This window comes from Pseudomonas azerbaijanorientalis (assembly GCF_019139795.1).
GTDB classification, from domain to species: Bacteria; Pseudomonadota; Gammaproteobacteria; order Pseudomonadales; family Pseudomonadaceae; genus Aquipseudomonas; species Aquipseudomonas laurylsulfatiphila.
The window spans coordinates 4745422-4973348 of record NZ_CP077078.1 but is presented as its reverse complement, the minus strand read 5'-3'; the positions used below and the strand labels follow the sequence as shown (position 1 = coordinate 4973348).

213 protein-coding genes, 4 tRNA genes and 3 pseudogenes (1 of these 220 running past the window's edge) are annotated in these 227927 nt (G+C 60.5%); 133 read left to right on the top strand and 87 right to left on the bottom strand.

Annotated features, from left to right (window positions below):
* Both KSS91_RS22220 and KSS91_RS22215 read left to right on the top strand, forming a co-directional pair.
* On the top strand, positions 1–242 hold the 3' portion of the coding sequence (locus tag KSS91_RS22220) for a response regulator transcription factor (RefSeq protein ID WP_015096464.1). Its footprint begins 436 nt before the window's first position; 242 of the gene's 678 nt are visible here — the last part of the coding sequence; the start codon falls outside the window, past its left edge; the stop codon is at positions 240–242.
* On the top strand, positions 239–1585 hold the full coding sequence (locus KSS91_RS22215; protein WP_015096463.1) for an ATP-binding protein: 1347 nt from the start codon (positions 239–241) through the stop codon (positions 1583–1585). Before KSS91_RS22220 ends, KSS91_RS22215 begins: the two co-directional genes overlap by 4 nt.
* A gap of 160 nt (positions 1586–1745) precedes the next feature.
* On the opposite strand, the gene KSS91_RS22210 is transcribed toward KSS91_RS22215, so the two are convergent.
* Entirely contained in the window at positions 1746–2744 is a 999-nt protein-coding gene (locus KSS91_RS22210; RefSeq protein ID WP_015096462.1) for an AraC family transcriptional regulator, read from the bottom strand.
* 338 nt (positions 2745–3082) lie between these two features.
* Between KSS91_RS22210 and KSS91_RS22205 the strand changes: the two genes are divergently transcribed.
* Both KSS91_RS22205 and KSS91_RS22200 read left to right on the top strand, forming a co-directional pair.
* The gene (locus KSS91_RS22205) at positions 3083–4417 is read left to right on the top strand and encodes a dicarboxylate/amino acid:cation symporter (protein WP_015096461.1); all 1335 of its coding nucleotides are present in this window, start codon (positions 3083–3085) and stop codon (positions 4415–4417) included.
* A 144-nt stretch (positions 4418–4561) separates the two neighbouring features.
* Positions 4562–5743 carry a CaiB/BaiF CoA transferase family protein gene (locus KSS91_RS22200; RefSeq protein WP_217836138.1) on the top strand — a complete coding sequence of 394 codons (1182 nt, stop codon included), beginning with the start codon at positions 4562–4564 and terminating at the stop codon, positions 5741–5743.
* A 64-nt stretch (positions 5744–5807) separates the two neighbouring features.
* Here KSS91_RS22200 and KSS91_RS22195 read toward each other — a convergent pair whose 3' ends face one another.
* Positions 5808–6302 carry a SprT family zinc-dependent metalloprotease gene (locus KSS91_RS22195; RefSeq protein ID WP_126047086.1) on the bottom strand — a complete coding sequence of 165 codons (495 nt, stop codon included), beginning with the start codon at positions 6300–6302 and terminating at the stop codon, positions 5808–5810.
* A 157-nt stretch (positions 6303–6459) separates the two neighbouring features.
* Complete coding sequence (locus KSS91_RS22190) at positions 6460–7062, bottom strand: Yip1 family protein (protein WP_015096459.1); 603 nt, start codon at positions 7060–7062, stop codon at positions 6460–6462.
* A gap of 283 nt (positions 7063–7345) precedes the next feature.
* Between KSS91_RS22190 and ttcA the strand changes: the two genes are divergently transcribed.
* Both ttcA and KSS91_RS22180 read left to right on the top strand, forming a co-directional pair.
* Positions 7346–8170: a tRNA 2-thiocytidine(32) synthetase TtcA gene (ttcA, locus tag KSS91_RS22185; RefSeq protein ID WP_015096458.1), complete on the top strand. Its 825-nt coding sequence runs from the start codon at positions 7346–7348 to the stop codon at positions 8168–8170.
* 136 nt (positions 8171–8306) lie between these two features.
* Positions 8307–8981 (top strand): DNA-3-methyladenine glycosylase I, encoded by a 675-nt coding sequence (locus KSS91_RS22180; protein ID WP_217836137.1) that lies wholly within the window; start codon positions 8307–8309, stop codon positions 8979–8981.
* 94 nt (positions 8982–9075) lie between these two features.
* On the opposite strand, the gene KSS91_RS22175 is transcribed toward KSS91_RS22180, so the two are convergent.
* Genes KSS91_RS22175 through arsC form a run of 3 tightly spaced genes read right to left on the bottom strand, consistent with a single transcriptional unit; the run spans position 9076 to position 10449 of the window.
* Positions 9076–9501 carry a DUF2069 domain-containing protein gene (locus KSS91_RS22175; RefSeq protein ID WP_217836136.1) on the bottom strand — a complete coding sequence of 142 codons (426 nt, stop codon included), beginning with the start codon at positions 9499–9501 and terminating at the stop codon, positions 9076–9078.
* A gap of 1 nt (position 9502) precedes the next feature.
* Entirely contained in the window at positions 9503–10099 is a 597-nt protein-coding gene (wrbA, locus tag KSS91_RS22170) for an NAD(P)H:quinone oxidoreductase (RefSeq protein WP_015096455.1), read from the bottom strand.
* Positions 10096–10449, bottom strand: a complete 354-nt coding sequence (gene arsC, locus KSS91_RS22165; RefSeq protein WP_095963695.1) for an arsenate reductase (glutaredoxin) — start codon at positions 10447–10449, stop codon at positions 10096–10098. Before arsC ends, wrbA begins: the two co-directional genes overlap by 4 nt.
* A gap of 114 nt (positions 10450–10563) precedes the next feature.
* Between arsC and KSS91_RS22160 the strand changes: the two genes are divergently transcribed.
* Positions 10564–11031, top strand: a complete 468-nt coding sequence (locus tag KSS91_RS22160; protein ID WP_217836135.1) for a TlpA disulfide reductase family protein — start codon at positions 10564–10566, stop codon at positions 11029–11031.
* A gap of 86 nt (positions 11032–11117) precedes the next feature.
* On the opposite strand, the gene KSS91_RS22155 is transcribed toward KSS91_RS22160, so the two are convergent.
* From KSS91_RS22155 to KSS91_RS22140, 4 genes are all read right to left on the bottom strand, one after another.
* Positions 11118–11522: an META domain-containing protein gene (locus KSS91_RS22155; RefSeq protein WP_217836134.1), complete on the bottom strand. Its 405-nt coding sequence runs from the start codon at positions 11520–11522 to the stop codon at positions 11118–11120.
* The gene (locus KSS91_RS22150; protein ID WP_015096451.1) at positions 11522–11956 is read right to left on the bottom strand and encodes a hypothetical protein; all 435 of its coding nucleotides are present in this window, start codon (positions 11954–11956) and stop codon (positions 11522–11524) included. The genes KSS91_RS22155 and KSS91_RS22150 overlap by 1 nt, the downstream gene beginning before the upstream one ends.
* A 77-nt stretch (positions 11957–12033) precedes the next feature.
* A complete protein-coding gene (locus tag KSS91_RS22145; protein ID WP_217836133.1) occupies positions 12034–13026 on the bottom strand; it encodes a 2-hydroxyacid dehydrogenase in 993 nt (330 codons plus the stop codon).
* A 145-nt stretch (positions 13027–13171) separates the two neighbouring features.
* A complete protein-coding gene (locus tag KSS91_RS22140) occupies positions 13172–15925 on the bottom strand; it encodes a response regulator (protein WP_015096449.1) in 2754 nt (917 codons plus the stop codon).
* A 216-nt stretch (positions 15926–16141) separates the two neighbouring features.
* Here KSS91_RS22140 and KSS91_RS22135 point away from each other — a divergent pair, with 216 nt between their 5' ends.
* The 7 genes from KSS91_RS22135 to relA all read left to right on the top strand — a co-directional run bounded on the left by KSS91_RS22135 (position 16142) and on the right by relA (position 24290).
* A complete protein-coding gene (locus KSS91_RS22135; protein ID WP_217836132.1) occupies positions 16142–16861 on the top strand; it encodes a response regulator transcription factor in 720 nt (239 codons plus the stop codon).
* A complete protein-coding gene (locus KSS91_RS22130; RefSeq protein WP_217836131.1) occupies positions 16851–18209 on the top strand; it encodes a sensor histidine kinase in 1359 nt (452 codons plus the stop codon). Before KSS91_RS22135 ends, KSS91_RS22130 begins: the two co-directional genes overlap by 11 nt.
* 75 nt (positions 18210–18284) lie before the next feature.
* On the top strand, positions 18285–18896 hold the full coding sequence (locus tag KSS91_RS22125; RefSeq protein ID WP_217836130.1) for a hypothetical protein: 612 nt from the start codon (positions 18285–18287) through the stop codon (positions 18894–18896).
* 360 nt (positions 18897–19256) lie between these two features.
* A complete protein-coding gene (locus tag KSS91_RS22120; protein ID WP_217836129.1) occupies positions 19257–19475 on the top strand; it encodes a hypothetical protein in 219 nt (72 codons plus the stop codon).
* A 194-nt stretch (positions 19476–19669) separates the two neighbouring features.
* The gene (gene cysM, locus KSS91_RS22115; protein WP_217836128.1) at positions 19670–20572 is read left to right on the top strand and encodes a cysteine synthase CysM; all 903 of its coding nucleotides are present in this window, start codon (positions 19670–19672) and stop codon (positions 20570–20572) included.
* Positions 20572–21924 carry a 23S rRNA (uracil(1939)-C(5))-methyltransferase RlmD gene (gene rlmD / locus KSS91_RS22110; protein ID WP_217836127.1) on the top strand — a complete coding sequence of 451 codons (1353 nt, stop codon included), beginning with the start codon at positions 20572–20574 and terminating at the stop codon, positions 21922–21924. The genes cysM and rlmD overlap by 1 nt, the downstream gene beginning before the upstream one ends.
* A 122-nt stretch (positions 21925–22046) precedes the next feature.
* Complete coding sequence (relA, locus tag KSS91_RS22105; RefSeq protein WP_015096442.1) at positions 22047–24290, top strand: GTP diphosphokinase; 2244 nt, start codon at positions 22047–22049, stop codon at positions 24288–24290.
* Between the two features lie 13 nt (positions 24291–24303).
* On the opposite strand, the pseudogene KSS91_RS28355 reads toward relA, so the two are convergent.
* A pseudogene (locus tag KSS91_RS28355) lies at positions 24304–24384 on the bottom strand (outer membrane lipoprotein carrier protein LolA); the annotation flags it as partial.
* A gap of 44 nt (positions 24385–24428) precedes the next feature.
* Between KSS91_RS28355 and mazG the strand changes: the two are divergent.
* From mazG to KSS91_RS22090, 3 genes are all read left to right on the top strand, one after another.
* Entirely contained in the window at positions 24429–25262 is an 834-nt protein-coding gene (gene mazG / locus KSS91_RS22100; protein WP_217836126.1) for a nucleoside triphosphate pyrophosphohydrolase, read from the top strand.
* 28 nt (positions 25263–25290) lie between these two features.
* Entirely contained in the window at positions 25291–25833 is a 543-nt protein-coding gene (locus KSS91_RS22095; RefSeq protein ID WP_015096441.1) for a DUF2058 domain-containing protein, read from the top strand.
* A 187-nt stretch (positions 25834–26020) separates the two neighbouring features.
* Entirely contained in the window at positions 26021–26968 is a 948-nt protein-coding gene (locus KSS91_RS22090) for a hypothetical protein (RefSeq protein ID WP_217836125.1), read from the top strand.
* Between the two features lie 57 nt (positions 26969–27025).
* Here the strand turns inward: KSS91_RS22090 and KSS91_RS22085 are convergent, their stop codons facing one another.
* The 6 genes from KSS91_RS22085 to KSS91_RS22060 all read right to left on the bottom strand — a co-directional run bounded on the left by KSS91_RS22085 (position 27026) and on the right by KSS91_RS22060 (position 34564).
* The gene (locus KSS91_RS22085; RefSeq protein ID WP_007974549.1) at positions 27026–27214 is read right to left on the bottom strand and encodes a hypothetical protein; all 189 of its coding nucleotides are present in this window, start codon (positions 27212–27214) and stop codon (positions 27026–27028) included.
* Between the two features lie 399 nt (positions 27215–27613).
* Positions 27614–28834: a beta-ketoacyl-ACP synthase I gene (gene fabB, locus KSS91_RS22080; protein WP_015096439.1), complete on the bottom strand. Its 1221-nt coding sequence runs from the start codon at positions 28832–28834 to the stop codon at positions 27614–27616.
* Positions 28835–28845: 11 nt separating this feature from the next.
* A complete protein-coding gene (gene fabA, locus KSS91_RS22075) occupies positions 28846–29361 on the bottom strand; it encodes a 3-hydroxyacyl-[acyl-carrier-protein] dehydratase FabA (protein ID WP_003227150.1) in 516 nt (171 codons plus the stop codon).
* Between the two features lie 247 nt (positions 29362–29608).
* Positions 29609–31510 carry an ATP-binding protein gene (locus tag KSS91_RS22070; protein WP_217836124.1) on the bottom strand — a complete coding sequence of 634 codons (1902 nt, stop codon included), beginning with the start codon at positions 31508–31510 and terminating at the stop codon, positions 29609–29611.
* On the bottom strand, positions 31507–32439 hold the full coding sequence (locus KSS91_RS22065) for an ABC transporter substrate-binding protein (protein WP_217836123.1): 933 nt from the start codon (positions 32437–32439) through the stop codon (positions 31507–31509). Before KSS91_RS22065 ends, KSS91_RS22070 begins: the two co-directional genes overlap by 4 nt.
* A 1-nt stretch (position 32440) precedes the next feature.
* A complete protein-coding gene (locus tag KSS91_RS22060) occupies positions 32441–34564 on the bottom strand; it encodes a TonB-dependent receptor plug domain-containing protein (RefSeq protein ID WP_217836122.1) in 2124 nt (707 codons plus the stop codon).
* A gap of 195 nt (positions 34565–34759) precedes the next feature.
* Here KSS91_RS22060 and KSS91_RS22055 point away from each other — a divergent pair, with 195 nt between their 5' ends.
* The 11 genes from KSS91_RS22055 to pyrF all read left to right on the top strand — a co-directional run bounded on the left by KSS91_RS22055 (position 34760) and on the right by pyrF (position 44383).
* Positions 34760–35785: an NAD(P)H-dependent glycerol-3-phosphate dehydrogenase gene (locus tag KSS91_RS22055; protein WP_033047849.1), complete on the top strand. Its 1026-nt coding sequence runs from the start codon at positions 34760–34762 to the stop codon at positions 35783–35785.
* Between the two features lie 31 nt (positions 35786–35816).
* Positions 35817–36164 carry a DUF4389 domain-containing protein gene (locus KSS91_RS22050; RefSeq protein WP_007974561.1) on the top strand — a complete coding sequence of 116 codons (348 nt, stop codon included), beginning with the start codon at positions 35817–35819 and terminating at the stop codon, positions 36162–36164.
* On the top strand, positions 36161–36616 hold the full coding sequence (gene sixA, locus KSS91_RS22045; protein WP_217836121.1) for a phosphohistidine phosphatase SixA: 456 nt from the start codon (positions 36161–36163) through the stop codon (positions 36614–36616). Before KSS91_RS22050 ends, sixA begins: the two co-directional genes overlap by 4 nt.
* Positions 36617–36814: 198 nt before the next feature.
* Entirely contained in the window at positions 36815–38482 is a 1668-nt protein-coding gene (locus KSS91_RS22040; protein ID WP_217836120.1) for an AMP-binding protein, read from the top strand.
* A gap of 32 nt (positions 38483–38514) precedes the next feature.
* Entirely contained in the window at positions 38515–38958 is a 444-nt protein-coding gene (locus KSS91_RS22035; protein WP_015096431.1) for a hotdog fold thioesterase, read from the top strand.
* 126 nt (positions 38959–39084) lie between these two features.
* Entirely contained in the window at positions 39085–39891 is an 807-nt protein-coding gene (locus KSS91_RS22030) for an alpha/beta fold hydrolase (RefSeq protein ID WP_217836119.1), read from the top strand.
* Positions 39888–40742, top strand: coding sequence for an alpha/beta hydrolase (locus KSS91_RS22025; protein ID WP_217836118.1), 855 nt, complete (start codon positions 39888–39890; stop codon positions 40740–40742). Before KSS91_RS22030 ends, KSS91_RS22025 begins: the two co-directional genes overlap by 4 nt.
* 50 nt (positions 40743–40792) lie before the next feature.
* Positions 40793–41452, top strand: coding sequence for a glutathione S-transferase family protein (locus KSS91_RS22020; protein WP_217836117.1), 660 nt, complete (start codon positions 40793–40795; stop codon positions 41450–41452).
* 8 nt (positions 41453–41460) lie between these two features.
* Positions 41461–42267 carry a DUF4892 domain-containing protein gene (locus KSS91_RS22015; protein WP_217836116.1) on the top strand — a complete coding sequence of 269 codons (807 nt, stop codon included), beginning with the start codon at positions 41461–41463 and terminating at the stop codon, positions 42265–42267.
* Between the two features lie 69 nt (positions 42268–42336).
* On the top strand, positions 42337–43392 hold the full coding sequence (locus tag KSS91_RS22010) for an AI-2E family transporter (protein ID WP_126047040.1): 1056 nt from the start codon (positions 42337–42339) through the stop codon (positions 43390–43392).
* A gap of 292 nt (positions 43393–43684) precedes the next feature.
* A complete protein-coding gene (pyrF, locus tag KSS91_RS22005) occupies positions 43685–44383 on the top strand; it encodes an orotidine-5'-phosphate decarboxylase (RefSeq protein WP_217836115.1) in 699 nt (232 codons plus the stop codon).
* 86 nt (positions 44384–44469) lie between these two features.
* Here the strand turns inward: pyrF and KSS91_RS22000 are convergent, their stop codons facing one another.
* Positions 44470–45474 (bottom strand): NADP-dependent oxidoreductase, encoded by a 1005-nt coding sequence (locus KSS91_RS22000; protein WP_217836114.1) that lies wholly within the window; start codon positions 45472–45474, stop codon positions 44470–44472.
* 236 nt (positions 45475–45710) lie between these two features.
* Here KSS91_RS22000 and KSS91_RS21995 point away from each other — a divergent pair, with 236 nt between their 5' ends.
* The 4 genes and pseudogenes from KSS91_RS21995 (at position 45711) to KSS91_RS28845 (ending at position 50194) form a co-directional block, all read left to right on the top strand.
* A complete protein-coding gene (locus KSS91_RS21995; RefSeq protein WP_015096425.1) occupies positions 45711–46472 on the top strand; it encodes an SDR family oxidoreductase in 762 nt (253 codons plus the stop codon).
* A 263-nt stretch (positions 46473–46735) separates the two neighbouring features.
* Complete coding sequence (locus tag KSS91_RS21990; protein ID WP_217836113.1) at positions 46736–48121, top strand: aminotransferase-like domain-containing protein; 1386 nt, start codon at positions 46736–46738, stop codon at positions 48119–48121.
* Positions 48122–48229: 108 nt separating this feature from the next.
* Positions 48230–49333 (top strand): annotated as a pseudogene (locus KSS91_RS28850) (HAMP domain-containing protein); the annotation flags it as partial.
* Positions 49313–50194, top strand: a complete 882-nt coding sequence (locus KSS91_RS28845) for a methyl-accepting chemotaxis protein (protein WP_437179763.1) — start codon at positions 49313–49315, stop codon at positions 50192–50194. The pseudogene KSS91_RS28850 and the gene KSS91_RS28845, both read left to right, overlap by 21 nt.
* A 155-nt stretch (positions 50195–50349) precedes the next feature.
* On the opposite strand, the gene KSS91_RS21980 is transcribed toward KSS91_RS28845, so the two are convergent.
* Entirely contained in the window at positions 50350–51108 is a 759-nt protein-coding gene (locus KSS91_RS21980) for a hypothetical protein (RefSeq protein ID WP_217836111.1), read from the bottom strand.
* 383 nt (positions 51109–51491) lie between these two features.
* Here KSS91_RS21980 and KSS91_RS21975 point away from each other — a divergent pair.
* The 4 genes from KSS91_RS21975 (at position 51492) to KSS91_RS21960 (ending at position 51904) form a co-directional block, all read left to right on the top strand.
* A tRNA-Glu gene (locus KSS91_RS21975) sits at positions 51492–51567 on the top strand.
* Positions 51568–51569: 2 nt separating this feature from the next.
* Positions 51570–51645: transfer RNA gene (locus KSS91_RS21970), tRNA-Gly, on the top strand.
* A gap of 104 nt (positions 51646–51749) precedes the next feature.
* A tRNA-Glu gene (locus KSS91_RS21965) sits at positions 51750–51825 on the top strand.
* A 3-nt stretch (positions 51826–51828) separates the two neighbouring features.
* Positions 51829–51904: transfer RNA gene (locus KSS91_RS21960), tRNA-Gly, on the top strand.
* Between the two features lie 58 nt (positions 51905–51962).
* On the opposite strand, the gene KSS91_RS21955 is transcribed toward KSS91_RS21960, so the two are convergent.
* The gene (locus tag KSS91_RS21955) at positions 51963–52832 is read right to left on the bottom strand and encodes an AraC family transcriptional regulator (RefSeq protein ID WP_217836110.1); all 870 of its coding nucleotides are present in this window, start codon (positions 52830–52832) and stop codon (positions 51963–51965) included.
* Positions 52833–53239: 407 nt separating this feature from the next.
* Between KSS91_RS21955 and KSS91_RS21950 the strand changes: the two genes are divergently transcribed.
* The 13 genes and pseudogenes from KSS91_RS21950 to KSS91_RS21895 all read left to right on the top strand — a co-directional run.
* On the top strand, positions 53240–53431 hold the full coding sequence (locus KSS91_RS21950) for a Flp family type IVb pilin (RefSeq protein WP_217836109.1): 192 nt from the start codon (positions 53240–53242) through the stop codon (positions 53429–53431).
* A 156-nt stretch (positions 53432–53587) separates the two neighbouring features.
* On the top strand, positions 53588–53779 hold the full coding sequence (locus KSS91_RS28350; RefSeq protein WP_225923709.1) for a Flp family type IVb pilin: 192 nt from the start codon (positions 53588–53590) through the stop codon (positions 53777–53779).
* Positions 53780–53809: 30 nt separating this feature from the next.
* Complete coding sequence (locus KSS91_RS21945) at positions 53810–54340, top strand: A24 family peptidase (protein ID WP_217836108.1); 531 nt, start codon at positions 53810–53812, stop codon at positions 54338–54340.
* Positions 54341–54342: 2 nt separating this feature from the next.
* Positions 54343–55671, top strand: a complete 1329-nt coding sequence (locus tag KSS91_RS21940; RefSeq protein WP_217836107.1) for a DUF8689 domain-containing protein — start codon at positions 54343–54345, stop codon at positions 55669–55671.
* Positions 55672–55686: 15 nt separating this feature from the next.
* A complete protein-coding gene (gene cpaB / locus KSS91_RS21935; protein WP_217836106.1) occupies positions 55687–56502 on the top strand; it encodes a Flp pilus assembly protein CpaB in 816 nt (271 codons plus the stop codon).
* A gap of 75 nt (positions 56503–56577) precedes the next feature.
* A complete protein-coding gene (locus KSS91_RS21930; protein ID WP_217836105.1) occupies positions 56578–57921 on the top strand; it encodes a TadE/TadG family type IV pilus assembly protein in 1344 nt (447 codons plus the stop codon).
* Between the two features lie 8 nt (positions 57922–57929).
* Positions 57930–58409: a TadE/TadG family type IV pilus assembly protein gene (locus KSS91_RS21925; RefSeq protein ID WP_217836104.1), complete on the top strand. Its 480-nt coding sequence runs from the start codon at positions 57930–57932 to the stop codon at positions 58407–58409.
* Positions 58409–58903 (top strand): TadE/TadG family type IV pilus assembly protein, encoded by a 495-nt coding sequence (locus KSS91_RS21920; RefSeq protein WP_217836103.1) that lies wholly within the window; start codon positions 58409–58411, stop codon positions 58901–58903. The genes KSS91_RS21925 and KSS91_RS21920 overlap by 1 nt, the downstream gene beginning before the upstream one ends.
* Positions 58897–60117 (top strand): AAA family ATPase, encoded by a 1221-nt coding sequence (locus KSS91_RS21915; RefSeq protein WP_217836102.1) that lies wholly within the window; start codon positions 58897–58899, stop codon positions 60115–60117. The genes KSS91_RS21920 and KSS91_RS21915 overlap by 7 nt, the downstream gene beginning before the upstream one ends.
* A gap of 3 nt (positions 60118–60120) precedes the next feature.
* A complete protein-coding gene (locus tag KSS91_RS21910; RefSeq protein ID WP_217836101.1) occupies positions 60121–61563 on the top strand; it encodes a TadA family conjugal transfer-associated ATPase in 1443 nt (480 codons plus the stop codon).
* On the top strand, positions 61560–62546 hold the full coding sequence (locus KSS91_RS21905) for a type II secretion system F family protein (protein ID WP_217836100.1): 987 nt from the start codon (positions 61560–61562) through the stop codon (positions 62544–62546). The genes KSS91_RS21910 and KSS91_RS21905 overlap by 4 nt, the downstream gene beginning before the upstream one ends.
* Positions 62547–62575: 29 nt before the next feature.
* Positions 62576–63541, top strand: a complete 966-nt coding sequence (locus KSS91_RS21900; protein ID WP_217836099.1) for a type II secretion system F family protein — start codon at positions 62576–62578, stop codon at positions 63539–63541.
* Between the two features lie 3 nt (positions 63542–63544).
* A pseudogene (locus KSS91_RS21895) lies at positions 63545–63772 on the top strand (type II secretion system F family protein); the annotation flags it as partial.
* A 303-nt stretch (positions 63773–64075) separates the two neighbouring features.
* Here the strand turns inward: KSS91_RS21895 and KSS91_RS21890 are convergent.
* From KSS91_RS21890 to KSS91_RS21875, 4 genes are all read right to left on the bottom strand, one after another.
* Positions 64076–64351: a DUF3613 domain-containing protein gene (locus KSS91_RS21890; protein ID WP_217836098.1), complete on the bottom strand. Its 276-nt coding sequence runs from the start codon at positions 64349–64351 to the stop codon at positions 64076–64078.
* Positions 64352–64369: 18 nt separating this feature from the next.
* On the bottom strand, positions 64370–65083 hold the full coding sequence (locus KSS91_RS21885; RefSeq protein ID WP_217836097.1) for a tetratricopeptide repeat protein: 714 nt from the start codon (positions 65081–65083) through the stop codon (positions 64370–64372).
* Positions 65084–65202: 119 nt separating this feature from the next.
* A complete protein-coding gene (locus KSS91_RS21880; RefSeq protein ID WP_217836096.1) occupies positions 65203–66426 on the bottom strand; it encodes a type II and III secretion system protein family protein in 1224 nt (407 codons plus the stop codon).
* Between the two features lie 660 nt (positions 66427–67086).
* A complete protein-coding gene (locus KSS91_RS21875; protein WP_217836095.1) occupies positions 67087–67713 on the bottom strand; it encodes an alanyl-tRNA editing protein in 627 nt (208 codons plus the stop codon).
* 89 nt (positions 67714–67802) lie between these two features.
* Here KSS91_RS21875 and KSS91_RS21870 point away from each other — a divergent pair, with 89 nt between their 5' ends.
* A complete protein-coding gene (locus KSS91_RS21870) occupies positions 67803–68801 on the top strand; it encodes a LysR family transcriptional regulator (protein WP_095963739.1) in 999 nt (332 codons plus the stop codon).
* 90 nt (positions 68802–68891) lie between these two features.
* Here the strand turns inward: KSS91_RS21870 and KSS91_RS21865 are convergent, their stop codons facing one another.
* Positions 68892–69299 carry a PA2817 family protein gene (locus KSS91_RS21865; RefSeq protein ID WP_217836094.1) on the bottom strand — a complete coding sequence of 136 codons (408 nt, stop codon included), beginning with the start codon at positions 69297–69299 and terminating at the stop codon, positions 68892–68894.
* A gap of 74 nt (positions 69300–69373) precedes the next feature.
* On the bottom strand, positions 69374–71821 hold the full coding sequence (locus KSS91_RS21860; RefSeq protein WP_217836093.1) for an acyl-CoA dehydrogenase: 2448 nt from the start codon (positions 71819–71821) through the stop codon (positions 69374–69376).
* A gap of 224 nt (positions 71822–72045) precedes the next feature.
* Between KSS91_RS21860 and KSS91_RS21855 the strand changes: the two genes are divergently transcribed.
* From KSS91_RS21855 to KSS91_RS21840, 4 genes are all read left to right on the top strand, one after another.
* Entirely contained in the window at positions 72046–72705 is a 660-nt protein-coding gene (locus KSS91_RS21855) for a transglutaminase-like domain-containing protein (RefSeq protein ID WP_217836092.1), read from the top strand.
* A 43-nt stretch (positions 72706–72748) separates the two neighbouring features.
* The gene (locus KSS91_RS21850; RefSeq protein WP_217836091.1) at positions 72749–73372 is read left to right on the top strand and encodes a glutathione S-transferase family protein; all 624 of its coding nucleotides are present in this window, start codon (positions 72749–72751) and stop codon (positions 73370–73372) included.
* A 132-nt stretch (positions 73373–73504) separates the two neighbouring features.
* Positions 73505–74437, top strand: coding sequence for an ABC transporter ATP-binding protein (locus KSS91_RS21845; RefSeq protein ID WP_217836090.1), 933 nt, complete (start codon positions 73505–73507; stop codon positions 74435–74437).
* Positions 74434–75213, top strand: coding sequence for an ABC transporter permease (locus tag KSS91_RS21840; RefSeq protein ID WP_217836089.1), 780 nt, complete (start codon positions 74434–74436; stop codon positions 75211–75213). Before KSS91_RS21845 ends, KSS91_RS21840 begins: the two co-directional genes overlap by 4 nt.
* 146 nt (positions 75214–75359) lie before the next feature.
* On the opposite strand, the gene KSS91_RS21835 is transcribed toward KSS91_RS21840, so the two are convergent.
* Positions 75360–75875, bottom strand: coding sequence for a DUF2062 domain-containing protein (locus tag KSS91_RS21835; RefSeq protein ID WP_015096398.1), 516 nt, complete (start codon positions 75873–75875; stop codon positions 75360–75362).
* Positions 75876–76010: 135 nt separating this feature from the next.
* Here KSS91_RS21835 and KSS91_RS21830 point away from each other — a divergent pair, with 135 nt between their 5' ends.
* From KSS91_RS21830 to KSS91_RS21775, 12 genes are all read left to right on the top strand, one after another.
* Complete coding sequence (locus KSS91_RS21830; protein WP_217836088.1) at positions 76011–78245, top strand: DNA internalization-related competence protein ComEC/Rec2; 2235 nt, start codon at positions 76011–76013, stop codon at positions 78243–78245.
* A 98-nt stretch (positions 78246–78343) separates the two neighbouring features.
* Positions 78344–78979: a MotA/TolQ/ExbB proton channel family protein gene (locus KSS91_RS21825; RefSeq protein WP_033047600.1), complete on the top strand. Its 636-nt coding sequence runs from the start codon at positions 78344–78346 to the stop codon at positions 78977–78979.
* Complete coding sequence (locus KSS91_RS21820; RefSeq protein ID WP_007972252.1) at positions 78976–79404, top strand: ExbD/TolR family protein; 429 nt, start codon at positions 78976–78978, stop codon at positions 79402–79404. Before KSS91_RS21825 ends, KSS91_RS21820 begins: the two co-directional genes overlap by 4 nt.
* On the top strand, positions 79404–80414 hold the full coding sequence (lpxK, locus tag KSS91_RS21815; protein ID WP_217836087.1) for a tetraacyldisaccharide 4'-kinase: 1011 nt from the start codon (positions 79404–79406) through the stop codon (positions 80412–80414). Before KSS91_RS21820 ends, lpxK begins: the two co-directional genes overlap by 1 nt.
* A 24-nt stretch (positions 80415–80438) precedes the next feature.
* A complete protein-coding gene (locus KSS91_RS21810; protein ID WP_003179363.1) occupies positions 80439–80624 on the top strand; it encodes a Trm112 family protein in 186 nt (61 codons plus the stop codon).
* Complete coding sequence (gene kdsB / locus KSS91_RS21805; protein ID WP_217836086.1) at positions 80621–81385, top strand: 3-deoxy-manno-octulosonate cytidylyltransferase; 765 nt, start codon at positions 80621–80623, stop codon at positions 81383–81385. Before KSS91_RS21810 ends, kdsB begins: the two co-directional genes overlap by 4 nt.
* Positions 81385–81849: a low molecular weight protein-tyrosine-phosphatase gene (locus KSS91_RS21800; protein WP_217836085.1), complete on the top strand. Its 465-nt coding sequence runs from the start codon at positions 81385–81387 to the stop codon at positions 81847–81849. The genes kdsB and KSS91_RS21800 overlap by 1 nt, the downstream gene beginning before the upstream one ends.
* Complete coding sequence (gene murB / locus KSS91_RS21795) at positions 81846–82865, top strand: UDP-N-acetylmuramate dehydrogenase (protein ID WP_217836084.1); 1020 nt, start codon at positions 81846–81848, stop codon at positions 82863–82865. The genes KSS91_RS21800 and murB overlap by 4 nt, the downstream gene beginning before the upstream one ends.
* A gap of 241 nt (positions 82866–83106) precedes the next feature.
* Positions 83107–83577 carry a (2Fe-2S)-binding protein gene (locus tag KSS91_RS21790; protein ID WP_015096391.1) on the top strand — a complete coding sequence of 157 codons (471 nt, stop codon included), beginning with the start codon at positions 83107–83109 and terminating at the stop codon, positions 83575–83577.
* Complete coding sequence (locus KSS91_RS21785; protein WP_217836083.1) at positions 83574–85904, top strand: xanthine dehydrogenase family protein molybdopterin-binding subunit; 2331 nt, start codon at positions 83574–83576, stop codon at positions 85902–85904. Before KSS91_RS21790 ends, KSS91_RS21785 begins: the two co-directional genes overlap by 4 nt.
* Complete coding sequence (locus KSS91_RS21780) at positions 85904–86887, top strand: XdhC family protein (RefSeq protein ID WP_217836082.1); 984 nt, start codon at positions 85904–85906, stop codon at positions 86885–86887. The genes KSS91_RS21785 and KSS91_RS21780 overlap by 1 nt, the downstream gene beginning before the upstream one ends.
* On the top strand, positions 86884–87480 hold the full coding sequence (locus KSS91_RS21775; RefSeq protein ID WP_217836081.1) for a nucleotidyltransferase family protein: 597 nt from the start codon (positions 86884–86886) through the stop codon (positions 87478–87480). The genes KSS91_RS21780 and KSS91_RS21775 overlap by 4 nt, the downstream gene beginning before the upstream one ends.
* A 173-nt stretch (positions 87481–87653) precedes the next feature.
* Here KSS91_RS21775 and rne read toward each other — a convergent pair whose 3' ends face one another.
* The gene (gene rne / locus KSS91_RS21770; protein ID WP_217836080.1) at positions 87654–90848 is read right to left on the bottom strand and encodes a ribonuclease E; all 3195 of its coding nucleotides are present in this window, start codon (positions 90846–90848) and stop codon (positions 87654–87656) included.
* A 702-nt stretch (positions 90849–91550) separates the two neighbouring features.
* Between rne and rluC the strand changes: the two genes are divergently transcribed.
* The 3 genes from rluC to KSS91_RS21755 are packed head-to-tail and all read left to right on the top strand — an operon-like array spanning position 91551 to position 94176.
* A complete protein-coding gene (gene rluC / locus KSS91_RS21765) occupies positions 91551–92513 on the top strand; it encodes a 23S rRNA pseudouridine(955/2504/2580) synthase RluC (protein WP_217836079.1) in 963 nt (320 codons plus the stop codon).
* Positions 92500–93162 carry an HAD-IA family hydrolase gene (locus tag KSS91_RS21760; protein ID WP_217836078.1) on the top strand — a complete coding sequence of 221 codons (663 nt, stop codon included), beginning with the start codon at positions 92500–92502 and terminating at the stop codon, positions 93160–93162. Before rluC ends, KSS91_RS21760 begins: the two co-directional genes overlap by 14 nt.
* Positions 93163–93186: 24 nt before the next feature.
* Positions 93187–94176: a S49 family peptidase gene (locus tag KSS91_RS21755; protein WP_217836077.1), complete on the top strand. Its 990-nt coding sequence runs from the start codon at positions 93187–93189 to the stop codon at positions 94174–94176.
* Positions 94177–94250: 74 nt separating this feature from the next.
* Here the strand turns inward: KSS91_RS21755 and KSS91_RS21750 are convergent, their stop codons facing one another.
* Positions 94251–94829: a Maf family protein gene (locus KSS91_RS21750; protein ID WP_217836076.1), complete on the bottom strand. Its 579-nt coding sequence runs from the start codon at positions 94827–94829 to the stop codon at positions 94251–94253.
* Between the two features lie 105 nt (positions 94830–94934).
* Between KSS91_RS21750 and KSS91_RS21745 the strand changes: the two genes are divergently transcribed.
* The 16 genes from KSS91_RS21745 to KSS91_RS21670 all read left to right on the top strand — a co-directional run bounded on the left by KSS91_RS21745 (position 94935) and on the right by KSS91_RS21670 (position 108262).
* Positions 94935–95462, top strand: a complete 528-nt coding sequence (locus KSS91_RS21745; RefSeq protein WP_007942001.1) for a YceD family protein — start codon at positions 94935–94937, stop codon at positions 95460–95462.
* A 13-nt stretch (positions 95463–95475) separates the two neighbouring features.
* Positions 95476–95658: a 50S ribosomal protein L32 gene (gene rpmF / locus KSS91_RS21740; RefSeq protein ID WP_003179396.1), complete on the top strand. Its 183-nt coding sequence runs from the start codon at positions 95476–95478 to the stop codon at positions 95656–95658.
* Positions 95659–95662: 4 nt separating this feature from the next.
* Positions 95663–96673 carry a phosphate acyltransferase PlsX gene (plsX, locus tag KSS91_RS21735; protein ID WP_217836075.1) on the top strand — a complete coding sequence of 337 codons (1011 nt, stop codon included), beginning with the start codon at positions 95663–95665 and terminating at the stop codon, positions 96671–96673.
* A gap of 125 nt (positions 96674–96798) precedes the next feature.
* Entirely contained in the window at positions 96799–97737 is a 939-nt protein-coding gene (fabD, locus tag KSS91_RS21730; protein WP_217836074.1) for an ACP S-malonyltransferase, read from the top strand.
* A gap of 16 nt (positions 97738–97753) precedes the next feature.
* Positions 97754–98494 (top strand): 3-oxoacyl-ACP reductase FabG, encoded by a 741-nt coding sequence (gene fabG / locus KSS91_RS21725; RefSeq protein WP_007977052.1) that lies wholly within the window; start codon positions 97754–97756, stop codon positions 98492–98494.
* 196 nt (positions 98495–98690) lie between these two features.
* Entirely contained in the window at positions 98691–98927 is a 237-nt protein-coding gene (gene acpP, locus KSS91_RS21720; RefSeq protein ID WP_003175607.1) for an acyl carrier protein, read from the top strand.
* Between the two features lie 110 nt (positions 98928–99037).
* Positions 99038–100282, top strand: coding sequence for a beta-ketoacyl-ACP synthase II (gene fabF, locus KSS91_RS21715; RefSeq protein WP_217836073.1), 1245 nt, complete (start codon positions 99038–99040; stop codon positions 100280–100282).
* Complete coding sequence (pabC, locus tag KSS91_RS21710; RefSeq protein ID WP_217836072.1) at positions 100282–101097, top strand: aminodeoxychorismate lyase; 816 nt, start codon at positions 100282–100284, stop codon at positions 101095–101097. The genes fabF and pabC overlap by 1 nt, the downstream gene beginning before the upstream one ends.
* Positions 101098–101100: 3 nt before the next feature.
* The gene (gene mltG, locus KSS91_RS21705; protein ID WP_217836071.1) at positions 101101–102333 is read left to right on the top strand and encodes an endolytic transglycosylase MltG; all 1233 of its coding nucleotides are present in this window, start codon (positions 101101–101103) and stop codon (positions 102331–102333) included.
* 19 nt (positions 102334–102352) lie between these two features.
* Entirely contained in the window at positions 102353–102985 is a 633-nt protein-coding gene (gene tmk / locus KSS91_RS21700) for a dTMP kinase (RefSeq protein WP_015096378.1), read from the top strand.
* Positions 102978–103964: a DNA polymerase III subunit delta' gene (locus KSS91_RS21695; RefSeq protein WP_217836070.1), complete on the top strand. Its 987-nt coding sequence runs from the start codon at positions 102978–102980 to the stop codon at positions 103962–103964. Before tmk ends, KSS91_RS21695 begins: the two co-directional genes overlap by 8 nt.
* A gap of 68 nt (positions 103965–104032) precedes the next feature.
* Positions 104033–104818 carry a TatD family hydrolase gene (locus KSS91_RS21690; RefSeq protein WP_217836069.1) on the top strand — a complete coding sequence of 262 codons (786 nt, stop codon included), beginning with the start codon at positions 104033–104035 and terminating at the stop codon, positions 104816–104818.
* A 343-nt stretch (positions 104819–105161) separates the two neighbouring features.
* Positions 105162–105800: a TetR/AcrR family transcriptional regulator gene (locus KSS91_RS21685; protein ID WP_007977040.1), complete on the top strand. Its 639-nt coding sequence runs from the start codon at positions 105162–105164 to the stop codon at positions 105798–105800.
* Between the two features lie 137 nt (positions 105801–105937).
* Positions 105938–106906, top strand: a complete 969-nt coding sequence (locus KSS91_RS21680) for a GTP 3',8-cyclase MoaA (protein WP_217836068.1) — start codon at positions 105938–105940, stop codon at positions 106904–106906.
* A gap of 170 nt (positions 106907–107076) precedes the next feature.
* Positions 107077–107685 (top strand): DUF4823 domain-containing protein, encoded by a 609-nt coding sequence (locus KSS91_RS21675; protein ID WP_015096374.1) that lies wholly within the window; start codon positions 107077–107079, stop codon positions 107683–107685.
* A 16-nt stretch (positions 107686–107701) separates the two neighbouring features.
* Positions 107702–108262, top strand: a complete 561-nt coding sequence (locus KSS91_RS21670; RefSeq protein ID WP_015096373.1) for a DUF1285 domain-containing protein — start codon at positions 107702–107704, stop codon at positions 108260–108262.
* A 64-nt stretch (positions 108263–108326) separates the two neighbouring features.
* On the opposite strand, the gene KSS91_RS21665 is transcribed toward KSS91_RS21670, so the two are convergent.
* The 4 genes from KSS91_RS21665 to KSS91_RS21650 form a co-directional block, all read right to left on the bottom strand.
* Positions 108327–108704, bottom strand: a complete 378-nt coding sequence (locus tag KSS91_RS21665; RefSeq protein WP_056721330.1) for a YgaP family membrane protein — start codon at positions 108702–108704, stop codon at positions 108327–108329.
* Between the two features lie 80 nt (positions 108705–108784).
* Positions 108785–109255 (bottom strand): RNA methyltransferase, encoded by a 471-nt coding sequence (locus tag KSS91_RS21660; protein WP_007993783.1) that lies wholly within the window; start codon positions 109253–109255, stop codon positions 108785–108787.
* A 192-nt stretch (positions 109256–109447) separates the two neighbouring features.
* Positions 109448–109819, bottom strand: a complete 372-nt coding sequence (locus KSS91_RS21655; protein ID WP_007944009.1) for a YajD family HNH nuclease — start codon at positions 109817–109819, stop codon at positions 109448–109450.
* 50 nt (positions 109820–109869) lie between these two features.
* On the bottom strand, positions 109870–110556 hold the full coding sequence (locus KSS91_RS21650; RefSeq protein WP_007972413.1) for a spermidine synthase: 687 nt from the start codon (positions 110554–110556) through the stop codon (positions 109870–109872).
* Between the two features lie 95 nt (positions 110557–110651).
* Here KSS91_RS21650 and KSS91_RS21645 point away from each other — a divergent pair, with 95 nt between their 5' ends.
* On the top strand, positions 110652–110942 hold the full coding sequence (locus tag KSS91_RS21645) for a hypothetical protein (protein WP_104450506.1): 291 nt from the start codon (positions 110652–110654) through the stop codon (positions 110940–110942).
* Here KSS91_RS21645 and KSS91_RS21640 read toward each other — a convergent pair.
* Both KSS91_RS21640 and KSS91_RS21635 read right to left on the bottom strand, forming a co-directional pair.
* Positions 110939–111412, bottom strand: a complete 474-nt coding sequence (locus KSS91_RS21640) for a cyclic nucleotide-binding domain-containing protein (RefSeq protein WP_007972417.1) — start codon at positions 111410–111412, stop codon at positions 110939–110941. The two genes, KSS91_RS21645 and KSS91_RS21640, sit on opposite strands and share 4 nt — an antisense overlap.
* A 205-nt stretch (positions 111413–111617) precedes the next feature.
* Complete coding sequence (locus KSS91_RS21635; RefSeq protein ID WP_217836067.1) at positions 111618–113672, bottom strand: S9 family peptidase; 2055 nt, start codon at positions 113670–113672, stop codon at positions 111618–111620.
* 215 nt (positions 113673–113887) lie between these two features.
* Here KSS91_RS21635 and KSS91_RS21630 point away from each other — a divergent pair, with 215 nt between their 5' ends.
* From KSS91_RS21630 to KSS91_RS21620, 3 genes are read left to right on the top strand one after another with little or no spacing between them, the layout of a single operon-like run.
* Complete coding sequence (locus KSS91_RS21630) at positions 113888–114385, top strand: MFS transporter (protein ID WP_217836066.1); 498 nt, start codon at positions 113888–113890, stop codon at positions 114383–114385.
* Positions 114386–114417: 32 nt separating this feature from the next.
* Positions 114418–115194, top strand: coding sequence for a class II glutamine amidotransferase (locus tag KSS91_RS21625; RefSeq protein WP_015096368.1), 777 nt, complete (start codon positions 114418–114420; stop codon positions 115192–115194).
* An 11-nt stretch (positions 115195–115205) separates the two neighbouring features.
* Positions 115206–115748 (top strand): DUF2937 family protein, encoded by a 543-nt coding sequence (locus KSS91_RS21620; RefSeq protein WP_015096367.1) that lies wholly within the window; start codon positions 115206–115208, stop codon positions 115746–115748.
* Between the two features lie 56 nt (positions 115749–115804).
* On the opposite strand, the gene KSS91_RS21615 is transcribed toward KSS91_RS21620, so the two are convergent.
* A complete protein-coding gene (locus KSS91_RS21615) occupies positions 115805–116719 on the bottom strand; it encodes a LysR family transcriptional regulator (protein WP_217836065.1) in 915 nt (304 codons plus the stop codon).
* A 146-nt stretch (positions 116720–116865) separates the two neighbouring features.
* Here KSS91_RS21615 and KSS91_RS21610 point away from each other — a divergent pair, with 146 nt between their 5' ends.
* The 4 genes from KSS91_RS21610 (at position 116866) to KSS91_RS21595 (ending at position 120602) form a co-directional block, all read left to right on the top strand.
* A complete protein-coding gene (locus KSS91_RS21610) occupies positions 116866–118152 on the top strand; it encodes an MFS transporter (RefSeq protein ID WP_015096365.1) in 1287 nt (428 codons plus the stop codon).
* Between the two features lie 73 nt (positions 118153–118225).
* Entirely contained in the window at positions 118226–118978 is a 753-nt protein-coding gene (locus KSS91_RS21605; protein ID WP_217836064.1) for a 5-oxoprolinase subunit PxpA, read from the top strand.
* The gene (locus tag KSS91_RS21600; protein WP_217836063.1) at positions 118975–119679 is read left to right on the top strand and encodes a 5-oxoprolinase subunit B family protein; all 705 of its coding nucleotides are present in this window, start codon (positions 118975–118977) and stop codon (positions 119677–119679) included. Before KSS91_RS21605 ends, KSS91_RS21600 begins: the two co-directional genes overlap by 4 nt.
* A complete protein-coding gene (locus tag KSS91_RS21595; RefSeq protein WP_217836062.1) occupies positions 119676–120602 on the top strand; it encodes a 5-oxoprolinase subunit C family protein in 927 nt (308 codons plus the stop codon). Before KSS91_RS21600 ends, KSS91_RS21595 begins: the two co-directional genes overlap by 4 nt.
* Positions 120603–120705: 103 nt before the next feature.
* Here KSS91_RS21595 and KSS91_RS21590 read toward each other — a convergent pair whose 3' ends face one another.
* From KSS91_RS21590 to KSS91_RS21580, 3 genes are all read right to left on the bottom strand, one after another.
* On the bottom strand, positions 120706–121884 hold the full coding sequence (locus tag KSS91_RS21590; RefSeq protein ID WP_008049176.1) for a vWA domain-containing protein: 1179 nt from the start codon (positions 121882–121884) through the stop codon (positions 120706–120708).
* Between the two features lie 12 nt (positions 121885–121896).
* Complete coding sequence (locus KSS91_RS21585) at positions 121897–122742, bottom strand: AAA family ATPase (RefSeq protein WP_007972431.1); 846 nt, start codon at positions 122740–122742, stop codon at positions 121897–121899.
* 145 nt (positions 122743–122887) lie between these two features.
* The gene (locus KSS91_RS21580; RefSeq protein WP_437179708.1) at positions 122888–123991 is read right to left on the bottom strand and encodes a DUF748 domain-containing protein; all 1104 of its coding nucleotides are present in this window, start codon (positions 123989–123991) and stop codon (positions 122888–122890) included.
* 100 nt (positions 123992–124091) lie between these two features.
* Here KSS91_RS21580 and cysK point away from each other — a divergent pair, with 100 nt between their 5' ends.
* The 3 genes from cysK to KSS91_RS21565 all read left to right on the top strand — a co-directional run bounded on the left by cysK (position 124092) and on the right by KSS91_RS21565 (position 127462).
* Positions 124092–125066 carry a cysteine synthase A gene (cysK, locus tag KSS91_RS21575; RefSeq protein ID WP_217836061.1) on the top strand — a complete coding sequence of 325 codons (975 nt, stop codon included), beginning with the start codon at positions 124092–124094 and terminating at the stop codon, positions 125064–125066.
* Between the two features lie 220 nt (positions 125067–125286).
* On the top strand, positions 125287–126225 hold the full coding sequence (locus tag KSS91_RS21570; RefSeq protein WP_217836060.1) for an aspartyl/asparaginyl beta-hydroxylase domain-containing protein: 939 nt from the start codon (positions 125287–125289) through the stop codon (positions 126223–126225).
* A 373-nt stretch (positions 126226–126598) separates the two neighbouring features.
* On the top strand, positions 126599–127462 hold the full coding sequence (locus tag KSS91_RS21565; protein ID WP_217836059.1) for a DMT family transporter: 864 nt from the start codon (positions 126599–126601) through the stop codon (positions 127460–127462).
* Positions 127463–127534: 72 nt separating this feature from the next.
* Here KSS91_RS21565 and KSS91_RS21560 read toward each other — a convergent pair whose 3' ends face one another.
* The 4 genes from KSS91_RS21560 to KSS91_RS21545 form a co-directional block, all read right to left on the bottom strand.
* Positions 127535–128476, bottom strand: a complete 942-nt coding sequence (locus KSS91_RS21560) for a LysR family transcriptional regulator (RefSeq protein ID WP_015096357.1) — start codon at positions 128474–128476, stop codon at positions 127535–127537.
* A 70-nt stretch (positions 128477–128546) separates the two neighbouring features.
* Positions 128547–130076, bottom strand: a complete 1530-nt coding sequence (locus KSS91_RS21555) for a tripartite tricarboxylate transporter permease (protein ID WP_217836058.1) — start codon at positions 130074–130076, stop codon at positions 128547–128549.
* A complete protein-coding gene (locus KSS91_RS21550; RefSeq protein ID WP_217836057.1) occupies positions 130073–130606 on the bottom strand; it encodes a tripartite tricarboxylate transporter TctB family protein in 534 nt (177 codons plus the stop codon). Before KSS91_RS21550 ends, KSS91_RS21555 begins: the two co-directional genes overlap by 4 nt.
* Before the next feature lie 53 nt (positions 130607–130659).
* The gene (locus tag KSS91_RS21545) at positions 130660–131676 is read right to left on the bottom strand and encodes a Bug family tripartite tricarboxylate transporter substrate binding protein (RefSeq protein ID WP_007972451.1); all 1017 of its coding nucleotides are present in this window, start codon (positions 131674–131676) and stop codon (positions 130660–130662) included.
* Between the two features lie 492 nt (positions 131677–132168).
* Here KSS91_RS21545 and KSS91_RS21540 point away from each other — a divergent pair, with 492 nt between their 5' ends.
* The 6 genes from KSS91_RS21540 to KSS91_RS21515 all read left to right on the top strand — a co-directional run bounded on the left by KSS91_RS21540 (position 132169) and on the right by KSS91_RS21515 (position 139567).
* Entirely contained in the window at positions 132169–133446 is a 1278-nt protein-coding gene (locus KSS91_RS21540; protein WP_217838459.1) for an MFS transporter, read from the top strand.
* Positions 133439–134398 carry an amidohydrolase family protein gene (locus KSS91_RS21535; protein WP_217836056.1) on the top strand — a complete coding sequence of 320 codons (960 nt, stop codon included), beginning with the start codon at positions 133439–133441 and terminating at the stop codon, positions 134396–134398. The genes KSS91_RS21540 and KSS91_RS21535 overlap by 8 nt, the downstream gene beginning before the upstream one ends.
* Positions 134395–135399, top strand: coding sequence for a 4-hydroxythreonine-4-phosphate dehydrogenase PdxA (locus KSS91_RS21530; RefSeq protein WP_007972457.1), 1005 nt, complete (start codon positions 134395–134397; stop codon positions 135397–135399). The genes KSS91_RS21535 and KSS91_RS21530 overlap by 4 nt, the downstream gene beginning before the upstream one ends.
* Before the next feature lie 328 nt (positions 135400–135727).
* Positions 135728–136903 (top strand): L-rhamnonate dehydratase, encoded by a 1176-nt coding sequence (locus KSS91_RS21525; protein ID WP_015096352.1) that lies wholly within the window; start codon positions 135728–135730, stop codon positions 136901–136903.
* Positions 136904–136956: 53 nt separating this feature from the next.
* Positions 136957–137952 (top strand): AraD1 family protein, encoded by a 996-nt coding sequence (gene araD1 / locus KSS91_RS21520; protein WP_217836055.1) that lies wholly within the window; start codon positions 136957–136959, stop codon positions 137950–137952.
* A 34-nt stretch (positions 137953–137986) separates the two neighbouring features.
* Positions 137987–139567, top strand: a complete 1581-nt coding sequence (locus KSS91_RS21515; protein ID WP_217836054.1) for an aldehyde dehydrogenase (NADP(+)) — start codon at positions 137987–137989, stop codon at positions 139565–139567.
* Positions 139568–139678: 111 nt separating this feature from the next.
* On the opposite strand, the gene KSS91_RS21510 is transcribed toward KSS91_RS21515, so the two are convergent.
* Positions 139679–140587: a DMT family transporter gene (locus KSS91_RS21510; protein ID WP_015096349.1), complete on the bottom strand. Its 909-nt coding sequence runs from the start codon at positions 140585–140587 to the stop codon at positions 139679–139681.
* Between the two features lie 181 nt (positions 140588–140768).
* Here KSS91_RS21510 and aceK point away from each other — a divergent pair, with 181 nt between their 5' ends.
* From aceK to KSS91_RS21495, 3 genes are all read left to right on the top strand, one after another.
* Positions 140769–142487 (top strand): bifunctional isocitrate dehydrogenase kinase/phosphatase, encoded by a 1719-nt coding sequence (gene aceK, locus KSS91_RS21505; RefSeq protein WP_116580286.1) that lies wholly within the window; start codon positions 140769–140771, stop codon positions 142485–142487.
* 235 nt (positions 142488–142722) lie between these two features.
* Positions 142723–146634, top strand: a complete 3912-nt coding sequence (gene hrpA / locus KSS91_RS21500) for an ATP-dependent RNA helicase HrpA (protein WP_217836053.1) — start codon at positions 142723–142725, stop codon at positions 146632–146634.
* Between the two features lie 342 nt (positions 146635–146976).
* On the top strand, positions 146977–148098 hold the full coding sequence (locus tag KSS91_RS21495) for a beta-ketoacyl-ACP synthase III (protein WP_217836052.1): 1122 nt from the start codon (positions 146977–146979) through the stop codon (positions 148096–148098).
* Positions 148099–148341: 243 nt separating this feature from the next.
* Here KSS91_RS21495 and KSS91_RS21490 read toward each other — a convergent pair whose 3' ends face one another.
* Complete coding sequence (locus tag KSS91_RS21490) at positions 148342–149673, bottom strand: putative porin (RefSeq protein WP_217836051.1); 1332 nt, start codon at positions 149671–149673, stop codon at positions 148342–148344.
* Between the two features lie 280 nt (positions 149674–149953).
* On the opposite strand from KSS91_RS21490, the gene KSS91_RS21485 reads away from it, so the two are divergent.
* Complete coding sequence (locus KSS91_RS21485; RefSeq protein ID WP_217836050.1) at positions 149954–151078, top strand: GNAT family N-acetyltransferase; 1125 nt, start codon at positions 149954–149956, stop codon at positions 151076–151078.
* An 18-nt stretch (positions 151079–151096) separates the two neighbouring features.
* Here the strand turns inward: KSS91_RS21485 and aqpZ are convergent, their stop codons facing one another.
* From aqpZ to KSS91_RS21460, 5 genes are all read right to left on the bottom strand, one after another.
* Positions 151097–151795 carry an aquaporin Z gene (gene aqpZ / locus KSS91_RS21480; protein ID WP_015096343.1) on the bottom strand — a complete coding sequence of 233 codons (699 nt, stop codon included), beginning with the start codon at positions 151793–151795 and terminating at the stop codon, positions 151097–151099.
* A 298-nt stretch (positions 151796–152093) separates the two neighbouring features.
* Positions 152094–153926, bottom strand: a complete 1833-nt coding sequence (locus KSS91_RS21475; RefSeq protein WP_015096342.1) for an ABC transporter ATP-binding protein — start codon at positions 153924–153926, stop codon at positions 152094–152096.
* Positions 153927–154020: 94 nt separating this feature from the next.
* Positions 154021–154578, bottom strand: coding sequence for a peptidylprolyl isomerase (locus KSS91_RS21470; protein ID WP_217836049.1), 558 nt, complete (start codon positions 154576–154578; stop codon positions 154021–154023).
* Positions 154579–154581: 3 nt separating this feature from the next.
* On the bottom strand, positions 154582–155385 hold the full coding sequence (locus KSS91_RS21465; protein ID WP_217836048.1) for an alpha/beta fold hydrolase: 804 nt from the start codon (positions 155383–155385) through the stop codon (positions 154582–154584).
* Between the two features lie 14 nt (positions 155386–155399).
* Positions 155400–156323 carry a PA3225 family LysR-type transcriptional regulator gene (locus KSS91_RS21460; protein WP_007972479.1) on the bottom strand — a complete coding sequence of 308 codons (924 nt, stop codon included), beginning with the start codon at positions 156321–156323 and terminating at the stop codon, positions 155400–155402.
* A gap of 49 nt (positions 156324–156372) precedes the next feature.
* Between KSS91_RS21460 and KSS91_RS21455 the strand changes: the two genes are divergently transcribed.
* The 3 genes from KSS91_RS21455 (at position 156373) to KSS91_RS21445 (ending at position 158728) form a co-directional block, all read left to right on the top strand.
* Entirely contained in the window at positions 156373–156687 is a 315-nt protein-coding gene (locus tag KSS91_RS21455; RefSeq protein WP_015096340.1) for a hypothetical protein, read from the top strand.
* A gap of 229 nt (positions 156688–156916) precedes the next feature.
* Positions 156917–157516, top strand: a complete 600-nt coding sequence (locus KSS91_RS21450) for an FMN-dependent NADH-azoreductase (protein ID WP_015096339.1) — start codon at positions 156917–156919, stop codon at positions 157514–157516.
* Positions 157517–157861: 345 nt separating this feature from the next.
* On the top strand, positions 157862–158728 hold the full coding sequence (locus KSS91_RS21445) for a carboxylate/amino acid/amine transporter (RefSeq protein ID WP_217836047.1): 867 nt from the start codon (positions 157862–157864) through the stop codon (positions 158726–158728).
* Between the two features lie 116 nt (positions 158729–158844).
* Here the strand turns inward: KSS91_RS21445 and KSS91_RS21440 are convergent, their stop codons facing one another.
* Positions 158845–159732, bottom strand: a complete 888-nt coding sequence (locus KSS91_RS21440; RefSeq protein WP_046043699.1) for a LysR family transcriptional regulator — start codon at positions 159730–159732, stop codon at positions 158845–158847.
* A 158-nt stretch (positions 159733–159890) separates the two neighbouring features.
* On the opposite strand from KSS91_RS21440, the gene KSS91_RS21435 reads away from it, so the two are divergent.
* Positions 159891–160535: a hydrolase gene (locus tag KSS91_RS21435; protein WP_008018228.1), complete on the top strand. Its 645-nt coding sequence runs from the start codon at positions 159891–159893 to the stop codon at positions 160533–160535.
* A 135-nt stretch (positions 160536–160670) separates the two neighbouring features.
* On the opposite strand, the gene KSS91_RS21430 is transcribed toward KSS91_RS21435, so the two are convergent.
* Positions 160671–161969, bottom strand: coding sequence for a mechanosensitive ion channel family protein (locus KSS91_RS21430; RefSeq protein ID WP_217836046.1), 1299 nt, complete (start codon positions 161967–161969; stop codon positions 160671–160673).
* A 191-nt stretch (positions 161970–162160) separates the two neighbouring features.
* Here KSS91_RS21430 and KSS91_RS21425 point away from each other — a divergent pair, with 191 nt between their 5' ends.
* Positions 162161–163501, top strand: a complete 1341-nt coding sequence (locus KSS91_RS21425) for a DEAD/DEAH box helicase (protein WP_007972492.1) — start codon at positions 162161–162163, stop codon at positions 163499–163501.
* Between the two features lie 63 nt (positions 163502–163564).
* Here the strand turns inward: KSS91_RS21425 and KSS91_RS21420 are convergent, their stop codons facing one another.
* Positions 163565–163843 carry a hypothetical protein gene (locus tag KSS91_RS21420; RefSeq protein WP_015096335.1) on the bottom strand — a complete coding sequence of 93 codons (279 nt, stop codon included), beginning with the start codon at positions 163841–163843 and terminating at the stop codon, positions 163565–163567.
* A gap of 188 nt (positions 163844–164031) precedes the next feature.
* Complete coding sequence (locus KSS91_RS21415; RefSeq protein WP_217836045.1) at positions 164032–164766, bottom strand: DUF899 domain-containing protein; 735 nt, start codon at positions 164764–164766, stop codon at positions 164032–164034.
* A gap of 194 nt (positions 164767–164960) precedes the next feature.
* Between KSS91_RS21415 and KSS91_RS21410 the strand changes: the two genes are divergently transcribed.
* Positions 164961–165353: a transcriptional regulator gene (locus KSS91_RS21410; RefSeq protein WP_217836044.1), complete on the top strand. Its 393-nt coding sequence runs from the start codon at positions 164961–164963 to the stop codon at positions 165351–165353.
* A gap of 137 nt (positions 165354–165490) precedes the next feature.
* Here KSS91_RS21410 and KSS91_RS21405 read toward each other — a convergent pair whose 3' ends face one another.
* From KSS91_RS21405 to KSS91_RS21395, 3 genes are all read right to left on the bottom strand, one after another.
* Complete coding sequence (locus KSS91_RS21405) at positions 165491–166360, bottom strand: DUF6279 family lipoprotein (RefSeq protein WP_217836043.1); 870 nt, start codon at positions 166358–166360, stop codon at positions 165491–165493.
* Positions 166361–166437: 77 nt separating this feature from the next.
* Positions 166438–167160, bottom strand: coding sequence for a TorF family putative porin (locus tag KSS91_RS21400; protein ID WP_217836042.1), 723 nt, complete (start codon positions 167158–167160; stop codon positions 166438–166440).
* 207 nt (positions 167161–167367) lie between these two features.
* Positions 167368–167556, bottom strand: a complete 189-nt coding sequence (locus tag KSS91_RS21395; protein WP_015096330.1) for a PFL_1563 family small protein — start codon at positions 167554–167556, stop codon at positions 167368–167370.
* Between the two features lie 351 nt (positions 167557–167907).
* Here KSS91_RS21395 and KSS91_RS21390 point away from each other — a divergent pair, with 351 nt between their 5' ends.
* Both KSS91_RS21390 and KSS91_RS21385 read left to right on the top strand, forming a co-directional pair.
* Positions 167908–168744 (top strand): CvfB family protein, encoded by an 837-nt coding sequence (locus tag KSS91_RS21390; protein ID WP_007972500.1) that lies wholly within the window; start codon positions 167908–167910, stop codon positions 168742–168744.
* 180 nt (positions 168745–168924) lie between these two features.
* A complete protein-coding gene (locus tag KSS91_RS21385; protein WP_217836041.1) occupies positions 168925–169857 on the top strand; it encodes a DMT family transporter in 933 nt (310 codons plus the stop codon).
* Here KSS91_RS21385 and KSS91_RS21380 read toward each other — a convergent pair.
* Positions 169802–170983, bottom strand: coding sequence for an MFS transporter (locus tag KSS91_RS21380; protein WP_217836040.1), 1182 nt, complete (start codon positions 170981–170983; stop codon positions 169802–169804). The genes KSS91_RS21385 and KSS91_RS21380 overlap by 56 nt on opposite strands.
* Before the next feature lie 104 nt (positions 170984–171087).
* Between KSS91_RS21380 and ptrR the strand changes: the two genes are divergently transcribed.
* Positions 171088–171981 (top strand): putrescine utilization regulator PtrR, encoded by an 894-nt coding sequence (gene ptrR, locus KSS91_RS21375; protein ID WP_217836039.1) that lies wholly within the window; start codon positions 171088–171090, stop codon positions 171979–171981.
* Positions 171982–172116: 135 nt separating this feature from the next.
* Positions 172117–172245: a PA1414 family protein gene (locus tag KSS91_RS28525; RefSeq protein WP_263986899.1), complete on the top strand. Its 129-nt coding sequence runs from the start codon at positions 172117–172119 to the stop codon at positions 172243–172245.
* A 228-nt stretch (positions 172246–172473) separates the two neighbouring features.
* Here the strand turns inward: KSS91_RS28525 and KSS91_RS21370 are convergent, their stop codons facing one another.
* From KSS91_RS21370 to speB, 6 genes are all read right to left on the bottom strand, one after another.
* The gene (locus KSS91_RS21370) at positions 172474–172725 is read right to left on the bottom strand and encodes a phosphopantetheine-binding protein (RefSeq protein ID WP_217836038.1); all 252 of its coding nucleotides are present in this window, start codon (positions 172723–172725) and stop codon (positions 172474–172476) included.
* A gap of 55 nt (positions 172726–172780) precedes the next feature.
* Complete coding sequence (locus KSS91_RS21365; protein ID WP_217836037.1) at positions 172781–173506, bottom strand: MBL fold metallo-hydrolase; 726 nt, start codon at positions 173504–173506, stop codon at positions 172781–172783.
* Between the two features lie 86 nt (positions 173507–173592).
* Complete coding sequence (locus KSS91_RS21360; RefSeq protein WP_217836036.1) at positions 173593–174972, bottom strand: sodium:solute symporter family protein; 1380 nt, start codon at positions 174970–174972, stop codon at positions 173593–173595.
* A gap of 165 nt (positions 174973–175137) precedes the next feature.
* The gene (locus KSS91_RS21355) at positions 175138–176649 is read right to left on the bottom strand and encodes a purine-cytosine permease family protein (RefSeq protein ID WP_217836035.1); all 1512 of its coding nucleotides are present in this window, start codon (positions 176647–176649) and stop codon (positions 175138–175140) included.
* 54 nt (positions 176650–176703) lie between these two features.
* Positions 176704–177126, bottom strand: a complete 423-nt coding sequence (locus KSS91_RS21350) for a YybH family protein (RefSeq protein ID WP_015096319.1) — start codon at positions 177124–177126, stop codon at positions 176704–176706.
* Positions 177127–177135: 9 nt separating this feature from the next.
* Entirely contained in the window at positions 177136–178086 is a 951-nt protein-coding gene (speB, locus tag KSS91_RS21345) for an agmatinase (protein WP_007972517.1), read from the bottom strand.
* Positions 178087–178433: 347 nt separating this feature from the next.
* On the opposite strand from speB, the gene KSS91_RS21340 reads away from it, so the two are divergent.
* Both KSS91_RS21340 and KSS91_RS21335 read left to right on the top strand, forming a co-directional pair.
* Positions 178434–179327 carry a LysR family transcriptional regulator gene (locus KSS91_RS21340; RefSeq protein WP_007972518.1) on the top strand — a complete coding sequence of 298 codons (894 nt, stop codon included), beginning with the start codon at positions 178434–178436 and terminating at the stop codon, positions 179325–179327.
* A 4-nt stretch (positions 179328–179331) separates the two neighbouring features.
* Entirely contained in the window at positions 179332–179928 is a 597-nt protein-coding gene (locus KSS91_RS21335) for a tRNA-uridine aminocarboxypropyltransferase (RefSeq protein WP_217836034.1), read from the top strand.
* 145 nt (positions 179929–180073) lie between these two features.
* Here the strand turns inward: KSS91_RS21335 and KSS91_RS21330 are convergent, their stop codons facing one another.
* The 3 genes from KSS91_RS21330 to KSS91_RS21320 all read right to left on the bottom strand — a co-directional run bounded on the left by KSS91_RS21330 (position 180074) and on the right by KSS91_RS21320 (position 185118).
* Positions 180074–181441, bottom strand: coding sequence for an HlyD family type I secretion periplasmic adaptor subunit (locus tag KSS91_RS21330; RefSeq protein ID WP_041474935.1), 1368 nt, complete (start codon positions 181439–181441; stop codon positions 180074–180076).
* A gap of 9 nt (positions 181442–181450) precedes the next feature.
* Positions 181451–183610 (bottom strand): type I secretion system permease/ATPase, encoded by a 2160-nt coding sequence (locus KSS91_RS21325; protein WP_217836033.1) that lies wholly within the window; start codon positions 183608–183610, stop codon positions 181451–181453.
* A gap of 149 nt (positions 183611–183759) precedes the next feature.
* The gene (locus tag KSS91_RS21320) at positions 183760–185118 is read right to left on the bottom strand and encodes a TolC family outer membrane protein (protein ID WP_217836032.1); all 1359 of its coding nucleotides are present in this window, start codon (positions 185116–185118) and stop codon (positions 183760–183762) included.
* 587 nt (positions 185119–185705) lie between these two features.
* Here KSS91_RS21320 and KSS91_RS21315 point away from each other — a divergent pair.
* Positions 185706–196610 carry a retention module-containing protein gene (locus KSS91_RS21315; RefSeq protein WP_217836031.1) on the top strand — a complete coding sequence of 3635 codons (10905 nt, stop codon included), beginning with the start codon at positions 185706–185708 and terminating at the stop codon, positions 196608–196610.
* 120 nt (positions 196611–196730) lie between these two features.
* On the opposite strand, the gene KSS91_RS28345 is transcribed toward KSS91_RS21315, so the two are convergent.
* The 6 genes from KSS91_RS28345 to KSS91_RS21290 form a co-directional block, all read right to left on the bottom strand.
* Complete coding sequence (locus KSS91_RS28345) at positions 196731–197324, bottom strand: hypothetical protein (RefSeq protein ID WP_225923708.1); 594 nt, start codon at positions 197322–197324, stop codon at positions 196731–196733.
* The gene (locus KSS91_RS28340) at positions 197305–197904 is read right to left on the bottom strand and encodes a hypothetical protein (protein WP_225923707.1); all 600 of its coding nucleotides are present in this window, start codon (positions 197902–197904) and stop codon (positions 197305–197307) included. Before KSS91_RS28340 ends, KSS91_RS28345 begins: the two co-directional genes overlap by 20 nt.
* A 102-nt stretch (positions 197905–198006) precedes the next feature.
* Entirely contained in the window at positions 198007–199977 is a 1971-nt protein-coding gene (lapD, locus tag KSS91_RS21305) for a cyclic di-GMP receptor LapD (protein WP_217836030.1), read from the bottom strand.
* Positions 199978–199999: 22 nt separating this feature from the next.
* Positions 200000–200707, bottom strand: a complete 708-nt coding sequence (gene lapG, locus KSS91_RS21300; protein WP_217836029.1) for a cysteine protease LapG — start codon at positions 200705–200707, stop codon at positions 200000–200002.
* A 110-nt stretch (positions 200708–200817) separates the two neighbouring features.
* Positions 200818–201213 (bottom strand): YbaN family protein, encoded by a 396-nt coding sequence (locus KSS91_RS21295; RefSeq protein WP_102673847.1) that lies wholly within the window; start codon positions 201211–201213, stop codon positions 200818–200820.
* A 10-nt stretch (positions 201214–201223) separates the two neighbouring features.
* Entirely contained in the window at positions 201224–201811 is a 588-nt protein-coding gene (locus KSS91_RS21290; RefSeq protein WP_007975277.1) for a UPF0149 family protein, read from the bottom strand.
* 386 nt (positions 201812–202197) lie between these two features.
* Here KSS91_RS21290 and recQ point away from each other — a divergent pair, with 386 nt between their 5' ends.
* The 4 genes from recQ (at position 202198) to KSS91_RS21270 (ending at position 206577) form a co-directional block, all read left to right on the top strand.
* Complete coding sequence (gene recQ, locus KSS91_RS21285) at positions 202198–204324, top strand: DNA helicase RecQ (RefSeq protein WP_217836028.1); 2127 nt, start codon at positions 202198–202200, stop codon at positions 204322–204324.
* Between the two features lie 119 nt (positions 204325–204443).
* Positions 204444–204878 (top strand): MarR family transcriptional regulator, encoded by a 435-nt coding sequence (locus tag KSS91_RS21280; RefSeq protein ID WP_007975279.1) that lies wholly within the window; start codon positions 204444–204446, stop codon positions 204876–204878.
* A 127-nt stretch (positions 204879–205005) separates the two neighbouring features.
* Positions 205006–206256 carry a type IV pilus assembly protein FimV gene (locus tag KSS91_RS21275; protein ID WP_217836027.1) on the top strand — a complete coding sequence of 417 codons (1251 nt, stop codon included), beginning with the start codon at positions 205006–205008 and terminating at the stop codon, positions 206254–206256.
* Between the two features lie 33 nt (positions 206257–206289).
* The gene (locus KSS91_RS21270; RefSeq protein ID WP_015096307.1) at positions 206290–206577 is read left to right on the top strand and encodes an Rdx family protein; all 288 of its coding nucleotides are present in this window, start codon (positions 206290–206292) and stop codon (positions 206575–206577) included.
* Here KSS91_RS21270 and KSS91_RS21265 read toward each other — a convergent pair.
* Complete coding sequence (locus tag KSS91_RS21265; RefSeq protein WP_217836026.1) at positions 206571–207464, bottom strand: DMT family transporter; 894 nt, start codon at positions 207462–207464, stop codon at positions 206571–206573. The two genes, KSS91_RS21270 and KSS91_RS21265, sit on opposite strands and share 7 nt — an antisense overlap.
* Positions 207465–207535: 71 nt before the next feature.
* On the bottom strand, positions 207536–208300 hold the full coding sequence (locus KSS91_RS21260; protein ID WP_217836025.1) for a helix-turn-helix transcriptional regulator: 765 nt from the start codon (positions 208298–208300) through the stop codon (positions 207536–207538).
* A gap of 134 nt (positions 208301–208434) precedes the next feature.
* Here KSS91_RS21260 and KSS91_RS21255 point away from each other — a divergent pair, with 134 nt between their 5' ends.
* Positions 208435–209250 (top strand): UDP-2,3-diacylglucosamine diphosphatase, encoded by an 816-nt coding sequence (locus KSS91_RS21255; protein WP_095963815.1) that lies wholly within the window; start codon positions 208435–208437, stop codon positions 209248–209250.
* A 162-nt stretch (positions 209251–209412) separates the two neighbouring features.
* Here the strand turns inward: KSS91_RS21255 and KSS91_RS21250 are convergent, their stop codons facing one another.
* Entirely contained in the window at positions 209413–210003 is a 591-nt protein-coding gene (locus KSS91_RS21250; protein WP_126046829.1) for an HD domain-containing protein, read from the bottom strand.
* Positions 210004–210030: 27 nt separating this feature from the next.
* Positions 210031–210342: an Mpo1-like protein gene (locus KSS91_RS21245; protein WP_217836024.1), complete on the bottom strand. Its 312-nt coding sequence runs from the start codon at positions 210340–210342 to the stop codon at positions 210031–210033.
* A gap of 160 nt (positions 210343–210502) precedes the next feature.
* On the opposite strand from KSS91_RS21245, the gene KSS91_RS21240 reads away from it, so the two are divergent.
* Positions 210503–211564, top strand: a complete 1062-nt coding sequence (locus KSS91_RS21240) for an AraC family transcriptional regulator (protein ID WP_217836023.1) — start codon at positions 210503–210505, stop codon at positions 211562–211564.
* On the opposite strand, the gene KSS91_RS21235 is transcribed toward KSS91_RS21240, so the two are convergent.
* Positions 211521–212975, bottom strand: coding sequence for a TrkH family potassium uptake protein (locus KSS91_RS21235; protein ID WP_015096300.1), 1455 nt, complete (start codon positions 212973–212975; stop codon positions 211521–211523). The genes KSS91_RS21240 and KSS91_RS21235 overlap by 44 nt on opposite strands.
* Before the next feature lie 121 nt (positions 212976–213096).
* Here KSS91_RS21235 and KSS91_RS21230 point away from each other — a divergent pair, with 121 nt between their 5' ends.
* Positions 213097–213663, top strand: a complete 567-nt coding sequence (locus KSS91_RS21230) for an NAD(P)H nitroreductase (RefSeq protein ID WP_217836022.1) — start codon at positions 213097–213099, stop codon at positions 213661–213663.
* Positions 213664–213768: 105 nt separating this feature from the next.
* On the opposite strand, the gene KSS91_RS21225 is transcribed toward KSS91_RS21230, so the two are convergent.
* From KSS91_RS21225 to KSS91_RS21200, 6 genes are all read right to left on the bottom strand, one after another.
* A complete protein-coding gene (locus KSS91_RS21225; RefSeq protein ID WP_015096298.1) occupies positions 213769–215112 on the bottom strand; it encodes a sensor histidine kinase in 1344 nt (447 codons plus the stop codon).
* A gap of 237 nt (positions 215113–215349) precedes the next feature.
* Positions 215350–215799: a Spy/CpxP family protein refolding chaperone gene (locus KSS91_RS21220; RefSeq protein WP_217836021.1), complete on the bottom strand. Its 450-nt coding sequence runs from the start codon at positions 215797–215799 to the stop codon at positions 215350–215352.
* 240 nt (positions 215800–216039) lie between these two features.
* Positions 216040–216717: a response regulator transcription factor gene (locus KSS91_RS21215; protein WP_007975295.1), complete on the bottom strand. Its 678-nt coding sequence runs from the start codon at positions 216715–216717 to the stop codon at positions 216040–216042.
* A gap of 7 nt (positions 216718–216724) precedes the next feature.
* The gene (locus KSS91_RS21210) at positions 216725–217138 is read right to left on the bottom strand and encodes an SH3 domain-containing protein (RefSeq protein ID WP_015096295.1); all 414 of its coding nucleotides are present in this window, start codon (positions 217136–217138) and stop codon (positions 216725–216727) included.
* Between the two features lie 111 nt (positions 217139–217249).
* Positions 217250–217549 carry a YciI family protein gene (locus tag KSS91_RS21205; RefSeq protein WP_007975297.1) on the bottom strand — a complete coding sequence of 100 codons (300 nt, stop codon included), beginning with the start codon at positions 217547–217549 and terminating at the stop codon, positions 217250–217252.
* A 1-nt stretch (position 217550) separates the two neighbouring features.
* A complete protein-coding gene (locus tag KSS91_RS21200; RefSeq protein ID WP_217836020.1) occupies positions 217551–218147 on the bottom strand; it encodes a septation protein A in 597 nt (198 codons plus the stop codon).
* 87 nt (positions 218148–218234) lie between these two features.
* Between KSS91_RS21200 and KSS91_RS21195 the strand changes: the two genes are divergently transcribed.
* The 7 genes from KSS91_RS21195 (at position 218235) to arfB (ending at position 225972) form a co-directional block, all read left to right on the top strand.
* The gene (locus KSS91_RS21195) at positions 218235–219098 is read left to right on the top strand and encodes a PHP domain-containing protein (RefSeq protein WP_015096293.1); all 864 of its coding nucleotides are present in this window, start codon (positions 218235–218237) and stop codon (positions 219096–219098) included.
* 13 nt (positions 219099–219111) lie between these two features.
* Positions 219112–219741 (top strand): L-threonylcarbamoyladenylate synthase, encoded by a 630-nt coding sequence (locus tag KSS91_RS21190; protein WP_041475076.1) that lies wholly within the window; start codon positions 219112–219114, stop codon positions 219739–219741.
* The gene (locus KSS91_RS21185) at positions 219742–220560 is read left to right on the top strand and encodes a segregation and condensation protein A (RefSeq protein ID WP_007975301.1); all 819 of its coding nucleotides are present in this window, start codon (positions 219742–219744) and stop codon (positions 220558–220560) included.
* 11 nt (positions 220561–220571) lie between these two features.
* Positions 220572–221543, top strand: a complete 972-nt coding sequence (gene scpB / locus KSS91_RS21180; RefSeq protein ID WP_217836019.1) for an SMC-Scp complex subunit ScpB — start codon at positions 220572–220574, stop codon at positions 221541–221543.
* A gap of 294 nt (positions 221544–221837) precedes the next feature.
* Positions 221838–223058: a 23S rRNA pseudouridine(2605) synthase RluB gene (rluB, locus tag KSS91_RS21175; protein WP_217836018.1), complete on the top strand. Its 1221-nt coding sequence runs from the start codon at positions 221838–221840 to the stop codon at positions 223056–223058.
* An 869-nt stretch (positions 223059–223927) separates the two neighbouring features.
* The gene (locus KSS91_RS21170; RefSeq protein ID WP_126046814.1) at positions 223928–225340 is read left to right on the top strand and encodes an amino acid permease; all 1413 of its coding nucleotides are present in this window, start codon (positions 223928–223930) and stop codon (positions 225338–225340) included.
* 218 nt (positions 225341–225558) lie between these two features.
* Positions 225559–225972 (top strand): alternative ribosome rescue aminoacyl-tRNA hydrolase ArfB, encoded by a 414-nt coding sequence (gene arfB / locus KSS91_RS21165; RefSeq protein WP_007984117.1) that lies wholly within the window; start codon positions 225559–225561, stop codon positions 225970–225972.
* Here the strand turns inward: arfB and KSS91_RS21160 are convergent.
* The 3 genes from KSS91_RS21160 to KSS91_RS28520 form a co-directional block, all read right to left on the bottom strand.
* Positions 225969–227168, bottom strand: a complete 1200-nt coding sequence (locus KSS91_RS21160; RefSeq protein WP_116580334.1) for an MFS transporter — start codon at positions 227166–227168, stop codon at positions 225969–225971. The genes arfB and KSS91_RS21160 overlap by 4 nt on opposite strands.
* Positions 227169–227267: 99 nt before the next feature.
* On the bottom strand, positions 227268–227465 hold the full coding sequence (locus KSS91_RS21155) for a hypothetical protein (protein WP_102699463.1): 198 nt from the start codon (positions 227463–227465) through the stop codon (positions 227268–227270).
* Positions 227466–227539: 74 nt separating this feature from the next.
* Positions 227540–227671 carry a hypothetical protein gene (locus KSS91_RS28520; RefSeq protein ID WP_020796930.1) on the bottom strand — a complete coding sequence of 44 codons (132 nt, stop codon included), beginning with the start codon at positions 227669–227671 and terminating at the stop codon, positions 227540–227542.
* Positions 227672–227927 lie beyond the last annotated feature (256 nt).

Here is a 227927-nt window from a genome sequence, read left to right as displayed (position 1 = left end):
AGCCGCTGGCACTGACCGCGTATGAGTACCGCATTCTCGAATACCTGATGCGCCACCATCAGCAAGTGGTGCCCAAGGACCGCTTGATGGAACAGCTCTACCCGGATGACGACGAGCGTGATCCGAATGTGATCGAGGTGCTGGTCGGCCGTCTGCGCCGAAAACTGGAGGGGCCGGGCGGATTCAAGCCGATCGACACCGTGCGCGGCCTGGGTTACCTGTTCAATGAGCGTTGCACTTGATCCGTTCGCTGCGCATTCGCTTGATGCTCGCTGCCACGCTGTTGGCGGTGTTGTTCATGCTGGCGTTGCTGCCGGCGATGCAGGGTGCGTTCAGCCTGGCGTTGCAGGACTCCATCGAGCAGCGTCTGGCATCGGACGTGACTACGTTGATCTCCGCCGCCCGGGTGGAGAACAACAGCCTGCAGATGCCGGCGCAATTGCCCGACGAACGCTTCAACCTCACCGATAGCAGGCTGCTCGGCTATATCTATGACCGTGAAGGGCGTCTGGTCTGGCGCTCAAAGGCGACCCGGGAAGAGCGCATCAATTACAAGCCACGCTATGACGGACGTGGTAACGAGTTTGCGCGCATCCGCGAAGCCAACGGCCAGGAGTTCTTCGTCTACGACGTCGAGGTCAAGTTGCTCGGCGGCAAAAGTGCAGCCTTCAGCATCGTGGCGTTGCAGCCGGTTCGCGAGTACGAACTAACCCTCGAGGGCCTGCGGGAAAATCTCTATCTGGGTTTTGGCGCGGCTCTGCTGGTGCTGTTGGCGTTGTTGTGGATCGGCCTGACTTGGGGTTTGCAGGCATTGCGGCGCTTGAGCCAGGAGCTGGACCAGATCGAAGGTGGCACCCGCGAAAGCCTCAGCGAGGAACATCCCCGGGAATTGCTGCGCCTGACCGGTTCCCTCAACCGCTTGCTGCACAGTGAACGTGAGCAGCGCAGTCGCTACCGTGATTCCCTCGACGACTTGGCCCATAGCCTGAAAACGCCCTTGGCGGTGTTGCAGGGCGTCAGTGAAGACATGGCCCAGCGTCCCGAGGATCGCGATCAGGCCTGGGTGCTGCAAACCCAGATCGAGCGCATGAGCCAGCAGATCAGCTACCAGTTGCAGCGCGCCAGTCTGCGCAAGAGCGGTCTGGTACGTCATCAGGTGCATTTGCACCCGGTGCTGAAAAGTCTGTGCGACACGCTGGACAAGGTCTATCGCGACAAGCGCGTGCACGTTGCGTTCGACCTGCCCGACCCGTGCCATGTACCGATCGAGCAGGGCGCTTTACTGGAAATGATGGGTAACCTGCTGGAAAACGCCTATCGCCTGTGCCTCGGCGAAATACGCATCAGCGTGCGTGAAACCCTCAGCGGCACCGAGTTGTGTGTCGAGGACGACGGCCCCGGCGTACCACAGGATCAGCGAGCACGGATTCTCGAGCGCGGCGAGCGGCTGGACCGTCAGCATCCGGGGCAGGGCATCGGCCTGGCGGTGGTCAAGGACATCATCGAGAGCTACAGCGCCCAGCTGACCCTGGGGGATTCACCGATGGGCGGGGCGGCGTTCCGGATTCATTTCCCGGTGGTTTGACCTTGCGTTTGATAGTGTTCTTTCGGGCCTCTTCGCGGGCAAGCCCGCTCCCACAGGGTTTTGAGTGAGTCAGATGATTTGTGAACAACTGCGGCCATTGTGGGAGCGGGCTTGCTCGCGAAGAGGCCAGTGAAGACAGCAAAAAAATTGGCCTGGAAATTCAGTGTTCCTGCGCCCGATAGGCCCCCGGTGTCAGCCCGGTCCACTTCTTGAACGCCCGGTGAAACGCCGACGGTTCGGAAAACCCCAGTTGCTCGGCGATCTGTTGCAACGACAGGTCAGCGCGGCTCAGGTGGTAAATCGCGATGTCCCGGCGCAACTGGTCCTTCAGTTCCTGAAAGCTCGAACCCTCTTCCCTCAAATGCCGACGCAAGGTTTGCGGGCTGATGTGCAAGTGCGCGGCCACGGCTTCCAGGTCGGGCCAGCGTGAACTGTCGCGGCTGAGCAAGCGCCGCAAGCGGCTGCTCAAACTGTCGCCATCATCCGGGCGCGAGAGCAGGTCGGCGGGGGAGCGCTCGAGGAAATGCTTGAGGGTGCGCTCATCCTGCAACAGCGGCATGGCCAGGTAGCGGCTGTGAAACAACAGGCTGCTCTGGGGGCTGGAAAACTCAAGCGGGCAGGAAAACAGCAGGTCGTACTCGGCGCCGTGTTCCGGTCGGGAGTAGCTGAACGTGGCCTGTTCCAGGCGAATGCGCTGGCCGATCAGCCAGCTGCCGAAACGGTGCCAGATCACCAGCAGAGCCTCGGTCAGAAAGTGGTCCGGGTCCCAAAGCTGCGAGTCGTCCAGGCTCAGGCGGACCCATTCGTCCTCGTGAGTCAGGGTCAAGCGTGGAGCCCCGGGGAATAGGCTGTAAAACAATAAGCCGCGATTGAGTGCCTTATCCAGGCTGCGGCAGTGGATCACGGCATGGCACATCATCGCGAAGCTGCCCGGTCTGCTCGGGGCTTGCCCGAACCCCAGGTACTCGTCGTCCAGTGCCAGCCATAAGGCCTGAATCAGTTGGGTGAATTGCTCTGGAGCGATGCGCGCCCGGGGTTCATCAAGCAACTCGGGGCTGATCCCCAGTTGTTGTAGCAGGCCCGAATAATCGTAGCCGTGCCGACGCGCACCACCCAGGGCGGCGAGAGCGAAATGACTGGCGATGGTGCGTTCGCGCATGGCAGCAGGCCTGACCGTTGAACGACGGATGGTAGCTGCGCGCTGCGGGCATGAACAGGGCGGATATCCGCCAAATTGCAGGACGACTTATAGTGGAAGGGCGGAAATCCGCCACATGCATGTAACCGTTCGGTGACAGGGAGTTTGCTGCAACCCCTGATATCAAAAGGCATGCAGGGATTTTACGGAAGGTGGCACGGGGCTTGCGATACAACGTCCAGAGGCCTGCCGTTGCGCAGCTCGAAAAAACAAATCCCTCCAGTGCAGGAGGGTTCGCAATTGCGGTGTTGCGGGCAACAGATGGATGTTGTCACCGGGCACCCTTGAGGAACTTTGCAATGACGACTCGTCAGCCACTGTACAAATCCCTGTATTTCCAGGTGATCGTTGCAATTGTCATCGGTATTGCCCTCGGTCACTACTATCCACAGCTCGGTGTGGCCGTTAAGCCACTGGGCGACGGGTTCATCAAGCTGATCAAAATGATCATCGCCCCGATCATCTTCTGTACCGTTGTCAGCGGCATCGCCGGCATGCAGAACATGAAGTCCGTCGGCAAGACCGGTGGTTATGCTCTGCTGTACTTCGAAATCGTGTCGACCATTGCCTTGCTGGTCGGTCTGGTCGTGGTCAACATTGTGCAGCCAGGTAATGGCATGCATATCGACGTCGCCACCCTCGATGCCTCCAAGGTTGCCGCTTATGTGGCGGCCGGTGCCGACCAAAGTGTCGTCGGCTTCCTGCTGAACGTGATCCCTAGCACCATCGTCGGCGCCTTCGCCACCGGCGACATCCTGCAAGTGTTGATGTTCTCGGTGATCTTCGGTTTCGCCCTGCATCGCCTTGGAGCCTACGGCAAGCCGCTGCTGGACCTCATCGATCGCTTCGCCCACGTGATGTTCAACATCATCAACATGATCATGAAGCTCGCGCCCATCGGTGCCTTCGGTGCCATGGCGTTCACTATCGGTGCCTACGGTGTCGGCTCGCTGGTGCAACTGGGTCAACTGATGGCGTGCTTCTACATCACTTGCCTGCTGTTCATCCTGATCGTGCTGGGCTCCATCGCCCGCATGCACGGCTTCAGCGTGTTGAAAATGATCCGCTACATCCGTGAGGAGCTGCTGATCGTGCTCGGTACTTCTTCTTCGGAATCGGTGCTGCCACGCATGCTGATCAAAATGGAGCGTCTGGGCGCGCAGAAATCCGTAGTAGGCCTGGTGATCCCGACCGGCTACTCGTTCAACCTCGACGGTACTGCGATCTACCTGACCATGGCCGCGGTGTTCATTGCCCAGGCAACCGATACGCCCATGGACATCACGCACCAGATCACCCTGCTGGTGGTCTTGCTGCTGTCTTCCAAAGGCGCTGCGGGTGTGACCGGTAGCGGATTCATCGTACTGGCTGCAACGCTGTCCGCCGTCGGCCACCTGCCGGTTGCCGGCCTGGCGCTGATTCTCGGTATCGACCGTTTCATGTCCGAAGCCCGTGCCCTGACCAACCTGATCGGTAACGCCGTGGCGACCATCGTTGTGGCCAAGTGGGTCAAGGAACTGGACACCGACGTGCTGCAAGCCGAACTGGCTTCGGGCGGACGCGGCATTGCCGACGAGCCTAAAGACGATGTTTTGGGCCACGACGAAGAGTTAGCCCCGGCTAACGCCAAGTAAGTCTTGTTGTAATGAAAAACCCGCTTCGGCGGGTTTTTTCATGCCTGGCGTTTGAGCGTAACGGTCATTGCAAGTGGCGCATAAGGTGATTGCTGCAATGTCGTTGGCTGCCTAGGCTGGAGGCTTCGTTGAAGGAGAACGTTCATGCTCGGTCCATTGGCATCACTCAAGGTTCTGGATTTCTCGACACTGCTGCCGGGGCCGTTCGCCTCGTTGCTGCTGGCGGACATGGGCGCCGAAGTGCTGCGCATCGAATCAACGATCCGCATGGATCTGCTGCGGGTGTTGCCGCCCCACGATCAAGGGGTGTCGGCCAGCCATGCCTACCTCAACCGCAACAAGCGCAGCCTCGCCCTGGATCTCAAACAGCCTGAGGCGCTGGATGTCATCAAGCAGCTGTTGCAGGACTACGACATCGTGCTGGAGCAATTCCGCCCCGGTGTCATGGAGCGACTGGGGCTGGGGTATGAGGCCCTGAAGGCGATCAACCCAAAACTGATTTATGTGTCGATCACCGGCTACGGCCAGACCGGCCCCTACAAGGACCGCGCCGGCCACGACATCAACTATCTGGCCTTGTCCGGGCTGGCGAGTTACACCGGCCGAACCGACAGTGGGCCACTGCCGTTGGGCATGCAGGTGGCGGATGTCGCCGGTGGTTCGCTGCACGGGGTGATTGGCTTGCTGGCGGCGGTCATCGCCCGGCAGCAAACCGGTCAGGGCCAGCACCTGGATGTCAGCATGACCGACTGCGCGTTCAGCCTGAATGCGCTGGCGGGTGCCGGATATCTGGCCTGTGGCGTCGAGCCGGGGCCGGAAAACCAGGTGCTCAATGGTGGCAGCTTTTACGATTACTACCGCTCCCGGGACGGGCGCTGGCTGTCGGTGGGCAGTCTGGAACCGGTGTTCATGAAGCAGTTGTGCACGGCGTTGGGACTGGAGGAACTGGCTGGCCTGGGCCTGTCACCGCAACCGGCGCATCAGAAAAAGCTAAAAGATGCGCTGAAGGTCGAATTCGAAAAGCATGATTTTGCCGAGTTGCGTGCGCTGTTCGCGGAACTGGATGCGTGCGTCGAACCGGTGTTGAGCCTGGGAGAAGCGCTGTGTCATCCACAGTTGCAGGCGCGGGAGTTGGTTGCCGACGTGCCGCGGGACGATGGCTCAACCCAGGCGCAGATGGCGTGCCCGTTGAAGTTTTCGCAAGGGTTGCCTGAGCCGAAGCATATCGGCGTGGCGCTGGGGCAGCATACCGATCAGGTGTTGGGGGAGTTGGGGTTTAGCGTTGAGCGAATTGAAGAGCTGCGGAGTAACAAAGTGATTCTCTAGTGTTTGTACTGGCCTCTTCGCGGGCTTGCCCGCGAAGAGGCCAGTACAGCCACCGCAAATCTCGCTACTCGACCCGCATCTCCCCACTGAACACCAAGGTGTTGCGACACCGCCGGCACAGATACCGCCGCCCTTGTCGCACCAGGCTATGGCGCTGGGCCGAGAACGGGAAGTCGCTGTCGGCGCATGGGCATTTGTAGATGTAACGGGTCACGCTGCGGCGTTTGACGTCATAGGTGTGGCAGCGATTGGGCGGCAGTTCGTATACGCCGCGCATGATCAATTGCCACTCTTCGCCATGGGGCTGGATGCGGTCGCCGAACAGCTGGTGGGCGATCAGGTGCGCGACTTCATGGGCCACGGTCTGCTTGAGGAAATCCTCGGTATTGTCCCGGTACAGCTGCGGGTTGAAGCGCAGCAGGTTCTCGTGCAAATGCGCGACACCGGCTTTTTGCCCGCGTAGCTTGAGGCTCACCACAGGGCGCTTGAAAGGTCGTTTGAAAAAAGATTCGGCTAGTTGGAAACAGTCTTCGACGCGGGAATTGAGTTGCTCGGGCATGCTTGATGGATCTCCAGAGCGCTCGAGTATGCCGCAACCCTCGGGCCGTGCGAATCACCAGGTTGCCGAATGGTCGTGGACTTTCTCCTTGCTGAAGAATGAAAAGGCCACCTCGCGGCGGCCTTTATCGGCATTTCTGACTTTCGGTGATGAGCGGCTAATTGGTGTAGACCGGCCCCACGCCGAGTCCCCAGACAATCACAGTGAACGCCATGATGGCGACCAGCACCACCAGGCCTACGGCGAGCACTGAACTTGAAAACAGGAAGCCCTCGTCAGATGGAATGTTCATGAACGTCGGTAAGCCCACATACAGCAAGTACACCGTGTAGCAGATGGCTGCAGTGCCGACGATCATCCCCAGCCACAAGTGCGGGTACAAGGCCGCGAGGCCGCCGATGAACAAAGGTGTCGCGGTGTAGGTTGCAAATGCAATGCAGCGAGCCAGGCTTGGGTTGGCGTCATAGGTGCGGGCCATCCAGTGAATGAATGCGCCCATGACCGCGACACCTCCGAGCATCGCCAGGTACGACATGACCGTCATCCATATCGCGCTTTCTACGGTCAACATCACGGGAGGCCGATTGCCGATGACCCAGCCGACCTGCGTGGTGCCAATGAAGGCAGATACGGCGGGGATGGCCGCCAGGATCAGCGTATGGGTCAGGTACATGTGGCTGATGCTTTCCTCCTGGTCGCCACGGATTTCTTTCCATTCTTGGTCAGGGTGGGTGAAGAGCCCCACTACGTGATGGATCATGCCAGTCACTCCTCTTGTCTTTACCGTCGCCCCCCAGTGGAGCGCCTACGGGCCAATGCGGCCAAGCAAGTCACAGGTCTGAAATATGTAAGCGACCTTATGTCGCAGTATAGGGAGGAGTTTCCCCAGAGGGTGTAGGGGCTTTAGAGCAAATTGCGCTGTAAACCCGGTTGTTAATCGCTGCAGGGTCTGTAGGTGAGCTAGAGATGTTGCCCCCTCGCCACAAGTGCAAAGAATTTGCGTAAAATGCCCGCCTTTCGTCACACCTCACGGATTTCGCGTCATGGGCACTCTCACGGTCAACCAGAACAAACTGCAAAAGCGCCTTCGCCGACAGGCCGGTGAGGCGGTTGCCGATTTCAACATGATTGAAGACGGCGACAAGGTCATGGTCTGCCTGTCCGGTGGCAAGGACAGCTACACCATGCTCGATGTGCTGATGCACTTGCAGAAGGTCGCGCCGATCAAGTTCGAGATCGTGGCCGTGAACATGGACCAGAAGCAGCCGGGCTTCCCGGAGCACGTGCTGCCGGCCTACCTGAAAGAACTGGGTATCGAGTACCACATCGTCGAGAAAGACACCTATTCGGTGGTCAAGGAGCTGATTCCGGAAGGCAAGACCACGTGCTCGCTGTGCTCGCGCCTGCGTCGCGGCACGCTCTACACCTTCGCCGATGAAATTGGCGCGACCAAGATGGCCCTGGGTCACCACCGCGACGACATCGTCGAAACGTTCTTCCTGAACATGTTCTTCAACGGTTCGCTCAAGGCCATGCCGCCGAAACTGCGCGCCGACGATGGTCGTAACGTGGTGATCCGCCCGCTGGCCTACTGCAACGAAAAAGACATCCAGGCCTACTCGGACTTCAAGCAATTCCCGATCATTCCGTGCAACCTCTGTGGTTCCCAGGAAAACCTGCAGCGCCAGGTGGTCAAGGAAATGCTGCAGGATTGGGAACGCAAGACCCCGGGCCGTACCGAGAGCATTTTCCGCAGCCTGCAGAACGTGATCCCGTCGCAACTGGCGGACCGCAACCTGTTTGACTTCACCAGCCTCAAGATCGACGAAAGCGCCGCATCGCGCTTCGTCAACGTGGTCAACCTCTAACCACAACTACTGTGGGAGCGAGCTTGCTCGCGATTGCGCCATGTCAGTCGACTTCAATGTTGAATGACACACTGCTATCGCGAGCAAGCTCGCTCCCACAGGTTTTTTCGTTTTATTTCAGATTACTGGAGAGGGCATGCGCGATTACAAGTGGCTCAATGAATACTGCCTGAACCGCTTCGGTTCGGCGGCTGAACTGGAAGCCCATCTGCCCGTTCCCAAGACTCCCGCGCAGCTGCGCAAGATTAGCGATGACCGCTACCTCTCGATGATGGCGCTACGGGTATTCCGGGCCGGGCTCAAACACAGTCTGGTGGACGCCAAGTGGCCAGCCTTCGAAGAAGTGTTCTTCAGGTTCGACCCGGAAAAAGTCGTGCTGATGAGCGCCGAGCACCTTGAGCGGCTGATGCAGGACACACGGATCATCCGTCACCTGGGCAAGCTCAAGAGTGTGCCGCGCAATGCGCAGTTCATACTGGACGTGGCGCATGAAAAGGGCAGCTTCGGTGAGCTGATCGCCGATTGGCCGGTGACCGATATCGTCGGGCTCTGGACCTTCCTGAAAAAACGCGGACATCAGTTGGGTGGCCTGTCAGCCCCGCGCTTCCTGCGGATGATCGGCAAGGACACTTTTGTGCCGAGCTACGATGTGGTCGCGGCTTTGAATGCACAGGGCATCATCGACAAGGTGCCGAGCAGTCTGCGCGACCTGGCGTTGGTGCAGGACGTGTTCAACCAGTGGCATGCGGAAAGTGGCGGGCGGCCGATGAGCCAGATTTCGATGATGCTGGCGTACACCGTCAATCATTGATGGGTGGGGTGGCCAAAAAGATCGCAGCCTTCGGCAGCTCTTACAGGTTTACACATTCCCCTGTAGGAGCTGCCGAAGGCTGCGATCTTTTCTGTCAGGCGACGGACGTCTCGCCCTCGCCAGCCAGCTTGCGGTTCAACTGATAACGCCAGCGCACATACAGCAGTGCCGAGCAAAACACCGCCAGGCTTGCGCCCATCTCCAGCAAACCGAAGATTTGCCGGTTCGGGTCATAAGCGGCCAATGCACCCTTGATGAAATACAGGTTCACCACAAAGCACATCCATGAATGCCCGCGAGGACTGCCGATGATCATGCCCGGCGCCAGTATCAGCAGTGGCACCAGTTCGATCAGCAGAATCACCCATGGCCGGGCGCCATGCAGGTCGGCGATCAGCAGGTAGTAGACGCACAGCAGGCCCACCAGTCCCAAAAAGCACAGCAGGCTGATGACACGCATCGCCCGCACCCGAGGCTCGAGCCAGTCAATGGCGGGGAGAATCTTCGGCTTCCTGGCCATTTCAGCTCTCCAGTTTCTGTGCAGTCTTGGCCAGGCGCATGCCCAGCGCGCGGCACAGCGCCACTTCATGGCTATCCAGGCCGCTTTTGCCGTCGGCACCGGCGTGGTGGCTGGCGCCGTAGGGTGTGCCGCCGCCTTGGGTTTCCAGCAGTGCCGATTCGCTGTAAGGCAGGCCGGTGATCAGCATGCCGTGGTGCAACAACGGCAACATCATCGACAGTAGGGTCGTCTCCTGGCCGCCGTGCAGGCTCGCGGTGGAGGTGAATACGCCGGCCGGTTTCCCCACCAGGGCGCCGGTCAGCCACAGGTTGCTGGTGCCGTCGAGGAAGTACTTGAGCGGTGCGGCCATATTGCCGAAGCGGGTCGGGCTGCCGAGTGCCAGGCCAGCGCAGTTCTTCAGGTCGTCGAGGCTGGCATACAGCGCGCCTTCGTCGGGAATCTGCGGCGCAACAGCTTCGCACTCGGTGGAAATTGCCGGCACCGTGCGCAGGCGGGCCTCAAGCCCGGCCTGTTCGACGCCACGGGCGATCTGCCGGGCCATTTCGTTGGTCGAGCCGCTGCGGCTGTAGTACAGAACCAGAATGTACGGTGCACTCATGGCAACAGTTCCAGAATCTGCTCCGGTGGGCGACCGATGACGGCTTTGTCACCGACTTCGAGAATCGGTCGCTCCATCAGTTTCGGGTGGGCGGCGATGGCGCTAATCAATTGCGCTTCGCTCAGGCTGCTGTCGGCCAGATTGAGGGTCTTGTACTCGTCCTCGCCGGTGCGCAGCAGTTGCCGTGCGCTGATCCCCAGCTTGCCCAGCAGGCGCTGGATTTGCGAGGTGTCCAGCGGAGTGTCCAGGTAACGCACCACGGTCGGGGTCAGGCCACGGGCTTCTAGCAGTTCGAGCGCACCGCGGGATTTCGAGCAGCGCGGGTTGTGATAAAGCGTCAGATCGGTCATGAGCGGTTCGCATCTTGCGTAAGGTGGCGGCTATTCTAACTGTGCAGCGCGCAATCCAGAACCGTGAGAGGCGATGGGTCGCAGGCGCATTCAATTTTTGACAAGGAACACGACATGACAAGGCGACTGGCAGCAGCATTGGCGATCATCGGAGCGTTGATGCTGGGGGGCTGCGGGAATGACTATGGCATCGACCAGGACGGCCACAAGATCGCTGCCGACCGACTGGACGGCAAATGGCTGGTACTCAACTACTGGGCAGAATGGTGCGGTCCTTGCCGTACCGAAATCCCGGAGTTGAACACCTTGGCCGAGCAACTCAAGGGCAAGAAAATCGGTGTGTTCGGGGTTAACTTCGACAATGTCCAGGGTCAGGAACTGAAGGACGCGAGCGAGAAACTGGGGATCAAGTTCACGGTGTTGGCCCAGGACCCTGCCGAATTGTTCGAATTGCCGCGCAGCGAGGCATTGCCGGTGACGTACATCATCGATAACAAGGGCAAGGTGCGTGAGCAGTTGATGGGTGAACAGACGGCGGCGGGGGTGATGGCGAAGCTTGAGGCGTTGCAGGCAAAAAATTAAGGCAAAAGATCGCAGCCTTCGGCAGCTCCTACAGGTTTACGTCTAATCCTGTAGGAGCTGCCGAAGGTTGCGATCTTTTTTGCGGATCAACCTTCCTCAAGCCACCAACGCAGTGGCTTGCCTTCGGCTGGCCAGAAGCGGATCTGCTCGATCGGGGAGACGTCCCAGCGCTGGACGTTTTCCAGGGCCTGCAGGAAGCGTTTTTCCTGCTCCATCAGCGCCGGCGCGCACAGTTTGCGGGTGCTGCCGATTTTGCCGAAGGTCAGTTTGTCGCCATCCAGGATGTACGGCGCGAACCAGTGGTTGCAGCCGCCATTGCCATAGGCCCGGCCATCTTCTCCGAGCGTGATGGTCAGGTGGCTGTAGTCCATCAGCGGCCGCTCGCCGATCCACTCCAGGATGTAGCTGCGATTGTGTTCAAGCTGCACCGGCTCGGCGGCGCAGCCCAGCAGGCTGGCACCGGCCATCGCGCTCAGGGCGAGGCGTTTCATCACGCAGGCTCCTGGCATTTCGGGCACAGGTGTTTCTCGCCGACGGTGGTCCAGCCCAGCTCGGCAATTCGTGCGGTGGCAGCAGGTTTTTCGGCCTTGTTGCCCAGCTTGGCGTCGACGGCGAACTCGAAGCTCAGCGCTTTGGCGCAGCTGTCGCAGTTCACTTGCCAGGTATGGATCGCCAGTTCGCCGAACACCGGGCCGCTGGCCACCGCGACCCATTGGCCGGGCGGATTGATCAGGTGGCGAACCGTTTCGACGGTCAGGCGCATGGACAAGTCCTTGGCGCCCTTGAGGGTCACGACCAGCACGTCGTTGTTGCGAATCGAGCCACCGTTGCCGGTGACCTGATAACGCCCCGGCACCAGGGCGCGGCATTCGGTGAGGGTGTGTTGCGGGTTCATCAGGCTGTAGCGGAAATCGTGTTCGACCATGGGTCCTCCAAATATGCGCGATATGCTAGCACGGGCTTGCATGCCGCATCGCGCAGGCCGATGACCTTCGATCCGTTTCAGTCGCCCGTGACCAGGTTTTCCGGCGTGCCCGCCACCCAGGCGGCGATGTTGCGCAACGTGGTGGCGGCAATCGCGTCCAGCGCTTCGTGGGTCAGAAAGGCCTGGTGCGCGGTGACGATCACGTTAGGAAAGGTCAGCAGCCTGGCCAGCACATCGTCTTGCAACGGCAGGTCGGAACGGTCCTCGAAGAAAAGTTGCGCCTCCTCCTCATACACGTCCAGCCCCAGATAGCCGAGGCGACCGTCTTTCAACGCGTCGATCAGCGCCGGGGTGTCCACCAGGCCGCCTCGTCCGGTATTGATCAGCATCGCGCCCGGTTGCATGTGCGCCAGTGATTCGCAGTTGATCAAGTGCTTGCTCTGCTCGTTGAGCGGGCAGTGCAGGCTGATGATCTGCGATTCGGCCAGCAGTTGCGGCAGGCTCAGGTAGCGCGCGCCCAAGGCTTCGACCTGCGGGTTGGGGTAGGGGTCATAGGCCAGTAACTGGCAGCCGAAACCGTTCATGATCCTCGCGAATGTGGCGCCGATCTGCCCGGTGCCGACCACGCCGACCGTCTTGCCCACCAGGTCGAAACCGGTCAGCCCTTGCAGTCTGAAATCCCCATCGCGGGTGCGGTTGCAGGCGCGGGGCAAGCGGCGGTTGAGTGCGAGGATCAATGCCACTGCGTGTTCGGCCACGGCGTGGGGCGAATAGGCCGGGACGCGCACGATGGCCAGTCCCAGACGTTTTGCCGTTGGCAAGTCGACGTGGTTGTAACCCGCCGAGCGCAGGGCGATCAGGCGCGTGCCTCCAGCGGCCAGGCGCTCGAGCACTGCCGCGCCGAGGTCATCATTGATGAACGCGCAGACCGCTTCATACCCTTGGGCGAGCGCTACCGTGTCGAGGCTCAGGCGCGCAGGCTGAAATTGCAGCTCGATGCCGGCCGGTTGCCCGGCCGCCCGAAAGCTGTCGATGTCATAGTTCTGGCTGCTGAAAAGAATCGTACGCATGATTTCCTCTTTGCCTCGTTCCTGTAGGCGCTGGCTTGCCGGCGATGAGGGGATCAAACTCTACGTTGCCCTTGAGGCCGCCATCGCTGGCAAGCCAGCTCCCACAGAGCTTACGCTGATACTTGATTCCCACGATTGCGCTGCATCAAGCGTTCATTCGCGCGTGAGCTGCCAGGCGATTGATCGCCCGGTCGAGTTCATCGAGTGCCACGCTGGCTTTCGGGTCCTGTTGCTTGAGCAGGGTTTCGCTGCGTTGGCAGGCCGCACGCAATTGCGGTACGCCGCAATAACGCGTCGCGCCATGCAGCCGATGGACCCGTTCGATCAGGGCGTTGTGGTCATCGCTCTGCTGAGCCAGACGGATGGCTTCGCGGTCAGCCTCCAGAGAGGCGAGCAGCATCGCCAGCATGTCTGCGGCCAGATCAGCCTTGCCCGCGGCCAGGCGCAATCCTTCCTCGTGGTCGAGCACCAACAGGTCATGGGCGCCGCCGTGCCCGTCGCCGGAGCGCTCCGGGCTGTGATTGCGCAGCGCCAGGCCACTCCACTTCAGCACCACCTGGGCCAATTGTCGTTCGCTGATCGGTTTGGTCAGGTAGTCGTCCATGCCACTTTGCAACAGTGCGCGTTTTTCGTTGGCCATGGCGTGGGCGGTGAGGGCCACGATCGGCAACGGCGTGCAATGCCGTTCGCTTTCCCACTGGCGAATCGCCTCGGTGCTCTGGCGACCGTCCATGCCGGGCATCTGCACGTCCATCAATACCAGATCGAATGTCTCGTTCTGTACCGCCTTGACGGCGGCATAACCGCTTTCCACCGCAAGCACCTTGGCGCCCATGTCTTCGAGCAGGGTCTGCACCAGCATCAGGTTGGCCGGATTGTCATCGACGCACAGCACCTTCGGTGCACGGCTGGACACCGGTTCGCCCGGCTCGCTGCGCATCGGGCGCGGGCTGACCAGGTCAGACAGGGAGCGTCGCAGCTTGCGGGTACAGGCCGGTTTCGCCTGGAGCTGGCTGTGGGGGTTGGGCACGGAAAGGTGGAACAGCGTCTGTTCCGTGGTCGGGCACAGCACCAGCACTTTGCAGCCAAGATGCTCGAGGTCCCAGATGTGCTGATTGAGGCGTTCCGGCGGCATGTCGTTGCTGGTGATGCCGAGCACGGCGAGGTCGATCGCCTGATCGGTCTGGTGGGCGGCGGTGACGCCATTGGTCAGGCTTTCCAGGGTATTGAACGGCGTGGTGCTCAGGCCACAGTCTTCCAGTTGATGCTGCAACGCCTGCCGGGCCAGTTCGTGGTTTTCCAGCACCGCCACCCGACGTCCGAGCAAGGGCGCGGCGGGCAGGTCTTCGGCATCGTCGCGGGCTTTCGGCAGGCTCAGGCTGATCCAGAATTCCGATCCTTCCCCGGGCGTGCTGTCGACGCCGATCTCGCCGCCCATCTGTTCGATCAGGCGCTTGGAAATCACCAGGCCCAGGCCCGTGCCGCCGGGTTGCCGCGACAGCGAGTTGTCGGCCTGGCTGAAGGCCTGGAACAGGGCGCGCACGTCCTGATTGGACAGACCGATGCCGGTGTCCTGGATGCTGATGCGCAGTTGCACGCTGTCTTCGTGCTCTTCTTCGAGCATGGCGCGGGCGACGATGGTGCCTTCGCGGGTGAACTTGATTGCGTTGCTCACCAGGTTCGTCAGGATCTGCTTGAGCCGCAGCGGGTCGCCGACCAGGGACAGCGGCGTGTCCCGGTACACCAGGCTCACCAGTTCCAGCTGCTTGGCGTGGGCGGCGGGGGCGAGGATGGTCAGGGTGTCTTGCAGCAGGTCGCGCAGGTTGAACGGAATATGGTCGAGCACCAGCTTGCCGGCCTCGATTTTCGAAAAGTCGAGAATCTCGTTGATGATGCCCAGCAGGCTGTCGGCGGATTTTTCGATGGTACCCAGGTAGTCGAGCTGGCGTGGGGTGAGCTCGCTTTTTTGCAACAGGTGGGTGAAGCCGAGAATGCCATTGAGCGGCGTGCGGATTTCATGGCTCATGTTGGCCAGGAATTCGGACTTGATCCGGCTCGCTTCCAGGGCTTCCTTGCGCGCCAGGTCCAGCTCGATGTTCTGGATCTCGATGGTTTCCAGGTTCTGGCGCACGTCTTCAGTGGCCTGGTCGATGCTGTGCTGCAATTCTTCCTGGGCGTTTTGCAGGGTGCCGGCCATGCGATTGATGCCGGAGGCCAGTTCGTCCAGCTCCTGGCTGCCGAGGGGCGGCAAGCGGGTTTCCAGATGGCCGTCCTTGAGTTGGGCTACGGCCTGCTTGATCTGGCTCAGTGGCCGGTTGATCGTGCGACCCATGCGCAGGGCCAGCAGTGCCGCACCTGTCAGTCCGGCTGCGATCAGCATCAGGCTGGCGAACAGGCTGCGGTAACCGCGCAACAGCATGCTGTTATGGGACAGCTCCAGTTCGACCCAGCCCAGCAGGCGGTCGGCTTCTTCGGATATCACGTCTCCGGCCAGGTTGCGGTGTTTACCGAACACCGGCAGCAGATAGCGGGTCGCATCGTTGCCACTGCGGCGCAGCATCTGCATGCCACTGCCGGAAGGCACCTGGTTGAGCATGGTCGGGCCGGCGTGGGCCAGCAACGTGCGGTCGGGAGCCAGGAAGGTCACGGCCCGTACGTCGGTTTGTTCCAGGGCCTGGGTGGCGATGCGTTCAAGCAGTTCGTTGTCCTGATGGCCCATGGCTGGCGCCGCCAGGGGAGCCAACTGCTCGGCGATCATCTCGCCGCGCTGCATGAGTTGGGTTTGCAGGTCAGCCTGTTGCATCCAGGTAAAATATCCCCCCAGCACCAACGCCATCAGGCTGGTTGGCAACAGGGTCAGCAACAGCACGCGGCCTTTGATTCCCAGTTTCTTGAGCACGCATCTCTCCTGCATCCCGCTATTCATAGACCTGCACATATATCCGTCATGCAGCACTTGCGCAGTGTAGCGATTTGCTCGCGGGCAATCTTCGTAAAAAATGCTGCTGCCATTCGTCGGCCCGCGCAGGTCATTGGCGATACAGCCAAGCGGCGGGTTGCCCCTGGCGAGGCAATCTTGAATAATCATTCAACTGAGAATTATTTGCAGATAGTCATGACTCCCATCACTGCCGGCCTCCCCCGAATCCTGTCCATCGAAGACGACCTTGTGCTCGGTGCCTACGTTCATGAGCATCTGGACCGCAGCGGCTTCCAGGTGACCTGGTGCCAGAACGGCCGGGAAGGCCTGGACATGGCCCTGCGGCAATCTTTCGACGTGGTGCTGATGGATATTCTGCTGCCGGGCATGGACGGTCTGGAGGTGCTGACCCAATTGCGCCAGAGCCATTCCACCCCGGTGTTGCTGATGTCGGCCCTCGGTGCCGAGGCCGACCGCATCAGCGGCTTTCGCCTGGGGGCCGACGATTACTTGCCAAAGCCCTTCAGCATGGTGGAATTGCGGGTGCGCATCGAAGCCATTCTGCGGCGGGTGGCCCTCGACCGCCGTCCCGTCCCCGCGGTGCCAGCCCCTTCGATGGACAGCCTGCGTTTCGACGATGAAAGCTTCGAGGTGTTTTATGGCGAACAGGCCGGCGGCCTGACCCGCAGCGAGTACCGATTGCTGGAGACACTGCATCGCAACGCCGACGAAGTCTTGAGCAAAGCCTTCCTTTATCAGCAGGTGCTGCAGCGCGGTTACGCGGCCCATGACCGCAGCCTGGACATGCACATCAGCCAGATCCGCCGCAAGCTCAAGGCCATTGGCTACACCGAGCGCGAAGTGCGCACCGTCTGGGGCAAGGGTTACATCCTGAGCGCCGCCGATGAAATGTAACTTGCCGGGCAGGCATTCGCTGTTTTGGAAACTGGCCTGTTTATTGGTCGCGTTCTGTCTGCTGATGATCTGGTTGAGTTGGTCCTGGGGCCGTTACATGGAACAGCGCAACCAGTTCCTCTCCGATGAGGCCCGCGGCACCCTGACGCGCTACGCTGCCGAGGCCGAGCAGGCATGGCAGCAGCGCCAGAGCGCCGGTGTCGATGACTGGCTGCAGAGCATGCATCAGCGGGAAAAAGGCTGGGTCGGTGTCATCGACGGTGATTTGCAGTCCTTGAGCAATCAGTCGTTGACGGACAAGGAAGTCGAACGCCTGACTTTTTTACGCGGCCTCGATTGGCCCATCCACAAGAAAGGCCGGCCGTGGATGCGCATACCGTTTCCCGGTGACTCGTCCGCCGGCAGCCTGGTGATCGAGTTGCCCGAACGCTTTCTGCCTGGGCAATACCGGGTGTTCTGGCGGGTGATCACCAACGGCGTGATTCCGGGGCTGTTCACTTTGCTGCTGTGCGTCGGGCTCTACCGTTTGCTGGTGGTGCCACTCAACCACTTGCGTGAGCAGGCCAATGCCTGGCGTGCCGATCAACTGAACGTACGGCTCTCGAGCCGGACCACCAAACGTTCGGATGAACTGGGTGAGCTGGGCAGGGCGTTCGATCACATGTCTGAACGCCTGCAAAGTACCGTGGCCTTGCAGCAGCAACTGCTGCGCGACCTGTCCCACGAATTGCGCACGCCCCTGAGCCGCTTGCGGGTGGCCAGTGAAAGTGAGCAGGGGCTGGAGCTGTTGCGCGAACGCATCGGCCGGGAGGTCGATGGCATGCAGCGCCTGGTGGAAGACACGCTGCAGCTGGCCTGGCTGGACACCGAACGCACCCGTTTGCCCGACGAAGCGATCCAGATCCAGGCGCTGTGGGAGATGCTCACGGAGAATGCCTGCTATGAAAGCGGTTGGCCTGATACCCGGCTGCAATGCACGGTGGATGCGTCCTGCTGGGTGCGCGGTCATCTCAACACCCTGGCCCAGGCACTGGAAAACATTCTGCGCAATGCGATTCGCCATTCGCCCACTGGCGGCATTGTCCTGCTGGCCGGGCGGCGCGATGGTGACTATTGGCATCTGTGGTTGGAGGATCAGGGTGGTGGCGTGGCTGAAGCCGATCTAGAGCGGATCTTCCTGCCATTTACCCGCCTCGATGGGTCGCGGCCGGGGGATGGCGGGTTTGGGTTGGGATTGAGTATTGCAAGGAATGCGGTGCGGCGTCAGGGCGGGAAACTTTGGGCGCAGAACACCGAGTGCGGATTACAGATGAATATACGGTTGTTGGCTAATAAATCGCCAGTTTAATGTGGTGAAAGCCGGATTGGGCTGCGTCATACAACTAGGTCGGATACATCCTACGCGGCAAGTAATGCTTGGTGTATGAAAGTTCTGAAATTAGAAAAAGGGGCTCAAGGCCTCAATTTGACGGGCGATACCTACCTTGCAGATAAATATCAAGGAGGAGCGTCAATGAATGTCTCAATAAGAACACCCGTCCTATCAATGCAAGCCGATGCCTATGTCATAAAAAACCCTTACGAAACAAAAAATTCTTACACAATAAGCAATGCAACTGATGCTGCTGATGTATTGAGTTTGAAAAGCGAGTCTGCAATAGGCGCGCTGAAAGATATGATAAGGGGGTGCGATTTTACGTCGATTAGTACCAATGAGTTGGCAAGGATTGGATCAAGGCTTTTTGAGCTTGAGCTGATAGATGAGGATGTGGCATGTGTTTTTATATCGGGTAATATGGCGACTGATAAAAATGGTCATCAAACTGAGAAGGACGTCAAGTTTAATGCGATTGCGATGTTTAACCAGAAGCTAGGTGATAACAAGGCCTACGCACGCGCATGGCCTATGTATGCTCATCAGGAGTCATTCAAGATTGTGACGAGGATGCTGCTGGGCGCTAATCAGGCGATAAACGCGCTCTCCTATTTTGCGAACTCAGCTAGAAATGACCTGTTCATCAGTATTCAGGCTTGAATAAGTCGGTACCCGAAAATATTGACGGGTACCGGCGAGTTATTGCTCATCGAGCATAGCGTGTGGTACCAGAGTATTGTCTTTCCGTATTAAGTGTATTCTCGTGGCGCACCCTGTAAGTCCCCAGTGGTCCAAGTACTGAGGCCGTATTTCCAGTGCCGCCAGCGACTTCAGTCCAGGTTGAACCTGTTTGCCTATCAATGTATAGCTTCGGGGCAGAGCCCGCGCCTGAGGCGGTAATGGTGGCGGAAATATTGGCCTGTCGACATCCGTTTGCACCGGTTATCGTAAAAGGGCCTTGTGCGATAACGAACGAGTTGGCGGGGACGGTTCCATTGTAGGTATTAAGAATGCTGGTACATGCTGCCGAAGCTTGAGTGCTCGCCAGAATCAGGCTGGCGAGAGAAAGCGCAAAAAGTGTTTTCATCTCTATGCTCATTTGAAATGGTCATCAATGTGGTAAATGGCGCGGAATTGCGTGAAGTGCACATTCCGCGTAACAAAAGACTATCCATGAAAACCATTGCCAACCAGTTCATGCATACCGTCATGGGTTGCAGGAAATTTCTGATGGAGTGAGTTTTTCGTTCATATGGATCGAGGACTTCCGAGAGCCATTTAATGGGGGCGGCCTTCTGCTTGGTCCGGGCTGGACGCCGGAGCAATAACCAGCCTTATTCCCATTAGCCATAAGCACCACACTTTGCGTGATATGGCCTGGGTCGGTTTGCCGGTATGATAGGCGCCCCCGCAGTCTGGATTGCGAATACGCCATGACCTTGCAGTACCCAACCATCGCCGATTGCGTCGGCAACACTCCGCTGGTCCGTTTGCAGCGCCTGCCCGGCGTCACCAGCAACACCCTTTTGCTCAAGCTCGAAGGGAACAACCCGGCGGGTTCGGTCAAGGACCGTCCGGCGCTGTCGATGATCACCTGCGCCGAACTGCGCGGGCAGATCCACGCCGGCGATACGCTGATCGAAGCGACCTCGGGCAACACCGGGATCGCCCTGGCCATGGCCGCGGCGATCAAGGGTTACAAGATGATTCTGATCATGCCGGACAACTCCAGCGCCGAACGCAAGGCGGCCATGACCGCCTATGGCGCCGAACTGATCCTGGTCAGCCAGGAGCAGGGCATGGAAGGCGCCCGTGACCTCGCGCAGAAGATGGAAGCCGAAGGTCGCGGCAAGGTACTGGATCAGTTCGCCAACGGTGACAATCCCGAAGCGCACTACACCACCACCGGCCCGGAAATCTGGCGTCAGACCGAGGGCACCATCACCCATTTCGTCAGCTCCATGGGCACCACCGGGACCATCATGGGCGTGTCGCGCTACTTGAAAGAGCAGAACGACAACGTGCAAATCATCGGCCTGCAACCGATGGAAGGCTCGGCGATCCCGGGCATCCGCCGCTGGCCCCAGGAATACCTGCCGAAGATCTACCAGGCTGACCGCGTGGACCGGATCGTCGACATGGCCCAAAGCGAAGCCGAAGACGTGACCCGTCGGCTGGCCCGCGAAGAAGGCATTTTCTGTGGCGTGTCTTCGGGCGGTGCCGTGGCGGCAATGCTGCGCCTGTCCAAAGAAGTTGAAAACGCGGTGATCGTCGCGATCATCTGCGACCGTGGCGACCGTTACCTGTCGACCGGCATTTTCGACGCGCCCAACTGATGGCCAAGCATGAAAGAGGCCTGCGCTTCCCGCCCACCGGTGGCAGCAAGGCCCCGCAAATCCCGACCGGTAAAAAGCAGCGCCTGACTATCGAGCGCCTGGCCAATGACGGTCGCGGCATCGCGTTTTTCGAAGGCCGCACCTGGTTCGTCATCGGTGCATTGGCCGGTGAAGAGATTGAAGCGCGTGTGCTCGGCGCCCACGGCAAAGTGGTCGAGGCGCGCACCGAGCGGGTGTTCAAGGCCAGCGAATCGCGCCGCCCGGCACCGTGCGCCCATGCCGGCCGTTGCGGCGGTTGCAGCGTGCAGCATCTGCCTCATAACGAACAACTTGCCCTGAAACAGCGCATGCTCGCCGAGCAGTTGTCGAAGGTCGCGGGCGTCGAACCCGAAGAGTGGGCGCCACCTTTGAGCGGTGCGGAATTCGCCTACCGGCGTCGCGCCCGCGTGGCGGTACGCTGGGACATGAAGGCGAAAAAACTCGAAGTCGGTTTCCGTGCCGCCGGCAGCCAGGACATCATCGGCATCGATGAATGCCCGGTGCTGGTACAGCCCTTGCAACCGATCATGGCCCGCTTGCCGGAAATGCTGCGGCGCTTGAGCAAACCTCAGGCACTGGGGCACGTGGAGTTGTTCAGCGGCTCGACGCTGGCGGTTTTGCTGCGGCACATGGCACCGTTGTCTGAAACTGACATGACCATCCTCAAGGATTTCTGCGCCTTCCATGAGGCCCAGTTGTGGCTGCATGGCGACGGTGAACCGCAACCGGTCGAGACTGACCAGTCGCTGGGCTATCGTCTTGAACAGTGGGATCTGGAGCTGGCGTATCGGCCGGGAGACTTCATCCAGGTCAACGCTGGCGTCAACGAAGCGATGGTCGCCCAGGCGCTGGACTGGTTGAAGCCGACGGCGGATGAGCGTGTACTCGATCTGTTCTGCGGCCTGGGCAACTTTGCCTTGCCGCTGGCCAAGGCTGCTCGCGAAGTGGTGGCAGTGGAAGGTGTGCAGGTGATGGTCGACCGGGCGGCGGCGAATGCCGCTAGCAACAATCTGCATAACGCGAAGTTTTTTCAGGCCGATTTATCCCAGCCTTTGACGGGCGCAGAATGGGCCGCCGAAGGCTTTTGTGCGGTACTCTTGGACCCACCGCGTGACGGTGCTTTCGAGGTTGTGCGCAAGCTCAAGACCCTGGGGGCCGAGCGGTTGGTGTATGTGTCATGCAACCCGGCAACTCTGGCGCGCGACACGGTCGAATTGATCAAGCAGGGCTACCGGTTAAAACGTGCCGGGATTCTCGATATGTTTCCTCAAACGGCACATGTCGAGGCCATGGCGTTATTTGAAGCGAGCTAGGATGCTCGTCTGGTCCGACTGGCCCGCCCGTGCAGCCGCGCACCGAGCCCGACGTGGGCGCACAGGCAACGAAGGTCAGCGATTTGACGCATTGAATCTGCGTCGTAGGGAAGGTAAGCAAGATGGTACAGGTGAGAGCACACCAGCCGATCAACACCGACGGCAGTATCAATCTCGAGGCTTGGCTCGATCACGCGGTGAGTGTCGATCTGGCACTGGATCGCGAAGCCTTGAAGGAAGCCTGCGAGTACGCTCGCGAGGCCGAACAACAAGCCAATGCGGCACAGAATCTGTGGTCGGAAGGTAACTCGACTTTCCGTACCGGACTTGAGATCGCCGAGATCCTCGCCGATCTCAAACTCGACCAGGACTCTTTGGTCGCCGCGATCCTGTATCGAGGCGTACGCGAAGGCCAGATCAAGTTGCCGGCGGTCAGCCAGCGCTTCGGTCCGGTGGTGGCCAAACTCATCGATGGCGTGCTGCGCATGGCCGCGATCAGCGACAGCCTGAGCCCGCGCAAATCCCTGGTGCTGGGCACCCAGGGCCAGGTGGAAAACCTGCGCAAGATGCTGGTGGCCATGGTCGATGACGTTCGCGTCGCCCTGATCAAGCTGGCCGAACGCACGTGCGCCATCCGTGCGGTGAAAACCGCCGATGACGAAAAGCGCAACCGCGTGGCCCGTGAAGTCTTCGACATTTATGCGCCACTGGCCCACCGCCTGGGTATCGGCCACATCAAGTGGGAACTGGAAGACTTGTCCTTCCGTTACCTGGAGCCGGACCAGTACAAGCAGATCGCCAAGTTGCTCCATGAGCGGCGACTGGATCGCGAGCGCTTCATCAGCGACGTGATGAGCCAGCTGAAAAACGAATTGCAGGCCACCGGCGTCGATGCCGACATCAGCGGCCGGGCCAAACACATCTATTCGATCTGGCGCAAAATGCAGCGCAAAGGCCTGGAGTTCAGCCAGATCTACGACGTGCGCGCCGTTCGCGTGCTGGTGCCGGAAATGCGCGACTGCTACACCGCGCTCGGCATTGTCCACACCCTGTGGCGGCACATCCCGAAAGAGTTCGACGACTACATCGCCAACCCCAAGGAAAACGGCTATCGCTCGCTACACACGGCGGTGATCGGGCCTGAGGGCAAGGTGCTGGAAGTACAGATCCGCACCCACGCGATGCATGAGGAAGCCGAGCTCGGCGTGTGCGCGCACTGGCGCTACAAGGGCACCGACGTCAAGTCCGGTTCCAATCACTACGAAGAGAAAATCTCCTGGCTGCGTCAGGTGCTCGAATGGCATGAGGAGCTGGGCGACATCGGTGGCCTGGCCGAACAGCTGCGGGTCGATATCGAGCCCGACCGGGTCTATATCTTCACCCCGGACGGCCACGCCATCGACTTGCCCAAAGGGGCGACGCCGCTGGACTTCGCTTACCGCGTACACACCGAAATCGGCCACAACTGCCGTGGCGCCAAGATCAACGGGCGCATCGTGCCGCTCAACTACAGCCTGCAAACCGGTGAACAGGTCGAGATCATCACCAGCAAGCACGGCACCCCGAGCCGTGACTGGCTGAACCCGAACCTGGGTTACGTCACCACGTCGCGGGCACGGGCGAAGATCGTTCACTGGTTCAAGCTGCAGGCTCGTGATCAGAACGTCGCGGCCGGTAAAACCCTGCTTGAGCGTGAGCTCAATCGCCTCGGTCTGCCGGCGGTGGATTTCGACAAGCTGGCCGACAAGGCCAACATGAAAACCGCTGAAGACCTGTTCGCCGCCCTCGGTGCCGGCGACTTGCGTCTGGCGCAACTGGTCAACCTGGCGCAGCAACTGGTCGAGCCGGAGCGCGGCAACGAACAGCTGGAATTGATTCCGCGCAAAGCCACGGGCTACAAACCGGGCAAGCGCGGGGATATCCAGATCCAGGGCGTCGGCAACCTGATGACCCAGATGGCTGGCTGCTGCCAGCCATTACCGGGCGATGCCATCGTCGGCTACATCACCCAGGGGCGTGGCGTGAGCATTCACCGCCAGGACTGCGCCTCGGTGCTGCAGCTGGCCGGGCGCGAGCCGGAGCGGATCATCCAGGTCAGTTGGGGGCCGGTGCCGGTGCTCACCTATCCGGTGGACATCGTCATCCGCGCCTACGACCGTTCCGGTTTGCTGCGTGATGTGTCGCAAGTGCTGCTCAACGAGCGGATCAACGTGCTGGCGGTCAACACCCGCTCGAACAAGGAGGACAACACCGCGCTGATGTCCCTGACCATCGAGATTCCGGGGCTGGATGCATTGGGGCGGTTGCTGGGGCGGATTTCCCAGTTGCCGAACATCATCGAAACGCGGCGTAACCGTACGCCATAAAACGGGGGCGCTTTACTGTAGGAGCGAGCTTGCTCGCGAAGAACCGGAGGGCGACGCGTTGATTCAGAACGCCCGCGTCATCGTTAACGTCCATCGCGAGCAAGCTCGCTCCTACAGGGAGCGGGCAGAGACTGATCGATGTATTCACTTGAAGATTTGCTACATCTGATGAACCGCCTGCGCGACCCGCAGTACGGTTGCCCATGGGACATCAAGCAAACTTACGCCACCATCGTCACGCACACCCTTGAGGAAGCCTACGAAGTCGCCGACGCGATCGAACGCGGTGACTTCGATCACTTGCAGGGCGAGCTGGGCGATCTGTTGTTCCAGGTGGTGTATTACAGCCAGTTGGCTCGCGAAGAAGGGCGCTTCGAGTTCGCCGGCGTAGTCGACAGCATCACCCGCAAACTGATCCGCCGTCATCCCCACGTGTTCCCCACCGGTGACCTGTATGCGCCTCTGGATGTTCCGCGCCTGAGTGAAGAGCAGGTCAAGCAGCGCTGGGAAGAGATCAAGGCCGAAGAACGTGCGGAGAAATCTTCGGCACCCGAACAGTTGTCGTTGCTCGATGACGTCCCCGCGGCATTGCCGGCGCTGTCCCGTTCGGCAAAATTGCAGAAACGCGCGGGGCAGGTCGGCTTTGACTGGCCGGACGCCTTGCCGGTGCTCGATAAAGTGCGTGAGGAGCTCGATGAAGTGCTCGAAGCCATGTCGGAAAACGATCCCGAAGCCGTTGCCGACGAGATTGGTGACCTGCTGTTTTCCGTGGTCAATCTGGCGCGGCATCTCAAGGTTGATCCGGAAACCGCACTGCGTGGTGCCAACGGCAAGTTTGAAAGACGCTTTCGTTTTATCGAACAGGCATTGCGCGATACCCGTCGTCCCATGGAAGATTGCACCCTCGAAGAGTTGGACGCCTTGTGGGGCGAAGCCAAACGTCAGGAAAAGAATTTGCCCAGCTGCGGTTGAGCCGTGGCCCAAGTGAGTAATAAGCACCATGAGCATTTCCCTTCGCGACCAGTTGCTCAAAGCAGGGCTGGTCAACCAGAAGCAGGCCAAGCAGGTCAGCAAAGACAAGCAGAAACAACAGCGACTGGCCCACAAAGGCCAGATCGAGCTGGATGACTCCCAGCAGCGCGCGGCGCAGGAAGCCATGGCCGAGAAGGTCAAGCGCGATCAGGAGCTCAACCGCCAGCAGCAGGAGAAAGCCGAGGCCAAGGCCCGTGCCGCGCAGGTCAAGCAACTGATCGAAGTCTCGCGCCTGCCGAAACTGACGACCGAGGATTACTACAATTTCGTCGACGACAAGAAGGTCAAGCGCATCTGTGTCAACACCCTGATGCGCAACAAGCTCAGCAGCGGATCGTTGGCCATCGTGCATCACGCTGGCGGCTACGAAGTGATTCCGCGCGAGGCGGCGCTGAAGATTCAGGAGCGCGATCCGCAGCGCATCGTGCAGCTCAATGTGCAGACTGAAGAGGTCATCGCCGAGGACGATCCGTACGCGGCCTATAAGATTCCTGATGACCTGATGTGGTAACAGATTCAATGTTCTAGCGGGCTTACATGTTTGCTAGTACTTTGCATGATTTATACATTGAGCCCGAAAGATTGTATCGATACGATCTTTCGGGTTTTCTTTTGCCAGGAAATAATATCTTTTTATAAGGGTGTTTGTGTCTTGAGAAAGCAAATGGAATGAACTTTAGTGTCCAAGGATGGAATAAATGCTTGTCAGTATCGCTTCGTTACGCCAATCCACTTTCAAGTCGCAGCTTTCACAGGCGCGACCGCTCGGGCAATCCATTCACGATTATCTGGACGATGAACTTGTCGCTCGTGCCGAGCTTGTACGCCGAAAAATCAAGATCGCTGCAAAAGCTGCTCGCGAGGATCATGGCGAGACCGCTTGTGTTTTCTTTACCCTGCCTGAGTTCTTCTGGAACATTCCCTGGCGCGAGGTCCGCAATGAAGAGGAGCTCCATGAGCTGAACTCTGCCTATCTGGAGAAAGTGCCAGCGTGTATAGCTTTGTTGATGACCGAGCTGCCAGTGGAACGCTATGGCAAGATTGTATTGCTGGCGGGAAGCTGTGCGACCCTCATCAAGGTTGGAGAAGGTGAATCGAGTTATTACGATGTTATTAATTACTTGCTGGCGATCACCAATAAAGAATATGAAGGCGATATTCCTTTGATGTCGATGTGGCCAAAGCGCCATGTATCAGGTATCGATTTTGGCAAGCACCTGGCTTCGGTAGGAGACTTTTGGCTATTCAAAATTTCCGAGGAAATCGAGATCAGGGTGAAGAAGCTCGGCAGCGTGTGGGCTGAGCACAGTTATTTCGGGGGTTATGAAGGGAAGTTCATCAATAGCCTCGTCAATGGCTGCCCTTTTGCAATCAACTTGTGCCTGGATTACTACAGTCTCAAAGAAGGCGAGCGCGACGTTCAGGTTGAGCTGATCGAGGCGAAAATCGATTTCCTGATCGCCTGCGGCATGAGTTTCGACTATGCCAAGCGTCATCCGTCTTCGCTGCAGTTTTCGATCCGCAATGACGGAATGGGCGATGGCGAGGTCGAGGTGGTCAGGCTTCAAGCGGGCTGGATTGTTGAAAGTGTCCCTTCGGTGCCGATCGAAGATGACCTTCATTTGACGCTGATCGAGGTTGTCTGATGTGGATGCAGCCTGCCCGGCAGTAAAGGGCAGGCTGCACGGTGGTGGAGTCTGTTTTCAACCGGTTGCGAGCTCGCGTTTGCGCTCGAGCATTTCCAGTTCGGCCCTGTAGTTTTGCGCGTCGGCCTCGGAATGGAACATACCGACCAGCAGGTCTTGTTGGTGCACGTCCCAGATCCGGATGCCGGCGGCTACACCCTCGTGGGATTTATGTGAATCGTCGCGTTCAGTTACTTTGACAGTCATCTGCTAGCTCCAATCTCTGTTATCTGCAGCAAGGCGTGTGCAGGCCTCTGTTATAGAGTTTGGTAGCTTGCTAAGTAAATAACCGAGTTTGGTAACGGTTTTTTGCAAAAACGGAAACAGTCCTGCAGCCCGCTAAATGCACGACATTCGGTCGCAGGCCATTGAGTTTCATGACAAAGGTTTCATGTTTGTGACGATGAAACTGCAGGCTGAATGCAAAACCTGTGGGAGCGGGCTTGCTCGCGAAAGCGATTTAACATTCAACATGGATGTCGGCTGACTCACCGCTTTCGCGAGCAAGCCCGCTCCCACAAGGATGTGGTGTTGCCCTGTTTTCAGACGAAAAAAAACGCCCCGAACCAGTCGGGGCGTTTTCATGTGCGGCTCAGCAGCGGGAAATTACTTGCCTTCCCAGCGCTTCAGTACCAGCGTGGCGTTGGTGCCACCGAAACCGAAGCTGTTGCTCATCACGGTGTTGATGGTGGCGTTTTCGCGGGTCTTGGTAAGCACCGGCAGGTCGGCCACTTCAGGGTCCAGTTCGTCGATGTTGGCGGAGCCGGCAATGAAGTTGCCTTCCATCATCAGCATGCAGTAGATCGCTTCGTGAACGCCGGCGGCGCCCAGGGAGTGACCCGACAGGCTCTTGGTGGAGCTGATGGCCGGAGCCTTGTCGCCGAACACTTCACGCACGCCTTTCATTTCCGCGACGTCGCCGACCGGGGTCGAGGTGCCGTGGGTGTTCAGGTAGTCGATCGGGGTGTCGACGGTGGACAGCGCCTGCTGCATGCAGCGGATTGCGCCTTCGCCGCTCGGGGCGACCATGTCGTAGCCGTCGGAGGTCGCGCCGTAGCCGACGATTTCCGCGTAGATCTTCGCGCCGCGGGCCAGAGCATGTTCCAGCTCTTCGACCACGACCATGCCGCCACCGCCGGCGATGACGAAACCGTCACGGTCGGCGTCGTAGGCGCGGGAGGCCTGTTCCGGGGTGTCGTTGCGCTTGCTGGACAGGGCGCCCATGGCGTCGAACAGGAACGACTGGCTCCAGTGCTCTTCTTCACCGCCACCGGCAAAGACGATGTCCTGCTTGCCCATCTGGATCTGTTCCATGGCGGTACCGATGCAGTGAGCACTGGTGGCGCAGGCAGATGCGATGGAGTAGTTCAGGCCCTTGATCTTGAACGGAGTGGCCAGGCAAGCGGAAACGGTGCTGCTCATGGTCCGCGTGACGCGGTATGGGCCGACGCGCTTGACGCCTTTCTCGCGCAGGATGTCCAGCGCTTCCATCTGGTTCAGGGTCGATGCGCCACCGGAGCCGGCGATCAGGCCGGTACGCGGGTTGGAAACCTGCTCTTCGGTCAGGCCCGAGTCGGTGATGGCGTCTTTCATGGCCAGGTAGGCATAAGCTGCCGCATGGCCGACGAAGCGATAGATCTTGCGATCGATCAGTTCTTCAAGGTTGAGGTCGATGGAGCCGGAAACCTGGCTACGCAGACCCATTTCGGCATATTCCGGGTTGAACCGGATGCCAGGGCGGCTTGCACGCAGGTTAGCGGAGACGGTCTCTTTGTCATTGCCCAGGCAAGAAACGATGCCCAGACCAGTGATAACGACGCGGCGCATGCGGATAACCCTTAGAAGTTGTCAGTGGAGGTGAACACGCCGACCCGGAGGCCTTCGGCGGTGTAGATTTCGCGACCGTCGACAGTGACCGAACCGTCGGCGATGGCCAGGTTCAGCTTGCCTTTGAGGACGCGCTTGATATGAATGTTATAGGTGACTTTCTTGGCGGTCGGCAGGACCTGGCCGAAGAATTTCACTTCGCCCGAACCCAGCGCACGGCCACGGCCCGGCAGGCCTTGCCAGCCCAGGAAGAAGCCGACCAGTTGCCACATGGCGTCGAGGCCCAGGCAGCCCGGCATCACCGGATCGCCTTCGAAGTGGCAGGCGAAGAACCACAGGTCCGGATTGATATCCAGCTCGGCGACCAATTCACCTTTGCCGTACTTGCCACCTTCTTCGCTGATCAGGGTGATGCGATCAACCATCAGCATGTTCGGGGCGGGCAGTTGCGCGTTACCAGGGCCGAACAGCTCACCGCGACTGCAGCGCAGCAGGTCTTCCCGGGTAAAGGCGTTTTGTTTGGTCATGCGAGCTCCTCAATAGTCCCATGCGGCAGGTGGGGCAAATCTTCCCGGCCGATCGAAGCGTTCATGCCTCGAACCGGCAGCCTACTCATAGACTATTGCGTTGTGGTGAAAGTCACAGCACCAAGGACATGAATGTACACTTGTGCACTGAAATTATTATTCAAGCCCCTTTTCGGGCCTGTCGAGGTGCCTAAGACTGCCGCACTTTCGCCTTTCACGCCAGTCGCAGATGGTCGAAAGGCCGGTACTACTGCACCCACCGTTGCAGAATTTGCTGCAGATCAGCCCGTTTGAATGGCTTGGCCAGGTAATCGTTCATCCCTGCCGACAGACAGGCCTCGCGATCGCCCTGCAAGGCGTTGGCGGTCAGGGCGATGATCGGCAGGTCGGTGCATCCGGGTAACTGGCGAATTTGCCGGGTGGCTTCATAGCCATCGATGATCGGCAAGCGGCAGTCCATCAGGATCGCTTCGAAAATCAGGCTCTCGGCACTGCGTACCGCCTGCGCGCCGTCGGCGGCGACACTGACCTTGAAGCCCAGGCTGCGCAACATGGCTTCGATGACCGTCTGGTTGACCGGGTTGTCTTCGACCAGCAGCACATTGCGCCCTTCGCCGTCGCTGTTGCCGGTTTGCGCGCGGGGGAGCAACAGTGGCTGCGTCTGCTGGTGCAGGGCCAGGGGAATTTCCAGGGTGAACACCGAACCGCGGCCTTCCTCGCTCTGCGCGCGCAAGGTGCCGCCCATGCGCTCGGCGAGGGTGCGGGCAATCGGCAGGCCCAGTCCGGTGCCGCCGTAGCGCCTTGAAATGGAGCTGTCGGCCTGCTGGAAAGCGTTGAACATCAATTCCAGGCTTTCGGCCGGGATGCCAATGCCGCTGTCGCGCACGGTGCAGGTGAACCACAGCAGTTCGTGATCCAGCGACTGCCATTGCGCCTCCAGGGTGACTCGGCCCCGCTCGGTGAACTTCAGCGCGTTGCCGACCAGGTTGACCAGTATTTGCCGGATACGCGTCGGGTCGCCCTTGACCTGCAAGCCGCGCATGTCGTCGGGGATCATCAGTTGCAGGTCGAGACCGCGTTGCGCGGCGCTGTGCTGGAACGACTGGGCGCAACTGCCTATCAGGTCGGCGAGGTTGAAGGGGATGTGCTCCAGTTCCAGCTCCGAACGTTCGATCCGCGAGAAATCCAGGATGTCGTTGATGACCTTGAGCAAGTGCTCGGTGGACTCCGAGGCCAGCGCCGCGTACTCCACCTGCTCTTCGGTCATGTCGGTGGTTTCCAGCAACTGCAGCATGCCCAGAACGCCATTCATCGGCGTGCGCAGTTCATGGCTCATCATGGCGAGGAAGTCGGATTTGGCGTTGTTGGCCTTTTCCGCCTCTTCGCGGGTCTGGATCAACTGCGCCATGGCCTGATGCTGTTCGCGGCTGGCCTGCTCGAGACCGCTGGCGAGGTTGTTGATGTGTTGCGAGAGCGCCCCCAGCTCGGTGTCATCGACAATCGGCAGCGGTTTTTTGTAATCGCCGGCCTGGATCGCCTTGACGGCATTGCCGATATCACGGATCGGTTGCGACAGGCTACTCGCCAGGCGTCGGGCCACGAGGAAGGTAAACAGCAGGGCAAACAGCGCCAGAATGGCAGCCTTGAGCACGATTTCCTGCTGGCGCCGGCTGAAGGCATCGTTGGACAGCCCGACGATCACCCGGCCGAGGTAGTCCTCGGTGGGGGCGGCAGTGGCGGTTTTGCTGCTCTGGAAAAAGTCATTGTGCAAAGCGATTCGCTGAAGCCGTATGGGGGCCTGGAACACTTCGAGCTGTTGCGCGCGATTGTGGTGTTCGTTCGGTTGTTCGACATACACCAGAACCCGGTTGGCGCTGTCCTGGATTTCCAGAAAGCTCACATTGGGCGTGGCCAGCGTCGCCTTGAGCAAGCTTTCAAGCACTTCGCTGTTGCCCGAAATCACCCCGTACTCGGTGGCGGGGGCCAGTTGGTTGGCGATCAGCTGTCCGGTGTGGGAGATTTCCTGACGCAGATCCTGGATGCGCACGAAGGTGAAGAAGCTGATCAGCAACAAGGTCAGCAGCAGGGCAGGGCCGAGGCTGATGAGTTGGGTGCGGGTGTTGATGTCCCAGCGACGGCGCAGGTTCATGGACGGCGTTCTCCTTCAGCCAGCAATGTGGCGACAGACGCTTCGTTTATCTCTTCGATACCCAGGGAGCGCGCCACCTGGGGATTGCTCGCGACCTTGAATCGATGGGGATAGTGCGAGCGTGGCCAGGTGGCCGGTGGCCGGTCGAGCAATTCGTCGAGGACCGCCAGCCAGTCACTCTGATCGCTGTAGGTGCTGGCCAGGCTCCCGGCCTTGACGAAGCTCGCGTTGGGGCCGATCAGTGCCATTTGCCGCGAGTAGCTGCTCAGCAGCAGGTTCTTTGCGGTTTGCGGGTTGTACAGGTCGGCGTCGTCCAGTCCCAGCAACACGTCGCTGTTCTTGAGCAAGGTCTGTAACGGGCGGCTGTCGTGAATGTTGTTCCAGCGTTGGGTGATCACCTCAAGGCCCAGGGGGAGGGCGGCCTGACGCAGCTCATCCAGCAGGAATTCACTGTGGTTGTCGTAGAGCACGCCGATGCGTTTGGCTTGGGGCAACAGGGTGCGGGTCAGGCGTAATTGGCGGTCCGGCGGTGGATCGCTCCACAGCAGGCAAAGGCGCGCCGGCAGCGAGTTGTTCAAACGTTGCCGGGCCTGCAGGCGGCTGATACGCAGCACCAGTGTCGCCGGGCCCTGGATGTTCTGCAGGCGCCAGTCGAGGCTGGGCAGGTCGAGGAGAATCAAGCGGATATTTTCCGGCAGTTGTTCCGGTACCGGCAAACTGGCCAGCGCCTGGAATCGCACGTTGTCGTTCGGTCGCAACTCGCTCAGGGCCTGGGTAAACGCCCGCACACCGGGGCTGTCTTCGGTCCCCGTGAGCAAAATCTCGGCCGCGTTGCCCGCCAGGCTGCCCAGCATGCCGGTGAACAACAGGCAAAGCATCGCCAGTAACCGGCCCAAGGTCGGTGTTCTCCAGGCCGGGCGACACGGCATCTTAAAGTTCCAGCTCAGCACTGAAGTACATCACATGGCGCTGGTCATAATGGTTATCGCTGAAGGTGGTCGGCTGATTGTCCAGGCGTTGCTGGAGCACCCCGGCCAGCTCCAGGCTGGCCTTGCCCAAGGCGATACGTTTGGCGATGCGCGCATCGACCCGTTCGAAGCGGTAGCCGTTGAGGGCGTCGTCGCCATAATAGAAAAGCGCACTGTTCAAGCCCTGACCCCAATCGCGCAGCCATCCGGCCGAACCACTGTTGCTTGCAGTCTGTCTGGCATCCAGCGGATTGCTGGCGTCGGCATCGACGTAGGCAAAGGTCAGTCGCAGCCGATCGAAGCTGCCGACACGCCAGTCGAGCTGGGTTTCGGCTCCCGAAAAACGCTCCTTGTTGGCGTTGCTGGCGATGTACTGATTGTTGCGCAGCGGTTCACTGATCATGCCGGTGATTTCGTCGTGGAACAGCTTCACGTCGAGTGCCAGCCCCGCTTCAGGGAAGTAGCCGTTGTAGCCCAGCTCCCGGGAGCGCATGTGCTCTTGATCGAGGTCGCCGGGGCCGCGGGTCTTGACGAAATAACGGGCGCTGGACTGGCCAAAGGCACCGGGCCTGAGGTTGGTGACCTGATAACTCCAGTTGACGTTGTTCTCGAACATGTCCGGCGAACGGATGGCCTCGGAGTACACCGCACGCAAGCCATGGCGCGGGTTGATCAGGTAGTTGACCGCCACGCGGGGTGTCAGTGAGCTGCCGATCAATCGGGCATCTTCGAACATGGCACCGCCTTGCAGCAGCCAGTGTTCGCTGGCACTCCACTCGATCTGGCCAAACACCCGCCAGGTTCTGTCATCGAGTGTGCCATTGAAATAAGTCTCGGAATCCGCCCGGTCGTAACGATAGTTCATCCCGCTGAGCAGCCGCAGGTTATCGGCAAGGCTCAGGGTATCCTGGAGTTCAAGGTCGTAGCGCGTTTCCCGGGTGCTCTGGTCGATGTCACCGCAAACGGTCTGGTTCGCACCGTTGCGCCATTGATCGAGTACCTGGTTGGCCAGCGCCTGCTCGGCGGGTGTGCCAGCCGGGGCACCACGGTCGGTGAAGCGTGTGATGTTGCGGGCCAGGCGTTCGGTGTAGTTCGGGTTCAGTTGCCAGAGTTCGGTCAGTTGCGGGCTGAACGAGATTTCTGCGTCGCAGGCGCGCCAGGTTTGCTGGCGATCCCAGTGTTGGGCCGAGCCCTGGATATAAAGGCTGTGATCGGGATTGATGTCCAGGTTCCAGCGCAATGACCCGGCGTAGTCCTTGGCGGTGACGTCGGAGTCGTTGCCGGCGCGGGTAATTCCCGGAAACACCGGTCGGTAGGTATAGGGCCGCTGGTTGGTGCCGTCCTTGGCATTCAATTGCCAATCGAGGCTTTGCCGTTCGTCGAGGCTCTGGCTGACGGCGAGGTTGAAGCGATCGAGGCGACGACTGTCATGGTAATCAGCGCCCGTTCGGTCGGTGTCGAAGCCGTCGTCTTGCTGGCCGGACAGGGACAGGCGCATGTCACCATCCTCCCAGCCCAGGCCCTGGCTGGCGTAAAAGTCGTTGATGCCGCGTTGGCCCCGGGTGACCTTCATGCGCGTACCGTGACTGTCGGCCGGCCGCCGGGTAATGATGTTCACCACCGCCATCAGCGCGTTGGCACCGTAGCTGACGGTATTGGGCCCGCGGAAGACTTCGATGCGCTCGATGTCTTCCATGGCCACCGGAATGTCGCTCCAGTCGACGGTGGAAAGGCCGGCGCGATACACCGAGCGCCCGTCGATCAGTACTTGCATGCGTCGCGCTTCAGTTGCATTGGTGCCGTGGTAGTTCACCGCGGCCTGGTTGCCGCTGATGTTGCCGACCATCATCCCCGGCACCAGGCGCAGTAGTTCGCTGATGTCGCGGGCACCGGTGGCGTGGATCAGGGCGCTGTCGATCACCGTCATGCTGCCCGGCACGGCAGCGGGCGACTGCTTCAGGCGCGTGGCCGTGAGCACTTGCGGCAGCGGTTCGCTGTCCAGAAACAGGTCGTCGGCCAGCACCGGCGAGCTGAAAATCAGCGCCAGTACCAGAGGCGAACGCGGTGAAGGAGCACCCGGAGACACAACACATCCCTGTCAGTGATTGATGGCGCGCATGTTAACCGAGCCGAATGACTTTTCCATTCACGATGTCTGCATTTTCCTCGGTTTTATTGGTCTTCTTCCTACGGGTGCAGGTATTTGATGTCGGGGCTGGCCGCCGATGGGCTGCCCCGTATAATGCCGACATCGCCACTGGTATGGATTAACGGATTGCATATGACTGAACAGCGCCCGATTGCGGTCCTGGGAGGCGGAAGTTTTGGAACCGCCGTGGCTAATCTGCTGGCCGAGAACGGGCATCAGGTCCTTCAGTGGATGCGTGACCCCGAACAGGCCGAGGCCATTCGGGTCAATCGCGAAAACCCGCGTTACCTCAAAGGCATCAAGATTCTGCCCGGTGTTACCCCGGTCACCGACTTGCAGGCCACCCTGGATGCCTGCGACCTGTGTTTCGTCGCATTGCCCTCCAGCGCGCTGCGCTCGGTGCTGGTGCCGCACGCCGAACGCTTGAGCGGCAAAATGCTGGTGAGCCTGACCAAAGGCATCGAAGCCCACACGTTCAAGTTGATGAGCGAGATCCTTGAAGAGATCGCCCCGCAGGCACGCATCGGCGTTCTGTCCGGCCCCAACCTGGCCCGCGAAATCGCCGAACATGCGCTGACGGCCACGGTGGTCGCCAGTGAAGACGAAGAACTGTGCCAGCAGGTTCAGGCCGCGCTGCACGGCCGCACCTTTCGTGTTTATGCCAGCGCCGACCGTTTCGGCGTGGAACTGGGCGGTGCGTTGAAAAACGTCTACGCAATCATCGCCGGCATGGCGGTGGCGCTGGGCATGGGGGAAAACACCAAGAGCATGCTGATCACCCGGGCACTGGCGGAAATGACCCGCTTCGCGGTGAATCAGGGCGCCAACCCGATGACCTTCCTGGGCCTGGCCGGCGTGGGCGACTTGATCGTGACCTGTTCTTCGCCAAAGAGCCGCAACTATCAGGTCGGCTTTGCCCTCGGCCAGGGCCTGAGCCTGGACGAGGCTGTCACGCGCCTGGGCGAAGTCGCCGAAGGGGTCAACACCCTTAAAGTACTCAAGGCCAAGTCCCAGGAGGTTGGCGTGTACATGCCGCTGGTCGCCGGGCTGCACGCGATCCTGTTCGAAGGCCGCACGCTGGAGCAGGTCATCGGTCTGTTAATGCGTGGTGAGCCGAAAACCGACGTCGACTTTATTTCCACCAGTGGTTTCAATTAATCACGCTTGCCAGAAAAGCAGGGAGTTGCGCATGAACGATCCAAAAGTAGAAGCCAAGTATGAATCCATCCTGTTACGCGTGTTGTGGATGATCGTCTTCGTGCTGGTGTGGCAAGTCGCGCAGTTCATCCTCGGCGCCGTCGTGCTGGTGCAGTTGATCTATCGTTTGTTCTATGGCGCCCCAAGCGCCAGCCTGATGAACTTCGGCGACAGCCTGAGCCAGTTTCTGGCGCAGATCGGTCGTTTCGGCAGCTTTCACAGCGACCAGAAGCCTTGGCCGTTCGCCGACTGGCCGACGCCGCGTACACCGGAAGGTGAGGCGCCGCATGTCGTGGCACCGGCACCGCATCCGGCTCGAGATGAGGAACCCAAGCTATGAAACTCTGGGTATTGCGTCATGGTGAAGCTGTACCGCATGGCTCCCGCCCCCACGATTCGGAGCGGGAACTGACGGATAACGGTCGTAAGGAAGTGCTGCGCAGCGCCGCGCTACTGATCGGGAAACCGCTGACGGCGATTTACGCAAGTCCCTACCTGCGAGCGCAGCAGACGGCGCAACTGGTGCGCGAAACACTGGGGTTCGAGCCGGAAATCCGCACTGTCGAGTGGCTGACACCGGACACAGAGCCGGACAAAGTCGCCGAGCAAATGGTGGCGGTGAGCGATGTCCTGTTGGTCAGTCACAACCCGCTGGTGGGCAACTTGCTGAGCTACCTGCAACACGGCGCCGGATATCCATCGGAAAAGGTCAGCACCGCCGGCTTGGCCGAGCTGGAGAGCAATGAGTTGCTGGTCGGGTCGATGAGGCTCAACAGCATCAAGCACCCTTAGCTCCGCTTTTCTGTGGGAGCGTGGCTTGCCCGCGAAGGCATCGACTCGGTTATGCCTGATAAACCGCGGAGCCTGCATCGCGGGCAAGCCACGCTCCCACAGGTACGTCATAACCCGAAAAGTTTTGTATGAAATAGTCAACCAAGCACTTGCTTGGTTGACTACGCTTGCTCCAGAACAAAAACACAGGAGCGAGTCATGTCTGCTGCTTTTCGTTTGCCGCTGGACGTTTTCTACGAGCGTGAGGCCCGTCATCCCCGCCAGCGCTTCCTGGTTCAGCCTGTCGGAGGCGGCCAGGTCGAGACCTTGACCTGGGCGGACGTCGGTCATCAGGCCCGTTGCGCGGCCCATTGGTTGCGAGCGCGGGAGTTGCCACAGGGCAGCCATATCGCCCTGATCTCGAAGAACTGTGCGCACTGGATCATTGCCGACCTGGCGATCTGGATGGCCGGGCATGTTTCGGTGCCGTTGTACCCCAACCTCACCGCCGAGTCGGTTGCCCAGGTGCTCGAACACTCGGAGGCGGCGCTGGCGTTCATCGGCAAGCTCGATGATTGGCCAGGCATGTCCCGTGGCGTCAGCCCCGACCTGCCGACCATCAGCCTGCCCCTGCATCCGCCAGGTACGTTCGATTTCAGTTGGGCCGACCTGCAAGGCAGCTCGCCGATCCAGGACGATCCGAAACCTGCCGCCGATCAACTGGCGACCATCATTTACACCTCCGGCACCACGGGCATGCCCAAAGGCGTGATGCACAGCTTCGGCACTCTGGGGTTCGCCACCACACGCGGCACTGCGTTGTTTGGCCTCAACGAGTCGGACCGGTTGTTGTCCTACCTGCCGCTGTGCCATGTTGCCGAACGGATGTTCGTCGAACTGGCGTCGATTTATACCGGCCAAACGGTATTTTTCGCCGAGAGCCTCGATACCTTCCTCACCGACCTGCAGCGTGCACGCCCGACCGCACTGTTTGGCGTGCCGCGCATCTGGACCAAATTCCAGATGGGCGTGTACAGCAAGATCCCGGCAAAACGTCTCGACTTCCTGCTTGGCCTGCCGATCATCGGCAAACGGGTCGGGCATAAAGTCCTCGCCGGCCTGGGGCTGGATGCGTTGCGCATCGCATTGTCCGGTGCGGCTCCGGTGCCGCAGACCTTGTTGCAGTGGTACCGCAAACTGGGACTGGACGTGCTGGAGGTCTACGGCATGACCGAGAGTTGCGGTTACTCCCACATCGGCATGCCGGGTCAGAACAAACCGGGCTGGATCGGCAAGCCGTGCCCTGAAGTTGAAGTGCGGATCGCCGAGACGGGGGAGGTCATGGTGCGCAGTGGCGCGACCATGCTCGGCTATTTCAAGGAACCGGAAAAAACCGCTGACACCATTACCGAGGATGGCTTCCTGCGCACCGGCGACAAGGGCGAGGAAGACGCCGAAGGCAATCTGCGCCTGACCGGGCGCCTGAAGGAAATCTTCAAGACCAGCAAAGGCAAATACGTGGCGCCGGCACCGATTGAAAATCGCCTGGCCGTGCATTCGCGTATCGAACAGGTGTGCGTGGTGGGCGATGGCTTGAGTGCACCGCTGGGTTTGTGCGTGCTGTCGGCGGTCGGCCAACAGGATGCAGGCGGGGCCGCACGCGCCGGCCTGCATTCGAGCCTGGAAAAACTGCTGGAGGAGGTCAACGGCGCGCTCGACAAGCATGAACAACTGCGGCGCCTGGTGGTGGTCAAGGACAGTTGGGCGGTGGAAAACGGCTTTCTCACCCCGACGCTGAAGATCAAGCGCAATGTGATCGAGGCGGCGTACGGTGAGCGTTTTGTAGAATGGAGCGAGCGCAGCGAAGCGGTGCTGTGGCAGGATTGATTCACGAACAAAACCAACAAGGAAACCCTGCGATGAGCCTGTGGCGCACCACTCCTAACATCGAGCAGTTGAACGCAATCCAGAAAAACACCATCGGCGAACTGCTGGACATCCGTTTCGAAGCTTTTGACGATGAGTCCCTGACCGCCAGCATGGTCGTCGATCACCGCACCCATCAGCCTTACGGCTTGCTGCATGGCGGCGCCTCGGTGGTGCTGGCCGAATCGGTCGGCTCGATGGCCAGCTACCTGTGCATCGATGCCAGCAAGTTCTATTGCGTGGGCCTGGAAATCAACGCCAACCATTTGCGCGGCCTGCGCAGTGGTCGGGTGACGGCGGTGGCCAAGCCGATCCACATCGGCCGCACGACCCATGTCTGGGACATTCGGCTGACCAGCGATGAGGGCAAGGCCAGTTGTGTGTCGCGGTTGACCATGGCGGTGGTGCCGCTGGGTGAGAATCCGCCGTTACGTTGACGGTTTGAAATCAAAAGATCGCGGCCTGCGGCAGCTCCTGCCACCATTCCTGGTAGTTATGGTCATTGCTGTAGGACACGGTCTTACGGACAATCAACGTCTGTTTTCGCTCATGGATTTGCAGGTATGTCGCAACAGATCTTTTTCGCCCACGCCAATGGTTTTCCTTCGGGGACCTACGGCAAGTTGTTTGCGGCGCTGGCACCGGAGTTTCAGGTGACGCATCTGGAGCAGCACGCCCACGACCCGCGTTACCCGGCGGACGACAACTGGTACAACCTGGTGGACGAGCTGATCCATCACCTGCAACAACAGGCTGAACCCGTGTGGGGCGTCGGTCACTCCTTCGGCGGGGTGTTGCACCTGCATGCGGCCTTGCGCTGCCCTGAGCTGTATCGCGGGGTGGTGATGCTCGACTCGCCAGTGCTGACACGAGCCGATCAATGGGTCATACGTGCGGCCAAACGCTTCGGTTTCATCGACCGTCTGACGCCGGCCGGCCGTACCCTGGGTCGCCGTGAAGAGTTCGCCGACCTGGAAAGCGCCCGGAAATACTTTGCCGGTAAAACCCTGTTTCGCAGTTTCGACCCCGAATGCTTCGATGCCTACCTGCAACATGGCTTGCACCAGGTCGGCGACAAGCTGCGCCTGCGGTTCGACCCGGCCACGGAAATCAGCATCTATCGCGGCGTGCCGCACACCAGCCCGGGCAGCACCCGCAAGTTGCAAGTGCCACTGGCGGTGGTTCGCGGGCACAACAGCCGCGTGGTGATGCGCCATCACGCCAGTTCGGTCGACCGCCTGCCGTTGGGTGAGTCGTTGACCATGCCCGGCGGCCACATGTTTCCGCTCGAGCGTCCCCTTGATACCGCGCAAATGCTCAAAGGCCTGTTCCATCGCTGGGACGGCCGTCGACAACAGGATTGCGCATGAGCCACGCCGTCGAAGAAGTTCGCCTGAGCCTGCCGCACATCGAGTTGGCGGCACACCTGTTCGGTCCTGAAGACGGTTTGCCGGTCATTGCCCTGCATGGCTGGCTGGACAACGCCAACAGCTTTGCCCGTCTGGCCCCCAAGCTCAAAGGCCTGCGCATCATCGCGCTGGACATGGCCGGTCACGGTCATTCCGGGCATCGCCCGCCGGGAGCCGGTTACGCCATGTGGGACTATGCCCACGATGTGCTGCAAGTCGCCGAACAGCTTGGACTGAAGAAGTTTGCGCTGATGGGGCATTCTATGGGCGCCATCGCTTCGCTGATCATCGCCGGGTCGATGCCCGAGCGGGTCACCCACCTGGCGTTGATCGACGGCATCATTCCTCCTACAGACAAAGGTGAAAACGCTGCCGAGCGCATGGGCATGGCCTTGCAGGCGCAACTGGATCTGCGGGAGAAACGCAAACCGGTCTACGACACCCTCGACCGTGCCATTGAAGCGCGCATGAAGGGCCTGGTGGCGGTCAGCCGCGAGGCCGCGGAGCTGCTGGCGCAGCGTGGCCTGATGCCGGTATCGGGTGGTTATACCTGGCGCACCGACAATCGCCTCACGCTGCCATCGCCACTGCGCCTGACCACGGAGCAGGCCATGGCCTTCGTCCAGCGGGTCAAATGTCCTGCAACGCTGGTGGTCGCTGCCGACGGCATGCTCGCCAAACACCCCGAGTTGCTGGAGCGTCTACCCTTTAGCCGGGAACAACTGCCAGGCGGCCACCATTTGCACCTGAATGACGAGTCCGGTGCCGATCTTGTCGCAGACTGTTTCAATCGGTTCTTCGCCATTCCTTGACTTGCGTCGGGCAACTGTCGAGGCTTGGCGGGTTGAAAAGGGAGACAACCATGATAGATCTCTACACCGCTGCGACCCCGAATGGCCACAAGGTCTCTATCGTGCTCGAGGAACTCGGCCTGCCCTACAGGGTGCATGCCTTGAGTTTCGACAAGAAGGAGCAGAAGTCCGCGGACTTCCTCAAGATCAACCCCAATGGCCGGATTCCGGCGATTGTCGACCGCGCCAACGGCGATTTCGCTGTGTTCGAGTCCGGCGCCATCCTGATTTACCTCGCAGAACAGACCGGCAAACTGATGCCGAGCGACCCGAAGGGACGTTCGCTGGTGTTGCAGTGGCTGATGTTCCAGATGGGGGGGATCGGCCCGATGCAGGGCCAGGCGAATGTGTTCTTCCGCTACTTTCCGGAAAAACTCCAGGGCGCCATCGACCGCTATCAGCATGAAACCCGTCGCCTCTACGAAGTGCTCGACACGCGTTTGCAAAGCGTGGAGTTCCTGGCCGGCGAGTACAGCATTGCCGACATCGCTACCTTTCCCTGGGTGCGCGGCTACGAGTGGTCGGGCGTCTCGGTGGAGGGCTTGACGGCGTTGCAACGCTGGATGGCAACCCTGGAGGCCCGGCCGGCAGTACAGCGTGGTCTGCAGGTACCGCAACGCGCCGATGAAGCCAGTGTCATCAAGGGCGCCCAGGCCATGCTGATCCGATGAGTCTATCCATGCGTTCATTCAGTTTGCTGGTGCTGTGCAGTTTCAGTCCCTTGTTATTCGCCGCCGATGTTCCGGGCAGTCAGGACCTGCCGATAGTGCCGCGCATGGTCGACGCCCAGATCGTCGACTATCGCCCTGCCGCCGAACTGGAGCGGATCTACCCCTTGGGCTCGATCCGCAAGATCAGTGGCCAGTTACGTTTCGACGGTCAGGTCAGTTCTCGCGGCAACGTCTCTTCGGTGACCTACGAGTTGCCAGCGGAGCACTCATCCATCGAGGCGTTCACCGCTGCCCGTGAGGCATTGCAACAGCAGGACGCCGGGTTGCTCTTTTGGTGCCAGGCGCGCGATTGCGGCGAAAGCAGCCTCTGGGCCAATGAAGTCTTTGGCAACGCCAAGCTGTACGGTGCCGACGATCAACAAGCCTATTTGCTGCTGCGACTTGCCGCGCCACGGGATAACACGCTCGTCGCGCTGTACAGCATCACCCGCGGTAATCGCAAGGCCTACCTGCATGTCGAGCAGTTCGACGCTACGGCACCGCTGGGTGAGTTGCTGCCGACCTCCGCGACTTTGCTGCGTGAACTCAAGAGCACCGGCGAACTGGATTTTTCCACGTTGAGCGGCGCACCTGACGAGACCTGGCTACGCCTGATTTCCCGCGGACTGAATCTGGACACCACCTTGCGGGTCAGCATTTCCGGAGCGAACGCCGAAGCCTGGCGTCAGGCCCTGATTGCCCAGGGCGTGCGTGCCGCGCGGATGGAAGCCGGCAGTGCCGAGGGCTCTGGCCTGCACATCGAGCTATTGCGGTAGGCTGTACCGGGCGAGCGTGCACGCTGCGTTCGTCTACTCTTTTGCTGACTGATATTTTCGGGATTTTCGATGATCAATAACGATCGCCTGTTGGTGCAGATCCTGCTCGTGGTGCTGTTCGGCGCGAGCTTCTGGGTGATGGCACCGTTCTGGTCGGCGATGTTCTGGGCCGCAGTCCTGGCATTTGCCAGTTGGCCGCTGATGCGCTTGCTGACCCGTTGGCTCAATGGCCGCGAATCTCTGGCGGCGGCATTGCTGACACTGGGCTGGATGTTGCTGGTCGCGGCACCGCTGGTGTGGCTGGGTTTCAACCTCGCCGATCATGTGCGTGATGCCACCGCATTCATCAAGGATGCGCAGGTCGAGGGGTTGCCCGAAGCACCGGTCTGGCTGGGTTCGATTCCCTTGGTGGGCGAGCGGTTGGTCGGGATCTGGAACAGCATCGATGAGCAGGGCGCGGCGATGATGGTGGCGCTCAAGCCTTATCTGGGACAGGTGGGTAACTGGTTGCTGGCGCGCAGCGCGCAGATCGGCGGCGGTATTCTCGAACTGACCCTGAGCATGGTCTTCGTGTTCTTTTTCTATCGTGACGGACCGCGTCTGGCGGCGTTTGTGCACACATTGCTGGAACGGCTGATCGGTCAACCGGCCGGCTACTACATTGAACTGGTGGCAGGCACGGTGCAGCGGGTGGTGAACGGTGTGATTGGCACAGCGGCGGCCCAAGCGATCCTGGCGCTGATCGGGTTCCTGATTGCTGGAGTACCGGGTGCGCTGGTACTCGGCATTGTCACCTTCATGCTCAGCCTGATCCCGATGGGGCCGCCGCTGGTGTGGATTCCGGCGACCGCGTGGCTGGCCTGGAAAGGCGAGTACGGGATGGCCATATTTCTCGGCATCTGGGGCACATTCGTCATCAGCGGTGTCGACAACGTGCTCAAGCCGTACCTGATCAGCCGTGGCGGTAACCTGCCGCTGGTCATTGTGCTGCTTGGGGTGTTTGGCGGGTTGATTGCCTTTGGCTTTATCGGCCTGTTCATCGGCCCGACATTGCTGGCGGTGGCCTATAGCCTGTTGATCGACTGGAGCAAGACTCAGGCACGGGTTGAGGATCGCCTGCCCTGAAGGTCCAGGATCCGTAGCCCACTGAGCCGCTGAGGGGCAGTGGGCTTTTTGTTGCGGTACAGGGCCTCATCGCGAGCAGGCTCGCTCCCACAAAGGGTAGGTGTGGCTTACAAATACGTGGTAGACGGATAACTGCAGTCACGGGGGTTCTTCCAGTGTCAACTGCCCGCCCTATGGCCTCGGGGGCTAGTCTTGCCTGAGCCATTTCGACGATTTACCGATCATCGGGTCCCGCAGCGGCGCTGGTTCCGCTACAATGCGCGCCGATTTCGACTTGCCTGAGAGCCCACTCATGTCCGCCTGCCAGACTCCTATCATCGTCGCCCTGGATTTCCCTACCCGTGACGCCGCACTGAAGCTGGCCGATCAGTTGGACCCGAAGCTGTGCCGGGTCAAAGTCGGTAAGGAACTCTTCACCAGCTGCGCTTCGGAAATCGTCGGCACCCTGCGCGACAAGGGTTTCGAAGTGTTCCTGGACCTCAAGTTCCACGACATCCCGAACACCACCGCGATGGCCGTCAAGGCCGCTGCGGAAATGGGCGTGTGGATGGTCAACGTGCATTGCTCCGGCGGCCTGCGCATGATGGCCGCGTGCCGTGAAGTGCTGGACCAGCGCAGAGGTCCCAAACCACTGCTGATCGGCGTGACCGTGTTGACCAGTATGGAGCGTGAAGATCTGGCAGGTATCGGTCTGGACATCGAGCCGCAAGAGCAGGTTCTGCGCCTGGCCGCCCTGGCGGAAAAAGCCGGGATGGACGGCCTGGTGTGCTCGGCCCTGGAAGCCCAGGCGCTGAAATCGGCACATCCGTCGCTGCAACTGGTGACCCCGGGGATTCGTCCGGCGGGCAGTGCCCAGGACGATCAGCGTCGCATCCTGACGCCACGTCAGGCACTGGATGCCGGTTCCGACTATCTGGTGATCGGCCGTCCAATCAGCCAGGCGGCTGATCCGGCGAAGGCGTTGGCCGACGTAGTGGCCGAACTCGCTTAAAAGATCGCAGCCTTCGGCAGCTCCTACATGGGATCGCGTTTTCCTGTAGGAGCTGGCGCAGCCTGCGATCTTTTGATCTATCGCTTTTAAACCTTCAGCACCAGCTTCCCGAAATTCTCGCCGTTGAACAATTTCATCAGCGTCTCCGGGAAAGTCTCCAGTCCTTCGACGATGTCTTCCTTGCTCTTGAGTTGCCCCTTGGCCATCCAGCCGGCCATTTCCTGGGCGGCGCTGGCGTATTGGGCGGCGTAGTCCATCACCACAAAACCTTCCATGCGCGCGCGATTGACCAGCAGCGACAGATAATTGGCCGGCCCCTTGACCGCTTCCTTGTTGTTGTACTGGCTGATGGCACCGCAGATCACCACCCGCGCCTTCATGTTCAGGCGGCTCAACACCGCGTCGAGAATGTCGCCCCCCACATTATCGAAATACACGTCGACACCTTTCGGGCACTCGCGCTTGAGGCCGGCGAGGACGTCTTCGCTCTTGTAGTCGATAGCACCGTCGAAACCCAGTTCATCGATCAGGAACTTGCACTTGTCCGCGCCGCCGGCGATGCCAACCACCCGGCAGCCCTTGATCTTGGCAATCTGCCCGGCAATGCTGCCCACGGCGCCGGCCGCCCCCGACAGCACTACGGTGTCACCGGCCTTCGGCGCGCCTACGTCGAGCAGGGCGAAGTAGGCCGTCATCCCGGTCATGCCCAGTGCTGACAGGTAACGTGGCAGCGGTGCCAGTTTCGGATCGACCTTGTAGAAACCTCGCGGCTCGCCGAGGAAAAAATCCTGAACCCCGAGGGCGCCGTTAACGTAGTCCCCGACCGCGAAGCCCGGATTGTTCGACGCGATGACTTTACCCACCCCCAAGGCGCGCATGACCTCGCCGAGTCCGACCGGCGGGATGTAGGACTTGCCCTCGTTCATCCAGCCGCGCATGGCCGGATCCAGGGACAGGTATTGGTTTTCGACCAGGATCTGGCCCTCTGCCGGCTCACCGACCGGTACTTCCTGGTAGGTGAATGTCTCACGGGTCGCCGCGCCAACCGGACGTTTGGCGAGCAGGAATTGGCGATTGGTCTGGGAGGTCATGACAGGCACTCAAGATGAATGAAGCTTTGTTGATAGCCGGTCAGCGCCGATGCCGCAAGTTCGGCTGATGCGGCGAATGCAGGTTGATCCAGTGCAGTGATAGTTGGTACGGCTGTTCCATCACTGCAACTCATGGGCGCCCAACCGGAGTCCTGATAGTGCTGCCGCGCTCAGCACCTCCATGGCTAGACTGGCCCTGCGCGATTCCCCGCTTAATTCTCTTCGAGGACATAACAATGAGCATGACGTTTTCCGGCCAGGTGGTTGTGGTGACAGGCGGGGCTGCCGGTATTGGCCGCGCGACCGCCCAGGCATTTGCCGCCGAGGGCCTTAAGGTCGTAGTGGCCGATATGGACACGGCGGGCGGCGAGGGCACGGTGGCGCTGATTCGTACGGCCGGTGGCGAGGCGACCTTCGTGCGCTGCAACGTTACCCTGGAAAGCGATGTTAAAAATCTGATGGAGGAGGTGATCAATACTTACGGTCGCCTTGACTATGCCTTCAACAATGCCGGCATCGAAATCGAGAAAGGCAAGCTGGCCGACGGTTCGCTCGACGAGTTCGACGCAATCATGGGCGTCAACGTCAAAGGCGTCTGGCTGTGCATGAAGTACCAGTTGCCGCTGCTGCTGGCGCAAGGGGGCGGCGCGATCGTCAATACGGCTTCGGTGGCGGGCCTGGGGGCAGCGCCGAAAATGAGCATCTACGCAGCCTCCAAGCATGCGGTGATCGGCCTGACCAAGTCGGCGGCCATTGAGTACGCCAAGAAAAAAATCCGGGTCAACGCCGTGTGCCCGGCGGTGATCGACACCGACATGTTCCGTCGCGCTTATGAAGCCGACCCGAAAAAAGCCGAGTTCGCCAACGCCATGCATCCGGTCGGTCGCATCGGCAAGGTCGAAGAAATCGCCAGCGCGGTGCTGTATCTGTGCAGCGATGGCGCGGCGTTCACCACAGGGCACTCATTGGCCGTGGACGGTGGCGTGACAGCGTTCTGAAACTGCACTCCACAATGCAGAAAACACGGAACCTGTGGGAGCGGGCTTGCTCGCGAAGAGGGCGTGTCAGCCGACATATTTGTTGATTGATCCACCGCATTCGCGAGCAAGCCCGCTCCCACAGTTTTTTTGGTTCCTCGAAGGGGCCGGGCAATGTGTTTCAAATAAATAGATCGAATGGTTTTGGCGGCGTTGTCGCACATGCCTTCGAACTCTCCTGTGATTAACTGCTTCCCGCAAAATCAACAGGAGTTTGCTTGCTCATGGAGTTGAGAATCGACCGACAGGCGCTGGTGCCCGTCGTACAGCAAATTGTTGACGCGCTGACCTGCTGGCTCCATTCCAGCGGGGTATCGCCCGGTACGCGCCTGCCTTCGGTGCGACAGATCGCGCGGATCAATTTGCTCAGTCAGTCAAGCGTCACTCAGGCCTGTGAACGCCTGGTGACGCAGGGGATGCTGGTGGCAGGTCATGGGGCCGGCTATACAGTTGCCGACCCGGCATTGGTCGCGAACGCAAGGCACGAACCCGCGTGGTTTGAGGGGGTCGAACCCGAGTATGGGCCGTGGTCGGTTGAGTTGAGGCTGGGCTGTGGCGGGCTGCCTGAAAGCTGGCGCGAGACCGACGATCTGATTTACGCGATCCGGCAAGTCAGTCGTACCGATACGGCCAGTCTGTTCAACTACAGCACCCCGCTGGGTTTGCCAGCCTTGCGGCAACAGATACTCAAGCGCCTCAGGCAACTGGACATCCAGGTACAGGACAACCGGATCATGACCACGGCGGGTGCCAGTCAGGGACTCGACCTGATTGTGCGGGCACTGTTCAAGGCCGGTGATTTCGTGGTTGTGGAAAGTCCCGGTTATCCGTTGCTGTTCGATCTGCTCAGGCTGCAAGGCATCCACGTGGTCGAGGTGCCGCGAACACCGCGCGGGCCGGACGTGGACGTGCTCGAATCGGTGCTGGCCAAGCACCGGCCTCAAGGGCTGCTCATCAATAGCTTCTTTCACAACCCGACCGGCAGCAACCTTTCGCCCGGGGTGGCGCGTCGTGTGCTGCAACTGGCCAGGTCCTTTGGCGTGCAGGTGATCGAGGACGACGTTTATGCGGATTTGCGCAGCGGTTGTGGTACGCGACTGGCTGCGCTGGACGACAGCGTGGTCTACGTTGGCAGCTATTCCAAGACCCTCAGCAGTTCTTTGCGGGTCGGTTTCGTGGTGGCCGATTGCACAGTCATTACGCGTCTGGCCGAGGTCAAGATGATCTCTGGCATGGGCGCCTCGCGATTTTGCGAGTCCGTGCTGGCGTGCCTGTTGGCTAACGGTGCCTACGGCAAACTGGTGCAACGTCAGCGCCAACGCTTGAACAACGACCGGCTGGCGGTGTTGCAAATGCTCGAGGATGCCGAATGGGAAGTCTTCGGCAAGCCGGCGGGAGGCCTGTTCATCTGGGCGCGATCACGAATGTCCGACTACGATCAGGTGCTGGCTCAGGCACGGCGTCTGGGTGTGGTGTTGTCATCGAAGACCGCCTTCAACGCCTCGGGTGGGGCCAGTGACTGGCAGCGTATCAATGTGGCTTATGCCTGCGACCCGCGTGCCCGTGCGTTCTTTCAGGCCACTGCTCGGGATCGACCTCAAGCGTTCTGAAAGCGACGTTGGCGTAGCTTTTTGCCATTATTCCGGCGCCAGAGCCTTGTGTTGCCACTGGCCCGTTGCGAATCTGCGTCTACAGACATTGGCAGGGGACTAAGTGCAATGAATTCGGCCGTGCAAGGACGTTTTGCCAACCTCGGTATGGCGAAAAAACTGGGTGTCGGGTTTGTCCTGGTGCTGTTATTGACTGCGCTGGTGGCGGGCATTGGCGTGTGGTCCCTGCAAACCATCAGCCAGCGCTTCGACGGACTCAAGCAAATGTCATCGCTCAACAGCGGTTTGCTCAAGGTCCGGTTGCTGGAGCAGGAATACGCCTTGCACGGCAATCCGAAAACCGTCGATGCCCTGCACGAGGGCGTCGATGGCTTGATCGCACTGGCCGGTCAGCTCAAGGCCGCGTCGGCGGCCAATGTGCCGGTGATGAATGATGTCGAACAGTCACTGGGCGCCTATCGCAAGGCCTTCGACGAGTTTGTCTCGCTCACCCAGGCCAAGGACCTGGCGCTGGAAATGGCCAGTTGGTCGGTGTCCAGCGTGGCCAATAATCTTGATGTATTGCAATCGGGGCTTGCCGATGACGGCGCTTATACGCTGAAAGATTCCGAAGGCAGGGACGGCGCGCAATTCATCGAGCAGGCCGGTCAGGTCAGCCAGGTTTCGCGCTTGATGCTGCAAGCCATGAATGAAGCGCGCGTGCGCCTGGATCAAAGCCGCAAAGGCGACGACAGCGCCGGGCAGGGCAAGATCGAACAGGCCAGCCAGGCATTGGCCCAGGCCGAGCAGCTCAAGACCACGGTCAAGGACGAGGGTTACCAGACCGTCCTCAATGAGGTGACGGGTCATATCGCCGGTTTCAGTGACAAGCTCGCCGAGTACACCGGCCTGCTGGAACAGGAAAAAACCGTTTATCAACAGTTGCACCAACGCGCAGCCCAAGTGGTTGAGCGGGTGGATCAGGCTTATGTCGCTGAAGATCAGGCGATGCAGGCCGAACTGAAAAAGAACTCGATGCTGATCCTTGGCTCTTCCGCTCTGGCGTTGCTGGTCGGGCTGGTTGCTGCGTGGTTCATCACCCGGTTGATCGTGGCCCCGCTGCGCAGAGTGATTCATGTGGCGCAGCAGATTGCCTCAGGGGATTTGAGTGCGACCATTGACGTGACCCGGCGTGACGAAATTGGCCAGTTGATGCAGGCCATGCAACAGATGGGCGCGGGGCTCAGCCATATCGTCAGCGGCTTGCAGTCGGGAATCGAACAGCTGGCCACTTCCGCCCAATCGCTATCGACTGTGACGGAACAGACCAATCTCGAAGTCAGCACGCAGAAAGAGGAAACCGAACAGGTCGCCACCGCGATGAATCAGATGACGGCCACGGTGCATGATGTCGCGCGCAACGCAGAGGAAGCAGCCCTGGCGGCGCAAACGGCTGACGGCAAGGTTGAAAGTGGTCAGCAGGTGGTGCGCCAGAGCATGGCGCGGATCGAGCAATTGGCGGACTCGGCCAACTCGGCCAGCTCGAGCATTGAAAGCCTGAGTGCGGAAATCCAGAACATCGGCACGGTCTTGAGTGTGATCAAAAGCGTGGCAGAGCAGACCAACCTGCTGGCATTGAACGCGGCGATCGAGGCGGCCCGGGCGGGTGAGCAGGGCAGGGGCTTTGCGGTGGTGGCCGATGAAGTGCGTGCACTGGCCAGGCGAACCCAGCAATCGACCGAGGAAATCGAACGCCTGGTCAGCGCTTTGCGCTCGGCGGCGCAGTCGTCGGTGCAGCAGATCCAGAGCAGCGGCGAGTTGGTGAAGCTGGCGGTCAGCGATGCCTTGCAGACCGAAAGCGCACTGGGAAGTATTGCGGCGGCGGTATCGTTGATCCAGCAGATGAACCAGCAGATCGCCGCGGCGGCCGAGGAACAGAGCTCGGTGGCCGAAGAGATCAACCGCAGTGTCACCAGTATTCGTGCCAGTGCCGATCAATCATCGCTGGCGATGCAGGGCAATGCCGCCTCCAGCATCGAGTTGGCGCAACTGGGGGTTGAGCTGAAGGGGATGGTGGGGCATTTCAGGCTGTAGGAGCGAGCTTGCTCGCGATGGCCGCAAAGACAACGCGCGTTGACTGAGTGAGCGCGGTGTTCTGGAGTCCATCGCGAGCAATCGAGCGTCGACCGGCTGCTCCTACAGAAGAACAAAAAAAAGCCACCTTGCGGTGGCTTTGTTGTTTTCGCTGATCAGTCGTAGATCACTTTCTTTTTCCAGTCCGCGTCAGCTTCGACGTCTTTGAGGCCTTCGGTCAATTGGTTGACCTCGCCTTCGACCGGCGCAATGCGATCCATGACCTGGTCATTGGCGCGGGCCAGGAGTTTTTCCAGGTACTCCAGTTGCTCGGCGTAGACCTGTGGTTCCTGTTGCTTGCGCAGATATTGCACGCCGCGCTCGAATGCCAGGCGAGCCTGTCCGGGCTGGTTCTGTTGCAGAGAGTGCTGACCGAGGTTATTGAAGAACTCGATGTGCAGCAGCACCAGGATGTGGCGCACTTCACGAATCCAGCGCTTGGCTTCGTTGGGGGGCAGGAAGCCGTCCTGTGCCGCGCGGGTGATTTGCCCGTGCAGGGCTTCAAGCAGGAAACGTACATCCTTGGCCTTGGCTTCGGTCTGGATCGGTGCCGGCGGATTGTTGACCGGGATCGATTCACCCTGGCCGACAAGGGCCTCCAGTTCGGCGATCCGTGCCTTGAGGTTGGCACTGGATTTTTCCAGGTTGAGCAGGCGCTGGCAGACGTTCAGCTCCAGGCGGGTCAACAGCAGTTTGAGTGCCGGGGTCATCAACTGGCCGGGGAAAGTCTCGGTGATTTCGCCGCAGCGTCGCAGGCGATCGTTGAGCTCAATCTTGGTACGGGCCTTTTCCAGCTTGTTGTTTTCCACCACATGGTTCATGTAGCCAATGGCGATCAACAGTGCGATCCCGGCTACAACTAGCAGGGTGATCATGAGTGGCGTCACCGGTAAGACCTCTTTTTAGGGTACGCATGCGAGTCTAGTGGCTTGGCATTTGAGCGCCTAGGCCCGTATGACGGGATGGATCGGACATGCCTGCGCTTATATCGGCCGCAGCCTCGCTTCTATAAATGGTGGCACGCGACATACAGATTGCCATCACTGGAGGACTATAACGTCTTGGCGAGTGCCAGAATATAGGCGTCAAACACCGGGCAGCGGAAAAACCGCAAAGGCGTCCAAAACCAGGGCGAAGTCATTGATTTAAATAAATTTATATCAGGGGGTTGACGACCTCTCAATCCATCCATAGAATGCGCGCCACTTGCAGCGTAAAGCACACAGCGAAACGAAGCAGGGAGTGAATGTTGTAGTGTGTCCCCTTCGTCTAGTGGCCTAGGACACCGCCCTTTCACGGCGGTAACAGGGGTTCGAGTCCCCTAGGGGACGCCAATGCGGGAATAGCTCAGTTGGTAGAGCACGACCTTGCCAAGGTCGGGGTCGCGAGTTCGAGTCTCGTTTCCCGCTCCAATTTTAAACAGCGTTGCTTTCGGGCAGGGCTGAGTGAAACCAGAACCAAGTCTCCGGATGCGGATCTGGGCACCGAAACACACACCATGTGTTCCGGGCAGCGTGTCCCCTTCGTCTAGTGGCCTAGGACACCGCCCTTTCACGGCGGTAACAGGGGTTCGAGTCCCCTAGGGGACGCCATTTGCGGGAATAGCTCAGTTGGTAGAGCACGACCTTGCCAAGGTCGGGGTCGCGAGTTCGAGTCTCGTTTCCCGCTCCATATTTAACGAAAACGCCGCTCATTGAGCGGCGTTTTTGTTTGCGCGTAAAAAACCGGATCAACCGCTGAGGCTCTGTACCAGGCTTTCAAGCGCGTCAGTGGTTGCTTCATCCTGCTCCAGTTGCACAGCCGCCGCCGCTCTGAGTTGGCGTGCCAGGCGGTATTCACTGGGCGTGCAGTTTGCGAACTGCTTGAAGGCACGAGCGAAGTAGGACGGATCCTTGAAGCCGGCTTCATAGCCGATGCTGGTAATCGGCATCTGGCTGTTGTCGAGCAGTTCTTTGGCGAAGTTCATGCGCTTGTCCAGGATGTAATCCGTGAAGCCAAGTCCATTGGCCTCCTTGAACAGGCGGCTGAAGCGAAATGTTGTCATGCCGCAGCGCTGCGCCAATTCCCTCTGATCGATGCTGTCTCGAAAGTGCTGTTCGATGTACAGCATGACGCTGTTCAGTGCCTGGTGTTTTTGGTGTCCTGAGGTCAGCCGGATACTGTCCGGCAGGGTCGGGGAGTGGTCGATCTGCGATGACTTGCCCAGGCCGTTGGTATTTCGGCGTAGCTCGCAGAGCTGCAGTACTGCCGCCAGGTAACGCTTCCTCTCGCTGGTCGAGAGCGGGAGCACCATGTATTCCCAGACGCTGGAGCGCATGGCCCATACCGCCAGTTCCTCCGAGTGCTGCACGGTGAACATGGTGATCGGGATGGTAGGAGTGGTGCGTTTGATCTCCAGCAATAGCTTCAAGCCTGGAGTGTCGGGGCGATCAAAATGGACGCAGATCATGTCTGCCTGTTCCCTGACGGGCAACACGGAGTTTTTTGCCAGTTTGCAGTCGCAGGCGTCCTCGAACTGCGTGACGAGTTCTTTCGTGGACCGATCATGAGTCAGATCGAACCACAGGAGCGATGGCCTTTTGGTCAAATTGGACGTCATGTCTCTACTCTGGTGGTTCTAGTGACTCTCTCCGCCAGTATTGCCAATGTGCCATCAATTTGCAGATTAAATCCTGATAGAAAAGACGATTTTTAGTTCCATTCGCTCTATGGGTCATCTGGAAGGCAGCTCCGGGCGATTATTTGCTCGGGTGTCTTCGAAAAAACCGGGCTTAACCGCCTGTCGCTTGTGAATCAATGGCAGTTGCCTTTGCGTTTCAATGCCTTGTTTACCCCCTCCGTTACTTCTGCAAAGGCCAAAGCTGCGTATTTGGCCACCCCGCAAAAAAGTCCTAGCGATGCGCAAAATCCTCCTAACACCCATGCCTTGCTCCTGACTAGGGTTGCACTCAGGCAGCGCAGAAAGCACTGCCTCAGAAAAAACAACATTCGAGTGAGGTGGGCAAAATGATCATGCAAACAATCAAGGCTTCGGTAGTGAAGTTCGTCAAAGACGAAGATGGCCTGACCATTGTGGAGTATGCGGTGGCCGGTGGGTTGATTACGGCAGTTGTTGTCGCGGCGTTCACTCTTCTTGGCGGCGCGGTGAATACCAGGGTCCGGGGGCTGTGCACCGCCATTGGTGGTGCTGGTTGCTGATAGCGATAACTCACCACGGTGGGCAAAGGCAGCGACGTTCCGGGAGCAGCGGGCTGATACTGCTTTGCTGCTAGGGCGACCCGCCATCTTGGTCGGTTTCGCGCAGTTCCTACCGATGCTCATTCTGGACGGTGTCGTCAAAGTGAGGTGATCAAAATGCTTAGTCAAACAATCAAGGCTTCGGTGCTGAAGTTCGTCAAAGACGAGGATGGCCTGACCATTGTGGAGTACGCGGTAGCGGGAGGGTTGATTACGGCAGTTGTTGTCGCGGCGTTCACTCTTCTTGGAGGCGCCGTGGATACAAGGATCAGGGGACTGTGCAACTCCATTATTCCTGGTACGTGCTGATAACGATAACTCTTGGTAGGGAGATGCATGATGTCCATGGAACAGCTGGTAGCGACTTTTGTGCTGATAGGACTGCTGGGCGTGGCGGTGGTGAGCGACCTGCGTCGCCACCGCATTCCCAATCTGCTGATCCTGGTAGGTCTGACCTTGGGGTTAGCCAGCCAGACCTATTCAGGTGGAATCAGTGGGATGGGGGATGGTCTGTTGGGCCTCCTGATCGGCTTTGCGCTGTTCCTGCCCATGTATGCCCTGGGTGGCATGGCGGCCGGTGACGTCAAGCTGATGGCCATGGTCGGCAGTTTTCTACCCCCCCATTACGCCTTGTGGGCTGTGTTCTTCAGTCTGATATGGGGAGGGCTGTGCGGTTTCCTGATCGTTCTGGTGCGCGGTCAATTGTTGCAAACCCTGGGGCGCTTTCGGTTGATGTTTTTGGCGCGGGCCTACATGGCGCCGAACCCGGGCGAGGTAGCTGGCAAACCCTTTCCTTATACGGTAGCGATCCTGCTGGGGACGTTGAACAGCATCTACTGGCAACTTAATGCCGGTGGATTCGGAGGTTAGACATGCACGTCATCGTCGATAGTGATGCCTACCCCAGCGATCGGGGAGCGGTGCAACGGCTGGCTCCTCAGCCCTGCACTATCCGCGAAACTGGCCTGACCGACAGTTTTCTCGGCGAGTTGGTGTGCAAGCATTTGCACGACGCCGGTGTGCTGGACATGACGCGGCTGGTGGACCGCCTGGCGCTGACCGGTGCGGTACTTGAAGAGGTCCTGGCGTTTCTGCGCAAGGATGGCCGTGTCGAAGTGCTGGGCCAGGTGAGTCAAACCGGCGGGCAGATGTTGCGTTATGGCCTGACCGAGCGTGGTCGCAGTGCCGCCCGGGATGCCCTGTCGCGTAGCGGTTACATAGGAGCGGCACCGTTCCCGGTGAGTACCTACCGCTCCCTGATCAAGCTACAGACCATTCACCATGGTCGCATCAACGCCAACGATATGCGCAATGCCCTTGCTGGCGTAGTGCTTACGGAGGAGATGCTTGATCAGTTGGGTGTGGCGATGAACTCTGGGCGCGCAATCATGATTTATGGCCCCGCCGGTACTGGCAAGACTTATGTCAGCAGTCGGCTGATCCGTCTGTTTGCCGAGGCCATCTGGATCCCCCATGCCATCGTCATCAACGAGTCGGTGATCGAGATCTATGACCCGCAGGTGCATCAACGGCTCGATGACAACGCTCAGCAGAACACTCTGATGCTCAACGAAGGGATCGACCGTCGACTGCTGTGCTGCAAACGCCCGATCGTCATCACGGGCGGTGAGTTGAGCATGGAACAGCTGGACGTTCGCTATGACCCTTTCACCCGTCAGTACCAGGCCGCCTTGCAGCTCAAGGCCAGCAATGGCCTGTTCATCATCGACGACATGGGGCGCCAGCGCATGGCACCCGCCGAACTGTTGAATCGCTGGATCGTCCCGATGGAGGAAAAGCGCGACTTTCTCAACCTGGGTGGCGGTCGGCATTGCGAGCTGCCGTTCGATCTGATTCTGGTGTTTTCCACCAACCTCAATCCCCTGGAATTGGCCGATGAGGCCTTCCTTCGCCGGATTGGCTACAAGCTGCAATTCGGTTACCTGAAGCCCGAGCAGTACGAAAAGATCTGGCGTCAGGAAAGCGAGCGTCTGGGCATTTCCTATGACCCGCTGCTGGTGCGTTATGTACTGCAAAGGCTTTATGCAAGTGAAGGCATGCCCCTGGTGCCTTGCCATCCCCGTGATCTCCTGAACATGGCACTCGATCGCCAGCGTTATATGGGCGGTTCCGGACCACTGTCACCGAAAGAGTTGGAATGGGCCTGGCACAACTACTTCGTCCAGCTCGACTTTCTTTGATGCGGAGATACTGACATGAGCTCTCGTACTCTTACCTTGATAGGCGTTTCCCTGGTCATGGGCCTTGGGGCTGCATGGATGGCCGACTCCTGGCTGAGCGCGCGGCTCAATGCCAGCCCGGATGACCACCTTCGAAACGTGGTGGTCGCCACGGTGGAGATTCCATTCGGGCAGATGGTCGAGGCCCAGCAGGTCACGACCGTACGCATGCCCATGGATACGATCCCGGACGATGCCTTCGATGCCAGCGAAAAAGCCGTGGGCAAGATCGCAACCTTCGACATTCTGCGGGGCGACATCGTGCGCGGTGCACGTCTGAGCGAGCATCTGGGGGGCAGTACCCTGGCCTCTTTGATTGCGCCTGACAAACGCGCGATATCGGTACGTGTGGACGATGTGGTCGGCGTGGGTGGATTCCTGTTGCCGGGAAACCGGGTCGATGTACTGGCGACCAAAACCACCAATGCCGGCAGTAACAGCGCCACGTCCAGGACCATCCTCGAGAACTTGCGGGTGTTGGCGGTGGATCAGACCGCGGGCACCGACAAGACCCAACCGGTAGTGGTGCGGGCAGTGACCCTGGAGATGTCGGCCGCTGAAGCGGAAGCCCTGGTCACGGCGCAGACGGAAGGCAAGTTGCAATTGGCGCTGCGTAACCCGCTGAACCTCGAGAAGAAAGCGGTGGCCGTTGCGCCGGCCACGCCTGTTGCCCCGGCCATGGCAGTGGCCACCGCCGAGGCGCCAAAACGTGCGGTACAGCGCAGCAATGGCGGGGGTGGGGGTATCACCGTCATTCGCGGGACCGAAGCCAAAGTAGTCAACATCCGCTGACAGGGCACAACAGGTATCCGGGCACCAAGGTATTGGCGGAGCCGATCCGGATCAGTATCGGCAATCGAGGGCTTGATGATGAATCTTCGTATTCAGCGGCCGTTCACTTCGACGCCAAGGCGCCAGGAAGGATCGGTGAGTGTATTGATGGTGATCGCGTTGGCGGCGATGGGCATGATGGCAGCGTTGGCTCTGGATGGCGGGCATATGCTGCTGAACAAAACGCGCCTGCAGAATGCGGTGGACGCCGCCGCCCTCAGTGGCGCCAAAACCCTGAGTCAGGTGGAGGGTGGCGCCAACAGTGCCAGCACGACGCGTACCGCCGCCCTCAATACGCTGGTACAAAATGCCAATGCCACGGGCAACAACGAGTTGGCCACGGCTGTCGGTGGCAATCCAGGTGCATTTGCGGTGGTGGAATTGGCAAGCAGCGTCTATGGCCCGTTCTCCTATCCCGGGCCGACGGATGCCAAGTACGTTCGGGTATCGGTACCGAGCTATAGCCTGACCGGGTTTTTCTGGAACTTCGCCCAGGTATTTGGCACTGGTGGCCTGGGAGCCAAAGCGGTGGCCGCGATCGCCACCGCCGGACCCAGCCCTACCAGCCCCTGCGACCTAGCGCCTTTGATGGTCTGTGGCGACCCGACGCAATACAACCCGGGCGCCGGCATGTTCTGGGGCTTTCAGTTTGGTGATTTGCAGGTATTGAAGACGGCGGCCGGTAATTCGTCGCCCATTGGTCCAGGCAACTTTCAGTTGCTCGATTTTGGCTCGGGCGGCAGTACGGTCAGGGAGGATCTGGCCGGAGGTGGCAAGGTCTGCCGCAATGTGGGAGATAACGTCACGACCGCCCCAGGCAACAAGGTCGGCCCTACCTCTCAAGGCCTGAATACGCGCTTCGGCATCTACAACGGCCCGGTCAGCGCCTCGGACTATCCGCCGGACCTGGTGACCACGTCCAGCAACCCCGCAATCACTTACGACGACTCAGTCAACCCACCACAAATGAAGTACCAAGGGCAAACCGTCACCTCGAACAACGGCAATCTCACAGCCGGTAGCAACTCGATACTGGACTACAACGACTGGCGTGCAAGCGTTGCCGCCTGTGTGGCGGGGGGCAGTGGCTGTCAGGGCAATGGGGTGTTCGAGCGCCGGATGCTGAAAATCGTGGTGGGCGACTGCACCGGCAAACAGGGCGGTTCAACCTCGATCCCCGTCCTCGGTTTTGGCTGCTATTTCGTAGTGCAGCCCATGGATGGCGGTGGCGGGGACGCGCAGATCTTCGGCCAGTTCGTGAAGGAATGTGAAGGCGACAACGTGGCCGGCCCCTCGCCGTCAACCGATTCCGGCCCGCAGATCATTCAGCTGTACAAAACCTATCTCACCGGCAGCGGTACTCCGAGCACTGACTCGTAGGGGGCGTCATGAGACTTCACGGATTTAAAAGTCGGCAGCGCCAGCAAGGCCTGGCCATGGTGGAGTTCACCCTGGTCTTGCCGGTGTTGCTGTTGCTGATGCTGGCCTTCGGTGAGTTCGGCCGCATGCTCTATCAGTACAACGTGCTGCTACAGGCTAGCCGCGATGCCGGCCGTTTCGTCGCCAGCAATGCCTGGGACTCGACGCTGGGTGCGGTATCTCTTGGCAGTACGCTTCTGACCCAGACGAAAAACGTTGCGGTGTATGGCGTGCCGGCCAATACCGGCACCGCAGTGGTATCAGGGCTGACGACTGGCAACGTGGTCGTGGCCGCAGTGGGCACCGACCATGTGCGGGTCACCATCACTTACACGTTCTGTCCGGTGATTGGCGCTGGCAATTGCACCGGATCGCTTCCCGGTTTCTTTGGTAATCAGATTGCACTGAGCATTCCGCTGGTCGCTACTACCGTGATGAGGGCGCTGTGATGAACAGAAAACACATGCGCGGCATCTATTCGGTGGAGTTCGCCATTGTTGGTCTGCTGGTGTTCACGCTGTTGTTCAGCGTGGTGGAAATGGGTCGCCTGTACTTTACGGTCAATGCGCTGGATGAAGCCGTACGGCGTGGTACGCGCCTGGCTGCGGTGTGCAATATTAGCGATCCGGTGGTTCTGCGGCGGGCGATCTTCAATGCCGCAGGCGATGCTGGTACGAGCCAGTTGATCGGCAATCTGTCCACCACCCACCTGACCCTGAGTTATCTGGACGTAAACGGTGCTGTGGTGGCCAACCCTGCCGATACGAGCGGAGTCAATGGATTCCGTGCCATCCGCTATGTCCGGTTGAGTCTGCAAAACTTCGTTTTCAACCTGTTCATTCCCGGGTTCGGCGTGCCCATCACCTTGCCTGCATTCAGGGCAACGTTGCCACGTGAAAGCCTCGGGCGTCATTCCGATTCCGGGGAGATCACGCCATGCTGAATACCAAGGAAACTCCAGCCTCTACCTCGACCGGCAAAGCCGGGCTACGGTTGCTGATCAGCAGCCGTGATGCCACGTCGTTGCGCGACCTGCAAGGCGTCTGCCAGCGCATGCCCAGCCTGGAGGTGAGTACTCGGCTGGTGAGCAACGGGCATGTCGACCCACTCTACGGTCTGGACCGGATGCCCGATCTGTTGCTGTTGCGCGTCAGCCATCTGTGGCGCGAGGAGCTGGCGGCACTGTTGCAGCGCCCGGCCCATGAGCGTCCGCCGATGCTGGTGTGCGGGCTGCTGAGTGAACAGGAAGGCATGCGCCTGGCGATGCAGGCCGGCGCCCGTGACGTGCTGCCGGAGCCCGTCGCCGAGACGGAACTGGTCGCCGCCTTGAATCGGCTGGTCATGGAAGTTCGGACCGGCAGCGGGACAGAAGGGAAATTGATCGCCGTGACCAGCTCCAAAGGCGGATCCGGCGGCACCATGCTGGCCTGCAACCTGGCTCAGCAGCTCAGCATGAAAGGTGGCACTGCCCTGTTGTTGGATATGGACCTGCAGTTTGGCAGCGTGACGCATTACCTGGATGTGGCGCAAACCCACAGCCATCTTGAGGTGTTGCATCAGATCGATGGCATGGACAGTGTTGCGCTGCGGGGTTTTTGCAGCCACTTCAGCCCCACCTTGCATGTGCTGGGTGGCCGGGCCGGTGAGCTGTGTCTGCCGCAGGATGCCCAACCCGAGCAACTTGACACCTTGTTGCAGTTGGCTCGCGCCAGCTATGACTGGGTAGTGATCGATCTGCCACGGCAGATCGACCACCTTACCGGCTCCGTGCTGGAACAGGCGGACCGGGTGTACGTGGTGGTGCAGCAGAGCGTCAGCCATCTGCGCGATGCCAGCTCCCTGGTGCGGATCCTTCGCGAAGACCTGGGCGTGCGCGGGGATCAATTGCAGATTGTGGTCAACCGCTTTGACAAGTCGGCAGCGGTCAGCCTCAAGGATATCGGCGATACGCTGCGCTGCACGAACCTGTCGAAATTACCCAATGACTTCAACCTGGTCAGCCAGAGTCAGAACACTGGCGTACCGTTGGGTCTACATGCGCCGAAGGCGGCGATTACCGTTGCCCTGCGCAACGTGGCCGATGACCTGCTGGGCAACCAGATGGCTGGAAAAAAAGGCGTGTTCAAACGCGCCTTCAACCGTTTTTTCGGGGGGTGACCCATGATCAGCGACTTTCGTAACCGCTTGCGCAAACAGTCCGGTAAACCCGCCTCGTCACCGGCCAACCAGCCGGGTGACGACCTGCCGGATCCGGCAGAGGAAATAATGGCGTGGGAGCGTGCAACGCCGGACGTTCTTTACGAAACCAAAAGTCAGGTCACCCCGGTGGAAGCCGAGTGGCGAGAAAAGATCTACCAACAGTTGCTCAAGGTCATGGACCTGTCCTTGCTGGATTCCCTTGAGCAGGCTGAGGCCACGCGGCAGATTCGCGATATTTGCCAGCGCCTGCTCGATGAGCATTCGGCACCGGTGAGTACTTCCAGCCGCCAGTTGATCATCAAACAGATCACTGACGAAGTGCTCGGACTTGGCCCTCTGGAGCCGTTGCTGGCCGATCACAGCGTGTCCGATATTCTGGTCAACGGCTTTGCCTCGGTCTATGTCGAGCGCTTCGGCAAGCTGCAACGCACCGATGTGCGCTTTCGCGATGATCAGCATTTGCTGAACATCATCGACCGCATCGTTTCCAGCCTGGGCCGGCGTATCGACGAGTCCTCGCCCTTGGTGGACGCCCGGCTTAAGGACGGTTCGCGGGTCAACGCGATTATCCCGCCGCTGGCCATCGACGGCCCCAGCATGTCGATCCGGCGCTTTGCGGTGGACCTGCTCAATACCGACAGCCTGATCCAGGTGGGTACGTTGACTCCGGCCATTGCCCTGCTGCTCAAGGCGATAGTGCGTGGGCGCTTGAACGTGCTGATTTCCGGCGGTACCGGCAGCGGCAAGACCACCATGCTCAATGTCCTGTCCAGTTTCATTCCGCACAACGAGCGGATCGTCACCATCGAGGACTCGGCCGAACTGCAACTGCAGCAGCCCCACGTGGTGCGCCTGGAAACCCGGCCTTCGAACATCGAAGGGCGCGGCGAGGTGAGTCAGCGGGAGTTGGTGCGCAACAGCCTGCGGATGCGTCCGGACCGCATTGTCATCGGCGAAGTGCGCGGCGTCGAGGCGCTGGACATGCTGACGGCGATGAACACCGGCCACGACGGCTCGTTGACCACGATCCACGCCAACACCGCGCGCGACGCGTTGGGCCGGGTCGAGAACATGGTGTCGATGACCGGGGCGACCTTCCCGATCAAGGCCATGCGTCAGCAGATCGCTTCGGCCATCGATGTGGTCATCCAGCTGGAACGCCAGGAGGACGGCAAGCGCCGCCTGGTCAGCGTGCAGGAAATCAACGGCATGGAAGGCGAAATCATCACCATGACCGAAATCTTCTCCTTTGCTCGCCATGGCATGGGCGAAACCGGCGAAGTGCTGGGTGATTATCGGCCCAGCGGCATGATCCCCGCCTTCCGCGATGTGCTGGCCAAGCGCGGCATCGAGTTGCCGCTGACGATGTTCAGACCTGAGTGGATGGAGGCACGGCAGTCATGAACCAGATTCCCGGTGAATTCATTCTGATGTTTCTCGGCATGGTGTTTATCGCCGTCTTCCTCTTGTCCCAAAGCGTGGCGGTGCCGGTGTTTGGCGAGGCTGGCAAGATGCGCAAGCGCATCCGTGGCCGCCTGCACGTACTGGAGAAAGCCAATAATTTGCCCAACATGCAGACGGTGTTGCGGCAGAAATACCTGACGCGTTTGTCGCCCCTGGAGGCCAGGCTTGAACAGATGCCCTTGATGGAGGCATTGACGCAAATGATTGAGCAGTCCGGGCACGAATACCGGGCCTATCGGGTATTGCTGCTCGGGCTGGCGCTGGGTGTCTGGGCGGGCATCTTGATCTGGATGGTCTCGTCAGTCTGGTGGATGGCCTTGATCGCGGGTTTCGCGGTTTTCTGGTTACCCATACTGAAAATCTCTCGTGACCGTGGCAAGCGTTTCGCTGAGTTTGAGGAAGGCTTGCCGGATGCACTTGATGCCATGTGCCGCGCTCTGCGCGCCGGGCACCCATTCAACGAAACCCTGCGCCTGGTGGCCGAGGAGCACAAGGGACCGGTCGCTCACGAGTTTGGCCTGACCTTTTCCGATATCAACTATGGCAACGATGTACGCCGCGCCATGCTCGGCCTGCTGGAAAGGATGCCAAGCATGACGGTGATGATGCTGGTGACCTCGATCCTGATCCATCGCGAGACCGGCGGTAATCTGACGGAAGTTCTGGAGCGCCTGAGTCGCCTGATCCGCGGACGCTTTCGCTTCCAGCGCAAGGTCAAGACCTTGTCGGCGGAAGGGAGGATGTCGGCCTGGATACTGGTGGCCATTCCTTTCGTTCTGGCGGGGGTGATCGTGTTCACCACTCCTAAATACATGCCGTTGCTGCTCAATGATCCGGTGGGTCATAAGCTGATAATCGGGGCTTTTTTTTCCATGTTGATCGGGATTTTCTGGATCCGCAAAATCATCCGGATTCAGGTTTGAGCGGTATTCGCTACCGGGAGGTACAGGTCATGGATTTTTTGCTCGGGTTGTTCAGTCGGGTCACGGGAAGCGAAGAGATGGCGCGCCTGTTGTTCCTTGGCGCGATCGGTTTGAGTACGGTGCTTGCGGTTCTCGCCGTGATCTTGCTGATGCTGGGTCTTCAGGACCCGGTGCAGCGTCGTCTGGCGCTGATCAAGCGTGGTCATTTAGGCAACACGACCGGGCAGGAAGCTCCAGGTAATTTGCAACTGTTGCTGGAGCGGGTCGGCCAGCGCTTTGCCTCGACTGAATCGGCTCAGACGTCCGTCACCCAGACGCTGTTGATGCATGCGGGATACCGTTCCTCATCGGCGGTGCAAATATACTGGGCGGTACGCTTGATGTTACCGCTGTTGTTGATCGGTATTGCGTTGCTGCTGTTGCCGATGATTCCCAAGATTTCCCTGATCATGGGGTTGCTGTTGGTGTTCGTGGTGGCCGCTATCGGATGGTTGGTGCCGGCGCTGTATGTCGCCAAGCGCAAGCAGTTGCGACAAGGCCGGCTGCGTGCCGCGTTTCCGGATGCGCTGGACCTGATGGTGGTGTGCGTGGAGTCGGGCCTGGCCCTGCCCACGACCATAGAGCGGGTGGCCGAGGAGATGTCGGTCAGTCAGGTCGAACTGGCTGAAGAGCTGGCCACAGTCAATGCACAAATCCGCGCGGGCATTTCCAGTACCGAGGCGCTCAAGCAACTGGCTGTGCGCACGGGCCTGGATGACGTTCAAGGGCTGGTCAACCTGTTGGCGCAGAGTATTCGCTTTGGTACCAGCGTGGCCGACACCTTGCGCATCTATGCCGATGAGTTCCGTGACCGGCGTACGCAGGCGGCCGAAGAGATGGGGGCGAAAATTGGCACCAAGATGATATTCCCGCTTATTTTCTGCCTGTGGCCGAGCTTCTTCCTGATAGCCATTGGCCCCGCCATGATCGGGGTATTCAAGGCATTCGGTAAGTGAGCAGGATTGGTCAGCCTTTTGGCGCAGAGCATCCGCTTTGGTACCAGCGTGGCCGACACCCTGCGCATCTATGCCGATGAATTCCGTGACCGGCGCACCCAGGCCGCCGAAGAGGAGGGGGCGAAAATTGGCACCAAGATGATATTTCCGCTGACTTTCTGTCTGTGGCCGAGCTTCTTTCTGGTTGCCATCAGCCCAGCCCTGATCGGGGTGTTGAGAGCATTCGGGTGAGGTCAAACGGCTTGAGGCTGTCGAGTGCGACGGCCTTGCCACCCGAGTTTGATCTGTACTTTCCTGCCATAGGTTTACACATCCCCTGTAGGAGCTGCCGAAGGCTGCGATCTTTTGATCTTCCTGCGATTTCACGAGCGCTTGAAGTCAAAAGATCGCAGCCTTCGGCAGCTCCTACGGTGTAATCCGTCCAGGGATGGATAATGCGTAGATGTCACTGCTTTCCTGCACACGACATCAAGCCCGGCTTTGCAGCCAGGCCACTCTGAACTACGCCAGAAGCTGATCACCCATCGACATCCCTCAGTTGTCGCCGCCGATGGTCATTTCTCCCGCTGCATCCTGGTCATAAAATTCCGGAATCGGGTAGTTAAAGCTGTTCAGCCAGCGCTGCATGGCCAGGTCACGTTCGGTGGCCGAAGCGGTTTGCAGGTGAGGGGAGGCAACCACACCGCGAATCTGCAGTTGCAACCACTGCTCGGTGCCTTGTTGATACGGCGAGGAGGGCCCCGGTTCAATGGCCCAGGCAGTGGTGGACAGGCAAGCCGTGCACACGATCAACAGCCGTTTGGTATTCATCTCGACTCCTCGTACGTTCTACTTGTTCGCACTGGTAGAGGCATCGGCTACCTCAGTCTTGCGATTGCCATCGGTAGCGACCACTTTTTTGGCAGAGGCCTTGAGTTTTTCCGCGCGGGATTGAGCCTCTATGACTTGCTTGGGATTCAAGTCGGCGCGGGTCACGAGTTCGGCGGCCGCCTTCCAGTTATCCTGATAGATCAACAACGTCACCATATTGAGTGCCGCCAGTGTGTTCGCCTGCTTGAGCTCCATGGCGGTCATGAACTCAAAGCGTGCTTCAGGGATCCGTCGCTGATTGAGGTAGACGACCCCCAGGTCATTGCGCATTCTGTCGTCGGTGGGGGCCATCTTCACCGCACGCTCAAGGTGAGTGGCTGCGCTGGCGTTGTCATTTCTGGCAGCGGCCAACTGGCCCAGGCCATGTTCCCCTTCAGCCGCCAGACAGGTGCCGAGCAAGCTTTCGTACAACGGCTGCGCGTCGCCGCTACGCCCCATCAGGCGCAGCACCCGAGCCTTGCGCAGGCGAACCTGGACCAGGTTGTCGGGCAATCCTTCCAGATTCGCCAGGCTGGCATATAAACGGCCTTCTTCGGCCATGTTGTCGGCAAGGTTCAGGGACAGTTCTTGCTCCGAACCGGGCTTGGCACAGCTGGCCGGTCGCGAAGACAGGCCATTGCTGGCACAACCTGCGAGCATTAATGTCGCCGTTATTGCAATGACTGCTTTCATCGAAGGTCCTCTGGCGACAACCCGTTGAACGCCAGGCCAATGGCAGTACAGCCGGCCCGGCAAGCGTTCAAAGTCACCGTTAGGGGTGAGTACGAGGTCAGTCCGGTTCAGGCTTCGGTTCATTGCGAGAGCCCGCTCAGACTGTCGAAGTCGCCATTTTCCAGAAAGAACATGCGATAGAAGTTCGGGTCGTAATTGCGCAGCTGCTCGCCAGGCAATGACGGCAGTTGTGCATTGGCGGCCAGTGGCTGGACCAGATGCGGAGTGACGATCATCAGCAGCTCGCGCTCCTCACGGTTGATGGTGTTGTCGCGGAAAAACGCGCCCAGAACCGGGATATCGCCCAGCCCCGGAAACTTGTTCACCTGGGAATCGTTGTGGGAGCTGATCAGGCCGCTGATGACGAAGCTTTCGCCGTCGGCCAGGGAGATGCTGGTATCGGTACGGCGCACGGTCAGGGCCGGGACTATCGTGCCGGCGATGCTCACGGCGTTGGTGAAGTCCAGCTCACTGACTTCTGGCGCCACCTTCAGCGCGATACGGTTCTTCCCGACGATGGTCGGCGTCAGGGTCAGGCGGATACCGAACTCCTTGTACTCGATGAAAATATTGTCGCTGCCTGAACTGGGCACCGGAATCGGTATTTCACCGCCGGCCAGGAAGCTCGCACTCTGCCCGCTGAGCGCTACCAGGCTTGGCCGCGCCAGGGTATAGGCGAAACCGCTGCCCTCCAGCGCGTTGAGCGCCACCAGAGTACTGCCGGTAGCAAACGTGAGGTTGAACTGGTCGTTTCTCACCGGTATCCCCGGCGTGACTATGCCATCGATGGTGGGCAAGGTTCTCGGCGAGCCGAACAGCCAGTTGCCCCGGACGCCGAAAATCGAGGCGGAGGCTTCCTTGAGTTTGGTCCGGCTGACTTCAACGAAGCGGATATCGGTCTGCACCTGGCTTGGCAGCAGCGGGTCGTCGGAAGGCACCGACGGCACGCTGGTCAGCGCCGACGTGGCCCTGCCCTTGACGAACACCATGCTTTGACGCGGCGTTTTCGAACAGGCAGTCCAGACCATCAGGCTGGTGGTCCCCGGCGCAATGCCCGTGAGTATGAACGCGTTGCTGCCGCTGGGTTGCACGTCGGCAATTTTCGGGTCACCCACCGCCAGCTGCGTTACCGGAACGGGGCTGCGCAGTTCATTCTGCAGCCCCTGACCGACCTCGTACGTTGTCGGCCAATTGTCCAGTTGCGGACAGTTGGCCGGCGCGGCCTGGGCCGCATCCACGCTGAGGCCCATCCAGAACAGGCCATGGATAATTCGCTTGAAAGCGGGCACGGGACGAAGGCTCATCAAGTACATCCTCACTGAATAGGCCAATCTTGGACAGACTGCGCTGTCTCGGATCACTTCACGGGGATCGGGCTATCCCCCCCAATGCGCCAGACCACTTATCCATGGCCTTGGCGTTATTCCTTGCGTGCTACACACGAGCGGGCGCAATTCGCTGATCTGGCTGGATAGCGAGCGACCTTTGCTGAAACGGTTTTCAATGATCCGGTGACCCGGACTGCTGGCAAGAGCGATACTCGCGGCCATGGACGGCGCTGTCCGCTGTCCTGGTTTCCCCTGAAAGTATTCGGCAATGCAGGTACAGAGCCGGAAAACGACTGTCAGGATCATGGTGAGGTAACTCCTTTTGCCAATCCGCTATCTGATCACTGAAGCTAACGTGGAAATTCGAGCCGTTATGACTTCTTGTTGTTTGACGTTAGTTCAATCAAGCCAAAGTGCCATGAGTTAAAGGAAAACTATTGGTGCAAAGACTGGAGACAGGCGGGCGGGCAGGGGGCGTAGCGCAGTGCGGTTGCCGGATGTTGACGAGGTGTACTGAAGCAAAAAAAGGCCCGCCAGTCTGACTGGGCGGGCCTTTTGCGTTACGGGCAATGCTTGCATCGATAAAATCAGGCGTCTTTCACGGACGCCACGAACACCCCCACGAACACTCAGTGCTCAGTCCACGTGATAGTGGACCGACAGCGTGCCTTTTTTCTGCGAAAGGGAGGCGATGGTGACCGCACCCAAATCCTTCAAGCTGCGTACATGGGTACCGCCACAACCGTAGGCGGGCAGTTCACCGAAGCCGATTTCCCGGGCGCCTTCGCGCAGTGAGGTCAGGCGCGGCAGGTCGTGGTCGATCCACTGCCCGATGCCGTGTTCAACGACCTGGGCCTCGACGTCCTGCGCGCAATTGCCCGGCTTGAATTGCACACGGCCTTCACCGGGCCAGTGATGCGCCTTGATCGGCATCCAGCCCATGGCTTGTACAAAGTGGCCGATCAAATGGCCAGCCGAATGCATGCGCGTGTTGAACCGCCGGCGTTGTTCGTCGACGCGGATTGGCGTCATCCCGGTTTTTACCGGCTGGTCGACAAAATGAATGATCCGCTCGGGATCCTGAACCACGCGCAGCACCTGGCTTTCGCCGATCCAGCCAGTGTCGCAAGGCTGTCCACCGCCCTGGGGGTGGAACAGGGTCGCGCGCAAGACCACGGCAAACTCGTTTTCGTGAGGGGTGCATTCCAGGACTTCCACGTTGGCCTTGAGCTCATCACTATGGAAAAAAAGGCGCAGCGTCATATTCCAGGCTCGTATTGGTAATCAGTTTCTATTATAGAAAGCCTGTAAATACGTGATAATCCGGGCAAACATCAAAGGACTGTTGCGTTGTGAGCATAAATCTTCCACTGCCGCTGCTCGGTGAAATGGCGATTTTCGTCAAGGTTGTCGAGACGGGCAGTTTCTCCGAGGCAGCTCGTCAGTTGGGCTCTTCGCCCTCGGCGGTCAGTCGGAGCATTTCGCGCCTGGAGAAGGCGCTTGCCACCCGGTTGCTGCAACGAACCACGCGCAAGTTGCGACTGAGCGACGGTGGCGAGGAGGTGTTCAAGCGGTGCCAGGAAATGGTCAATGCCGCGCGATCAGTGATGGAAATCAGTGGTCAGTTCACGGATGAACCCGAGGGGCGGGTGCGTATCAGCGTGCCGAAAGCTGTGGGCCGAATCGTGATTCATCCGCACATGCCGGAGTTCTTGCGGCGTTATCCCAAGGTGGATGTGGAACTGTTGCTCGAGGACCGCCAGGTCGATTTGATCGACGATCACGTCGACCTGGCGATTCGCATCACCGATCGGCCGCCTGCGGGGCTGGTGGGGCGGCAGTTGCTGACCATCGATCATATGCTCTGCGCCACTCCACAGTATCTGGCCGAGCACGGGACGCCGACTCATCCCCATGACTTGCTCAATCACAGTTGCATTTACCTGGGCGAAACACCCAGCGACGCACGCTGGAAATTCAAGAAAGGCGGCAAGACGGTAACCGTCGGTGTGCGCGGGCGATATGCCGCCAATCACACCGGCGTGCGTTATGGCGCGGTGTTGCAGCACATCGGCATTGGCAGCCTGCCGTATTTCACGGCGCGCCATGCCCTGGAGAAGGGTTTGATGGTGCAAGTGCTGCCGGACTGGACCTTTCTGGCGTCCTATCACGGCGGCGCCTGGTTGCTGCATTCGCCAACCCGATACCTGCCGCCCAAGCTACGGGTGTTGATCGATTACCTGGTGGAATGTCTGGCGAAGGAGCCGACGCTGGGCAAGCCGGGTCGGTCGAATGGTCCGGGCTGGTCGCCATCGGAGTATGAACTGCCGGAGAGTGACGGCTTGTTTTGAAGGCGGAAAAAAAGATCGCAGCCTTCGGTGCTCTTACTATGGACCGTATATTTTCTGTAGGAGCTGCCGAAGGCTGCGATCTTTTGCAGATCAGTGCTTGCTGTCCTGGCTGGACAACGCCAGCAGCTGCTTTTCCTGGTTCCAGTCGAAAGGTTCGTCGTTCTGTTCGGCTTCGAAGCGACGCTCTTCAAGGGCCTGGTACAGGTCGATTTCATCATCGGGCATGTAATGCAGGCAGTCACCGGCGAAATACCACAGCAGGTCGCGCGGCACCAGGTGTGCGATTTGCGGATAGCGAGTGATGACCTGGCACAGAATGTCCTGGCCCAGGTACTGGCTTTCGATCGGGTCGACAGGCAGTAACGCCAGCAGCTCGTCGAAGCGCTCAAGGAACAAGGCATGGCTTTCGTCGGGAACCTGCTCGGCCTCACCTACGGCGACCAGGATGCTGCGCAGGTGGTCGAGTAAAACGAGATGATCGGCAACGATGTTGGACACGAGATAAGTCCTCAAGAGCAAAACGGGCGCGGGAGTATAAAGCGCCCGCGCCCGTTTTTACATGCTTGAAGGGATCAGCGGACTTTTCCCCCGGCCAGTGCCAATTCCTCTTGGTCAAAGTCATCGACATCGATCACCTTGCGCCGGGCCGCTTCGGCTTCACGCAGGGTTTGCGCTTCCACTGGCTGCAACACACCAGCCTCGAGCGCGGCATCGATCAGCGACTCGCCAGCCAGCGGTTTGACCTGGCCGGTCTTGAGTGCCAAATGCAGTTTTTTCTGCAGCGGCTGAGCGGCACTCAACAGGTTACAGGCGTGTTGCAAGGCGCCGACCGGATCGTCGCTCGCCTGTGGGCGATAGCAACCCAGGAGCAATTCCTCCAGGGCGGGGTCGCCCTTGGCGCGGCCAATCAAGGCAGCGACTTCGGCAGCGAGTTTGTCCGATGGCCCTTTGTGCCGGCGACCGAACGGGAACACGATCACCCGCAACAGGCAGCCCACGACTTTGTTCGGGAAGTTGCTCAGCAGTTCATCCATGGCGCGCTCGGCCTGCCCCAGACTTTCTTCCATGGCCCAGCTCACCAGCGGCGTCATGTACTGCGGTGTGTCGAGATCGTGATAGCGCTTGAGTGCGGCAGAAGCCAGGTAAAGGTTGCTCAGTACGTCACCCAGTCGTGCGGACAGGCGTTCCCGGCGTTTGAGTGCACCGCCCAGCAACATCATGCTGAGGTCGGCGAGCAGGGCGAAAGCAGCGGCCTGACGATTGAGGGCACGGAAGTAACCCTGGCTGAGTTTGTCACCCTGGGTGTGTTCCAGGTGCCCAAAACCGAGATTCAGCACCAGTGTACTGGCGGCGTTGCCCACGGCAAAACCGATGTGCTTGAGCAGCAGACCATCGAATTCCCTGAGCGCCTGATCCTTGTCTTCACGGCCGGCCAGGGCCATTTCCTTGAGCACGAAGGGATGGCAGCGGATCGCGCCCTGGCCGAAGATCATCAGGTTGCGCGAGAGAATGTTCGCGCCTTCCACCGTGATAAAAATCGGCGCGCCGTTCCATTTGCGGCCCAGGTAATTGTTCGGCCCCATGATGATTGCCTTGCCGCCGTGCACATCCATGGCATCGCTGATGCAGTCGCGGCCGCGCTCGGTCAGGTGGTACTTGAGAATCGCCGACAGCACCGACGGTTTCTCGCCCAGGTCGACCGCATTGGCGGTCAGCATGCGGGCGGCGTCCATCATCCAGGCATTGCCGCCAATGCGGGCCATGGCTTCCTGGATGCCTTCGAACGAAGCAATCGGTACATTGAACTGCTCGCGAACCTGCGCGTATTGGCCCGTCACCAGGCTGGTGAACTTGGCCATGCCGGTGCCCACTGCCGGCAGGGAAATCGAACGCCCCACCGACAGGCAATTCATCAGCATCATCCAGCCCTTGCCGAGCATCTCCTGGCCGCCAATGAGGAACTCCAGCGGGACGAACACGTCCTTGCCCGAGTTCGGGCCATTCATGAACGCGGCGCCCAACGGCAGATGCCGGCGGCCGATCTCGACACCTTCGGTGTCGGTCGGAATCAGCGCCAGGCTGATGCCCAGGTCTTCCTTGTCGCCCAGCAGGTGATCCGGGTCATAGGCCTTGAAGGCCAGGCCGAGGAGGGTAGCCACCGGGCCGAGGGTGATGTAACGCTTCTCCCAGTTCAGGCGCAGGCCGAGAACCTCCTGGCCTTCCCATTCACCTTTGCAGATCACCCCGGAGTCCGGCATGCCGCCGGCGTCGGAGCCGGCCAGCGGACCGGTCAGGGCAAAGCACGGGATATCGTCGCCGCGAGCCAGGCGTGGCAGGTAATGATTGCGTTGTTCGTCGGTGCCGTAGTGCAGCAACAATTCGGCCGGGCCGAGGGAGTTGGGGACCATCACGGTGGAGGCGAGGTCGCCGCTGTGGCTCGCCAGTTTCATCGCCACTTGCGAGTGGGCATAGGCAGAGAAGCCTTTGCCGCCAAACTCCTTGGGGATGATCAGGGCGAAAAAACCGTTGTCCTTGATGAACGCCCAGGCTTCGGGCGGCAGATCCATGGTTTGACCGAGTTGCCACTCATTGACCATGGTGCAGAGCGTTTCGGTCGGCCCGTCGATGAATGCCTGTTCTTCTTCGTTCAATTGCGCTTTGGGATAGGACAGCAGTTTGCTCCAGTCCGGACGGCCACTGAACAGCTCTCCGTCCCACCACACCGTACCGGCGTCGATGGCATCGCGTTCGGTTTGCGACATCGGCGGCAGGGTTTTCTGGAACCAGTTGAACATCGGCGCGCTGAACCATTTGCGACGCAGGTCGGGCAGCAGCAAGGGCGCGGCGACGGCAGCGATCAATACCCAGAAAACCAGCAGCAACCAGCCCGGCGCGCGGCTGAAAGCGCCCATGGCCACGACATAGGCGGCCACGATGACCAGGGCGGGTAGCGGGGCGATGCGGCGGTGGGCCAGATAAGCAATACCGACCAGCAGAACCAGTATCCACAACAGCAGCATATTTATTCCTCCGTGAAACCAGGGCGAACCAGCCCTCAGAGCTTAGACGGCATCCGCAAAACAGGCAGGTGGTGACCCAGGATGATTTTCGTGCGCCAGATGGGCCGCACACGTGGGAAAACTCTCATTGAACGAGCGGCAAAGCGCCCATGTTTGGCCGAAACGTCGTTATCTCTGTGCTGAAGCTCTCGCTAGACTCGGGGCTTCCCCTGGAGATTATTCTCATGCACGAGTACCTGAGTCCCGGCCGCTTCATCGATAGTGACCATCCGTCCGTGGTGGAGTTCGCCGAAAAACACCGTGGTGCCAGTCGCGATCCGCTTGAGCAGGCGATCAATCTCTATTACGCCGTGCGCGAAGCGGTGCGCTACAACCCGTACACCTTCAGTCGCGATCCGCAGACCCTGCGCGGCAGTCATGCATTGGCGACCGGGGAAAGTTACTGCGTGCCCAAGGCCACGTTGCTGGCAGGTTGCGCACGGCATTGCGCGATTCCCGCGCGGATCGGCCTGGCAGATGTGCGCAATCATTTGTCGACGCCTCGGCTGCTTGAGTTGCTCAAGAGCGACATGTTCGCCATGCACGGCTACACCGAGTTTTATTTGCAGGGTCGCTGGATCAAGGCGACGCCGGCGTTCAACCGCAAACTCTGCGAGCTGTTCAATGTGGCGCCGCTGGAATTCGACGGGATCAACGACAGCGTTTTTCATCCCTTCAACCGCGATGGCGCGAAGTTGATGGAGTACCTCGTCGATCACGGCCAGTTCGCTGACGTCCCCGAAAGGTTCTTTTTCGAACACCTGGAAAAATGCTATCCGCACCTGTTCGGTGAGCAGCAGCCAGCGCTGTTGGGTGACATGCAGAGCGATTTGAGTCGCCCCTGATCCGGCGTATGCTGCCTGCCCACTTACCAAAAAAGAGGCGGTCATGCTGAAGATCTGGGGTCGGAAAAACTCGTCGAATGTCAGAAAGCCATTGTGGGCCGCCGAAGAACTGGGCCTGACCTATGAGGCTATCGATGCCGGTGGCGCCTTTGGTGTCGTCGATACGCCCGAGTACCGCGCGATGAACCCCAACGGTCGGGTGCCGGTGATCGAGGACGATGGTTTCGTGTTGTGGGAATCCAATGCCATAGTGCGTTACCTGATGGCCCGCCATGCCGCCGACACGGCCTGGTACCCCGCGGATCTGCAAGCCCGTGCCAGCGCCGACAAATGGATGGACTGGACCACCTCAAGCTTTGCCGGCCCGTTCCGTACCCTGTTCTGGGGTGTTCTGCGTACCCCGGCAGACCAGCAGGACTGGCCCGCCATCAAGGCGGCGATCAGGGAATGCGACACACTGCTGGCGATGGCCGACCAGGCGTTGGCGAACAAGCCCTACCTGTCCGGAGACGAGATCGGCATGGGTGATATTCCCCTGGGCAGTTTCATTTATGCCTGGTTCGAGATGCCGATCGAGCGTGCGCCACTACCGCATCTGCAGGCCTGGTACGCGCGGTTGAAACAGCGTCCGGCGTATCAAAAGGCGGTCATGACCGCGTTGACTTAATACTCACTATCGACACGCTTGACTGTACTTGTGAGGCGGCGACAAGCACCATTGTGCCAAGTTGTTGCGGTTGTATTGTTCGCCGCCGCCCATACTTATCCCTTTCTTCCCTTCTTGGTGCGTAAATCAGATATGAGTTCCGCTCTGTCCATCCGGCAGCTAACCAAAACCTACGGCAACGGTTTCCAGGCCCTGAGTGGTATCGATCTGGACGTCGCCGAAGGTGACTTTTTCGCCTTGCTCGGCCCCAACGGCGCCGGCAAATCCACGACCATCGGCATTCTCTCGACCCTGGTGAACAAGACCAGCGGCACGGTGAATATCTTCGGTCATGACCTGGACAAAAATCCTGCACAGCTCAAACGCTGCATCGGCGTGGTGCCTCAGGAATTCAACTTCAACCAGTTCGAAAAGACCTTCGACATCGTCGTGACCCAGGCCGGCTACTACGGCATCCCGGCGAAAATCGCCAAGGAACGCGCGGAACAGTACCTGACCCAGTTGGGCCTGTGGGACAAGAAGGACGTGCCGTCGCGTTCACTGTCCGGCGGCATGAAGCGTCGCCTGATGATCGCCCGCGCGCTGGTGCATGAGCCGCGCCTGCTGATCCTCGACGAACCGACTGCCGGGGTGGACATCGAGCTGCGTCGCTCGATGTGGAGCTTCCTCACCGAGCTGAACGAGAAAGGCATCACCATCATCCTCACCACCCATTATCTGGAAGAGGCTGAGCAGTTGTGCCGCAACATCGGCATCATCGATCACGGCACCATCGTCGAGAACACCAGCATGCGTCAGTTGCTCAGCCAACTGCATGTCGAAACCTTTCTGCTGGACCTCAAGGGCGACCTGTCCGCCGCGCCCCAGTTGCTCGGCTACCCGTCCCGGCTGATCGACAGCCACACCCTGGAAGTCCAGGTGGAAAAGTCCATGGGCATCACCGCGTTGTTCACCCAGCTGGCGCAGCAGAACATTGAAGTGCTGAGCCTGCGTAACAAAACCAATCGCCTCGAGGAGTTGTTCGTGTCCCTGGTGGAGAAAAATCTGTCGAAGGTGGCGGTATGAGTTCCGAGTTGCGCCCCAACCTCATTGCCCTCAACACCATCGTTTACCGTGAAGTCCGGCGTTTCACCCGGATCTGGCCGCAGACCCTGCTGCCGCCAGCCATCACCATGGTCCTGTACTTCGTGATCTTCGGTAACCTGATTGGTCGGCAAATCGGCGACATGGGTGGCTTCACCTACATGGAGTACATCGTGCCGGGGCTGATCATGATGTCGGTGATCACCAACTCCTACGGCAACGTGGTGTCGAGTTTCTTCGGCAGCAAATTCCAGCGTTCCATCGAAGAACTGATGGTCTCGCCGCTGTCGCCGCACACCATCCTGATCGGCTACACCCTGGGCGGCGTGCTGCGCGGGTTGATGGTGGGGATCATCGTGACCCTGCTGTCGTTGTTCTTCACCCATTTGCAGGTGCATCACCTGGGCGTGACCGTTCTGGTGGTGGTGCTGACGGCGACCATCTTCTCGCTGCTGGGCTTCATCAACGCCGTGTTTGCGCGCAACTTCGATGATATTTCGATCATTCCGACTTTCGTGCTGACGCCACTGACCTACCTGGGCGGGGTCTTCTACTCGATCACCTTGCTGCCACCGTTCTGGCAGACCGTTTCCCTGGCCAACCCGGTGCTGCACATGGTCAACGCATTCCGTTACGGCATCCTCGGGGTGTCGGATATCCGCATCAGTGTGGCCATCGCTTTCATGCTGGTCGCGACCGTGGTGCTGTACCTCGGTTGTGCACGGTTGCTGGTCAGCGGGCGCGGGATGCGTACCTGACCCTCCTTGTAGGAGCTGCCGAAGGCTGCGATCTTTTGGCTTTTAACGAGTCCAAATCAAGATCAAAAGATCGCAGCCTGCGGCAGCTCCTACAGGGGGTATATGGCAGTTGTAAAAAACGGCGCCCTGGGCGCCGTTTTGCATTTTCACATTCGGCTCTTCTTGCGCCGCTTCCATTGCCTGGCCACCCACCAGCGCCAATACGCCATCACCAGGAAGTAGGACAGCGCACCGAGGGCCAGCCCCGTCACCACCGAACCCAACAGAAACGGTTGCCACAAGGTCGAGATTTCGCCCCTGATCCATTCCCAGGTCAGTGCGTCCGGCAACTGTCGGGCGGGGACATCCATCAGCCAGGCGCCGGTCTGGTAGGTGCAAAAGAATACGGCAGGCATGGTGATCGGGTTGGTCAGCCAGACCAGGCTCACGGCGATCGGCATGTTGCCGCGCACGATGATGGCGAGAGTTGCCGCCAGCAGCATCTGCAACGGGATTGGCAGGAACGCCGCGAACAAACCCACCGCCATGGCGCGGGCCACGGAGTGGCGGTTGAGGTGCCAGAGGTTCGGGTCATGCAGCAGCGTGCCGAGAAAGCGTAAGGATTTGTGTTCCCTGATGCTCATCGGGTCTGGCATGTAACGTTTGAATAAGCGCCGGGGCATAAGGCTTCTCGGTCGGTCAGGGTGGCAAGTATGTCTGGATTCTATGAACTGCCCATTCAGACTTTGTGACAATTAATAACGGCGCCCACGCGACGGGCGGGCTAAGCCTTGGAGGGTACTCTCAAGGACGGGCTTATGCGCACAGGGATGATGGCGTTGGCGCTGGGGCTGCTGACTTTGCGTTTTTTGCCGGCTTTGCCGCCGGTCTGGTTGTGGCTGGCGATGCCGGTGGCTGGTTTGATGTTGTTGCCATTCAGGACGTATCCGGTGGGGTTTTACCTGTTCGGTTTGAGTTGGGCCTGCGCGAATGCGCAGTGGGCGCTGGATGACCGGTTGCCGCCGGCGCTGGACGGAGAAACCCGCTGGGTCGAAGGACGGGTCACTGGCTTGCCCCGGCATGACGACGGTGTCGTGCGTTTCGAATTGACCGACATCCAGTCCCGGCGCACCCGCCTGCCGCGGCAAATGCGCCTGGCCTGGTACGGCGGGCCGCCGGTGAACAGTGGTGAGCGCTGGCGTCTGGCAGTCAAATTGAAGCGCCCGGTCGGGCTCCTCAATCCGCAGGCGGTCGACTACCAGGCCTGGTTGCTGGCACAACACATCGGGGCGACCGGGACGGTCAAGCAGGGCGACCGCCTTGCGCCAGCCCAATGGGCCTGGCGCGATGGCATCCGCCAGCGTTTGCAAGCGGTGGATGCCCAGGGCCGAGGCGGCGCGTTGACCGCGTTGGTGCTCGGGGACGGTGCCGGGCTGAGTCGCGAAGACTGGCAGATATTGCAGGACACCGGCACGGTGCATCTGTTGGTGATTTCCGGGCAGCACATCGGCTTGCTGGCGGGCGTCGTGTATCTGTTGATTGCCGGCCTGGCCCGCCTTGGGTTATGGCCGAATCGTCTGCCATGGCTGCCTTGGGCGTGTGGACTGGCATTCGCCGCGGCACTCGGTTACGGGATGCTGGCGGGATTCGGGGTGCCGGTGCGACGAGCCTGCCTGATGCTTGGCCTGGTGTTGCTGTGGCGTCTGCGGTTTCGTCATCTCGGTGCGTGGTGGCCGCTTTTACTGGCACTCTGCGGTATTTTGCTGCTGGAGCCGCTGGCGAGTCTCCAGCCTGGTTTCTGGCTGTCTTTCGCGGCAGTGGCCGTCTTGATATTGACCTTCGGCGGCCGGTTGGGCCCCTGGCGATGGTGGCAAACCTGGACCCGCGCCCAGTGGCTGATTGCGATCGGATTGTGCCCGTTACTGTTGATATTGGGATTGCCGATCAGCCTTAGCGGTCCGGCAGCCAATTTGCTGGCGGTACCGTGGATCAGTCTGCTGGTGTTGCCACCGGCCTTGCTCGGGACATTGCTGTTGCCGGTGCCCTACGTGGGCGAGGGCCTGTTGTGGCTGGCGGGCGGTTTGATCGGTGAGTTGTTCAGGGTCCTGGCGTTGTTGGCCGAGGTGCTACCCGCGTGGGTACCGAAGGCGATTCCTTTGGGGGTATGGAGCCTCGGCGCGCTGGGCGCTTTTCTACTGCTGTTGCCGCGTGGCGTTCCGCTGCGTCCGTTGGGTTGGCCGCTGCTGCTGTTGCTGGTATTCCCACCCCGGTCAATGCTGCCGGAAGGCATCGCTGAAGTCTGGCAGTTGGATGTGGGGCAGGGGCTGGCTATTCTGGTGCGCACCCGGCATTACACTTTGTTGTATGACGCCGGACCGCGATTCGGTGAGCTTGACCAGGGGGAGCGGGTGGTGCTGCCGGCGTTGCACAAACTGGGGGTGAAGGGCCTCGACCTGATGCTGATCAGCCACGCCCATGCCGATCATGCCGGTGGTGCCCCGGCGATTGCCAAGGGCTTGCCGGTAATAGAGGTGGTCAGTGGTGAACCCTCTGACTTGCCTGTGGAACTGCAGGCCGGGCGTTGTGAGAGCGGCCGGCAATGGACCTGGGATGAAGTCGACTTCCAGCTTTGGCACTGGCCATTGGCCGGCGACAGCAACCAGAACTCCTGTGTCTTGTTGATCGAGGCCAATGGCGAACGGTTGCTGTTGAGTGGCGACATCGATGCCGCCGCCGAAAGAGCCCTGCTGGACAGTCCGTTGGCCCTGCCTACCGATTGGCTGCAGGCACCACACCACGGCAGTCGCAGTTCGTCGTCAAATGCCCTGCTGGATATCCTGCAACCTAAAGGGGCGCTGATCTCCCGCGGCCAGGGCAATTCATTTGGCCATCCGCATCCCACGGTGATCGCGCGTTATCAAAAACGCGGGATGGCGATCTACGACAGCGTCGACCAGGGTGCCATTCGTCTGCAACTGGGGCGCTTCGAGCCACCGTGGTCGATGCGCCAGGAACGGCGTTTCTGGCGCGATCCGCCGCCTTCGAAGCCATGACCGGGCGTTATCAAGGCCCGACCGGATGCGACATCACGGTCTTCGGTGCGCCCACCCCCTATGTTAGAGTGGCGCACTTTTTCGAGGGGACTGTCACTGTGTGGGAATTGGTCAAATCCGGCGGCTGGATGATGCTGCCGATCATTCTGAGCTCCATCGTGGCCATGGCCATCGTCGCCGAACGTCTCTGGACTCTGCGCGCCAGCCGCGTGACCCCGGAGCACTTGCTCGGGCAGGTCTGGGTCTGGATCAAGGACAAACAGCTCAACAAGGAAAAACTCAAGGAACTGCGCGCCAACTCCCCGTTGGGCGAGATCCTGGCGGCCGGCCTGGCCAACTCAAAACATGGTCGCGAGATCATGAAGGAGTGTATCGAAGAGGCCGCACAACGGGTCATCCATGAGCTCGAGCGCTACGTCGCCGCCCTCGGCACCATCGCCGCCATGGCGCCGTTGCTGGGTCTGCTGGGTACGGTGCTGGGCATGATCGATATTTTCAGTGCGTTCACAGGCTCAGGCATGACAACCAACGCTTCGGTACTGGCCGGTGGTATTTCCAAGGCCCTGATCACCACGGCCGCGGGCCTGATGGTGGGTATCCCCGCAGTGTTTTTCCACCGTTTCCTGCAACGCCGGATCGATGAGCTGGTGGTGGGCATGGAGCAGGAAGCGATCAAGCTGGTCGAAGTGGTGCAGGGCGATCGCGACGTGGACCTGACCGGGAGCAAAGCGTGAAATTCCGCCGCAAACCACGGGAAACGGTGGACATCAACCTCGCATCGCTGATCGACGTGGTGTTCATCCTGTTGCTGTTTTTCGTCGTGACTACCACCTTTACCCGTGAGACCCAGCTGCGCGTCGATCTGCCGGAAGCGGTCAGCGGCACGCCGGCCGATGATCAGAGCAAGCCACTGGACATCGCCATCAGCGCCGACGGCGTGTTCTCGGTGAACAACCAGATCCTGCCGAAAAGCGACCTCGCCTCGCTGATGGACGCGCTGCAAAAGGAAGCCAACGGCGACACCAACCGGCCGCTGTCCATCAGTGCTGACGGCAAGACTGCGCATCAGTCCGTGGTGACAGCCATGGATGCCGCCGGCAAACTCGGCTTCAGTCACTTGCGCATGACCACCATCGAGGCGGCGCCTCCCGCGCCCTGATGGCCATGTCCGATCGATTGCTCGCCGCGTGGTACGCAGGTCATCCGGCCCTGAAGCTGTTACAGCCACTGGAATGGCTGTACCGGCGCGTGGTCATGAACAAACGCAAGCGCTTTCTGGCGGGTGAGGGCGAGATCTACCAGCCACCGGTGCCGCTGATCGTGGTCGGCAACATCACCGTGGGAGGCACCGGCAAGACGCCGCTGATTCTATGGATGATCGAGCACTGCCAGCGCAGCGGCCTGCGGGTCGGTGTGGTCAGCCGCGGCTATGGCGCCAAACCGCCGCAGTTGCCGTGGCGGGTCGAGGCCGGGCAGAGCGCCGACGTCGCCGGTGACGAGCCGTTGCTGATTGTCCAGCGCACGGGCGTGCCGCTGATGATCGACCCCGATCGCAGCAGCGCCGTCAAAGCCTTGCTGGCCAGTGAGCCGCTGGATCTGATCCTGTCCGACGACGGCATGCAGCACTACCGCATGGCCCGTGACCTCGAACTGGTGCTGATCGACGCCGCCCGTGGTCTGGGCAACCGCCGTTGCCTGCCCGCCGGGCCATTGCGTGAGCCGGTCGAGCGCCTGCAAAGCGTCGACGCGGTGCTCTACAACGGTGCCGCATCCGACCGCGACGATGGCTTTGCCTTTCAATTGCAACCCACTGCACTGGTCAATCTGCGCAGTGGCGAACGCCGTCCCCTCGATCATTTTTCCGCCGGCCAGGCCCTGCACGCGGTGGCCGGTATCGGCAATCCGCAACGTTTCTTCAAGACCCTCGAAACGCTACACTGGCAGCCTGTTCCACATGCGTTTGCCGACCACGCTGAATACAGCGTGCAGGCGTTGAATTTCACGCCGTCATTGCCGTTGGTAATGACGGAAAAAGACGCGGTGAAATGCCGTGCCTTTGCCGCCGCCGATTGGTGGTACCTGGCGGTCGATGCCGTGCCGTCGCCGGCCTTCGTGGCCTGGTTCGACACACAGTTGATGCGCCTGCTGCCGGATCGTTTGTTGCCTTAACTCCGTTTTTTCCAGGGAATGCTCATGGACACCAAATTGCTCGACATCCTCGCTTGCCCGGTCTGCAAAGGCCCGCTCAAGCTCAGCGCCGACAAGACCGAGCTGATCAGCAAGGGCGCCGGCCTGGCCTACCCGATTCGCGACGGCATCCCGGTGATGCTCGAGTCGGAAGCGCGCACCCTGACCACCGATGAGCGTCTGGATAAATGACCACTGCCTTTACCGTCGTCATTCCATCGCGTTATGCCTCCACCCGCCTGCCAGGCAAGCCGCTGCTGCTGATCGCCGGCAAGCCGATGATCCAGCACGTCTGGGAACAGGCGAGCAAAAGCAGCGCCGGGCGGGTGGTGGTTGCCACTGACGACGCGCGCATCGTCGAGGCCTGCAATGGCTTCGGTGCAGAAGTGGTGCTGACCCGTGAGGATCACAATTCCGGCACCGATCGCCTGGCTGAAGTCGCGATGAAACTGGGCCTGGCGCCCGATGCCATCGTCGTCAACGTCCAGGGCGACGAGCCGCTGATCCCGCCGAGCGTGATCGATCAGGTCGCCGCCAACCTGGCGGCCCACGCTGAAGCGCGCATGGCCACCCTGGCCGAGCCGATCGAAGATGCGGACACCCTGTTCAATCCCAACGTGGTCAAGGTCGTCAGCGACCTCAATGGCCTGGCGCTCACGTTCAGTCGCTCCACCTTGCCATGGGCGCGGGATGCGTTTGCCGTGAGCCCTGAGCAGTTGCCGGAAGGTGTGCCGTATCGCCGCCATATCGGCATCTATGCCTACCGTGCCGGTTTCCTGCAGGATTTCGTCAACTGGGGTCCATGCTGGCTGGAAAACACCGAGTGCCTGGAACAGCTGCGTGCCCTGTGGCACGGCGTGCGGATCCACGTGGCCGACGCATTGATCGCGCCGCCTGCCGGCGTCGATACCGCTGAAGACCTCGAGCGCGTTCGTCGCCTGCTGGAGGCGTGATGCGCGTTTTGTTCGTGTGCCTGGGCAACATCTGCCGTTCTCCCACGGCCGAAGGCGTGCTGCGGCACAAACTGCGCGAAGCGGGGCTGGCCGATCAGATTGAGGTCGCTTCCGCCGGAACCGGTGACTGGCATGTCGGCAAGGCGCCGGACAAGCGCAGCCAGGCCGCGGCGAAGCTGCGCGGTTACGACTTGTCGGCCCAGCGCGCCCGGCAAGTCAGCCGCGCCGATTTCGCCACCTACGACCTGATCCTCGCGATGGACAACAGTAACCTGCGCAACCTCAAGGCCTTGCAGCCCGCCAAGGGCAAGGCCGAGCTGGATCTGTTCCTGCGCCGTTACCAGTCGCCAATCGATGAAGTGCTGGACCCGTACTACGACGGCGAGCAAGGCTTCGAGCAGGTGTTGGACCTGATCGAGCGCGCCAGCGATTTGCTGGTGATCGAATTGAAGGGACGGTTATGAGTTTGCAGATTCAATCGCAGGTGTCGCTCAAGCCGTTCAACAGCTTTGGCGTGGATGTCCAGGCCCGGTTGTTTGCCGAGGCCCATAGCGACGCCGATGTGCGCGAAGCCCTGGCTTATGGGCTGGAGCACAAGGTCCCGGTACTGGTGATCGGCGGTGGCAGCAATCTGTTGCTGACGGCGGATATTGAATCACTGGTGCTGCGCATGGCCACTCGCGGGATTCGCGTGCTGAGCGATGACGACGGCAAAGTGGTGATCGAGGCCGAGGCGGGCGAGCCCTGGCATCCCTTTGTGCAACACACCCTGGCGCTTGGGTTGTCCGGCCTGGAAAACCTCAGCCTGATTCCCGGCACCGTGGGTGCGGCACCGATGCAGAACATCGGCGCCTATGGGGTCGAGATCAAGGACGTGTTCGCCGGCCTGACCGCCCTCGATCGCCAGACCGGCGAACTGCGCGATTTCAGCCTGGCGCAGTGCAACTTTGCTTACCGCGACAGCCTGTTCAAGCAGGAACCGGGGCGCTGGTTGATCCTGCGTGTGCGTTTCGCCCTCGACCGTGCCGCGCATTTGCACCTGGAGTACGGCCCGGTGCGTCAGCGCTTGACCGAACAAGGTATCGAGCATCCGACCGCCCGCGATGTCAGCCAAGCCATTTGCAGCATCCGCAACGAAAAACTCCCGGACCCGGCCGTGCTTGGCAATGCCGGCAGTTTCTTCAAGAACCCCTTGGTGTCAGCGGCGCTGGCTGCACGGCTCAAGGGCGAATACCCGGACCTGGTGGCCTATGCGCAACCCGACGGGCAGATGAAACTGGCCGCTGGCTGGTTGATCGAGCGGGCAGGCTGGAAAGGTTTTCGCGATGCCGACGCAGGTGTTCACAAGCTGCAGGCGCTGGTGCTGGTCAACTATGGCGGCGCAACGGGCATGCAATTGCTGAACCTGGCGCAGCGCATCCAGAAAGACATTTCAGAACGATTCCATGTCGACCTGGAAATGGAACCGAACCGGTATTGAGCTAAGCTTTCAGGACAGATCAAAAAGCCCTGCACGATGTTTATTGTGCAGGGCTTTTTTGTTAATGCTCGGTTAACTTAGTCAGCTAACGATGCACACTCTTGCTCCACCAAAGGCCCGGTGCAGACCCTTTTCGTCCGCACAAGAGAGCCGATTAGCCTGAGTCGATCTGCGTGCGACCCACCGAGATCCAGCGGCAGATTGCTCGACCCCATAACTCAAGAACTATGCGGGCGTGCCCATGATTACCCTGAAACTCAATGGTCAAGACCATCAACTCGATGTCACCGAGGACATGCCGCTGCTCTGGGCGATCCGTGACGTGGCCGGTTACAACGGCACCAAGTTCGGCTGCGGCATGGGCCTGTGCGGAGCCTGCACGATTCATATCGAAGGGGCTCCGGCACGCAGTTGCATCACGCCCATCGGTTCCGTCGTCGGTCAGAATGTCAGCACCATCGACAACCTGCACGCCGACCCGATAGGCAAAGTCGTCCAGCAAGCCTGGCTCGACACGGCGGTCGCCCAATGCGGTTTCTGCCAGGGTGGTCAAATCATGTCGGCGACAGCGCTGCTCAAGACCCACCCGAACCCCAGCGACGAGCAGATTGAAGAAGCAATGGTCGGCAACATCTGCCGCTGCGGCACCTACAACCGCATCAAGACCGCCATCCGCCAGGCCTCCACTCACCTGAAGGAGGCCAAGGCATGAGCCGCTTACCGAATGATTTCACCCTGAGCAATCTGAGCCAGCTCAGTCGCCGTGGTTTTCTCAAAGGCGTGGGCGCCACCAGTGCGCTGGTTTTGGCGGCGAGTTGGGGCTGGCAAGACGCTTTTGCCGAAGAGAAAGACAAGAAGTTCGGCGCCGATGGCATGCCCCACGGCTGGGTCGACGATCCGAAGGTCTATGTGAGCATCGCCGCCGATGGCACGGTGACCGTGATTTGCAACCGCTCGGAAATGGGGCAGGGCGTGCGCACCAGCCTGACCATGGTGGTGGCTGATGAGCTGGAAGCCGATTGGGCGCGGGTCAAGGTACAGCAGGCACCGGGCGATGAAGCACGTTTCGGCAACCAGGACACCGACGGCTCACGCAGCATGCGTCACTGGTACGAACCGATGCGTCGTTGCGGGGCTGCTGCACGCGCCATGCTGGAACAGGCCGCTGCTGACCAGTGGAAAGTGTCGGTGGGCGAGTGCCATGCGCAACTGCATAAAGTCATCCACAAACCCTCGGGCCGCGAACTGGATTATGGCGCGCTCGCCGCCGCTGCCAGCGCTTTGGCCGTACCGGCCCGTGACAGCCTTAGGCTCAAGCAGCCTTCGGAATTCCGTTACATCGGCAAGGAAGGCACCAAGGCCATCGATGGTGAGGACATCGTCAACGGCCGTGCCGTTTACGGTGCCGACGTGCATTTCGACGGCATGCTCTACGCGACGATTGCCCGACCCACGGTGTATGGCGGCAAAGTCAAAAGTTTCGACGCCAGTGCGGCGATGAAAGTCCCCGGCGTGGTCAAGGTGCTGCAGATCGAAAGTCGTCCGTTGCCTTCGGAGTTCCAGCCCCTGGGTGGCATTGCCGTGGTGGCGAGCAATACCTGGGCGGCGATCAAGGGCCGCGAGGCGCTGAAAATCGAGTGGGATGACGGCCCCAACGCCAGCTACGACTCGATCGCCTATCGCAAGGAGCTCGAAGCGGCCTCGCTCAAGCCTGGCAAGGTGGTGCGCAATACCGGCAACATCGACGAGGCCATGAGCAGCGCCGACAGTACGCTGGAAGCCTCTTACTACTTGCCGCATTTGTCACAGTCACCGATGGAACCGATGGTCGCCATTGCGCGGTTCAAGGACGGTGCGTGCGAGGCCTGGGGGCCAAGCCAGGCGCCGCAGGTCACCCGGGAGCGGATCGGTGAACGCCTGGGGCTGCCGTTCGAAAAGGTCACGTTCAACGTGACCTTGCTGGGCGGTGGGTTCGGGCGCAAGTCCAAGCCTGACTTCATCATCGAAGCCGCGATCCTTGCCAAGGAATTCCCCGGCAAGGCGGTGCGGGTGCAATGGACCCGCGAAGACGACATCCACTGTTCCTACTTCCACACCGTATCGGCCGAATACCTCAAGGCCAGCCTGAACAAGGACGGTCTGCCGTCCGGTTGGTTGCACCGTACGGTGGCGCCGAGCATCACGGCGTTGTTTGCGCCTGGCATGAACCATGAGGCGGCGTTCGAACTGGGCATGGGCTTCACCAACATGGCGTATGCGATCCCCAACATTCGCCTGGAAAACCCCGAGGCTACGGTGCATACCCGTGTTGGCTGGTATCGCTCGGTGTCGAACATTCCCCATGGCTTCGCGATCCAGAGTTTTATCGATGAACTGGCGCACAAGGCTGGGGAAGATCCGCTGAAGTACCAAGTCAGATTGCTCGGGCCGGACCGTCAGATCGATCCGCGCACCTTGAGCGAAGAGTGGAACTACGGTGAATCCCCCGAGCGGTATCCGATCGACACCGCGCGCCTGCGCACGGTACTGGAGACCGCCGCCAAAGCCGCCGGATGGGGGCGTGAGCTGCCCAAGGGCCGCGGCCTGGGCCTGGCGGTGCATTACAGTTTCGTGACCTATGTGGCGGCGGTAATCGAGGTAGAGGTCAAAGACGACGGCACGCTGGTGGTGCACAAGGCCGACATCGCTGTCGATTGCGGACCGCAGATCAATCCCGAGCGGATTCGCGCGCAATTCGAGGGCGCCTGCGTCATGGGCCTGGGTAATGCTGTACTGGGGGAAATCAGCTTCAAGGACGGCAAGGTCCAGCAGGATAACTTCCACATGTACGAAGTGGCGCGCATGTCCCTGGCGCCGAAAGAGGTGGCGGTGCATCTGGTGACGCCACCGGGTGACGTGCCATTGGGCGGGGTCGGTGAGCCGGGTGTGCCACCGATTGCGCCGGCCCTGTGCAATGCGATCTTTGCAGCCACCGGCAAGCGCATCCGTAACCTGCCGGTTCGTTATCAGTTGTCGGGCTGGCAGCAGGCCGGTGCCTGATGGACAGCGCCGACCTGAACGTCCTGCGCAGTGTGCTGCAATGGCAGCGCGCCGGTCAGCGGGTGGTGTTGTACAGCGTGGTCGAAACCTGGGGCACTGCGCCCCGGGCACCCGGCGCCATGCTGGCCTTGCGTGAAGACGGCGTGGTGATTGGCTCGGTTTCCGGCGGGTGTGTCGAGGATGACTTGATCGCCCGGCTGCACGACGGCCGTCTCGCACTGGACGGGCCGCCGGTGCAACTGATCACGTACGGCGTGACCCGCGAGGAAGCCGCACGTTTCGGTTTGCCCTGCGGCGGCACCTTGCGCTTGACCGAGGAGCGCATCGACGATGGGGATTGGGTCGAGCAACTGCTGGCCCGATGCGAGGCCCATGAAATCGTTGCCCGTGAACTGAACCTGGCCACCGGCGAAGTGCTTTTGCAACCGGCCAGTAAAGCTGACGTCTTGACGTTCGACGGTCAGACCTTGCGGGCGATCTATGGGCCGCGCTGGCGCTTGCTGCTGATCGGCGCGGGGCAGCTGTCGCGCTATGTCGCGGAAATGGCCCGCCTGCTGGATTTCGAGGTGCTGATTTGCGATCCACGCAGCGAGTTCGTCTATGGCTGGGAAGAGCAGCACGGACGATTCGTCTCGGGCATGCCGGATGAGGCGGTGTTGAATATCCAGACCGATGAGCGCACGGCCATCGTGGCCTTGACCCACGATCCGCGCCTGGACGACATGGCGCTGCTCACGGCCCTGGATTCCAAAGCCTTTTACGTTGGAGCACTGGGGTCGCGGGTCAACAGCCAGAAGCGCCGGGAAAACCTGGCTCAACTGGGTTTGTCGCAACCGGCGATTGACCGTTTGCATGGTCCGATCGGCTTGCACATAGGCAGTCATAATCCCGCGGAAATTGCCTTGTCGCTCATGGCGGAAATCGTGGCGGTCAAAAATGGCGTCGAACTGAAACAGAAGAAAGTCTGGTGGGAGAAGGTATGAGCGAGTCCATTGGCGTCGTCGTACTGGCGGCGGGGCAGGGCAGCCGGTTTCGTCAGGTGGCGGGTGCTGAAAGGGATAAGTTGGTGGCCGATTGCACCGGGCGTGACGGCGTGGTGCGGTCCGTCATCGAGCACACATTGGTCAACCTGCCGGCGACGCTGGGCAAACGCGTATTCGTCACCACTGCTGACCGTCCACAGGTGATTCGCATGGCTCAGGCCTATGGCTGCGAGATTGTGCTGATCGAATCGACCGGCATGGGCGACAGCATTGCCGCCGGAGTCGCTGCCTGCAAACAACTCGATGGCTGGCTGATGGTGCTGGGGGATATGCCGTTCATCCTGCCGTCCAGTATCGAGCAAGTGGTGGCGGGTATTGGCAATGACAGTATCAGTGTTCCGGTACAGGGCGGTAAATATGGGCATCCGGTCGGGTTTGGGCGGGACTTCGCAGCGGGGTTGATGGCGCTATCGGGCGATCGTGGCGCGAAACCGCTGTTTGCCCAAGGGCGGGTGATCGAAGTGGCCGTGGATGATCCTGGCGTGTTGTGGGATGTGGATGTGCCTGAGGCACTAACCTTCAGGCCAGCATAGGTCCTTGTGGGAGCGAGCTTGCTCGCGATAGCGGTGGATCAGCTAGCACCAATGTTGAATATCATTCGGCTATCGCGAGCAAGCTCGCTCCCACAGGGGGTTGGGGGATATTCAGGGATATAAAAAAGCCCCGCCTGGGTTCACCAGGCGGGGCTTTTCAGTGGCCGATGGAATCAGGCGAGAGGTTTGGTCTCGTGCTCTTTTTCCAGGGCTTGCTCGTGTTGCTCTACCGCGTCCTGAACGGAGCGCGGCGCTTCGTGGATCACCGACTCAGCCGGCTCGGCAACCACTTCGGCGGCCGGGGCAGGCACTGCCTCAACCGCTTCAACCGGAGCCGCAGCGGCAGCCAGTTCAGCTTCCTTTTGCAGACGCTCGGCTTCGCGCTTGCGACGACGCACTTCACGCGGGTCGTTAGGCGCACGGCCACTTGGCGTCAGGGCGCTGACAGGAGCGGCCTCGACGACTGGCGCAGGCGCTTCGGCAATTACCGGAGCTTCAACGACAGGCGCTTCAACCACCGGCGCCGGAGCCGGTTCTGCTGCAGCAACCACTGGCTCGGAAACCATGGCTTCGGCCACTTGGGTCTCGGCAGCAGGCGCTGGTGTTTCAGCGACGGCTGGCTCGGCCACCCAGTTGAACGCCGTTTGCTCTTCACGCACTTCGCGAACGGTTTCAGTCACGGTCTCGACGACAGCTTCTGCAGCTACGGCAGGTGCTTCAACCACTGGAGCCGGCTCGGCAACCGCTTCAACGGCTGGCTGAGCTTCTGGCGCCACTTCGATTTCCGGCGAGGCGGTGACTTCGACCGGTGTGGTCGCTTCAACGACTGGCGCTTCAACCGGAGCCGCTTCCAGGGTCGCGGCAGTGGCGCGTTCGGCTTGCGCATTGGCTTCAGCTTCGGCTGGAGCGCTGATCACGCTGCTGGCAACGGCTGCAGTGACAGCCAGGCCGGCGGCCAGATCGGCAGTGCTTGGCGCTTCAGCGCTTTCGCCGGACTCGGACTCTTCCGAGCCTTCGATCACGTTGCCGTTGGCGTCACGCTGACGCTCGCGACGGTTGCTGCGACGACGCTGGCCACGGGAGCGGCGGCGTGGACGATCGCCTTCGGCGTTTTCCTGACCCTCTTCCTGCAGTTGCTCTTCGTTGGTGGTCAGTTCTTCTTCGGCAGCGGCGGCAGCAGCTTGTTCGGCACGAGGCTGACGCTCTTCACGCGGTGGGCGTGGAGCACGCTCTTCACGTGGCTGGCGAGCCGGACGCTCTTCTGCGGTAGCAGCGGCGGCCGGAGCAGCCGGAGCGGCATCCAGAGGCTCGCGCAATTCACGCACGCGTTCTTCACGCTCGCCACGTGGCTTGCGATCTTCACGCGGAGCGCGCGGCGCACGTTCTTCACGAGGCGCGCGTGGTGCGCGTTCTTCGCGGGCTACTGCCGGCGTTTCTTCACGGCTCTCGCGAGGCTCGCGCACTTCGCGTGGCTGACGCTCTTCACGCGGTGCGCGCTCTTCACGCGGTGCACGTTCTTCGCGAGGCTTGCGCTCTTCATCGCGGCGACCGTTACGGTTGCGGCTCTGCTGGCGACCGTTGCGACGCTCTTCGTTGCGGGCCGGACGCTCGGCGGCTGGCTTTTCAACCACAACCGGCGCGACAGGCTCTTCCTTGGTGGCGAACAGGCTCACCAGCGACTTCACCAGGCCTTTGAACAGGCTTGGCTCAGGCACGACGGCCGGAGCCGGGGCCGGAGCGGCAACTTCGGTCGGAACCGGAGCGTTGGCGCGGGCCGGAGCGGTCTTGACCGCGGCTTCCTGGCGAACCAGGGTGCGGGTCGCTGCGGCTGGCTGGACTTCTTCGACTTCGGCAGCGGCAGCGGCGATTTCGTAACTGGACTGGTTGGTCGCCGCTTCCGGGCTGTCATCACGCAGGCGTTGCACTTCGAAGTGCGGCGTCTCGAGGTGATCGTTCGGCAGGATGACGATGCGGGCGCGGGTGCGCAGTTCGATCTTGGTAATCGAGTTGCGTTTTTCGTTGAGCAGGAACGCAGCCACCGGGATCGGCACTTGTGCACGAACTTCGGCGGTACGGTCTTTCAGGGCTTCTTCTTCGATCAGGCGCAGGATCGCCAGGGACAGCGATTCAACGTCACGGATGATGCCGGTGCCGTTGCAACGCGGGCAGACGATGCCGCTGCTTTCGCCCAGGGACGGACGCAGGCGCTGACGGGACATTTCCAGCAGGCCGAAGCGCGAGATGCGACCGACTTGCACGCGAGCGCGGTCGGCTTCCAGGCATTCGCGGACTTTCTCTTCCACGGCGCGCTGGTTCTTGGCTGGGGTCATGTCGATGAAGTCGATGACGATCAGGCCGCCGATGTCGCGCAGGCGCAACTGACGGGCGATTTCTTCGGCCGCTTCAAGGTTGGTCTGCAGCGCAGTTTCTTCGATGTCGCTGCCTTTGGTGGCGCGCGCCGAGTTGATGTCGATGGACACCAGGGCTTCGGTCGGATCGATCACGATGGAGCCGCCGGAAGGCAGTTCGACGACGCGCTGGAAAGCGGTTTCGATCTGGCTTTCGATCTGGAAACGGTTGAACAGCGGAACGCTGTCTTCGTAGAGCTTGATCTTGCTGGCGTACTGCGGCATCACCTGGCGGATGAAGGTCAGGGCTTCGTCCTGGGCTTCAACGCTGTCGATCAGCACTTCGCCGATGTCCTGGCGCAGGTAGTCGCGGATCGCGCGGATGATCACGTTGCTTTCCTGGTAGATCAGGAACGGCGCGGCGCGGTCCAGCGAGGCTTCCTTGATGGCGGTCCAGAGCTGCAGCAGGTAGTCGAGGTCCCACTGCATTTCTTCGCTGCTGCGGCCAAGGCCGGCAGTGCGCACGATCAGGCCCATGTCGGCCGGGGCAACCAGGCCGTTCAGGGCTTCACGCAGTTCGTTGCGCTCTTCGCCTTCAATGCGACGGGAGATACCGCCGGCACGCGGGTTGTTCGGCATCAGCACCAGGTAACGACCGGCCAGGCTGATGAAAGTGGTCAGGGCGGCGCCCTTGTTGCCACGTTCTTCTTTTTCGACCTGAACGATGACTTCCTGGCCTTCGCTCAGGACGTCCTTGATGTTGACGCGACCTTCCGGGGCTTTCTTGAAGTATTCGCGGGAGATTTCTTTGAGGGGCAGGAAGCCGTGGCGCTCAGAGCCGAAATCGACAAAGGCAGCCTCGAGGCTTGGTTCGATGCGAGTAATCCGGCCTTTATAGATGTTGGCCTTCTTCTGCTCGCGTGCACCGGATTCGATGTCCAGGTCGTAGAGGCGCTGGCCATCTACCAGTGCAACACGCAACTCTTCGGGTTGAGTTGCGTTAATCAGCATTCTTTTCATGTAGTACCGTCGGTTTCCGGGCTGCCGGAAACGGCGTTCGGCACACACGACTTCTCACGGTCGGTGTCAGGTGCGTCGGGAGTGGTTGGCCATTTCCCGTGTCCAGCGAAGTCCGGCCAATGTGGGCCTTCATCGCGACGTACGCGTCCTGCTTGCTGTGGCTACTTAAGCACTCAGTCAGGAGGAGGAATCAACCAGCGGCTGTGGACGAGATGAAGCGTCTGGAGAAAGCCTGTTGCTACACAGTCCGGCGGTTGTGCATCTCCACCCTACACGTATCCCTGATAATTCGGGTGCTGCCGCGCGCAGAATCCGCAGCGGGTTGGCATTTACCGTGAGCTCCGAAAGGGGAGGTCACGCATCATGGCTAATTTAGGCGTTGTTTCCGATGCCTTCGCTCGGGGTCATTCGCAGCTGACTGCACTTTGTGAACTGGCCGTGAATATGGCTCGCAAAACGAGTGGAAAACTCTGCTTTGTGGCGTGATTCAGGCCTCATGTCACCTGCGCTCGTTACACCTGCAAACTCCACCGTTACGTAGCGAAAGCCCCGTAGGACGGCCTCGCGTCCTGGTGAATTGCGTTGGTCAGGGCCGGTTTTTGACCGTTGGTCCGCTGTCCAGGCCGCTTTTGGCGGCGTTCGCGACTATAGCAGCAATGATTAAGTGCTTCAATTCCATAAAAAATTGTTATCATCCGCGGCATGACGACGACTACCCCCCCGACTCCAGGCGTACAACTGCTTGAGGTCTCGCCGGAATATGCCGGCCAACGTATTGATAATTTCCTTCTCGCCCGACTCAAAGGCGTGCCCAAGACCTTGATTTACCGCATTTTGCGTAAGGGCGAAGTGCGCGTGAACAAAGGTCGGATCAAGCCCGAGTACAAGCTGCAGTCGGGCGATATCGTGCGCGTGCCGCCGGTTCGCGTGCCTGAACGCGACGAGCCGGTGCCACTGGCACAAGGCCTGCTGCAGCGGCTCGAAGCCTCGATTGTCTTCGAAGACAAGGCCCTGATCGTGATCAACAAGCCCGCCGGCATTGCGGTTCACGGCGGTAGCGGCCTGACGTTCGGGGTGATCGAAGCCTTTCGTCAGTTGCGTCCCGATTGCAAGGAGCTCGAACTGGTTCACCGTCTCGACCGTGACACGTCTGGCCTGTTGATGATCGCCAAGAAGCGCAGCATGTTGCGTCACCTGCACACCGCGCTGCGCGGTGATGGTGTCGACAAGCGCTACATGGCGCTGGTCCGCGGTAACTGGGCGAGCTCGATCAAGCAGGTCCGTGCATCGCTGGGCAAGAGCAATCTGCGCTCCGGCGAGCGCATGGTCGAGGTCGACGAGGAGGAGGGCAAGGAATCCGTGACCGTGTTCAAGGTCCTGCGCCGCTTCGGCGACTTTGCCACCCTGATCGAAGCCAAGCCGATTACCGGCCGGACTCACCAGATCCGCGTGCATACCTTGCACGCCGGGCACTGCATTGCAGGCGACACCAAGTACGGCGACGAAGGTTTCAGCAAGGAAATCCGCGATCTGGGCGGCAAGCGCCTGTTCCTGCATGCCTACATGCTGACCGTGCCGCTGCCTGATGGCGGCGAGCTGAAGTTGCAGGCGCCGGTCGACGAGATGTGGGCCAAGACTGTGGAGCGATTGAGTGCGCCCATCTGATTACAAGCTGCTGATCTTCGATTGGGACGGCACGCTGGCCGATTCCATTGGCCGGATTGTCGAGGCGATGCATGTTGCATCCCGGCGCTCCGGTTTTGAGCCGCGCGACGATTTTGCCGTCAAGGGCATTATCGGCCTGGGGTTGCCGGAAGCGATCCGCACCCTGTATCCCGAAATCGGCGACGCAGAGTTGATCGGGTTCCGCGAGCACTATGCTGAACATTACATTGCGTCGGAGGCCGTGCCTTCGCCGTTGTTCGAGGGCGTGGTCGAGTCGCTCGAGGCATTTCGTGCCGAGGGTTATCATCTGGCTGTGGCGACCGGCAAGGCCCGTCGCGGGCTGGATCGGGTGTTGAAGGCCCATGGCTGGGAGGATTACTTCGATATCACCCGTGCCGCCGACGAGACCGCCAGCAAGCCTCATCCGCTGATGCTCGAGCAGATTCTCGCGCATTGCGAAGTGCGCCCGGAGCAGGCATTGATGGTTGGTGATTCGTCCTTTGATTTGCAGATGGCACGCAACGCCGGCATGGAGTCGGTGGCCGTAAGCTATGGCGCTCAATCGATCGATGCGTTGAAGCTTTATGAGCCGCGGCTGGCCATCGACCGTTTTTCAGAATTGCACGCCTGGCTGAGTCAGCAGGCTTAACCGGTTGTTTTTGGGGTGGATGGCATGACCGACGAATGGAAGGCGCCCGCCAAGGCGAGCGCAGAGGGCGGTGACGACAAAAGCTGGAAGCTGCTGGAGAAGACGCTGCTGGCCAGTGTGCAGGAGCAGCGTCGATCCCGTCGCTGGGGGATATTCTTCAAGTTGCTGACGTTTGTGTATCTTTTCGGCGCTATTGCACTGTTTTCGCCGCTGATGGATATGGAAAAGGCCGCTACCCTCAGTGCCAATTACACGGCGTTGATCGATGTGACAGGGGTGATTGCCGATAAGGAGCCGGCCAGCGCAGACAATATCGTTGGCAGCCTGCGCGCGGCTTTCGAGGACAAGAAGGTCAAGGGCGTTATCCTGCGCATCAACAGCCCGGGCGGCAGTCCGGTGCAGTCGGGTTATGTCTATGACGAGATCCGTCGCCTGCGCGGCCTGCATCCGGACACCAAGCTGTATGCGGTCATTTCCGACCTGGGGGCTTCCGGTGCTTACTACATCGCCAGCGCGGCGGATCAGATCTACGCCGACAAGGCGAGCCTGGTCGGTTCCATCGGTGTGACGGCGGCCGGTTACGGCTTTGTCGGCACCATGGAAAAGCTGGGTGTCGAGCGTCGCACTTACACCTCGGGCGAGCACAAGTCGTTCCTCGATCCGTTCCAGCCGCAGAAACCGGAAGAAACCGCTTTCTGGCAAGGTGTGCTCGATACGACCCACAAGCAGTTCATCAACAGCGTCAAGCAAGGGCGGGGCGATCGCCTGAAGGACAAGGAGCATCCGGAGCTGTTCTCCGGCCTGGTCTGGTCCGGCGAGCAGGCGCTGCCACTGGGGTTGATCGATGGACTGGGCAATGCCAGTTCGGTTGCGCGGGATGTGATCGGCGAGAAAGAGCTGGTGGACTTTACCGTTCAGGAGTCGCCATTCGATCGCTTCTCGAAAAAGCTCGGTGCCAGCGTGGCTGAGCATTTGGCGATGTGGATGGGGTTTAACGGTCCGTCGTTGCGCTAGGCCGTTTCAAAGATCAAAAGATCGCAGCCTTCGGCAGCTCCTACACAGCTGCCGCAGGCTGCGATCTTTTGCTTTCAGGGTATTTGCACGCCTTCGGCCAATAGCATGTCGATCAAGCGAATCAGCGGCAGGCCGATCAGGCTGGTCGCATCAGGTCCCTCGGTGCTGCGAAACAGGCTGACCCCCAGGCCTTCGGCCTTGAAGCTGCCTGCGCAATCGTAGGGCTGCTCGGCGTGCAGGTAGCGCTCGATGCGGGTCGCGTCGAGTGTGCGCATGTGTACGGTGAACGGCACGCAATCGACCTGGCAGTGCCCTGTCTGGCTGTTGAGCAAGGCCAGGCCGGTCAGGAATGTCACGCTGGCGCCGCTAGCGGCCAGCAGTTGTTCGCGGGCTTTTTCGAAGGTGTGGGGCTTGCCGATTATCCGCTCTCCCAGTACGGCAACCTGGTCGGAGCCGATTATCAGATGAGCGGTATGGCTGGCGGCCAGGGCGCGCGCTTTCTCTTCGGCAAGGCGCTTGACCAGCGTGATGGCGGATTCACCCAGGCGATGGCTTTCGTCGATATCCGGCGAACTGCAGGTGAATGGCAGTTGCAGGCGGGCCAGCAATTCCCGGCGATAGACCGAGCCGGAAGCGAGTAATAAAGGCAGCATGCGCATCTCCATAAGGCAGGTGCGAATTCTAGCGAGGCTTCCAAGTGACGGACAGGGCTGAATTTCCTTTGACATGGGCGGGTGCATCCCTATAATGCTGCGCCTATGTTGAATGACCCGATTCCACCTCACGTTGACCCGCGCAAATTGGCTGATCGTGGCACCACCCTTCAAGGTGAAATGCTGCTGGCCGATTTGGAGAGACTCTGCGACCCGCTTTCCGACAATGTCGGTACGGTGCAGGCTAAATTCGTTTTTGAACGAGATGAACGTAAATCTGTGGTCATCCACAGCTTTATCGACACTGAAGTCAAAATGGTTTGCCAGCGTTGTCTTGAGCTGGTCACCCTGCCGATCCATAGCGAATGCAGTTACGCTGTGGTGAAGGAGGGTGCGAATACCCAGTCGTTGCCGAAAGGTTATGACGTGCTGGAACTGGGCGAAGATCCATTGGATCTGCAGTCACTGATCGAGGAGGAGCTTCTGCTCGCCTTGCCCATTGTGCCTGCTCATCATCCGGAAGAATGCCAGCAGCCGGCGGGAGCAGATGAGCCCGAACCGAGCGAGGACGAGGTAACGCGGTCCAACCCGTTCAGTGTATTGGCGCAGTTAAAGCGTGACCCAAACGTTTAGGAGTTAATCAATTATGGCTGTTCAGCAGAACAAAAAATCCCGCTCTGCCCGTGACATGCGCCGTTCGCACGACGCTCTCGAGGCTAGCACCCTGTCTGTAGAAAAAACCACCGGTGAAGTTCACCTGCGTCACCACGTATCGCCAGAAGGCGTATACCGTGGCCGTAAAGTGATCGACAAGGGCGCTGACGAGTAATCACTTGTCCGCTCAAGTCATCGCGATTGACGCAATGGGCGGGGACTTCGGTCCCCGCAGCATTGTCCAGGCCAGTCTTGCTTGCCTGTCCGCTACACCCTCGCTGCACCTGACCCTCGTCGGTCAACCCTCCCTTCTTGAAGAATTGATCGCTGGCCATTCGGCTGTGGATCGCGCGCGCCTGTCGATTGCTCCGGCGAGCGAAGTCATCGGCATGGACGAAAAACCCGCCCAGGCGTTGCGAGGCAAGCCCGACTCATCGATGCGCGTGGCCCTTGAACTGCTGCGCGACGGCAAAGTCCAGGCCTGTGTCAGTGCCGGCAATACCGGGGCGTTGATGGCGTTGTCGCGATTCGTGCTCAAGACCCTGCCGGGCATTGACCGTCCGGCCATGGTGGCGGCGATCCCGACGCAAAAGGGTTACTGCCAATTGCTCGACCTGGGCGCCAACGTCGATTGCAGTGCCGAGCATCTGTTGCAGTTTGCGGTCATGGGCTCGGTGGCGGCGGAAACTCTGGGTATTAGCCGTCCACGGGTGGCGTTGCTGAACATCGGCACCGAAGACATAAAGGGCAATCAGCAGGTCAAGCTGGCGGCGACTTTGTTGCAAGGCGCCCGGGGCATCAATTACATCGGCTTTATCGAGGGCGACGGTTTGTACCGTGGCGAAGCGGATGTGGTGGTGTGTGACGGTTTTGTCGGCAACATCCTGCTCAAATCCAGCGAAGGCCTGGCGACCATGATTGCCGGGCGCATCGAGGCGTTGTTCAAGAAGAACCTGGCCTCACGTGCGGTCGGCGCGCTGGCGCTGCCGTTGATGAAGCGTCTGCAGGCCGAACTGGCGCCTGCCCGGCATAACGGCGCGAGCTTTCTCGGCTTGCAGGGGATTGTGGTGAAGAGCCACGGTTCTGCCGGGGTCCAGGGTTTCCAAAGCGCCATTTCGCGCGCCATGATCGAGATTCAGGAAAATCTTCCCGAGCGCCTGCACGGTCGTCTGGAGGATTTGTTGCTTTAGGCGTTTTCGTCGGACAATGCTTAAATGTGACCGCTTGGTTCGATGGGCCATCCAACTGTCAGTTTCTTGCGTCCCCAAAGCGGGGCGCCAATTCTCCGACGACAAGATCATTAGGGGCTTGTTACATGTCTGCTTCCCTCGCATTCGTCTTCCCGGGACAGGGTTCGCAGTCCCTCGGCATGCTGGCCGAGTTGGGCGCACAACACCCGGTTGTCCTTGAAACATTCAAAGAAGCTTCCGATGCACTGGGTTACGACCTGTGGGCACTGACCCAGCAAGGGCCGGAAGAGCAACTCAATCAAACCGATAAAACCCAACCGGCCATTCTGACTGCCTCGATCGCCCTGTGGCGTCTGTGGCTGGCCGAAGGTGGTGCTCGTCCGGCCTACGTCGCCGGGCACAGCCTGGGTGAATACAGCGCGCTGGTGGCAGCGGGCAGCCTGAGCCTGGGCGACGCGGTGAAACTCGTCGAGCGTCGTGGCCAACTGATGCAGGAAGCCGTTCCGGCCGGGCAGGGCGGCATGGCTGCCATCCTCGGCCTGGACGATGCCGATGTACTGGCCGCCTGTGCCGAAGCGGCACAAGGCGAAGTGGTCAGCGCGGTGAATTTCAACTCCCCTGGCCAGGTGGTTATCGCCGGAGCCAAGGCCGCCGTTGAGCGTGCCATCGAAGGCTGCAAGGCGCGTGGTGCCAAGCGCGCCATGCCGCTGCCGGTCAGCGTGCCGTCCCACTGCGAGCTGATGCGTCCGGCTGCCGAGCGTTTCGCCGAATCGATCGCCGCAATCAACTGGCAGGCGCCACAGATTCCTGTGGTCCAGAACGTCAGTGCCGAAGTGCCGGCCGATCTGGAAACCCTCAAGCGTGATCTGCTCGAACAGCTGTACAAGCCCGTACGCTGGGTTGAATCGGTCCAGGCGCTGGCCATCAAGGGCGCGACCCAACTGGTCGAATGCGGCCCGGGCAAAGTGCTGGCCGGCCTGAACAAGCGTTGCGCCGAAGGCGTATCGACATCCAACCTCAATACCCCAGACGCTTTCGCTGCCGCCCGTGCAGCGTTGGCCTGAATCAGGAGAAGCTTGCATGAGTCTGCAAGGTAAAGTTGCACTGGTCACCGGTGCAAGCCGTGGCATCGGCCAGGCTATCGCCCTGGAACTGGGTCGTCAGGGCGCCATCGTTGTCGGTACCGCGACTTCCGCGTCGGGTGCCGAGCGTATTGCCGCGACCCTGAAGGAAAACGGTATTCAGGGCACCGGCCTGGAACTCAATGTCACCAGTGACGAGTCCGTGGCGGCGGTCCTGGCGAGCATCCAGGAGCAGTTCGGTGCGCCGGCGATCCTGGTCAACAATGCCGGTATCACCCGCGATAACCTGATGATGCGCATGAAAGACGACGAGTGGCACGACGTTGTCGATACCAACCTGAACAGTCTGTTCCGCCTGTCCAAGGGTGTTTTGCGTGGCATGACCAAAGCCCGTTGGGGCCGAATTATCAGTATTGGTTCGGTTGTGGGTGCCATGGGCAACGCAGGCCAAGTAAACTACGCTGCCGCCAAGGCCGGTCTGGAAGGTTTCAGCCGTGCATTGGCGCGTGAAGTCGGTTCGCGTGCGATTACGGTAAACTCGGTGGCCCCAGGGTTCATCGATACCGATATGACCCGTGAACTGCCCGAGGCGCAGCGTGAAGCCTTGCAGACGCAGATTCCGCTGGGTCGTCTGGGGCAAGCTCAAGAGATCGCGTCCGTGGTCGCTTTTCTTGCGTCGGACGGTGCGGCTTACGTTACCGGAGCTACAATCCCGGTGAACGGCGGGATGTACATGTAATTCAAATGTGACGGATTGCTTCAAAAAAATGTCATACGAGCTGTCTAAAATCCGTTATAAAGCTGCAATCTATTTATAGGCAGAGGGTCACCGGGTTCGAGGAGTGAAGCTTTCAGTTGAAAAGCTGAAAAGCATTTCTATACACTTACCCACTGGCCAGCTGCCTGAATTTGTCCATTAGGAGTGAAAACAAGGTATGAGCACCATCGAAGAGCGCGTCAAGAAAATCGTTGCTGAGCAACTGGGCGTTAAAGAAGAAGAAGTGGTCAACACTGCTTCCTTCGTTGAAGACCTGGGTGCCGACTCCCTTGACACCGTTGAGCTGGTGATGGCTCTGGAAGAGGAATTCGAGACCGAAATCCCTGACGAAGAAGCCGAGAAGATCACTACTGTACAAGCTGCAATCGACTACGTTACTAGCCACCAGGCGTAATAGTTTGTAATCGTTGCTCGCTGTCATGGAAAAACCGCACTGCCATCATGGCGTGCGGTTTTTTCTTTAGGCCTGATGCAAAGTCGTCATTTGAAAAAAAGGAGAGTGCTGTGTCGCGTAGACGCGTCGTAGTCACCGGTATGGGTATGTTGTCGCCACTGGGCACGGATGTGCCGAGCAGTTGGCAGGGCATTCTGGCTGGCCGCAGTGGCATTGGTCTGATCGAACACACCGACCTTTCTGCCTATTCCACCCGTTTTGGCGGCTCGGTAAAGGACTTCAATGTCGAGGAATACCTGTCGGTCAAGGAAGCCCGCAAGCTTGACCTGTTCATTCAGTACGGTCTGGCCGCAGGTTTTCAGGCGGTGCGCAACGCCGGTCTGGAAGTCACCGACGCCAACCGTGAGCGTATCGGCGTGGCCATGGGCTCGGGTATTGGTGGACTGACCAATATCGAAGAAACCAGCCGCACCCTGCACGAGACCGGTCCACGACGGATTTCCCCGTTCTTTGTGCCAGGCTCGATCATCAATATGATTTCCGGCTTCCTGTCGATCCATCTGGGGGCACAGGGGCCTAACTACGCCATCGCCACGGCCTGTACCACCGGTACCCACTGCATTGGCATGGCAGCCCGCAACATCATGTACGACGAAGCCGACGTGATGATTGCCGGCGGCGCTGAGATGGCGGCCTGCGGCCTGGGCATGGGTGGCTTCGGTGCCTCGCGCGCGCTGTCGACCCGCAATGAAGAGCCGACCCGCGCCAGCCGTCCATGGGACAAGGGCCGCGACGGCTTCGTGCTGTCCAATGGTGCCGGTGCACTGGTTCTGGAAGAGCTGGAACATGCCAAGGCCCGTGGTGCGACCATTTACGCCGAATTGATCGGCTTCGGTACCAGTGGCGATGCCTACCACATGACCTCGCCGCCCGCCGATGGCGCGGGTGCTGCCCGCTGCATCACCAATGCGCTGCGCGATGCGAAGATCAATGGCGATCAAGTGCAGTACATCAACGCCCACGGCACCTCGACTCCCGCCGGCGATCTCGCTGAAGTCAATGCGATCAAGTCGGTGTTCGGCGAGCATGCCTACAAGCTGGCCGTCAGTTCCACCAAGTCCATGACCGGCCACCTGCTGGGTGCGGCGGGCGCGGTCGAGGCGATCTTCAGCGTGCTGGCGATCAACAGCCAAGTAGCGCCGCCGACCATCAACCTCGATGAGCCGGATGAAGGCTGCGACCTCGATTTCGTGCCGCACACCGCGCGTAACATGGATATCGATGTGGTCGTGTCCAACTCCTTCGGTTTTGGCGGCACCAACGGCTCGCTGGTGTTCCGCCGGTTCGCAGGCTGATGGACTGCTGGGTCGACGGTCAGCCGGCTGACGCTTTGTCGCTGAAGGATCGCGGCCTGGCTTATGGCGATGGTCTGTTCGAGACCATCGCCGTGCGCAACGGCAAGCCTGTGTTGTTGGAGCGGCATCTGTCGCGTCTGGCGGATGGCTGCTCGCGTCTGGCGCTTGCTGCCGATCAGGAATTGATCCGCAGCGAACTGCTGGCCTACGCAGCGCTACTGGGTGACGGGGTGCTCAAGCTCATTCTCACCCGCGGCGACGGTCTGCGCGGTTACGCGCCCGATCCTTCGGCCCAGGCTCGACGCATTCTGCAAGGCAATCCGCCTGTGGCTTATGCTGCCGCGCATGGCGAGCAGGGTGTTCGTCTGTTTCCTTGCGCTACCCGATTGTCCAGGCAGCCATTACTGGCCGGCCTCAAGCACCTGAATCGACTTGAACAAGTCCTCGCCCGTGCCGAATGGCTGGACACCGAGCATGCCGAAGGCTTAATGCTCGATCAGGCCGGGCGCGTGATCGAAGGCGTGTTCAGCAATTTGTTCCTGGTGCGTGACGGTGTGCTCATCACGGCTGACCTCAAGCGCTGCGGCGTGGCCGGCGTGATGCGTGCCGAACTATTGTTTCAGGCCGGGTCGCTGGGAATTCCCACGCAAATCACCGATATCCCCCTCGAACAGCTGCAATGGGCTGACGAAGTCTTTGTCTGCAACAGCGTGTATGGTATCTGGCCGGTGCGTGCCTATGCTGCTCTTCACTGGCCGGTTGGGCCGCTCACCCGTAAACTCCAAACCATTGCCCGTGTGCTACTGGATGCTTGATACGTGAGACGTAAACTCGTGCTGCTGCTGGAAACCGGAGTGGTTCTGGCAGGGCTGCTGATGGGTGCTTCAGCCTGGAAAATTCATTCGGCGCTGGTACAGCCACTGAACATTGCCCAGGAACAATTGCTGGATGTGCCCAAGGGCACCACGCCGACCCGCACCTTCTACCGACTCGAAGCCAATGGTGTCATCAAGGACGCCTTCTGGCTGCGCGTGTATTGGCGCTTCAATCTCGGCAAACAACCCCTGCACAGCGGTGAGTATCGCATGCAGCCGGGCATGACCGTCGAAGGCCTGATCGACCTGTGGAAGCGCGGGGAAATGGTTCAGTACAGCCTGACCCTGGTCGAAGGCTGGAATTTCCGCCAGGTTCGCGCAGCGCTGGCCAAGGAAGAGAAGCTCGATCATAGCCTCGACGGTTTGAGCGATAGCCAGGTCATGGACAAGCTGGGCCACACCGGGATTTTTCCGGAAGGGCGCTTCTTCCCTGACACCTATCGTTACGTGCGCGGCATGTCCGATATCGAACTGCTGAAAACCGCCTACGACCGCCTCGACGAAGTGCTCGCCAAGGAGTGGCAGCAGCGCTCTTCCGATGTGCCGTACACCGAGCCCTACCAGGCGCTGATCATGGCTTCGCTGGTGGAAAAGGAAACCGGCGTGCCGCAGGAGCGCGGGCAGATTGCCGGCGTGTTTGTGCGACGCATGGCGATGGGCATGCTGCTGCAGACCGACCCGACGGTGATCTACGGCCTCGGCGACCGCTACAGCGGTAAGCTGACCCGGGCTCACCTCAAGGAATCGACGCCCTATAACACCTACATGAATGCGGGCCTGCCGCCGACGCCGATTTCCATGGTCGGTCGCGAAGCCATCCATGCGGCGCTCAATCCGGTGGAGGGCAACAGCCTCTACTTTGTGGCGCGTGGTGATGGCACTCACGTGTTCTCCGACGACCTGGATGCCCACAACAATGCCGTGAAGGAGTTCCAGCTCAAGCGTCGCGCCGATTACCGCTCCAGCCCGGCGCCCACTGCCACGCCAGAGACAGCGCCGACCGAGGCTGAGCAAAACGGTACGCAGGAGGCCAGGGCTTCGCAGGAGCTGGCACCGATCCCGGCCGCCTCACCAAACACGGCTCCCGAGGCGTTGCCGCAAGTGCCGGCGCAAGATCCTGCGCCAGCTCCTGAAGCACCGGAACCCGATGCCAACGCACCGAAAAGCCCGCAATGACTCTGACTAAGGACTGCCTGTGACTGGCTTGTTTATTACTCTGGAAGGCCCGGAAGGCGCCGGCAAGAGCACCAATCGCGAATACCTGGCCGAGCGCTTGCGTGCCGCCGGCATCGAGGTGGTGCTGACCCGCGAGCCGGGGGGCACGCCGTTGGCCGAGCGCATCCGTGAGGTGTTGTTGGCTCCCGTCGACGAAGTCATGAACCCGGATACCGAGTTGCTGTTGGTTTTCGCGGCGCGTGCCCAGCACCTGGCTGAAGTGATTCGCCCGGCGCTGGCCCGCGGTGCCGTGGTCTTGTGTGATCGTTTTACCGATTCGACTTACGCCTACCAGGGCGGCGGCCGTGGCTTGTCGCTTGAGCGCATCGCGGCTCTGGAAACCTTCGTTCAAGGCGATCTGCGCCCGGACCTGACACTGATTTTCGATCTGCCTGTCGAGGTGGGTCTGGCCCGCGCCAGCGCACGTGGCCGCCTGGATCGCTTCGAACTCGAAGGCCGGACTTTTTTCGATGCCGTACGCCATGCGTTCCTCAAGCGGGCCAAGGCGGATCCGGCGCGTTATGTGCTGGTCGATGCGGCCCAACCCTTGGCACAGGTTCAGCAATCGCTGGATGCATTGTTGCCGCGCCTGCTGGAGTTGAGCCGTGGCTGAGGCCTATCCGTGGCAGGAAAACCTCTGGCAGCACCTGGCGGGTCGCGCGCAGCATGCGCACGCCTACCTGCTGCATGGCCCGGCCGGGATCGGCAAGCGGGCACTGGCCGAGCGCCTGATGGCCAGCTTGCTGTGCCAGCGCCCGACGGCGCTGGAGGCCTGCGGCGAATGCAAGTCCTGTCTGCTGCTAAAGGCTGGCAGCCACCCGGATAACTACATCCTTGAACCGGAAGAAGCCGACAAGGCGATCAAGGTCGATCAGGTTCGCGATCTGGTCGGTTTCGTGGTGCAGACCGCGCAGTTGGGCGGGCGCAAAGTGGTGCTGATCGAGCCGGTCGAGTCGATGAACATCAACGCCGCCAACGCCTTGCTCAAGAGCCTTGAAGAGCCGTCCGGCGATACGGTTTTGTTGCTGGTCAGCCATCAGCCGAGCCGCTTGCTGCCCACCATCAAGAGTCGCTGCGTGCAGCAGGCCTGTCCGCTGCCGGGCGAGGCCATGAGCTTGAAGTGGCTGGCCCAGGCATTGCCGGAATGTTCCGAAGAGGAGCGCGTCGAGTTGCTGACGCTGGCCGCCGGTTCGCCACTGGCGGCGGTCAATCTCCAGGCCCAGGGCGTGCGTGAGCAGCGCATGCAAGTCGTGGAAGGGGTGAAGAAGCTCCTCAAGCAACAGCAGTCGCCGACGCAACTGGCCGAAGAATGGAAAAACATTCCGATGTTGCGCCTGTTCGATTGGTTCTGCGACTGGTCGAGCCTGATCCTGCGCTATCAGTTGACCCAGGACGAAGCCGGCCTCGGCCTGGCCGACATGCGCAAGGTTGTGCAATACCTGGCGCAGAAAAGCGCCCAGGGCAAAGTCCTCGATATCCAGGACTGGATTCTCGCCCAGCGACAGAAAGTCTTGAGCAAGGCCAACCTCAATCCTGCCTTGCTGCTGGAGGCCTTGCTGGTGCAATGGGCGTCGTTGCCTGCCCAAAGATGACTGCCTGCGCCTAGAATCTATCAGTACACCCGACCGTCCCACCCATTCGATGTAAGTTGCAGCCCTTTATGCTCGTAGATTCCCATTGTCACCTCGATCGCCTCGACCTGGCCGCCCACGACGGCTCCCTGGATGCTGCCCTGGATGCCGCCCGGCAGCGCGGGGTAGGGCACTTTCTGTGTATCGGTGTCAGCGCGGACAACGCGGCCGACGTCAAAGCCCTGGCCGAGCGCTATGACGACGTCGACTGCTCGGTGGGCGTGCACCCTCTGGATGTACAGCCCGGTGCCGCGCCAGCACTGGACTGGCTGTTGCAGGAGCTCAATCACCCGCGTGTGGTCGCCATCGGCGAAACCGGCCTCGATTACCACTACGAGCCGGAAGCGGCGCAGTTGCAGCAGGAATCCTTTCGCCTACACCTGCAAGCGGCGCAGCAGACCGGCAAACCGGTGATCATCCACACCCGTGGGGCCCGCACCGATACCCTGGACTTGCTGCGCGAAGCGGCACTGCCCCAGGCGGGCGTACTGCACTGCTTTACCGAAGACTGGGAAATGGCGAAGGCTGCGCTGGACATGGGTTATTACATTTCCTTGTCCGGAATTGTCACTTTTCGCAATGCCGATGCGTTGCGCGACGTGGCCAGCAAGGTGCCGGCCGACCGCTTGCTGGTGGAAACCGATTCGCCCTACCTGGCGCCGATTCCCCATCGCGGCAAGCCAAACCTGCCGCAGTACGTGCGTGAAGTAGCGGAATTTCTGGCAATGTTGCGCGGTGAACCCTACGAGCGGTTTGCCGAGCAGACCACCGCCAATTTCAAGCAGCTGTTCCCGCTGGCACATGTAAAAGGTTAAATCGCAGGCAAAAAAAACCCGGGTTCTGGGGGGGTGAATCCGGGTTAAGACCATTAGGAGTAAAACAATGGCACGCGGTCCGTTGGTACCAATATCGACGTGACACTTGGGGGAGATGCCCCGCCGACAGTTCAAGTATTGATCAGGATTGCGCCTAGTCCAGTTTGCCGGCCCGGGTTTTTAAACAAATTTGGAATACGTGCGCTTCGGAAGAGTTCTCATCAACCGGCAATCGTGCGCGGAATGACCGGAAAGCGCAGATATGGTCGGATGATCCGTGCATTTTTGCGTAAGTTAGGCATAATACGCGGCTTCGAATTTTGACCCCGACAGACCTTTTCTTATGCATAAAGAACCTCGTAAGGTCCGTGAGTTTCGTCGCCGCGAGCAGGAAATTCTCGATACCGCGCTAAAGCTGTTCCTCGAACAAGGTGAAGACAGTGTCACCGTCGAGATGATTGCTGATGCCGTCGGTATCGGCAAAGGCACGATCTACAAGCATTTCAAATCCAAGGCGGAAATCTATCTGCGCCTGATGCTCGACTACGAGCGCGATTTGAACGCACTGCTGCATTCGGCCGATGTCGACAAGGACAAGGAAGCCCTGTCCCGGGCGTACTTCGAATTCCGCATGCGCGATCCACAACGCTATCGCCTGTTCGACCGTCTCGAAGAGAAAGTGGTCAAGGGCAACCAGGTGCCGGAGATGATCGAGGAGCTGCACAAGATCCGTGCCTCGAACTTCGAACGCCTGACCCTGCTGATCAAGGGCCGGATCAGCGAAGGCAAGCTGGAAGACGTGCCACCTTACTTCCACTACTGCGCGTCGTGGGCGCTGGTGCACGGCGCCGTCGCGCTGTATCACTCGCCGTTCTGGAGCAATGTGCTGGAAGATCAGGAAGGTTTCTTCCAGTTCCTGATGGACATCGGCGTGCGCATGGGCAACAAACGCAAGCGCGATACCGACACTTCCGGCAGCTGAGCCATTCAGTTGCCTTATTGCGCCATGATTTCGCTACTTGGCGCAGTACCGCAGGAATATACTCAGGTAGAGGACTTGCTAAAACTTGATTTCTGAGTCAAGTTTTAGCGGCCCGATATTCTTCCGCCGGAGTGACCATGATCGTTGACCGTCAAGGCAGGCGTTTTCGCAACTTGCGAATCAGTCTGACCTCTGCCTGCAATTACGCCTGTACCTACTGCGTGCCCAACGGCAAGCGGCTGGTGGCTGCGCAGGATGAATTGTCGGCCGAAGCGATGGCACGCGGCGTGGCTTATCTGATTGAAGCGGCAGGGATCGAGCGTCTGCGCATTACTGGCGGCGAGCCGCTGGTCAGCCCCAAACTCGAAGCCTTCATGACCGCGGTCGGGCAGATGGGCCTGGAAGACATCAGTCTGACCACCAATGGCCAGTTGCTGGCGAAGAAACTGCCGCTGCTGGTGAACGCCGGCATTCGGCGCCTCAACGTTTCCCTCGACACGCTCGACGCCACTGCGTTCCGCGGCATTGCCCGGGGCGGCGACCTGGCCACCGTGCTAAACGGCATGAGCGAGGCCAGTGCGGCCGGCATGAAGATCAAGGTCAACATGGTGCCGCTGCGCGGGCAGAACCTTGATCAAGTGATGCCGCTGCTCGACTACTGCCTGGAGCGCGGTTATGAATTGCGCTTCATCGAGCTGATGCGCATGGGCCACTTGGCCAACGACTCCAATGCGTTTTTGCAGCAGTTCGTCAGCCTCCAGCAATTGCTGAGCCTGATCGGCGAGCGCTATGAATATCTGCAGGCCGATGCCCCGGTCGATGCAACGGCGGTTCGTTATGAAATTCCCGGCCAGGGTTACTTCGGCGTGATCGCCAACGAAAGTGTGCCGTTCTGCCGGACCTGCTCGCGACTGCGCTTGTCTTCCACCGGGTGGTTGCATGGCTGTCTGTCGTCGAGCAATCGCCATTACATCGGCGACCTGCTGGACAAACCGCGCCACCAGGCGTTGCCGGGCTTGCAGAGACTCCTGGTGAAAGCCTTGGGGGACAAGCAGGAAGTGGCGTTCTCCGGCGGCGCGACCGTCATGAAGATTATCGGCGGCTGATCCGGCCTCATCGCGGGCAAGCCACGCTCCCACAAGGTTGTGCGTAAACCCTGTGGGAGCGTGGCTTGTCCGCGATTGCGTTTGATCAGGCACGATCAACTTGAGCTGGCGCAAAAGCTGCATCCTACGGCCATTCGCCGGTTTTCCGACACCGGCCTCTGGAGGATAGGATGCGTAGCCTGGTTTTGCTGCTGGCCGTTTTGGCACTTGGTGGCTGCATGAACGTCAGCGATATGGCCGAAGGGACTCGCTACCATATGAGCGATGCGGGGCTGCTCGATCACAGTGACAGCCGTCGCGTAAACAACCTGCGCATTCAACCGGATTCGTTCGTCTACATCGCCCAGGGCGCTTTCATGCCGCCGGGCAGCGCCGTTTATCCACGGCCCAACGTGATTGCCGAAGTCGCGTTCGATGGCTTCGTCGAATACTTCCCGATGGTCCGCCGTGCCCGCACGCCGGAAGGCCTCGACCAGGCCATGGGCGAAGCCCGTGCCGCCGGTGCGCATTATCTGCTGTACACCCGATTCGCCAAGTCGGACGACCGTATCGGCAACTCGGACGAATGGCTGGATCAGGAAGCCCTGGATCGCCTCGGCATCGACAGCGGTATGATTCAGATCATGTTGATCGAGACCAGCACCCAGTATTTGATTGATACTGCGACTATCAAGAGTCGTGGCGGTTTACTGACGTTCCACGATAAAAAACCCGAAGACCTGATGGGCCCGCCGCTGGAGCAATATGCGCGCGGCCTGCTGGGGCTCAGCGACCAGTAACTTCAAGGAGAACGCCATGAGTGGCCCGCAAAAAGCCAACGACTTGCTGGGGCAGATCCCCAAGACCAAAGGCTTGCCGCCGGTGCACCTGTGGAATCCCGATTTCTGCGGCGACATCGATATGCGCATCGCCCGGGACGGCACCTGGTATTACCTGGGCACACCGATCGGGCGCAAGCCGATGGTCAAGCTGTTCTCCACCATCATTCGCCGCGACGGCGATGATTATTTCCTGATTACCCCGGTGGAAAAAGTCGGCATCAAAGTCGACGATGCGCCGTTCGTGGCGATTGCGGTGGACGTGGAAGGCGAGGGCGAGGCGCAGGTGCTGCGCTTTACCACCAACGTCGATGAAACCACCGAGGCCGGTGCCGGGCATCCGTTGCGCGTAGTGATCGATCCCGACACGCAGGAGCCAGCCCCTTACGTACACGTGCGCAGCAATCTTGAAGCCTTGATCCATCGCAATGTGTTCTATCAACTGGTAGAACTGGCGGTGAGCCGAGAGATCGACGGCCAGCGTTGGTTAGGCGTGTGGAGCGGTGGAGAGTTTTTCCCCATCGGCCTCGAACCCTGACGCAAAACCCTGTGGGAGCGAGCCTGCTCGCGACAGGTCTATCAGCCTCACCGAACGATCCGGATCAAACCCCGGCTTTCGGCGACTTCAAGGAATCATTACCCGTCACGGTTGCAGTTTTGGTCGCCGCCTCGGCATTGGCCTTCAACTGGCTCAGTTCCTCACCGGCGCGCTGGATTTTCGCCCGCACGTTGTTCATGTCCTGACGGCCTTTCTCCAGCAGGCTTTTTGCCGAACTGTGGCCGGTAATGCCGCGCGCCAGGGCTACGCCGCCGATGGCCACCTGGATCAGGCCGAAGATCCCGCCACGACGCAGGCCCTTGCCCACCATCACCACGCCGCCGGCCAGGGAGCCGATGCGTTCCCAGCCCTGCACGTTCTGTTCGGAAGGGCTCTGGAAGGGGGTGGATTCGATACGCTCGACGCGTTTGAGTTCGCTCATGATCTGTCTCCAGGCTTCAGTGATCGTTAGTCAAGCTGACCGCCGGGGCGGGCAGCTCGTTCAATCGAATGTGCGGCGATTCAGCGGAATTTTGGTCCGGAGCGGGTATTGAGCCCCTTGGACATGCGATCGTAGAGCACGACGTTGACCGTGGCGGCCAGGTTCATGCAACCGGTGGTCGGAATGTAGACCACGTCTTCGCACCAGTCGCGAATCTCCTTATCCAGCGAGCCGTCTTCCGGACCGAAGATGTAGAGCGCGCGATCCGGGTGGGTGTATTCCGGCAGAGGGCGGGCACCCTCAACCAGCTCAACGGCGACGGGTACACAATTGAGCGGCAGGATTTTCTTCAGGTCATCGATGCCGATCAGCGGGATGTCGTAGTGCACGCGCTTGGTATCGGTGACGAAGTCGGCGGCGCGCTCATAGCGCTTGCCGGTGTAGAACACCGACGCCACGCCATAACAGCCAGCGGCGCGCATCACCGAACCGACGTTCTCCGGTGACTTGGGGTTATACAAACCAATGCAGCTGTACCGTTTGTCTGCCACGAGCGGGGTGCCTTTCGGGAAAAAAGCGCGATTATACGGGGATTGGACGGCAGTGGTCAGTTCGGAGATTGGCGGTGTGGCTGAGACCGCCTTCGCGAGCAAGCCCGCTCCCACATTTGATCTGCGTCGTACACAAAACCAATGTGGGAGCGGGCTTGCTCGCGAAGGGGCCGGTTCAGCTACCGAAGTACTTCAGTCTTCTTTTTTCATGAGACCCGCCAACGCCGCAAACGGGTTGTGCGTGGCCTTGGCGATTTTCGGCGTGCTCAGCGAGCCTTCGCCGAAATACTGCTGGTCGGTATAGCGCGAGTGTTCGTTGTCGTGGCAGTACAGGCACAACAGCTCCCAGTTCGAGCCGTCCTGCGGGTTGTTGTCGTGGTTGTGGTCGCGGTGGTGCACGGTCAGTTCGCTCAGGCGCTTGCCAGAGAACTCACGGGCGCAGCGGCCACAGACGTGCGGGTACATCTTCAGGGCCTTGTCGCGGTAGCCCATTTCCTTGTCGCGCTGGTTGTCGGCGAGGATGCGATCCAGCTTCGAAGTGTTGGTCGGGGTGGACGAACTCATGGGTTCACCTTTGTAGAAAGACTGATGACGGTTATAGGGTGAAGTTTAGCCTAGCCCTTGAGCTTCTCGGCAATCCAGATGGTGTGGCGGGTGCCCTTGTTGCCGTGGGCGAAGACCTGCACTTCCTCGGCCTTGAAGCCGGCTTTCTTCAGTTTGTCGGAAAATTGCCGATCAGCGCTGGCCGACCAGACCGCCAGCACGCCTTTGGGGCGCATGGCCCTGGCGCAGGCGTTCAGGCCGGCGGCGGAGTACAGCCAGCTGTTGGCCTTCTGGGTCAGGCCTTCGGGGCCATTGTCGACATCGAGCATGATGGCATCGAAGCCCTGGGGTTCGGCTTGCAGGACCTTGGCCACGTCTTCCATGCGAATCACCGTGCGCGGGTCGAGCAGCGGGTTGCCAGCCTTTTCGCCCAGCGGCCCGCGGTTCCACTCAACCACACCGGGGACCAGCTCGGCGACCACCACTTCGGCGGTCTTGCCCAGGTGCTTGAGCGCCGAGGCAAGGGTGAATCCCATGCCCAGGCCGCCGATCAGCACCCGTGAATTCGGTCGGCCAGCGACTTTGCGGCAGGGGATCTCGGCCAGGGCGTCTTCGGAGCCGTGCATGCGCGTGTTCATCAATTGTCCGCCGTCGCCACCCTGGATCTTGATGACGAAATCCTCGCCATATTCGAACAGGCACAGGGCACCGCCGTTTTCAGGAATGGGGGTGGTGTCCAGCAGAACGAAACGTTTCATGGGGCTCACTTGAAGAAAATTGGCAGAACTCGGGAGGGCAAACAGACGCAGTTGGGAGTAGCCTGTTCATGACGACAAGGCCAACGGAGCCATTGATGAAGCGCACCATTCTAACGGTCATTGCCCTGGCCGCGCTCTCGATAACTGCAGCGCAGGCCCAACAGTTGCAAACGATTCCCGTCAGCCCCGCGCCGATACCCGGTTCGCCCGGCACCGCCACGCCCACGCCTTACCCGCAAATCAGCCCGGCGCCGTTGCCGAAAGTCGGCCCCGGCAGTAGCGGGCCGCCGTTGGTGCCGATTGAAATGCCCAGCCCGCCAACCAAGGATCAGCCCGTGCCGGGAATCGAACCGAACCCGCCGAAAGTCAAATCACCGGGTGGCTAAACCTGCTGCGAAAGCAGTTGACCGTCGGCCATGCGCAGGCGTTTGGACAGGGAGACGGCGAGGGCACGGATGATCTTGGCGGCGATTTTCGGTGCATCGTTGAGCATCTTTTCCAGCGAGTCCTTGCCCAGGTTGAGCAACTGGCAGTTGCTGGCGGCCACGCAACTGGCCGAGCGCCGTTCGCCGTCGAGTACGGCCATTTCCCCGAACGATCGGCCGCTGCGCAACGTGGCGATGGTGACTCGTTGCCCGTCAGCGGTGGTTTTCTGCACCGCCACCTGACCGGTATGGATGATGCACATGAAGCTGCCGGCATCGCCCTCCTGGAAGATCTCCTCGCCCTGGGCAATGGTGCTGATACTGAAGTAGCCCGAGGCCGCGACGAAGTCCGCCGGCAACAGTTGATTGAACAGGCCGCAATCCATCAGCCAGTCGCGAATTTCGTTGTTCAGAAAGGTTGATTCAGACATGTCGTCACGGTCTTTTTGTGTGTTGCTGACTCGAATTTGAATTCACCGCAAATCCCCTGTGGGAGCGGGCTTGCTCGCGAAGGGGGGCGCAACATTCAGTAGAGATGTTGACTGACACACCGCCTTCGCGAGCAAGCCCGCTCCCACAGGTGTTGTATCGGCTACCAGTGTCCGCAATTAAGACCGGTTCATCGGCCCAGGTTCCTCAGGCTATACCCAATACCTTGAATAAAAATGCATATTCGAGAGCTACGTCACGCAATCCCTGATATCGCCCGCTCATCCCGCCATGCCCGGCACCCAGTTCGGTCTTGAGCAGTAGCGGATTGCTGTCGGTCTTGGTCGCGCGCAGTTTCGCCACCCACTTGGCTGCTTCCCAATACTGCACGCGGCTGTCGTTGTAACCGGCGATCACCAGGGTCGCCGGATAAGCTTGCGCGGTAACGTTTTCGTAAGGGGCGTAGGCCTTGATCCGATCATAAACGTCCGGCTCTTCAGGGTTGCCCCACTCGTCGTATTCCGTCACGGTCAATGGCAGATCAGGGTCGAGCATGGTGTTGAGGACGTCGACGAACGGCACTTCGGCGATGGCGGCGCCAAACAGCTGCGGCTGTTGATTGAGCACCGCGCCGATCAGCAAGCCGCCGGCGCTGCCGCCGCTGATTGCCAACTGCGGTGCAGTGGTGAAGCCTTGGGCGATCAGGTGTTCGGCGCAGGCGATAAAGTCGCTGAAGGTGTTGTGCTTGTGCTCCTGCTTGCCGGCGCGATACCAGGCTTCCCCCAGTTCGCCGCCGCCACGCACGTGGGCAATCGCAAACGCCATGCCGCGATCCAGCAGGCTCAGTCGCGCATGGGAAAACCATGGGTCGAGGCTTTCGCCATAGGCGCCATAACCGTAGAGGTACAGCGGCACCGGTTTGCCGAGGTCTGTCCGTTTGATCACCAGGCTGATGGGCACTTGCGTGCCGTCCGGCGCAGTGGCCCACAGGCGCTGGCTGATGTAGGCGTCGGCGTCGAACGGGCCGAGCACCGGGGTTTGCTTGAGCACTTTCTGTTCGCCGGTGGCCAGCTCAAGCTGACGGATTTGCGCCGGACGGTTCAACGCTTCGTAGCGCAGGCGAATCCGCTGGCTTTCGAACTCCAGGCTGTTTTGCACGTGCAGGCTGTAGGCCGCATCCGGCAGCTGCACGCGATAAGGCGCCAGACCTTGTGGGTGTACTTCAATGACCGGCAGACCGCCAAGCCGCAGGCTGAGGGTCATGGCCCCGGTGTTCAGGCTGATGCCGTCGATCATCACCGTGTCGCTATGGGGGATCAGGTTCTGCCAGTCGGCTTCGGTGGGCACGGCGCCGGTATCGAGGGCCGTGTACAAGGCGAAATTGATGCCGTCGCGGTTGGTGCGGATGAACCAGGTCCATTGCCCGTCCAGTGCGCCGTGATCCACGTCGTACTCATGATCCTCAACCCGTGGCGCCAGGCAGGTAAATGCCTGCTGAGGCCGGGAGGCATCGAGGACCCAGACTTCGCTGGTGGTCTTGCTGCCCACGGACAGCAGCAGTTGCTGCTCGGAGCTTGAACGGTAGCAATGCATGAAGAAGCGACCGTCCGGCTCATGGAACACTTCTTCGGCCGCCGTACCGTCCAGTCGATAGCGATACAGCTTGTGTGGGCGATGGGTGTCGTCCAGCTCGCCAAAGAACAGCGTCAGGCTGTCGTTGGCCCAGGTCATGCTGCCGTCACAGTCCTGGAATTCCAGCTCGCTGACGCGGCCGTCGGACAATTCCTTCACGAACAGCGTGTAAATCTCGTCGCCACTGGAGTCGATGCTGTAGGCAAGGCGCTGATGGTCCGGGCTGATGCTGAACGCACCCAGGGAAAAGAAGCCGCCGTTGGCCAGTTCGTTGGGGTCCAGCAGCAATTGTTCGCGGTTTTCGTCGAGGGTCAGGCTGTCATCGGCCGGACGGGGGCAGCGGTAGTGCCGGGCATACTCATCGCCTGCGGTGGTGCGGGTGTAGTACAGATACGGCCCCCAGGGCGAGGGCAGGGACAGGTCGGTCTCGAGAATTCGTCCCTTGATCTCCTCGAACAGGGTCTCGCGCAGCCCGGCCTGGTCGGCGGTTTGCGCCTCCTGATAGCTGTTTTCGGCTTTCAGATAGTCGAGCACTGCATCGGTGTCGCGCTCTTGCAGCCAGGCATACGGATCGGAGCCATCAGCCTTGTGGGCAATCGGAGCGTCGCAAGTGTTGGCGGATAGGGGCATGAAGGGTTCTCGAACAGTGTACGAAATAGGGGCTTGGCAACCTGTGGGAGCGGGCTTGCTCGCGAAGGCGTTGGGTCAGTCAATATCATTGTTGAATGATAAGCCGCATTCGCGAGCAAGCCCGCTCCCACATGGATAGCGCTCAACAGTCAGGCATTGATGCAGCCTGACGGGCGAAAAGCCGTTATCATAAGCGCCTCTTTGCCTGCCTTGCCATGGACACCATGACCGAGAACGACTATCTGATCGCTTGGGGCCTCTACGCCTTCGCCGCTTTGGGCTGCCTGTTGGTGTGGATGCGCTTGACCCGCTGGATGTGGCGTTGGCTGCGTGAACCGCTGCGGCTGCTGATGGTCGTGCTGCTGTTCAGCCCGACCATCATCGACCCGGTGAAGGACAAAGTCGCACCGGCCGTCGCCATTACCGCGCTCGACCTGCTGTTCAAGGTCGGCAACAACGCCTGGCGGGCAATTTCCGATCTGTTCATGTACGGCATGATCGCATTCGGCCTCTATCTGGTGCTGGTGGCGATCCGTTTCCCCATCGAACGCGCCTCCAACGCCCGCAAGGAGCGTGAGGCTGCCACCAAAGCCGCCGTCCGCGCCGAAGAGCCTGAGGATGATCAACCGTTTGGCGGTGCCGGTGATGATCGTTACGGTCGTCCGCCCGTGCCGAGCAATCCTCAGCGGATGCGAGTCGAACCCCGTCTGTAACCTTGCCCCTGCGATTGAGCGAGAGTCCGAGCATGTGTGAGTTATTGGGCATGAGCGCCAATGTCCCGACCGATATCGTGTTCAGCTTTACCGGGCTGATGCAGCGCGGCGGCCGCACCGGCCCGCACCGTGATGGTTGGGGCATTGCCTTCTATGAAGGCCGTGGGCTGCGGCTGTTCCAGGACCCTGCGGCCAGTTGCGAGTCGGAAGTCGCCAACCTGGTGCAGCGCTATCCGATCAAGAGCGAAGTGGTGATCGGGCACATCCGCCAGGCCAACGTCGGCAAGGTCTGCCTGTCCAACACCCATCCGTTCGTCCGCGAGTTGTGGGGGCGCAACTGGTGTTTCGCCCATAACGGCCAGTTGGCGGATTTTCAGCCAACGGCCAGTTTCTACCGCCCCGTGGGCGATACCGACAGCGAAGCGGCATTCTGCGATTTGCTCAACCGTGTGCGTGCGGCGTTCCCCGAACCGGTCGAGGTCGAAGCGTTGCTGCCGGATCTGGTGGCCGCTTGCGCCGAATACCGCAGCAAAGGCGTGTTCAACTGTCTGCTCAGCGACGGTGACTGGCTGTTCTGCTATTGCTCGACCAAGCTGGCGCAGATCACCCGTCGCGCCCCCTTTGGCCCGGCGCGCCTGAAAGATGTCGACGTGATCGTCGACTTTCAGGCCGAAACCACCCCTGACGATGTGGTCACCGTCATCGCCACCGAACCTTTGACCGAAAACGAAACCTGGACCCGTTACGAACCGGGTCAATGGAGCCTGTGGCGACGCGGCGAATGCGTCAGCCAGGGCACGACTGAATAAGGACTCCTTGCATGTTGCTCAGTTATCTACGGCTGGTGTTGTTTGCGGCGGGCCTGTTGATCGGTGTCCAGGTGCCGGGGTTCATCAACGATTACGCCAAGCGGGTCGAAGCCCATCTGATCGAGGCACAGGCCGGGTTGAGCGGCTTCCAGAACACCGCCAATCAGTTCTTCAAGGGTGACATGCAGGCGCTGGTCGCGCATTACCGTGCCAGCGAGGACCCGATCTTTCGCAGCGACGCCGACAGCCTGAGCAACCTGCTGACCCGTCAGGTGGCTCTGGACAAGCAATTCCAGGCGATGCAAGGCCCGTGGTACATCCGCTTCCTGCAAGTGGTGCTGGCCGCCGATCCGGACATTCGCAAGGAAACCTGGAACGGCTACAGCTACCAGATCCTGTTGACGCCCGAAGCGATGATCTGGGGCATGAGTGGCGCCTTGCTGCTGTCGTTCGGGATCGAGTGCCTGTTCCGGCTGATCGACTGGGTGGTGCTGGGCGGCAAGCGTCTGCGCCAGAGTCGGCCGATCGAGGAGCGGGATCTGCGCGGGCTGTAAGAACAAAAGATCGCACTCCAATGTAGGAGCTGCCGAAGGCTGCGATCTTTTGATTTTCAACGATTCAAAACGATGTAATTTTCACCGACCCGGCGCGCATATCCCTCCAGCACCTGCTGACACAACGCCACAATCTCCTCGACCCACTCCACACCTACCCGCCACGACACCACCACCTGCAAGTCGGGTGGTCGCTGATCGATGTCCAGCAGGGTCAATTCGCCGCGCGCCAGTTCCTCGGCCACCAGCACCGGCGGCAACGCGCCAATGCCAAATCCGTCGCGCAGCAGCCGGGTAATCGCCGACACCGAGTTCACGCAGTTCAACCGTGGCGCCATCACGCCATTGGCCTGCATCAATGCCAGCACTTCCTGGTGCGGATGGGAGTTTTTCGAATAGGTGATGACTCGCTCGCCCGCCAGGTCAGCGATGCCCGAGTACTCGCGGTTGTAGATGGAATTGCTGGCGACGATCCAGCCCATGGGGTGGCTGGCCAGTTCCAGGCTGCGCACACTTTCCTGACGCAGCAGGTCGGTTTGCAGGATCACATCGAGAAAGCCTTTTTGCAGCTGATCGCAGAGGTTGAGCGAGGTATCGGCCACCAGCTCGATTTCCACCAGTGGGTAGTGATCGGTCATCTGCGCCACCAACGGGCTGAGCCAGGTATGGATCACCGTGTCCATCACGCCGATGCGCACCCGTCCGGCCTTGCTCGAACGGGTCTCGATCGACTGCTTGAGCGCCTGCATGGTGTCCAGCATCTGCTCGGCGTAATCGAGCACTTTGAGGCCTTCGGGCGTCAGGCTCACGCCGCGCGAATCACGCAGAAACAGCTTCACCCCGAGCTCGCCTTCAAGCACCGCAATCCGGCTGGAAATCGAAGCCTGAGTGGTGAAGAGCTTTTCGGCGGTCAGGCGGAAACTCTTGAGTCGGGCGACCCAGACAAAGGTCTCGAGAAACTTCAGGTTCATGGGATAAAGATTTCTTATGTCTAAGGCGGGTTTTTATTAGTTGGACGCAGCCAGGGCGCGCGTCCAAAAATCGGCGCATCCGGTTCCCACGATAGGCGTCGTCGGGGCTCAGAACAATACCAATAAAATCAGCGCGGAGATTTGCCATGAGTGCGCCCGACACCCCCGTCATCGCGAAAGCCACGGCTCGCCCGGGACCTTTCGACTGGTATCGCAACATCAATCAGCAGGAACGTCGCACCTTCTGGAGCTGCAAGATCGGCTATGGCCTGGACGGTATGGACACGCAGATGCTCAGTTTCGTGGTGCCGACCCTGATTGCCATGTGGGGCATCACCACCGGCCAGGCCGGGCTGATTCACACCAGCACCCTGATCGCTTCGGCCATCGGTGGCTGGGTCGCAGGGATACTCTCCGACCGCATCGGCCGTGTGCGCACCCTGCAACTGACCGTGTTGTGGTTTGCATTCTTCACCTTCCTCTGCGGCTTTGCCCAGAACTACGAACAACTGCTGATTGCGCGGACCCTGATGGGCTTCGGTTTCGGCGGCGAGTGGACGGCCGGTGCCGTGCTGATCGGCGAAGTGATTCGCGCCAAGGACCGCGGCAAGGCTGTGGGCATGGTGCAATCCGGCTGGGCGCTGGGTTGGGGGCTGACGGCGATCCTGTATGCGCTGCTGTTCTCGGTATTGCCACCGGAAGATGCCTGGCGTGCGCTGTTCATCCTTGGCATCGTGCCGGCGATTTTTGTGATTTTTGTCCGCCGTCTGGTCAAGGACCCGGAAATCTATCGTCAAGCCAAAGCCAAGGAGGCGCCGACCAATCCTTCGAAGTTCTACGAGATCTTCGCCCCCGGCATGCTGTTCACCACGATTCGCGCTTCGTTGCTGACCACCGGCGCATTGGGCGGCTACTACGCCATCACGTCCTGGCTACCGACTTTCCTGAAAAACGAACGCGGTTTGAGCGTACTCAATACCAGCGGTTATCTGGCGATGGTGATCGTCGGTTCCTACGTGGGTTATGTCATCAGCGCCTATTTGACCGACATCCTCGGACGCAAGAAGAACTTCATCCTGTTCGCCGTCGGCTCGTTCACCATTGTCTTGCTGTACACGCAAATGCCGGTCAGCAACGGCGTGATGCTGTGGCTGGGCTTTCCGCTAGGCTTTTTCGCCTCGGGGATTTTCAGTGGCATGGGCGCATTCCTGACCGAATTGTTCCCCACGCGCATTCGCGGTTCGGGCCAGGGTTTTTGCTACAACATCGGCCGCGCGCTGGCGGCGTTGTTTCCGCTGCTGATCGGCCTGCTCAGTCAGACCGTACCGCTGAGCGTGGGCATCGGTGCCTTCGCGGCGGTTTCCTACGGTGTGGTGATCCTTGCGGCCCTGAGCCTGCCGGAAACCCGTGGCAAGCAACTCGACGCCCAGTAACTGATAATCTGCGGGACTGTCTTATAGATAGGTCCCGCAGGTGAAAAGAATAAAGCCTACAGGAGTGTTCAGTGTGAGCCGCCTGCTATTGAACTGCGACATCGGCGAGAGTTTCGGCAGCTGGACCATGGGTCTGGACGCCGAAATCATGCCCTTCATCGATTGCGCCAACGTCGCCTGCGGTTTTCACGCCGGCGACCCGAGCATCATGCGCAAGACTGTCAGCCTGGCCCTCAGCCACGGTGTGCAAATCGGCGCGCATCCGGCCTATCAGGACCTGGTGGGCTTCGGCCGCCGCTCCATGGCCTATGCTACCCAGGAGCTGCAAGACATCCTGCATTACCAGATCGGCGCCCTCGACGGCATCTGCCGCGCCCAGGGCGGCCGGGTCAGTTACGTCAAGCCCCATGGCGCGATGTACAACGACATGATGGCCAACCCGGTGCAGCTGCGCGCCGTTTTGCAAGCGGTGGCGTCCTACGACCGCACTCTGCCATTGATGCTGATGGCCACCCGCGACAACAGCGCCGCCCAACAACTGGGCGATGAATACGGCGTGACACTGTGGTTCGAGGCCTTCGCCGATCGCGCTTACGACAGCGCCGGCAAACTTGTCTCGCGACAACTGCCGGGCGCGGTGCATCACGACCCGGAAAAAATCATCGAGCAGGCGCTGACCATTGCCCGTGGCGATCAGCTCACCGCCAGTGACGGCAGCGCCCTGCATTTGCAGGCCAATACCCTCTGCGTGCACGGCGACAACGCCAGTTCGGTCGCTGCCGTGCAACGCATCCGTGAAGCCTTGAACCGGCAGAGTGCGTCATGAAGCTGCGGGTGGAAGTGGTGGCGCTGGATTGCCTGATGGTGCGCCTGTTCGATGAAATCGCCGAAAGCAACATGCCGTGGATGCTCGCTGCCAGTGAAAGTCTGCGCATGGCATTTGCCGGGCACCTGATCGATCTGGTGCCGTCCTACACCACATTGATGGTGCATTACGACCTGACGGCATTGAACCCGAGCCAGGCACGGGAACTGATCGCCCAGGCACTGATCGATCTGTCGCCTAATGCGCGTACTCGCGGTACCTGTCATGTGTTGCCGGTGTGGTACGACTTGAGCGTCGGACCGGAATTGACGCTGTTGTCGCAGCGCAGCGGGTTGGCGGTGGAGGAGGTGATCCGCCGCCACAGTGAGCGTGAATATCAGGTATTCGCCCTGGGTTTTGCACCGGGCTTCGCCTTCATGGGGCTGGTGGAAGAAGCGCTCGCTGCGCCGCGTCTGAACACGCCACGCAAGAAAGTCGCGGCCGGCAGTGTCGGCATCGCCGAGCGGCAAACGGCGGCTTACCCGGTGGTGTCGCCGGGCGGCTGGAACCTGATCGGCCGCACGCCGGCCAGATTGTTCGACCGCAACCGTGACGGCTACAGCCTGATGCAACCCGGTGACACCGTACGGTTCGAAGCGGTCGGCCATGCCGAGTTCATTAACCTTGGGGGGGACGATACGCCTCAGGAGGCCCAGGCATGAGCCGTCTGATGATTGAAGCGAGTACGCCGCTGTGCCTGTTGCAGGATGCCGGGCGATTCGGCGTGCGGCATCTGGGCGTGACCCAGGGTGGAGCGGCCGATTGGTGTTCGATGTCCTGGGCCAACTGGCTATTGGGCAACGGACTGGATGCACCGGTGATCGAAGTCACCCTCGGCGGATTCACCGTGGTGGCTGAAGAAGAATGCGTGCTGGCCTTGGCCGGGGCGGATCTTGGCGCGCGGGTGGACGGCGAGGCTTTGACCCCGTGGCGCAGTTTCAGGCTGCACAAAGGCCAGCGTTTGCAATTCACTCAGCCGTTGCTCGGAGCCCGGGCTTATCTGGCGGCGCCAGGTGGGTTTGATGCGCCGAAAGTGCTGGGCAGCAGCGCGACGGTGGTCCGGGAGGAACTCGGCGGGCTGGACGGCATGGGCCGTGCGCTGGGTAAAGGGGCGAGCTTGAGCTATTCGGGCAACCCGGTGATGTTGCTGCGCGAATTGACCGCAGACCAACGACCGGACCTGAACCTTGATGCGCCGTTGGACCTGGTCCTCGGCGCACAGATCGGCGAGTTCAGCGGGCAGAGCCTGTTCGACGCGTTCAACAGCGTATGGCACCTCGACAGCCGTGCCGACCGGATGGGTATTCGCCTGCTCGGTACGGCGCTGCAGTACCAGGGCAAACCGATGATTTCCGAGGGCATTCCGTTGGGTGCCGTGCAGGTGCCGCCCGACGGGCAACCGATTGTGTTGCTCAATGATCGGCAAACCATTGGCGGATATCCGCGTCTGGGGGCGTTGACGCCATTGGCGCTGGCGCGGCTGGCGCAGTGCCTGCCGGGGGCGCAGGTGCGGTTGAGGCCGGTGGTGCAGGATGTCGCTCATCGTGAGCATGTCGAGTATTTGCAGCGCTTCACACGCAGCTAAAAGCTTCGCGAGCAAGCCCGCTCCCACATTTGACCTGTGTCGTGCACAAAACCAATGTGGGAGCGGGCTTGCTCGCGAAGAGGCCTTCACAGGCGACGGATTTCTACTTGGATAGAAACCGCATCCCTTCTTCCAGCCCACGAAGGGTCAACGGATACATCTGGTCCTCGATCAAGTCCCGCACGATGTTGGTCGACGAGGTATAGCCCCAGGTGTCCTTCGGATACGGGTTGATCCAGATGAGCTTCTTGTACTTTTCCTTGAACCGCTGCATCCACACGTAACCGGCTTCTTCGTTCCAGTGCTCGACACTGCCGCCCGCCTGGGTGATTTCATAGGGCGCCATGGCGGCGTCGCCGATGAAGATCACTTTGTAGTCGGCGCCGTACTTGTGCAGCAGGTCCATGGTCGAAGTGCGTTCGGAGGTGCGGCGCATGTTGTTCTTCCACACCGATTCATAAATGAAGTTGTGGAAGTAGAAGTACTCCAGGTGCTTGAACTCGGTCTTGCAGGCCGAGAACAATTCCTCGCAAATCTTCACATGGGCGTCCATCGAGCCGCCGATGTCAAACAACAGCAACAGCTTGACGGTGTTGCGCCGCTCCGGCCGCATCTGGATGTTCAGCAGGCCGGCATCCTTGGCGGTGTGGTCGATGGTGCCATCGATGTCCAGTTCTTCCGCCGCGCCCTGGCGGGCGAACTTGCGCAGGCGGCGCAGGGCGACCTTGATGTTGCGCGTGCCCAGTTCCACCGAATCGTCGAGGTTCTTGTATTCGCGCTGGTCCCAGACCTTGGCGGCCTTGCCCTGGCGCTTGCCGGCATCGCCGACCCGGATGCCTTCCGGGTTGAAACCGCCGGAACCGAACGGGCTGGTGCCGCCGGTACCGATCCATTTATTACCGCCGGCGTGACGTTCCTTCTGTTCCTCGAGGCGTTTCTTGAACTCTTCGATCAGCTTGTCCAGGCCGCCGAGGGACTGGATCGCCGCCCGTTCTTCGTCGGTCAGCGAGCGTTCGAATTCCTTGCGCAGCCAGTCTTCGGGGATCAGTGCCTGAAGATGGTCGTCGAGCTTTTCCAGACCATTGAAGTAGGCACCGAACGCCCGGTCGAACTTGTCGAAATGCTTTTCGTCCTTCACCAGGATCGCTCGGGACAGGTAATAGAACTCGTCCATGTCGGCGAAGGTCACGCGCTGTTTCAGCGCGTTGATCAGGTCCAGCAGCTCGCGTACCGAGACCGGCACCTTGGCTGCGCGCATTTCATTGAACAGGTTGAGCAGCATGGCATCAGCCTCTTAGCGGGTGCCGCGACGGCTCATGAACGCCAGACGCTCAAGCAATTGCACGTCCTGCTCGTTCTTCACCAGGGCGCCGGCCAGTGGCGGGATGGCCTTGGTCGGATCGCGTTCGCGCAGCACCGCTTCGCCGATGTTGTCGGCCATCAGCAGCTTGAGCCAGTCCACCAGTTCGGAGGTCGAAGGCTTCTTCTTCAGGCCCGGCACCTTGCGCACGTCGAAGAACACGTCCAGCGCTTCGCTGACCAGGTCTTTCTTGATGTCCGGGTAGTGCACGTCAACGATCTTTTGCAGGGTGGTGCGGTCGGGGAACGCGATGTAGTGGAAGAAGCAGCGGCGCAGGAAGGCGTCCGGCAGTTCCTTTTCGTTGTTGGAGGTAATGATGATGATCGGACGCTTTTTCGCCTTGATGGTCTCGTCGATCTCGTAAACGTAGAACTCCATCTTGTCGAGTTCTTGCAGCAGGTCGTTGGGGAATTCGATGTCGGCCTTGTCGATTTCGTCGATCAGCAGGATGACCCGCTCGTCGGATTCGAAGGCTTCCCAGAGCTTGCCCTTTTTCAGGTAGTTACGAACGTCGTGGACTTTTTCGTTGCCCAGTTGCGAGTCGCGCAGGCGGCTGACCGCGTCGTATTCGTACAGGCCCTGGTGAGCCTTGGTGGTGGACTTGATATGCCAGGTGATCAGCTTGGCGCCAAAGGATTCGGCCAGTTGCTCGGCGAGCATGGTCTTGCCGGTGCCCGGTTCGCCCTTGACCAGCAATGGCCGCTCCAGGGTGATGGCGGCGTTGACCGCCAGCTTCAGGTCATCGGTGGCGACGTAGGCCTGGGTGCCTTCGAACTTCATCTGCTAATCCTCGAACGGTAACGCCGACCTGAACGAGGCAGGGCGGGGGCAATAAAAAGGGTCAGCCCCGACTATAACGCGCTGCCCGGTCGACTGTGAACGCAGACGGCTTATTCAGTCTCTGAATGGAGCGTCACTTAGTGACTTAGCCTGCATCCGGCTTGGGCCGTTCATACCGCGCATTGAACGCCTGGATGAAACCATTGCGTAAAATCTGCAAAAAAGCCTGGAACGCGCTGACATCCTTCTGGTGAACGTTGCCGCTGAGTTCGACCTTTGTCGCAAACTGGTTTTTGCCCTGGTTTTTCAGGACCGTCTCGGTTCCACCGACGAGGGCTTCCCATATCGAGCGGAACAGTCCTTTGTCCTTGTTTTCCACGTCCTGCTGCCAGTTGAACACATCAACATCGCGCATCAGTGGCTTGATATAGCCGGTCAGTCGGCCCTTGTTGGCCTGGGCTTCGATCACCACGTCGCCATGGCCGGCATTGAAGTCGAACTTGCCGTAGGCCGCGGCGAAGTCGTTCAGGCGCTTGAGTTCGATATCTGTGGTGCGCAAGCGAAACTCGAAGTCTTCGAAATCGCTCAACGGATCGAAAGTGGCCGAGGTCTCCAATGGTGCATGCCCCAGCAGCAAGGCTTTGCCTTCAAAGCGTGCGTCGCGTTTGCCTTTGGTGTCGACCACGTTGGTCAGGTTGAAAATACTGGCATCCACCTTCGTGGCGTTCATGTTCACCGGTGGTTTGGAGTTGAAGTTGCGAAAACTAATCTTGCCGTCGTTGATCCGCACTTCGTTCAGGGTAATGGGCAGCAGCTTGCCTAATTGGGCACGCCAGTCGGTGCCCTGGCCGGTCTGGGAATTTCGCTTGTTGGCCCCGTCGACGAAGTTGACCTCGGGCTTGATGAACTGCACTTCGGCCACCACCGCGTGGTCGTGCCACAGTGAGTGCCAGCTCACCGAGAGGTCGATCAATGGCGCGTTGACGAAAGGCACCGGAACCTTGCCATCGACCTTGACGATTTTCAGTCCATTTATCTTGTAGGCCCCGCGCCACAAGGCCAGGTCCACGTCGGTGATCTGGCCCCGGTAGTCGCCCATGTCCGCCAGCCTCTCATTAAGGTAATCGCGCACCAGATAGGGCAGGGCGATGTGCAGCGTTATCAGTAGTACAACGAGACCGATGAGGGTCCACAGGGGCCAGCTGTATCGACGTTTCATGGCGGTAAATCTCTGGCGATCTAAAGCCATTGACTGCACTGACAGGCGGACGTTCGACCCGACTGGACGCCTGCGGGCAAGAGGGCTTACCTTGATGCCCTATTTCAATGCTGTCGTTAAGGACCCAGCCATGAGCCGCATTTTCGTTGACAACGCCCATTCCATCGGCAACACGCCGTTGGTGCAGATCAATCGCATTGCGCCGCGTGGTGTGACCATCCTGGCCAAGATCGAAGGGCGCAACCCCGGTTACTCGGTCAAGTGCCGGATCGGCGCGAACATGATCTGGGATGCCGAGAGCAGTGGCAAACTCAAGCCGGGCATGACCATCGTCGAACCCACCTCCGGCAATACCGGTATCGGCCTGGCGTTCGTGGCCGCCGCCCGTGGCTACAAACTGATGCTGACCATGCCGGCGTCCATGAGCATCGAGCGTCGCAAGGTGCTCAAGGCACTGGGTGCCGAGTTGGTGTTGACCGAACCGGCCAAGGGCATGAAGGGCGCTATCGAAAAAGCCGGTGAAATTGTTGCCGGCGACCCGTCGAACTTCTTCATGCCGGCGCAATTCGACAACCCGGCCAACCCGGCCATCCACGAAAAAACCACCGGCCCGGAAATCTGGAACGATACCGACGGCGCCGTCGACGTGCTGGTGGCAGGCGTCGGAACCGGTGGAACCATCACCGGGGTTTCACGGTATATCAAGAATACCCAGGGCAAACCGATTCTCTCGGTGGCGGTGGAGCCGGCGGTGTCGCCGGTGATTACCCAGGCCCTGGCCGGTGAAGAAATCAAGCCCAGCCCGCACAAGATCCAGGGCATTGGTGCCGGTTTTGTGCCCAAGAACCTCGATTTGTCGATCGTCGACCGGGTAGAACTGGTCAGTGACGAAGAGTCCAAGGCCATGGCCTTGCGCTTGATGCAGGAAGAAGGAATCTTGTGCGGGATCTCCTGCGGCGCTGCCATGGCAGTGGCCGTAAGATTGGCGGAGACCCCGGAAATGCAGGGCAAGACCATCGTCGTGATCCTGCCGGATTCCGGTGAACGTTATCTGTCGAGCATGTTGTTCAGTGATCTGTTTACCGAACAGGAGAATCAGCAGTAAGCGCTGAATTTTGGCGGATCGTCACTGGCGGTGGTTGATGATGGATTCGCATCAGCCGCCGTTCAGGTGCCACATGTTAAGAAATGCTTTGTTGCACATTCGTTAACATTGAATGTTGAAAAGTGCAGGTTTTTCACCGGTTCGGCAGTGTTTATCATGCCGCAAACCACGCCGGGCAATGGGCGTGGTGCAAAGTCGCTTATCTTCAAAGGAGTTGTTGATGACCTTTTCGTTTGCCGCGAAAGCCTCGTTGTTGCTGCTGTTTCTCGGCAGCACCCTCTATGTGCACTTACGCGGCAAGGCACGTCTGCCGGTTTTGCGCCAATTCGTTAACCATTCGGCACTGTTCGCACCCTATAACGCCTTGATGTACCTGTTTTCCGGTGTGCCTTCCAAGCCGTATCTGGATCGCAGCAAGTTTCCCGAACTGGATGTACTCAAGGACAACTGGGAAGTGATTCGCGACGAAGCGATGCACTTGTTCGACGAGGGCTATATTCGTGCGGCGGCAAAGAATAACGACGCCGGTTTTGGCTCGTTCTTCAAGAAGGGCTGGAAGCGTTTCTATCTCAAGTGGTATGACAAACCGCTGCCTTCTGCCGAAGTCTTGTGCCCGAGAACCGTGGCATTGGTCAGCAGCATTCCCAACGTCAAGGGCGCGATGTTCGCGCTGCTGCCGGGCGGCAGCCACCTCAACCCGCATCGCGATCCGTTTGGCGGCTCCCTGCGTTATCACCTGGGGCTGTCCACCCCCAATTCCGATGATTGCCGCATTTTCGTCGACGGTCAGGTTTACGCCTGGCGCGATGGTGAAGACGTGATGTTCGACGAGACCTACGTGCACTGGGTCAAGAATGAAACGCAAAAGACCCGGGTCATCCTGTTCTGCGATATCGAACGTCCGTTGAGCAATCGCTTCATGACCGGCATCAACCGCTGTATCAGCACCTGGCTGGGTCGCGCCACCGCCCCTCAGAACCTGGATGACGAGCGTGTGGGCGGGATCAACAAGGCCTACGAGTGGAGCAAGAACTCCAGCGATAGATTCAGTGGTGTGGTCAAGCAATGGAAGCGGCGCAATCCCAAGGCCTACCGTGTACTGCGCCCGGTGCTGGCGGTGGTGGTGCTGACGTTGCTGGGGTATTGGTTGTTTGGTTGAAGCCGGATACGGCCTTTTGACCAACTCGTTGCAATCCATGTCGAACGCTGGTTATAGTCGGCGCACGGTGAGTTTCGGACTCACTTTTTATCCCTCGAGCAAAGATCAGCCCAATGCCTGCATCCCTCCTCAACGCGGTAGTCGATTCAGCGGTCAACGCTGGCGTCGTGCCGTGCGGGAATCTGCAGCCCGGGCAGATCAGTCATTACCCCCCACCTGTCAGTAGCACGCCGGTGTGCGCAGTCGTATCACCGCCAGGCGTTGGCATTTCGGGCTGATCAGCTGTCTTCTGCTGTTCCCGCGCCCGCCTGAAAAAACTACTGGATTTCAGCTTTTGCTGAGTTGGCTTTTTGCCTGACTACAGGTGGTATTCATGTTTGTCCTTTCGAAAAAATCCGCGCTCGCGGCGGCGTCCACGAGCCTGTTCGTGCTGCTGTGGAGCAGCGGGGCGATCTTCTCCAAATGGGGGCTGGCCCACGCGTCACCCTTCGCCTTCCTGATGTTTCGTTTCGTCATCGCGCTATGCGGGCTGGTGTTGCTGGTGCCGTTGTTCAAGCTGAAGATGCCCAAGGGCGGCAAGCCGATGCTGTATGCGATGGCCACCGGCGTGGTGTTGTTGGGGGCCTATCAGATTTTCTATCTGTTGGCCCTCGAACTGAAAGTCACCCCCGGAGTGATGGCGACCATCATGGGCGTGCAGCCAATCCTTACAGTGGTGATCATGGAGCGTCAACGATCAGCCAGCCGGATGTTCGGTCTGGCGCTCGGGCTGGCCGGTCTGATCATGGTGGTTTACCAGGGCATCGGTCTGGCCGGCATGTCATTGGCCGGGATGCTTTTCGGTCTGCTGGCGCTGGCGAGCATGACGTTCGGTTCGATCATGCAAAAACGCATCACTGAAAATCCCCTTGGCACGCTGCCGGTGCAGTACCTCGCCGGACTGCTGTTGTGCGGGGTTTTCGTACCTTTCCAGCCGTTTCACTTCGAACACGGCAGCGGTTTCATCCTGCCGGTGCTATGGATGGGGCTGGTGGTGTCGGTGCTGGCGACGCTGTTGCTGTACCGCTTGATCGCCCGGGGCAACCTGGTGAACGTCACCAGTCTGTTTTACCTGGTACCGGCGGTGACGGCGGTGATGGACTATCTGGTCTTCGGCAACCGCCTGGCGCTGTTGAGCCTGTTCGGCATGCTGTTGATCATCGTCGGGCTGGTGTTTGTGTTCCGTAAAACAGCGTAGGCCGCGCAAAAAAAAACCAAAAGATCGCAGCCGTACCTGTAGGAGCTGCCGCAGGCTGCGATCTTTTGCCTGTCATTTGCTCAGCGCATGCTCGGCCCGTACCGAATTCATGAACGCCTGCATCGCCGACGATTGAATGCGATGACGCCGGGTGATCAACCCGTACGGTGGCAGCCGCGCCTCGAACTTGATCGGCAACACCGCCAGCAGATCCCGACCGGGGTAATCCTCGACCACCGACACCGGCGTGACGCCGAGCATGTCGGTCTGCTGAATCAACGACAGCAAGGTCATGATCGACGTGGTTTCGACGATGCTGCTCGGGATGTCGACCCGCGCATTGTGGAACACCTGATTGATGATCGCGCGCATGGGGCTGGGCTGCTGTTGCAGCACCCAGGTCATGTTCTGCAGTTCGGCCCAGCTCAACTGCGTGGCTTTGGCCAGTGGATTCTGTGCGCCGGAAATCACGCACAGCGCTTCCTCGCCAAGGCTGTCGAACAGCAACTCCTCTGCCCGGGCACCGACGGGAATCCGCCCCAATACGATATCCAGCTGATCTTGCAACAACGCCTGCACCAGCACGTCGCTGGTGTCGACCTGAATGCTCATCGACAAGCGTGGATGGCTTTGTTTCAAGGTGGCGATGGTGCGCGTCAGCAGCCCCGAAGCCAGTGCCGGAATGGCCCCGACCGCGACCCGGCCAAGGTTGCCGGATTCGAGGGCGACCAGCTCTTCACGCATGCCGCTGAGCTCGGCGAACACCATGCGTGCGTAATAAATGACCGTTTCCCCGAACGGGGTAGAGCGCATGCCCCTGGGCAGGCGTTCGAACAGCTCGACGCCCAACAGGTCCTCGGCCTCATGCAGCATTTTGGTCGCGGCCGGTTGGGTCATGCCGATGTGATCGGCGGCGCGACGCAACGAGCCGAATTCCTGCAACGCCAGCATCAACCGCAGTTGGCGCAGGCGCAGTCGGCTGTGGATTACGTTGGCAGCAGGAATTCGGGTCATGGGCCGTGCTCGCGAAAAAGTCCAGCGGCAAGCCTGACAACAAATGCCAGGCGTTGCCAGCTTTGGCGTGTCACAGCACCGATTTTGGTTTGGCGACCTGAGGTTTGCGCAGGCCGATCAGGGTTTGCAGCGCTTTGGAAATCAACGGCCAGAACAGCATCAGCAGCGCCGCCGTGGTCAGGCTGCCCACCAAGGGGTTGGACCAGAAAATCCCCAGCTGCCCGTCGGAGAACAGCATCGACTGGCGGAACGCATCTTCTGCCTTGTCGCCCAGCACCGCTGCCAACACCAGCGGCGCAATCGGGTAGCCGAGTTTCTTGAACAGATAACCCAGCGCACCGAAGCCCAGCATCAACACCACGTCGAAGAACGAGTTGTGCACCGAGTAGGCACCGATGGCGCAGACCATGATGATGATCGGCGCGATGATCGAGAACGGGATGCGCAGGATCGAAGCGAACAGCGGCACGGTGGCCAGCACCACGATCAGACTCACCACGTTGCCCAGGTACATGCTGGCGATCAGGCCCCAGACAAAATCATGTTGCTCGACGAACAGCGTCGGCCCCGGGTGCAAACCCCAGATCATCAGGCCACCGAGCATCACCGCCGCAGTCGCCGAACCGGGAATGCCCAGGGTCAGCATCGGCAGCAGGGCACTGGTGCCGGCCGCGTGGTCAGCGGTTTCCGGGGCGATCACACCTTCGAGTTCGCCTTTGCCGAAGTTGTCGCGGTTTTTCGAGAAACGCCGGGCCAGGCTGTAGCTCATGAACGACGCGGCAGTCGGTCCGCCAGGGGTGATGCCCATCCAGCAGCCAACCAGGGTGCTGCGCACAATCGTCCACCAGTAACGCGGCAATTTGGCCCAGGTGCGCAGGATCACCATCGGCGTGATCCGCGCATGCTCGCCGCGGAACACCAGCCCCTCTTCCACGGTGCAGAGGATTTCGCCGATGCCGAACAGGCCGATCACCGCCACTTCAAAGCTGATGCCGGTCATCAGGATCGGCTGGTCGAAGGTAAGGCGCAGGTTGCCGGACACGGTGTCCATGCCGACGGCGGCCATGGCGAAACCGATCATCATCGCCACCACGGTTTTCAGCGGCGGGTTCTTGCTCATGCCGATGAAGGTGCAGAACGCCAACAGGTACACCGCGAAGAACTCCGGCGAACTGAAGGACATGGCGAACGCGGCAATTTTTGTCGACAGGAACGTCAGCAACAACACCCCGGCCAACGCACCCAGCAACGCCGAACTGAACGCGGCGGTCAGGGCTTCGGCGGCGCGGCCTTCGCGGGCCATCGGGTAACCGTCGAAGGTGGTTGCCACCGATGAGGGCTCACCGGGGATGTTGAACAGGATCGAGGTGATCGAACCGCCGAACAGCGCGCCCCAGTACATGCACGACAGCAGGATGATCGCCGACACCGGCGACATGGTGAACGTCAGCGGCAGCAGCAACGCCACACCGTTGGGGGCACCGAGACCGGGCAGTACGCCGACCAGAATGCCCAGCAGCACGCCGATTACCATCAGGCCGATATGGCCCGGCGTGAGGATCAGGTTCATGCCTTGCAGCAGGGAATCGAACTCGCTCATTTGAAATTTCTCCCGGCCAGGGCAATCCAGTCGCCCATTGGGCCGGCATCCAGCGGCACTTTGAACCACAGCGCGAAAATCAGGTAACTGGCCAGCACCGCGCCCAGAGACACGCTACCGATCATCCATTTGCCGTAAGGCTTGGCGCGGACCTTGTCATGCCACATGAACCAGGCAATGAAGCAGGCCGAAGCGACGTAGATGCCGGTGAACGGCATCGCACCGACGAATAGCGCGATGGGCACGAACACCGACAGCACTTGCCTGAACGCACTGCGGCTGACGAATGAAATGCTCAGGGCTTGCCAGCGCACCAGGGTCAACACGCCGTTGGCCACACTGGCGGCGCTCAACATCAGGCCAATGTAGAAGGGAAAGTAACCCGGCTCGGGGCCGGCATCACCCCAGCCGATACCTTGCTCAACGCTGCCGTACATCACCACCGCGCCGATCAGCGTGGTGAAGAGTGTCAGGCCGAGTTCGACCCAGCGTGTACCGACCAGCGGTGGTGAATCCGAAGAATGGGACATGAAAGCACCTCCAGAGGTGACGGCCGTACGCAGGGCGGGCGGCCGTGAACAACTCAGTTTTTCAGCCAGCCGGCCTCTTTGAACACCGGCGTGACGCGGGCGGTGTCTTTTTCGATGTAGGCGGTCAGCGGCTCGCCCTCGAGGAAGGTTGGCACCAGAGCGTTCTGCTTCACGTAAGCCTTGAACTCATCGGTCTGGGTGACTTTGCGCATCAACTCGACATAGAACGCGCGCTGCTCGGCGGTGACGTCGCCGGGCATGAACACGGTGCGTGGGAAGCGGTACTGATCGATGCCCAGGCCTTGTTCGTGACAGGTCGGGACGTCGGCCCAGGATTTGTCGCCGGCGACTTTATCGGTATAGCCCATGCGCTCCTTACTGAACACGCAGAGCGGCTCGACCTGATCGCCACGCCATTGGCTGATGCTCTCGCTTGGATTGTTGACGTTGGCGGCGATGTGCTTGCCGGCCAGTTGCGTCGCGGCTTCGCTGCCGCTCTTGAACGGGATGTACACCAGTTTGCTGTTGTTGGTCTGGTTCAGCAGCAGGGTCAGGGTCTGGTCGACGTCCTTGGACTGGCTGCCGCCCATGCGCAGGTTCGACGGGTCGGCCTTGACGGCTTCGTAGAAGCTTTTCGCGTCTTTCCATGGCGCACCCTTGTAGCTCCAGAGAATGAAGTCATCCTCGGCCACCGCGGCAATCGGGGTCAGCTCCTGCCATTCGTAGCCAAGCTTGGACACCAGCGGCAACAGGTAGATGTTGTTGGTGCCGATCACCAGTTTGTCGGCATCGCCCTTGCTCATTTTCAGGTCGAGAAAGGCTTCGGCGCCGTTACCACCACCCTTGTTGAGAACGATGGTGTTCACGTCGAGCAGCTTGTGCGTGGTGATGATCGACTGGATCAGGCGACCGAGCTGGTCGGTACCGCCACCGGGACCACCGGCGACGACGATTTCGACGTTCTTGTCCGGTTGCCAGGCGGCGTTGGCGAGAGCGGGAAGGGTACCGGCGGCGATCAGTGCGCAGCCAAGAAACAGACGGGAGGTGCGACGGACGAATGCATTTCGCATGATGGAAGAGCCTCGTATTCATGTTCTTGTAATTGTTATGAGCGGCTTGTTTGCGTGGTAAAGCCGCAAGCCTGGCCCGAGTGTGTGAAGGTGCGGGCACGGCGTCTAGTCAAAACAATACATACACCGATAGCCTGGGGTTATAGCTCGGCAAACTACTGCCTACTGTAGGAGCGAGCTTGCTCGCGATGGACTCAAGGGCACCGCGTTAATTCAGGAACCACGTGTTTTCGTTGAAGACCATCGCGAGCAGGCTCGCTCCTACAGAAAAGCATGCGTGGCAACGTTGAAAGGTCGTTGAAAGCAGGGCATGACATAACCCGAGGCTATCGCCTGATTTCAAGTTTTGATTAGACGGTTATCAGCAAGCCTTCGATAGTGCTTATCAACGTCTGCATCTCCACAAAAATAATAAACGAGGCATGCACCATGGTTCGTCCCAGTGCTTCCCTGCATCTGCCCGGCGCAGTAGCCCAGCCCAACGAAGCGGCCATGCCGGTGGCCGGTACCGCCAAAGCCAGCAGCGTGCGCTGGCGGATCTTCGCGATCATCTTCGCGCTGACCATGGTCAACCTGATCGACCGGGTGTCGCTGTCCATTGCGATGCCGACCATCGCCCATGAGTTTTCCCTGTCACCGAGCCTGCAAGGGCTGATCCTCAGCAGCTTTTTCTGGGCCTACGCACTGTTGCAGATTCCCGGCGGCTGGCTGATCGACCGCTTCGGCGCGCATCGGGTCATCAGTTGGTCCACCGGGTTGTGGGGCACGTTTCAGGTGCTGGCGGCGTTCGCCACCGGCGGCTTGTCTTTGTTGTTTGCCCGGGTTGCACTGGGCGCCGCCGAAGCACCGCTGTTCCCGTCGGGCGGCAAGCTGATTTCCCTGTGGCTGGCCCCGAGCGAGCGCAGTCGCGGCGCGGTATTGATGGACAGCGGCAGCCCGTTGGGCGTGGCCCTTGGCGGGTTGATCATTGCCTGGCTGATAGCCTCGCTGGACTCCTGGCGCCTGGCCTTCGTGATCGCCGGCATCGCCACCCTGGTGCTGGCCTGGCTGGCACGGCGTTATCTGCGCGATGATCCGGCCGGTCACCCGCAAGTCAATGAGGCAGAGCTTGAGAAAATCAACGCCGGCCGTGCAACGCCCGCCGCCGAAGCGGCCCGGGCGCCGGTCAAGGGGCTGGGTATTGCGCCACGCTCGCTCAGCGGTTTGCTGATCGGCCGGGCAAGTTGGGCGATGGTGTATTTCGGCCTGCTGACCTGGGGCCCGAGTTACCTGGCCCAGGCCCGGGGTTTCGATATCAAGGGGATTGGTGCGGCGACCTTCGTGATTTTTGTCTGCGGTGCACTGGGTTCGTTGACCGGTGGTTTCCTCTGTGATGGCTTGATTCGCAAAGGCGTGAGTCGCGCGGTGGCGGTCAAGAGCCTGCTGGCGTTTTCCGGGCTGGTGGCCCTCGGCGCATTCCTGTTGCTGCCGACCTTGAGCAATCCTTTTGCGGCAGTGGCGCTGTTGGCCATGACCGCGTTCTTCCTGATGTGGGGCAGCCTCTACTGGAGCTTCCCGGCGCTGCTGGCGGCGCCGGCGCGGGTCGGTTTGATCGGCGGCGTGATGAACATGGCCGGCAGCTGCGGCGGCATCGCGGTGCCGATCCTGGTGGGCGTGATCCTGCAGGCGACCGGTGGCTTCGCCCCTGTGCTCGGGTTCTTCGCAGCGTGCTCGGCAGTCTTCGTGCTGGCGACCTTGTTCATCAGCCTGGATGAGGTGCGCCATGACTAATGCGTTGTGGAATGGCCCGATCATCGACGCCCATCATCACTTCTGGGACCCGACCGTCAACGACCACCCATGGCTTGCCCCCGAGGCCAACATACCCTTTCGCTACGGAGACTACAGCGCGATCAAGCGCCGCTATTTTCCCGAGGATTACTTCGCCGATGCAGGTTCCCATAACGTCGTGCAAACGGTGTACGTCGAGACCGAGTGGAACCCGCAGGACCCGATTGGCGAAACCCGCTTCATCGAGCAACTGGCCGCCCGCTACGGCGTGCCGAATGCGGTCGTGGCGCAAGCCTGGCTCGATCATCCGGACGCTATCGATGTGCTCACCGAACAGGCGCGTTTCAAGCATGTGCGCAGCGTGCGCCACAAACCCGGTGGCCCGATCGCGCCGGCGCAGGTGGGGCACCTGCGCAGCCTGATGAGTGACGAACACTGGCGCCGCAGTTACGCCGCGCTCGAAGGGCTGGGCCTGCATTTCGACTTGCAGACACCCTGGTGGAACCTGCACGAGGCCGAACGCCTGGCCCGGGATTTCCCCGGCATCACGCTGATTCTCAACCACGCCGGTTTGCCCAATGACCGCAGCGCCGAAGGCCTGGCGGGCTGGCGTCTGGCGCTGGCGCGGCTGGCGCAGTGGCCGAACGTGCAGGTGAAGATTTCCGGCCTGGGGCAGGGTGGCCAGCGCTGGCGCGCCAAGGACAACACCTGGATCGTGCGCGAGGTGATCGCCATGTTCGGCAGCCACCGGGCGATGTTCGCCAGCAACTTCCCCGTGGACAGCCTGTGCGGTTCGTTCGACGACATCTACAGCGGTTTCAAATCCATCGTCGCCGATCTGCCAATGGCCGATCAGGAACGACTTTTCTACAGCAACGCGCAGCGGGTCTATCGCTGCGAGCCTTGCGCCAATGACCGGGCGCAGCCTGAACCCTTGAGGAGTGAAGCATGAGCAAATCCACCATCGCGATGGTCCTGGGGGACCCGGCGGGCATCGGCCCTGAGCTGATTGCGCGCCTGCTGGGCGAGCCTGAAGTGCGTGCCCAGGCCAATGTGATCCTGATCGCCGACGAAGCGGAAATGCGTCGCGGCATGCGCATTGCCGGGATGGAATTTCCCTATCGTCGCGTCGAGTCCCTGGAGCAGCTGGCATTCGTCGATGACACGCCGCTGTTCTATGACTTTCGCGGTGACACTATCGGTGAGTTTGCGCGTAGCGAGGCCAGCGTCATCGGTGGCCGCTACAGCCTCGACACCCTGGAAAAGGCCCTGCGCCTGACCGAAGCGGGGATCACCGACGCGGTGTTGTTCGGGCCATTGAACAAGACTTCACTGCACATGGCCGGCATGGCCCACAGCGATGAGCTGCACTGGTTCGCCGAGCTGCTGGATTTCCATGGACCGTTCTGCGAATTCAACGTGCTCGACAATCTCTGGACTTCGCGGGTGACCTCCCATGTGGCCCTGGCCGATGTGCCGGGCCTGCTCAGCCAGCAACGGGTGGTCGAAGCGATTCAACTGATCGACACCGCGCTCAAGCGCAACGGGCTGGAAAAGCCGCGCATCGGCGTTTGCGGGCTGAATCCGCATAACGGTGATAACGGTTCGTTCGGTCGCGAGGAACTGGACATCATCGGCCCGGCGGTGCGTTCGGCGCAGGCACTGGGGATCGCGGCGGACGGGCCTTATCCGGCCGACACGATCTTCCTCAAGGTCCAGGGCGATGCCAGTGCCTTTGACGCGGTCGTCACGATGTACCACGACCAGGGCCAGATCGCGATCAAGCTGATGGGCTTCTCCCGTGGCGTCACGGTGCAGGGAGGCTTGCCGATCCCGATCACCACCCCGGCCCATGGCACCGCCTTCGATATCGCCGGGCAGGGCAAGGCCAACGTCGGCGCGATTCGCCAGGCGTTCGAGATCGCGTGCCGGATGGGGCGCAACCGCCACTGATCCCGGATTTCTAAAACAACAACAATCCCCTGTGGGAGCGGGCTTGCTCGCGAATGCGGTGGGTCAGACGACCGATACGTCGACTGACCCACCGCATTCGCGAGCAAGCCCGCTCCCACTTTTGTTTTGTGTCACCCGATAACCCGAAACGCACAATAACCGAATTCAGCTATCACTCCAGGTTATCGCCGGATACGCATAAGTGATTATCCGCAGCCCTTGGCCGCTGGCTAAAGTCGCTCCATCGAATGCGCAAGACCGCCACCCGAACGGCAGTGCGCAGCGACTCACAATGACAAGAAGCCGGCAGCGCAAGGAAACTGTATTCATGAAAATCAAAGCGATCCGTACCCGCGTTTTCGAGTGGAAAGGCAAGGTCGTGCCACCCCAGGCGCACTTCTGCACCAACGCCAGCGACATCCTGTTCGAGCGCGGCGACGCCATGGGCTCGTTCCGTTTCCACGGCTGGCTGGTGGTGGAAGTCGAGACCGACACCGGCCTCGTCGGCATCGGTAACTGCGCCCTGGCGCCGCGCGTGGCCAAGGAAATCATCGACACCTACCTGGCACCGATCGCCATTGGCGAAGACCCGTTCGACAACGAATACATCTGGCAGAAAATGTACCGCCAGAGCCACGCCTGGGGCCGCAAGGGCATCGGCATGGCGGCGATCTCGGCCATCGACATCGCGATCTGGGACATCATGGGCAAAGCAGTGAACAAGCCGGTGTTCAAGCTGCTTGGCGGGCGCACCAAGGAAAAGATCTGGACCTACGCGTCCAAGCTCTACGCCAACGACAACCTCGACCTGTTCCTTGAAGAAGCCCAAGGCTACCTGAGCCAGGGGTTCACCGCGCTGAAGATGCGTTTCGGCTACGGCCCGAAGGACGGTCCTGCTGGCATGCGCCGCAACATCGAACAAGTGCGCGCCCTGCGTGAGCTGGCCGGCCCCGACGTCGACATCATGCTCGAGTGCTACATGGGCTGGACCCTCGAGTACGCCCGGCGCATGTTGCCGAAACTGGCCGAATTCGAACCGCGCTGGCTCGAAGAACCGGTGATCGCCGACGACATCGAAGGCTACATCGAGCTGAAGAAGATGGGGATCATGCCGATCTCCGGCGGCGAGCACGAATTCACTTCCTACGGCTTCAAGGACCTGCTGGAACGCCGCGCCGTCGACGTGATCCAGTACGACACCAACCGCGTCGGCGGCATCACCGCCGCGCGTAAGATCAACGCCATGGCCGAGGCTTGGTCGGTGCCGGTCATCCCGCATGCCGGGCAGATGCACAACTACCACCTGACCATGTCCACTACGGCTTCGCCTATGGCCGAGTTCTTCCCGGTGTTCGATGTCGAAGTCGGCAACGAGCTCTTCTACTACGTGTTCAAGGGCGAGCCGCAACCGGTCAACGGCTACATCCAGCTGGATGACAACAAGCCGGGCCTGGGCCTGGAAATCTCCGATGAGTACCTGAGCGATTTCAACATCATCGAGTGACCGTCCGGCGCCGCTCTCTCGCGGCGCCCACCACGACTTTTCGGAGGGCCGACATGCGCCTGATTCAGTTTGAAAACACCGACGGGCAACGCCAGGTTGGCGTGGTTGAGGGCACTCGCGTCCAGGTACTGCGCGATACCCGCAGTACCCGTGAACTGGCCCTGGCCGCCATCCGTGCCCAGCGCAGCCTGCAAGAAGAAATCACCCGGCGCGGCAGCGACCCCGGTCCGGATTACGCGCAGCTATTGCAGCAACACAAGGTCCTGCCGCCGCTGGACCACGAAGACCCCGCCCATTGCCTGATCAGCGGCACCGGCCTGACCCATCTGGGCAGCGCCGCGACGCGGGACAAAATGCACCAGCACGACGGTGAAGTCGAAGCCGGCATGACCGACACCATGCGCATGTTCAAGTGGGGGTTGGAGGGCGGCAAACCGGCGGCGGAGCAGGTCGGCGCGCAACCGGAGTGGTTCTACAAGGGCGACGGCAGCATCGTCGTGCGTCCCGGTGCGGATTTCCCGGTGCCGCCGTTTGCCGAGGACGCCGGTGAGGAGCCGGAACTGACCGGCCTGTATGTGATCGGCGACGACGGCCAGCCGTACCGTGTCGGTTATGCAGTGGGTAATGAGTTCTCCGACCACGTCATGGAGCGGCGCAACTACCTGTATCTCGCTCATTCGAAGCTGCGTTGCTGCTCCTTTGGCCCGGAGCTGCGCGTCGGTGAGTTGCCCAGACATCTGGTCGGCACCAGCCGCATCACGCGCAACGGCCAGACGATCTGGGAAAAAGAGTTTCTCAGCGGCGAGGACAACATGTGCCACAGCCTGGCCAACCTCGAATTTCATCACTTCAAGTACGCGCAGTTTTTGCGTCCCGGCGATGTTCACGTGCACTACTTCGGTACCGCCACGCTGTCGTTTGCCGACGGTGTGAAGACCCAGCCGGGGGATAGCTTCCAGATCAGTCTCGATGAGTTCGGTGCGCCTTTGGTCAACGGCATCGGCGAGAGCGCCCAGCCGCTGGCTATCGGTCAGGTACGCACACTCTGACCCCTGCAGGTCTTTAACCGATCAAGGAATCCACATGAGCCTGTTTCCTGGACACAACTACATCGGCGGCCGCCGCAGCGCCAACGGCACGTTGCAGCTGCAAAGCCTCGACGCCACCACCGGCGAACCCTTGCCCGGAACTTTCTTCCAGGCCAGCGAAGCCGAAGTGGATGCCGCTGCCAAAGCGGCGGCTGCGGCATACCCGACCTACCGTAACCTGAGTGCGGAACAACGCGCGCGGTTTCTTGACGCCATCGCCGATGAAATCGACGGGTTGGGCGATGAGTTTGTCGCCACCGTGTGTCGCGAGACAGCATTGCCGGCCGGGCGTATTCAAGGTGAGCGTGGCCGCACCAGCGGCCAGTTGCGCCTGTTCGCCATGGTGCTGCGTCGCGGCGACTTCTATGGTGCGCGCATCGACCGCGCATTGCCCGATCGCCAGCCATTGCCGCGTCCGGATCTGCGTCAGTACCGCATCGCCCTGGGGCCGGTGGCGGTGTTCGGCGCGAGCAACTTCCCGCTGGCCTTTTCCACCGCCGGTGGCGATACCGCCTCGGCACTGGCCGCCGGTTGCCCGGTGGTGTTCAAGGCCCACAGCGGGCACATGGCAACCGCACAGTGGGTGGCTGACGCGATCATCCGTGCCGCGGAAAAAACCGAGATGCCGGCGGGTGTGTTCAACATGATCTACGGCGGTGGTGTCGGTGAAACGCTGGTCAAGCATCCGGCGATTCAGGCAGTGGGCTTCACCGGTTCACTCAAGGGCGGCAATGCCCTGAGCCACATGGCTGCAAACCGGCCGCAGCCGATCCCGGTGTTCGCCGAGATGTCGAGCATCAATCCGGTGTTCCTGCTGCCGCAAGCCCTCGAGTTGCGCGGTGAGCAGATCGCGGCGCAATTGGCAGGTTCCGTCACCTTGGGCTGTGGCCAGTTCTGCACCAACCCCGGATTGGTCATTGGTGTGCGCTCGCCGCAGTTCAGTGCTTTTCTTGAGGTTTTCTGCGCCCACATGAACCAGCAGCCGGCGCAAACCATGCTCAATGCCGGCACGCTGGCCAGCTACAACCGGGGCCTTGGCGAATTGCACGAACATCCGGGCCTGAGCCATCTGGCGGGCCGGCCGCAACAGGGCAATCAGGCGCAGCCGCAGGTGTTCAAGGCCGATGCCAGCCTGTTGCTCAAGGGCGATCAATTGCTGCAGGAGGAAGTGTTCGGGCCCACCACCATCGTCATCGAGGTCGAGGATCGGGCACAGTTGGCGGCAGCATTGCAGGGCTTGCGCGGGCAATTGACCGCGACCTTGATTGGCGAGGCCGACGAACTGCTGGAGTACCGCTGGCTGGTGGAACTGTTGCAAGAGAAAGTGGGGCGGATCTTGCTCAACGGCTATCCGACCGGGGTCGAAGTCTGTGAGTCCATGGTGCATGGCGGGCCGTATCCGGCGACATCCGACTCGCGGGGCACTTCGGTCGGCACCCTGGCGATCGATCGTTTCCTGCGGCCGGTGTGCTTCCAGAATTATCCGGATGCGCTGCTGCCCGAGGCGTTGCAGAACGGCAATCCGCTGGGGATTCGGCGGTTGGTGGATGGGGAGGTGAGTCTTTCCGCTTTGTGATTGTTGGTGTCTGGTCTATCGCCTTCGCGAGCAAGCCCGCTCCCACAAGGACCGCGCAAACCCTTTGGGAGCGGGCTTGCCCGCGAAGGCGTCATCGGCAACGCAACAATTCTACCGCTCAGCCACCAAGCTCGGCTTCACCGCAGCCGGCTTCAACACCAGCCACAACGCCAGCGCAATCAACACCCCGCCATAGATATGCGCCATCGACAGCGGCTCATCGAGAAACAGCGCCCCCCACAACACGCCAAACAGCGGGATCAGGAAGGTCGTGGTCATCGATTTCACCGGACCGATCGAGCTCAGCAGCCGGAAGTAAATAATGTAGGCAAACGCCGTGCAGCCCAGCCCCAAGCCCAGCAACGACAGCCACACGCTCCAGCCGCCCCAGCTCGCCGGTGGCTGGCTGATCACGCTGTAGCCAAACAGCGGCAACAGGAACAAGGTCGCGCCGAGCATGCTGCCCAGTGCCGACAAACGGCTATCGAGACCGCCGGCCTGATCGAGCCAGCGGCGGGCCAGGAATCCGGCAAATCCGTAGCACGTGGTGGCGAGCAGGCAGGCGACGGCCCCCATCAGCAGTGCCATATCGAACGCCACCGGACCGGCACGGGTCAGCACGCCCACGCCGAACAAGCCCAGGAATACGCCGCCGAGCTTGGCGCCAGTGAGCCTTTCATGGAAAAACAGGCCACCGATCAGCACGCCCATCAAGGGTGTCGTGGCATTGAAAATCGACGAATAACCGGCAGGCAGCACCTGCGCGGCAACGGAGTACAGGGTCGCCGGGATGCCGGAATTGATCACCCCGAGCAGCATCACGGTCTTGAGTTTGCCCTTGAAATCCCAGCTGATGCGCATCAGGCCAAGAATCACCAGCAACCCGACGGCGGCAATCGATACGCGGAAAAACGCGGTGGGCAGGGAGCCGATCACTGGGGCGATGATGCGCATGAACAGAAAACTCGCACCCCAAATGGCCGCCAGGGACAGTAAACGGAAAATATCGACGGGGTTCACAGCGCGGTCCTTCCATGATGAAGGGGCGAAAGTGTTGCTGAGTGCGTGATCGATGGCAACCGAAAACCGGGCATTGAACTCTTCAGGGCGTCGATGACGCGGCGCCTGGAAAATTACGCTTCTCCTGCACCCGCTTCACTGGCTAAGCTCAAGCCTCCCGAATTCCCGCAGAGGTCTCACCATGCCGCAGCAATGGCCAGCCGCCGACATCGCCCGCTTGATCCTCGATGGCTTTGACGATTACCGCGAGCATTTCCGGCAGATCACCGACGGTGCCCGGGCCCGCTTCGAACAGGCCCGGTGGCAAGAGACACAATCGGCGTCGGCAGCGCGGATCAATCTGTACGAAGATAAAGTCAGTGAAACGGTGGAGCGACTGCGCACCGCGTTTGACGCCGAAACCCTGGACGTCAGCTGCTGGCCACTGGTGAAAAGTGCCTACATCAGCCTGATCGACCTGCGCTTCGACGATGAATTGTCCGAGACCTGGTACAACTCGATCTTCTGCGGGCTGTTCAGCCATGACCTGATCAGCGACGGCTGCATGTTCATCCACACCACCCGGCCGAGCCTGCGCCGTGCCCGGGCCGCGCAAACCCGCACCTACAAGCCACAAGGCCAATTGTCGGCGATGCTTGCCAGCATCTTCGCCGACTACCGCTTCAGCGAGGATTACGCCGACCTGTCCGGTGACCTGAAACGCCTCGAAGCGCAATTGCGCGAGAACCTGCCGGACTGGGTGTGCAAGGACCCGGAGCTGAGCGTCGAGCTGTTTTCCTCAGTGCTGTACCGTAATAAAGGTGCGTACCTGGTGGGGCGCATCTACACCGCCGACGAGCAATGGCCGCTGGCAATTCCCTTGCTGCACCTGGAAGGTCGCGGCATCCAGATCGATGCGCTGATCACCGACGAAGCAGACGTGTCGATCATTTTCTCCTTCACCCGCTCGTATTTCATGGTGGATGTGCCGGTGCCGGCGGAGTTCATCGGCTTCCTGCGGCGCATCCTGCCGGGCAAGCACATCGCCGAGCTGTACACCTCGATCGGCTTCTACAAGCACGGCAAGTCGGAGTTCTACCGGGCGCTGATCAATCACCTGGCCAACACCGACGACCAGTTCATCATGGCCCCCGGCGTGCGCGGCATGGTCATGAGCGTGTTCACCCTGCCGGGGTTCAACACCGTGTTCAAAATCATCAAGGACCGTTTCTCGCCATCGAAAAACGTCGACCGCGCCACGGTGATCGAAAAGTACCGCCTGGTGAAAAGCGTCGACCGGGTTGGGCGCATGGCCGATACCCAGGAATTCGCCGACTTCCGTTTCCCGCTGAGCAAGTTCGACCCGGCGTGCCTGGAGGAGCTGCTGGACGTTGCGCCGTCCACGGTGTCGGTCGAAGGCGACACGGTGCTGATCCGTCACTGCTGGACCGAACGGCGCATGACCCCGCTTAACCTGTACCTGGAAAACGCCAACGAAGCGCAGGTGCGCGAAGCACTGGAAGATTACGGCCTGGCGATCAAGCAACTGGCGGCGGCCAACATCTTTCCCGGTGACATGCTGCTGAAGAACTTTGGCGTCACCCGTCACGGCCGGGTGGTGTTCTACGACTACGACGAAATCTGCTTTCTCACCGAGGCCAACTTCCGCCACATTCCACAACCGCGCACGCCGGAAGACGAGATGGCGTCCGAACCCTGGTACTCGATCGGGCCGCTGGATGTGTTCCCGGAAGAGTTTCCGCCGTTCCTGTTTGCCGATTCGGGGCAGCGCAAGTTGTTCGATCAGTTGCATGGCGAGCTGTACAACGCCGATTACTGGAAGAGCCTGCAGGAGGCGATTCGGGCGGGGAAGGTGATTGATGTGTTTCCGTATCGGCGTAAAGGCCTCGACAACGAATAATTCAACCTGATCGTTCCCATGCTCTGCGTGGGAACGATCACAACAAACTCCTGTAGGAGCTGCCGAAGGCTGCGATCTTTTGATCTTGATTTTTTCGACATCTTTGAAAAGCAAGATCAAAAGATCGCAGCCTTCGGCAGCTCCTACAGGAGAACCAGCCACGAACCCCCGCAATCCATGGCAAATCTGCGACAATCGCCACCCTGCGCCACTAGACGACTGAATTGCGTACCCGATGACCGACGAATCGCCCTCCATCGACAAACTGCTGAAAAACCTTGATCACGCCATGCTCGCCGACCGCCACCGGCTGCGGCGGCAGTTGCTTGAGCTGCGCAAGAAACCCGATGAGGCCAAACTGGGCCAGTGGGTGGCGCGCATGCAGGCGTCCTGTGAGCAGGTGCTGGCGCGCCGCGCCAGCCTGCCGGTGATTCGTTACGACGACAGTTTGCCGATTGCCGCCAAGCGCGACGAAATCAAGACGGCGCTGGAAAAGCATCAGGTGCTGATCATCGCGGGCGAGACCGGCTCGGGTAAAACCACCCAGTTACCGAAGATCTGCCTGGAGATCGGTCGCGGCCAGCATGGCTTGATCGGCCACACCCAGCCACGGCGGATCGCCGCGCGCAGCGTGGCCAGCCGGGTTGCCGAAGAGCTGGGCACGCCGCTCGGCTCCCTGGTCGGCTATCAGGTGCGCTTCGAGGACCAGAGCGATTCCAATACCCTGATCAAACTGATGACCGACGGCATCCTGCTGGCGGAAACCCAGAACGACCGCTATCTGGAACGCTACGACACGATCATCGTTGACGAAGCCCACGAACGCAGCCTCAACATCGACTTCCTGCTCGGCTACCTGAAAACCCTGCTGCCGCGCCGTCCCGACCTGAAGGTCATCATCACCTCGGCGACCATCGACCTTGAGCGTTTCTCCAAGCATTTCGACGATGCTCCGATTGTCGAGGTGTCCGGCCGTACGTTCCCGGTGGACACCTGGTATCGCCCGCTGACCCTGGAGCAGGACGAAGAGGGTAACCGCGTCGAGGACGACCTGACGGTGGATCAGGCGATCCTCGCCACCCTCGACGAAATCGCCGCGTATGAGCGCAGTGAACGCCGCAGTCCCGGTGACGTGCTGGTGTTCCTGCCCGGTGAACGCGAGATTCGCGACGCCGCCGACATGCTGCGCAAGGCCCAGCTCAAGCACACCGAAATCCTGCCGTTGTACGCGCGCTTGTCGCCGGCCGAGCAGCAGCGGATTTTCCAGTCGCACCCGGGGCGACGCGTGGTACTGGCGACCAACGTCGCGGAAACCTCGCTGACGGTGCCGGGCATCCGTTACGTGATCGACAGCGGCACCGCGCGCATCAGTCGTTACAGCTACCGGGCCAAGGTCCAGCGCCTGCCGATCGAAGCCGTTTCCCAGGCCAGCGCCAACCAGCGCAAGGGCCGTTGTGGACGGGTCGAGCCGGGTATTTGCGTGCGCCTGTACAGCGAAGAGGATTTCCTCGGTCGCCCGGAATTTACCGATCCGGAAATCCTGCGGACCAACCTCGCGGCGGTCATTTTGCAGATGTTGCACCTGCGTCTTGGCGAGGTCAGCGCGTTCCCGTTCATCGAGCCGCCGGATGGCAAGGCCATCAGCGACGGTTACAACCTGCTGCAGGAACTCTCGGCGGTGGATCGCAACAGCCAGTTGACGCCCCTCGGTCGCCAATTGGCGCGGCTGCCGGTGGACCCGCGCATGGGGCGCATGTTGCTGGAGGCGGCGAAGCTCGGCAGCTTGCAGGAAGTGCTGATCGTCGCCAGCGCCATGTCGATCCAGGACCCGCGCGAACGTCCGCCGGAGCGTCAGCAAGCGGCGGATCAGGCCCACGCCCAGTGGAAAGACGCCGACTCGGACTTCGCCGGTCTGGTCAATCTGTGGCGCGGATTCGAAGAGCAACGCCAGGCGCTGACCGCCAACCCGCTGCGCAACTGGTGCCGCAAGAATTTCCTGAATTACCTGCGCCTGCGCGAATGGCGTGACTCCCATCGCCAGTTGAGCCTGATCTGCCGCGACATGCAGCTGAGCCTCAATAAAGAGCCGGCGGATTACCCGAAACTGCACAAAGCGGTGCTGGTGGGTTTGCTCAGCCAGATCGGCCAGAAAACCGAAGAGGGCGATTACCTCGGCGCGCGTCAGCGGCGGTTCTGGATTCACCCGTCGTCGGGCATCGGCAAGAAGCGTCCGCAGTGGCTGATGACCGCCGAACTGGTGGAAACCACCAAGCTCTACGCGCGCATGGTAGCGAAGATCGACGCCGACTGGATCGAACCTCTCGCCGGGCACCTGATCAAGAAAAACCACTTCGAACCGCACTGGGAGAAGAAGCGCGGCCAGGTGGTTGCGTTCGAGCAGATCACCCTGTTCGGGTTGATCGTGGTCGGGCGGAGGCCGGTGCATTACGGCCCGGTGGACCCGGTGGTTTCGCGCGAATTGTTTATCCGCGAAGCGCTGGTGCGCGGCGAGATTCAGTCCAAAGCCAAGTGTTTGACCGCCAACAAGCAGTTGCTGGAACAACTCGACGAACTGGAGGCCAAGGCCCGCCGTCGCGACATCCTGGCGGATGAAGAAACTCTGTACGCGTTCTACGACGCGCGCCTGCCGGCGGAGATTCATCAGACCGCGACCTTCGACAGCTGGTACCGGATCAACAGTCAGAAAGATCCGCAGCTGTTGATCATGCGCGAAGAAGACGTGCTGGCCCGTGAAGCCAGCGAGGTCACCGCACAGCATTACCCGGATACGCTGCACATCGGCGATCTGGAGTTGGCCCTCAGCTACCACTTCGAGCCCAACCATCCACGGGACGGCGTGACCCTGCGCGTGCCGGCACCGCTGTTGCCGATGCTGCCGCCGGAGCGCCTGGAATGGCTGGTGCCGGGTGTCATCGAAGCCAAGTGCATTGCCCTGGTGCGCAACCTGCCCAAGGCCCTGCGCAAAAACTTCGTGCCGGTGCCGGACTTCGTCAAGGCCGCCCTGCAGCGCATGACCTTTGCCGAGGGCTCGCTGCCCCAGGCCCTGGGTCGTGAGTTGCTGCGCATGACCGGAGCGCGGGTCAGTGATGAGGCCTGGGCCGAGGCGGCACAGCAAGTCGAAAGCCATCTGCGGATGAACCTGGAAATCGTCGACGGCCAGGGCAAGTTCCTCGGTGAAGGACGTGATCTGGCCGAGTTGACGGCGCGTTTCGCCGAGGCCAGCCAGGCCGCATTGGCGGTGCCGCAAACCGCGAAGAGCCAGCAGCCGGTGGAGCCGAAAGTCTTCGCCGCCGTGGCCGAGAAAACCCAGCAGAAGATCGCCGGACTGTCGATGACGGTCTATCCGGCACTGGTGGAAGAAGCCGGCACGGTCAAGGAAGGGCGTTTCTCGACGCCGGCCGAGGCCGAGTTCCAGCATCGCCGTGCCCTGCAACGCCTGCTGATGCAGCAACTGGCCGAGTCGGCAAAATTCCTGCGCGGCAAGTTGCCGGGCCTGACCGAACTGGGCCTGCTGTACCGCGACATGGGGCGTGTCGATGCGCTGGTGGAAGACATTCTGCTGGCCAGCCTCGACAGCTGCATTCTCGAAGGTGAAGACCCGCTGCCACGCGATGGCGCCGGATTGGCGTCCCTGGCCGAACGCAAGCGTGGCGCCTGGACCGAGCACGCCGAGCGTGTGGCGAAGCTGACCCTGGAAATCCTCAAGCTCTGGCATGGTCTGCAAAAACGCTTCAAGGGCAAGATCGACCTGGCGCAGGCCGTGGCCCTGAATGACATCAAGCAGCAGCTCAGCCACCTGGTCTATCCGGGGTTTGTCCGGGAAACACCGATGCAGTGGCTCAAGGAGTTGCCGCGTTACCTCAAGGCCATTGAGCAGCGTTTCGAAAAAATCGCTGCCCAGGTGCAGCGCGACCGGGTCTGGAGCGGCGAATTGAGCGGCCTGTGGACGCAATACCAGACTCGCGCCAGCAAACATGCCCAGGAAGGCAAGCGCGATCCGCAGCTGGAGTTGTATCGCTGGTGGCTGGAGGAATACCGGGTTTCGCTGTTTGCGCAACAACTGGGAACCAAGGTGCCGATCTCCGACAAGCGCCTGAGCAAGCAGTGGAGCCAGGTCGAACCCTAGACCTGAGACCACTGCAATACCCTGTGGGAGCGAGCTTGCTCGCGATGGGGGCATCACATTCAACATCTATGTTGCCTGTCAGGCCGCAATCGCGAGCAAGCTCGCTCCCACAGTTTTGCATGGCCCGCAGGTAGGGTTCATCCAGCAAAAAGGCGCCAAAACCCAATGTTTATGGCAAACTTCGCGCCTATAAATGCCGGCCCCGCGGTTTTGAGCCTTCACGGTCGCGGGCAGGTCGGAATAAAGCGATGCCAGGTTTGCGTCCCCGGACGGGAATAGACCCTTTGTGTGTTGGTACGACGGTACCAATACTTTCTGCCTGAACAGATTAGAGACACGACCATGCATAACGTCGTCATCAGTGGCACCGGCCTGTACACCCCGGCCAACAGCATTTCCAATGAAGAGCTGGTCCAGTCTTTCAATACTTACGTCGCGCAATTCAACGCCGACAATGCCGACGCCATCGCACGCGGTGAAGTGCAGGCGTTGACCGAGTCCAGCGCCGCATTCATCGAAAAAGCCTCCGGCATCAAGAGCCGCTTTGTCATGGACAAGGACGGCATTCTCGACCCGCAACGCATGGCCCCGCGCCTGCCGGAGCGCTCCAACGACGAATGGTCGGTGCTTTGCCAGATGGCCATCGGCGCGGCCGAACAAGCCCTGCAGCGTGCCGGCAAGACTGCAGCGGATATCGATGGCGTGATCGTCGCCTGCTCCAACCTGCAACGTGCCTACCCGGCCATTGCCATCGAAGTCCAGGAAGCGCTGGGCATCCAGGGTTTCGGTTTCGACATGAACGTGGCGTGCTCCTCGGCGACCTTTGGTATCCAGACTGCCGCCAACAGCGTGCAACTGGGCCAGGCCCGCGCGGTCCTGATGGTCAACCCGGAAGTCTGCACCGGCCACCTGAACTTCCGTGACCGCGACAGCCACTTCATCTTCGGCGATGCCGCCACCGCGGTGATCATCGAGCGTGCCGACCTGGCGACGTCCCCGTACCAGTTCGACATCGTCAGCACCAAGCTGCTGACCAAGTTCTCCAACAACATCCGCAACAACTTCGGCTTCCTCAACCGCGCGGCGGAAGAGGGCATCGACGCCAAGGACAAACTGTTCGTGCAGGAAGGCCGCAAGGTGTTCAAGGAAGTCTGCCCGATGGTGGCCGAGCTGATCGCTGAGCATCTGCAACAGAACCAGCTCAACATCAGCGACGTGAAGCGCTTCTGGCTGCACCAGGCCAACCTCAGCATGAACCACCTGATCGTCAAGAAACTGCTGGGCCGCGATGCGACCGAACAGGAAGCCCCGGTGATTCTCGACACCTACGCCAACACCAGTTCCGCCGGTTCCGTGATTGCGTTCCACAAGAACCAGGACGATCTGGCTGCCGGTTCGCTGGCCGTGCTCAGCTCGTTCGGCGCCGGTTACTCGATTGGTAGCGTGTTGCTGCGCAAGCGCTGAGTCTGCGGCTTAAAAAGATCGCAGCCTGCGGCAGCTCCTACGGTTTCAACGTGACATCGCGATGAATCCGGTCCTGTAGGAGCTGCCGAAGGCTGCGATCTTTTTTTGCGGGAGGTTGGAGGTTATTGCGGGAGAGAAAACAGTCTCGCGTTGATGCATCGGAGGATGATGGGGACCGATACATCAACGCCAGGCTGTAAAAGGGGCCCGGGCTTCCTTGCCCGAGTCGTGTAGCGGGGTGAATCAGAACTTGGCTTCGGCATCCAGTTGCAGGGTGTTGATGTCCGAATCCTTCTTGTTGATGTTGGCGTTGGTCTGGTCCGATGTCGCCATGTAGTAGGTCGCGCCCAGGGCAAAGTTCTTGTCCAGGTCGTAGCTCACTTTCAGCTTGCTGCCGCGCGAACCGGTGAAGCCGTTGGCGAAGTCGGAGTCGGTGAAGGCGCCCACCACAGAGTTACGCTGCACGTCGCGGTAGTTGTAGTCCACGTTGAAGCCGTAGAGCTTGGACTTCACACCGGCCAGCCAGCCAGTGTCCTGGTCGTTGCTGGCATCGGCGTTGTTCACGTACTGACCGTAGATCGACAGCGGTACTGGCAGGTTGCTGAAGTCCAGCTGACCAAAGCCTTCGTACAGTTTGAACTGTTCGCCCGGGCTGTTGCCGTTGACGGCCAGTGCGCATGGCGTAGTAACGGTACCCGAGGTCGGGCAGGCGCTGCTGTCATCGTTGTCGTAGGCATAGAGACTGCCGCCCAAGGTCATTTTCATGCTGTCGGTGATGGCGAAGCGCGCACCCAACTGGCCGGCGTACAGACGCAGGTCGTGCTTGAATTGCACGCCTTCGCCATCGACGTTGTCCTTGAGGGTGTAGTGACCGGCACTACCGAACAGCTCGGTGCTGCCGCTCAACGGGTATTTGTAGGTGACGGCCAGACCTTCCGGGTTGATGTCGCTATCCCAGATGATGTCGCCCATGCTCACCCATTGTTGCGGCATCTTGCCGCCAACCAGGTGCAGGTTCTTGATCGCATCCGGGTGGTAGTCGATGTAACCCTGATCCAGCCAGATCTGCTTCTTGTCGAAGTAGTTGTTCAGGTCCTGGTTGGTCGAGCGAGCGTCGTCGTTGCTGCCGGTGGCGATACGGATGCCAGTGTCGACCTGCGAGTTGATTTCGCTGTAGGCACCCAGGCGGGCACGAATGCGCTGACGATCCTGGTCCTTGTTGTTTGGCACGCCATCGTTGTGGACGTTTTCCTGACGAAAGCGCACGTCGCCCTTGAACTGGGTCTTTGCCGCCCATGCAAGCTTCTGGTCGAAGGCGCTCAGTGTGTCGGTTTTCTTCGCGGTGGCCGCGATTTGCTCGTTGGTCTCTTGCTGAGCCTGACGGGCAATCTGCTGTTCTTTCTGATCCCTGGCCAGCTCGGCTTGCAATTCGCTGTACTGCGCGTTGGTGATCGAGCCGTTAGCCTTGAGCATGTCGAGCAGTTTGGCGTCGACTGCGGCACTGGCCGGAACACTCATGGCCAGCAACAGGCCACCGCACAAGGCCGCCGCAGTTTTCGTGGAAGCAAGACGCATATCAATCTCCGAAGATGAGAGGGGATGACAGAGCCATCCGGGACACAACCGACCGTAAGGGGCGGAAAACTGTGGCCGGGTATAACCCGGCGCTCTAAAAACAGGCGCCATTATTGCGATGGTTTATTACAGAGCAGTGGCAATGTGATGTCGTGTCGATGACGATACAAAGCTGTCGTGAACTATTGAGTTAGAGCACTGTCGTCGCTTTGCCCGTGTGCAATGTGGAGCGATAGGCGATACTCGCGGGGCTTTCACGCCATGAAGAGTGAGGACGGTGATGCCGTTGCAAAGCCTGCAAAAACTGTCAGAAATCGCCCCGCAGACCTGGGATGCAATGGTGCCGGAGAACCAGCCTTTTCTGCGTCACGCTTTTTTGAGTGCACTGGAAGACAGCGGCAGTGTCGGCCCCCGTACCGGCTGGCAGCCCGAGCATCTGCTACACGTTGAAGGTGAGCGCCTGATCGCCGCGCTGCCCGGTTATCGCAAGTGGCATTCCTACGGCGAGTACGTGTTCGATCACGCCTGGGCCGATGCCTGCGAACGCGCCGGCATCGATTACTACCCCAAACTGTTGACCGCGGTGCCGTTCAGTCCGGTCACCGGGCCGCGACTGTTAGCGGCCACGGTCGAAGACGGTTTCGAACTGTTGAAAAGCTTGCCGGGCTATCTTGAACTCGAAGGGCTTTCCAGCGCCCACATCAACTTTACCGATCCATTCACCGATGCGGCATTGAGCGAGCAGCCCGGCTGGTTGCAGCGCGTTGGCTGTCAGTATCACTGGCAGAATCGCGGTTATCGGGATTTCCAGGACTTCCTCGACGTGCTCAGTTCGCGCAAGCGCAAACAGATGCGCAAGGAGCGCGAGCAGGTGGCCGGGCAGGGTTTCGAGTTCGAATGGCTGGAGGGGCGGGAGTTGAGTCAGGCGCAATGGGATTTCGTCTATGCCTGCTACGCCAATACCTACGCGGTGCGCCGGCAAAGGCCGTATCTGACGCGGGAGTTTTTCAGCCTGTTGGCCGAACGCATGCCAGAGTCGATTCGCGTGGTGCTGGCCAGGCAGGGTTCACGGCCAGTGGCGATGGCGTTCAGTCTGGTGGGGGGCGACAGCTTTTATGGCCGTTACTGGGGGTGCCTGGCGGAGTTCGATCGCCTGCATTTCGAGACCTGCTTCTACCAGGGGATGGACTACGCCATCGCCAACGGTTTCCAGCGTTTCGATGCCGGTGCGCAAGGCGAGCACAAACTGATTCGTGGATTCGAGCCCGTCATCACCCATTCCTGGCACTACCTGCGGCATCCGGGGTTGAAGGCGGCGGTGAAAGACTTTCTGGAGCAGGAGCGGCTGGGGGTGCTGGCTTATGCTGAGGATGCGAAGTCAGCCTTGCCTTATCGACAAGGCTGATCTTCACCGTATGGCGTGTCAGTTGTCTTCCTTGCCCAGCCAGCGATACAGCACACCGCCGGCGACTGCACCGAGTAGCGGTGCGACCCAGAACATCCACAGTTGTTGAATCGCCCAGCCGCCGACGATCAGCGCCGGGCCGGTGCTGCGCGCCGGGTTGACCGAGGTGTTGGTGACCGGGATCGAGATCAGGTGGATCAGCGTCAGGCCCAGGCCGATGGCAATCGGCGCCAGTCCTGCCGGTGCACGTTTATCGGTGGCGCCGAGGATGATTAGGATGAACATCGCGGTCATCACCAGTTCACAGACAAACCCTGCCGCCATTGAATAGCCGCCAGGCGAGTGTTCGCCGTAGCCGTTGGACGCCAGGCCTCCCGCCAGTTCGAAACCGGGTTTGCCGCTGGCAATGAAGTACAGCAGGGCGGCTGCAATCACGCCGCCAATGACCTGGGCAATGATGTAGGCCGGCAATTCCTTCGCCGGAAACCGCCCACCGACCACCAGGCCGAGGGATACCGCAGGATTGAGATGACAGCCGGAAATATGGCCGATGGCGAAGGCCATGGTCAGTACGGTCAGGCCAAACGCGAAGGACACCCCGAGCAAGCCGATCCCCACCTCTGGAAAAGCCGCCGCCAACACCGCACTGCCGCAACCACCCAATACCAGCCAGAACGTACCTACCAACTCAGTCGCCGAACGTTTTAACAGAGACATAAGAGAGTGCCCTTTCGAGATTATGCTGCCTTGAGCATCCAGCCGATGGACTGCAGAACCACCTCCAGAACGTTGAAGTGAGTACAGCACGGTTTTTTCAGAATTCCAGCAGGCATGAAAAACCGCCAGGCCCCGTGTTTGACAGGGCCTGGCGGTTTTTCAATCTTCGGTATAACGCTTATCCCTGTGGGAGCGAGCTTGCTCGCGATAGCGGTGGATCAGACGCCATTTCTGTCGACTGACACTCCGTCATCGCGAGCAAGCTCGCTCCCATAGGGGCGGTGTGTTGTTCCGGGACTCAATCGATCCCGACAAACCCGCCGGTCTGGTGTTGCCACAACCGCGCATACAAGCCTCCATGGGCGAGCAATTCGGCGTGGGTTCCGGTTTCGGCGATCTTGCCGTTTTCCAGCACCACCAGCCGGTCCATCCGGGCGATGGTCGAGAGCCGGTGAGCGATGGCGATCACGGTCTTGCCCTGCATCAGGGTTTCGAGACTTTCCTGGATCGCCGCTTCGACTTCCGAATCCAGCGCCGAGGTGGCCTCGTCCATGATCAGGATCGGCGCGTCCTTGAGCAGCACACGGGCAATGGCGATGCGCTGGCGCTGGCCGCCGGAAAGTTTCACCCCGCGCTCACCGACATGGGCATCGAAACCGGTACGGCCTTCGGCGTCGGACAGCAAAGGAATGAAACCGTCAGCCCGGGCCTTGTGCACCGCTTCCCAGAGTTGGGCATCGGTGGCGTCAGGTTTGCCGTACAGCAGGTTGTCACGGATCGAGCGGTGCAGCAGCGAGGTGTCCTGGGTGATCATGCCGATGCGTTCGCGCAGGCTTTCCTGGCTGACGTCGGCGATGTTCTGGCCGTCGATCAGGATGCGTCCGCCTTCGACGTCGTACAGGCGCAGCAGCAGGTTGACCAAGGTCGATTTGCCCGCGCCGGAAGGGCCGATCAGGCCGATTTTCTCGCCAGCCTTGATGGTCAGGTTGAGGCCGCCGATGATCCCGCTCTTCTTGCCGTAGTGGAAGTCCACCTGCTCGAAACGCACTTCGCCACGGGCCACCGCCAGGGGTTTGGCCTGGTCGCGGTCGGTGACGCTGACCGGTTGCGAAATGGTCTGCAGGCCATCCTGCACCATGCCGATGTTTTCGAAGATGCCGGTTACCACCCACATGATCCAGCCGGACATGTTGACGATGCGGATCACCAGACCGGTGGCCAGGGCGATTGCCCCGACGCTGATCAGCGACTGCGTCCACAGCCACAGGGCCAGGCCGGTGGTGCAGACGATCAGCAGGCCGTTCATGCTGGTGATGACCACGTCCATGCTGGTGACCACGCGGCCGGCCAGTTGGGCTTTTTCGGTCTGTTCCTTGATCGCTTCGCGGGCGTATTGCTGCTCGAAGTGGGTGTGGGCGAACAGCTTCAGGGTGGTGATGTTGGTGTAGCCGTCGACAATGCGCCCCATGAGTTTGGAGCGCGCATCGGACGCCACCACCGAGCGATCCTTGACCCGTGGCACGAAGTACCAGAGGGCGCCGATGAAGGCGAAAATCCACGTCAGCAGCGGGATTATCAGGCGCCAGTCGGCTTCGGCGAACAGCACCAGCGAACTGATGGCGTAGATCAGCACATGCCACAACGCATCCACCGCTTGCACGGCGGAGTCACGCAGTGAGTTGCCGGTTTGCATGATGCGCTGGGCGATGCGCCCGGCGAAGTCGTTCTGGAAGAAGTTCAGGCTCTGCTTGAGCACGTAGCTGTGGTTCTGCCAGCGGATCATGCTGGTCATGCTGGGGCTGAGGGTCTGGTGCACCAGCAGGTCATGCAGGCCCACGAATATGGGGCGCAGCACCAGCGCCACCACCACCATCCAGGTCAGTTCGAGGGCGTGCTCGCGAAACAGATTGGCGTTCGGCGTGCCTTGGGCCAGGTCGATGATGCGACTCAGGTAGCTGAACAGCGCCACCTCGATCAATGCACCAATCAGGCCGACGATCAACAGGGCGGCGAAGCTCGGCCAGACCTGCTTGAGGTAGTAGGTATAAAAAGGGAATACACGATCCGGCGGGGACGCCGTCGGTGCTTCACGGAAAACGTCGATCAGTTTTTCAAAGCGGCGATAAAGCATGGGTCGTTCGCCCGCGAGCGGGCTCTCCTTTTAACGTTTTGAGCGTTGCCGGCAAACACCGGCAACGGCTCGGACATCCTTGTCCAGCTTAGTCTCAGTCGATGCGCTTGGCCGACTTGATGAACACCGGGTCGGCCGGCACGTCACGCATACCGTTTTTGCTGGTGGTAGGCGTGTTGACGATGATATCGACCACGTCCATGCCTTTGACCACTTTGCCGAACACGGCGTAGCCGTCACCCTGGTCAAGGAAGTCGTTGTCCTTGACGTTGATGAAGAACTGGCTAGTGGCCGAATCAGGCACGGAAGTGCGGGCCATGGACAAGGTGCCACGAACGTTGACCAGGCCGTTGTTGTGTTCGTTCTTGATCGGCGCCTTGGTTTCTTTTTGCTGCATCTGTTGAGTGAACCCGCCGCCCTGAACCATGAAGCCGGGGATCACGCGGTGGAAAATCGTGTTGTTGTAGAAGCCGCTGTCGACGTACTCAAGGAAGTTCTTGGTACTGATCGGCGCCTTGACCGGGTCCAGTTCGATTTCGATCTGGCCATTGGTGGTTTCCAGCAAAACGTGCGGCGCCTTGGCGGGCGTTGCGGCCATCAGGTTGGCGGCAAACAGGACGGTGCCGGCGGCGAGGGCGATTTTTTTCAGCATGGGTCAGTGATCCTGAGTGGTGGTGTCGACTGCGGTCAGAAAATCCAGCAGCGTTTGGTTGAAGTGTTCCGGCTGGTCCAGTGGCGTGGCGTGGCGTGAATCGGCGATTACCACCAGCCGCGCATCGGGCAGCAGTTTTACGTAGTTTTCCTTCAGCGCCACCGGTGTGTAGTCGCGGTCGGCACTGACGATGAGGGTTGGACAGGTGACCTTGGAAAGTCGTTCCTGGACCCCCCAGCCAACAATGGCATTGAAGCTGGCGAGATAAGCATGTTTGTCGTTTCTTGCCCAGCGTTCGGCCATTTTTTGTCGCAAGTCGGCCTGCTCGGGCTTCGGGAACAACTTGCTGCCCAATGCCTTGCCGATGGTGCGCAGGCTGAGTGCGTGCATCAGGCTCCAGCGCTTGAACCACTGCCAGTAATCGTCGCGGCTGCGCAGTTTGACCTCTGGCGCACTGTTGACGATGCACAGGCTTTTCAGCAGTTTCGGCTGGTCCACACCCAGCTGGAAGCCGATCATGCCGCCCATGGACAAGCCGACGTAGTGGGTCGGGCCGAGATTGAGGTGCTCGATCAGTGCGATCAGGTCGGCGCTGAAACCGGCAATGCTGTAGCGCTCCCGGGGTTTGTCTGATCGGCCGTGACCGCGTACATCCGGGACGATCACCCGGTAGCGGGTGGCCAGTGCCGGGATCTGCTTTTCCCAGTCCAGGGTGCTGGAACCGAGGCCGTGGACCAGCAGCAGCGGCGTGCCGTGGCCATATTCCTCATAATGCAGGTTGCAACCTTCGTGTTCGAAATAGGCCATGCATACACTCCGTGTCAGGCTTGTTCGGGGGCGGCGAACGGGGCGTCCAGTGGTGCGGTGTCAAAGGTGCGCAGCAGTTCGATGAGAATCTGCGTGGCAGGTCCCAGTGGTTTGTCCTTGTTCGAATACAGGTAAAAACTCGGGTTGCGGCTACCGCCCTGATCCAACGGTAGCAGCTTGAGCGTACCTTCCTTGAGTTCCCGTTCGATCAGGTGCCGGGGCAACCAGGCAAAACCCAGGCCGCTGCTGACGAAGGTCGCGGCGGTGGCCAGGCTGCCGACGGTCCAGCGCTGTTCGGCCCCGAGCCAGCCGACGTCCCGAGGTTGCTGGCGGCCCGAGTCGCGGATCACCACTTGCATCTGGCTTTCCAGGTCCTGGAAGCTCAGTTCGCGGTTGAGGCGGTGCAGGGGATGCTCGGGGTGGGCGACCGCAACGAACTCGACGTCGCTCAATTCCGCGCCCAGGTAACCGGGAATACTGAAGCCCGTGATGGCCAGGTCGGCCACGCCTTCGAGCAGGACTTCCTCCACGCCCGACAGCACTTCTTCACGCAGGCGCACCCGGCAGCCACGGCTTTGCGGCATGAACGCGGTCAAGGCGCGGACGAGGCGGGCGCTTGGGTAAGCGGCATCGACCACCAGGCGCACTTCGGCTTCCCAGCCCTGTTCCATGTGATGGGCCAGGTCTTCGAGTTGGCTGGCCTGTTTCACCAGTTGCCGGGAGCGGCGCAACAGCACGCCGCCGGCTTCGGTCAGCACGGCTTTGCGTCCGTCGATGCGCAGCAGCGGCACGCCGAGCTGATCCTGCATGCGTGCCACGGTGTAGCTGACCGATGATTGCGAGCGATGCAGCGCCTCGGCGGCCTGGGCGAAACCACCGTGATCGACCACGGCTTGCAGCGTTCGCCATTGATCAAGGGTCACGCGGGGCGCTTTCATGTTGAGCTCCTCTTGTCCTAAGCTGGCAGCCCTTACTGGAGGCTGCTGAATGAAAAAAATCTGTTGTGTGTTGCTGGCGCTGCTGCCGTTGACGGCGATGGCTTACCCGATCGATGTGAAGAAAGACCTCAACGGCATGAAGATCGATTACCAGACCTACGACACGGATAGCGACATCGGCTCCATCCAGGTGGCCAACTACGGCGACGTCGATGCAAGCTGCAAGGCCGTCTTCATCAATGGCCCGGAAGCACCGCGTACCCGCAAGATCGACGTACCGGCCGGCAAGCACAAAAATGCCACCGCCAAATTTAGCCGCAACATCATCAAGCTGCGCATCGAGCTGACCTGCACCCCGAAATAACAGCAATCTCCTGTGGGAGCGGGCTTGCTCGCGAAGGCGGTGCGTCATTCAACGTTCATGTCGACTGACACGGCCTATTCGCGAGCAAGCCCGCTCCCACAGAGTATGTTGAGCTTATAAACGAATTTATTGATGGGTTATAGCAGTTATTTGCGCTTTTTCATCGATATGACTCTGTTTAACCTTCACTCCATCGACCTACAGCATTCTCAGATGGAGGCTACATCCCATGTCCCGCGTTCTGATCATCGAAAGCAGTGCCCGTCAGCAAGACTCGGTTTCCCGTCAACTGACCCAGACGTTCATCAGTCAGTGGAAAGCCGCTCACCCGAATGACCAGATCACTGTCCGGGACCTGGCGGTCAATCCGGTGCCACATCTGGATATCAACCTGCTGGGTGGCTGGATGAAACCCGCCGAGCAGCGCAGCGACATCGAACAGGCGTCCCTGGAACGCTCCAACCAGCTGACCGACGAATTGCTCGCCGCCGATGTGCTGGTCATGGCCGCGCCCATGTACAACTTTGCGATCCCCAGCACGCTGAAAGCCTGGCTTGACCACGTGCTGCGTGCCGGCGTGACCTTCAAGTACACCGAAACCGGTCCGCAGGGCCTGCTCAGCGGCAAGCGCGCCTATGTGTTGACGGCTCGTGGTGGCATCTATGCCGGCAGCACCGCCGATCACCAGGAACCGTATCTGCGTCAGGTCATGGGCTTCATCGGCATCCACGACGTGACGTTCATCCACGCCGAAGGCATGAACCTGGGCGGTGACTTCCAGGAGAAAGGCCTGAACCAGGCGAACGCCAGGCTTGCGCAAGTGGCCTGATCCATTAATCGCCAGATAATCGCTGGATGGTCTAGTGACCTGGCGCACCCCTTCAAGCCTGTACGCGCATCGAACCTCCCTTCGCACTTGTTGCTCCTGAGTGCTCTGGCCCGATTGAACGCTTTAGCGAGATCGGGCTTTTTTTTGCCTGTGATTTAACAAGCACCTAAAAAACCCGTGGGAGCGAGCTTGCTCGCGATGACTGAGTGTCAGTCGACAATGATGTTGACTGATCCACCGCTATCGCGTGCAAGCTCGCTCCCACAATGGATTTTTGTATGGTTTGGGTGTTCGCGATCAGTAGCAAAACCCGCTATCGTCGCCGCCATTCAAAACGAGGCGAGCATGGGCTATCTACTTTTTGTCACGCTGATCCAGGCGTTTTCCTTCAGTTTGATCGGCGAATACCTGGCCGGTCATGTCGACAGTTACTTCGCGGTGCTGGTGCGCGTGCTCCTGGCAGGGCTGGTGTTCATCCCGCTGACCCGCTGGCGCTCGGTGGAGCCGGCGTTCATGCGCGGCATGCTGCTGATCGGCGCCTTGCAGTTCGGCGTGACCTACGTCTGCCTGTACCTGAGCTTTCGCGTACTCACGGTGCCGGAAGTGCTGCTGTTCACCATCCTCACGCCGTTGCACGTGACCCTGATCGAAGATGCACTCAATCGTCGCTTCAATCCCTGGGCCCTGGTCGCGGCGCTGGTGGCGGTGGCGGGGGCGGCGGTGATTCGCTTTGACCGGATCAACCCGGATTTCTTCATGGGTTTCCTGCTGCTGCAACTGGCCAACTTCACCTATGCCGCCGGGCAGGTGCTGTACAAACACCTGGTCGCCCGCCACCCGAGCGATCTGCCGCATTACCGACGTTTCGGCTACTTCTACCTTGGCGCATTGGCGGTGGCATTACCGGCGTTTCTGTTGTTCGGCAAACAGAACTTCCTGCCCGAAGCGCCTTTGCAATGGGGCGTGCTGCTGTTCCTCGGTCTGGTCTCGACTGCGCTGGGTTTGTATTGGTGGAACAAGGGGGCGTGCATGGTAAATGGCGGGACCCTGGCGGTGATGAACAACCTGCATGTGCCCGTGGGGTTGCTGATCAATCTGCTGATCTGGAACCAGCATGAAGAACTTGGGCGATTGTTGCTCGGCGGTTCGGTGATTTTGCTGGCGGTGTGGATCAGTCGGTTGGGTATACGCAAGCCTTTGGCCGTTCATTGAGCCTTGTGGGAGCGAGCTTGCTCGCGATGACGGCATGACAGTCGGAAAAGATGTCGGCTGTGAAATAGCCATCGCAAGCAAGCTCGTTCCCACAGGAAGTTGTGTGAATTAATAAATCACTTCGGCGCCAGTTGCCCCACCAGAAACTCGATAAACGCCCGGGTCTTTTGCGGCACCCGCCGCGCCGACGAATACACCGCGTTGATGGTGATCGCCGGGGCCTGCCATTCGCACAGCACCGGCACCAGCCGCCCGGCCGCCAGCGCATCCTCGACGATGAAGTCCGGTAACAGGGCGATGCCCATGCCGGCTTCGGCGGCCTGGGCGAGCAGGTCGCCGTTGTTGGCGTGCAGTGGGCCGGTGACGTTCACTCGCTGGGTTTCCTTGCCATTGCACAGTTGCAGGCTGACACCGCTCTGCAGATACCCGTAGTTCAGACATTGATGGGTGCGCAGATCCTGCGGAGTCTGTGGAACGCCCGCGCGTTCGAGATAAGCCGGGGACGCCACCATGATGCGCGGTGCGGGCGCCAGTTGTCGGGCGATCATGGTCGAGTCGGGCATGCTGGCGATGCGGATGGTCACGTCAAAGCCGCCCCGCACCGGGTCGACCTGCTGGTCGCTGAGCACCAGTTGCAGTTCGATGTTCGGGTGCTGTTCATGAAACAGCGGAATCAACGGCCCCAGCCGCCGAAGACCAAACGACATCGGTGCATTGACCCGCAACACACCGCGTAACTCGCCGATGCCGTCACGGGCACGTTGCTCGGCCTCATCCAGTGCCGCCAACACTTCCCGTGCTGCATCGAAATACTCGGCTCCGGCCTCGGTCAGGTGCAGGCTGCGGGTGGTGCGTTGCAGCAATTGCACACCGATGGCTTCTTCCAGCGCCTGAATCTGTTTGCTGACTTTCGAGCGCGGCACGTCCATGGCCCGGGCGGCTGCGGCGAAGCCGTTCTCGCCGACCGTGACGACGAAGGCGCGCATGCATTCGATGCGATCCATATTGTCCCTATTTTAGAATCAATGATTCTCGATTTTAGGTAATTGTCCCTTTTATCGCCAGCCCCTAAAGTGACATCCAAGCCGACAACAACGCCGCTGAAGGCAACGTCGACCAACCCCTTACCCATTCGAAGTATCGACATCAAAAGGAACGCGCCATGTCTATTCGTGAACTGCTCAACCCAACCAACTCCGCCCTGATCCTGATCGACCACCAGCCGCAAATGGCTTTCGGCGTGCAGTCCATTGATCGTCAGACCCTGAAGAACAACACCGTGGGCCTGGCCAAGGCGGCGAAGATCTTCAACGTGCCGACCATCTACACCTCGGTCGAAACCGAAAGCTTCAGCGGCTACATCTGGCCCGAATTGCTGGCGGTGCACCCGGATCAGAAGCCGATCGAGCGCACTTCGATGAACTCCTGGGAAGACAAGGCACTGGTCGACGCGGTGAAAGCCACCGGCCGCAAGAAACTGATCATTGCCGCGCTGTGGACCGAGGTCTGCCTGACTTTCCCGGCATTGGAAGCCCTGGCAGAAGGCTACGAGGTGTACATCGTCACCGACGCTTCCGGTGGTACCAGCAAGGAAGCCCACGACATGTCGGTGCAACGGATGATTCAGGCCGGCGCGGTACCGGTGACCTGGCAACAAGTGTTGCTCGAATACCAGCGTGACTGGGCACACAAGGACACTTACGAGGCGGTGATGGAACTGGTGCTCGAACACAGCGGCGCGTACGGCATGGGCGTGGATTACGCCTACACCATGGTGCACAAGGCACCGCAGCGGCAGGTCAAGTAACTCGCAATTTCTGAAAACGATGTAATTCCGGTGGGAGCGGGCTTGCTCGCGAAAGCGGACTGTCAGTCGACATCAATGTTGAATGACGCACCGCATTCGCGAGCAAGCCCGCTCCCACATTTGTTTTTTGTGGTGTTACACCCTGCGCTTTTCAGCTTCGGGAATATGGCTCGCGCCCAGTACCGCCGGCAATATCCCCGCCCGCAAATCCGTCCCGCTCGGCTGCTGATACAGGTTCAATCCGAACTCCGGCAGCACCGCCAGCAGGTAGTCGAAAATATCTCCCTGGATCCGCTCGTAGTCGGCCCACGCCGTGGTGCGGGTAAAACAGTAGATTTCCAGTGGAATGCCCTGGGCCGTGGTCTGCATCTGGCGGACCATGCAGGTCATGTTCGGCTGGATCCCCGGATGACTCTTCAGGTAGGCCAGCGCATAGGCGCGCAAAGTGCCGATGTTGGTCATCCGCCGACGGTTGGCCGACATGGCCGCGACGTTGCCCTGGGCCTCGTTCCAGGCCTTGAGTTCTGCCTGTTTGCGGGTCATGTAGTCGGTGAGCAAGTGCACCTGGGACAGCTTCTGTTCCTCGTCGTCGCGCAGGAAGCGCACGCCGCTGGCGTCGATGAACAGGCTGCGCTTGATCCGGCGGCCACCGGAAGCCTGCATGCCGCGCCAGTTCTTGAACGACTCGGACATCAGGCGCCAGGTCGGAATCGAGACGATGGTCTTGTCGAAGTTCTGCACCTTGACCGTGTGCAAGGTGATGTCCACCACATCGCCGTCGGCGCCCACCTGGGGCATTTCGATCCAGTCGCCGACCCGCAGCATGTCGTTGCTGGTCAATTGCACGCTGGCGACGAACGACAGCAGCGTGTCCTTGTAGACCAACAGAATCACCGCCGACATGGCACCCAGGCCCGAAAGCAGCAACAGCGGCGAGCGGTCGATCAAGGTCGCGACGATGATGATCGCGCCAAACACGTACAGCACCATTTTCGCCAGTTGCACATAACCCTTGATCGAGCGGGTGCGGGCGTGTTCGGTGCGGGCGTAGATGTCCAGCAGGGCATTGAGCAGGGCGCTGACCGCCAGCAGCAGAAACAGGAAGGTGAAGGACAGGGCGACGTTGCCGAGGAAATTCAGACTGGTCTTGCTCAGGTCCGGCACCAGATTGAGGCCGAACTGGATGACCAGCGAAGGCGTGATCTGGGCCAGGCGATGAAACACCTTGTTCTGTAGAAAATCATTGACCCAGTGCAGGGCCGGCTGGCGGCTGAGCATTTTTGCCGCGTGCAGTATGAGGTAGCGCGCCACCCGTCCGAGGAACAGCGCAATGGCCAGCAACAGCAGCAGCGCCAGGCTGGAATGTAAGAGCGGGTGCTGGTCGAGGGCACCCCAAAGGTCCAGGACGTTGATCCAGAGCTGTTTGATATCCATGGTCAAAACGATTCTTCTGTAGGGCGCGAGAGGCGATTAGAGCATTTAAGACGCTTTGTATTGCGTTTCGGGAAAAACAAGGCAACAAAAAACCAACTGTTTACCGCCATTTGCATAAAGAAACTCGGCCTGAGCGCTCGAAACCGTTACCCTATGCAGCTGTTTTTTTGCATTTCTTCGAGGTAGCACCCGTGTTTTCCCAATTCGCCCTGCACGAACGCCTGCTCAAAGCCGTGGCCGAGCTGAAATTTGTCGAGCCAACGCCTGTGCAAGCCGCGGCCATTCCGCTGGCGCTCCAAGGGCGTGACCTGCGGGTGACGGCGCAAACCGGTAGCGGCAAAACCGCCGCATTCGTTTTGCCCATCCTCAACCGTCTGATAGGCCCGGCGAAAATCCGCGTCAGCATCAAGACCCTGATCCTGCTGCCAACCCGCGAACTGGCCCAGCAGACGCTGAAGGAAGTTGAACGCTTCTCGCAGTTCACCTTCATCAAGTCTGGCCTGATCACCGGCGGCGAAGACTTCAAGGTCCAGGCCGCGATGCTGCGCAAGGTGCCGGACATCCTGATCGGTACGCCGGGCCGGATGATCGAGCAACTGAACGCCGGCAACCTCGACTTGAAAGAAGTTGAAGTCCTGGTGCTCGACGAAGCCGACCGCATGCTCGACATGGGCTTCGCCGAAGACGTGCAGCGTCTGGTGGACGAATGTACCAACCGTCAGCAGACCATGCTGTTCTCCGCCACCACCGGTGGCTCGGGCCTGCGCGAGATGATCGCCAAGGTCCTGAACAACCCTGAGCACCTGCAGCTCAACGCGGTCAGCCAGCTGAACGACACCACCCGCCAGCAAATCATTACCGCTGACCACAACCAGCACAAAGAACAGATCGTCAACTGGCTGCTGGCCAACGAGACCTACCAGAAGGCCATCGTCTTCACCAACACCCGGGCCATGGCCGACCGCATCTACGGCCGCCTGGTGGCGCAGGAATACAAAGCGTTCGTGCTGCACGGCGAGAAAGACCAGAAGGATCGCAAACTGGCGATCGACCGCCTGAAGCAGGGCGGCGTGAAAATCCTCGTTGCCACCGACGTCGCCGCTCGCGGCCTGGACGTTGACGGCCTGGACCTGGTGATCAACTTCGACATGCCGCGCAGTGGCGACGAGTATGTGCACCGTATCGGTCGTACCGGCCGCGCCGGTAACGATGGCCTGGCAATCTCGTTGATCTGCCACGGCGACTGGAACCTGATGTCGAGCATCGAGCGCTACCTCAAGCAGAGCTTCGAGCGCCGCACCATCAAGGAAGTCAAAGGCACCTACGGCGGACCGAAGAAGGTCAAGGCCTCGGGCAAGGCTGTCGGGGTGAAGAAGAAAAAGACCGACGCCAAGGGCGACAAGAAGAAAACTGCCGCCAAGACACCGACCAAGCGCAAGAGCGCCAACCGGCCGAAGAGCGATTCCCTGGTCAGCAAGGACGGCATGGCGCCGCTCAAGCGCCGCAAGCCGGAAGCGCCAGCGGCTGAGTAAGTCGCTGTAAGTGACCCAGGAAAAACCCGGACAGTGTCCGGGTTTTTTTATTCCTGGCGTCTATCAGCCTTCGGTTTTCTTCTCGGCAGAGCCCAGCTCCTTCAAGCGCTGGTCGATCAACTGGCACTTGTCCGGCAAGTCTTTGGAGGCAGTGCCCAGATCCATTTTTTGCAACTCGTCATTGATCTCCTTGGCCTTGGTCGGATTCTGCTCGGTGAGCCTGGCCACTTGCTGGGCCAGTTGTTCGCGTTTGGCGGTGGCTTCCTCGGGAGTGCAGGCCCAGGCGGGCAGGGCACAAGCGAGGGCAGCGGCGAGAGTGAGCGTCTTCAGCAGTGGTTTCATGGGCAGGGGCCTCAGCTCTGGTCAAGGCGGGTTATCCGGTTGAGCGCTGGCCCCTGGGGAAAGTTCAGTCTGTGATATTTGCGTTGGTTATCAGGGCCACTTCGCGGGCAAGCCCACGGGTTTTGTGAACAACACAGAAAACTGTGGGAGCGGGCTTGCCCGCGAAGGCCGCGCCTAGGTGTCTGGGGCTAACCACTGTGGCAGCAACTCGACTTCGCCTGCTCCTCATATTTGTCATGGTGGCGCACCCACTCCATGATTTCCTCCTCGTTGCGACCCTTGGGCGTCAGGTCAAGGTAGTTGTAGGCGCCGACCAGCATGTCCAGGCCGCGGGCATAGGTGGAGTAGGTGTGGAAGATTTCGCCGGCTTCATTGCGATAAAACACGCTGAGACCGGGGAGTTCTTCCTCGGCGCCGTCGGTTTTTTCGTAGTTGTACGTAGCCTTTCCTGCGGCGACCTCTTCGGCCCGGGCACAGACGCCAAAGTCGTAGTTGAAGTCGCATCCTGCCGACGACACCCAGTCGAACTTCCAGCCCATGCGCCGCTTGAACGCCTGGAATTCATCGAAGGGTGCGTGGGAAACCGCCACCACTGCAATGTCGTGGTGGGCCAGGTGCTGGTTGGCACCGTCGATGTGATCGCTGAGGTACGAGCAGCCGGGGCAGCCCTCGTCCCAGCCCTCGGCGAACATGAAGTGGTAGATGACCAACTGACTGCGGCCGCCGAACAGGTCCGCCAGTTTCAGTTCGCCATTGGGCCCCTGGAAATGGTAGTCCTTGTCGATTTTCACCCAGGGCAGGGCGCGGCGTTCGGCGCTGAGTTTGTCCCGTTCCCTGGTGAAGGCTTTCTCGTGGATCAGGTGTTGTTTGCGGGCGGCGAGCCATTCTTCCCGCGACACGACGGGGTGATTCTGGATGTTCATGTTGTTTTCTCCTGCGTGGGGCTGGGAGGTGACCTACACAGACTAGTCGTTTGGCTTGGGTGGAATTCGACATGCCGCCGGTCGGTCGTCAGCGAAAGGCCGTCTGAACGGCTGCCGGGCGCACCGGTCACAACCTGTAAGGCCCGTTCAATTGCACGGGCATCCATCGAACGGACACCGGAGGTTGAATCAGGATGACGACTTACAACTGGGACTTGATAGAGCGCTTGCTGCATGAAGCGCAAAACAGCGCGGGCCACAACTTCACGCCGCGGCCTTACGCCGAACAGCATGCGGCGCAGAAGGCCGCGGAAGGCGAGTCGATAGATAATCTTGATCACTTGAAAACGGTGGCTGGCGAGTACGAAAAGCTGCTGCTGATGCGTGGCTATATCGCGCCGCGACCGGAGGACGAAGGGGGTACGGGTGCCAATTACATTTTGACGGCGCGGGGTTCGTGCTTATTGAGCCTGCTCGACAGCAGTATTCCCGGTAATGATCACCCGCGGCAGGTGCTCGATGAACAGGAGGATGCGCTGGATGAGATAACGTTTGATCAGGTGGCGTCGAAGGCGCAGATTGCCTGAGATGCGGTTGTGCCTTTGTGGGAGCGGCGGTGCGACGATTCGACTTGCTCGCGAAAGCGGTCTGTCAGTCACATCCATGTTGGATGTGACGACGTCTTCGCGAGCAAGCCCGCTCCCACAGGGGACTTGTGTTGCACTTAGCCTTGTTTCGCCGCTTTCAGGCACTTCAAGTCGCTGAAGTCCTTCCTCACACCCTCGATTTTCTTCAGTAATCGTTCGCGCTGGCTCGGTGTGCTTGCAGCCATGAGATCCACGAACAACGAACGTGCCTGGGCCTCGGTGTTGGCAAAGGCCTGACGATAGGCGGGTGTCCACAAACTCTCGCGATTGATCAGAAGTGTCTCGATTCGTTGTGGGAATTGTGGACTCTGGCGTTGCGCGACGGCCGCGCTGAACTGTTTCTGCCAATGGACACGATTGGCCAGCCACTGCGTATTCTGATCACCCAAGGCCCTGGACCATGTGGTGACCCGTTGTTGCTGGGTGTTGCTCAGTGGGCCGAGCCAGTCGTTCAGGCGCCTCTCCATGCGCGCGCTGCGCTCCTTGATCTGCTGGTCGAGGGTGGGCTTGAGGTATTCCTCCTGGCGTTTGCGCCGGTCCTTGGCGAAGGCATCGTTCATTTCGGCGACTTGCTTGTCATCCAGCCCTTGCAGCAACTCGATGGCCGACGGGGTGATTTCCCGCGCGGTCTCGGCGATCGCCTGTTCGGCTTCGTGGGCGCGGGCCTGCAAGGCGGCATCGGTGACCTGGTTGGTCGCGATCATGGTTTGCAGGCGGTCCAGCCAGTCGAGATAGCCAGGCATTTGGGTGGTGCAGTGCCAGCTCAGGTGTTCCTTCAAGCGTTCGTCCAGCCAGCTTTTCTGCTCGCCGTTCATGTCCAGGTAGTCGCTGAGCGTCCACGGGATGATCACATCGAGATTGCGGTAGGCCAGGCCCACGCGGCTGCACGCGCCGAGGGCGAGGGTAACGGCCAACACAACGGCGATATGTTTGAGCCAGCGGGACATGGGCGAATCCTTGCGAAAGCCAGTCTTCGGGGTCTGATTCTCTTGTGAGCCCAGGAGGGGGCCGGCAGTTCAGCCGATCAATAGAACGCGTGTTCGGCCTTGAGCGTCACCAGCCCGTCGCATTGGCTGTTGTGCCCGGCATAGGCCGAGCAACCGCTGCCGCTCAGGCTGGAGTCACTGTAGATCAGGTCGAGGTCGATGCCCATGAACGGGCGGGACAATTTCAGCGACCAATCGGTAAAACTGCCTACATACCCGCCATCCACCGCCACTGGCGTATTGAATTGGTGGGTGGTGTATTTCAGGCTGATGCCGACACCGAACGGTTGATTGCCGCTCAAGTCAGCGAACAGCGTGTTGTTCTGTTTGTCCGGGTCGTTGCTGAAGGCTATGCCGAAACGGCTGCCGAGCAAGGTCAGGCCGCCGAACAGTTCCTGGCTGTCAGGGATGGTGACTTCGGGGTAGCTGTAGCGGATCAGGCCCACTTCGTAGCCGAGGGTTTGGTCGAAGGGTTGTTTAAAGCCCGCGTAGGAATCGATCTCGAGGTCTTTCCCCGGGCTGATGCCCATGCTGGGTGACCATTGGCCCACGTAGAAGCCGCTGTCGTGGCTCAGGTCCAGGCCTCCGTGGAACGAACCGACGGCCGAGGGTTTGACCAGGCCTTGGGCCATGCTGCGGGTGGGGGTGGTGCCGAGTTTGAGATCGAAGGCACCCAGTTCACGCTGAAAGATTTGTGCGTGTGCCGCGGAGCAAAGCAACAGACTGCCGAGCAATGCCGATAAACAGGAAGGTTTGAACATGCGTCACTCCATGAACAGCGAGGGCAGGCTGGCGAGCCCGCTAAAACGCTTGATCCAGACGCTTGCAAGGATACCGGCGAATGATCGGCAGCGAAGGCCGTTCGTCGATTTCCATGGATTTGAAGGGGGGCCGGAGGGAGTGACGAGGGTTCCAGTCCAAGCGCTTCGAGGCTCAAAGCGCTTTGGGACCAGGTGACGCGAGGGGGGTTACTTTTTGCCCAGGGTGATCTGCTTGGACGGGCCGAACGTCTGGCCGCTGACGCCTTTGGCAATTTGCTGGATTTCACCGCCGGACTTGAGGAACGCTGCGATCTGGCTGTTGATCGACTCGCTGGTTTCAACGGCTGGAGCTGGCTTTGCTTTGCTGGTGGATGCTTTTACGCGCATGGCGGCCATTAACCTGTAGAAAATTAACTTGGCCAAGCATCGTACAGGAATTACCTGATAATTGCTTGGCAAATATCCCCTCGCAATAATCGTGAGATCTGGATAATCAGTCCTCGGACAATATTCGAAATATGCGTCTAAGCCGCTGTTTTAAATAAGAACATGGCCTTGAAAAATACTGCGCCACGCTTGTGTGGGCATGACCTGAATGCCCGGATCGGTCTGACGAGCGGCCAGGCATGCGATGAAAGCCCGTGAAAATCAAGGCCTTCAGAGGATTTTCTCGTGCCACCGGGCCGGGGGCCGAACGCGGCGCTTAAAACCGGGTAGAATGCCGCCCACGCAATGAGGGTATTGGACATGGCTTTAGTCGGGCGTTACAACAGTTTGCAAGTGGTTAAACACACTAACTTCGGTTTATATCTGGACGGTGGCGCGGATGGCGAAATCCTTCTGCCAAATCGTTATATTCCAAAAGATATTCCTAGCGAAGATGAAGACTGGCTCAACGTTTTTATATATCTGGACAGCGATGACAAACTCATCGCCACTACTGAAAAGCCGAAAGTTCAAGTGGGTGAATTCGCCAGTTTGAAAGTTGTTGAAGTCAACAGCATCGGCGTATTCCTGGACTGGGGCTTGCCCAAGGACCTGTTGCTGCCGTTCTCCGAAGAGAAGCGTCAGATGACGGCGGGCGAGTATGTGGTGGTACACGTCTACCTCGACAAGCACACCCGCCGTATTACCGCGACCGCGCGCCTGGACCGCTACCTGGACAAGACCCCGGCCAACTACACGGCTGGCCAGGAAGTGGACTTGCTGGTGGCCGAAGCCACGGACATGGGCTTCAAGGCCATCATCAACAACAAGCATTGGGGCCTGATCCACAAGAACGAAATCTTCAAGTTCATGCGCGCCGGTAAAGAAGAAAAGGGTTTCATCAAGGAAGTTCGCGCCGACGGCAAGATCAGCCTGAGCCTGCAGCCGGTCGGCCAGGAAGCGGCCACCAGCCTGAACTCGAAGATCCTCGCCAAGTTGCGTGAAAACAACGGCACCCTGGCCGTGAGCGACAAGAGCGATCCGGCGTTGATCAGCAGTCTGTTCGGTGTCAGCAAGGGCAACTTCAAGAAGGCCATTGGCGCGTTGTACAAGAATGGCCAGATTGTCATTCATGCCGATCGTATCGATCTCAGTTGATCCCACTCTGCCCTTGTAGGAGCTGCCGAAGGCTGCGATCTTTTGATCCTTGAAATCACGATCGCAGCCTTTGACAGCTCCTACAGGGTTATTTTCCGACCTTCTGGTTGATAATCGACAGCCGGGGTTTTGCTTTTACTGCCGAGTCTTTGCCATGGATTGTGTCTTCGAGGTGTTCCGGTGAGCGTCACCCGGCGCAGTACCGACGGGTTTGCCCTGCAAGTGATGGTCGGATTGTGCCTGGTCTGGGGCGTTCAGCAGGTGATGATCAAGTGGGCGGCGGCCGATATCGCGCCGGTGATGCAGGCGGCCGGACGTTCCGGCATGTCGGCGTTGCTGGTCGGGCTGCTGATCTGCTGGAAGGGCGGCTGGAACCAGGTGAGTACGACCTGGCGCGGTGGTCTGCTGGCTGGCGCCTTGTTCGGCCTGGAGTTCTTCTTCATTTCCGAAGGCCTGCAACTGACCACGGCGGCGCACATGTCGGTGTTCCTCTACACTGCGCCGATCTTCACGGCATTGGGTGTGCACTGGTTATTGCCCAGTGAGCGTTTGCGACCCCTGCAATGGCTGGGGATTGTCCTGGCCTTTATCGGGATTGCCATCGCGTTTGCCGGCGGGGTGTCCTGGGACAATCTTGTTTACCGGATGTTGATGGGCGATGCCTTGGGGGTGCTGGCGGGGGCCGCCTGGGGCGCGACCACGGTGGTGGTGCGCGCCTCGCGCCTGTCGGAAGCACCGGTGACCCTGACGCTGTTCTATCAGTTGATTGTCGGTTTTTTCGGTTTGCTGTTGATCGCTCTGCTCAGCGGCCAGATCACCCATGTCAGCCTGACCACCGTGGCGGTCACCAGTGTGCTGTTTCAGGGCGTGGTTGTGTCGTTCTTCAGTTACCTGGTCTGGTTCTGGCTGTTGCGCCGATACCTGGCGGCGAACCTCGCGGTGTTTTCGTTCATGACGCCGTTGTTTGGCGTCACCTTTGGTGTCGTGCTGCTGGGCGAGGAGCTGAGCCTGAACTTCATCCTCGGCGCAGTGCTGGTGTTGGCGGGCATCACCTTTGTCAGCGCCGAGCAGTGGCTGCGCCGTCGTTTGCGCAAAGCTCTGGGGCAGCATTGACCGGCGCGAGCAACAGACCGCCGGCGATCAGCAAGCCGCAGCCGGCGACCACCAGTGCCGGCTGCAAGCCGCCACTGAAATGACTGCTGAGCGCCGCCAGCAATGGCCCGCTGAGCTGGCCCACGGCAAAGCAGGCCGTCAGCAGGCCGGCATTGCGTTGGGTGGCATGGGGGGCCAGATCCCGGGAACGCTGGATCACCAGTTGCATGCAGGCCAGGAACGGCGTGCCACACAGGATCACACCCAATGCCAGCCCCGGACCGTTGGCCAGCAGGCAGGCAAACACGCCCGCAGCTTGCAGCCATAACGTTGCCATCAACCAGCGCCGCGTTGCGCCCGCTTTTTGGCGACGCAAACTCATCAGCACCACACCCGTAGCCGCCGCAAGACCGAAGCACGGCCAGAACAGGTCGGCCTGCCATTGGCCATGGAATTGCGCATTGGCCATTTGCGACAGAAAGGTCGCCGGGATGATGTAGCCCAACCCGTACAAGCCGTAGATCAAGCCCAGGCGAGCGATGCCTTGAGTGCCCGCTGCGCTGGCGCCGGGTGCAGCGGTCGCGATTGCGCTCGCTTGCGGCAGGAACGGCAGAACCCCCAGCAGCATCGCCAGCCCTGCGGCGGCGTAAACCAGCCACAAGGTGGCGGAACTCTGGCCCAGCAGATTTGAGCCCAGGGCCAATAAGCCTGTGAGAAAAATCCCCAGGCCCGGTCCGGCGAAGACCAGAGCGCCGAGCCGGGGACGGCCGGCCGCTGCCGCGAGCGGCTGGCTCAGTGCGGTGATCATCACCAACACCCAGGCGCTGGCCACACCGGTACCGAAGCGCAGCAGCAGGTGCGACCAGAACCCGTTGGCCCAGAACGACGCCAGGGTCAGCAACACGCAGAGCCACAACCCGCCCAGCAGGCGCCGGCGCACTTGCGCGGGACGCCGGGAAAACATGGCGTCCACCGCGCCGATGAAATAACCGAGGTAGTTGGCGGCGGCAATCAGCCCGGCGGCGGTCAGGTCGATCTGACCTTCGCTGAGCAGGTGTGGCAGTTGCGGCGTCAGGGCAAAACGGCCGATGCCCATGGCCATCATCAGGGCAACGAAACTGGCGGATAAGCGAATCAGGGGAGACATGGTCTGGATACCGTTCAGAAGATCAATGACCGTCAGGCTAGGGCTGATTGACTTTCTTTAAAAATGAATAATAGTGAGTAACTTGTTCTTTTTTGGAGAATGTCGTGGAGTTCAGTCAATTACGCATCTTCCAGGCAGTGGCGCAGGAAGGGTCCATAACCCGGGCCGCCGAACGGCTGCATCGAGTGCCGTCGAACCTGTCGACCCGGCTCAAACAGCTGGAAGAGCAACTGGGTGTAGAGCTGTTCCTGCGCGAGCGTCAGCGCTTGCAGCTGTCGCCTGCGGGAAAAGTCCTGCTGGACTACACCGCCAGGTTGTTTGCCTTGCGCGACGAAGCCAGCGCGGCTGTGCAGGGCGGGCAACCGGCGGGCGACTTCGTGCTCGGCACCATGTACAGCACGGCCGCTATTCACCTGCCGGGGCTGTTGGCGCGCTATCACCGCTTGTATCCGGCGGTGAACCTGCAAGTGCAATCCGGTCCCAGCGGTGAATTGCTCGAAGGCCTGCTCACCGGTCGACTCGATGCGGCGCTGGTGGATGGCACTATGGAGCTGGCCGGGCTCGACGGTGTGCCCTTGTGCGACGAGCGCCTGGTGCTGATTAGCGAGGCCGATCATCCGCCCGTGCGCAGCGCGCTGGATGTGGAAGGTCGCGCGGTGTTCACCTTTCGCCAGGGCTGCTCCTACCGTATGCGCCTGGAGGCCTGGTTCGCCCATGACCATGCGGCGATGGGCCGGGCGATGGAGATCGAATCCTATCCGGGAATGCTTGCGTGTGTGATTGCCGGTTCCGGTGTGGCGCTGATGTCGGAGTCGATGCTCGCCAGCCTGCCGGGCCGCGAGAGTGTGGCCGTGCATCCGTTGGCCGAACCGTTTGCCAGCGCAACCACCTGGCTGATGTGGCGCAAGGGTATGGTCGGGGCCAACCTGAATGCCTGGATCGAGCAGCAGCAGGCGGTTTTTCCGCCGACACCGGTGCAGGCGCGGGAAATTGCCTGAACGCCGGCTGATTTTGATGGATTCAGTAACAGATCATTGCGACTTTGCACGAGCATTGCGTAGGACTTCGGACTATTATCAGTGCGAAGGGGCTACAGAATTTTGGCCGCTCGGCACTACCCTGAAGGGGGCACCATGAAAGAGAAAATCCAAAACTGGCTGCATGACCTGGGCGTGGCGCTCGGCCTGATCGAACCGCCAATGCAGCCTGTACCTGTTCGTACTGACGACGAGCAGCGTCGGCGCCAGCAGCGACGCCGGTAATGGCTCCGGATCGCTAGTGAGAGGGGCTTGCTGTGGCGAGGTAGCTTGCTGTGGCGAGGGGGCTTGCCCCCGTCCGGCTGCGAAGCAGTCGTAAATCGCCTGACGTGGTCCGCCAGATGTAACCGGGTTGAAGGGTTTTGGGCTGCTGCGCAGCCCAACGGGGGCAAGCCCCCTCGACACAGAACAGCATCCTGCCATTCAGTCCTGCAACATATTTGGCATTCAGCCTCAATGCCGTCCGATCTCCATCAAGAACCGGCTCAGATCATTCACCGTCCTGGCGGTCTTGAGCATCCGGTCTTCTTCCACGGTAAACGCCGTGACACCCAGTTCATCTTCCAGATGGAAGATCAGCTCTTCGATATCTTTTTTGTCCAATCCCAACTGCGCCAGACTGGCGTTGTCATCGAAGTCATCCCGGCCTTCGAGCAGGCGGCTGATGTAGCGATGTACGACAGCACGAAGGGCGGCTTCTTTCATGATCGTTCTTCGAGGAGGTGGGAGCAGTTCTCCCTGCCGTTGAGTACAGCAGGCTTTAGCCGTGTGAGCGCTGCCATTCGTCAATCATGCCGCGCAAATGCTCTCCGGAAAAACTGCCGAAATGCCCGCCATGCACCGTACGGATCGGCAGCTCATGCAGGCGTTGCAGGCTGCGTGCATAGTCCTCGAGGTTGGAATGGTAGGCGTCTTCGATCAGCGGCCCGTCGTAGATGATGTCCCCGCTGAACAAGGTCTCGGTGGCGGCTTCGTACAGGCAGATGCCACCCGGCGAGTGTCCCGGTGTGTGCACCACCTGCAACACGCGGTTGCCCAGGTCCAGCACATCTCCATCTTCGACAAAACCCGTGGCCGGCGCGGCCTTGACCCGGTATTCGGCGTAGCACAGCGGGCAATCGGGGTGCGCCTCGAACATGTCGTCGCCGACAAAGGCTTTGCTCAAGTCGTTGTCGCCATCCGGCGCGGCCAGAATGTCCGCCTCGGCCGGATGCACCAGGCGCTCGGCGAATTCGTGATGACCGGCGATGTGATCGAAATGGCAGTGGCTGGCCACGGCCACCAGCGGTCGCTCGGTGATCCATGGCAGTTGCTCGCGCAGGCTGACCAGGCCCGAGCCGCTGTCCAGCAGCAGGTCCTTGTCACGGCCCTGGATGTGCCAGAGGTTGCAGCGGTAGAAAGGCCGGATGTACGGCTCGTGAATCAGGCGGATGCCGTCGCTGAGATGTTTGACTTCGAACCACTGATCGCGGCTGACGATCTTCATGAGCAGTTTCCTTCAGACGAAAAAAAACGAGTGTGGCAACCGACGCCACACTCGTCGAAGAAAGCATCGAGTCGTTATGTTTCAGCTTAGGCGGCGCTCGCCACCACAGCCGGGCGACGGGACAGCAGGCTGACCAGCACGAAGCTCACCAGGCCTACACCGAGGCTGTAGTAGATCGGGGTGTTGGCATCCAGACCGTCCTTGAACATGAACAGCAGCGCGGTGGCAAAGCCCATGCCCATGCTGGCGATGGCGCCGGCGGTGGTGGCGCGTTTCCAGAAGATCGCGCCCATCAGCGGGATCAGCATGCCGCCCACCAACAGGTTGTAGGCCAGGGTCAGGGCGCTGATCACGTCGTTGACCACCAGGGCGATACCCAGCACCACAATACCGGTCAGCATAGTGACCAGACGGTTGAGGCCCAGGCTCGACTGTTTGCCGCCACGCAGTTTCGGCAGCAGGTCTTCGGTCAGGGTGGTGGCAGCGGCCAGCAGGCCGGCGCTGGCGGTGGACATCATGGCGGCCAGTGCGGCAGCGATCACCAGGCCACGGATACCGTCCGGCAGGGACAGTTTGACGATGGCGGCGAAGGCGTTGTTGACGTTGTCCAGATCCGGGATCAGTACGTGTGCAGCCATGCCGATCAGGGCGCAGGCCAGACCGTAGAGGATGCAGTAGATACCGGCAGCGGTACCGGCAACCTGAGCCACTTTGGCGGTCTTGACGGTGAACACCCGTTGCCAGATGTCCTGACCGATCAGGATGCCGAAGAAGTAGATCATGAAGTAGGTGATGATGGTGTCCCAGCCGATGGTGGTGAAGCTGAAGCTCGCCGCCGGCAGTTTCATTACCAGTTCATCCCAGCCGCCGACGCGGTACATGCAGATTGGCAGCAGGATGAACATCAGGCCCACGGTCTTGATCACGAACTGGACGATATCGGTCAGGGTCAGGGACCACATGCCGCCAATGGCCGAATAGATCACCACGACGCCACCGCCCAGCAATACCGAGATCCAGAACGGCAGGCCGAACAACACTTGCAGAACGGTGCCGATCGCCAGGATCGAGGTGACGCCGATCATCAGTGCGTAGGCCAGCATGATCACCGCGCTCGCGGAGCGGGCCATCGGGTTGTAGCGTTTTTCCAGCACCTGGGTAACGGTGTAGATCTTCAGTTTCAGCAGCGGTTTTGCGAGGAACAGGTTCAGCGCCACGATCCCGCAACCCAGCGCGGCACACAGCCAGAAGCCGGAGATGCCATGCACGTAGCCCAGACGCACGGTGCCCACGGTGGACGCGCCGCCCAGAACGGTGGCAGCCATGGTGCCCATGTACAGGCTTGGGCCGAGGTTACGACCGGCCACCAAAAAGTCTTCGTTGGTCTTGGCCTTGCGCATGCCGTAATAGCCAAGCAGCAACATCGCGGCGGCGTAGATGAGTACAACGAATAAATCCAAAGCCATTATGGCGTGTCTCCGATTGTCTTTTTTATGTGAAACAAAGGCGTTTCTGTGGGGCTGCTCTTTGTGGGAGCGGGCTTGCTCGCGAAAGCGGTCTGTCAGTCACATCAGTGTTGAATGTGCCGCCGTCTTCGCGAGCAAGCCCGCTCCCACAGGTCTTGTGTTACATCAGGCGACTTGACGCATCGCCGGATTAGCGAGCGAATCCGTGCTCTTGCTGCGAGGGTCGTTCGGGCCGAACACTTCGCGCGATTCCGGGAACAGGCTCAGCAGCACCAGGTACACCAGCGAGGCCAGGCCCAGGGTCACGGGCAGGCTGATATCGATACCACCGGCCAATTCGCCCAGCGGCCCGACAAACTGACCCGGCAGGTTCACGAAGCACAGGCCGACGGCCGCGCTCGGGATCCAGGCACCCAGGCCACGCCAGTTCCAGCCGTGGGTGAACCAGTAACGGCCACCTTTCTCGCCGCGGGTGAACACTTGCAGGTCATCCGGGCAGTAGAAGCCGCGACGCACCAGCAGGCCGATGATCATGATCACCATCCAGGGGGTGGTGCAGGTGATGATCAGCACGGCGAAGGTCGACACGCTCTGCACCAGGTTGGCCGCGAAGCGCCCGATGAAGATGAAGGCAATCGACATCACACCGATCAGCAGCGTTGCCTTGACCCGCGACAGTACCCGTGGGAATACGCTGGACATGTCCAGGCCGGTGCCGTACAGCGAAGTGGTGCCGGTGGACATGCCGCCGATCACCGCGATCAGGCACACCGGCAGGAAGAACCAGCTCGGCGATACCGCCAGCAGGCCGCCGACATAGTTGTTGGCCGCGATGTAGTCCGGTGCCTTGATCGCTACGATGGTGGCGGTGGTCAGGCCGAACAGGAACGGGATGAACGTTGCGATCTGCGAAATCACCACCGCCGCCATGATGCGGCGCTTGGAGGTGTCACGCGGAATGTAGCGCGACCAGTCGCCGAGGAACGCACCGAAAGAAATCGGGTTGCTCATGGCCACCAGTGCTGCACCGATGAAGGCGGCCCAGAAACCTGGCTGACCCATGTTCACCGTGCCGGCGTAGTTCACGTCGAAGGGACCGGCGAAGGCGAAGGCACCCAGCAGGAACAGCAGGCTGGCACTCCACACCGCGATCTTGTTGACCCACAGCAGGAAACGGAAGCCATAGATGCACACCGTCAGCACCAGGATCGCGAACAGACCGTAGGCAAGGCCCAGGGTCAGATCGGTTTCCGGCAGACCGACCAGGCGTTTGGCCCCACCGATCAGCGCATCACCCGAACTCCACACCGAGAGCGAGAAGAAGGCGATGGCGGTCAACAGCGACAGGAACGAACCGACGATCCGCCCATGCACGCCGAAGTGTGCACCGGAAGACACGGCGTTGTTGGTGCCGTTGATCGGGCCGAACAGGCCCATTGGCGCGAGGATCAGCGAACCCAGCAACACGCCCAGCACAATCGCCCAGACGCCCGCCTGGAAAGACAGGCCGAACAGTACCGGGAAACTGCCGAGAACGGCGGTTGCAAAGGTGTTGGAACCACCGAAGATCATCCGGAACAAGTCCGTCGGGCCTGCGGTGCGTTCGTTGTCCGGGATCTGTTCGACCCCGTGGGTTTCAATTTGCGTAAGGCTTTGGTCTTTGTTGTTGTTATTCATGATCTGCTCCGATCATAAAGGCGCGCTCATCGTGCGTGAGCGTCACCTGTTTGGCTAAGGGGGTGGCAGCCCTTCCGGCAAGGCGGACAAGTGTTCGTGACAGGCCAGCCATAGGCCTTGTTGTTCTTGGCCAGACGCTTGTTTCTTGAAAACAATCGTCTCGCGCTCCTGGCTGAAGTGCTGCTCCCCTTGCATGCGCAGCTCGGTGGCTACGTCATGGATGAAAATCGCCACGTCACCCTGCAGGCTGACGAAAGCGTTGCTCGAGGTGCACGAGAGCACCTCGAAGCCATCCTCGGCGCGCCAGCCGTCCCACATCGCCTGATAGGCGTCGCGCGACAGCAGGGGCTTTTCGAGGGTGTAGAAGACGAAGCTGGCTTCAAAGCTGAACGCGCCGAAGTAGGCTTCGCGATCGTTACGGGCAAAAGCGGACACCAGGTCGGCGGCGGCTTTGAGAACCTGATCGCGTTCATTCATGACCAACCCTCAGCGGTGGACTACGCCAGGCAGTACGCAGAGCATTTCGTACAGCAGGTTGGCGGCCAGCAGCGAGGTGTTGCCGGTGGTGTCGTAAGCGGGCGAGACTTCTACCAGATCGCAACCGACCAGGTCGAGGCCTTGGCAGCCACGAACGATCTCGATCGCCTGGATGGTGGTCAGGCCGCCGATTTCCGGGGTGCCGGTGCCTGGTGCCCAGGCCGGGTCGATACCGTCGATGTCGAAGCTCAGGTAGACAGGACCGCCACCGACTTTCTCGCGGACTTCAGCCATCAACGGCTCCAGCGATTTGTGCCAGCACTCTTCGGCCTGAACCACACGGAAGCCCTGGTTGCGGCTCCAGTTGAAGTCGTCAGCGGTGTAGCCCTGGGCGCGCAGGCCGATCTGCACCACGCGGTCCGGATCAATCAGGCCTTCTTCAACGGCGCGACGGAACGTGGTGCCGTGGGCGATTTTCTCGCCGAACATGTGATCGTTCACGTCAGCGTGAGCGTCGATGTGCACCAGGCCGACCTTGCCGTGCTTCTTGTGGATGGCACGCAGGATCGGCAGGGTGATGGTGTGGTCGCCGCCCAGGGTCAGGGGGATCACGTCGTGTTCGAGGATGTTGTCGTAGGACTCTTCGATGATCCGCACGGCATCGAGCAGGTTGAAGGTGTTGATCGCGATGTCGCCGATGTCGGCAACCGACAGCGAGTCGAACGGCGCAGCGCCAGTGGCCATGTTGTACGGGCGAATCATCACCGATTCAGCGCGGATTTCGCGAGGCCCGAAACGGGTGCCAGGGCGCAGTGAGGTACCGATGTCCAGCGGCACGCCAACGAAGGCAGCGTCCAGACCGGCAGCGGTATTCAAATGGGGGAGTCGCATCATGGTGGCGATGCCGCCGAAGCGCGGCATTTCGTTGCCGCCCAGTGGTTGGTGAAGAATCTTGTCCACGGGTAGGGCCTCATCGTCGTTGTTTTATTTATGTGGTTGCGCCGTTCACGGAAGTACGGGCGCACCTTGTGGCAACGATTCTGCGAAATGTAGTGGCCGGGAAGAATCGCTACGGGCAAATACTTAGTTCAGATTTTTCTAAACTAATTGATGTGGCAGCGATAGACTTCACGCCATACTCAGAACCCCTGATGCCTGGCAATCCAGGGGTGAGCACTGCAACCATTGTGGTAGCGGGCTTGCTCGCGAAGGCGTCGTATCAGTCGCCATCAATGTAAATAGATACACCGCTTTCGCGAGCAAGCCCGCTCCCACAGGGTTTGTGTTCCCTTCCACCGGAGCCCGACATGGCCAACGCTTTACCCGACCTGAAACTATTGCGCATCTTCGTCAGCGTGGTGCGTCACCAGGGCTTTGCCAACGCCCAGCAGGAGCTCAACCTCTCGACGTCAGCCATCAGCACCTACATGAGCCAGCTCGAAGCGGCCCTGGGCCTGGTGCTTTGCCATCGCGGTCGTGGCGGGTTCAGCCTGACCAGCAAGGGTGAGTTGTTCCATCAGGAAACCCTGCGTCTGTTGGGCGAACTCGAAGGCTTCGAGCAGTACGCCGCCGCCCTCAAGGGCGAGTTGCGCGGCACCTTGAACCTCGGGGTGATCGACTCCACCGTCAGCGACAAGGCCCTGCCGTTCGCCGAGGCCATCGGCGCCTACAGCCAGGAACACCCGGCCGTGCACTTGCACCTGTCGGTGATGAGCCCTTACGAACTGCAGCTCGGCGTGCAAGACAACCGTCTCGACCTGGCCATCGGTGCATTTTCCACGCGCATGAGCGGTCTGGTGTATATGCCGCTGTACCGTGAACAACACTGGTTGTACTGCAGCACGCGGCATCCGCTGTTCAACGAGCGGCGAATTCCCGAGCAGGTCATCACTCAGCAGCGCATGGTCGGCCGTGGCTACTGGAGCCAGGCCGAGCTGGCGCGTCACGGCTTCAAGCACAGCGCCGCGACCGTGGAAAGTATGGAAGCCCAACTGATTCTGGTGCTGTCGGGCGCCTACATCGGCTACCTGCCGGAGCACTACGCCCAGGCCTGGGCCGACAAGGGCGACTTGCGGGTGCTGCTGCCGGCGACCTTTGGTTATCAGGCGCCGTTCTCGATGATCGTGCGCCGGGGCCGTAGCCGCGAGCCACTGATCCAGACGTTCCGTGATTTGCTTAAAGCCCAACTGAATCAGGCCTGAGAAGATGTCCAGAATCCAATGCCCGCGCTGCCTGCGTCCGCAATCTCATTGCCTGTGCCCGTTGATCCCGAGCCTCGACAGCCGCACCCGGGTTTTGCTGTTGCAGCATCCGAGCGAAGTGAACCATGCGCTCAATACAGCGCGGTTGGCAGCGTTGGGCTTGAACAATGCCGAGTTGATCGTGGGCGAGGTGTTCGAGGATTTGCCGGTGTTGTTGAATCGTCCGGGATATACGGCGCGGTTGTTGTTTCCGGGCGAAGAAGCGCAGCCGATGAAAGCCTATGGCTGCTCTGATGAATCGATGTTGCTGGTCGTCCCGGATGGCACCTGGCGCAAGGCGCGCAAGATGCTGCACCTCAATCCGCTGCTGGCGGCGTTGCCGAGGGTAACGCTGGCCGAAGGCGGTGTGTCCCGTTATCGGCTGCGCAAGGCACCGGGACCGGGAGCGTTGTCGACAGTGGAGGCGATTGTGCAGGCGCTGGAAACCCTCGAAGCGCCGACTTCGTTTGCACCGTTGTTAAAGCCGTTTGAAGCGTTGATCGAGGGGCAGATTGCGGCGATGGGGGAGGAGGTTTACCAGCGTAATCATGCCGACAAGTGATCGGTGTATGTGCAGGCCTCTTCGCGGGCAAGCCCGCTCCCACAGTGTTCGTGTTGTACATAAAGTTTGCGAACGCCAATGAACCTGTGGGAGCGGGCTTGTCCGCGAAAGCGGCAGATCAGTCACAGCAGATTTTGGAGGCTGCCTACCTTTCCCGCATCGCCTCGGTCCGCGCCTTGAGCACCGGCTTAAGCAGATAATCCAGCACCGTTTTCTCCCCGGTAATAATGTCCACCGTTGCCACCATCCCCGGGATGATCAGCAGCGGTTTCACATCCCCGCCCAGATGGTTTTTGTCGGTGCGCACCTGAATCAGATAAAAGCTGTTGCCCTTGTCGTCGGTGATGGTGTCGGCGCCGATCAGCTCCAGCTTGGCGCTCAAGCCGCCGTAAATGGTGTAGTCGTAGGCACTGAACTTGACCATGGCTTTCTGGCCCGGATGCAGGAATGCAACGTCCTGCGGGCGGACCTTGGCTTCGATCAGCAGGTTGTCTTCCAGCGGCACGATTTCCACCATGTCACTGCCGGGCTGGACCACACCACCGATGGTGTTGACCTTCAGCACCTTGATGATGCCGTGCACCGGCGAGACCACGGTGGTGCGAGTCACGCGGTCGTCGATGGCGATGCTCGATGCCGTGATTTTCGACAGTTCGGTGCGTTTCTCGTTCAGCTCTTTGGCCGCTTCCGAGCGGAAGGTCTGTTCCGACTCGTCGATCTTGCTTTTGATCTCGTTGATCGCCGATTCCGCTCGGGGGATCGCCAGGGTGGTGGCGTTCAGCGAGCCGCGAATCTCCACGGCGCTGCGTTTGAGGCGCAGGATTTCCACCGGTGACACGGCACCGGTGCCCACCAGCGGCGTGGACATGTTCATCTCTTGTTGCAGGAGCGCCAGGCTGGAACTGAATTGACCCTGTTTCGAGCGGAACTCTGCCAGTTCCTGGGTCTTTTGCCGAAGTTGTTCGGACAGTGTGCGCTGCTCGCTCGCGAGTCGACGTTGCCGCTGTTCGTACAGCGAGCGCTCGTCTTCGGCCACTTGCGGCGCCTTGGCGATCACTTCTTCTGACAGTTTGAACGGCCGGCCTTCGGCTTCGGCTGAAAGCCGTTCGACCTGCGCGGTCAAGGCGTAGCGATCGGCTTCGCTTTCGCCCTTGTTCGACAGGTAGCGCGTGTCATCCAGGCGCAGCAAGGTGTCGCCCTTGTTCACCATCTGCCCTTCGCGCACAAAGATTTCGGTGACGATGCCGCCCTCGAGGTTCTGGATTACCTGGACCTTGCTCGACGGAATCGCCTTGCCTTCGCCCATGGTCACTTCCTGCAAGACGGCGAACTTGGCCCAGACCAGTGCGCAGATCAGCAGTGCAGCGGTCAGCCACACGGTGATCCGCGACCAGCGCGGCGAGTCCTGCAACGAGGCACCGGCGGTTTCCGGCATGAATTCGACTTCGGCGCTTTTGCCGAAGCTGTTGAAGTAGCCACGTCCTTTCGTTGTAACAGGCAGGTCAGCAGACATGGCCAACTCCTAGACGGCCGCAGAGCCGACACGGCCCTTGCGCAGTGCATCGATGACTGCTTCTTTCGGCCCGTCGGCGACGATCCGTCCGTTGTCCAACACCACCAGCCGATCCACCAGGCTCAGCATCGAGGTGCGGTGAGTCACCAGCAGCACGGTTTTGCCCTGGACCCAGCCGTGGAGTTTTTGCCGTAGAACGTCTTCGCTGCTGTTGTCCATGGCGCTGGTCGGTTCGTCGAGCAGCAGGATCGGCGGGTCGAGCAACAAGGCCCGGGCCAGCAAAACCGCCTGGCGCTGACCACCGGACAGCAACTGTCCGCGCTCGCCCACGGGCCGGTCGAAGCCTTGCGGGTGTTGCCGGGCCAGTTCGGTGACGCCGGTGAGTTCGGCCACTTCGAGCATGCGTGAGTCACTGATGTAGCGCGCGCCGAGGGTCAGGTTATCGCGCAGGCTGCCGGCCAGCAGCGGCAAGTCATGAGCGACGTAACCGATCTGATGGCGCAGGTCGGCGACGTCCAGCTGTCGCAAGTCCAGGCCATCGAGCAATAGCTGGCCTTCCTCCGGTTCGTAGAAACCCATCACCAGCCGCGCCAGGGTGCTTTTACCGGAACCGCTGCGACCGATAACGCCGATTCGCTCACCGGGTTTCACGCTGAAACTGACGTTGGCCAGCGCCGGGGTATTCTGGCCGTTGTAGTGGAAGGTCACGCCGACAACATCCAGCGCCCCTTGCAGTTGCGTGCGCTCCAGTGGCCGTTGTTTGGCGTCGCGCTCCTGGGGCAGGCCCATCAGCGCGTCGGTGCTTTTCATGGTCAGTTGCGCTTGCTGGTAGCGGGTGATCAGGCCGGCGATCTGTCCCAGTGGCGCCAGTACCCGACTGCCGAGCATGTAGCTGGCCACCAGGGCACCGACGCTGAGGTTACCGGCGATGATGCTGTAGACCCCGGCGACGATGGTCGCCATGCCGGACATCTGCTGGATGAACAGCGTGCCGTTGGTGGCCAGGGCCGAGAGGTTGCGCGCATGGCTGTCGAGGCGGGTGAGGGCGCCGTGGGTACTTTCCCATTTGTGCTGGCGTTCGCTTTCGGCGCTGCAGGCCTTGAGGGTTTCCAGGCCGCTGAGTGTTTCGATCAGCAACGCCTGGCGTTCGGCACCGAGGGTGAGGCTTTTCTGTACGGTGTCGCGCAGGCGGACCTGGATCACCATGGCGAAAATGATAGTGATGGGAAACGCCAGAATCGGAATCACCACCAGCCAGCCACCGAGCAGGCCGATCACCAGCAGCATCAGCAGGCAGAAGGGCAGGTCGATCAGGCTGGTGAGAGTCACGGCGGTGAGAAACTCCCGCAGGCCCTGGAAGTCATGAATGCTTTGGGCAAAACCACCGATGGTCGCCGGTCGCGCTTTCATCGCCATGCCGGTGATGCGCTCGAACAGGGTGGCCGACAGGATCACGTCGGTTTTCTTGCCGGCGGTATCCAGCAGGTGCGCGCGAACGACCCGCAGCACCAGTTCGAAAGCGGTGCCGATCAGCAGACCGATTGCCAGCACCCACAAGGTCGAAGTGGCCTGGTTCGGCACTACGCGGTCGTAGGTCTGCATCACGAACAGCGGCACCATCAGACCCAGCAGGTTGATCAGGAAACTCGCGAGGATCGCGTCGCTGTACAGCCATTTCGATAGCTTCAGCGTGTCGCGGAACCAAGCCTGGACCCGAGGCACCAGCGGCGAGCGCAAGTCTTCGAGTTCGTGGCGCGGCCGGGCAAACAGCGCCTGGCCACTGTAGTGTTCGGCCAGCTCTTCAGGGCTGAGCCATTGTTCGCCGCCGTCGGCTTCGCTGGGCAGGATCAGCACCTTGCCGTCCTCGGCATAACGACGCAGGACGGCCGTGCGGCCATTGTTGAGCAACAGCAGCACGGGCAGGTTGAGCGGCGAGATGTCCTTGAGGTCACGGCGCAGCAGGCGCGCCTGCAAACCGGCCCGGGCCGCTGCACGGGGCAGCAGGTCCAGGCTCAGGCGTTGGTGGGCCATGGGGAGCCCGGCACTGAGGCTGGCGCGACTGACCGTCGCGCCGTGGAGTTTGCAGAGGATCAGCAGACCATCCAGAAGCGGGTCATCGAAGCTCAGGCGCGGATCGACACCGGTGTTGCCGGGTTCCATGCTGGTCAAATTGATTGCTCCCGTTGCTCTGCGGCAATTGACAGATATCTGCATATCTCATTGTAGGAGCTGCCGCAGGCTGGGATCTTTTGATCGTGTTTGCTCAAAAGCAAAGTCAAAAGATCACAGCCTGCCGCAGTTCCCGCACGGGTACTTGGTTATTTCATTTCCGGCAGACGAGCTTCGTTTTTCACTTCGGTCTGGGCGATCGCGTCGGCGGGCAGTACGACCCGTTGTTTGCTCAACAACTGGCCCATGTTCGCCAGGATGCGGTACATCGAAAACTCTTCGGTGTAGCGCACTTCGGTGTAGCGGCGGTTGGCGTTGTAGAGTTCGTTTTCGCTGTCGAGCAGGTCAAGCAGGGTCCGCTGGCCGAGGCCGAACTGATCCTGATAGGCGATGCGTACGCGCTTGCTGGTGTCGGCGTATTCACGGGCGGTCGGGGTTTGTTTCTTGGCATTGACCATGGCGTTCCAGGCCAGGTGAATATTTTCGTTGAGCTGGCGCAGGGCATTGTTGCGAATGTCCATGGCCTGGTTGATCTTGTGCGCGTCGGAGGCCAGGCGCGCCTTGTCACTGCCGCCGCGGAACAGGTTGTAGTTCATTACCACGCCGACCCGCCACTCGTTGTCGTGGCCTTCGTCACCCTGCACGTTGTTGTTCGCGCCCACTGCCGCCTCGGCGTCGAGGCGTGGGTAGAAGGGCGACTTGGCAACTTCGTACTGGCTTTCGGCCGATTGCACGTCGGCCTGGGCGGATTTCAGGTACGGGTTGTTTTCCACCATGCTCTGCTGGGCTTCGGGCAGGGAGGTTGGGACTTCACCGCGAATCGACGGCGGGGTTTCGAGTTCATCGGGCATACGCCCGACAACGGCGTAAAAGTTGGACTCGGCGTCAGCCAGATCGACTTCGGCGGTGTCGAGGTTGTTTTCTGCCAGTGCCCGGCGAGCGCTGGACTGGTCGGCATCGGCGTTGCTACCCACGCCACGCTGGGTGCGCAGGCCGATCTGGTCGTTGACCCGCAAGTGCGCTTGCAGGTTGTTCTTGGCCAGGGTCACCAGTTCGCGGCGCTTGAGCACTTCGAGGTAGACCTCGGTGGTGCGCAGGGCCAGATCCTGAGCCGTACCCTGTGCGTAATAGGCTCGCGAGTTGACCACGCCTTTGGTGCGATCGACTTCATTGGCGGTGTTGAACCCGTCAAAAAGCATTTGCCGCAGGCGCAATTCCGACTGGGTGTAGTTGAGAATTTCGGTGTGGTGATTGCCGAGCGCCCGGGTATTGGTGTTATCGCTGTACCCGCGCCCGTAAGCGGCGTTCAGATCTACCGATGGATAAAAGCCCCCTTTCGCGACCTTCACGTCTTCGTCAGCCGACAGACGGCTGTCCACCCGGGATGCCAGTTCCGGGTGCGTCGCGATGGTGCTCTGGATTGCTTCGGTCAGCGTCATGGCCTGAGCCTGGGACGAGCAGGCAATGGCCAAAAGAACCGCGCTGCAGAGGGGGGTTAATAGGCGCATGTACATCTCCCTGATTCCTGATGGTGCTTATCAGTCGCCAATTATTTGACGGCATTTATAGGTAAAGTTGTTTCATCTCTTTAACAAAAGAGCTAAGAACATTCTGAAGCGTAGCTAAGAAATTTTTTTCATAACGGTTATGCCAAAAAAAACTTATGCGCTCTGCGAAATCCAGCACATTGTTCAATTCGAAAGCCCTTGTTTTATGAGCTCTGGGGCGCTCATCGGGGCTTGAGGAAAGTTCCAATCCACTTATCGACATAGAGCGGAGAAGTGCTGGAGGGGAGGGACGCTAGCGATCTGGAGGTGACGGTTTTTTGTCACCTTGGTGATTCAAGATCGTTACGCATCGTTCACAGGCAACGTTGTTGCGCACAGGGATCCGATGCCATTGATTGCAGAGGAGTTTTCCCCAAACCGTAAACAGCGCCGTGAGCGAATGGCTGGGCGAGATGTTGCCAGGGCCACGGCTTACTCAAGTAAACCGTGGCCCGGAACACGATCCGCCAGACAACCCGCTTGAGCCATGAGCACGTTCTTCGCACAAACTAAGGTGCCGACAGCGGTTGGCAGCGGAGGAAGTGCACATGGCTACGCTCATTGGAATCGTCAGTAAGGTCATCGGTCAGGTGTTCGCTGTTGCGAGCGACGGCACCCGGCGCGCGCTGGTCGAGGGGGACAAGCTGTTCGCCGGCGACCAACTGAGCACAGGCGCCGAAGGCGCGGTAGCGGTGCATCTGCAAAATGGCCAGGAACTGACCCTCGGGCGCGGCAGCAGCATGCAGATGACCCCGCAATTGCTCGCCAATCAGATTCCCCACGTGCACTCGTCCGAGGCGGTGACGCCGAGCCAGGCGCAACTGACGGATGTCGAACAGCTGCAAAAAGCCATTGCGGCGGGCGACGACCCGACCCAAACCGCTGAAGCCACCGCTGCCGGGCCGTCTACGACTAGCGGTGTACCGGGCGGCGTCCAGGGTAGCGGCCATAGTTTCGTCATGCTCGAAGAAGTGGGCGGGCGAGTCGATCCCACCATCGGTTTCCCCACTGCCGGTTTCAATGGCATTCCCGAATTTCCCGAAGAACGCCTGAACGCTGAACCGGACAATGACGCCGTAGCGGCCGATACCCCTGTGGTGCCGCCAGTGACGCCCGAGGTGCCGAACAATCCGGTCACCTTCGAAGGTCTGTCGGGGCAGAACGGCGAGCGGACTGTCAATGAAGCCAACCTGACCGACGGTTCGGTGAGGAACGAAGGTTCGCTGACGCGAAGTGGCACCTTCACCATCAATGCGCCAGACGGGCTGACCAGCCTGAGCATCGGCGGCATCAATGTGATCAGCGGCGGTGTGGCGGCAGGTTCTGCGCAGTCGATCACCACCCCTCTGGGCAGCACCCTGACCTTCACCGGCTACAACCCGGCCACGGGCGTGGTCAGTTACAGCTACACCCTCAACCGTGCCGAAACCCATGCAAGCGGCGAGGGTGCCAATAGTCTTACCGAGCGCGTTACCGTGGTGGCCAGCGACAGCAATGGCGACAGCGCTACCGGTACGCTGGATCTCACCATCATCGATGACGTGCCCAAAGCAGTCGATGACAACAATGGCATCGCTTCGGAAACCCTGCTGACGCTGAACGGCAACGTGCTGACCAACGATGTGCAAGGCGCTGACCGTGTGCCGGTTGGTGAAAACAGCGGGCCGATCACTCCCGGCACCTTCACCGGTACCTACGGCACCCTGGTACTGAACGCCAACGGTACTTACACCTACACGCTGAACACCAGCGATGCCGATTTCAAAGCCCTGCACGGCGGTGGTGATGGTACGGACACCTTCACCTACACCATCACCGACGCGGACGGCGACAGCAGCACCGCGAACCTGGTGCTGCAGATCCACAACAACGACGATCCGGTGACGATTGGTGGTTTGAACGTCGAGGGCGGCGAACTCACCGTTTTCGAGAAAAACCTCGGCGATGGCAGCGCACCGGATGCCACGGCGCTGACCCAGAACGGCACCTTCACCGTCACCGCGCTGGACGGCGTGACGACCCTGACCGTCGGCGGCATCGCCGTGGTCACCGCGGGTGTGGCCGCCGGCTTCCCGCAATCGATCACCACCCCGCTGGGCAGCACCCTGACCATCACCGGCTTCAACGCCGCGACCGGCGTGGTCAGTTACAGCTACACCCTCAACGACAACGAAGCGCATCCGACGGCTAATGGCGCCAACACATTGCCTGAGCAGTTCGCCGTGACTCTGGTCGATGACAACGGCACCACGGCCACGGGCAGCCTCGACGTGAACATCGTCGATGACCTGCCTCAAGGCGTGAACGACAGCAACGCTTCCACAGCCTCGGAAACCTTGCTGACCCTCAACGGCAACGTGCTGACCAACGATGTGCAAGGCGCTGACCGTGTGCCGGTTGGTGAAAACAGCGGGCCGATCACTCCCGGCACCTTCACCGGTACCTACGGCACCCTGGTGCTGAATGCCAACGGCACCTACACCTACACGCTGAACACCAGCGATGCCGATTTCAAAGCCCTGCACGGCGGTGGCGACGGCACCGAGACCTTCACCTACACCATCACCGACGCGGACGGCGACAGCAGCACCGCCAACCTGGTGCTGCAGATCCACAACAACGACGATCCGGTGACGATTGGTGGTTTGAACGTCGAGGGCGGCGAACTCACCGTTTTCGAGAAAAACCTCGGCGATGGCAGCGCACCGGATGCCACGGCGCTGACCCAGAACGGCACCTTCACCGTTACTGCACTGGACGGTGTCACCACCCTGACCGTCGGCGGCATCGCCGTGGTCACCGCGGGCGTGGCCGCCGGCTTCCCACAATCGATCACCACACCATTGGGCAGCACGCTGACCATCACCGGCTTCAACGCCGCGACCGGCGTGGTCAGTTACAGCTACACCCTCAACGACAACGAAGCGCATCCGACCGCCAACGGCGCCAACGCACTGCCTGAGCAGTTTGCCGTGACTCTGGTCGATGACAACGGCACCACGGCCACGGGCAGCCTCGACGTGAACATCGTCGATGACCTGCCTCAAGGCGTGAACGACAGCAATGGTACCGCCTCGGAAACCTTGCTGACCCTCAACGGCAACGTGCTGACCAACGACGTGCAAGGCGCCGACCGGGTAACCATTGGTGAAGGCACTGGCCCAATCACCCCTGGCACTTTCACCGGCACCTACGGCACCCTGGTACTGAACGCCAACGGCACTTACACCTACACGCTGAACACCAGCGACGCGGATTTCAAAGCGTTGCACGGTGGTGGCGACGGCACCGAGACCTTCACCTACACCATCACCGACGCGGACGGCGACAGCAGCACCGCCAACCTGGTGCTGCAGATCCACAACAACGACGATCCCGTCACCATCGATGGCCTGAGCGTCACCGGCGGCGAACTCACCGTCTTCGAGAAAAACCTCAGCGATGGCAGCGCACCGGATGCCACGGCGCTGACCCAGAACGGTACCTTCACCGTTACTGCACTGGACGGTGTCACCACCCTGACCGTCGGCGGCATCGCCGTGGTCACCGCAGGTGTGGCCGCCGGCTTCCCGCAATCGATCACTACCCCCTTGGGCAGCACGTTGACCATCACCGGCTTCAACGCCGCCACCGGCGTGGTCAGTTACAGCTACACCCTCAACGACAACGAAGCGCATCCGACCGCCAACGGCGCCAACGCACTGCCTGAGCAGTTCGCCGTGACCCTGGTCGATGACAACGGCACCACGGCCACGGGCAGCCTCGACGTGAACATCGTCGATGACCTGCCTCAAGGCGTGAACGACAGCAATGGCACCGCCTCGGAAACCTTGCTGACCCTCAACGGCAACGTGCTGACCAACGACGTGCAAGGCGCCGACCGGGTGACCATTGGAGAAGGAACTGGCCCGATCACCCCCGGTACCTTCACCGGCACCTACGGCACTTTGGTGCTGAATGCCAACGGCACTTACACCTACACCCTCAACACCAGCGATGCCGACTTCAAAGCCCTGCACGGCGGTGGTGACGGCACGGAAACCTTCACCTACACCATCACCGACGCGGACGGCGACAGCAGCACCGCCAACCTGGTGCTGCAGATCCATAACAACGACGATCCGGTGGTCCTCAACGGCCTCAACGTGTACGGCGGCGAGCTGACGGTCTACGAGAAAAACCTCAATGACGGCAGCAACCCCAACGCGCCAGCCCTGACCCAGAACGGCACCTTCACCGTCACTGCCCTGGATGGCGTCACGACCCTGACCGTCGGCGGCATCGCCGTGGTCACCGCAGGCGTAGCCGCCGGCTTCCCGCAATCGATCACCACCCCCTTGGGCAGCACGCTGACCATCACCGGCTTCAACGCCGCGACCGGCGTGGTCAGTTACAGCTACACCCTCAACGACAACGAAGCGCACCCAACCGCCAACGGCGCCAACACCCTGCCTGAACAGTTCACCGTGACCGCGGTCGACGACAACGGCACCACCGCGACGGGTTCATTGGACGTCAACATCGTCGACGACCTGCCAAAAGGCATGAACGACAGCAATGGCACCGCCTCGGAAACCTTGCTGACCCTCAACGGCAACGTGCTGACCAACGACGTGCAAGGCGCTGACCGGGTGACCATTGGAGAAGGAACTGGCCCGATCACCCCCGGTACCTTCACCGGCACCTACGGCACTTTGGTGCTGAATGCCAACGGCACTTACACCTACACCCTCAACACCAGCGATGCCGACTTCAAAGCCCTGCACGGCGGTGGTGACGGCACGGAAACCTTCACCTACACCATCACCGACGCGGACGGCGACAGCAGCACCGCCAACCTGGTGCTGCAGATCCATAACAACGACGATCCGGTGGTCCTCAACGGCCTCAACGTGTACGGCGGCGAGCTGACGGTCTACGAGAAAAACCTCAATGACGGCAGCAACCCCAACGCGCCAGCCCTGACCCAGAACGGCACCTTCACCGTCACTGCCCTGGATGGCGTCACGACCCTGACCGTCGGCGGCATCGCCGTGGTCACCGCAGGCGTAGCCGCCGGCTTCCCGCAATCGATCACCACCCCCTTGGGCAGCACGCTGACCATCACCGGCTTCAACGCCGCGACCGGCGTGGTCAGTTACAGCTACACCCTCAACGACAACGAAGCGCACCCAACCGCCAACGGCGCCAACACCCTGCCTGAACAGTTCACCGTGACCGCGGTCGACGACAACGGCACCACCGCGACGGGTTCATTGGACGTCAACATCGTCGACGACCTGCCAAAAGGCATGAACGACAGCAATGGCACCGCCTCGGAAACCTTGCTGACCCTCAACGGCAACGTACTGACCAACGATGTGCAAGGCGCCGACCGGGTAACCATTGGAGAAAGCACTGGCCCGATCACCCCTGGCACTTTCACCGGCACCTACGGCACTTTGGTGCTGAATGCCAACGGCACTTACACCTACACCCTCAACACCAGCGATGCCGACTTCAAAGCCCTGCACGGCGGTGGTGACGGCACGGAAACCTTCACCTACACCATCACCGACGCGGACGGCGACAGCAGCACCGCCAATCTGGTGCTGCAGATCCACAACAACGACGATCCGGTGGTCCTCAACGGCCTCAACGTGTACGGCGGCGAGCTGACGGTCTACGAGAAAAACCTCAATGACGGCAGCAACCCCAACGCGCCAGCCCTGACCCAGAACGGCACCTTCACCGTCACTGCCCTGGATGGCGTCACGACCCTGACCGTCGGCGGCATCGCCGTGGTCACCGCAGGCGTAGCCGCCGGCTTCCCGCAATCGATCACCACCCCCTTGGGCAGCACGCTGACCATCACCGGCTTCAACGCCGCGACCGGCGTGGTCAGTTACAGCTACACCCTCAACGACAACGAAGCGCACCCAACCGCCAACGGCGCCAACACCCTGCCTGAACAGTTCACCGTGACCGCGGTCGACGACAACGGCACCACCGCGACGGGTTCATTGGACGTCAACATCGTCGACGACCTGCCAAAAGGCATGAACGACAGCAATGGCACCGCCTCGGAAACCTTGCTGACCCTCAACGGCAACGTACTGACCAACGATGTGCAAGGCGCCGACCGGGTAACCATTGGAGAAAGCACTGGCCCGATCACCCCTGGCACTTTCACCGGCACCTACGGCACTTTGGTGCTGAATGCCAACGGCACTTACACCTACACCCTCAACACCAGCGATGCCGACTTCAAAGCCCTGCACGGCGGTGGTGACGGCACGGAAACCTTCACCTACACCATCACCGACGCGGACGGCGACAGCAGCACCGCCAATCTGGTGCTGCAGATCCACAACAACGACGATCCAGTGGTCCTCAACGGCCTCAACGTGTACGGCGGCGAGCTGACGGTCTACGAGAAAAACCTCATTGACGGCACCGACCCTAACGCTCCGGCCCTGACCCAAAACGGCACGTTCACGGTCACCGCCCTCGACGGCCTGCAAACCCTGACCGTCGGCGGCATCGCCGTGGTCAGCGGTGGCGTGGTCGCCGGGTTCCCGCAAACTGCCGTCACGCCGTTGGGCAGCACCCTGACCATCACCGGCTACAACCCAACCACCGGCGTGATCAGCTACAGCTACACCCTGAACGACAACGAAGCCCATCCAACCGCCGACGGCATCAACAGCCTCATCGAGAACATCAACGTCGTCGCTACCGACACCGATGGCGACATCGCGAACGGGCAGATCAACGTCAACATCATCGACGACCTGCCGACCGCCAAAGCTGATGCGGACTCGGTGCAGGAGGGCGGCACCGTCAGCGGCAATGTGCTGGACAACGACATCGGCGGTGCCGATGGTCCGGCTGCTGCTGGCGCCGTGGTCGGCGTGCGCGCGGGTAGCGATACATCAACCTCGGCCATCGGCGGGCTGGGCAACCCGATCAACGGCACCTACGGTTACCTGACCCTCGATGCCAACGGCAACGCCGTGTACCACAGCACGCCTAACGCGGTGAGCGGCCCTGGCGCGGTGGATGTGTTCACCTATACCGTGCGCGATTCCGATGGTGACGAAAGCACCACCACCATCACCATCGACGTCTACAACAGCTGCCTGAAAGCGGTCAGCGACAACGATGTGACGGTCTACGAAAAAGCCCTCGACCTGAGCCAGGGCGGCCAGGACCTGGCAGCCGGTACGGTCGTCGGCAGCGATCCGACCAGCACGGGCGAAACCGCTTCCGGCACACTGGTGGGCTCGGTCACTCACGCCGTCGGCGCGATCACCTACGCCCTGGTCGGCAGCAACCTGGGGACATACGGACAGATTCAGCTCAACGCCAACGGCACCTACACCTACACCCTGACGACCCCGCCGAGCACCACACCGAACGCCAATGACGGCCCGAACGTGATGCACGAGACCTTCAACTATCAGGCTACCGACTCGCTGGGCAATATCGTCACCAGCACCATCGTGGTGGACATTGTCGATGACGTGCCTAAAGCGATGAACGACAGCAACCTCGGCACCGCTTCGGAGACAGCGCAAAGCCTCAGCGGCGATGTGTTCGGCAACGACGTGATCGGCGCTGATAAAGTCGCCGTTGGCCCGGATGCCGGCCCGGTCACCCCAGGCACCTTCACCGGTACCTATGGCACCCTGGTGCTCAATGCCAACGGCACCTACACCTACACGCTCGATCCCAATAGTGCGGACTTCAAAAACCTGCACGGCGGTGGCAGCGATACCGAAACCTTCACCTATACCCTCACGGACGCCGACGGTGACATCAGCACCGCCAACCTGGTGCTGAACGTCTATAACAACGACGATAAGGTCACCCTCAACGGCCTTGACGTGTATGGCGGCGAGCTGACGGTCTACGAGAAAAATCTCAGTGACGGCACCAACCCCAACGCCCCGGCCCTGATCCAGAGCGGCACCTTCACGGTCACCGCCCTCGACGGCCTGCAAACCCTGACCGTGGGCGGCATCACTGTCGTCAGCGCAGGCGTGGCCGCCGGCTTCCCGCAAACCGCCGTCACGCCGCTGGGCAGCACCCTGACCATTACCGGATACAACCCGGCCACTGGTGTGATCAGCTACAGCTACACCCTCAACGATAACGAAGCCCATCCAACGGCCAACGGCACCAACAACCTCATCGAGAACATCAACGTCGTAGCCACCGACACCGATGGCGACATTGCGAACGGGCAGATCAACGTCAACATCGTCGATGACTTGCCGAGCGCCAAACCTGACTCGTCGTCGGTAACGGAGGGCGGCACGGTCAATATCGGTGTGCTGGGCAATGACATCAGCGGCGCCGATGGTCCGGCGACGGTGGTCGGCGTGCGCGCCGGTAGCAATACCTCGACGTCGGCCATTGGCGGGCTGGGCAACCAGATCAATGGCACCTATGGCTACCTGACCCTCGATGCCAACGGCAATGCGGTGTATCACAGCAACCCGGGTTCAGTCGGCGATGCAGGGGCGACCGATACGTTCACCTACACCGTGCGTGATTCCGATGGCGATGAAAGCACCACCACCATCACCATCGACGTGGCCAACAGCATCATCAAGGCCAATCCCGATAGCGATGTGACGGTCTACGAAAAAGCCCTCGACCTGAGCCAGGGCGGCCAGGACCTGGCCGCCGGTACAGTCACCGGCAGCGACCCGGACAATACCGGTGAAACCGCGTCCGGGACCCTGGTCGGATCCGTCTCGGGTGCCAGCGGCGCGCTCACCTACACCCTCGTCGGCAGCGCCACCGGCACCTACGGGCAAATTCTGCTCAACCCCGACGGCAGCTACACCTACACCCTGACCTCGGCGCCAAAAACCTCGCCGAATGCCAACGACGGTCCGAACAGCCTGAGTGAAACCTTCACCTACAAGGCCACCGATGCGTCGGGCAACAGCAGCACCAGCACCATCGTGGTCAACATTGTCGATGACGTGCCCAAGGCGGTGGCATCGGATCGCTCGGTGGCAGCGGTGGAGATCGATTCCAACCTGCTGATCGTGCTCGATGTCTCCGGCAGTATGGTCGACCCTTCCGGCGTGTCGAACCTGTCGCGGCTGGAACTGGCCAAGCAGGCCATCAGTGCCTTGCTGGATAAATACGACGACCTGGGCGATGTGAAAGTGCAACTCGTCACCTTCAGCAGCAGCGCCACCGACATGACTTCGGTATGGGTCGATGTTGCGACCGCCAAGACCCTGCTTGCCGGCCTCACCGCAAACGGTGGCACCAACTACGACGCGGCCGTGGCGACCATGCAGACCGCGTTCAACACCTCGGGCAAACTGACCGGTGCACAAAACGTCGGCTACTTCTTCTCCGACGGCAAGCCCACCACCGGCCAGGAAATCGGCACCGCCGACGAAACCGCGCTGAAAGCCTTCCTCGATGCCAACAACATCAAGAACTACGCGATCGGCCTGGGCAGTGGCGTAAGCAACGCGAACCTCAATCCACTGGCCTATGACGGCAATAGCCACACTGATACCAATGCGGTGGTGGTGACCGACCTCAACCAGCTCAACTCGGTGCTGTCCGGCACGGTGAACGGTGCACCGGTGACCGGTTCGCTGCTGGGCGAGGGCGGTGCGTTCGGCGCCGATGGCGGCTTCATCAAGACCATCACGGTGGACGGCACCACGTACACCTACGATCCGAGCGGCAACACCAATCAGGGTTCCCTGAACTTCAGCGGCGGGCTCAACCATGGCACGTTCAACACCGTGGACAACACACTGAACATTGCCACCAACAACAGCGGTACCTTGCAGATCAATCTCGACACCGGTGAATACGCCTACATTTCGCAGAAAACCACCTCGGTGTTGATCACCGAAAACATCGGCTTCACCGTCAGCGACAACGATGGCGACCTGGCCAGCTCAACCCTGACGATCAAAGTCATACCGAACGCACCGCCAGTGGCCGCCGATGACTACGTCATCACCAACGTGCTGTCGAGCAACATCGTGGTGCCGGGCGAACTGTTGCTGGCCAACGACACCGACCCCGATGGCGACCAGCTTTCGGCGACACCGACCTCGTTCAACACCGGCTGGGTCGTGAAAGGCGGGGACTTCACCGGTACCGGCGCGATAAGCTTCACCGGCGAAAACAACAACCCCGCCAACCAGAGTCTGGCCAACGTACGCAACGCCTTTGCGGCCAACGCGGCGACCATGACGGCGATGCTGGTGGTCAGTGGCTATCTCAGCGCAGCGAACCAATCCAATGGCAACAATGAAGACCTCATCACGGTCAAACTGAAACAGGGAGAGACGCTCAGCCTCGATCACAACCTGGACCCTGGGCACATCACGATGGAGTATTCGCTCAACGGTGGGGCGTTTGTCAGCATCGCCGATGGCGGCACCATCACCGCAGGCGCGGACGGTACTTACCAGATCCACGTGACCAACATCGCCAACACCAGTGGCAGCAATAAGAATTCGGCAGAAAACTACGATCTGACCATGACGGTGAACTACGCCGGGGCACAAGAAGTCACCACGGACTACCACGGTACCTACACCGCCAACGACAACCATGGCGGCAGCGACTCGGCCAATCTGACCATCAGCTATCAGGACGGCCACATCCTCACCGGCACCAGCGGGGATGACATCCTGGTGGCGGGCACGGGCAGCAACATCATCAATGCCGGCGACGGCAACGATGTGCTCACCGCCGGCTCCGGCAACAACGAGCTGCACGGCGACGCCGGCAATGACTTGCTCTACAGCGGCCCGGGCAATGACACCCTGGATGGCGGTACGGGCATCGACACGGCCAGCTATGCCCACGCCACCGCCGGGGTCACGGTCGACCTCAGCCTGCTCGCTGCGCAGAACACCCTCGGCGCGGGCACGGACACCCTGATGGCTATCGAAAACCTCACCGGCTCTAACTTCAACGACACCCTGAGCGGCGATAACACCAACAACGTGATCAACGGCGGCCTGGGCAACGACATCCTCAATGGCGGGGGCGGCGATGACTTGCTGATCGGTGGCATGGGCAACAACACCCTCAGCGGCGGGGCAGGGGCCGACACCTTCCAGTGGCTCAAGGGCAACAGCGGTCATGACGTGATCACCGACTTCACGCCCGGCACCGACAAGCTCGACCTGTCGCAACTGCTGCAAGGGGAAAACGGCACCACGGCTTCGCTGGACGACTACCTGCACTTCACCGTCACCGGCAGCGGGGCGTCGACGGTGACCAGCATCGACGTCAGCGCCATGGCCGGCGCCGCACCGAACCAGACCATCGACCTGGCCGGCGTCGACCTCGCCAGCCAATACGGTGTCACGCCGGGAGCGGGTGGGGTGGTCGCGAGCGGGCATGACACGGCGACCATCATCAACGGCATGCTCAACGATCATTCGTTGAAGGTGGACACCGTGTGACCTGAAACCGGAACGGAAAAACCCGCCATTGCTGTGTAAGGGATGGCGGTTTTTTCATTCAATAGTTTCTAACCAGGGTTCTGCCTGGCCACTGGAGTCTTTAACGCTTGCGAAGACTGCTTATACGTTCGGTACCCCGGTAGTAATCGTCCAGGGGGCGGACTCTGAGTTGTCACCATAGTCTGCCACCGCGATGAATTGATAAGTGGTTCCGTATTCCAGACCTGTAACCAATCTGGCCCATTTACCCGTATCGTCGGTCGGTTCCGGCTTCGGCCCGGTGACGCCATTTATCTTCAGCCTGATCTGCGCTGACTGGGCCGCACCACCCCTGACAATGACATGGTTGTATAGGGTGGTACCGTTGTCCTGGATCAGGCCGTCCGAATCGTACACACGGGTATTGTGCGGTTTGATGGTGGATTCCACGGTAAAGGTGCGGGGCGGGGCGGTGATTTCCCCATCGCCATAGTCCGCCCTGGCAGCGAGGCTGTAGTCTCCGTCTGTCACATCGAGCAGGATTTTCCAGGCTCCATTGACGGGATCAGCAGTTGCGACGGCATCTTTTATGGGGGCGTCGCCATTGAGTAGCTGAATGCTCTCACCGAGCATGGCATGCCCCTTGATGATCAACTGACTCTTGCCGGTGATGCAACCTTCAGGAACAGAAGGGCCGTCTTCGGACTCGAGGACGTCATCCAGACTCAGTTTCACATCCAATATGACGCGGAAGGTAAACGCACTGGATTCTTTGCCCGTCGAGGGTGAGCTGGAACCGCCCGACAGCATCCACCATGGTTTTCTTGCCCGTGGTGGTGTCGCCGTTGAACGCTTCAACTTCCATACCGGGAGGTGCGTAACCGGAGAACTCCAGCGAGTCGTCGTCGTAGGTATCGTCATCTTTAATCGGGCCATTCTTGCCGATGACTGTGTCGATGATCGGCGTCTCGGTCGCCAGGACGATAACGTACGGTGGTCTGGAGCGATCTTGAGGCGGGTTTTTCTCGATAGCGTAAAGGCTGTAGCGCTGGAAGCCTCGCAAAGTGACCTCTTTGATCCAGTCTCCGTAATCATCGCTGGTCACGTCAGTAATTGTGCCCGCCTCATCGCGAATCCAGAGCTCCCTAGTTGGCTTGGCCGTACCCTTGAAGTTCAGGGTTTTGTCAAAAGTTACGCTGTTATTGCCAACGAGATGACCGTTGCTGTCTCGGACTTCATCGAAGGTTACTTTCGCTATTGTTTCACTCTGTGTGTTTGGCATGATTGCCGAGGTTTTCGGGGGAATAGTGGTCATGATGACTCCGGGTGTTGAAGAAATTTGGATGCCGGAGTGATTTAGAACCTCGTCAGATAACCTGCCTACTCTCATAAGTGACAGCTGTAAGTTGGTTTTCGGTCAATGGTCGAAGTTACCTTGGAGGCCAGGCAAGGTTGGCTCCGGCGGCCCGATCAACCGCCCCATCGCGCCGAAAACACCCAGCTCTCTGATGGCCACCAACTCCCCTGACGTCTCGACCATCTCGGCAATCAACGGCAAATCAATGCTGTGGGTCGCGCGAAAGATTGCGTCGATGAACAGCCGCTTGTCAGGCTGCTCGTCGATGTTGCGAATGTAGGCTCCATCGATTTTCAGGTACGCCAAACCCAACTGGGTGAGGTTGCCGATCTGGCTGAAACGCCCGCCGAAGTGTTGCAGGCCGATGCGATAACCGGTGTTCAGCAGGCTGTGGCTCAAACGCTGCAGTTCTTCAGGGGAGGGCAACTGGCGCTCGTCGATTTCCAGGGTCAGCAGCGGTGCCAGTTCGGGAAGAGAGTCGAGCAGGTCGAGGATTGTTCGCCATTGCACCGGGTCGCGCAGGGTGCTCCCGTACAGGCTCAATGCCAAGGGCCTGCGGTTGACCACCAGGTCGTCCAGCGTGGCTTCGAGCATGGCCAGGTCGAAGCGTGCCGACCAGCCGAGACGCTCGATCCACGGCAGGAAATGCCCGGCGGCAATTGCTTCGCCCTGTGGGTCGAGCAGGCGTGCGAGCACTTTGTGATGCAGTACCTGGCGGGTGTCGGCGCATTGCACGACGGGCTGGAAGTACAACTGCATCTTGCCTTCGGTCAAGGCGTCGTCGATCCAGGTGCGCCAGTCGTGCTGGGAGTGATTCGGCGCGGTGTCATGGTGGCCCAGATACACCCAGGGTCGCTCGGGACGCTGCCGGGATTCAGTCAATGCCTGATCAAGGCGCAGCAGTACGTTGCCGATCGGCTCTCCGGGGCGATAGGCGACAACGCCCAGGTGGGCGACGGGCATGCAATCGCTGGCGCCGGTCAGGCGCAGGTTCTCCAGGCTGACGCTGACATCGGCGGCCAGGCGCACGGCGCTTTCGGCGTCCAGACCCGGTGTCAGCAGGCTGAATTCGCCACCGCGATTGCGCGCCGCCAGCCAGGTGCGACGCTCCGGCAATTGGGTCAGGCGCCTGAGCAGTTCACCTGCGGCGCTGATCAGTGCGTCCGTTCGTTGGCCGCCCAGTCGCTGGTTGAGCCCGTTCAGGTCGTTGATCCGCAACATCAGCAGGTGGCCATCGCGGCTCTGTTCGCACACTCTCAAGTGGTGGGCCAGTTGTTCGTCGAGCAGGCGCCGGTTGGCCAAGCCTGTAAGGCTGTCCAGATAGGATTCGGCCCGCAGTTTTTCGCTGCGCGCAGCTTCTTCGACAAATAGCGCCTTGAGCTTTTCGACCATCTGGTTCATCGCCAGCACTACCCGTTTCAGCTCCGGTGTGCGTGGCAGGTTGGGCAGGCTGAGAAACTCGCGTTTACTGATGGCTTCGGCTTGTCGGACCATGCTGTCGAGCGGGCGGAACTGCCTGCGCAACATCCATCCTCCAATCACCGCACTGAACAGCCCGCATAACAGCAACCAGATCAGGCTGCCTAGGGTGCTGTCCCAGAGTTTGGCCAGGGCGAATTGCGGATTGCTCAGTACTTCGACCCGTGCCAGCTGTTCCCAGCCGCGCATGACCAAGGCGTCGCCACCCTCCGGGCGCAGGTTGACCAGGTTGACGAACCAGTCAGGCACACCGTCGATTTTTGTCGGTGTGCTGCGCTCCACCAGGGTTTGCTGATCCTTGAGCCTGATCACGCGAATGCTGCTGAAATAGCCGCTGTCAAAAATCGAACTGACCATCAGCTCCATCATTGCCGGGTCATCGACCTGTGCCGTCAGCGACAGCCCCAGCGCGGTGGCCGCGTCCTGGGCGTGGGCGCGCAGCTGACTGAGCGTTTGCTCGCGGGAGCTTTCCAGACTGGCAAAAAAACTGCCGCTGAACGCCACCAGCAGGAACAGGCAGATGGCCAGGAACAACTGTTTACGCAGTGTCATATCTCGCTCCTTGCCATGGCGGTTAGCCGTCGCCGATGTCGAACCCTTCACTCTGCATTTTTTTCAACACGTCCTGCCAGCGCGACAGTTTTTTCGAGTCGCTGCTGCGTTGGCTGCCGTTCTTGCCCGGCAGGTACAGGCCTTCGGCATTGAAGGCGTACACCGGCAGCAAGTCTTTGCGTTGGGAGGCGGGGCGGATATCGCCGATCAGGTTGTCCAGCACCAGTGGATCGGCCGTGGGGGCGCTGTAGAACGTCAGCACCATGTGCGCCTGGTTCTGGCTCAGGGCCTTGACGTAGGTGATGCGCAGTTTTTCGCTGGGAAAACCTAGTCGGCGCAGGCTGAAATACTTCGCCAGCGCGTAGTCCTCGCAATCGGCGGCACCCTTGATCAGGGCTTCGACGGGCGTGGCCCAGTAATCGGTCTGTTGCCAGATGCGCGTGTCGTCCTGGAAATTCAACTGCTGATTGAAGAAGCGGTTCACCGCGTTGAGCTGCTCACGTTCGGGCGCACCGCGTGCACTTTGCAGCATCTGACTCCACGCCTCGATCCGGTTTCGTGCCGGTCCCGGCGGGCCGTAGCGTTTTTCCACGGTTTGCAGGATCTGCGCAAAATCCCAGTCGGCCCGGACGCCGTTGAAAACGGTCAGTAGCAAACCGGCCAGCAGCAACCCGCCGCCGAGCCGAAGTCGGAGCGCTGGCCATCCTGGACTACGCAGACTGCGGGCCATGTCTGGCTGCTCGAGTGTAGGTTCGTGGAGTTTAGGTGGAGATTTTGCAGGGGGAGGGCAGGTCGTCGGGCGAAGGCCGCTCACTGAGCTTTTTGTGGTCCCAGGAGACTTCAGGATTTGCGCAGGGTTTTTTGCCTGAGGATGTAGATCGTCACCAGCACCGCACTGGTCAGCATGAACCCCCGTGCCCAAGGCAGCGGCACCAGATAACAGGACAACAGGATGCTCGCCCACATCAGGCCGATGGCGTAGACCTTGCTCTTGAGCGGAATGCCGTTGCCGTCGAGGTAATCGCGAATCCACGGACCAAGCCGCGGATGTTTAACCAGCCATTGATAGAAGCGCGGCGAACTGCGGGCAAAGCAGGCGGCCGCCAACAGCAGGAAGGGGGTGGTGGGCAATACCGGCAGGAAAATCCCGATGACCCCCAACGCTACGCTCAGCCAGCCGATGGCCAGCAGCACGTAGCGCAACATCAGGGGGCGGTTGCCTATGGGGTTGTCCATAGGCAAAACCTTAGTGGTGACGGGGTTTGAGAATCGCCGGTTTTTCGTCTGGTGCGTTGCACAGCAGGTACAGCGCAGTCAGGGCTTCCGGGATCTGCACGATCATGTCGTCCATCAGGTTGGCGTCGGCGGCAATGTCGGAGAATTCCGGTTGCTCGTCGAACAGGCCCGAACCGACCATGATCGGCAGCAGCATTTCGCTGACTTCGTCTTCGGCGGTTTCAAACCAGGCTTCTTCGCGCAGGAACACGCCCTCCATGAAACCGATGCACCAGCCGCGCAGTTCGGAATCGTCCGGGTCGTCGCCCAGGTCCAGGTCGCACGGCAACTCGAACTCCTCGTCGGAGGCCAGTTGACGGGCGATGTGGGCCTTGAGGCCGATCAGCGTGGCTTCGATCTCTTCGCGCTGGGCTTCGCCACTGTAATGCGGCTCTTCGGCGAACAGTGCGTCGATCCATTCACGGTCCGGGACCACTTCGGAACAGATCGACAGCGCAGTGAGGTAGCCGTGGGCGGCCACGTAGTCCAGCGCCTCGTCATGCAGTTCATCAGCGTCGAGGAAGACTTGCAGGCGGGTTAGTTGCTCAGCGAAGGACATTAAAGGACTACCTTGGGGAATGTTCGATGCGGGAATTCTAGGCCTTCTTGAGCGCTTGGGCCAGCCGCACGGCATATTTGCACCTTTGTGGGAGCGGGCTTGCTCGCGAAGGCGGTGTGCCAGGCTGCATTAATGTTGACCGACACTCCCTCTTCGTCGGAACGCCGCCCGGACCAAGCCCGCTCCCACAGTCCGATTGTGTGAGTCTTATCAGCGGTGCCCTTTGCCGGACGGGGCTCGGGTATACTCGCGCGTTTTGTGATGCCCTGCTGGCTTCACGGCTGAAATGTGAAGCGTCATGCAATGCGCACTTACGATTTGTCGGTGCAGCGTCGCAGGTTCTGAACCAGCCTTGCAGGGATGTTTCGGTGATTTTTGGAGTTTTTATGCTCGAACAGGCTCAACGCGTCCTCAAGGACATCTTCGGCTACGACAGTTTCCGTGGCCGCCAGGGTGCAATCATTGAGCGCGTGGCCAGCGGTGGCGATGCCCTGGTCCTGATGCCTACCGGTGGCGGCAAATCCCTGTGCTTCCAGGTCCCGGCGCTGCTGCGCGAAGGCCTGGCCGTGGTGGTCTCGCCGCTGATCGCCCTGATGGACGATCAGGTCGCCACCCTCGAAGAGCTGGGCGTGGCCGCCGCCGCGTTGAACTCCACCCTCAGCGCCGAGCAGCAGCGCGACCTCGCCGCCCGCATCCGCCGCGGTGAAGTGAAAATGCTCTATCTGGCTCCGGAGCGTCTGGTCCAGCCGCGCATGCTGTCATTTCTGCAGGGACTGAACATTTCCCTGTTCGCCATCGACGAAGCCCACTGCGTATCGCAATGGGGGCATGACTTCCGTCCGGAATACCTTCAACTGGGCCAGTTGGCGGAAATGTTCCCCGACGTGCCGCGCATCGCCCTGACCGCCACGGCCGACAAGCGCACCCGGGAAGAAATCGTCACCCGGCTGCACCTGCAAGACGCCGAGCGCTTCCTGTCGAGCTTCGACCGACCGAACATCTTTTATCGCATCGTGCCCAAGGAACAGCCGCGCAAGCAGTTGCTGGCGTTCCTCGCCGAACGCCGCAGCGATGCCGGTATCGTGTATTGCCTGTCGCGCAAGAAAGTCGAGGAAGTCGCCGCGTTCCTCAGCGAGCAGGGCTTCCCGGCGCTGCCGTACCACGCCGGTCTGCCCAACGATTTGCGGGCTTACCATCAGAAGCGCTTCCTCAATGAAGAAGGCCTGATCATGGTTGCCACCGTGGCGTTCGGCATGGGCATCGACAAGCCCAACGTGCGTTTTGTCGCGCACCTCGATTTGCCGAAATCCCTGGAGGCCTACTACCAGGAAACCGGTCGTGGTGGCCGTGACGGCCTGCCGGCAGACGCCTGGATGGCCTACGGCCTGCAGGACGTGGTGATGCTCAAGCAGATGCTGCAGAACTCCGAAGGCGACGAGCGCCACAAACGCCTGGAGCAGCACAAGCTCGACGCCATGCTTTCCCTGTGTGAAGAAACCCGCTGCCGTCGGCAAACGCTGCTGGCCTACTTCGACGAGGACATGCCCCAGCCTTGCGGTCATTGCGACAACTGTGTCGACGGCGTGCAGACCTGGGATGCCACCGAGCCGGCGCGTCAGGCGCTGTCGGCGATCTACCGCACCGGTCAACGCTACGGTGTCGGACACCTGGTGGATGTATTGCTGGGCAAGGACAACGAAAAGGTCCGAAACTTCGGCCATCAGCATCTTTCGGTGTTTGGTGTTGGCAAGGCGATGACAGAGGGCGAGTGGCGCTCGTTGTTCCGCCAACTGGTGGCCCGTGGTCTGGCCGACATCGACCTCGAAGGCTACGGTGGCCTGCGCCTGAGCGACAGTTGCCGGCCGCTGCTCAAAGGCGAGGTGACCCTGGAGTTGCGCCGCGATCTCAAGGCGCAAACCGTGGCGAAAAGCAGCAAGAGCCAGGCGAGCCAGCTGGTGCGGGGCGAGGAGCGCGAACAGTGGGAAGCCTTGCGCGCCCTGCGGCGCAAGCTCGCCGAAGAACATGGCGTGCCGCCGTATGTCATCTTCCCCGACTCGACCTTGCTGGAAATGCTGCGCAGCCAGCCGACCTCGCTGGCGCAAATGGCCACGGTCAGCGGCGTCGGCGCGCGCAAGCTGGAGCGCTATGGCGAGGCCTTCCTCGAAGTACTCGGCGGCCAGGTCGAGGCGCCGAAAGTGGTGGCCGACGTACGTCACGAATTGATCACGCTGGCGCGGGCCGGGATGACACCGGTGCAGATCGCCGGTCAGTTGCAGTGCTCGGAAAAGAACGTCTACACCATGCTGGCCGAAGCGATCGGCAAGCAGCAGTTGTCGCTGGAGCAGGCGCTGGATCTGCCTGAAGACCTGATGGGTGAAGTCCAGGACGCCTTCCTCGACGGCGAAGGCGAATTGCCGCCGGTTTCCGAGATCGCCGCGCTGTTCGCGGGCCGGGTACCGGAAGGGGTTTTGTATTGTGTTCGCGCTGCCTTGCAGTCGGAATTCGAGATTTGAGACATCCGTAGTGCTGATGTAACGATTCAGTACAGATCAAGCCTTGCCTCGGATCGAGGCTCATGCTTAGCTGACTAATAATTAGTTTTTATTTATTTCAGTCTAATCATGAGTGTTTTATGCCGTTAACCGATCAACACCGCTTTGGCATGCAATTGGCCCAGATGTCCCGTGGCTGGCGTGCCGAACTGGACCGCCGTCTGGCGGGCATGGGCTTGTCCCAGGCGCGCTGGCTGGTGCTGCTGCACCTGGCCCGTTTCGAAGAAGCTCCGACCCAGCGGGAGCTGGCACAAAGCGTTGGCGTCGAAGGCCCGACCCTGGCCCGTTTGCTCGACAGTCTGGAAAGCCAGGGGCTGGTGCAACGCCAGGCTGTGCTGGAAGACCGTCGGGCGAAGAAAATCGTGCTCTGCGCCCCGGCGCTTCCCCTGATCGAACAAATTGAAACCATTGCCACGCAACTGCGTCACGAACTGTTCGAAGGCGTCGATGAGGCGGATTTGAAGGTGTGCATGCGGGTTCACGGCCATATCCTGGGCAACCTTGAAAAATCCTGAGGCATAACCGACTGCCAGGCTTTTGAGAGACCGCATTGCGCAGACTATAAGAACTACTCGGCGATATCGTGTTCGTAACGGATGTACGAACGCGTACGGGTAATTTTTGTAGATCTCAAGGATGCTCATGCTCAAGTGTTGGCGGTTGGTTTTGCGCGGTTGTTCACAGGGGTTGCTGGCTGGGGCGGCGGTCACTTACTCGGCATGGGCACCGGCGCAGGGCCTGGGTGAAATCACCCTGCATTCGGCGCTGAATCAACCGCTGCGTGCCGATATCGCCCTGGTGGATGCGGCTGGCCTGGAGGAGGGCGAGCTGTCGGTGAGCCTGGCATCGGCAGACGAGTTCAGCCGTGCCGGGGTCGACCGGGTCTTTTTCCTCGACAATCTGACATTCACTCCGGTCCTGCGCGGCAAGCGCAGCGTGATCCAGGTGACATCCAGCAAACCGGTCAGTGAACCCTTCCTGAATTTCCTCGTGCAGCTCAATCAGCCCGGCGCCCGGTTATTGCGCGAGTACACGGTGCTGATCGATCCACCGGGGTCGCCAGGCATTGTTGCCGCCACCGATGAGCCGGTTTCCCGTTCCCTGGCGTCTGCATTCCCCAAGGTTCAACCGGTCGAAACGCCGCCACCCGTGGCAAGGACGACGCCAGCAACTGACGTCTCCATGGTTGATCCCGCTGTCGAACTACTGGCTGCCAGCACCCTGCAGAACCACCAGCTTCAATCCACAGTCGATGAACTCAATGCGAAGCTGCAAAGCCAGTATGAGCTGATCGACGGCCAGAAACAGCAGTTGGCCGAACTGCAAACCCAACTGGCTGAACTCAAGAAGGTAAAGGCGCAACCCATGGTTTCTGATGCCGCGGCACCGGCCCCCGCCATTGCTGACCCCCCCAGGGTTGGCTGGTTGCAGATTGCCGGTGTGTCGGCGTTGATGGGGTTGCTGGCGCTGGGCTGGTTTGTACGTCGTCGGCGCCAGCAGCATCAGGCCACGGATTCAGAGGCTCTGCCGTCGCTACATGAGCCGTCGGCTGAGTTTTTTACCGAGCCAGTGATCTGGCCGCCCGTCGCGCAATCGCCCACTGCGCAGCGCGACGGGGTGCCAGCCAATGTTGAACTCGAGTGGGTCGATAACCGTCACACCATCCCGGTCGCTGCTGCCGTGGCGGCTCCGGGTTTGGCGATACCCGGCGAATCCGTCATTGACGATGAGTACCGGCTCAACCTGGAGGAGCTGTCCATGGCGTCGAGTTGGGACGTAATCAGCCCGGACGAGACTAGGCAGCCGGTGGCTCTGGCCATGATCGAGCCTGCGTTCGGGTTAGAGGCACAACCTGATCAGCCGACTCGACAGTCACCGGCCGGGCTATCATAGCGGCGTCGTCAAACTCTGGAGTTGCTTCCCATCATGACTGCCCACAAACCGGAAATCGTCATCACCTATTGCACGCAATGCCAGTGGCTGTTGCGTGCGGCCTGGCTGGCCCAGGAACTGCTCAGCACCTTTGGTGACGACCTGGGCAAAGTCTCCCTGGTGCCGGGCACCGGTGGGGTCTTTCATATTTTCTGTGACGCCGTGCAGATCTGGGAGCGCAAGGCGGACGGTGGCTTCCCTGAAGCCAAAGTGCTCAAGCAGCGGGTCCGCGACCAGATCGACCCGGACCGCGACCTTGGACACAACGACCGCACTCAGTGAGACGCAGCCTCGGCGATAATGGCTTTCTTGCTCGAACTGCTTGAGAGCCTGCTGGATACCACTATTGCCACAATGATCAACGCACCTCCCAGCAACATGCGCAGGGTCGGGTTTTCGTTGAACAGCAGCCAGGCGACGGTGATGCCGTAGACCGGCTCCAGGGCGAACACCACGGCGGCGGTGCGTGCCTTGATCACCGCCAGGCTGGCGACAAACAAACTGTGGGCGACACCGGTACAAAACACCCCGAGCAGGCCGATCCACAGCCAGTCGATGGCGCGTACTTCGCTCAATTGAGGCGCCGCCACCGGCAGCAGGCACAGGGCAACCACCACGTTCTGGCACAGCGCGGCCTGCACGGGCGGGACGCGCCCGGAGCCGGCACGGTTGGTCAGCGACAGCAGGGCGAACAACAACCCGGAACCCACGGCCCACAGCAAGCCGGTGGTGGCGCCGCTGGCCAGGTCAAAATCGGGTGTGACCAGCACCAGCCCGACACTCACCAGCAGCACCAGCACAATCTCATTGGCGCGAATGCGCTCGCGGAAGATCAACCCTTCGAGGATCACGGTAAAGGCCGGGAAACTGGCGAAGCCGAGCGTTGCAATCGCCACGCCTGCGACTTTCACTGCAATGAAGAAACTCACCCAGTGCCCGGCGAGCAACAAGCCACCGAGCAGCAGCCGACGCCAGTCCACGGCCTCGAGTTTCTGCCAGCGCGTCTGACTGGCGAACCGTGCAAAAAACGCCAGTGCGAGCACGGCAAAAGCGGCACGGCCGAACACGATGATCGCCGGTGATGCGGCAGCCAGTTTGCCGAACACGCCGGTCAAGCCGAACATCAATGCGCCGATATGCAAGGCGCCAAGTGCGGTACGGGGAGTCATTGCAATCCTTGATGACAAACGAACAGAGGCCTCATTGAAGCGCGTAATGGCCCGTCAAGTCTGTCGGCAGACTAGCGTTTTTTGTCGCCAGCCTCGCGCCGCAGTTTTCCGGGCGATGCCCCGAACTCGCGCAGCACCGCCGCCGCGAAGGCACTCTGGGAGCTGTAGCCGACGCGGCTGGCAATCTCGCCGATGGGCAGCGCCGAGTTGCGCAGCAAGCCCACAGCGATATGCAGGCGTCGGCTGCGGATGTAGTCCATCGGCGTCTGCCCGCATTCAGCCACGAACCGTGCATGCAAACGGGCACTGGAGAGGCCGGCCACCCGGGCCAGGTCGGCCACCTGCAGCGGGTACGCCGCGTACTGATCGATGTGTGCATTCAGCGCAGCGTAGGGCAGGCGCCGACCGCCGACGGTGTCGGGCCTGGCGTTGTTCAGGCTGGCCAGCAACAGCACCGCACCTTGTTGTGCGATCAGCGGATCCTCGACCGGACTGTTCGCCAGCCAGCTGACCAATTGGCTTTGCCCGGCGTCCAGAGGCAGGCGGCCGGCGTTGTCGAGCAATCGTCGGCTGGACTCGGCGTGATCGCCCAACGACTGCGAAACCCATTGTTCGCCGGGCACATCCAGCACCAGGCAGCGGCTGCCATTGGCGCTGCCACACGCGTGATGCGCGCCGGAGGGCACCACAACGAAACTCTGCTGGACCACCTGGCTGCCACGGCCGTCAACCTCGAAATCCAGGGCGCCCGAAAGCCCGAACACCAATTGCGCGTGTTCATGGCTGTGGACGATCAGGTCGTGGCTGTATTGGCGCAGCGTGAGGATCGGTCTCATCGCGGGTCTCCCGGTTCAGGGCGTCAGTCTACACCGAGCCGGCCAACAAGCGTTGTCACAGGACTGACTTGACGCTGTCATGGACCATTAACTGGGCCGCGGCAGACTTGGCAAAACTTGCCAGAGGGTTGCCCATGACCAGCGCCGAGCTCGCCAAACCCACCCGTAAGCAACGCGTACGGACGCTATGGATTTCCGACGTGCATTTGGGCACTCGGGATTGCCAGGCTGAACACCTGTCGCAGTTTCTCAAGGGCTACCACGCGGACAGAATCTACCTGGTCGGCGACATCATCGATGGCTGGAAACTGCGCGGCGGCATGTATTGGCCGCAGGCGCACACCAACGTGATCCGTCGCCTGTTGACCATGAGCAAACGTGGCACCGAGGTGATCTACGTCACCGGCAATCACGATGAGTTCCTGCGCCGCTATTCGAAACTGATTCTGGGCAATATCCAGTTGGTGGACGAAGCGGTACACGTCACCGCCGACGGCCGGCATCTGCTGGTGATCCATGGCGACCAGTTCGATGTGATCACCCGGTATCATCGCTGGCTGGCCTTTCTCGGCGATTCGGCCTACGAATTCACACTGACCCTCAACCGCTGGCTCAATCATTGGCGCGCGCGATATGGCTACGGCTACTGGTCGCTGTCGGCCTACCTCAAGCACAAGGTGAAAACCGCGGTCAGCTTCATCAGCGACTTCGAGGAAGCCATCGCCCATGAATGTGTCAAGCGCGAGCTGCACGGCGTGGTGTGCGGGCACATTCACCATGCAGAGATTCGCAAGGTGGGTGAGGTGGATTATCTCAATTGCGGTGACTGGGTGGAGTCGTGTACGGCGCTGATCGAGCATTGGGATGGTTCGATCGAGCTGTATCGGCTGGCGGATGCCCAGGCGCGGGAGGCGCAGATGAAGGCGACGAAAGTTGCCGAGTTGGCCTGATTGATTTGATTTTTGTGGCGAGGGGGCTTGCCCCCGTTGGGCTGCGCAGCAGCCCTAAAGCCATTCACCGCAGAACGCCAGATAGATCGCACTCATAGGTTCACGGCGGCTTCGCCACCGAACGGGGGCAAGCCCCCTCGCCACAATGGTCGCCATAGGTCATCAGGCCGGCGAGTGCTCTTCCATCGCCGCCTTGTAGATCGAGTTCCTGGGGTGCGCAAACAACCGCTCCATCATCGGCTCGAAGAAGCTCAATGGCAGCGTGTCATACGCCGGATCAAACGCCGCCGCATCGTATTTGGCACAGAACTCTACGGTCGCCTGGTACTGCGGATGGTCCTGGAACTGCTCACGCAGATGCCGATCCATGCCCAGGTGATGAAAGAAGTAGTAGCCCTGGAAAATCCCGTGCTTTTCCACCATCCACAGGTTCTCGGCACTGACGAACGGCTTGAGGATCGCTGCGGCGATGTCCGGGTGGTTGTAGGAGCCCAGGGTATCGCCGATGTCATGGAGCAGGGCGCAGACCACGTATTCTTCGTCGCGACCATCGCGAAAGGCGCGGGTGGCGGTTTGCAGGGAATGGGTCAGGCGATCCACCGGGAACCCGCCAAAATCCCCCTCCAGTAACTTCAGGTGCGCCACAATCCTTGTCGGCAATTGTCGCGCGTAGGCACTGAAGTCTGCGGCGATGATCGCCCAGTCTTCCTGCGTGCCGTCCTTCATGTGGGTGAAGCGGGCATTGGCATTCATAGGCAACTCTCTTGTGACGGATGTTCTCTAGAACGGAACGCGCCCCAGCACCATGTCCCGGTACATGACAAAATCGCCGAGCAGGCTGTAGAAGGGGTGTTGGAACGTTGCCGGGCGGTTCTTCTCGAAGAAGAAGTGACCGACCCAGGCAAAGCTGTAACCCGCCACAGGCAGGGCCCACAACAGCATCCAGGCTCCGCGACCGATGGTCAGCGCCAGTATCAAGATTACCAGCGTCGTGCCGATAAAATGCAGACGGCGGCAGGTACTGTTGCTGTGTTCGCTGAGGTAATACGGGTAGAACTCAGCGAAACTGTTGAATCGTTTGATGTTTTCCACGACTGCGATCTCTGTGGTTATTGTTCTGGCTGCAAGTTGTTCTGCGGGTAGCTTATTTGAGTCTAGAGTGATCAATGGCATCAGCCAGTGACAATAGGCGCCACTTTAGTATCCTTCGGTCAATAGCCGTCGCATGCGGCTCACCATGTAAGAAAACGCCATGAGCGAACGAACGACTTCTGCAAGCTGGGCGATGGGGATTGTCAAAGCGCTGGAGATGGACGGCCTGGATTGCCGGGTTCTGTTCAAACAGCTGGGGCTCGACTACGCGGCACTGGATGATCCGGATGCACGCTTCCCGCAAGATTCCATGACACGGCTTTGGCAACGCGCGGTCGAACTGTCCGGCAACCCGGCCATCGGCCTGAACATGGGCAAGTTGGTGCGACCGGCGCAGTTCCATGTGACCGGTTACGCCTTGATGTCCAGCCAGACACTGGCCGAAGGTTTTCAGCGTCTGGTGCGCTATCAGCGGATCATCGCCGAAAGTGCCGACTTGAGTTTCCAATTGCTGGACGAAGGCTATGCGCTGATTCTGACGGTGCATGGCGACCATCTGCCACCGACCCGGCAGAGTGCCGAAGCTTCACTGGCCTGCGCCCTGGCGCTGTGCAGCTGGTTGACCGGGCGAACGTTGCAACCACGCAAAGTGTTGCTGCAAGGCGCTGAGCCGGCCAATCCGGAACCCTATAAACAAGCCTTCCATGCACCGCTGGTGTTCAACGCGCCTTACGATGCGCTGATTTTCGAGCGTTCGGACATGGAAGCGCCCTTGCCGACGGCCAACGAAGCCATGGCGTTGCTGCATGACCGCTTTGCCGGTGAGTACCTGGCGCGCTTTTCCGAAAGCCGCGTGACGCACAAGGCGCGGCAGGTGTTGTGCCGCCTGTTGCCCCAGGGCGAGCCCAAGCGCGACGCCGTGGCGCAGACACTGCATCTTTCCCAGCGCACCTTGCAACGGCGCTTGCAGGAAGAGGGCACGAGTTTTCAGGCGCTGCTGGACGATACCCGGCGCGAACTGGCCGAGCAGTACCTGGCTCAACCGAACATGACCTTGCTGGAAATCGCCTACTTGCTGGGGTTCGCCGATCCGAGCAACTTCTTCCGCGCTTTCCGCCGCTGGTTCGATGCCACACCCGGCGAGTACCGGATGCGGTTGATGCAGGCACCTGAAGCGGTCAATGACGCCAAAATGCCGGAATACACAGCACAAACACCGTGATGATCTCCAGTCGGCCGAGCAGCATGCCGAACGACAGAATCCACTTGGCGGCATCGGGCAGGGTCGCGAAGTTACCTGCCGGGCCGATGGTCTCACCGAGCCCCGGGCCGACACCGGACACGGTACTGGCCGCGCCGGTGAGGGCGGTCATCCAGTCCACGCCGAGCAGCGAAAGCAGCAGCGCAATCACGCAGATGGTGATCGCAAAGAAGAACGAAAAGGTCAGGATCGAACGCACGATTTCTTCGTCGAGGCGGTGACCGTTGTACTTCTGCTTGATCACCGCGCGCGGATGAATCAGCTGGTTAAGGTTGGCCTTGAGCAGGATATAGGCCACCTGGAAGCGGAAAATCTTGATACCGCCCGCGGTCGAGCCGGAACAACCGCCGACAAACCCCAGATAGAAAAACAGCATCAGCGAGAAATTGCCCCAGAGGCTGTAGTCCCCCAGTGCAAAACCGGTGGTGGTCACTACCGACGTCACGTTCAGCGCCACATGCCGCAGCGCCTCCAGCCAATGCAGCTGGGTCGTCCACCAATACCAGGTGCCGAGTACCAGCCAGGTCACCAGCAGCATGCCGAGCAGGCCTTGAACCTGTTCATCCTTGATCAGCGCCCGACGGTTGCCGCGCAACGTGGTGACATACAGGGTGAACGGCAGGGCACCGAGAATCATGACGACGATCGCGACCCAATGCACCGCAGGCTCCGGCCACTTGGCCAAAGACTGGTCGGAGGTAGAGAAACCGCCGGTGGAAATCGCCGACATGGCGTGGTTGATCGCGTCGAACAGGCTCATCCCGGCCCACCAGAACGCCAGGCTGCCGACAATGGTAATGCCGACGTAGGTTGCCACGATCAGGCGCGCCACCATGTGCGAGCGGGGCATGACTTTTTCCGAGCGGTCCGACGATTCGGTCTGGAACAGCCGCATGCCGCCGATGCGCAGCAGCGGCAGAATCGCCACCGCCATGCCGATGAAGCCGATGCCGCCGAGCCAGTGCAGCAACGAGCGCCACATCAGGATGCCGGGGGACATGGTGTCCAGGCCGCTGAGTACGGTTGCGCCAGTGGCGGTGATGCCGGACATGCTTTCGAAGAACGAGTCGGTGTAGCTGATGTTTTGGGTCAGCAGGAACGGCAGCGCGGCGAAGATGCACACCACCAGCCAACTGCTGACGGTCAGCAGGTACATGTCTCGGGGGCGCAGGTGCACGTGCTCGGGGCGCCCCGGAATCACAAGCGCCAAACCGGCGACAAAGGTGATCATGCTGGCCCAGAGGAACGACGGCAGATCGCTGGTGCGGTCGAAAATGACCAGCGTGGCCATGGGGATGACCATGGAGATCGCCAGCGTGATCAGGAAGATGCCGATGATGAAACCAATGATCCGTAAGGTCGGCAACGCCATGAGGTCCGCTCGGCTGATAGAGGAAAGGGCGCCATTCTACCTGTGAGGCAGGGCATGTAAACCGGCACTGCTGCGGCAGTTACAGCTAGAATAGCCGCACAAATTTTTCAGGAGGTGGCCGATGCAGGCTCTCGACGCTTTGCTCAACCGTGTTTCCGTTCCGCGACTGATTGACCCTGCACCCACTGCCGAGCAGCGCGAGGTGCTGTTCAGTGCCGCCATGCGCGCTCCGGATCACGGTCACTTGCAGCCTTGGCGCTTCCTGACGGTGGAAGGCGCGGCACGCGAGCAAATGGGCGAGTTGCTGGTCGAAGCGGCGAAATTGCAGGACGGCGAAGTCAGCGAAGCGGCCATCGACAAGGCGCGCAATAATCCGCTGCGGGCGCCGTTGGTAGTGGTGGTGATTGCGCGGTTGCAGGATCACGTCAAGTATCCGAAGTCCGAGCAGTTGCTGGCGGCGGGCTGTGCGGCCCACGGGATCTTGCTGGCGGCCTATGCGCAGGGCATTGGCGCGGTGTGGCGTACCGGTGACCTGGCGTACTCGCCGCATGTGGCCAAGGGTTTGGGCTTGGCGGAGGGGGAAGAGGTGATTGCTTTCCTGTACCTGGGCACTCCGCAGAAAGAACCGCGGGTGGCCGAGAAGGTCGACCTGGCCGAGTTTGTCAGCGCCTGGTCCGGGAAGGTCTGACACCGCAAACCCTGTGGGAGCGAGCTTGCTCGCGATAGCGGAGTGTCAGCCACCACAATGTTGGAAGGGGCGACGCCTTCGCGAGCAAGCCCGCTCCCACAGATTTCAGGGCTGGACAACAGCCCCCGGCACCAACGGCAATTCCAGGCTGGCAATGAACCCGCCTTCAGGGTGATTGGCCAGTACCAGGCAGCCGCCATGGCGCTCCGCCGCTCGCCGTGCGATCGCCAGGCCCAGGCCGTGTCCGGCTGCGGTCTGCCCCGGTGCACGATAGAACGGCTCACCGAGCTGGCTCAAATATTCGGCACTGACCCCAGGCCCGTGATCGCGCACGGTCACGACGATCCGCTCGCCCTGACGCAGTGCCTGCATTTCGATCGGCAGGCCACCCACCGGATTGAAACGCTGGGCGTTGCGCAGCAAATTGTCCACGGCCCGTTCGATCATGGTCGGCCAGCCCTTCAGATTCAGTTGCGACTCGGCTTCGAGGTGTACGAGTTGCTCGGGTGAACCGAGTTGAGCATCCTTCTGCAAGGTGTTGAGCAAGGCATTCAGGTCCACCTCTTCGGCACTGGCGTTATCGGAGTCGACCCGCGCCAGTACCAGGATTTCGCTGATCAGCGCTTCCAGTCGGTCACATTCCCGGGTCAGGCGCGGCCATAGCTGTTCCCGTTCCTGTGGGCCGGCCCGTTCGGCGAGCGCCAGCGCGATACGCAGACGGGCCAGAGGCGAGCGCAGTTCGTGGGAGACATCGCGCAACAGTTGCCGCTGGCTGCCAATCAGACTCTGCAGGCGCGCACCCATGCGGTTGAAGTCATTGGCCAGGACGCCAAACTCATCGCGACGGTTGGCCAGCTTGACCAGGCTGTTCTGTTGATACGTGGTTTGTCCCAGGTCATGCACCGCTCCGCGCAGACGGCTGAGCGGGCGAGTGATGGAAAAGGTCACCAGCAGGCTGAACAGGGTCAGCACCACCAGGGCGATTCCCAGGGCACTGAGCGGCCAGAGCAGGCTCTCGCGGTGCCAGGCGTTCAGTTCCGGGTGTGGAATGCGATAGATGAACAGGAAGGTGTCACCGGTTTTTTCACTGGTGAACTCATCGGTCAGACGTCGCCATGGCAGGCGCCGGTCATCATTGTTCTGGCGCGCCTCAAAGGCCGCCGCACGTCTGGGGAAGGTGCCGCGCACCACCGGATCGCCGCTTTCGTTAAGCACCTGAACGTCGATGTGATACTGGCGTTTGCGTTGCTGGAGAATGTCCTGGGCGGCGTCTTCGCCCTGACTTTCGTAGGTCTGCGTCCACTGTTCGGCCAGCGTGTTGAGGCCCGGGTGGCGGCTGAGAATCCATGCATCCTGGTTGAGCATGTGCCCGAGCAGGATGGAAAGCCCTGCAACCAGAGCGATGGCCAGCCAGAAGCTGGCCAGGATACGCCAGAACAATGAACGCACGGAAAATCCTCAAACAAACACAGAATCCCATGTAGGAGCGAGCTTGTGGCGAGGGGGCTTGCCCCCGTTCGGCTGCGCAGCAGTCGTAAACCCGTTACATGCGGTTTAACGTTGAGATGCCGGGGTCGCTTCGCAACCCAACGGGGGCAAGCCCCCTCGCCACACAGGCTCGCTCCTACAGTAGATCAAAAGCATCAGACCCAACGGCGTTCAGCCGTCGGGTCCGGGGGCAGCGCATTATTGCGCTTTTTGCGGTTGTTGCGCTTTCCACGCCTTGAACTCGGTCCATTCGGCGCGACGCTCTGCCTGTTTCTTCTGGATCTCGTCGAATTGCTTCTGTTGATCCGGTTTCAGCAGTGCCCGTACGTCAGCTTCGGCTTTCTTGTGGTTGGCGGCCATTTCATCTTTCATGGCTTTCTGGTCGGCTGGCGAGAGTTTCTCCAGGTACTTGTCAACCAGTTGCTTACGCTCGTGCATCTGCTCGCCCATGATCTTGCGGATCTGCTCGCGCTGTTCGCGGCTCAGGTCCAGTTCACTGTACGGGCCTTTGCCGTGCATGCCGTGCATCTGACCACCGTGGCGCGAACCGTCCATCGGCCCACCCATCGAGCCTGCGCCTTCAGGCATGGCCAGGGCAACGGTCGGCAGGGCAGTCGCGAACATCAGAGCGATAAGAGTCTTGCGCATGGTGAATCTCCTTGTCTCGTTCCCGGTACGTTCCGGATGAGTACAGATTACGCAGATCAAGGTCAGCGGCGGTCAGCGAAGGGTAAAGCTTGGGTAAAGACGATTTTGCGCCGACCTGACAAAACTCCCGATTCCCCTGTAGGAGCTGCCGCAGGCTGCGATCTTTTGATCTTGACCAAAAAGCAAGATCAAAAGATCGCAGCCTGCGGCAGCTCCTACAGGGACCGTATGCTGTCAGGGTCAGAGGCTGTAGTAGTAGCCGCGGCTGCGCAGGGCCACGATGCGCGGACGGCCGTCGGGGTGTGGGCCGATCTTCTTGCGCAGGTTGCTGACGTGCATGTCCAGGCTGCGGTCGTACAGGGTCAGCTTGCGGCCGAGGGCAATCTGCGCCAGTTCCTGTTTGTCCAGGGGTTCGCCGGGCTGCTTGAGCAGGGCTTCCAGCAGCCGGCTTTCGGAAACGGTGAGGGTGAACTCCTGCTCGTCGATGCTGACCACGCCGCGCACCGGGCTGAAACACAGGTCGCCCAGCTCCAGCTGGCTGGACACCGCTGCCGGGTGGCTACGGCGCAGGACGGCGCGCAGGCGGGCGGTCAACTCTCGCGGGTCGCAGGGTTTGGCCAGGTAATCGTCGGCGCCAAGTTCCAGGCCGAGAATACGGTCCAGGGGCTCGCCCCGGGCCGAGAGCATCAGCACCGGCAAATCCGGGTGATCGCTGCGCAACTGCTTGAGCAGTTCCAGGCCGCTGCCATCGGGCAACATCACATCCAGTACCACGGCCGCCGGAGCGGTTTCGGCCAGCGCACGGCGCGCGCTCTGGCCGTCGTGACAGGCTCGTACCTGAAACCCTTCCTGGCTCAGCCAACTGCTCAGGAGCTCACACAGCTCCTGGTCATCATCAATCAGTAACAGCTCGCTCATGACTCACTCAATTTAGCCATTGTCGACGTTTTCGACTTGCTCCACTGGCGAAGATACCGCAGAGCAGCGCCAATAGCGCTACCCCGGCACCAATGACAAACCATTGTTGCTGGTCGGTCAGCAGACGCGGCAGCGGACTGCTGGCCTGGGCTTCCTTGAGTTGCAGCTTCAAGCGCTGGTTCTCCTGGCGCAACCGGGCCAGCAGCGGGCTTTCGCGTTCGCCATCGGCAGTTTGCAATTGTTTGCTCAGTTCTTCCCGTTGCCGCTCGCTTTCTTTCAAGCGTTGCTGCAGCTCGGTGATCTGGCTGCCGGCGCTCAAGGAAAGAGGCGTCGAGTTTCCACCCTCGGCGTATTCCTCACCGTGGGCGGGCGCCCCGATCGACAACGTGACCAACATCAGACACAACGGACCCTTGCGCATCGCGACTCCTGATTCCAATACGGGTATTGGGCAAGTTGTCGGCCGATAAACAGGAATAATGAGCGATTGAGAACGCGATGAACCGACAAGGTTCATCGCGTGGGGGATTTGTTACGGCAGGACTTGCTTGAACGGCTTGACCAGAACGTTGGCGTAGACACCGGCAGCGATGTACGGATCGGCGTCGGCCCAGGCCTGGGCGGCGCCCAGGGAATCGAACTCGGCGACGATCAGGCTGCCGGTGAAACCCGCCGCGCCCGGATCATTGCTGTCGACGGCCGGGTGTGGGCCGGCCAATACGATGCGACCTTCGCCCTTGAGCACTTGCAGGCGCTCGAGGTGCGCAGGCCGTGCGGCCAGGCGGGCTTCCAGGGAGTTGGCGACGTCTGTGGCAATGATTGCGTAAAGCATGTCAGTCCTCGGTTTTTGGCGTAGTGGTGTCGGCATCGTGCAGATGGCGGGACAGGTAAATGCCCTGGCCGATCAGGAACAGCAAAGTCATGCCCAGGCTGCCGAAGACCTTGAAGTCGACCCAGTAGCTCTGGAAGGTGAACGCGACAAACAGGTTGGCGGCACCGCAAAACAGGAAGAAAGCGATCCAGGCGATGTTCAGGCGTGTCCAGACCGGCTCCGGCAAGGTCAGCGCGTGGCCCATGATGCGTTTGATCAGCAGGCTGTCACCGACGAAGTGGCTGCCGATGAACGCCAGGGCGAACAGCCAGTTGACCACCGGGGCTTTCCACTTGAGGAACGTCTCGCTGTGGAAGGCCAGGGTCAGGCTGCCGAAGACCAGGCAGGCGATGAGGGTCAGCCACTGGCTCTTTTCCAGCTTGCGCTGTTTGACGAACAGCGTGCCGTAGACCACCAGGGAACTGACGATCAGCATCGCGGTGGCGCTGTAGATACCGCCTACAGTGAGCTCATGGCCGGCGATGTCGACGACCCGTGGGTCGATTTTGAAGACGATGAAAAACAGCAGGAGCGGGATGAAATCGATGAATTGTTTCACAGTGGCAGCCAGAAGCAGGATGTGGCGGCATAATAACAAACATATGGGCGCGCGATAGCGCCAGCTGATTTGAGGTTACAAAGCCCTGTGAATGTTGATTTGCACTGCCATAGCACGGCCTCCGATGGCGCCCTGGCGCCTGCGGTTCTGGTGGCGCGGGCGTTCGAGAAAGGCGTGCGAGTCCTGGCCTTGACCGATCACGACACCCTTGAAGGGCTCGACGAGGCGCGGCACGCGGCTGCCGCACTGGGGATGCAACTGGTCAACGGCGTCGAATTGTCCTGCACCTGGGGTGGCGCGACCATTCATGTGCTGGGCTACGGTTTTGACGTGAACGCCGCGCCGCTGGTCGAGGCCATCGCCAGATTGCATGATGGCCGTTGGCTGCGCTCCGAGGAAATCAGCCGCAAACTGGCGCTCAAAGGCATGCCGGGGGCGCTGGATGGCGCCCGGGAGATCCAGCAGGCGCTGGGCGACAGCGGTAACGCGCCGGCCCGCCCGCACTTTGCGGACTGGATGGTGCGTGAAGGTTTCGTCAAGGATCGCGCCGAGGCGTTCCGCAAATGGCTGGGTGCCGGCAAGCTGGGCGACGTCAAGCAACACTGGCCGACCCTGGAAGAAACCGTCGAAACCCTGCGCGCGGCCAAGGCCTGGGTCAGCCTGGCACACCCCTGGCACTACGAATTCACTCGAAGCAAGCGACGTCGCCTGATTGCCGACTATATTCAAGCAGGGGGCCACGCCATCGAAGTGGTCAATGGTTACCAGCCTGCCGAACAAGTGGGCAGCCTGGCCATTCTGGCCCGCGAGTTCGGTCTGCTGGTCAGCGCCGGCAGTGATTTTCATGGCCCCGGAGGCTGGTCGGAGATCGGCGAATACCGGCCGCTCCCGGAGGATCTGCCACCGCTATGGTGTCGATTCAAACATGACCCAGTTATTGCCGCCGTCTGAACAGGTAGAGAATGTGAGTCAATTTTTCCAGATTCATCCGGAAAACCCGCAAGCGCGCCTGATCAAGCAGGCAGTCGAGATCATCCGCAAGGGCGGGGTGGTGATTTATCCCACAGACTCTTCCTACGCCATTGGTTGCCAGATCGGCGACAAGGTGGCTGTGGAGCGCGTTCGGCGCCTGCGGCAGCTGGATGAAAAGCACAATTTTGCGCTGATCTGCAGCGATTTGTCGCAACTGGGACTGTTTGCCAAGATCGACACCGGCACTTTCCGCATTCTCAAGGCTCATCTTCCGGGGCCTTATACCTTCATTCTCAACGCCACCCGCGAAGTGCCGCGGTTGTTGTTGCACCCCAAGAAACGTACCATCGGCCTGCGCGTGCCGAGCCACCCTATTGCCCTGGCACTGCTGGAGCAGCTCGGCGAACCGTTGATGAGCGTGACCCTGATCATGCCCGGCGATGAAGATCCGTTGACCGACCCGCACGAGATGCGCCAGTTGCTCGAGCACCAGGTCGACCTGATCATCGACGGCGGCTTTGGCGGGATCAAGGCGTCCACCGTGATCAGCCTCGCCGACGGCGAACCGGAAGTCATCCGCGTCGGTTGCGGCGACCCTGCGCCGTTCATGGTCGAGGCCTAGATGTCCGCAGTAGAACCCGTCGACAGTCAGGCCGGAGCCCAGCAGGAACTGCCCTTCGCCATGGTCTACGGCCAGGCGGTCATGGAAATGCCGCTGGACCTGTACATCCCGCCGGATGCCCTCGAGGTCTTCCTCGAAGCCTTCGAAGGCCCCCTCGACCTGCTGCTGTACCTGATCCGCAAACAGAACATCAACATCCTCGACATCCCGGTGGCGGAAATCACTCGCCAGTACATGGGCTACGTCGAGTTGATGCAGTCGGTGCGCCTGGAACTGGCCGCCGAGTACCTGGTGATGGCCGCGATGCTGGCCGAGATCAAGTCGCGGATGCTGCTGCCGCGGGCCGAAACCATCGAAGACGAAGAGGACGACCCGCGCGCCGAACTGATCCGCCGCTTGCAGGAATACGAGCGTTTCAAGGCCGCCGCCGAAGGCATCGATGGCTTGAGCCGCGTCGGTCGCGACGTGGTGGTGCCCAAACTCGACGCCCCGGAGGCCCGGGCTCGCAAGTTGTTGCCGGACGTGCGCCTGTCCGAGTTGCTGTTGTCCATGGCCGAGGTATTGCGCCGTGGCGACATGTTCGAAAGCCATCAGGTCAGCCGCGAGGCGCTGTCTACCCGCGAGCGCATGAGCGATGTGCTGGAGCGGCTCAAGGGCGGCGGTTTCGTGCCGTTTGTCGAGCTGTTCACCGCTGAAGAAGGGCGCCTTGGCGTGGTGGTGACCTTTATGGCGATCCTTGAGCTGGTCAAGGAATCCCTGGTCGAGCTGGTGCAGAATGAGCCATTTGCCGCGATCCACGTGCGAGCCCGAGCCGAATAACGAGTCGAAACATGAACCTGACTGAACCCCGTGACCTGGCACCCTTGCTTGAAGCCTTTCTGTTGGCTTCGGGAAAGCCGCAATCCCTGGAAAGCCTGTTCGAGCTCTTCGAGGAGGGCGAGCGCCCGGAACCGCCGGTCTTCAAGAAGGCCCTGACAATGCTCGCCAAGTCTTGTGATGGCCGCGCGTTTGAACTCAAGGAGGTGGCCTCGGGGTATCGCCTGCAAATTCGCGAGAAATTTGCGCCGTGGGTCGGGCGTCTGTGGGAGGAGCGCCCGCAGCGTTACTCCCGCGCCATGCTCGAAACCATGGCCCTGATTGCCTATCGCCAGCCGATCACCCGCGGCGAAATCGAAGACGTGCGGGGGGTGGCGGTCAACAGCAACATCGTCAAGACCTTGATGGAGCGCGAGTGGATCCGCATCGTCGGCTACCGCGACGTACCTGGCAAACCGGCGATGTTCGCCACCACCAAGGCGTTCCTCGATCACTTCAACCTGAAAAACCTCGACGACTTGCCACCCTTGGCGGAGCTGCGCGAGCTGGAACCGGACCCGGTGCTCGATTTCGACGACGCCCCCGTACCCGCCGGGTTGCAAGAGTTGGCCGACGCCAGCGCGGAACCGGAAGAACCGAAGGAAGAAACCAGTTTCCACACGCTGTTGCTGGAGCTCGATAGCATGGAGGAGGGGATCAAGACCGATTTCGATGATCTGTTGCGTGATGGCGCGGTGACTGAGTTTGATTCGGAACAGCCCGACATCGAGCCTGAACCTGAAGTTGCCCGGATCGAGCCTGAGCCGGACATTGAACCGGAGCCGGACGACGACATCCTCGGCGTGGCCGAGGCCCGGGAAAAACTCCTGGCTGCGGTTGCTGCGCTTGAGCAGCCAAAGCCTGAGCCTGAACTGAGCGACGAAGAGGCCGAAGCCCTGGCCCTGGCCGAAGCCATCGAGGCCGAGCGCCGTCAGTTCGAAGATTGACCGCAGCTTTTACGATCACTAAAGACCTCTGTGGGAGCGGGCTTGCCCGCGAATGCGGTGGGTCAGCCAATAAATATGCCGGCTGACACGCCCTCTTCGCGAGCAAGCCCGCTCCCACAGGGGGATGTGTTCACCGCAAGGCTGCGGGTCACCGGTCAGCGGAAAAACCAATAACCTTGCCTTGATGAGCTAGTCTGTGATGCGCAAACGCCCGCATGCGCGTATGATTCGCGACCCTTCGGCGATCTCTTCGCCAAAGTACCCAGATTTCAGATCACACCGGGAGGTGCCCAGATGAGTATCAAAGACCAGCAAGACGACCAGTCAATCGGCCCAGCAGGCGAAAAACTGCAGAAAGTCCTCGCCCGTATCGGCGTCGGCTCGCGCCGTGACGTGGAAGCCTGGATCAGCCACGGCCGCATCAAGGTCAACGGCAAAGACGCCACCCTTGGCCAGCGCGTCGACATGCACGACGCCATCACTATCGATGGCAAGGTGATCAAGCGTGAAGAGGCCGCCGAATCGGTGCGCCGCGTGATCATGTACAACAAGCCCGACGGCGAAATCTGCACCCGTGTCGATCCGGAAGGCCGTCCGACCGTGTTCGACAAGATGCCGCGCCCAAAAGAGGGTCGCTGGATCAACATCGGTCGCCTGGACATCAACACCACCGGTCTGCTGATGTTCACCACCGACGGTGAGCTGGCCAACCGCCTGATGCACCCTTCCTACGAAATGGACCGTGAATACGCGGTGCGTGTGCGTGGCGAAGTCGATGACGAGATGATCGAGCGTCTGAAGGCTGGTGTTGTCCTTGAAGATGGCCCGGCCAAGTTCACCGATATCAAGCAGGCGCCAGGCGGTGAAGGTTTCAACCACTGGTACCACTGCGTGGTCATGGAAGGTCGTAACCGCGAAGTTCGTCGCCTGTGGGAATCCCAGGGCCTGGTGGTCAGCCGTCTGAAGCGCGTGCGTTTCGGTCCGGTGTTCCTCAACTCCGACCTGCCGATGGGCCGCTGGCGCGAAATGAGCCAGTACGAAGTCGACATTCTGAGTGCCGAAGTCGGCCTGACGCCGGTCGCGATGCCGCAGATGAACGCCAAGAGCAAAGACAAGCTTGACCGTATGCAACGCAAATCGTCGCGTCCGATGGCCAAGACCGAGCGTGTACGTACCCTGCGTCCAGCCGCTGAGGGGGCTGCCGCTCCTGTTGCTCCACGTGCCAGCCGCGAGCCGCAGATCGAAGGCGAGCGTCCAGGGCGCAAGCCTGCTGCGCGCCAGGACGGCGAACGCGGTCCACGTACGCCACGTCCGGCCAATGGCCGTACCGAGCGTGGCGAAGGCCGTGGTACGCCGGTAGCCGATCGCCCGGCCGACACCAAGCGCCCGGCCAAGCCGGCGCCGAAGCGTCCGGGGATCAAGCTGGTCGACGGTGATACGCCATCGGGCAAGCGCCGTGGCGCACCGGCCGGTTCCGGTCAGCGTCCGGGCTTTGGTCGTCGCAAGCCGGAGTGAGGCAGCGGTAAGCTTCAAGCTGTAAGCGACACGTTAAAAAACGCCAGCCTTCGGGTTGGCGTTTTTTTAGGCTGGCTTTAAGTGTGTGTCGTTTTTGAGGGCCTCTTCGCGGGCAAGCCCGCTCCCACAGGAGACCGGATTGTTCTGGAGAAATGCGATCCACTGTGGGAGCGGGCTTGCCCGCGAAAGCGCCAGTCGCCGCACCGGGACGTCCGAAGTGGAAAGCCAGAATTACGCCCTGTAAAGAAAACCTGACGAAATTCACAGATTAATCCCGTGAAATCGCTCCTCGTCGAATACCGTAAGAAAACTCTTACGCATCATTACCTTCCAGCGCTCTTCCAGCGCTCTGGCCCGCTTGTTTCACCGCTCCATGCAGGGTGTTATGCGCGCCATGCCTGTCGTGCAGGTGCATAACAAAAAGGAGGCGCAATGAACGCCGTATTCCATCTCCATCTCTCTGTGAGAGGCGGTTTTCCTGCCTTTCCCGTCGATGATCCGCAAGGATCTGACCCATTTTTTGCAGCCGCCCGGGCTTCCCGGGGCGGACACAGGCAATCCCGGCCATAGACACGCTTGTCCAGCGGGTCTGGCAGCAGGGGGTTACAGGTGTACAATGCGCCGCGTTTTACCTGTGACCTCCTGCGCATTTGCGCAACCCTCAAGGCTATCCGCCTTGTTCACTCCGCCGCGTCACGAGCGTGTCGGGTTCGATTTCGTCACAGATAAAAACAAACAGGTGACGCATGACCGTTGTAAATACGCTGAACTCCTGGTGCCTGCGCTGGGGTTTGATCGGTGCCGCTTAACGCCTTTCTTGAGCAGCAACGTCGACTGAACATCATCAAACCTTGCGTGAGACCCTTTTCATGAGTGGACAAAACCCGCAATCAGGCGAGCTGAAACGCGGCCTGAAAAATCGCCACATTCAATTGATTGCCTTAGGTGGTGCGATCGGTACCGGTCTGTTCCTCGGCTCGGCCGGGGTACTCAAGTCCGCCGGCCCGTCGATGATCCTCGGCTATGCCATCTGCGGCTTCATTGCTTTCATGATCATGCGCCAACTGGGCGAAATGATCGTCGAAGATCCGGTGGCCGGCTCCTTCAGCCACTTCGCCCACAAGTACTGGGGCGGCTTTGCCGGTTTCCTGTCGGGCTGGAACTGCTGGATTCTGTACATCCTGGTGGGCATGTCGGAGCTGACCGCGGTCGGCAAGTACATCCACTACTGGGCACCGGACATCCCGACCTGGGTTTCCGCAGCGGGCTTCTTTGTGCTGATCAACGTCATCAACCTGGCCAACGTCAAAGTGTTTGGCGAGGCCGAGTTCTGGTTTGCGATCATCAAGGTCGTGGCGATCGTCGGCATGATTGCCCTGGGCAGCTACCTGCTGGTCAGCGGCAATGGCGGTCCGCAAGCGGCGGTGAGCAACCTGTGGTCCCACGGTGGCTTCTTCCCGAACGGCATTAGCGGTCTGGTGATGGCCATGGCTTTCATCATGTTTTCCTTCGGTGGCCTGGAAATGCTCGGCTTCACCGCTGCAGAAGCCGACAAGCCGAAAACCGTGATCCCGAAAGCGATCAACCAGGTGATCTACCGGATCCTGATTTTCTACATCGGTGCCCTGGTGATCCTGCTGTCGTTGACGCCGTGGGACAGCTTGCTGACCACCCTAAACGCCTCTGGTGATTCCTACAGCGGCAGCCCGTTCGTGCAAGTGTTCTCGATGCTGGGCAGCAACACCGCGGCGCACATCCTCAACTTCGTGGTCCTGACTGCGGCGTTGTCGGTGTACAACAGCGGCACCTACTGCAACAGCCGCATGCTGCTGGGCATGGCCGAACAGGGCGATGCGCCGAAAAGCCTGGCGAAGATCGACAAGCGTGGCGTGCCCGTGCGTTCGATCCTGGCCTCGGCCGCCGTGACCCTGATCGCGGTGCTGCTGAACTACCTGATTCCGCACAGCGCGCTAGAGTTGCTGATGTCGCTGGTGGTGGCCACCCTGGTGATCAACTGGGCGATGATCAGCTACTCGCACTTCAAGTTCCGCCAGCACATGAACAAAACCAAACAGACGCCGCTGTTCAAGGCCCTGTGGTACCCGTACGGCAACTACATCTGCCTGGCGTTCGTGTTGTTCATTCTCGGTGTGATGCTGTTGATTCCGGGGATCCAGACATCGGTGTACGCGATTCCGGTATGGCTCGTGTTCATGTGGGTCTGCTACGGCATCAAGAACAAGCGCAGTGCTCAACATGCGTTGCAGGCGGCAGTGAAGTAACTCTCCGCAGAAGCGACAAACCCGGCCATGCGCCGGGTTTGTTGTTTTCAGGCTCACACAAATCCCCGGTGGGAGCGGGCTTGCTCGCGAATGCGGTGTGTCAGCTAAGTAAATGGTGACTGACACTCCCTCTTCGCGAGCAAGCCCGCTCCCACAAGGACCGCGTCTGCCCAGTCTATTCAAGGTATCCTGCACCTTCTGAATACGGACGCTTTTCCATGCTGGTGATTTCCAACAACGTGCATCTGCCCGATGCCGAGATCGAGTTGACGGCCATTCGCGCCCAGGGCGCGGGCGGGCAGAACGTCAACAAGGTGTCGAGCGCGGTGCACCTGCGCTTCGACATTCCGGCGTCGTCCTTGCCCGAGTTCTACAAGGAGCGGTTGCTGGCGTTGCGCGACAGCCGCATCACCAGCGACGGTGTGCTGATCATCAAGGCCCAACAGTACCGGACGCAGGAGCAGAACCGCGCCGATGCGCTGTTGCGCCTGACCGAGTTGATCCAGAGTGCCACCAAGGTCGAGAAAAAGCGCCGTCCGACCAAGCCAACACTCGGCTCCAAGACTCGTCGTCTCGAATCCAAGAGCAAGCGCGGCAACATCAAGGCCGGGCGCGGCAAGGTCGACTTCTAGCGGGCGTCCCGCGCCTCGCGTTGCTTTGGTGCCTGCCGGTACAAGTAAAGGCTCAGTATCAATCCGCTCAATGCGGCGAGGGCGGCAAACAGGAAGATCGAAGCAAAACCAAAGCCCGCCGCAATGGCCCCGGCCAGCGGCCCGGTGATCCCCAGCGACAAGTCGATGAACAGCGAATAGGCGCCGACGGCTGCGCCACGGCTGGAGGCCGGCACCAGATTCACCGCTTCCACGCCCAGCGCCGGGAACACCAGCGAGAAGCCGAAGCCGCTCAGCGCCGCACCCGCCAGTGCCCAATGCGCATCCGGTGCCAACCACAGCAGCAATAACCCCAGGGTTTCCACCGACAGGCAGGCAATGGCGACGCGAAAGCCGCCGAGACGGTTGATCAGGTTGCCGAACAGCAGGCGCGCGCCGATGAAGCTGGCGCCGAACAGGCTCAGGCACAGCACCGCGTTGTCCCAGTGTTGCGTGGCGTAATACAGGGTAATGAAGGTGGCGATGGTGCCAAAGCCGATGGAGCCCAGGGCCAGGCCACAGCCGTGGGGGAAGACCCGCCCGAGCACATGCATGAACGGCAGGCGCTCGCCGGCAACGATCGGCGCGGCGGTTTTCGGCCAGGCCAGCAGCAGGCCGAGCACGGCCAGCAGCACAATGCTCACGCCCATGCTCCACAAACCCAGTTGATGGACGATCAACACGCCCAAGGGTGCGCCGACGGCCAGTGCGCCGTAGCTGGCGATCCCGTTCCAGGAAATGACCTTGGCCGTGTTCGCCGCGCCGACCCGGCCGATGCCCCAACCAATTGAGCCCGAGCCTACCAGGCTTTCCGCGCTGCCGAGAACCAGGCGGCCGATCAACAGGCTGATCAGGCTCAAGGTCGGGAGGCTCTGGGTCCAGGCCGAGATCAACATGAATACGCCGCTCAGGCCGCAACCGGCCAGGCCATACATCACGGCCAGTTTGCTGCCCTTGTTGTCGATGATCTTCCCGGCATAGGGGCGGCTGAGCAGGGTGGCCAGGTATTGCACGCTGATCACCAGGCCCGCGATCACCGCGCCGAAACCCAGGTCGCTGTGGACGTAACCGGGCAATACGGCCAGGGGAATGCCGATGTTCAGGTAGCCGATAAAGGTGAAAAGGACGATGGAAACGACTTGCAGCGTGACCGCCAGGGGGCGCTGGTTTTCAGGCATGGGTAAAGGTCCACGGTAAAGCAGGATAGATAGGCTGCTTATGATAGCGGTGTGGACGGACGTTGGTTGTGAAAAAGTAAAACTATTTGCCTGGCGGCGTCATTCAGCTTTGACGGGAGCAACCAGTTGCGTAGTGACCAGGGCGGCCAGCGCATTTTCCTGGGTGCCGAAGCGGGCGAGCAGGGCGGCTTGTTTCTCGGGGGAGAGGCGATTCCAAATCTCGATCATTTTCTCGGCGGTGCCAATCAGGACGCTGGCCTGCTTTTCATCAAAGGTTTCGCTGAGTTCATCGGTCATGTTGCGGGTTCTCGCTTCAGGCAGTGTGGAAAGCGCATGGTAGCGCTTTCCACACGGTCTGTACGGCGGGTGTTTCAGTCTTCGCTGTCAGCCTGGCGGCAGTCAGTGGCTTCTTTCGGCTCGGGCTGTTGGGCGCCGGCTTGTTGCGTGGTCGTCTGCTCAGGTACGTGCAGGCTTGGGAAGGGGAGATTAGGAATCTCGTGCATAGTCGCGCTCCTCGCTAAGTCTGTTGATAGATCTGGTAGATCCGCGCTTTAAAAAAGCCTGGGCAGGATACAGCACTGAAAATGACAAACGGACTTTTATATCCATTTGTTTCGACGGATGGGATTGTCTAGACATGACTGGAAGAGCGACACAAAACAAATGTGGGAGCGAGCTTGCTCGCGATAGCGGCCTGACAGTCAACAGAGATGTTGAATGTTATGGCCTCATCGCGAGGAAGCTCGCTCCCACAGGGTT

Coding starts and splice junctions, on each gene's coding strand:
- KSS91_RS22130 (WP_217836131.1), top strand. CDS start 16,851: ATGAAATGTAACTTGCCGGGCAGGCATTCGCTGTTTTGGAAACTGGCC.
- aceK (WP_116580286.1), top strand. CDS start 140,769: ATGCCGCAGCAATGGCCAGCCGCCGACATCGCCCGCTTGATCCTCGAT.
- KSS91_RS21945 (WP_217836108.1), top strand. CDS start 53,810: ATGTCCATGGAACAGCTGGTAGCGACTTTTGTGCTGATAGGACTGCTG.
- KSS91_RS21790 (WP_015096391.1), top strand. CDS start 83,107: ATGATTACCCTGAAACTCAATGGTCAAGACCATCAACTCGATGTCACC.
- KSS91_RS21230 (WP_217836022.1), top strand. CDS start 213,097: ATGCAGGCTCTCGACGCTTTGCTCAACCGTGTTTCCGTTCCGCGACTG.
- rpmF (WP_003179396.1), top strand. CDS start 95,476: ATGGCTGTTCAGCAGAACAAAAAATCCCGCTCTGCCCGTGACATGCGC.
- KSS91_RS22145 (WP_217836133.1), bottom strand. CDS start 13,026: ATGCGTACGATTCTTTTCAGCAGCCAGAACTATGACATCGACAGCTTT.
- KSS91_RS28350 (WP_225923709.1), top strand. CDS start 53,588: ATGCTTAGTCAAACAATCAAGGCTTCGGTGCTGAAGTTCGTCAAAGAC.
- KSS91_RS21260 (WP_217836025.1), bottom strand. CDS start 208,300: ATGAGACCGATCCTCACGCTGCGCCAATACAGCCACGACCTGATCGTC.
- KSS91_RS21335 (WP_217836034.1), top strand. CDS start 179,332: ATGTCCAGAATCCAATGCCCGCGCTGCCTGCGTCCGCAATCTCATTGC.
- KSS91_RS22055 (WP_033047849.1), top strand. CDS start 34,760: ATGACTGAACAGCGCCCGATTGCGGTCCTGGGAGGCGGAAGTTTTGGA.
- KSS91_RS21920 (WP_217836103.1), top strand. CDS start 58,409: ATGAACAGAAAACACATGCGCGGCATCTATTCGGTGGAGTTCGCCATT.
- KSS91_RS21640 (WP_007972417.1), bottom strand. CDS start 111,412: ATGTCTGAATCAACCTTTCTGAACAACGAAATTCGCGACTGGCTGATG.
- KSS91_RS21330 (WP_041474935.1), bottom strand. CDS start 181,441: ATGTCTGCTGACCTGCCTGTTACAACGAAAGGACGTGGCTACTTCAAC.
- KSS91_RS21155 (WP_102699463.1), bottom strand. CDS start 227,465: ATGACCGATGAACTCAGCGAAACCTTTGATGAAAAGCAGGCCAGCGTC.
- KSS91_RS21320 (WP_217836032.1), bottom strand. CDS start 185,118: ATGCGCCTATTAACCCCCCTCTGCAGCGCGGTTCTTTTGGCCATTGCC.
- KSS91_RS21160 (WP_116580334.1), bottom strand. CDS start 227,168: ATGCCTGAAAACCAGCGCCCCCTGGCGGTCACGCTGCAAGTCGTTTCC.
- KSS91_RS21685 (WP_007977040.1), top strand. CDS start 105,162: ATGCATAAAGAACCTCGTAAGGTCCGTGAGTTTCGTCGCCGCGAGCAG.
- KSS91_RS21885 (WP_217836097.1), bottom strand. CDS start 65,083: ATGAAAGCAGTCATTGCAATAACGGCGACATTAATGCTCGCAGGTTGT.
- KSS91_RS21615 (WP_217836065.1), bottom strand. CDS start 116,719: ATGAACCTGAAGTTTCTCGAGACCTTTGTCTGGGTCGCCCGACTCAAG.
- KSS91_RS21185 (WP_007975301.1), top strand. CDS start 219,742: ATGTCCGCAGTAGAACCCGTCGACAGTCAGGCCGGAGCCCAGCAGGAA.
- KSS91_RS21535 (WP_217836056.1), top strand. CDS start 133,439: ATGACTAATGCGTTGTGGAATGGCCCGATCATCGACGCCCATCATCAC.
- KSS91_RS21810 (WP_003179363.1), top strand. CDS start 80,439: ATGGACACCAAATTGCTCGACATCCTCGCTTGCCCGGTCTGCAAAGGC.
- pabC (WP_217836072.1), top strand. CDS start 100,282: ATGGACTGCTGGGTCGACGGTCAGCCGGCTGACGCTTTGTCGCTGAAG.
- KSS91_RS21645 (WP_104450506.1), top strand. CDS start 110,652: ATGAAGCGCACCATTCTAACGGTCATTGCCCTGGCCGCGCTCTCGATA.
- KSS91_RS21540 (WP_217838459.1), top strand. CDS start 132,169: ATGCCGGTGGCCGGTACCGCCAAAGCCAGCAGCGTGCGCTGGCGGATC.
- KSS91_RS21675 (WP_015096374.1), top strand. CDS start 107,077: ATGCGTAGCCTGGTTTTGCTGCTGGCCGTTTTGGCACTTGGTGGCTGC.
- arfB (WP_007984117.1), top strand. CDS start 225,559: ATGCTGGTGATTTCCAACAACGTGCATCTGCCCGATGCCGAGATCGAG.
- KSS91_RS21610 (WP_015096365.1), top strand. CDS start 116,866: ATGAGTGCGCCCGACACCCCCGTCATCGCGAAAGCCACGGCTCGCCCG.
- KSS91_RS21775 (WP_217836081.1), top strand. CDS start 86,884: ATGAGCGAGTCCATTGGCGTCGTCGTACTGGCGGCGGGGCAGGGCAGC.
- KSS91_RS21875 (WP_217836095.1), bottom strand. CDS start 67,713: ATGACGCTGCGCCTTTTTTTCCATAGTGATGAGCTCAAGGCCAACGTG.
- KSS91_RS21455 (WP_015096340.1), top strand. CDS start 156,373: ATGAAAAAAATCTGTTGTGTGTTGCTGGCGCTGCTGCCGTTGACGGCG.
- KSS91_RS21880 (WP_217836096.1), bottom strand. CDS start 66,426: ATGAGCCTTCGTCCCGTGCCCGCTTTCAAGCGAATTATCCATGGCCTG.
- KSS91_RS21800 (WP_217836085.1), top strand. CDS start 81,385: ATGCGCGTTTTGTTCGTGTGCCTGGGCAACATCTGCCGTTCTCCCACG.
- KSS91_RS21465 (WP_217836048.1), bottom strand. CDS start 155,385: ATGGCCTATTTCGAACACGAAGGTTGCAACCTGCATTATGAGGAATAT.
- KSS91_RS21625 (WP_015096368.1), top strand. CDS start 114,418: ATGTGTGAGTTATTGGGCATGAGCGCCAATGTCCCGACCGATATCGTG.
- KSS91_RS21655 (WP_007944009.1), bottom strand. CDS start 109,819: ATGAGTTCGTCCACCCCGACCAACACTTCGAAGCTGGATCGCATCCTC.
- relA (WP_015096442.1), top strand. CDS start 22,047: ATGGTACAGGTGAGAGCACACCAGCCGATCAACACCGACGGCAGTATC.
- KSS91_RS22050 (WP_007974561.1), top strand. CDS start 35,817: ATGAACGATCCAAAAGTAGAAGCCAAGTATGAATCCATCCTGTTACGC.
- fabG (WP_007977052.1), top strand. CDS start 97,754: ATGAGTCTGCAAGGTAAAGTTGCACTGGTCACCGGTGCAAGCCGTGGC.
- KSS91_RS21205 (WP_007975297.1), bottom strand. CDS start 217,549: ATGCTTTACGCAATCATTGCCACAGACGTCGCCAACTCCCTGGAAGCC.
- KSS91_RS21240 (WP_217836023.1), top strand. CDS start 210,503: ATGAGCGAACGAACGACTTCTGCAAGCTGGGCGATGGGGATTGTCAAA.
- KSS91_RS22010 (WP_126047040.1), top strand. CDS start 42,337: ATGATCAATAACGATCGCCTGTTGGTGCAGATCCTGCTCGTGGTGCTG.
- sixA (WP_217836121.1), top strand. CDS start 36,161: ATGAAACTCTGGGTATTGCGTCATGGTGAAGCTGTACCGCATGGCTCC.
- acpP (WP_003175607.1), top strand. CDS start 98,691: ATGAGCACCATCGAAGAGCGCGTCAAGAAAATCGTTGCTGAGCAACTG.
- KSS91_RS21400 (WP_217836042.1), bottom strand. CDS start 167,160: ATGTTCAAACCTTCCTGTTTATCGGCATTGCTCGGCAGTCTGTTGCTT.
- KSS91_RS28340 (WP_225923707.1), bottom strand. CDS start 197,904: ATGACCACTATTCCCCCGAAAACCTCGGCAATCATGCCAAACACACAG.
- KSS91_RS21830 (WP_217836088.1), top strand. CDS start 76,011: ATGCGCACAGGGATGATGGCGTTGGCGCTGGGGCTGCTGACTTTGCGT.
- KSS91_RS22030 (WP_217836119.1), top strand. CDS start 39,085: ATGTCGCAACAGATCTTTTTCGCCCACGCCAATGGTTTTCCTTCGGGG.
- fabD (WP_217836074.1), top strand. CDS start 96,799: ATGTCTGCTTCCCTCGCATTCGTCTTCCCGGGACAGGGTTCGCAGTCC.
- KSS91_RS22190 (WP_015096459.1), bottom strand. CDS start 7,062: ATGATCCATCACGTAGTGGGGCTCTTCACCCACCCTGACCAAGAATGG.
- KSS91_RS22020 (WP_217836117.1), top strand. CDS start 40,793: ATGATAGATCTCTACACCGCTGCGACCCCGAATGGCCACAAGGTCTCT.
- KSS91_RS21275 (WP_217836027.1), top strand. CDS start 205,006: ATGCTCAAGTGTTGGCGGTTGGTTTTGCGCGGTTGTTCACAGGGGTTG.
- KSS91_RS21980 (WP_217836111.1), bottom strand. CDS start 51,108: ATGATCACCCTGCTAGTTGTAGCCGGGATCGCACTGTTGATCGCCATT.
- KSS91_RS22095 (WP_015096441.1), top strand. CDS start 25,291: ATGAGCATTTCCCTTCGCGACCAGTTGCTCAAAGCAGGGCTGGTCAAC.
- KSS91_RS21290 (WP_007975277.1), bottom strand. CDS start 201,811: ATGTCCTTCGCTGAGCAACTAACCCGCCTGCAAGTCTTCCTCGACGCT.
- KSS91_RS21550 (WP_217836057.1), bottom strand. CDS start 130,606: ATGTCCCATTCTTCGGATTCACCACCGCTGGTCGGTACACGCTGGGTC.
- KSS91_RS22015 (WP_217836116.1), top strand. CDS start 41,461: ATGCGTTCATTCAGTTTGCTGGTGCTGTGCAGTTTCAGTCCCTTGTTA.
- KSS91_RS22200 (WP_217836138.1), top strand. CDS start 4,562: ATGCTCGGTCCATTGGCATCACTCAAGGTTCTGGATTTCTCGACACTG.
- KSS91_RS22135 (WP_217836132.1), top strand. CDS start 16,142: ATGACTCCCATCACTGCCGGCCTCCCCCGAATCCTGTCCATCGAAGAC.
- KSS91_RS21650 (WP_007972413.1), bottom strand. CDS start 110,556: ATGAAACGTTTCGTTCTGCTGGACACCACCCCCATTCCTGAAAACGGC.
- rlmD (WP_217836127.1), top strand. CDS start 20,572: ATGGCCAAGCATGAAAGAGGCCTGCGCTTCCCGCCCACCGGTGGCAGC.
- KSS91_RS21450 (WP_015096339.1), top strand. CDS start 156,917: ATGTCCCGCGTTCTGATCATCGAAAGCAGTGCCCGTCAGCAAGACTCG.
- ttcA (WP_015096458.1), top strand. CDS start 7,346: ATGGGCACTCTCACGGTCAACCAGAACAAACTGCAAAAGCGCCTTCGC.
- KSS91_RS21315 (WP_217836031.1), top strand. CDS start 185,706: ATGGCTACGCTCATTGGAATCGTCAGTAAGGTCATCGGTCAGGTGTTC.
- KSS91_RS21955 (WP_217836110.1), bottom strand. CDS start 52,832: ATGACGTCCAATTTGACCAAAAGGCCATCGCTCCTGTGGTTCGATCTG.
- KSS91_RS21355 (WP_217836035.1), bottom strand. CDS start 176,649: ATGAATAACAACAACAAAGACCAAAGCCTTACGCAAATTGAAACCCAC.
- KSS91_RS21380 (WP_217836040.1), bottom strand. CDS start 170,983: ATGTCTCCCCTGATTCGCTTATCCGCCAGTTTCGTTGCCCTGATGATG.
- KSS91_RS21755 (WP_217836077.1), top strand. CDS start 93,187: ATGACCGACGAATGGAAGGCGCCCGCCAAGGCGAGCGCAGAGGGCGGT.
- KSS91_RS21360 (WP_217836036.1), bottom strand. CDS start 174,972: ATGGCTTTGGATTTATTCGTTGTACTCATCTACGCCGCCGCGATGTTG.
- KSS91_RS21365 (WP_217836037.1), bottom strand. CDS start 173,506: ATGAAGATCGTCAGCCGCGATCAGTGGTTCGAAGTCAAACATCTCAGC.
- KSS91_RS22195 (WP_126047086.1), bottom strand. CDS start 6,302: ATGCCCGAGCAACTCAATTCCCGCGTCGAAGACTGTTTCCAACTAGCC.
- KSS91_RS21595 (WP_217836062.1), top strand. CDS start 119,676: ATGAGCCGTCTGATGATTGAAGCGAGTACGCCGCTGTGCCTGTTGCAG.
- KSS91_RS21470 (WP_217836049.1), bottom strand. CDS start 154,578: ATGCTGAAAAAAATCGCCCTCGCCGCCGGCACCGTCCTGTTTGCCGCC.
- KSS91_RS21495 (WP_217836052.1), top strand. CDS start 146,977: ATGCATAACGTCGTCATCAGTGGCACCGGCCTGTACACCCCGGCCAAC.
- KSS91_RS21585 (WP_007972431.1), bottom strand. CDS start 122,742: ATGAAGTTCGAAGGCACCCAGGCCTACGTCGCCACCGATGACCTGAAG.
- KSS91_RS21750 (WP_217836076.1), bottom strand. CDS start 94,829: ATGCTGCCTTTATTACTCGCTTCCGGCTCGGTCTATCGCCGGGAATTG.
- KSS91_RS21440 (WP_046043699.1), bottom strand. CDS start 159,732: ATGGATCGCATCGAATGCATGCGCGCCTTCGTCGTCACGGTCGGCGAG.
- KSS91_RS21860 (WP_217836093.1), bottom strand. CDS start 71,821: ATGCTGCTGTTGTGGATACTGGTTCTGCTGGTCGGTATTGCTTATCTG.
- pyrF (WP_217836115.1), top strand. CDS start 43,685: ATGTCCGCCTGCCAGACTCCTATCATCGTCGCCCTGGATTTCCCTACC.
- KSS91_RS21940 (WP_217836107.1), top strand. CDS start 54,343: ATGCACGTCATCGTCGATAGTGATGCCTACCCCAGCGATCGGGGAGCG.
- KSS91_RS21620 (WP_015096367.1), top strand. CDS start 115,206: ATGTTGCTCAGTTATCTACGGCTGGTGTTGTTTGCGGCGGGCCTGTTG.
- KSS91_RS21670 (WP_015096373.1), top strand. CDS start 107,702: ATGAGTGGCCCGCAAAAAGCCAACGACTTGCTGGGGCAGATCCCCAAG.
- KSS91_RS21905 (WP_217836100.1), top strand. CDS start 61,560: ATGAACCAGATTCCCGGTGAATTCATTCTGATGTTTCTCGGCATGGTG.
- cpaB (WP_217836106.1), top strand. CDS start 55,687: ATGAGCTCTCGTACTCTTACCTTGATAGGCGTTTCCCTGGTCATGGGC.
- KSS91_RS21890 (WP_217836098.1), bottom strand. CDS start 64,351: ATGAATACCAAACGGCTGTTGATCGTGTGCACGGCTTGCCTGTCCACC.
- KSS91_RS21840 (WP_217836089.1), top strand. CDS start 74,434: ATGAGTTCCGAGTTGCGCCCCAACCTCATTGCCCTCAACACCATCGTT.
- KSS91_RS22210 (WP_015096462.1), bottom strand. CDS start 2,744: ATGCGCGAACGCACCATCGCCAGTCATTTCGCTCTCGCCGCCCTGGGT.
- KSS91_RS21475 (WP_015096342.1), bottom strand. CDS start 153,926: ATGCTTTATCGCCGCTTTGAAAAACTGATCGACGTTTTCCGTGAAGCA.
- KSS91_RS21340 (WP_007972518.1), top strand. CDS start 178,434: ATGGCCAACGCTTTACCCGACCTGAAACTATTGCGCATCTTCGTCAGC.
- KSS91_RS22160 (WP_217836135.1), top strand. CDS start 10,564: ATGACAAGGCGACTGGCAGCAGCATTGGCGATCATCGGAGCGTTGATG.
- lapG (WP_217836029.1), bottom strand. CDS start 200,707: ATGGCCCGCAGTCTGCGTAGTCCAGGATGGCCAGCGCTCCGACTTCGG.
- KSS91_RS21545 (WP_007972451.1), bottom strand. CDS start 131,676: ATGCGAAATGCATTCGTCCGTCGCACCTCCCGTCTGTTTCTTGGCTGC.
- KSS91_RS21915 (WP_217836102.1), top strand. CDS start 58,897: ATGCTGAATACCAAGGAAACTCCAGCCTCTACCTCGACCGGCAAAGCC.
- lapD (WP_217836030.1), bottom strand. CDS start 199,977: ATGACACTGCGTAAACAGTTGTTCCTGGCCATCTGCCTGTTCCTGCTG.
- kdsB (WP_217836086.1), top strand. CDS start 80,621: ATGACCACTGCCTTTACCGTCGTCATTCCATCGCGTTATGCCTCCACC.
- KSS91_RS22065 (WP_217836123.1), bottom strand. CDS start 32,439: ATGCCGTGTCGCCCGGCCTGGAGAACACCGACCTTGGGCCGGTTACTG.
- KSS91_RS21785 (WP_217836083.1), top strand. CDS start 83,574: ATGAGCCGCTTACCGAATGATTTCACCCTGAGCAATCTGAGCCAGCTC.
- rluC (WP_217836079.1), top strand. CDS start 91,551: ATGACGACGACTACCCCCCCGACTCCAGGCGTACAACTGCTTGAGGTC.
- mazG (WP_217836126.1), top strand. CDS start 24,429: ATGTATTCACTTGAAGATTTGCTACATCTGATGAACCGCCTGCGCGAC.
- KSS91_RS21295 (WP_102673847.1), bottom strand. CDS start 201,213: ATGGACAACCCCATAGGCAACCGCCCCCTGATGTTGCGCTACGTGCTG.
- recQ (WP_217836028.1), top strand. CDS start 202,198: ATGCTCGAACAGGCTCAACGCGTCCTCAAGGACATCTTCGGCTACGAC.
- KSS91_RS21590 (WP_008049176.1), bottom strand. CDS start 121,884: ATGCTGCTCAACCTGTTCAATGAAATGCGCGCAGCCAAGGTGCCGGTC.
- KSS91_RS21930 (WP_217836105.1), top strand. CDS start 56,578: ATGATGAATCTTCGTATTCAGCGGCCGTTCACTTCGACGCCAAGGCGC.
- KSS91_RS22155 (WP_217836134.1), bottom strand. CDS start 11,522: ATGAAACGCCTCGCCCTGAGCGCGATGGCCGGTGCCAGCCTGCTGGGC.
- KSS91_RS21835 (WP_015096398.1), bottom strand. CDS start 75,875: ATGCCCCGGCGCTTATTCAAACGTTACATGCCAGACCCGATGAGCATC.
- KSS91_RS22000 (WP_217836114.1), bottom strand. CDS start 45,474: ATGACCTCCCAGACCAATCGCCAATTCCTGCTCGCCAAACGTCCGGTT.
- KSS91_RS21210 (WP_015096295.1), bottom strand. CDS start 217,138: ATGCGCAAGGGTCCGTTGTGTCTGATGTTGGTCACGTTGTCGATCGGG.
- KSS91_RS21850 (WP_217836091.1), top strand. CDS start 72,749: ATGCTGAAGATCTGGGGTCGGAAAAACTCGTCGAATGTCAGAAAGCCA.
- KSS91_RS22150 (WP_015096451.1), bottom strand. CDS start 11,956: ATGGTCGAACACGATTTCCGCTACAGCCTGATGAACCCGCAACACACC.
- KSS91_RS21635 (WP_217836067.1), bottom strand. CDS start 113,672: ATGCCCCTATCCGCCAACACTTGCGACGCTCCGATTGCCCACAAGGCT.
- KSS91_RS21680 (WP_217836068.1), top strand. CDS start 105,938: ATGATCGTTGACCGTCAAGGCAGGCGTTTTCGCAACTTGCGAATCAGT.
- KSS91_RS21525 (WP_015096352.1), top strand. CDS start 135,728: ATGAAAATCAAAGCGATCCGTACCCGCGTTTTCGAGTGGAAAGGCAAG.
- KSS91_RS22070 (WP_217836124.1), bottom strand. CDS start 31,510: ATGAACCTGCGCCGTCGCTGGGACATCAACACCCGCACCCAACTCATC.
- KSS91_RS28520 (WP_020796930.1), bottom strand. CDS start 227,671: ATGCACGAGATTCCTAATCTCCCCTTCCCAAGCCTGCACGTACCTGAG.
- KSS91_RS21910 (WP_217836101.1), top strand. CDS start 60,121: ATGATCAGCGACTTTCGTAACCGCTTGCGCAAACAGTCCGGTAAACCC.
- KSS91_RS21485 (WP_217836050.1), top strand. CDS start 149,954: ATGCCGTTGCAAAGCCTGCAAAAACTGTCAGAAATCGCCCCGCAGACC.
- KSS91_RS28525 (WP_263986899.1), top strand. CDS start 172,117: ATGAAAGAGAAAATCCAAAACTGGCTGCATGACCTGGGCGTGGCGCTC.
- KSS91_RS21445 (WP_217836047.1), top strand. CDS start 157,862: ATGGGCTATCTACTTTTTGTCACGCTGATCCAGGCGTTTTCCTTCAGT.
- KSS91_RS21370 (WP_217836038.1), bottom strand. CDS start 172,725: ATGAAAGAAGCCGCCCTTCGTGCTGTCGTACATCGCTACATCAGCCGC.
- murB (WP_217836084.1), top strand. CDS start 81,846: ATGAGTTTGCAGATTCAATCGCAGGTGTCGCTCAAGCCGTTCAACAGC.
- KSS91_RS28845 (WP_437179763.1), top strand. CDS start 49,313: ATGCAGGCCATGCAACAGATGGGCGCGGGGCTCAGCCATATCGTCAGC.
- KSS91_RS21415 (WP_217836045.1), bottom strand. CDS start 164,766: ATGAACATCCAGAATCACCCCGTCGTGTCGCGGGAAGAATGGCTCGCC.
- KSS91_RS21600 (WP_217836063.1), top strand. CDS start 118,975: ATGAAGCTGCGGGTGGAAGTGGTGGCGCTGGATTGCCTGATGGTGCGC.
- wrbA (WP_015096455.1), bottom strand. CDS start 10,099: ATGAGTGCACCGTACATTCTGGTTCTGTACTACAGCCGCAGCGGCTCG.
- lpxK (WP_217836087.1), top strand. CDS start 79,404: ATGGCCATGTCCGATCGATTGCTCGCCGCGTGGTACGCAGGTCATCCG.
- scpB (WP_217836019.1), top strand. CDS start 220,572: ATGAACCTGACTGAACCCCGTGACCTGGCACCCTTGCTTGAAGCCTTT.
- KSS91_RS21235 (WP_015096300.1), bottom strand. CDS start 212,975: ATGGCGTTGCCGACCTTACGGATCATTGGTTTCATCATCGGCATCTTC.
- cysM (WP_217836128.1), top strand. CDS start 19,670: ATGACCTTGCAGTACCCAACCATCGCCGATTGCGTCGGCAACACTCCG.
- KSS91_RS21270 (WP_015096307.1), top strand. CDS start 206,290: ATGACTGCCCACAAACCGGAAATCGTCATCACCTATTGCACGCAATGC.
- KSS91_RS21420 (WP_015096335.1), bottom strand. CDS start 163,843: ATGAAACCACTGCTGAAGACGCTCACTCTCGCCGCTGCCCTCGCTTGT.
- KSS91_RS21950 (WP_217836109.1), top strand. CDS start 53,240: ATGATCATGCAAACAATCAAGGCTTCGGTAGTGAAGTTCGTCAAAGAC.
- KSS91_RS21250 (WP_126046829.1), bottom strand. CDS start 210,003: ATGAATGCCAATGCCCGCTTCACCCACATGAAGGACGGCACGCAGGAA.
- hrpA (WP_217836053.1), top strand. CDS start 142,723: ATGACCGACGAATCGCCCTCCATCGACAAACTGCTGAAAAACCTTGAT.
- KSS91_RS21460 (WP_007972479.1), bottom strand. CDS start 156,323: ATGAAAGCGCCCCGCGTGACCCTTGATCAATGGCGAACGCTGCAAGCC.
- araD1 (WP_217836055.1), top strand. CDS start 136,957: ATGCGCCTGATTCAGTTTGAAAACACCGACGGGCAACGCCAGGTTGGC.
- KSS91_RS21220 (WP_217836021.1), bottom strand. CDS start 215,799: ATGCGCAAGACTCTTATCGCTCTGATGTTCGCGACTGCCCTGCCGACC.
- KSS91_RS21530 (WP_007972457.1), top strand. CDS start 134,395: ATGAGCAAATCCACCATCGCGATGGTCCTGGGGGACCCGGCGGGCATC.
- KSS91_RS21515 (WP_217836054.1), top strand. CDS start 137,987: ATGAGCCTGTTTCCTGGACACAACTACATCGGCGGCCGCCGCAGCGCC.
- KSS91_RS21170 (WP_126046814.1), top strand. CDS start 223,928: ATGAGTGGACAAAACCCGCAATCAGGCGAGCTGAAACGCGGCCTGAAA.
- fabA (WP_003227150.1), bottom strand. CDS start 29,361: ATGACCAAACAAAACGCCTTTACCCGGGAAGACCTGCTGCGCTGCAGT.
- KSS91_RS22125 (WP_217836130.1), top strand. CDS start 18,285: ATGAAAGTTCTGAAATTAGAAAAAGGGGCTCAAGGCCTCAATTTGACG.
- arsC (WP_095963695.1), bottom strand. CDS start 10,449: ATGACCGATCTGACGCTTTATCACAACCCGCGCTGCTCGAAATCCCGC.
- KSS91_RS21430 (WP_217836046.1), bottom strand. CDS start 161,969: ATGGATATCAAACAGCTCTGGATCAACGTCCTGGACCTTTGGGGTGCC.
- KSS91_RS21665 (WP_056721330.1), bottom strand. CDS start 108,704: ATGAGCGAACTCAAACGCGTCGAGCGTATCGAATCCACCCCCTTCCAG.
- KSS91_RS21255 (WP_095963815.1), top strand. CDS start 208,435: ATGACCAGCGCCGAGCTCGCCAAACCCACCCGTAAGCAACGCGTACGG.
- KSS91_RS21630 (WP_217836066.1), top strand. CDS start 113,888: ATGGACACCATGACCGAGAACGACTATCTGATCGCTTGGGGCCTCTAC.
- KSS91_RS22180 (WP_217836137.1), top strand. CDS start 8,307: ATGCGCGATTACAAGTGGCTCAATGAATACTGCCTGAACCGCTTCGGT.
- KSS91_RS22035 (WP_015096431.1), top strand. CDS start 38,515: ATGAGCCTGTGGCGCACCACTCCTAACATCGAGCAGTTGAACGCAATC.
- KSS91_RS22120 (WP_217836129.1), top strand. CDS start 19,257: ATGCTGCCGAAGCTTGAGTGCTCGCCAGAATCAGGCTGGCGAGAGAAA.
- KSS91_RS21845 (WP_217836090.1), top strand. CDS start 73,505: ATGAGTTCCGCTCTGTCCATCCGGCAGCTAACCAAAACCTACGGCAAC.
- KSS91_RS21390 (WP_007972500.1), top strand. CDS start 167,908: ATGGCTTTAGTCGGGCGTTACAACAGTTTGCAAGTGGTTAAACACACT.
- KSS91_RS22085 (WP_007974549.1), bottom strand. CDS start 27,214: ATGACTGTCAAAGTAACTGAACGCGACGATTCACATAAATCCCACGAG.
- fabB (WP_015096439.1), bottom strand. CDS start 28,834: ATGCGCCGCGTCGTTATCACTGGTCTGGGCATCGTTTCTTGCCTGGGC.
- KSS91_RS21435 (WP_008018228.1), top strand. CDS start 159,891: ATGTCTATTCGTGAACTGCTCAACCCAACCAACTCCGCCCTGATCCTG.
- rne (WP_217836080.1), bottom strand. CDS start 90,848: ATGAAAAGAATGCTGATTAACGCAACTCAACCCGAAGAGTTGCGTGTT.
- KSS91_RS22175 (WP_217836136.1), bottom strand. CDS start 9,501: ATGGCCAGGAAGCCGAAGATTCTCCCCGCCATTGACTGGCTCGAGCCT.
- KSS91_RS21280 (WP_007975279.1), top strand. CDS start 204,444: ATGCCGTTAACCGATCAACACCGCTTTGGCATGCAATTGGCCCAGATG.
- KSS91_RS21570 (WP_217836060.1), top strand. CDS start 125,287: ATGACCTTTTCGTTTGCCGCGAAAGCCTCGTTGTTGCTGCTGTTTCTC.
- KSS91_RS21990 (WP_217836113.1), top strand. CDS start 46,736: ATGGAGTTGAGAATCGACCGACAGGCGCTGGTGCCCGTCGTACAGCAA.
- rluB (WP_217836018.1), top strand. CDS start 221,838: ATGAGTATCAAAGACCAGCAAGACGACCAGTCAATCGGCCCAGCAGGC.
- KSS91_RS21215 (WP_007975295.1), bottom strand. CDS start 216,717: ATGAGCGAGCTGTTACTGATTGATGATGACCAGGAGCTGTGTGAGCTC.
- KSS91_RS22040 (WP_217836120.1), top strand. CDS start 36,815: ATGTCTGCTGCTTTTCGTTTGCCGCTGGACGTTTTCTACGAGCGTGAG.
- KSS91_RS21925 (WP_217836104.1), top strand. CDS start 57,930: ATGAGACTTCACGGATTTAAAAGTCGGCAGCGCCAGCAAGGCCTGGCC.
- KSS91_RS21855 (WP_217836092.1), top strand. CDS start 72,046: ATGCACGAGTACCTGAGTCCCGGCCGCTTCATCGATAGTGACCATCCG.
- KSS91_RS21580 (WP_437179708.1), bottom strand. CDS start 123,991: ATGGCTTTAGATCGCCAGAGATTTACCGCCATGAAACGTCGATACAGC.
- KSS91_RS21265 (WP_217836026.1), bottom strand. CDS start 207,464: ATGACTCCCCGTACCGCACTTGGCGCCTTGCATATCGGCGCATTGATG.
- KSS91_RS22025 (WP_217836118.1), top strand. CDS start 39,888: ATGAGCCACGCCGTCGAAGAAGTTCGCCTGAGCCTGCCGCACATCGAG.
- KSS91_RS21490 (WP_217836051.1), bottom strand. CDS start 149,673: ATGCGTCTTGCTTCCACGAAAACTGCGGCGGCCTTGTGCGGTGGCCTG.
- KSS91_RS21780 (WP_217836082.1), top strand. CDS start 85,904: ATGGACAGCGCCGACCTGAACGTCCTGCGCAGTGTGCTGCAATGGCAG.
- KSS91_RS22205 (WP_015096461.1), top strand. CDS start 3,083: ATGACGACTCGTCAGCCACTGTACAAATCCCTGTATTTCCAGGTGATC.
- KSS91_RS21995 (WP_015096425.1), top strand. CDS start 45,711: ATGAGCATGACGTTTTCCGGCCAGGTGGTTGTGGTGACAGGCGGGGCT.
- KSS91_RS21395 (WP_015096330.1), bottom strand. CDS start 167,556: ATGGCCGCCATGCGCGTAAAAGCATCCACCAGCAAAGCAAAGCCAGCT.
- KSS91_RS21555 (WP_217836058.1), bottom strand. CDS start 130,076: ATGAGCGAGTTCGATTCCCTGCTGCAAGGCATGAACCTGATCCTCACG.
- KSS91_RS21410 (WP_217836044.1), top strand. CDS start 164,961: ATGACGACTTACAACTGGGACTTGATAGAGCGCTTGCTGCATGAAGCG.
- KSS91_RS21560 (WP_015096357.1), bottom strand. CDS start 128,476: ATGACCCGAATTCCTGCTGCCAACGTAATCCACAGCCGACTGCGCCTG.
- aqpZ (WP_015096343.1), bottom strand. CDS start 151,795: ATGTCTCTGTTAAAACGTTCGGCGACTGAGTTGGTAGGTACGTTCTGG.
- KSS91_RS21745 (WP_007942001.1), top strand. CDS start 94,935: ATGTTGAATGACCCGATTCCACCTCACGTTGACCCGCGCAAATTGGCT.
- KSS91_RS22090 (WP_217836125.1), top strand. CDS start 26,021: ATGCTTGTCAGTATCGCTTCGTTACGCCAATCCACTTTCAAGTCGCAG.
- KSS91_RS21405 (WP_217836043.1), bottom strand. CDS start 166,360: ATGTCCCGCTGGCTCAAACATATCGCCGTTGTGTTGGCCGTTACCCTC.
- KSS91_RS21565 (WP_217836059.1), top strand. CDS start 126,599: ATGTTTGTCCTTTCGAAAAAATCCGCGCTCGCGGCGGCGTCCACGAGC.
- KSS91_RS21900 (WP_217836099.1), top strand. CDS start 62,576: ATGGATTTTTTGCTCGGGTTGTTCAGTCGGGTCACGGGAAGCGAAGAG.
- KSS91_RS21350 (WP_015096319.1), bottom strand. CDS start 177,126: ATGAATGAACGCGATCAGGTTCTCAAAGCCGCCGCCGACCTGGTGTCC.
- cysK (WP_217836061.1), top strand. CDS start 124,092: ATGAGCCGCATTTTCGTTGACAACGCCCATTCCATCGGCAACACGCCG.
- KSS91_RS21690 (WP_217836069.1), top strand. CDS start 104,033: ATGCTCGTAGATTCCCATTGTCACCTCGATCGCCTCGACCTGGCCGCC.